The 225,986-nt window shown below is 69.1% G+C and carries 226 protein-coding genes and 1 tRNA gene (2 of these 227 only partly in view); 78 read left to right on the top strand and 149 right to left on the bottom strand.

Features of this window, described 5'->3' with window-relative positions; all coding sequences use genetic code 11:
• From BLT19_RS03730 to BLT19_RS03715, 4 genes are all read right to left on the bottom strand, one after another.
• Window positions 1-2 carry a 2-nt sliver of a fumarylacetoacetate hydrolase family protein gene (locus BLT19_RS03730; RefSeq protein ID WP_091486569.1) on the bottom strand. The gene continues 874 nt to the left of window position 1, outside the view, so only 2 of the gene's 876 nt are visible here; the start codon is cut by the window's left edge — 2 of its three bases fall inside, at window positions 1-2; the stop codon falls past the left edge of the window.
• A gap of 31 nt (window positions 3-33) precedes the next feature.
• Entirely contained in the window at window positions 34-825 is a 792-nt protein-coding gene (locus BLT19_RS03725) for an SDR family NAD(P)-dependent oxidoreductase (RefSeq protein WP_091486565.1), read from the bottom strand.
• Window positions 826-851: 26 nt separating this feature from the next.
• Complete coding sequence (locus BLT19_RS03720; RefSeq protein ID WP_091486561.1) at window positions 852-1,649, bottom strand: SDR family NAD(P)-dependent oxidoreductase; 798 nt, start codon at window positions 1,647-1,649, stop codon at window positions 852-854.
• A gap of 64 nt (window positions 1,650-1,713) precedes the next feature.
• Window positions 1,714-2,652, bottom strand: coding sequence for an alpha/beta hydrolase fold domain-containing protein (locus BLT19_RS03715; protein ID WP_091486558.1), 939 nt, complete (start codon window positions 2,650-2,652; stop codon window positions 1,714-1,716).
• 82 nt (window positions 2,653-2,734) lie between these two features.
• On the opposite strand from BLT19_RS03715, the gene BLT19_RS03710 reads away from it, so the two are divergent.
• Together BLT19_RS03710 and BLT19_RS03705 are read left to right on the top strand one after the other, a co-directional pair.
• Window positions 2,735-3,292 (top strand): carboxymuconolactone decarboxylase family protein, encoded by a 558-nt coding sequence (locus tag BLT19_RS03710; protein ID WP_091486553.1) that lies wholly within the window; start codon window positions 2,735-2,737, stop codon window positions 3,290-3,292.
• Window positions 3,293-3,348: 56 nt separating this feature from the next.
• Window positions 3,349-4,146, top strand: a complete 798-nt coding sequence (locus BLT19_RS03705; protein ID WP_172825584.1) for an IclR family transcriptional regulator — start codon at window positions 3,349-3,351, stop codon at window positions 4,144-4,146.
• A gap of 279 nt (window positions 4,147-4,425) precedes the next feature.
• On the opposite strand, the gene BLT19_RS03700 is transcribed toward BLT19_RS03705, so the two are convergent.
• The 6 genes from BLT19_RS03700 to BLT19_RS03675 are packed head-to-tail and all read right to left on the bottom strand — an operon-like array spanning window position 4,426 to window position 9,693.
• Window positions 4,426-5,208 (bottom strand): alpha/beta hydrolase, encoded by a 783-nt coding sequence (locus tag BLT19_RS03700; protein ID WP_091486544.1) that lies wholly within the window; start codon window positions 5,206-5,208, stop codon window positions 4,426-4,428.
• A gap of 4 nt (window positions 5,209-5,212) precedes the next feature.
• Window positions 5,213-5,758 (bottom strand): quercetin 2,3-dioxygenase, encoded by a 546-nt coding sequence (locus tag BLT19_RS03695; RefSeq protein WP_157681746.1) that lies wholly within the window; start codon window positions 5,756-5,758, stop codon window positions 5,213-5,215.
• Entirely contained in the window at window positions 5,755-6,690 is a 936-nt protein-coding gene (locus BLT19_RS03690) for a flavodoxin family protein (RefSeq protein WP_157681745.1), read from the bottom strand. The genes BLT19_RS03695 and BLT19_RS03690 overlap by 4 nt, the downstream gene beginning before the upstream one ends.
• A gap of 13 nt (window positions 6,691-6,703) precedes the next feature.
• On the bottom strand, window positions 6,704-7,519 hold the full coding sequence (locus BLT19_RS03685; RefSeq protein ID WP_091486535.1) for an ATP-binding cassette domain-containing protein: 816 nt from the start codon (window positions 7,517-7,519) through the stop codon (window positions 6,704-6,706).
• 1 nt (window position 7,520) lies between these two features.
• Complete coding sequence (locus BLT19_RS03680) at window positions 7,521-8,645, bottom strand: ABC transporter permease (protein ID WP_091486532.1); 1,125 nt, start codon at window positions 8,643-8,645, stop codon at window positions 7,521-7,523.
• Between the two features lie 37 nt (window positions 8,646-8,682).
• On the bottom strand, window positions 8,683-9,693 hold the full coding sequence (locus tag BLT19_RS03675) for a sugar ABC transporter substrate-binding protein (protein ID WP_091486528.1): 1,011 nt from the start codon (window positions 9,691-9,693) through the stop codon (window positions 8,683-8,685).
• Between the two features lie 156 nt (window positions 9,694-9,849).
• Here BLT19_RS03675 and BLT19_RS03670 point away from each other — a divergent pair, with 156 nt between their 5' ends.
• A complete protein-coding gene (locus BLT19_RS03670; protein WP_091486524.1) occupies window positions 9,850-11,091 on the top strand; it encodes a glycoside hydrolase family 1 protein in 1,242 nt (413 codons plus the stop codon).
• A gap of 72 nt (window positions 11,092-11,163) precedes the next feature.
• Here BLT19_RS03670 and BLT19_RS03665 read toward each other — a convergent pair whose 3' ends face one another.
• The 3 genes from BLT19_RS03665 to BLT19_RS03655 form a co-directional block, all read right to left on the bottom strand.
• Window positions 11,164-12,588 (bottom strand): HNH endonuclease signature motif containing protein, encoded by a 1,425-nt coding sequence (locus BLT19_RS03665; protein WP_091486519.1) that lies wholly within the window; start codon window positions 12,586-12,588, stop codon window positions 11,164-11,166.
• Between the two features lie 145 nt (window positions 12,589-12,733).
• On the bottom strand, window positions 12,734-13,933 hold the full coding sequence (locus BLT19_RS03660) for a cysteine desulfurase-like protein (RefSeq protein WP_091486515.1): 1,200 nt from the start codon (window positions 13,931-13,933) through the stop codon (window positions 12,734-12,736).
• Between the two features lie 85 nt (window positions 13,934-14,018).
• Window positions 14,019-14,804, bottom strand: coding sequence for an SDR family NAD(P)-dependent oxidoreductase (locus BLT19_RS03655; RefSeq protein WP_091486511.1), 786 nt, complete (start codon window positions 14,802-14,804; stop codon window positions 14,019-14,021).
• Window positions 14,805-14,910: 106 nt separating this feature from the next.
• On the opposite strand from BLT19_RS03655, the gene BLT19_RS03650 reads away from it, so the two are divergent.
• Window positions 14,911-15,699 carry an SDR family NAD(P)-dependent oxidoreductase gene (locus BLT19_RS03650; RefSeq protein WP_231917779.1) on the top strand — a complete coding sequence of 263 codons (789 nt, stop codon included), beginning with the start codon at window positions 14,911-14,913 and terminating at the stop codon, window positions 15,697-15,699.
• Between the two features lie 22 nt (window positions 15,700-15,721).
• Here BLT19_RS03650 and BLT19_RS03645 read toward each other — a convergent pair whose 3' ends face one another.
• The 11 genes from BLT19_RS03645 to BLT19_RS03595 form a co-directional block, all read right to left on the bottom strand.
• Window positions 15,722-16,591 carry a ThuA domain-containing protein gene (locus BLT19_RS03645; protein ID WP_091486502.1) on the bottom strand — a complete coding sequence of 290 codons (870 nt, stop codon included), beginning with the start codon at window positions 16,589-16,591 and terminating at the stop codon, window positions 15,722-15,724.
• Window positions 16,588-18,174: a GMC oxidoreductase gene (locus BLT19_RS03640; RefSeq protein WP_091486500.1), complete on the bottom strand. Its 1,587-nt coding sequence runs from the start codon at window positions 18,172-18,174 to the stop codon at window positions 16,588-16,590. The genes BLT19_RS03645 and BLT19_RS03640 overlap by 4 nt, the downstream gene beginning before the upstream one ends.
• A 19-nt stretch (window positions 18,175-18,193) precedes the next feature.
• On the bottom strand, window positions 18,194-19,660 hold the full coding sequence (locus tag BLT19_RS03635; protein WP_231917778.1) for an MFS transporter: 1,467 nt from the start codon (window positions 19,658-19,660) through the stop codon (window positions 18,194-18,196).
• A gap of 179 nt (window positions 19,661-19,839) precedes the next feature.
• A complete protein-coding gene (locus tag BLT19_RS03630; RefSeq protein ID WP_091486495.1) occupies window positions 19,840-20,820 on the bottom strand; it encodes a fumarylacetoacetate hydrolase family protein in 981 nt (326 codons plus the stop codon).
• Window positions 20,817-21,857 (bottom strand): amidohydrolase family protein, encoded by a 1,041-nt coding sequence (locus BLT19_RS03625; protein WP_091486492.1) that lies wholly within the window; start codon window positions 21,855-21,857, stop codon window positions 20,817-20,819. The genes BLT19_RS03630 and BLT19_RS03625 overlap by 4 nt, the downstream gene beginning before the upstream one ends.
• On the bottom strand, window positions 21,854-22,990 hold the full coding sequence (locus BLT19_RS03620; protein ID WP_091486489.1) for an FAD-dependent monooxygenase: 1,137 nt from the start codon (window positions 22,988-22,990) through the stop codon (window positions 21,854-21,856). Before BLT19_RS03620 ends, BLT19_RS03625 begins: the two co-directional genes overlap by 4 nt.
• 39 nt (window positions 22,991-23,029) lie before the next feature.
• A complete protein-coding gene (locus tag BLT19_RS03615; protein ID WP_091493230.1) occupies window positions 23,030-24,022 on the bottom strand; it encodes a cyclase family protein in 993 nt (330 codons plus the stop codon).
• Entirely contained in the window at window positions 24,019-24,978 is a 960-nt protein-coding gene (locus BLT19_RS03610; RefSeq protein ID WP_091486485.1) for a fumarylacetoacetate hydrolase family protein, read from the bottom strand. The genes BLT19_RS03615 and BLT19_RS03610 overlap by 4 nt, the downstream gene beginning before the upstream one ends.
• A 92-nt stretch (window positions 24,979-25,070) precedes the next feature.
• Window positions 25,071-26,090 carry a VOC family protein gene (locus BLT19_RS03605; RefSeq protein ID WP_091486481.1) on the bottom strand — a complete coding sequence of 340 codons (1,020 nt, stop codon included), beginning with the start codon at window positions 26,088-26,090 and terminating at the stop codon, window positions 25,071-25,073.
• 137 nt (window positions 26,091-26,227) lie between these two features.
• Window positions 26,228-26,992 carry a hypothetical protein gene (locus tag BLT19_RS03600; RefSeq protein ID WP_091486477.1) on the bottom strand — a complete coding sequence of 255 codons (765 nt, stop codon included), beginning with the start codon at window positions 26,990-26,992 and terminating at the stop codon, window positions 26,228-26,230.
• Window positions 26,989-28,029, bottom strand: coding sequence for a Gfo/Idh/MocA family protein (locus tag BLT19_RS03595; protein WP_091486474.1), 1,041 nt, complete (start codon window positions 28,027-28,029; stop codon window positions 26,989-26,991). The genes BLT19_RS03600 and BLT19_RS03595 overlap by 4 nt, the downstream gene beginning before the upstream one ends.
• Before the next feature lie 104 nt (window positions 28,030-28,133).
• Between BLT19_RS03595 and BLT19_RS03590 the strand changes: the two genes are divergently transcribed.
• Both BLT19_RS03590 and BLT19_RS03580 read left to right on the top strand, forming a co-directional pair.
• Window positions 28,134-29,399: an ROK family protein gene (locus BLT19_RS03590; protein WP_091486470.1), complete on the top strand. Its 1,266-nt coding sequence runs from the start codon at window positions 28,134-28,136 to the stop codon at window positions 29,397-29,399.
• A gap of 83 nt (window positions 29,400-29,482) precedes the next feature.
• Window positions 29,483-30,877 carry a restriction endonuclease subunit R gene (locus tag BLT19_RS03580; RefSeq protein WP_231917777.1) on the top strand — a complete coding sequence of 465 codons (1,395 nt, stop codon included), beginning with the start codon at window positions 29,483-29,485 and terminating at the stop codon, window positions 30,875-30,877.
• A 33-nt stretch (window positions 30,878-30,910) separates the two neighbouring features.
• On the opposite strand, the gene BLT19_RS03575 is transcribed toward BLT19_RS03580, so the two are convergent.
• The 13 genes from BLT19_RS03575 to BLT19_RS03515 are packed head-to-tail and all read right to left on the bottom strand — an operon-like array spanning window position 30,911 to window position 43,254.
• A complete protein-coding gene (locus BLT19_RS03575; RefSeq protein WP_091486465.1) occupies window positions 30,911-31,906 on the bottom strand; it encodes a Gfo/Idh/MocA family protein in 996 nt (331 codons plus the stop codon).
• A 2-nt stretch (window positions 31,907-31,908) separates the two neighbouring features.
• Window positions 31,909-32,901, bottom strand: a complete 993-nt coding sequence (locus BLT19_RS03570) for an NAD-dependent epimerase/dehydratase family protein (RefSeq protein WP_157681744.1) — start codon at window positions 32,899-32,901, stop codon at window positions 31,909-31,911.
• Window positions 32,898-33,878 (bottom strand): sugar phosphate isomerase/epimerase family protein, encoded by a 981-nt coding sequence (locus BLT19_RS03565; protein ID WP_091486458.1) that lies wholly within the window; start codon window positions 33,876-33,878, stop codon window positions 32,898-32,900. The genes BLT19_RS03570 and BLT19_RS03565 overlap by 4 nt, the downstream gene beginning before the upstream one ends.
• Entirely contained in the window at window positions 33,875-34,846 is a 972-nt protein-coding gene (locus tag BLT19_RS03560) for a sugar phosphate isomerase/epimerase family protein (protein ID WP_091493226.1), read from the bottom strand. The genes BLT19_RS03565 and BLT19_RS03560 overlap by 4 nt, the downstream gene beginning before the upstream one ends.
• Before the next feature lie 48 nt (window positions 34,847-34,894).
• Window positions 34,895-35,896, bottom strand: coding sequence for a sugar phosphate isomerase/epimerase family protein (locus BLT19_RS03555; RefSeq protein ID WP_091486453.1), 1,002 nt, complete (start codon window positions 35,894-35,896; stop codon window positions 34,895-34,897).
• A gap of 24 nt (window positions 35,897-35,920) precedes the next feature.
• Window positions 35,921-37,108 (bottom strand): Gfo/Idh/MocA family protein, encoded by a 1,188-nt coding sequence (locus tag BLT19_RS03550; protein WP_231917776.1) that lies wholly within the window; start codon window positions 37,106-37,108, stop codon window positions 35,921-35,923.
• The gene (locus BLT19_RS03545; RefSeq protein WP_091486448.1) at window positions 37,105-37,521 is read right to left on the bottom strand and encodes a C-glycoside deglycosidase beta subunit domain-containing protein; all 417 of its coding nucleotides are present in this window, start codon (window positions 37,519-37,521) and stop codon (window positions 37,105-37,107) included. Before BLT19_RS03545 ends, BLT19_RS03550 begins: the two co-directional genes overlap by 4 nt.
• 9 nt (window positions 37,522-37,530) lie before the next feature.
• Window positions 37,531-38,313, bottom strand: coding sequence for a nuclear transport factor 2 family protein (locus BLT19_RS03540; protein WP_091486444.1), 783 nt, complete (start codon window positions 38,311-38,313; stop codon window positions 37,531-37,533).
• A complete protein-coding gene (locus BLT19_RS03535) occupies window positions 38,306-39,367 on the bottom strand; it encodes a sugar phosphate isomerase/epimerase family protein (protein ID WP_091486440.1) in 1,062 nt (353 codons plus the stop codon). The genes BLT19_RS03540 and BLT19_RS03535 overlap by 8 nt, the downstream gene beginning before the upstream one ends.
• A complete protein-coding gene (locus BLT19_RS03530; protein ID WP_091486435.1) occupies window positions 39,364-40,473 on the bottom strand; it encodes a sugar phosphate isomerase/epimerase family protein in 1,110 nt (369 codons plus the stop codon). Before BLT19_RS03530 ends, BLT19_RS03535 begins: the two co-directional genes overlap by 4 nt.
• The gene (locus tag BLT19_RS03525; protein WP_331710702.1) at window positions 40,470-40,892 is read right to left on the bottom strand and encodes a C-glycoside deglycosidase beta subunit domain-containing protein; all 423 of its coding nucleotides are present in this window, start codon (window positions 40,890-40,892) and stop codon (window positions 40,470-40,472) included. Before BLT19_RS03525 ends, BLT19_RS03530 begins: the two co-directional genes overlap by 4 nt.
• Window positions 40,893-40,939: 47 nt before the next feature.
• Window positions 40,940-42,463 carry a GMC oxidoreductase gene (locus BLT19_RS03520; RefSeq protein WP_091486426.1) on the bottom strand — a complete coding sequence of 508 codons (1,524 nt, stop codon included), beginning with the start codon at window positions 42,461-42,463 and terminating at the stop codon, window positions 40,940-40,942.
• Complete coding sequence (locus tag BLT19_RS03515; protein WP_091486422.1) at window positions 42,460-43,254, bottom strand: sugar phosphate isomerase/epimerase family protein; 795 nt, start codon at window positions 43,252-43,254, stop codon at window positions 42,460-42,462. The genes BLT19_RS03520 and BLT19_RS03515 overlap by 4 nt, the downstream gene beginning before the upstream one ends.
• Window positions 43,255-43,378: 124 nt before the next feature.
• Between BLT19_RS03515 and BLT19_RS03510 the strand changes: the two genes are divergently transcribed.
• A complete protein-coding gene (locus tag BLT19_RS03510; protein ID WP_407939811.1) occupies window positions 43,379-44,383 on the top strand; it encodes a LysR family transcriptional regulator in 1,005 nt (334 codons plus the stop codon).
• Here the strand turns inward: BLT19_RS03510 and BLT19_RS03505 are convergent.
• From BLT19_RS03505 to BLT19_RS03475, 7 genes are all read right to left on the bottom strand, one after another.
• Complete coding sequence (locus BLT19_RS03505; RefSeq protein WP_091486418.1) at window positions 44,373-45,209, bottom strand: carbohydrate ABC transporter permease; 837 nt, start codon at window positions 45,207-45,209, stop codon at window positions 44,373-44,375. The two genes, BLT19_RS03510 and BLT19_RS03505, sit on opposite strands and share 11 nt — an antisense overlap.
• 3 nt (window positions 45,210-45,212) lie before the next feature.
• Window positions 45,213-46,175 (bottom strand): carbohydrate ABC transporter permease, encoded by a 963-nt coding sequence (locus tag BLT19_RS03500; protein ID WP_091486415.1) that lies wholly within the window; start codon window positions 46,173-46,175, stop codon window positions 45,213-45,215.
• An 88-nt stretch (window positions 46,176-46,263) separates the two neighbouring features.
• On the bottom strand, window positions 46,264-47,397 hold the full coding sequence (locus BLT19_RS03495; protein ID WP_157681743.1) for an alpha-hydroxy acid oxidase: 1,134 nt from the start codon (window positions 47,395-47,397) through the stop codon (window positions 46,264-46,266).
• 2 nt (window positions 47,398-47,399) lie between these two features.
• Window positions 47,400-50,216 carry an alpha-L-rhamnosidase gene (locus tag BLT19_RS03490; protein ID WP_091486409.1) on the bottom strand — a complete coding sequence of 939 codons (2,817 nt, stop codon included), beginning with the start codon at window positions 50,214-50,216 and terminating at the stop codon, window positions 47,400-47,402.
• Between the two features lie 97 nt (window positions 50,217-50,313).
• Window positions 50,314-51,522, bottom strand: coding sequence for a multidrug effflux MFS transporter (locus BLT19_RS03485; protein WP_091486404.1), 1,209 nt, complete (start codon window positions 51,520-51,522; stop codon window positions 50,314-50,316).
• 19 nt (window positions 51,523-51,541) lie between these two features.
• A complete protein-coding gene (locus tag BLT19_RS03480) occupies window positions 51,542-52,435 on the bottom strand; it encodes an alpha/beta hydrolase (RefSeq protein WP_091486400.1) in 894 nt (297 codons plus the stop codon).
• Window positions 52,436-52,470: 35 nt separating this feature from the next.
• Window positions 52,471-53,691, bottom strand: coding sequence for an FAD-dependent oxidoreductase (locus BLT19_RS03475; protein ID WP_091486395.1), 1,221 nt, complete (start codon window positions 53,689-53,691; stop codon window positions 52,471-52,473).
• A gap of 121 nt (window positions 53,692-53,812) precedes the next feature.
• On the opposite strand from BLT19_RS03475, the gene BLT19_RS03470 reads away from it, so the two are divergent.
• The 4 genes from BLT19_RS03470 (at window position 53,813) to BLT19_RS03455 (ending at window position 59,917) form a co-directional block, all read left to right on the top strand.
• The gene (locus BLT19_RS03470; RefSeq protein ID WP_091486391.1) at window positions 53,813-54,718 is read left to right on the top strand and encodes a LysR family transcriptional regulator; all 906 of its coding nucleotides are present in this window, start codon (window positions 53,813-53,815) and stop codon (window positions 54,716-54,718) included.
• A gap of 139 nt (window positions 54,719-54,857) precedes the next feature.
• Window positions 54,858-56,156 carry an ABC transporter substrate-binding protein gene (locus BLT19_RS03465; RefSeq protein ID WP_091486388.1) on the top strand — a complete coding sequence of 433 codons (1,299 nt, stop codon included), beginning with the start codon at window positions 54,858-54,860 and terminating at the stop codon, window positions 56,154-56,156.
• 214 nt (window positions 56,157-56,370) lie between these two features.
• Window positions 56,371-57,663, top strand: coding sequence for an ABC transporter substrate-binding protein (locus BLT19_RS03460; protein WP_091486384.1), 1,293 nt, complete (start codon window positions 56,371-56,373; stop codon window positions 57,661-57,663).
• 82 nt (window positions 57,664-57,745) lie between these two features.
• On the top strand, window positions 57,746-59,917 hold the full coding sequence (locus tag BLT19_RS03455) for a glycoside hydrolase family 3 N-terminal domain-containing protein (RefSeq protein WP_091493219.1): 2,172 nt from the start codon (window positions 57,746-57,748) through the stop codon (window positions 59,915-59,917).
• 33 nt (window positions 59,918-59,950) lie between these two features.
• Here the strand turns inward: BLT19_RS03455 and BLT19_RS03450 are convergent, their stop codons facing one another.
• The 11 genes from BLT19_RS03450 to BLT19_RS03400 all read right to left on the bottom strand — a co-directional run bounded on the left by BLT19_RS03450 (window position 59,951) and on the right by BLT19_RS03400 (window position 72,680).
• Window positions 59,951-61,579, bottom strand: a complete 1,629-nt coding sequence (locus BLT19_RS03450; RefSeq protein ID WP_157681742.1) for a DUF5597 domain-containing protein — start codon at window positions 61,577-61,579, stop codon at window positions 59,951-59,953.
• Window positions 61,576-63,045 (bottom strand): family 43 glycosylhydrolase, encoded by a 1,470-nt coding sequence (locus BLT19_RS03445; RefSeq protein ID WP_091486380.1) that lies wholly within the window; start codon window positions 63,043-63,045, stop codon window positions 61,576-61,578. The genes BLT19_RS03450 and BLT19_RS03445 overlap by 4 nt, the downstream gene beginning before the upstream one ends.
• On the bottom strand, window positions 63,042-64,205 hold the full coding sequence (locus BLT19_RS03440; RefSeq protein ID WP_091486375.1) for a GDSL-type esterase/lipase family protein: 1,164 nt from the start codon (window positions 64,203-64,205) through the stop codon (window positions 63,042-63,044). Before BLT19_RS03440 ends, BLT19_RS03445 begins: the two co-directional genes overlap by 4 nt.
• Window positions 64,202-65,116: an alpha/beta hydrolase gene (locus BLT19_RS03435; RefSeq protein WP_091486370.1), complete on the bottom strand. Its 915-nt coding sequence runs from the start codon at window positions 65,114-65,116 to the stop codon at window positions 64,202-64,204. The genes BLT19_RS03440 and BLT19_RS03435 overlap by 4 nt, the downstream gene beginning before the upstream one ends.
• On the bottom strand, window positions 65,113-66,588 hold the full coding sequence (locus BLT19_RS03430; RefSeq protein ID WP_091486365.1) for a C-glycoside deglycosidase beta subunit domain-containing protein: 1,476 nt from the start codon (window positions 66,586-66,588) through the stop codon (window positions 65,113-65,115). Before BLT19_RS03430 ends, BLT19_RS03435 begins: the two co-directional genes overlap by 4 nt.
• 38 nt (window positions 66,589-66,626) lie before the next feature.
• Window positions 66,627-67,928, bottom strand: coding sequence for a C-glycoside deglycosidase beta subunit domain-containing protein (locus tag BLT19_RS03425; RefSeq protein WP_091486360.1), 1,302 nt, complete (start codon window positions 67,926-67,928; stop codon window positions 66,627-66,629).
• 123 nt (window positions 67,929-68,051) lie between these two features.
• The gene (locus tag BLT19_RS03420; RefSeq protein ID WP_091486356.1) at window positions 68,052-68,840 is read right to left on the bottom strand and encodes an IclR family transcriptional regulator domain-containing protein; all 789 of its coding nucleotides are present in this window, start codon (window positions 68,838-68,840) and stop codon (window positions 68,052-68,054) included.
• A gap of 129 nt (window positions 68,841-68,969) precedes the next feature.
• On the bottom strand, window positions 68,970-70,139 hold the full coding sequence (locus tag BLT19_RS03415; RefSeq protein ID WP_091486352.1) for a thiolase family protein: 1,170 nt from the start codon (window positions 70,137-70,139) through the stop codon (window positions 68,970-68,972).
• A complete protein-coding gene (locus BLT19_RS03410; RefSeq protein ID WP_091486347.1) occupies window positions 70,136-70,843 on the bottom strand; it encodes a 3-oxoacid CoA-transferase subunit B in 708 nt (235 codons plus the stop codon). The genes BLT19_RS03415 and BLT19_RS03410 overlap by 4 nt, the downstream gene beginning before the upstream one ends.
• Entirely contained in the window at window positions 70,840-71,577 is a 738-nt protein-coding gene (locus tag BLT19_RS03405; protein WP_091486343.1) for a 3-oxoacid CoA-transferase subunit A, read from the bottom strand. Before BLT19_RS03405 ends, BLT19_RS03410 begins: the two co-directional genes overlap by 4 nt.
• A 92-nt stretch (window positions 71,578-71,669) precedes the next feature.
• Complete coding sequence (locus tag BLT19_RS03400; protein WP_231917774.1) at window positions 71,670-72,680, bottom strand: acyl-CoA thioesterase; 1,011 nt, start codon at window positions 72,678-72,680, stop codon at window positions 71,670-71,672.
• 57 nt (window positions 72,681-72,737) lie between these two features.
• Between BLT19_RS03400 and BLT19_RS03395 the strand changes: the two genes are divergently transcribed.
• Together BLT19_RS03395 and BLT19_RS03390 are read left to right on the top strand one after the other, a co-directional pair.
• Window positions 72,738-73,493 (top strand): IclR family transcriptional regulator, encoded by a 756-nt coding sequence (locus BLT19_RS03395; protein WP_091486340.1) that lies wholly within the window; start codon window positions 72,738-72,740, stop codon window positions 73,491-73,493.
• Between the two features lie 94 nt (window positions 73,494-73,587).
• Window positions 73,588-74,772, top strand: coding sequence for a 4-hydroxybenzoate 3-monooxygenase (locus BLT19_RS03390; RefSeq protein ID WP_091486337.1), 1,185 nt, complete (start codon window positions 73,588-73,590; stop codon window positions 74,770-74,772).
• 312 nt (window positions 74,773-75,084) lie between these two features.
• Here BLT19_RS03390 and pcaC read toward each other — a convergent pair whose 3' ends face one another.
• The 11 genes from pcaC to BLT19_RS03335 all read right to left on the bottom strand — a co-directional run bounded on the left by pcaC (window position 75,085) and on the right by BLT19_RS03335 (window position 84,736).
• Window positions 75,085-75,483 carry a 4-carboxymuconolactone decarboxylase gene (pcaC, locus tag BLT19_RS03385; RefSeq protein WP_091486332.1) on the bottom strand — a complete coding sequence of 133 codons (399 nt, stop codon included), beginning with the start codon at window positions 75,481-75,483 and terminating at the stop codon, window positions 75,085-75,087.
• Window positions 75,480-76,262, bottom strand: a complete 783-nt coding sequence (locus BLT19_RS03380; protein ID WP_091486328.1) for an alpha/beta fold hydrolase — start codon at window positions 76,260-76,262, stop codon at window positions 75,480-75,482. Before BLT19_RS03380 ends, pcaC begins: the two co-directional genes overlap by 4 nt.
• Entirely contained in the window at window positions 76,259-77,644 is a 1,386-nt protein-coding gene (locus tag BLT19_RS03375) for a lyase family protein (RefSeq protein ID WP_231917773.1), read from the bottom strand. The genes BLT19_RS03380 and BLT19_RS03375 overlap by 4 nt, the downstream gene beginning before the upstream one ends.
• Entirely contained in the window at window positions 77,634-78,206 is a 573-nt protein-coding gene (gene pcaG / locus BLT19_RS03370; RefSeq protein ID WP_091486325.1) for a protocatechuate 3,4-dioxygenase subunit alpha, read from the bottom strand. The genes BLT19_RS03375 and pcaG overlap by 11 nt, the downstream gene beginning before the upstream one ends.
• Entirely contained in the window at window positions 78,206-79,069 is an 864-nt protein-coding gene (pcaH, locus tag BLT19_RS03365) for a protocatechuate 3,4-dioxygenase subunit beta (RefSeq protein ID WP_091486321.1), read from the bottom strand. The genes pcaG and pcaH overlap by 1 nt, the downstream gene beginning before the upstream one ends.
• Before the next feature lie 115 nt (window positions 79,070-79,184).
• Entirely contained in the window at window positions 79,185-79,970 is a 786-nt protein-coding gene (locus BLT19_RS03360) for an IclR family transcriptional regulator (protein WP_091486318.1), read from the bottom strand.
• A 94-nt stretch (window positions 79,971-80,064) separates the two neighbouring features.
• Window positions 80,065-81,351: an ABC transporter substrate-binding protein gene (locus BLT19_RS03355; RefSeq protein WP_091486315.1), complete on the bottom strand. Its 1,287-nt coding sequence runs from the start codon at window positions 81,349-81,351 to the stop codon at window positions 80,065-80,067.
• The gene (locus BLT19_RS03350) at window positions 81,348-82,361 is read right to left on the bottom strand and encodes a branched-chain amino acid ABC transporter permease (RefSeq protein ID WP_231917772.1); all 1,014 of its coding nucleotides are present in this window, start codon (window positions 82,359-82,361) and stop codon (window positions 81,348-81,350) included. Before BLT19_RS03350 ends, BLT19_RS03355 begins: the two co-directional genes overlap by 4 nt.
• 11 nt (window positions 82,362-82,372) lie before the next feature.
• Window positions 82,373-83,254: a branched-chain amino acid ABC transporter permease gene (locus BLT19_RS03345; RefSeq protein ID WP_091486312.1), complete on the bottom strand. Its 882-nt coding sequence runs from the start codon at window positions 83,252-83,254 to the stop codon at window positions 82,373-82,375.
• A gap of 2 nt (window positions 83,255-83,256) precedes the next feature.
• Window positions 83,257-83,967, bottom strand: coding sequence for an ABC transporter ATP-binding protein (locus tag BLT19_RS03340; RefSeq protein ID WP_091486308.1), 711 nt, complete (start codon window positions 83,965-83,967; stop codon window positions 83,257-83,259).
• On the bottom strand, window positions 83,954-84,736 hold the full coding sequence (locus BLT19_RS03335; protein ID WP_091486304.1) for an ABC transporter ATP-binding protein: 783 nt from the start codon (window positions 84,734-84,736) through the stop codon (window positions 83,954-83,956). Before BLT19_RS03335 ends, BLT19_RS03340 begins: the two co-directional genes overlap by 14 nt.
• 264 nt (window positions 84,737-85,000) lie before the next feature.
• Here BLT19_RS03335 and BLT19_RS03330 point away from each other — a divergent pair, with 264 nt between their 5' ends.
• Both BLT19_RS03330 and BLT19_RS03325 read left to right on the top strand, forming a co-directional pair.
• Window positions 85,001-85,867 (top strand): IclR family transcriptional regulator, encoded by an 867-nt coding sequence (locus BLT19_RS03330; protein ID WP_091493207.1) that lies wholly within the window; start codon window positions 85,001-85,003, stop codon window positions 85,865-85,867.
• Between the two features lie 48 nt (window positions 85,868-85,915).
• Window positions 85,916-87,034: a 5-methyltetrahydropteroyltriglutamate--homocysteine S-methyltransferase gene (locus BLT19_RS03325; protein WP_091493204.1), complete on the top strand. Its 1,119-nt coding sequence runs from the start codon at window positions 85,916-85,918 to the stop codon at window positions 87,032-87,034.
• Between the two features lie 4 nt (window positions 87,035-87,038).
• On the opposite strand, the gene BLT19_RS03320 is transcribed toward BLT19_RS03325, so the two are convergent.
• Complete coding sequence (locus BLT19_RS03320; RefSeq protein ID WP_172825583.1) at window positions 87,039-87,833, bottom strand: NAD(P)-dependent oxidoreductase; 795 nt, start codon at window positions 87,831-87,833, stop codon at window positions 87,039-87,041.
• 82 nt (window positions 87,834-87,915) lie between these two features.
• On the opposite strand from BLT19_RS03320, the gene BLT19_RS03315 reads away from it, so the two are divergent.
• Both BLT19_RS03315 and BLT19_RS03310 read left to right on the top strand, forming a co-directional pair.
• Window positions 87,916-88,575, top strand: a complete 660-nt coding sequence (locus BLT19_RS03315) for a GntR family transcriptional regulator (RefSeq protein WP_091493202.1) — start codon at window positions 87,916-87,918, stop codon at window positions 88,573-88,575.
• Window positions 88,576-88,683: 108 nt separating this feature from the next.
• Window positions 88,684-90,054 (top strand): aminomethyltransferase family protein, encoded by a 1,371-nt coding sequence (locus BLT19_RS03310; protein ID WP_091486298.1) that lies wholly within the window; start codon window positions 88,684-88,686, stop codon window positions 90,052-90,054.
• A 53-nt stretch (window positions 90,055-90,107) separates the two neighbouring features.
• Here the strand turns inward: BLT19_RS03310 and BLT19_RS03305 are convergent, their stop codons facing one another.
• Window positions 90,108-91,472 carry an aminomethyltransferase family protein gene (locus BLT19_RS03305; RefSeq protein ID WP_091486295.1) on the bottom strand — a complete coding sequence of 455 codons (1,365 nt, stop codon included), beginning with the start codon at window positions 91,470-91,472 and terminating at the stop codon, window positions 90,108-90,110.
• Window positions 91,472-92,878 (bottom strand): vanillate/3-O-methylgallate O-demethylase, encoded by a 1,407-nt coding sequence (ligM, locus tag BLT19_RS03300; protein ID WP_091486291.1) that lies wholly within the window; start codon window positions 92,876-92,878, stop codon window positions 91,472-91,474. The genes BLT19_RS03305 and ligM (BLT19_RS03300) overlap by 1 nt, the downstream gene beginning before the upstream one ends.
• A 164-nt stretch (window positions 92,879-93,042) precedes the next feature.
• Between ligM (BLT19_RS03300) and BLT19_RS03295 the strand changes: the two genes are divergently transcribed.
• From BLT19_RS03295 to BLT19_RS03270, 6 genes are all read left to right on the top strand, one after another.
• The gene (locus BLT19_RS03295; protein WP_091486287.1) at window positions 93,043-93,798 is read left to right on the top strand and encodes a PIG-L deacetylase family protein; all 756 of its coding nucleotides are present in this window, start codon (window positions 93,043-93,045) and stop codon (window positions 93,796-93,798) included.
• Window positions 93,795-94,496 carry a 4-carboxy-4-hydroxy-2-oxoadipate aldolase/oxaloacetate decarboxylase gene (locus tag BLT19_RS03290; protein WP_091486282.1) on the top strand — a complete coding sequence of 234 codons (702 nt, stop codon included), beginning with the start codon at window positions 93,795-93,797 and terminating at the stop codon, window positions 94,494-94,496. Before BLT19_RS03295 ends, BLT19_RS03290 begins: the two co-directional genes overlap by 4 nt.
• A gap of 25 nt (window positions 94,497-94,521) precedes the next feature.
• On the top strand, window positions 94,522-95,568 hold the full coding sequence (locus BLT19_RS03285) for a 4-oxalomesaconate tautomerase (RefSeq protein WP_231917771.1): 1,047 nt from the start codon (window positions 94,522-94,524) through the stop codon (window positions 95,566-95,568).
• On the top strand, window positions 95,565-96,542 hold the full coding sequence (locus BLT19_RS03280) for a VOC family protein (RefSeq protein WP_091486274.1): 978 nt from the start codon (window positions 95,565-95,567) through the stop codon (window positions 96,540-96,542). Before BLT19_RS03285 ends, BLT19_RS03280 begins: the two co-directional genes overlap by 4 nt.
• Window positions 96,543-96,599: 57 nt before the next feature.
• A complete protein-coding gene (locus BLT19_RS03275; protein ID WP_091486269.1) occupies window positions 96,600-98,096 on the top strand; it encodes an aldehyde dehydrogenase family protein in 1,497 nt (498 codons plus the stop codon).
• Window positions 98,097-98,160: 64 nt separating this feature from the next.
• A complete protein-coding gene (locus BLT19_RS03270) occupies window positions 98,161-99,315 on the top strand; it encodes a CynX/NimT family MFS transporter (protein WP_231917770.1) in 1,155 nt (384 codons plus the stop codon).
• 13 nt (window positions 99,316-99,328) lie between these two features.
• On the opposite strand, the gene BLT19_RS03265 is transcribed toward BLT19_RS03270, so the two are convergent.
• The 9 genes from BLT19_RS03265 to BLT19_RS03225 form a co-directional block, all read right to left on the bottom strand.
• The gene (locus BLT19_RS03265) at window positions 99,329-100,816 is read right to left on the bottom strand and encodes an aldehyde dehydrogenase family protein (RefSeq protein ID WP_091486260.1); all 1,488 of its coding nucleotides are present in this window, start codon (window positions 100,814-100,816) and stop codon (window positions 99,329-99,331) included.
• 28 nt (window positions 100,817-100,844) lie between these two features.
• Window positions 100,845-101,774, bottom strand: a complete 930-nt coding sequence (locus tag BLT19_RS03260; protein WP_091486256.1) for a sugar phosphate isomerase/epimerase family protein — start codon at window positions 101,772-101,774, stop codon at window positions 100,845-100,847.
• A gap of 20 nt (window positions 101,775-101,794) precedes the next feature.
• The gene (locus BLT19_RS03255; RefSeq protein WP_091486252.1) at window positions 101,795-102,577 is read right to left on the bottom strand and encodes an SDR family NAD(P)-dependent oxidoreductase; all 783 of its coding nucleotides are present in this window, start codon (window positions 102,575-102,577) and stop codon (window positions 101,795-101,797) included.
• 91 nt (window positions 102,578-102,668) lie between these two features.
• Window positions 102,669-103,664, bottom strand: coding sequence for a sugar ABC transporter substrate-binding protein (locus BLT19_RS03250; protein WP_091486247.1), 996 nt, complete (start codon window positions 103,662-103,664; stop codon window positions 102,669-102,671).
• Between the two features lie 89 nt (window positions 103,665-103,753).
• The gene (locus tag BLT19_RS03245) at window positions 103,754-104,743 is read right to left on the bottom strand and encodes an ABC transporter permease (RefSeq protein ID WP_091486242.1); all 990 of its coding nucleotides are present in this window, start codon (window positions 104,741-104,743) and stop codon (window positions 103,754-103,756) included.
• On the bottom strand, window positions 104,740-106,266 hold the full coding sequence (locus tag BLT19_RS03240; protein WP_231917769.1) for a sugar ABC transporter ATP-binding protein: 1,527 nt from the start codon (window positions 106,264-106,266) through the stop codon (window positions 104,740-104,742). Before BLT19_RS03240 ends, BLT19_RS03245 begins: the two co-directional genes overlap by 4 nt.
• The gene (locus tag BLT19_RS03235) at window positions 106,263-107,333 is read right to left on the bottom strand and encodes an alcohol dehydrogenase catalytic domain-containing protein (protein ID WP_091486238.1); all 1,071 of its coding nucleotides are present in this window, start codon (window positions 107,331-107,333) and stop codon (window positions 106,263-106,265) included. Before BLT19_RS03235 ends, BLT19_RS03240 begins: the two co-directional genes overlap by 4 nt.
• A 39-nt stretch (window positions 107,334-107,372) precedes the next feature.
• Window positions 107,373-108,338 carry a transketolase family protein gene (locus BLT19_RS03230; protein WP_091486234.1) on the bottom strand — a complete coding sequence of 322 codons (966 nt, stop codon included), beginning with the start codon at window positions 108,336-108,338 and terminating at the stop codon, window positions 107,373-107,375.
• Complete coding sequence (locus tag BLT19_RS03225; RefSeq protein ID WP_091486230.1) at window positions 108,338-109,216, bottom strand: transketolase; 879 nt, start codon at window positions 109,214-109,216, stop codon at window positions 108,338-108,340. The genes BLT19_RS03230 and BLT19_RS03225 overlap by 1 nt, the downstream gene beginning before the upstream one ends.
• Before the next feature lie 205 nt (window positions 109,217-109,421).
• On the opposite strand from BLT19_RS03225, the gene BLT19_RS03220 reads away from it, so the two are divergent.
• From BLT19_RS03220 to BLT19_RS03200, 5 genes are all read left to right on the top strand, one after another.
• Window positions 109,422-109,994 carry a MarR family winged helix-turn-helix transcriptional regulator gene (locus BLT19_RS03220; RefSeq protein WP_157681741.1) on the top strand — a complete coding sequence of 191 codons (573 nt, stop codon included), beginning with the start codon at window positions 109,422-109,424 and terminating at the stop codon, window positions 109,992-109,994.
• A gap of 168 nt (window positions 109,995-110,162) precedes the next feature.
• Window positions 110,163-111,065, top strand: coding sequence for a methylenetetrahydrofolate reductase (locus tag BLT19_RS03215; protein ID WP_091493197.1), 903 nt, complete (start codon window positions 110,163-110,165; stop codon window positions 111,063-111,065).
• 12 nt (window positions 111,066-111,077) lie between these two features.
• Window positions 111,078-111,962 (top strand): formyltetrahydrofolate deformylase, encoded by an 885-nt coding sequence (gene purU, locus BLT19_RS03210; protein ID WP_091486221.1) that lies wholly within the window; start codon window positions 111,078-111,080, stop codon window positions 111,960-111,962.
• 51 nt (window positions 111,963-112,013) lie between these two features.
• Entirely contained in the window at window positions 112,014-113,426 is a 1,413-nt protein-coding gene (ligM, locus tag BLT19_RS03205) for a vanillate/3-O-methylgallate O-demethylase (RefSeq protein WP_091486216.1), read from the top strand.
• 87 nt (window positions 113,427-113,513) lie between these two features.
• On the top strand, window positions 113,514-114,146 hold the full coding sequence (locus BLT19_RS03200) for a PadR family transcriptional regulator (RefSeq protein WP_091486212.1): 633 nt from the start codon (window positions 113,514-113,516) through the stop codon (window positions 114,144-114,146).
• A gap of 26 nt (window positions 114,147-114,172) precedes the next feature.
• On the opposite strand, the gene BLT19_RS03195 is transcribed toward BLT19_RS03200, so the two are convergent.
• From BLT19_RS03195 to BLT19_RS03185, 3 genes are all read right to left on the bottom strand, one after another.
• A complete protein-coding gene (locus BLT19_RS03195) occupies window positions 114,173-115,471 on the bottom strand; it encodes an aspartate aminotransferase family protein (protein WP_091486208.1) in 1,299 nt (432 codons plus the stop codon).
• A complete protein-coding gene (locus tag BLT19_RS03190; protein WP_231917768.1) occupies window positions 115,468-116,319 on the bottom strand; it encodes a serine hydrolase in 852 nt (283 codons plus the stop codon). Before BLT19_RS03190 ends, BLT19_RS03195 begins: the two co-directional genes overlap by 4 nt.
• 148 nt (window positions 116,320-116,467) lie before the next feature.
• Entirely contained in the window at window positions 116,468-118,432 is a 1,965-nt protein-coding gene (locus tag BLT19_RS03185; protein WP_091486200.1) for a M13 family metallopeptidase, read from the bottom strand.
• A gap of 84 nt (window positions 118,433-118,516) precedes the next feature.
• On the opposite strand from BLT19_RS03185, the gene BLT19_RS03180 reads away from it, so the two are divergent.
• Entirely contained in the window at window positions 118,517-119,842 is a 1,326-nt protein-coding gene (locus tag BLT19_RS03180; RefSeq protein WP_091486195.1) for an MATE family efflux transporter, read from the top strand.
• 137 nt (window positions 119,843-119,979) lie between these two features.
• Here the strand turns inward: BLT19_RS03180 and BLT19_RS03175 are convergent, their stop codons facing one another.
• A complete protein-coding gene (locus tag BLT19_RS03175; RefSeq protein WP_091486191.1) occupies window positions 119,980-120,627 on the bottom strand; it encodes a TrmH family RNA methyltransferase in 648 nt (215 codons plus the stop codon).
• Between the two features lie 182 nt (window positions 120,628-120,809).
• On the opposite strand from BLT19_RS03175, the gene BLT19_RS03170 reads away from it, so the two are divergent.
• Both BLT19_RS03170 and BLT19_RS03165 read left to right on the top strand, forming a co-directional pair.
• Window positions 120,810-122,222 (top strand): Nramp family divalent metal transporter, encoded by a 1,413-nt coding sequence (locus BLT19_RS03170; protein WP_091486187.1) that lies wholly within the window; start codon window positions 120,810-120,812, stop codon window positions 122,220-122,222.
• 159 nt (window positions 122,223-122,381) lie between these two features.
• Window positions 122,382-123,017: a metal-dependent transcriptional regulator gene (locus BLT19_RS03165; protein ID WP_091486183.1), complete on the top strand. Its 636-nt coding sequence runs from the start codon at window positions 122,382-122,384 to the stop codon at window positions 123,015-123,017.
• A gap of 14 nt (window positions 123,018-123,031) precedes the next feature.
• On the opposite strand, the gene BLT19_RS03160 is transcribed toward BLT19_RS03165, so the two are convergent.
• From BLT19_RS03160 to BLT19_RS03150, 3 genes are read right to left on the bottom strand one after another with little or no spacing between them, the layout of a single operon-like run.
• Complete coding sequence (locus tag BLT19_RS03160) at window positions 123,032-123,841, bottom strand: hypothetical protein (RefSeq protein ID WP_091486178.1); 810 nt, start codon at window positions 123,839-123,841, stop codon at window positions 123,032-123,034.
• 2 nt (window positions 123,842-123,843) lie between these two features.
• Complete coding sequence (locus tag BLT19_RS03155) at window positions 123,844-124,794, bottom strand: SDR family NAD(P)-dependent oxidoreductase (protein WP_091486175.1); 951 nt, start codon at window positions 124,792-124,794, stop codon at window positions 123,844-123,846.
• 39 nt (window positions 124,795-124,833) lie between these two features.
• Complete coding sequence (locus BLT19_RS03150) at window positions 124,834-125,094, bottom strand: DMT family transporter (protein WP_091486171.1); 261 nt, start codon at window positions 125,092-125,094, stop codon at window positions 124,834-124,836.
• A 252-nt stretch (window positions 125,095-125,346) separates the two neighbouring features.
• On the opposite strand from BLT19_RS03150, the gene BLT19_RS03145 reads away from it, so the two are divergent.
• Both BLT19_RS03145 and BLT19_RS03140 read left to right on the top strand, forming a co-directional pair.
• Entirely contained in the window at window positions 125,347-126,156 is an 810-nt protein-coding gene (locus tag BLT19_RS03145) for an HAD-IIA family hydrolase (protein ID WP_091486167.1), read from the top strand.
• Window positions 126,157-126,172: 16 nt separating this feature from the next.
• Entirely contained in the window at window positions 126,173-126,745 is a 573-nt protein-coding gene (locus BLT19_RS03140) for a YdeI/OmpD-associated family protein (protein ID WP_091486164.1), read from the top strand.
• Window positions 126,746-126,947: 202 nt separating this feature from the next.
• Here the strand turns inward: BLT19_RS03140 and BLT19_RS03135 are convergent, their stop codons facing one another.
• Window positions 126,948-127,151 carry a hypothetical protein gene (locus tag BLT19_RS03135; protein WP_091486160.1) on the bottom strand — a complete coding sequence of 68 codons (204 nt, stop codon included), beginning with the start codon at window positions 127,149-127,151 and terminating at the stop codon, window positions 126,948-126,950.
• A 292-nt stretch (window positions 127,152-127,443) separates the two neighbouring features.
• Here BLT19_RS03135 and BLT19_RS03130 point away from each other — a divergent pair, with 292 nt between their 5' ends.
• A complete protein-coding gene (locus BLT19_RS03130; protein ID WP_091486156.1) occupies window positions 127,444-127,656 on the top strand; it encodes a hypothetical protein in 213 nt (70 codons plus the stop codon).
• A 200-nt stretch (window positions 127,657-127,856) separates the two neighbouring features.
• A complete protein-coding gene (locus BLT19_RS03125) occupies window positions 127,857-128,420 on the top strand; it encodes a dihydrofolate reductase family protein (RefSeq protein WP_091486153.1) in 564 nt (187 codons plus the stop codon).
• 12 nt (window positions 128,421-128,432) lie between these two features.
• On the opposite strand, the gene BLT19_RS03120 is transcribed toward BLT19_RS03125, so the two are convergent.
• Window positions 128,433-129,134 (bottom strand): GNAT family N-acetyltransferase, encoded by a 702-nt coding sequence (locus tag BLT19_RS03120; RefSeq protein WP_091486148.1) that lies wholly within the window; start codon window positions 129,132-129,134, stop codon window positions 128,433-128,435.
• 266 nt (window positions 129,135-129,400) lie between these two features.
• On the opposite strand from BLT19_RS03120, the gene BLT19_RS03115 reads away from it, so the two are divergent.
• Both BLT19_RS03115 and BLT19_RS03110 read left to right on the top strand, forming a co-directional pair.
• Window positions 129,401-130,165: a glycoside hydrolase family 16 protein gene (locus tag BLT19_RS03115; protein WP_091486144.1), complete on the top strand. Its 765-nt coding sequence runs from the start codon at window positions 129,401-129,403 to the stop codon at window positions 130,163-130,165.
• Between the two features lie 9 nt (window positions 130,166-130,174).
• The gene (locus BLT19_RS03110; protein ID WP_091486140.1) at window positions 130,175-131,632 is read left to right on the top strand and encodes a SulP family inorganic anion transporter; all 1,458 of its coding nucleotides are present in this window, start codon (window positions 130,175-130,177) and stop codon (window positions 131,630-131,632) included.
• Between the two features lie 15 nt (window positions 131,633-131,647).
• Here BLT19_RS03110 and BLT19_RS03105 read toward each other — a convergent pair whose 3' ends face one another.
• The gene (locus BLT19_RS03105; protein ID WP_091486135.1) at window positions 131,648-132,163 is read right to left on the bottom strand and encodes a DUF4188 domain-containing protein; all 516 of its coding nucleotides are present in this window, start codon (window positions 132,161-132,163) and stop codon (window positions 131,648-131,650) included.
• 73 nt (window positions 132,164-132,236) lie between these two features.
• Here BLT19_RS03105 and BLT19_RS03100 point away from each other — a divergent pair, with 73 nt between their 5' ends.
• From BLT19_RS03100 to BLT19_RS03090, 3 genes are read left to right on the top strand one after another with little or no spacing between them, the layout of a single operon-like run.
• Window positions 132,237-132,845, top strand: a complete 609-nt coding sequence (locus BLT19_RS03100; protein WP_091486132.1) for a MerR family transcriptional regulator — start codon at window positions 132,237-132,239, stop codon at window positions 132,843-132,845.
• A 55-nt stretch (window positions 132,846-132,900) separates the two neighbouring features.
• The gene (locus BLT19_RS17750; protein ID WP_091486128.1) at window positions 132,901-133,233 is read left to right on the top strand and encodes a hypothetical protein; all 333 of its coding nucleotides are present in this window, start codon (window positions 132,901-132,903) and stop codon (window positions 133,231-133,233) included.
• Window positions 133,125-133,805: a GNAT family N-acetyltransferase gene (locus tag BLT19_RS03090; RefSeq protein ID WP_231917766.1), complete on the top strand. Its 681-nt coding sequence runs from the start codon at window positions 133,125-133,127 to the stop codon at window positions 133,803-133,805. The genes BLT19_RS17750 and BLT19_RS03090 overlap by 109 nt, the downstream gene beginning before the upstream one ends.
• A gap of 6 nt (window positions 133,806-133,811) precedes the next feature.
• Here the strand turns inward: BLT19_RS03090 and BLT19_RS03085 are convergent, their stop codons facing one another.
• The 3 genes from BLT19_RS03085 to BLT19_RS03075 form a co-directional block, all read right to left on the bottom strand.
• Window positions 133,812-134,300, bottom strand: coding sequence for a GNAT family N-acetyltransferase (locus BLT19_RS03085; protein WP_231917765.1), 489 nt, complete (start codon window positions 134,298-134,300; stop codon window positions 133,812-133,814).
• A 170-nt stretch (window positions 134,301-134,470) separates the two neighbouring features.
• A complete protein-coding gene (locus BLT19_RS03080; protein WP_091486124.1) occupies window positions 134,471-134,845 on the bottom strand; it encodes a VOC family protein in 375 nt (124 codons plus the stop codon).
• Window positions 134,846-134,917: 72 nt separating this feature from the next.
• Window positions 134,918-135,373: a MarR family winged helix-turn-helix transcriptional regulator gene (locus BLT19_RS03075; RefSeq protein WP_091486119.1), complete on the bottom strand. Its 456-nt coding sequence runs from the start codon at window positions 135,371-135,373 to the stop codon at window positions 134,918-134,920.
• Window positions 135,374-135,436: 63 nt separating this feature from the next.
• Between BLT19_RS03075 and BLT19_RS03070 the strand changes: the two genes are divergently transcribed.
• Window positions 135,437-135,805: a VOC family protein gene (locus BLT19_RS03070; RefSeq protein ID WP_091486115.1), complete on the top strand. Its 369-nt coding sequence runs from the start codon at window positions 135,437-135,439 to the stop codon at window positions 135,803-135,805.
• Between the two features lie 42 nt (window positions 135,806-135,847).
• Here the strand turns inward: BLT19_RS03070 and BLT19_RS03065 are convergent, their stop codons facing one another.
• Window positions 135,848-136,678 carry a zinc-ribbon domain-containing protein gene (locus BLT19_RS03065; protein WP_091486110.1) on the bottom strand — a complete coding sequence of 277 codons (831 nt, stop codon included), beginning with the start codon at window positions 136,676-136,678 and terminating at the stop codon, window positions 135,848-135,850.
• Between the two features lie 232 nt (window positions 136,679-136,910).
• Here BLT19_RS03065 and BLT19_RS17500 point away from each other — a divergent pair, with 232 nt between their 5' ends.
• On the top strand, window positions 136,911-137,138 hold the full coding sequence (locus BLT19_RS17500; protein ID WP_269457435.1) for a DUF805 domain-containing protein: 228 nt from the start codon (window positions 136,911-136,913) through the stop codon (window positions 137,136-137,138).
• A gap of 207 nt (window positions 137,139-137,345) precedes the next feature.
• Entirely contained in the window at window positions 137,346-138,743 is a 1,398-nt protein-coding gene (locus BLT19_RS03055; protein ID WP_157681739.1) for an HNH endonuclease signature motif containing protein, read from the top strand.
• 183 nt (window positions 138,744-138,926) lie between these two features.
• Here BLT19_RS03055 and BLT19_RS03050 read toward each other — a convergent pair whose 3' ends face one another.
• The gene (locus tag BLT19_RS03050; protein WP_091486104.1) at window positions 138,927-139,832 is read right to left on the bottom strand and encodes an ROK family protein; all 906 of its coding nucleotides are present in this window, start codon (window positions 139,830-139,832) and stop codon (window positions 138,927-138,929) included.
• A 15-nt stretch (window positions 139,833-139,847) separates the two neighbouring features.
• Window positions 139,848-140,426 carry an orotate phosphoribosyltransferase gene (gene pyrE / locus BLT19_RS03045; protein ID WP_091486101.1) on the bottom strand — a complete coding sequence of 193 codons (579 nt, stop codon included), beginning with the start codon at window positions 140,424-140,426 and terminating at the stop codon, window positions 139,848-139,850.
• Window positions 140,427-140,534: 108 nt separating this feature from the next.
• Between pyrE and BLT19_RS03040 the strand changes: the two genes are divergently transcribed.
• On the top strand, window positions 140,535-141,374 hold the full coding sequence (locus BLT19_RS03040; RefSeq protein ID WP_091486097.1) for an exodeoxyribonuclease III: 840 nt from the start codon (window positions 140,535-140,537) through the stop codon (window positions 141,372-141,374).
• Between the two features lie 16 nt (window positions 141,375-141,390).
• On the top strand, window positions 141,391-141,759 hold the full coding sequence (locus BLT19_RS03035; RefSeq protein WP_091486093.1) for a hypothetical protein: 369 nt from the start codon (window positions 141,391-141,393) through the stop codon (window positions 141,757-141,759).
• A gap of 33 nt (window positions 141,760-141,792) precedes the next feature.
• Here BLT19_RS03035 and BLT19_RS03030 read toward each other — a convergent pair whose 3' ends face one another.
• Genes BLT19_RS03030 through BLT19_RS03020 form a run of 3 tightly spaced genes read right to left on the bottom strand, consistent with a single transcriptional unit; the run spans window position 141,793 to window position 143,590 of the window.
• Complete coding sequence (locus BLT19_RS03030) at window positions 141,793-142,425, bottom strand: dihydrofolate reductase family protein (protein WP_091486089.1); 633 nt, start codon at window positions 142,423-142,425, stop codon at window positions 141,793-141,795.
• 12 nt (window positions 142,426-142,437) lie between these two features.
• On the bottom strand, window positions 142,438-143,145 hold the full coding sequence (locus tag BLT19_RS03025) for a winged helix-turn-helix transcriptional regulator (protein WP_091486086.1): 708 nt from the start codon (window positions 143,143-143,145) through the stop codon (window positions 142,438-142,440).
• 4 nt (window positions 143,146-143,149) lie between these two features.
• Window positions 143,150-143,590, bottom strand: a complete 441-nt coding sequence (locus BLT19_RS03020) for a VOC family protein (protein WP_091486082.1) — start codon at window positions 143,588-143,590, stop codon at window positions 143,150-143,152.
• A 149-nt stretch (window positions 143,591-143,739) separates the two neighbouring features.
• Here BLT19_RS03020 and BLT19_RS03015 point away from each other — a divergent pair, with 149 nt between their 5' ends.
• From BLT19_RS03015 to BLT19_RS03000, 4 genes are all read left to right on the top strand, one after another.
• Window positions 143,740-145,023, top strand: coding sequence for a sensor histidine kinase (locus tag BLT19_RS03015; protein ID WP_091486078.1), 1,284 nt, complete (start codon window positions 143,740-143,742; stop codon window positions 145,021-145,023).
• 50 nt (window positions 145,024-145,073) lie between these two features.
• Window positions 145,074-145,706: a response regulator gene (locus BLT19_RS03010; RefSeq protein ID WP_091493192.1), complete on the top strand. Its 633-nt coding sequence runs from the start codon at window positions 145,074-145,076 to the stop codon at window positions 145,704-145,706.
• Between the two features lie 109 nt (window positions 145,707-145,815).
• Window positions 145,816-146,700: an ABC transporter ATP-binding protein gene (locus tag BLT19_RS03005; RefSeq protein WP_091486075.1), complete on the top strand. Its 885-nt coding sequence runs from the start codon at window positions 145,816-145,818 to the stop codon at window positions 146,698-146,700.
• Between the two features lie 110 nt (window positions 146,701-146,810).
• A complete protein-coding gene (locus BLT19_RS03000; protein WP_231917924.1) occupies window positions 146,811-147,842 on the top strand; it encodes an ABC transporter permease in 1,032 nt (343 codons plus the stop codon).
• 56 nt (window positions 147,843-147,898) lie between these two features.
• On the opposite strand, the gene BLT19_RS02995 is transcribed toward BLT19_RS03000, so the two are convergent.
• A complete protein-coding gene (locus BLT19_RS02995) occupies window positions 147,899-149,695 on the bottom strand; it encodes a glycoside hydrolase family 15 protein (protein ID WP_091486068.1) in 1,797 nt (598 codons plus the stop codon).
• 81 nt (window positions 149,696-149,776) lie between these two features.
• Between BLT19_RS02995 and BLT19_RS02990 the strand changes: the two genes are divergently transcribed.
• Entirely contained in the window at window positions 149,777-151,174 is a 1,398-nt protein-coding gene (locus BLT19_RS02990) for a glucose-6-phosphate dehydrogenase (protein WP_231917764.1), read from the top strand.
• Window positions 151,175-151,285: 111 nt separating this feature from the next.
• Window positions 151,286-151,867 (top strand): nitroreductase family protein, encoded by a 582-nt coding sequence (locus BLT19_RS02985; protein ID WP_091486065.1) that lies wholly within the window; start codon window positions 151,286-151,288, stop codon window positions 151,865-151,867.
• Window positions 151,868-151,895: 28 nt separating this feature from the next.
• On the opposite strand, the gene BLT19_RS02980 is transcribed toward BLT19_RS02985, so the two are convergent.
• The 3 genes from BLT19_RS02980 to BLT19_RS02970 form a co-directional block, all read right to left on the bottom strand.
• Window positions 151,896-152,285, bottom strand: coding sequence for a VOC family protein (locus BLT19_RS02980; RefSeq protein WP_091486062.1), 390 nt, complete (start codon window positions 152,283-152,285; stop codon window positions 151,896-151,898).
• Window positions 152,286-152,334: 49 nt separating this feature from the next.
• Window positions 152,335-152,802: a ribonuclease E activity regulator RraA gene (gene rraA / locus BLT19_RS02975; protein ID WP_091486058.1), complete on the bottom strand. Its 468-nt coding sequence runs from the start codon at window positions 152,800-152,802 to the stop codon at window positions 152,335-152,337.
• Between the two features lie 125 nt (window positions 152,803-152,927).
• On the bottom strand, window positions 152,928-153,401 hold the full coding sequence (locus BLT19_RS02970; protein WP_091493186.1) for a helix-turn-helix domain-containing protein: 474 nt from the start codon (window positions 153,399-153,401) through the stop codon (window positions 152,928-152,930).
• 94 nt (window positions 153,402-153,495) lie between these two features.
• Between BLT19_RS02970 and BLT19_RS02965 the strand changes: the two genes are divergently transcribed.
• Genes BLT19_RS02965 through BLT19_RS02945 form a run of 5 tightly spaced genes read left to right on the top strand, consistent with a single transcriptional unit; the run spans window position 153,496 to window position 158,116 of the window.
• Entirely contained in the window at window positions 153,496-154,842 is a 1,347-nt protein-coding gene (locus tag BLT19_RS02965; protein ID WP_091486053.1) for an MFS transporter, read from the top strand.
• A 43-nt stretch (window positions 154,843-154,885) separates the two neighbouring features.
• Entirely contained in the window at window positions 154,886-155,107 is a 222-nt protein-coding gene (locus tag BLT19_RS02960; RefSeq protein WP_091486049.1) for a hypothetical protein, read from the top strand.
• A 3-nt stretch (window positions 155,108-155,110) separates the two neighbouring features.
• Window positions 155,111-156,271, top strand: a complete 1,161-nt coding sequence (locus tag BLT19_RS02955; protein ID WP_091486046.1) for a type III polyketide synthase — start codon at window positions 155,111-155,113, stop codon at window positions 156,269-156,271.
• Entirely contained in the window at window positions 156,268-156,960 is a 693-nt protein-coding gene (locus BLT19_RS02950) for a methyltransferase domain-containing protein (protein ID WP_091486041.1), read from the top strand. The genes BLT19_RS02955 and BLT19_RS02950 overlap by 4 nt, the downstream gene beginning before the upstream one ends.
• Entirely contained in the window at window positions 156,953-158,116 is a 1,164-nt protein-coding gene (locus BLT19_RS02945; RefSeq protein ID WP_091486036.1) for an FAD-dependent oxidoreductase, read from the top strand. Before BLT19_RS02950 ends, BLT19_RS02945 begins: the two co-directional genes overlap by 8 nt.
• 15 nt (window positions 158,117-158,131) lie before the next feature.
• Here the strand turns inward: BLT19_RS02945 and BLT19_RS02940 are convergent, their stop codons facing one another.
• The 5 genes from BLT19_RS02940 to BLT19_RS02920 all read right to left on the bottom strand — a co-directional run bounded on the left by BLT19_RS02940 (window position 158,132) and on the right by BLT19_RS02920 (window position 165,292).
• The gene (locus BLT19_RS02940) at window positions 158,132-158,965 is read right to left on the bottom strand and encodes a UbiA family prenyltransferase (protein ID WP_231917762.1); all 834 of its coding nucleotides are present in this window, start codon (window positions 158,963-158,965) and stop codon (window positions 158,132-158,134) included.
• A 10-nt stretch (window positions 158,966-158,975) separates the two neighbouring features.
• Window positions 158,976-159,446, bottom strand: coding sequence for a hypothetical protein (locus BLT19_RS02935; protein ID WP_091486032.1), 471 nt, complete (start codon window positions 159,444-159,446; stop codon window positions 158,976-158,978).
• A 26-nt stretch (window positions 159,447-159,472) separates the two neighbouring features.
• Window positions 159,473-161,683, bottom strand: a complete 2,211-nt coding sequence (locus tag BLT19_RS02930; protein WP_091486027.1) for an ATP-dependent Clp protease ATP-binding subunit — start codon at window positions 161,681-161,683, stop codon at window positions 159,473-159,475.
• A gap of 136 nt (window positions 161,684-161,819) precedes the next feature.
• A complete protein-coding gene (locus BLT19_RS17930) occupies window positions 161,820-163,502 on the bottom strand; it encodes a hypothetical protein (RefSeq protein ID WP_231917761.1) in 1,683 nt (560 codons plus the stop codon).
• Window positions 163,503-163,621: 119 nt separating this feature from the next.
• Window positions 163,622-165,292 carry a SulP family inorganic anion transporter gene (locus tag BLT19_RS02920; protein WP_231917760.1) on the bottom strand — a complete coding sequence of 557 codons (1,671 nt, stop codon included), beginning with the start codon at window positions 165,290-165,292 and terminating at the stop codon, window positions 163,622-163,624.
• Window positions 165,293-165,424: 132 nt separating this feature from the next.
• Between BLT19_RS02920 and BLT19_RS02915 the strand changes: the two genes are divergently transcribed.
• A complete protein-coding gene (locus BLT19_RS02915) occupies window positions 165,425-167,026 on the top strand; it encodes a M28 family peptidase (RefSeq protein ID WP_091486018.1) in 1,602 nt (533 codons plus the stop codon).
• A gap of 139 nt (window positions 167,027-167,165) precedes the next feature.
• On the opposite strand, the gene BLT19_RS02910 is transcribed toward BLT19_RS02915, so the two are convergent.
• The 4 genes from BLT19_RS02910 to BLT19_RS02895 all read right to left on the bottom strand — a co-directional run bounded on the left by BLT19_RS02910 (window position 167,166) and on the right by BLT19_RS02895 (window position 171,938).
• Window positions 167,166-168,167 carry an IS481 family transposase gene (locus tag BLT19_RS02910; RefSeq protein ID WP_157681738.1) on the bottom strand — a complete coding sequence of 334 codons (1,002 nt, stop codon included), beginning with the start codon at window positions 168,165-168,167 and terminating at the stop codon, window positions 167,166-167,168.
• A 97-nt stretch (window positions 168,168-168,264) separates the two neighbouring features.
• A complete protein-coding gene (locus BLT19_RS02905) occupies window positions 168,265-169,236 on the bottom strand; it encodes a GlxA family transcriptional regulator (RefSeq protein WP_091486010.1) in 972 nt (323 codons plus the stop codon).
• Window positions 169,237-169,459: 223 nt separating this feature from the next.
• A complete protein-coding gene (locus tag BLT19_RS02900; protein ID WP_091486006.1) occupies window positions 169,460-170,686 on the bottom strand; it encodes a glycosyltransferase in 1,227 nt (408 codons plus the stop codon).
• 4 nt (window positions 170,687-170,690) lie between these two features.
• A complete protein-coding gene (locus tag BLT19_RS02895; RefSeq protein WP_091486001.1) occupies window positions 170,691-171,938 on the bottom strand; it encodes a glycosyltransferase in 1,248 nt (415 codons plus the stop codon).
• Window positions 171,939-172,075: 137 nt separating this feature from the next.
• Here BLT19_RS02895 and BLT19_RS02890 point away from each other — a divergent pair, with 137 nt between their 5' ends.
• Window positions 172,076-172,699 (top strand): hypothetical protein, encoded by a 624-nt coding sequence (locus tag BLT19_RS02890; protein WP_091485999.1) that lies wholly within the window; start codon window positions 172,076-172,078, stop codon window positions 172,697-172,699.
• A gap of 68 nt (window positions 172,700-172,767) precedes the next feature.
• Here BLT19_RS02890 and BLT19_RS02885 read toward each other — a convergent pair whose 3' ends face one another.
• Entirely contained in the window at window positions 172,768-175,335 is a 2,568-nt protein-coding gene (locus tag BLT19_RS02885) for a LuxR C-terminal-related transcriptional regulator (RefSeq protein WP_157681737.1), read from the bottom strand.
• A 135-nt stretch (window positions 175,336-175,470) separates the two neighbouring features.
• Here BLT19_RS02885 and BLT19_RS02880 point away from each other — a divergent pair, with 135 nt between their 5' ends.
• From BLT19_RS02880 to BLT19_RS02865, 4 genes are all read left to right on the top strand, one after another.
• Window positions 175,471-175,680, top strand: a complete 210-nt coding sequence (locus tag BLT19_RS02880; RefSeq protein ID WP_091485990.1) for a hypothetical protein — start codon at window positions 175,471-175,473, stop codon at window positions 175,678-175,680.
• Window positions 175,681-175,690: 10 nt separating this feature from the next.
• Window positions 175,691-176,110 carry a DUF6325 family protein gene (locus BLT19_RS02875; RefSeq protein WP_091485987.1) on the top strand — a complete coding sequence of 140 codons (420 nt, stop codon included), beginning with the start codon at window positions 175,691-175,693 and terminating at the stop codon, window positions 176,108-176,110.
• 23 nt (window positions 176,111-176,133) lie between these two features.
• Window positions 176,134-176,463: an SHOCT domain-containing protein gene (locus BLT19_RS02870; RefSeq protein WP_091485983.1), complete on the top strand. Its 330-nt coding sequence runs from the start codon at window positions 176,134-176,136 to the stop codon at window positions 176,461-176,463.
• 108 nt (window positions 176,464-176,571) lie between these two features.
• Window positions 176,572-177,414 (top strand): LLM class F420-dependent oxidoreductase, encoded by an 843-nt coding sequence (locus tag BLT19_RS02865; protein ID WP_091485980.1) that lies wholly within the window; start codon window positions 176,572-176,574, stop codon window positions 177,412-177,414.
• Window positions 177,415-177,417: 3 nt separating this feature from the next.
• Here BLT19_RS02865 and BLT19_RS02860 read toward each other — a convergent pair whose 3' ends face one another.
• From BLT19_RS02860 to BLT19_RS02830, 7 genes are all read right to left on the bottom strand, one after another.
• Window positions 177,418-178,494, bottom strand: coding sequence for an AI-2E family transporter (locus tag BLT19_RS02860; RefSeq protein WP_091485977.1), 1,077 nt, complete (start codon window positions 178,492-178,494; stop codon window positions 177,418-177,420).
• Window positions 178,491-179,264 carry a potassium channel family protein gene (locus BLT19_RS02855; RefSeq protein ID WP_091485974.1) on the bottom strand — a complete coding sequence of 258 codons (774 nt, stop codon included), beginning with the start codon at window positions 179,262-179,264 and terminating at the stop codon, window positions 178,491-178,493. The genes BLT19_RS02860 and BLT19_RS02855 overlap by 4 nt, the downstream gene beginning before the upstream one ends.
• Before the next feature lie 25 nt (window positions 179,265-179,289).
• Window positions 179,290-179,757: a heat shock protein transcriptional repressor HspR gene (locus BLT19_RS02850; protein WP_091485971.1), complete on the bottom strand. Its 468-nt coding sequence runs from the start codon at window positions 179,755-179,757 to the stop codon at window positions 179,290-179,292.
• A gap of 2 nt (window positions 179,758-179,759) precedes the next feature.
• Entirely contained in the window at window positions 179,760-180,752 is a 993-nt protein-coding gene (locus BLT19_RS02845; protein WP_091485967.1) for a DnaJ C-terminal domain-containing protein, read from the bottom strand.
• Window positions 180,753-180,766: 14 nt separating this feature from the next.
• Complete coding sequence (locus tag BLT19_RS02840; RefSeq protein WP_091485963.1) at window positions 180,767-181,354, bottom strand: nucleotide exchange factor GrpE; 588 nt, start codon at window positions 181,352-181,354, stop codon at window positions 180,767-180,769.
• Between the two features lie 9 nt (window positions 181,355-181,363).
• Window positions 181,364-183,244: a molecular chaperone DnaK gene (gene dnaK, locus BLT19_RS02835; RefSeq protein WP_091485960.1), complete on the bottom strand. Its 1,881-nt coding sequence runs from the start codon at window positions 183,242-183,244 to the stop codon at window positions 181,364-181,366.
• Window positions 183,245-183,356: 112 nt separating this feature from the next.
• A complete protein-coding gene (locus tag BLT19_RS02830; RefSeq protein WP_157681736.1) occupies window positions 183,357-183,590 on the bottom strand; it encodes a hypothetical protein in 234 nt (77 codons plus the stop codon).
• A 119-nt stretch (window positions 183,591-183,709) separates the two neighbouring features.
• Between BLT19_RS02830 and BLT19_RS02825 the strand changes: the two genes are divergently transcribed.
• The 4 genes from BLT19_RS02825 (at window position 183,710) to BLT19_RS02810 (ending at window position 186,910) form a co-directional block, all read left to right on the top strand.
• Complete coding sequence (locus tag BLT19_RS02825; RefSeq protein WP_091485950.1) at window positions 183,710-184,306, top strand: GNAT family N-acetyltransferase; 597 nt, start codon at window positions 183,710-183,712, stop codon at window positions 184,304-184,306.
• Window positions 184,303-185,733: an MFS transporter gene (locus BLT19_RS02820; RefSeq protein WP_091485946.1), complete on the top strand. Its 1,431-nt coding sequence runs from the start codon at window positions 184,303-184,305 to the stop codon at window positions 185,731-185,733. Before BLT19_RS02825 ends, BLT19_RS02820 begins: the two co-directional genes overlap by 4 nt.
• Window positions 185,734-185,906: 173 nt before the next feature.
• The gene (locus BLT19_RS02815) at window positions 185,907-186,290 is read left to right on the top strand and encodes a YciI family protein (RefSeq protein WP_091485941.1); all 384 of its coding nucleotides are present in this window, start codon (window positions 185,907-185,909) and stop codon (window positions 186,288-186,290) included.
• On the top strand, window positions 186,287-186,910 hold the full coding sequence (locus BLT19_RS02810; protein ID WP_331710716.1) for a sigma factor: 624 nt from the start codon (window positions 186,287-186,289) through the stop codon (window positions 186,908-186,910). The genes BLT19_RS02815 and BLT19_RS02810 overlap by 4 nt, the downstream gene beginning before the upstream one ends.
• Here BLT19_RS02810 and BLT19_RS02805 read toward each other — a convergent pair.
• Complete coding sequence (locus BLT19_RS02805) at window positions 186,879-187,466, bottom strand: MarR family winged helix-turn-helix transcriptional regulator (RefSeq protein WP_231917758.1); 588 nt, start codon at window positions 187,464-187,466, stop codon at window positions 186,879-186,881. The genes BLT19_RS02810 and BLT19_RS02805 overlap by 32 nt on opposite strands.
• 129 nt (window positions 187,467-187,595) lie before the next feature.
• On the opposite strand from BLT19_RS02805, the gene BLT19_RS02800 reads away from it, so the two are divergent.
• Window positions 187,596-188,498 carry a MarR family winged helix-turn-helix transcriptional regulator gene (locus tag BLT19_RS02800; protein ID WP_091485932.1) on the top strand — a complete coding sequence of 301 codons (903 nt, stop codon included), beginning with the start codon at window positions 187,596-187,598 and terminating at the stop codon, window positions 188,496-188,498.
• 305 nt (window positions 188,499-188,803) lie between these two features.
• Here the strand turns inward: BLT19_RS02800 and dcd are convergent, their stop codons facing one another.
• On the bottom strand, window positions 188,804-189,409 hold the full coding sequence (gene dcd / locus BLT19_RS02795) for a dCTP deaminase (RefSeq protein ID WP_091485928.1): 606 nt from the start codon (window positions 189,407-189,409) through the stop codon (window positions 188,804-188,806).
• A gap of 107 nt (window positions 189,410-189,516) precedes the next feature.
• Between dcd and BLT19_RS02790 the strand changes: the two genes are divergently transcribed.
• The 3 genes from BLT19_RS02790 (at window position 189,517) to BLT19_RS02780 (ending at window position 192,855) form a co-directional block, all read left to right on the top strand.
• A tRNA-Gly gene (locus BLT19_RS02790) sits at window positions 189,517-189,590 on the top strand.
• A gap of 59 nt (window positions 189,591-189,649) precedes the next feature.
• On the top strand, window positions 189,650-191,041 hold the full coding sequence (locus BLT19_RS02785) for an NAD(P)/FAD-dependent oxidoreductase (RefSeq protein WP_091493176.1): 1,392 nt from the start codon (window positions 189,650-189,652) through the stop codon (window positions 191,039-191,041).
• Between the two features lie 74 nt (window positions 191,042-191,115).
• Window positions 191,116-192,855: an acyl-CoA dehydrogenase gene (locus tag BLT19_RS02780; RefSeq protein ID WP_091485923.1), complete on the top strand. Its 1,740-nt coding sequence runs from the start codon at window positions 191,116-191,118 to the stop codon at window positions 192,853-192,855.
• A 9-nt stretch (window positions 192,856-192,864) separates the two neighbouring features.
• Here the strand turns inward: BLT19_RS02780 and BLT19_RS02775 are convergent, their stop codons facing one another.
• Entirely contained in the window at window positions 192,865-193,716 is an 852-nt protein-coding gene (locus BLT19_RS02775) for a PfkB family carbohydrate kinase (RefSeq protein ID WP_091485919.1), read from the bottom strand.
• A 49-nt stretch (window positions 193,717-193,765) separates the two neighbouring features.
• Here BLT19_RS02775 and BLT19_RS02770 point away from each other — a divergent pair, with 49 nt between their 5' ends.
• Window positions 193,766-194,746, top strand: a complete 981-nt coding sequence (locus BLT19_RS02770) for a nucleoside hydrolase (protein WP_091485915.1) — start codon at window positions 193,766-193,768, stop codon at window positions 194,744-194,746.
• A 5-nt stretch (window positions 194,747-194,751) separates the two neighbouring features.
• On the opposite strand, the gene BLT19_RS02765 is transcribed toward BLT19_RS02770, so the two are convergent.
• The 3 genes from BLT19_RS02765 to BLT19_RS02755 form a co-directional block, all read right to left on the bottom strand.
• Window positions 194,752-195,123, bottom strand: a complete 372-nt coding sequence (locus BLT19_RS02765) for a hypothetical protein (protein ID WP_091485911.1) — start codon at window positions 195,121-195,123, stop codon at window positions 194,752-194,754.
• A 75-nt stretch (window positions 195,124-195,198) separates the two neighbouring features.
• Complete coding sequence (locus tag BLT19_RS02760; protein ID WP_091485907.1) at window positions 195,199-196,083, bottom strand: EamA family transporter; 885 nt, start codon at window positions 196,081-196,083, stop codon at window positions 195,199-195,201.
• Entirely contained in the window at window positions 196,080-197,378 is a 1,299-nt protein-coding gene (locus BLT19_RS02755) for a serine hydrolase domain-containing protein (RefSeq protein ID WP_091485903.1), read from the bottom strand. Before BLT19_RS02755 ends, BLT19_RS02760 begins: the two co-directional genes overlap by 4 nt.
• Before the next feature lie 102 nt (window positions 197,379-197,480).
• Between BLT19_RS02755 and BLT19_RS17925 the strand changes: the two genes are divergently transcribed.
• Together BLT19_RS17925 and BLT19_RS17920 are read left to right on the top strand one after the other, a co-directional pair.
• The gene (locus BLT19_RS17925; protein ID WP_091485898.1) at window positions 197,481-197,792 is read left to right on the top strand and encodes a DUF2470 domain-containing protein; all 312 of its coding nucleotides are present in this window, start codon (window positions 197,481-197,483) and stop codon (window positions 197,790-197,792) included.
• Between the two features lie 42 nt (window positions 197,793-197,834).
• Complete coding sequence (locus tag BLT19_RS17920) at window positions 197,835-198,491, top strand: biliverdin-producing heme oxygenase (RefSeq protein ID WP_091485894.1); 657 nt, start codon at window positions 197,835-197,837, stop codon at window positions 198,489-198,491.
• Window positions 198,492-198,494: 3 nt separating this feature from the next.
• Here BLT19_RS17920 and BLT19_RS02740 read toward each other — a convergent pair whose 3' ends face one another.
• On the bottom strand, window positions 198,495-199,874 hold the full coding sequence (locus BLT19_RS02740) for an ATP-dependent DNA helicase (RefSeq protein ID WP_091485890.1): 1,380 nt from the start codon (window positions 199,872-199,874) through the stop codon (window positions 198,495-198,497).
• Window positions 199,875-199,883: 9 nt separating this feature from the next.
• Complete coding sequence (locus tag BLT19_RS02735; protein WP_091485885.1) at window positions 199,884-200,372, bottom strand: helix-turn-helix domain-containing protein; 489 nt, start codon at window positions 200,370-200,372, stop codon at window positions 199,884-199,886.
• 27 nt (window positions 200,373-200,399) lie between these two features.
• Between BLT19_RS02735 and BLT19_RS02730 the strand changes: the two genes are divergently transcribed.
• Window positions 200,400-201,257 carry an NAD(P)/FAD-dependent oxidoreductase gene (locus BLT19_RS02730; RefSeq protein ID WP_091485882.1) on the top strand — a complete coding sequence of 286 codons (858 nt, stop codon included), beginning with the start codon at window positions 200,400-200,402 and terminating at the stop codon, window positions 201,255-201,257.
• A 33-nt stretch (window positions 201,258-201,290) separates the two neighbouring features.
• Window positions 201,291-202,373, top strand: a complete 1,083-nt coding sequence (locus tag BLT19_RS02725; protein WP_091485877.1) for a hypothetical protein — start codon at window positions 201,291-201,293, stop codon at window positions 202,371-202,373.
• 26 nt (window positions 202,374-202,399) lie between these two features.
• On the opposite strand, the gene BLT19_RS02720 is transcribed toward BLT19_RS02725, so the two are convergent.
• The 8 genes from BLT19_RS02720 to BLT19_RS02685 all read right to left on the bottom strand — a co-directional run bounded on the left by BLT19_RS02720 (window position 202,400) and on the right by BLT19_RS02685 (window position 209,760).
• Window positions 202,400-204,376: a cytochrome c oxidase assembly protein gene (locus BLT19_RS02720; RefSeq protein ID WP_091485873.1), complete on the bottom strand. Its 1,977-nt coding sequence runs from the start codon at window positions 204,374-204,376 to the stop codon at window positions 202,400-202,402.
• A 71-nt stretch (window positions 204,377-204,447) separates the two neighbouring features.
• Window positions 204,448-204,735 carry an HU family DNA-binding protein gene (locus BLT19_RS02715; RefSeq protein WP_091485869.1) on the bottom strand — a complete coding sequence of 96 codons (288 nt, stop codon included), beginning with the start codon at window positions 204,733-204,735 and terminating at the stop codon, window positions 204,448-204,450.
• Between the two features lie 115 nt (window positions 204,736-204,850).
• Window positions 204,851-206,050: an alpha/beta hydrolase gene (locus BLT19_RS02710; protein WP_091485864.1), complete on the bottom strand. Its 1,200-nt coding sequence runs from the start codon at window positions 206,048-206,050 to the stop codon at window positions 204,851-204,853.
• A gap of 85 nt (window positions 206,051-206,135) precedes the next feature.
• On the bottom strand, window positions 206,136-206,441 hold the full coding sequence (rpsN, locus tag BLT19_RS02705; protein WP_091485861.1) for a 30S ribosomal protein S14: 306 nt from the start codon (window positions 206,439-206,441) through the stop codon (window positions 206,136-206,138).
• A gap of 3 nt (window positions 206,442-206,444) precedes the next feature.
• Window positions 206,445-206,615 (bottom strand): 50S ribosomal protein L33, encoded by a 171-nt coding sequence (gene rpmG / locus BLT19_RS02700; RefSeq protein WP_091485856.1) that lies wholly within the window; start codon window positions 206,613-206,615, stop codon window positions 206,445-206,447.
• On the bottom strand, window positions 206,615-206,851 hold the full coding sequence (rpmB, locus tag BLT19_RS02695; protein WP_091485853.1) for a 50S ribosomal protein L28: 237 nt from the start codon (window positions 206,849-206,851) through the stop codon (window positions 206,615-206,617). Before rpmB ends, rpmG begins: the two co-directional genes overlap by 1 nt.
• A 187-nt stretch (window positions 206,852-207,038) precedes the next feature.
• Complete coding sequence (locus BLT19_RS02690) at window positions 207,039-208,427, bottom strand: FAD-binding oxidoreductase (protein WP_091485849.1); 1,389 nt, start codon at window positions 208,425-208,427, stop codon at window positions 207,039-207,041.
• 37 nt (window positions 208,428-208,464) lie between these two features.
• Complete coding sequence (locus tag BLT19_RS02685; RefSeq protein ID WP_091485844.1) at window positions 208,465-209,760, bottom strand: glycosyltransferase; 1,296 nt, start codon at window positions 209,758-209,760, stop codon at window positions 208,465-208,467.
• A 68-nt stretch (window positions 209,761-209,828) separates the two neighbouring features.
• Here BLT19_RS02685 and BLT19_RS02680 point away from each other — a divergent pair, with 68 nt between their 5' ends.
• On the top strand, window positions 209,829-210,452 hold the full coding sequence (locus BLT19_RS02680; protein ID WP_091485839.1) for a TetR/AcrR family transcriptional regulator: 624 nt from the start codon (window positions 209,829-209,831) through the stop codon (window positions 210,450-210,452).
• Between the two features lie 22 nt (window positions 210,453-210,474).
• Here the strand turns inward: BLT19_RS02680 and BLT19_RS02675 are convergent, their stop codons facing one another.
• The 12 genes from BLT19_RS02675 to BLT19_RS02620 all read right to left on the bottom strand — a co-directional run bounded on the left by BLT19_RS02675 (window position 210,475) and on the right by BLT19_RS02620 (window position 222,418).
• Window positions 210,475-211,173 (bottom strand): DNA-3-methyladenine glycosylase, encoded by a 699-nt coding sequence (locus BLT19_RS02675; RefSeq protein WP_172825582.1) that lies wholly within the window; start codon window positions 211,171-211,173, stop codon window positions 210,475-210,477.
• Window positions 211,170-212,618 (bottom strand): TolB-like translocation protein, encoded by a 1,449-nt coding sequence (locus BLT19_RS02670; RefSeq protein WP_091485834.1) that lies wholly within the window; start codon window positions 212,616-212,618, stop codon window positions 211,170-211,172. The genes BLT19_RS02675 and BLT19_RS02670 overlap by 4 nt, the downstream gene beginning before the upstream one ends.
• Window positions 212,608-213,495: a TIGR03943 family putative permease subunit gene (locus BLT19_RS02665; RefSeq protein WP_172825581.1), complete on the bottom strand. Its 888-nt coding sequence runs from the start codon at window positions 213,493-213,495 to the stop codon at window positions 212,608-212,610. Before BLT19_RS02665 ends, BLT19_RS02670 begins: the two co-directional genes overlap by 11 nt.
• Window positions 213,488-214,519: a permease gene (locus BLT19_RS02660; protein ID WP_091485830.1), complete on the bottom strand. Its 1,032-nt coding sequence runs from the start codon at window positions 214,517-214,519 to the stop codon at window positions 213,488-213,490. The genes BLT19_RS02665 and BLT19_RS02660 overlap by 8 nt, the downstream gene beginning before the upstream one ends.
• Window positions 214,506-214,919, bottom strand: a complete 414-nt coding sequence (locus BLT19_RS02655) for a Fur family transcriptional regulator (RefSeq protein WP_091485826.1) — start codon at window positions 214,917-214,919, stop codon at window positions 214,506-214,508. The genes BLT19_RS02660 and BLT19_RS02655 overlap by 14 nt, the downstream gene beginning before the upstream one ends.
• A gap of 10 nt (window positions 214,920-214,929) precedes the next feature.
• Entirely contained in the window at window positions 214,930-215,808 is an 879-nt protein-coding gene (locus tag BLT19_RS02650; RefSeq protein ID WP_091485823.1) for a metal ABC transporter permease, read from the bottom strand.
• Entirely contained in the window at window positions 215,805-216,632 is an 828-nt protein-coding gene (locus BLT19_RS02645; protein WP_091485820.1) for a metal ABC transporter ATP-binding protein, read from the bottom strand. Before BLT19_RS02645 ends, BLT19_RS02650 begins: the two co-directional genes overlap by 4 nt.
• The gene (locus tag BLT19_RS02640) at window positions 216,629-217,669 is read right to left on the bottom strand and encodes a metal ABC transporter solute-binding protein, Zn/Mn family (protein ID WP_172825580.1); all 1,041 of its coding nucleotides are present in this window, start codon (window positions 217,667-217,669) and stop codon (window positions 216,629-216,631) included. The genes BLT19_RS02645 and BLT19_RS02640 overlap by 4 nt, the downstream gene beginning before the upstream one ends.
• A 96-nt stretch (window positions 217,670-217,765) precedes the next feature.
• Window positions 217,766-219,127 (bottom strand): dihydrolipoamide acetyltransferase family protein, encoded by a 1,362-nt coding sequence (locus tag BLT19_RS02635; RefSeq protein ID WP_091485817.1) that lies wholly within the window; start codon window positions 219,125-219,127, stop codon window positions 217,766-217,768.
• Window positions 219,128-219,175: 48 nt separating this feature from the next.
• Window positions 219,176-220,159, bottom strand: coding sequence for an alpha-ketoacid dehydrogenase subunit beta (locus tag BLT19_RS02630; protein ID WP_172825669.1), 984 nt, complete (start codon window positions 220,157-220,159; stop codon window positions 219,176-219,178).
• On the bottom strand, window positions 220,153-221,301 hold the full coding sequence (locus BLT19_RS02625) for a thiamine pyrophosphate-dependent dehydrogenase E1 component subunit alpha (protein ID WP_091485810.1): 1,149 nt from the start codon (window positions 221,299-221,301) through the stop codon (window positions 220,153-220,155). The genes BLT19_RS02630 and BLT19_RS02625 overlap by 7 nt, the downstream gene beginning before the upstream one ends.
• A gap of 4 nt (window positions 221,302-221,305) precedes the next feature.
• Entirely contained in the window at window positions 221,306-222,418 is a 1,113-nt protein-coding gene (locus tag BLT19_RS02620; RefSeq protein ID WP_091485807.1) for a histidinol-phosphate transaminase, read from the bottom strand.
• 63 nt (window positions 222,419-222,481) lie between these two features.
• On the opposite strand from BLT19_RS02620, the gene BLT19_RS02615 reads away from it, so the two are divergent.
• Window positions 222,482-222,883 (top strand): phage holin family protein, encoded by a 402-nt coding sequence (locus tag BLT19_RS02615; protein WP_091485802.1) that lies wholly within the window; start codon window positions 222,482-222,484, stop codon window positions 222,881-222,883.
• Here the strand turns inward: BLT19_RS02615 and BLT19_RS02610 are convergent.
• Window positions 222,846-224,252: a hypothetical protein gene (locus BLT19_RS02610; protein WP_091485799.1), complete on the bottom strand. Its 1,407-nt coding sequence runs from the start codon at window positions 224,250-224,252 to the stop codon at window positions 222,846-222,848. The two genes, BLT19_RS02615 and BLT19_RS02610, sit on opposite strands and share 38 nt — an antisense overlap.
• On the bottom strand, window positions 224,249-224,539 hold the full coding sequence (locus BLT19_RS02605; RefSeq protein ID WP_157681735.1) for a hypothetical protein: 291 nt from the start codon (window positions 224,537-224,539) through the stop codon (window positions 224,249-224,251). Before BLT19_RS02605 ends, BLT19_RS02610 begins: the two co-directional genes overlap by 4 nt.
• A 114-nt stretch (window positions 224,540-224,653) precedes the next feature.
• Between BLT19_RS02605 and BLT19_RS02600 the strand changes: the two genes are divergently transcribed.
• Window positions 224,654-225,169 (top strand): low molecular weight protein-tyrosine-phosphatase, encoded by a 516-nt coding sequence (locus BLT19_RS02600; RefSeq protein ID WP_091485790.1) that lies wholly within the window; start codon window positions 224,654-224,656, stop codon window positions 225,167-225,169.
• Here the strand turns inward: BLT19_RS02600 and BLT19_RS02595 are convergent.
• On the bottom strand, window positions 225,121-225,986 hold the final stretch of the coding sequence (locus BLT19_RS02595; RefSeq protein WP_231917756.1) for an ExeM/NucH family extracellular endonuclease. The gene runs 1,804 nt beyond the window's last position; only the last 866 of its 2,670 coding nucleotides appear in the window; its start codon lies off the right edge, out of view — the gene reads right to left on this strand; the stop codon is at window positions 225,121-225,123. The two genes, BLT19_RS02600 and BLT19_RS02595, sit on opposite strands and share 49 nt — an antisense overlap.

The raw sequence follows: 225,986 nt of genomic DNA, 5'->3' as shown, positions 1-225,986 counted from the left end.
ATTGTTCGTGTCTCCTCGGTCGTGGGTGGACGCTTATGCGCCGACCATGTTGAAGCCGCCGTCGGCGAGCATGTAGCCACCGGTGAGGTGGGCCGCCTCGTCGGTGGCGAGCCAGAGGCACGCACCGGTGACGAACTCGGGCGGCGGGATGACGCCCATCGGCGTCTGGGCGAGCAGCACCTCGCGGCGCCCGTTCTTCCAGTCCTCGCGGTTCAGCAGCCGCTCGGTCTCCATGAAGCCGGGTGCGAAGGTGTTCACACGCACGGTCGGCGCGAACGCCTTCGCGTAGGACTTCGTGATGCCGAGGATGGCGTACTTCGCCGCGGCGTACTGCGGGGCGCGGGCGGAACCTCGCACGATGACCGTGGAGCCGACCTGCACGATGTTGCCGTGGCCCTGGGCCAGCATCCGCTCGCCGAACTCGTGCGTCATCAGCAGCGTGCCCTTGACATCGATGTCGATGACCGCGTCGAGGGCCTCTTGGGTCAGCTCGTTCCAGTTCATCTGCTCGCTGGAGACGTCGCCGACGTTGTTGACCAGCACGTCGAGGGTGCCGAACGCGGCCCAGACCTCATCGGCCATCCGCTTGATCTGGTCCCACGAGCCGATGTCGGCCTGCACGAGGATTCCGTCGCTGCCCGCGTCGCGGATGCGCTCGAGCGTCGCCTCGGCGCCTGCCTTCGAGGAGCGGTAGTGAACGGCGACTCTGGCGCCTTCCTGCGCGGCGCGCACCGCGATCTCGGCGCCGAAGCCGGTGCCCGCGCCGGTGACCAGGACGGTCTTGCCGGCGAACCGGGGGAAGATCTGGGGGGTGGATGCTGACATGTGCGTCTCCTGTCGTCTCTTCAGTCTCAGACCAGCGTGCGTCCGCCGTCGATGTACATCACGTGCCCGGTGATGAATCCCGCGTGACGCGACGACAGGAACAGGGCGGGGCCGGTCAGTTCGTCGGGCGTGCCGAGACGACCGGCCGGCACGAGGCTCTCCAGATCCTGTCGTTTTCCAGGCTTGGCGAGCTCGCCTGCGGTGAGCGGCGTCTCGATGTAGCCGGGAGCGAGCGCATTGACCGTGACTCCGGCCGAGGCCCATTCGCGCGCCATGACGCGCAGCAGTTGGTTGATGCCGCCCTTGGACGCGGCGTACGGGCCGTGCGAGTGATGGGCGAGCAGGCCCGAGACGCTGGAGAGGGCGAGCACCCGGCCCGAGCCCTGGGCGACCATGTGACGGCCGGCGGCCTGGGCGAGCCCGAACAGCGTCGACAGGTTCACCTGCAGGATGTGGTCCCATTCGTCTTCGGTGAATTCGAGAATCGGCCGGCGGTCGTTGATGCCGACCGCGTGCAGCAGGACATCAAGGCCTCCCAGTCCGTCCACGGTCTCCGCGACGACGCGTGTTCCGGCTCCGTGCTCGGTGAGGTCGGCCTCGATCAGCAGGAACGGGACGCCCGCCGGCTCGAGCAGGATACTCAGGGCGTCGAGGGTGGCGCGATCACGGTCGACGACGGCGACCGAGGCTCCAGCTTTGGCGTACGCGACCGCGCACGCCCCCCCGATTCCGCCCGCCCCGGCGATGAGAACGCGCGAGCCTTCGAGGCCCAGCCAGCCGGCGTCGACTCGACGCTCGACCTCGACGGTGTTGTGCGGCGTCATCACCGGCTCCTTGCAGTTCGGGTGGGTAGTTTCATTTAGTAAAAGTAACTTTCGCTTGATGAATCTAACGGACGGTGCGGGCTGCTGTCAATGTGGCCACCGTCCTGATCCACCGCAACGTGCTTTCCGCGGCGGGATCCCCCACCTCGTTCAGGAAGCCGTGCAGCGCGCCGCGCTGACGCACCACGCACACGTCGACGCCCGCGAGTGCCAGTTCGGCAGCGAAAGCCTCGCCCGATGCACGCAGTCGATCGCGGTCCGCTGTCACGATCAGCGTCGGCGCGAGCCCCGTCATGTCGTGGCCGCCGGGGAACGCGTAGATCTCGTCCGGTGCGGCCTCACCCAGATAGTTGGCATTGATCGCACTGGTCGATTCGGGCGGGAAGGTCAGCGCACGCGGAAGACCCGCGAGTTTCGCCTCCAGTTCGGCATTCGCGTCGGGCAATGGCGCGTGCAGAACGGGGTAGACGAGCGCCACGGATGCCGGGACCGCAGCATCCGCCGCGGTGGCAGCCCGATCGCGCAACCGCACCGCTGCTCCGGCTGCCAGGTTGCCCCCCGCACTGGCCCCGCCGAGCAGCACCCGCGTCGGCGCAGCACCCCACCGCTGGGCGTTCGCGACCGCCCAGTCGAAGGCGACGACCGTCTGCAGCGATGCGACCGGATACCGGGCGCGGGGCCCGGCCGCCTCCATCTCGGCGCGCATCTGCTCTGGGGTCGGCATGCCTTCGGGTGCCGGCATCCCTTCGCCGCCATCGATCGGGCCGAGCGCGGCGAGGGCATCCAACGGAGCCAGCGTGTAGTCCACCGACACCACCGTCGTGCCCGACTCGCTCAGGCAGCGCCCGACCTGGTCGGCCTCGGGCATGTCGAGCGTGCCGAACATGAACGCCCCGCCGTGGAGCCAGTTGAGCACGGCGCCGGTGGGCTGCGGTGCGGGGTAGACCCGGACCCGGAAATCGAATCCACCACCGGTCAGGGCGACGTCGTGGAACTCGGTCATGAACTCTCCTTTGAATTCGCTTAGCGAAAGTTACTTTTACTGATTGAATAAGATCGCCACTCTTTGAGCGAGGAGGAACCCGATGGCACCACGCATCCGTCCCATGCCGCCGGCAGACCTCGACGCCGAGCAGCGCGCGCTGTACGACGCGATCACCGGCGGCCCGCGCGCGAGCGGCCCGCAGCACTTCGCGCTGACCTCCGACGACGGCGCGCTCCGCGGTCCGTTCGACGCCTTCCTGCTCTCGCCCGCGGTCGGCGGCGCCCTGCAGGGGCTCGGGGCCGCGATCCGATACCGGACGCACCTGACCGATCGACAGCGCGAACTGGCGATCCTGCTCGTCGCGGCGGACCAGGACAGCGCGTTCGAACGCGAGTCGCACGAGGCCATCGCCCGGGCCATCGGCTTCAGCGAGGCCGAGCTCGAGGCCATCCGCGTGCTCGACGTGTCCGCATTCGCCGAAGACGACCTCGCAGTGGGATCGACCGTCGTCGCCCTGCTGGACGGTGACCTCGACGATGCGCGGTGGGCCGCGGCATCCGACTCCCTCGGCGCAGCCGTCGTGTTCGAACTCACCACGCTCGTCGGCTATTACCGGACGCTCGCCCTGCAGCTGCGGGTCTTCCGAGTCGGGGCCTGAATTGCGCGGGCCGGACACCGCGGGCTACGGTTTCGCTGAGTGAAAGCGGGTACAGCGTGACCGACGAGTTGACACCGGCCAAGAGCGGAAACCGCTATCGCATCGAGGCGCTGGCAAAGGGGCTGGACGTCCTGCGACTCTTCGACGAGTCGGTGACCTCGCTGAAGCTCCGCGAGATCTGCGATCGCACCGGCATCCCGATGCCGACCGCGTTCCGCGTCGTCGCCACGCTCGAAGAGAGCGGATTCGTCGAGAGACTGCCCGACGGCGCGATCCAGCCGGGCGTCGCGGTCCTCACGCTCGGGTCGGCGGCCCTGCGCGGTTCCAGCATCGTGCAGATGAGCGAGCAGCCGCTGCGCCACCTTGCTGAGGAGACCGCCGAGACGGTCAACCTCGGTGTGCTGATCGGCGACCAGGTGCTCTACCTCGCGCGGCTTCGCAACTCCGACCTCGTGACCGCCAACATCCAGGTCGGCTCGACCCTGCCCGCCGCGTACACGTCGATGGGCAAGCTGCTGCTGGCCTACCTCAGCCCAGATGAGCTCGCGGCCGCACTGGCCGGTCACGACTTCGCGAGAGATGCGGGGCCGAATGCCGCCGCAACGCTCAAGGAGCTCGGCGAGCGGCTGGCGACCATCCGCGAGCAGGGGTACGCCCTGCAGGACGAAGAGGTCGCAGCCGGCCTTCGCTCGGTCTCGGTACCTGTGTTCGGGCGGAACCCGTCCCAGCCCGCCGCGGCGATCAACATCGCGGTCGCAGCATCGCGTCACGACCTGGCGTCGCTGCGCGGTCCGCTGCTGGGCCGCTTGCGTCAGACGGCAGACGACATCTCGCGGCGGCTGCGGTCAGCCTGAGCCTCATCGGGAGAGGCCGGCCCGGCCGCCGTTCGCCGACGGCTCGCACGAGATCAGGTGATTCCACCGGAACAGGACGATCCCGGCCGAATCGTCCTGTCCCGGCAAGATCTCCTGATCCGGCGGCGAGGGATCCAGGATCGAGGGCGTCAGCCGGTGAGGGTGCCAGGCGGTCAGGCGCCAGGCGGTCAGGCCGTCACGCGGTCAGGCGCCAGGCGGTCAGGCGCCAGGCGGTCAGGCGCCAGGCGGTCAGGCGCCAGGCGGTCAGGCGTCATGCCGTCACGCGGTCGCGCGATGTGCGAACGCGATCGCCCGGTCCAGCAGTCCGCGCCGATCGACGTCGTCACCGTGCCACATGTGGCCGGCGCCCGGAACGAGCTCGAGCTCGACGGGCGTGCCCACTTCGGCCAGGCGCGCGGCGAGCAGCTCGCTCTGTGCGAAAGGCACCGCCTCGTCGGCGAGGCCGTGCGCGATCAGGAACGGTGGTGCGCCAGCGACCACATGGGCCACCGGACTCGCCGCCCGAGCACGTTCGGGATCCGCCCCGGCCGATGCGCCGAGCCACTGCGCTTCGCGGGACGCCGGATCATCCGCATTGCCGAGCTGTGCTCCCATGGCCGGCAGGTCGGAGGGCCCGTACCAGTCGATGATGCCGCGGACCGCGGCATCCTGCAGTCCCACCAGCGCAGCCAGCGTCGCACCGGCTGACTCCCCCCACAGCACCACGCGCGACGGGTCGTAGTCGTATCGGTCGCCGTGGGCTCGCAACCAGCCCAGCGCAGCGGCGACGTCCTCGGTCTGCGCGGGGAAGACGGCCTCCGCGCTCAGCCGGTACTCGACCGAGGCGACGGCGAATCCCGCGGCGACGATCCGCTCGAACGGGTCATCGTCGACCATCGACGGGCAGAACATCTTCCGACTGCCGATCCGCCAGCCTCCGCCGTGCACGAAGACGATCAGAGGAGCGACTGCCCCTCCCTGGTCATCCGGCGTCCGCAGGTCGAGCGACAGCGGACGGAACCCGACCGGCTGGGCGAAGTCGATCTCGGAGAGCGAACCCATCGGCTCAGTCGCGGAACTGGAACTCGGGCATGAACTGCGTCCAGTACTTCTCGCCCGCGGCGCGCATCGTCGAGTAGTCCGGAACGTAGACGCCCTGCGGCTCCGTCAGGTCGGTCTTCTGACCCATCGCGTGGAAGAATCGCTCGAAACCGGCCGTGCCGACCCCGAACACCTTGGTGGTGTTGTGGATCTGGAACGCGTGCACGACGTTCGCGGGGATGAACGCGAAGTCGCCCGTCGTCAGCGTCGTCCTCGAGTGATAGTCGGCTTCGTCATCCATCCAGATGCTGATCTCGCCGTCCACGACGTAGAAGATCTCGTGCGTCTTGAAGTGCTTGTGTGCGGGGATGCGGTCACCCTTCGGGCCGACCATCGTGAACGCGCCGTACTGGTCGTCGGTCTCGTCTGCCGACAGCAGGATGTTGAACAGCTGGTCGAAGACGAGGGATTTCTCGCCCTCGCCGTTGCCGAGCACGAACGGTTTCGCCGCTGCGGGCAGGATGCCGGCGAATTCGACCTTGTCCGGGTCGTCGGTGGGGAAAGTGCTCATGATTGCCTCCTTGGAATCACAGGTGTGGATGGGAACACTCGCGGGTCCCACGCCGCGTACTCGTCCTTGGCCGAGTCGATCTTCTCGCGCAACGGCGCGTGGCGTGCGGCGGTCTGCTGAACCTCGTGAAAATGGTCGACCTTTTCGTGGAGCGAGAGGATCGACCGCAGCGCTCCCTCCGCGGTGAGTTCGAGGGTCATCGCGCCATCGTTCTGACGCAGAACGCCGACGGCGCCGCATGTCGCGCACTCGGCGTGCGTCCCGATCAGGGCGACGACCGACAGGTGGCAGAGCGGGCAGGCACCAGGCTCGCCGCGGTATTGCGCGTCCTCGTACGACCGGCCCAGCTGTTCACCCACCGTGAAGCCCAGTCGTCGCGATCGCTCGAGCGCCTCAGCGTCGAGGACGATCGAGGCGGGACTGCCCGCGCCGGCGAACTCGACCTGGTCGACGACCGCGATCTGCGCCGATGCGGTGAGCGTGTGCATGATCGGGAGGGTCAGTGTCTTCCAACGGCTCGGCAGCGATCCTCCCACAGCGAGGAACCCCGCCACCCGCGGTCGCAGCACGCGCTCGTCGATCGCGAAGTCGACGGAGATCGGCGTTCCCTCGGCGCGCATCCTGAGCAGTTCCGAGGTGAACGCGACGTCGGACTGGGGTCCTGAGATCTTGTCGCCGAGCAGCCGCAGCAGTCCGGGCACGGTGCGCGAGTAGATCGGCGACGAGACGATCAGACCATCGCTGTCCATCAGCCGGTCCCAGAACCAGTCGGCGTCATCCGATGACGCGTCGGGACCGCTCGTCAGCACGAGGTCGCGCAGACGGACCAGCTCGACGTCGGCTCCGGCATCCTGCGCACCCCGCAACGCCTCTTTCAGGATGATCTCCGCGCTGCCGTCGGGAGCACCGGCGGAGAGGCCGAGGACCCTCACTGAGCGAATCCGATCACAGCAGCGCACGCTCCAAGCCGGGCTGCGGCGCCCGGGCGCCGGTGATCCAGCCGACGACCGCGTCGTTGTCGGTGTCGACTGTCGGGATGTCCGCGACCTTGCGGCCGCGGTTGAGCACCACGATGCGGTCGGCGACGGCGAAGCAGAGCGGAAGATTGTGGGTGACGACCACGACGGCGATCCCCCGCTCGGCCATACGGCGGATCAGGTCCTCCACCTGCCGCGTCTGCGCGTAGCCGAGGGCCGCAGTGGGCTCATCCAGCAGCAGCGCGCCCTGGCCGCGAGAGGTGACGCGGACGGCGGACCTGGCGAGGGCAACGACCTGACGCTGACCGCCCGAGAGCATCTCGACAGGGCGGGTGACGGGAGCGGTGGTGACGCGCAGCGCCTCGAGCTCCTTTCGCGCTTCGCGCCGCATGCCCTTCTTGTCGAGAATGCCGAGCCACCCGAGCAGCCCCTTCCGCACCGGCTCGCGGCCGAGGGTGAGGTTGGTGGCGATATCGGCGGCATCGATCAGCGCGAGGTCCTGATAGACCATCTCGATGCCGGCGGCCGAGGCATCCCGCGGCGAACGGAACTCCGTGACCTCGCCACCCACCTCGATGGTGCCGGAGGAGGGACGGTGCGCGCCCGACATGACCTTCAGGAGCGTCGACTTGCCGGCGCCGTTGTCGCCGAGCAACGCGACGACCTCCCCGGGCCTGACCTCGACGTCGACGCCGTCGAGCGCCTTGACGAAGCCGTAGTTCAGGTCGATTCCGGTCAGCTTCAGACCGGCCGGGATCGGCCGTGCCTTCTCGGACGTGGCCATTTCAGGCCTCCTTCGGCGTGGTCGTGGCCGCAGCGGGCACCGCGGCGGGCGCGCTGGCAAGTGTGGCGGTGGGCGGCGGCGCCAGTCGCTTGGCGACCGCGGCGGACATCACGCGCTCGAACGTGAGCGCGAGGATCAGCAGCACACCGGTGACGATCGTCGCCCAGTACGGCGGGATGCCGCGGATGATGAGCGCGCTCGCCACCGTGGCGATGATCAGCGCGCCCACGAGGACGCGCGGCAGGCTACCCCGCCCGCCCGTGAGCGGCATGCCCGAGAGTGCCACCGCCGTGATGGCGCTGAACAGAAGGTCGACGCTGGGGTTCGGCGAGGCCTGCGTGGTGGTCGCCATCACGAGCAGACCACCGATCGCGGCACAGATGCCGGACAGGATGAACCCGAGGATGCGGTACCGATCGGCGCGGATGCCGACGCGACGGACCGCGTCGATGTTGCCGCCGACCGCCATCACGCGCACTCCGGAACGGGTCTGGGTGAGGTAGAACCAGCCGACCAGATAGACGAGTCCCACGACGATCACCGGTGCGGGGATGCCCCAGTAGCTCGTGCTGCCCATCCAGGTCAGTTCAGTGATTCCCGTGATCGGCAGTCCGCCCGAAACGACTTGGGCCAGTCCGGTCAACACCGTCAGCATGGCGATCGTCACCACGAGCGGATTGAGACCGCGCTGGACGAGGATGCCGTTGACCGCGCCGACCGCGACACCCACCGCGATCGCGAGGATGATGCCGAGCCACGCCGGCGCGCCGCTGCTGATGGCAAGACCACCCGTGACGGCGGCCATCGTCGCGGAGCCGGGAATCGACAGGTCCAGCGCGCCGCTGAGGATGCCGAATCCCACGGCTGCCGCGAAGATCGCGGTCAGTGCCGCCGCATTCGCGATGAGCGCCGCGTTGGCGAGCGTGAAGAAGTACGGGCTCGCCCAGAAGGCGAAGATGATGACCAGAAGCAGCCAGAGCACGAGGATGCCCCAGTTGCGGAGGAAGATGAGCACCTTCACTCCGGCACCCCCGCTGGTGTCGATCGCAGGGAATGCTCGGGTCTGGCTGGTCACCGCCTCCGGGGCCGACCGGCCCGGGGAGGTGGTGTTCTTCTGATCGGTCATCGTCGCACCGTCTTCTTCTCGCTCGCGGACTTGCGGTCTACTCCTGGGTGAAGACCTGGATCGGAATGGTCAGCTGCTGGCCGGGTGCCGACGGGTCGGCGGCAAGGGCGTGCAGCTCGCCGAGGTTCTGGGTCAGGTCGGCGATGAAGTCGAACGCGACTTCGGCGTAGAAGTCGCCGCTGTCGACGGCGGCCACGGCTTCTTCGTTGCCACCGGCCCCGATGAGGCAGAGGTCGGCGGGGTTCTTGCCCGCTGCCTTGAAGGCATCCAGAGCGCCCAGGCTGGACTCGTCGTCGGTCGCGATGACGGTGTTGGCGTCGGGTGCGGCCTGCAGGGCGCTGGAGACGATCTGGGCGGAACCGAGGCGGTCGGCGGCATCCTGCTCGTTCACGAACGTCGCGTCGGGCGCGCCCGCCTCGACTGCGGCCTTGATCGAGTCGTTGATCTCCTCAGTGCTCTGCGCGCCGCTCGGGCTCTGCATGAAGATGATCTGGCCCCTGCCGTCGAGGCGCTCGGTGATGCACTGCGCCGTCAGGTCGCCGATCTGCGTGCCGTAGTCCACGTTGTCGGTGTTCGAGAAGCTGATGCCCGCGGCGCCCTCATCCATGCCGTAGTCGGCCGGAACGCCCGACGCGAGGACGACGATGCCCTTATCGACGGCCTGCTGGATCGCCGAGGCGACGGCCTCGGCGGACTGCGGGATCACCCAGATGGCGTCGACCTGGTCGAGCTGCACCCACTGCTGGATCTGCTGCAGCTGCGTGGACGGGTCGCCCTTCGCGTCGGCCGTGATCACGGTGTCGCCGCTGGCTTCTGCCGCATGCGTGAGCCCCTCGGCCAGGCCGATGAACGCGGGGACCTGCATCGAGAACGGCGAGAAGCCGATGCGCAGCGCACCGTCGGCGCCGGCGGCTGCGGAATCCGAGGGCGCGGTGCTCGGAGTGGCGGTCCCACTGCTGCAGGCAGCGAGCGAAACGCCCACGGCAAGCGTCACGGCCACGGCGAGTGAGCGCAGGACGGGGCGGAGTGGGCTGTGTGATCGGGTCATGGCGGTGCACCTTTGCGTCGCGATCGGCCGGGCGCCGAACTCTTGGATGAGTTTCTATCACGAATTTCGTCACATGAAAAGCACTTTTACTGAGTAAAGTAGGTGAGGGAGGTTTGCTTCCTCCGCCATCGACGACGTTGCAGAACAAGGAGCCCCATGACCATCGACCGATTCCCCGCCGGTTTCCTCTGGGGCGTGGCTACCGCCGGCCACCAGAACGAGGGCGACAACGTCCACAGCGACACCTGGTTCCTCGAGAACGTCACGCCGACCGTGTTTCAGGACCGCTCGGGCAAAGCGACGAACGGCTGGGAGCTGTGGGAGTCGGATCTCGATCTCGTCGCCGGCATGGGGCTGAACGCCTATCGCTTCTCGGTGGAGTGGGCGCGGGTCGAGCCTGCAGAGGGCGAGTTCTCCGAAGAGGCGCTGGCGCACTACGAGGCAGTGGTGGACGGATGCCTCGCGCGCGGCCTTGCCCCGATCGTCACGTTCAATCACTTCACGTCTCCGCACTGGTTCGCCGCTCGCGGCGCGTGGCTCGAGCCCGAGTCGCCGGAGCTGTTCGCTCGCTACTGCGGCGTCGTCATGGACCGCATCGGCGACCGGATTCGCCTCGCCGTGACGTTCAACGAGCCGGATCTGCCCGAGATGCTCACCTGGGCGCACCTGCCCGAGTTCATCGTCGAGCTGGAGCGCAAGACGCTCGAGGCGGCGAGCGCGGCAGCCGGTGTGGACAGATACCGGGCCGGCAACGTCATGCTGCACGAAGACTTCGCGGGGATGCGCGCGGGCATGACTGCCGGTCACAAGGCAGCGAAGGCCGCCATCAAAGCGCGCCGCGCCGATCTGCCGGTCGGACTGTCGCTGGCGATCGTCGATGACGTCGCCGCGCCGGGCGGCGAAGAGCTTCGCGACCGCAAGCGCGCAGAGGTCTATGCGCACTGGCTCGAACTCGCCCTGGACGACGACTTCGTCGGCGTGCAGAACTATGAGCGGATCGTCTACGGCGCGGACGGTGGCTTGCCTGCTGCGGAGGGCGTTGCAGTGAACGGCATGGGCACGGCGGTCGAGCCCGACTCGCTGCGCGGCGCCGTGGAATACGTCTACTCGGTCGCTCAGGTGCCCGTGCTCGTCAGTGAGCACGGCATCGGCACAGAAGACGACACCGTCCGGGCGAGCTTCATCGAGCCATCGCTCAAGGGTCTCGCGCAGGCGATCGCCGACGGCGTGCCCGTGCTCGGCTACTGCCACTGGACGCTGATGGACAATTTCAAGTGGATCTTCGGTTACGGACCGAAACTCGGTCTGCACGAGGTGGATCGCGAGACGTTCGAGCGCACGGCGAAACCGAGCGCCGGGGTGTACGCGGACTTGGTCGCGCAGGCGCGCGGACTCTGAACGAAGATGCCACTCCACACACCGAAACGGCGCAGGGCACGGCCCGGAATGAGCGGGCGACCGAAGGCGACCTCAGGTTCGCCGGATCACGGCTTCGACGAGTCGGGTCGGTGAGTTCGTGACCCTGCGCCATCGATGTGTCGGATCGAGCCAGGTGGGTGCCTGAACCTCGGGAACGCCCTGGACCATCCGGATCTGCCACCCGTGATGGGCGAGGAATCGGTGGTGGAACCAGCACAGCAGCACGCCGTTGTCGGTGTGGGTGGGTCCCCCGCGGGAGTGTTCGATGACGTGATGGATCTCGGACCAGGCAGCCGGCGCGCCGCAACTCGGGATGATGCAGCCTCCGTCGCGGAGTGCGATCGCCCGCCGCTGGTGCCGGTTGAAGATGCGCTCCTCCGTCCCGATCCGCAGAATCCTGCCCTCCCGACCGAGGACGACACGTTGGATCACACCGCCGCACGCGATGTGGTGCGCAGCGCCGATCGGGAGCGGGTCGGCGATGCCGTCGGCGTGCGCGGCACCCCGCGCGGCGACCAGATCGGCCTCGCGCACCGAGACGAGAAGCGTCGGGGCAGCACCCCCGATCGTCGGCAGCGTGGCACTGGCTGCCGCGGCGAACAAGGCAGTTGCGAGCGCATCGTGGCGGCGTTGCGCCGCGGTCCGCTCATCGTCTGGTGCAGCTCCGTCATGTCCGAGTTCGTCATCGGGGCGGAAGCGGACCCCACCGGTGTCGTCGCCGCCGCGCGGCAGCGCGAGCGTGTCGCTGATGCGCTGGAACTGCGCGGCCACCTCTGGGAGGAGACCGCCGTGGATCGGGACGATGCCGTTTCGTACGCGGCCCAGCGTGATCCCGCGAGTGCGGAGCGCTTCATGATCACGGGGTTCGCTGCCGTCCTGGTCCAAAGCGACCGCCCACGCCGACGCGTGCATCCGCAACTCGTCCGCGGTGGCCGGTGGCGCGGAATCCGGCCCCTCCCCACGCGCCGTCGCCGCCAGCGCCTCATCCGCCGCGAACATCAGGTCGCGGCCGACACGCTGCTCCAGCCCCGCCAGCGGGCCGGTGACGGCCAGGACACCATCGATGCCGATGTCGCCGGCGAGCAATGCTTCGCGTGTCGCCGGGAACCGCGGGGGCAGAAGCGCCCCGCTGACCAACGTCCTGTCGCAGTGCACCGCCCGGGCCGCCCGCTGCATCCTCGACACCGTCGTCGCGCTCAGTCGCGTCGAGCGCTGGACCACCTCGCTGACGTCGCGGCACCCGAATCGTGTACTGAGACGCTCTTCGCGTCCGGCCGACTCGGATCGCCGTGTCACCTCGTCGACGGCCAGCACCAGCGCACTCTCGATGCTGCGCAGCATCCGTCCGCCGATCGCCAGCGCATCGACGAGATCTTCGTCACCCAGGGATTCCATGCCGCCTGCCAGGAGCGGTCGGATCATCGCATCGACCTCCGCCACCAGCGACCCGAGGGCCTCGGTGACTGTGTGCTTCATTCCTCTATTGTGACGAGGGCCACCGACATCGAAGCATCAGAAAAGTCCCCGGTCAGATGTGAGAAAAGCTGTGCAGATGCGGCCCCCGGAGACCGCCTGGGGAGGAACCGGTGAAGCTCAGAGCACGTCGCTCGGAGCGCGTCGCTCAGAGCGCGTAGCTCAGCGCCTCGAGAAGGCGATCGATCTCCGCGTCGTCGTTGTAGGGGGCAAGGCCGACGCGCAGGCCGGCGTCGACCGGCAGGTGCAACGCTCGGAACGGCTCGTACGCGTAGAACGTGCCGGCCGGTGCCAGGATGTTCCGCTGCGCCAGCAGGCGTGACACCTCTCCAGCGTCTCGCTCCGGAAAGGTGAGGAAGAGAGTCGGGGTGCGCTCGGCCGCGCGCGAGTGCGCGACGACACGATCGCCGAACGATGCCAATCCGGCCTCGAGACGCCCGCGCAGCTCGAGCTCCGACGCGTTGATGAGGTGATCGGCTGCGATCAGCCGCTCTCGGCGCGTGCTCCCGGCGGGCGCGATGCCGGCGATGAAATCGACGGCAGCCGTGGCCCCGGCCATGATCTCGTACGGCAGCGTTCCCAGCTCGAATCGCTCGGGCACCACATCGGTCGAGGGAAGCAGCTTGTCGGGCGTCAGTGACTCGAGCAGCGCGGGAGACGCAGCAAGCGCGGCGCAGTGCGGTCCGAAGAACTTGTACGGCGAGCAGACGAAGAAGTCCGCTCCCAAGGCGACCACGTCGACGCTCGCATGGGCGGTGTAGTGGACCCCGTCGACGTACACGAGCGCGCCGACCGCGTGCGCACGGGCCGCGATCGTCGCGACCGCCGGCTTGGTGCCGAGCAGGTTGGACGCCGCCGTCACCGCGACCAGTCGCGTCCGGTCGGTGACGACCTCATCGAGATCATCGAGCCGCAGCTCGGCGCTCTGCGGATCGAGTCGGAGCCAGCGCACCACCGCACCGATGGCTTGCGCCGCCTGCACCCACGGCCGGACGTTGCAGTCGTGGTCGAGCTGCGTGACGACGATCTCATCGCCCTCGACCCAGGTCTTGGCCAGTGCTCTGGAGAAGTCGTACGTGAGCTGCGTGGCACTGCGCCCGTAGACGACTCCGCTCGGATCGGCGCCGAGCAGATCGGCGATCGCGTGGCGGAAGTCGACGACCGCACGGTCGGCGTTCTGCTCGCTCACGATCGCGGCGCCGCGGTTCGAGAGCGGCCCGGTGAGCGTGCGGGCGATCGCATCGCCCACGACCGCGGGCGTCTGCGTGCCGCCCGGTCCGTCGAAGTGCGCGATGCCCGACTTCAGCGAAGGGAACTGCGCCCGCAGCGCCACGATGTCCAGACTCACGATGTTCCGCCTTCAAGCCGGTCGCGCGGCGCTGATGCGCCGGTGACACATGGTATCCGCCGCCCCTCACAGCGGGCGTCACCCGTCAGTCCGAGATCAGCGTCCCGCCGTCGATGACGATGTTCTGTCCCGTGACGAACGCACCCGCGGCCGAGGCCAGCCAGACCACGGCGCCCGCGACCTCCGCCGGCGTGCCGAATCGGCCGAGTGGAGTTTTCGCCAGGCGGACCGGTGCGGCGTCCGGGTTCTCAGTGATCGGCCGGGCGAAATCGGTGGCGATCACGCCCGGCGAGATCGCGTTCGCGCGGATGCCGCGACTCCCCCACTGCACTGCGAGATTCCGCGCGATCTGCGCGTTCGCCGCCTTTGAGACCCCGTAGCCGGAGAGCACGCGATTGCCTCGCAGCCCCGCGATGCTCGACATCACCACGAACGCCCCGCCACCGGACTCCGCCATCACGGGCAGCGCGATTTCGGCGAGCTGAGCCACCGAGCGCACATGGAGGGCAAGCATCCGCTCGAGCGACGCATCATGCTCTGACGCGTCCGGGTCATCCAGCGCCGCCCCCGCGTTGGCCACGACGGTGTCGATCCTCCCCCAGCGCTCGAGCGTGGACTCGACGAGCGCTCGCAGCTGCGCGGCATCCGTCACATCGCACTCGGCTCCGACGACATCGAGCCCCCGCGTCGCCAGCCTCGTCGCCGCACCCGCAGGACCGCTCGCGACGAGGCCGGCGACGACGACCCGCGCGCCGGCAGCGGCCAGCGCCTCTGCGCACGCGAGACCGATGCCCGATGCCCCGCCCGTGACGATCGCCACCTGGCCGGCGCACGAGAACAGCGTCGCCGGTGCGAGTTCCGATGGTGCCATGCGTCCATCCTCCCGCGACGCCCGCGACCAGCACCCCGCGAGTGGTGATGTGCGGTATCACCGACCGCGCATTCCGAGAAGCGGATGCCGCCGCTACCGTCGAACCGTGAGCAGCGTCGCGCATCCGTCCCCTGTTCCCGGCCTCGACGGCCGCACGATCGTCGTCACGGGCGCCGCCGGCGGCCAGGGCCTGGCGGCGGTGCGCCTGCTGGTCGCGGCCGGCGCACGCGTGCTCGCCACCGACGTGGTTGCCGAAGCGCCCGAGCTCGACCGGATCGATGCGTCGTACCGTCAGCTCGATGTCGCTGATGGAGCGGCGTGGGAGCTGCTCGCGGCGGAGCTCGACGACGATCTGGACGGCGAACCCCTCCGCGGCCTCGTCAACAACGCCGGCATCACGCACCGCTCGCGCCTCGGCGAGACACGACGCGAGGACTGGGACCGGGTGCTGGCGGTCAACCTCACCGGACCGATGCTCGGCATCCAGGCGCTCGCTCCGCTGATGTCGGACGGGTCGTCGATCGTGAACATCGGCTCGTCCGCCGCGCTGAACGCGCACTATCCGGTCGCCTACACCTCCAGTAAGTGGGGGCTGCGCGGCCTCACCCACGTCGCGGCGACCGAGCTCGGCTCACGCGGCATCCGGGTGAACATCGTGCACCCGGGGTTCATCGAGACGCTGATGACCGAGCATGCGCCGACCGCGATGCGCGACGCGCAGCTGGCGCTCACCCCGCTCGAGCGGGTCGGACAGGCGGAGGAGGTCGCGAGCGTCGTCGCCTTCCTGCTGTCGGATGCCGCGGCCTACGTCACCGGCGCCGAGATCCCCGTCGACGGTGGCTCGACATCCTCTGCGGGCGTCAAATTCATGGCCGACCGCATCGCCGGCCGCTGAGGCATCCCGCTGGGGCTGCCGCTCAGCCCTCGCGGTTGTAGTACGGCCAGGGGTTGATCCGGCGATCGCCGCGACGGTCCGGACCCTGCAGGCCGACCTCACCGGTCGCCGCCCACTCCACGCCGCGCGGGAACATCCGGATGAACTCGATCCGCCGGAACGTGTCGATGTCATGACCGATCGTGATCGTGAACGAACGGCCGGCGCCGTACTCGTTGATCCACGCGATCGGCTGGTCGGTGTTCATCCCGGGCAGGTCGGCGATACCGCCCTCCGGGATCGCGACCGGGTAGTGCGACATGGGCCACACCGGCGCGTTCTCGTACGACTCCAGGTCGTCGAAGACCGTGACCAGCACCTGGGCGCCGTCGAGGATCTCCACCCCGGTGAGGATGTCGTCGCCGGTGACCGTCCACGTCGGGGTGATGCCCTCGGTGATCGCGTGCCGCGGCTCGGTCGTGCGCAGCAGCGCCTCGCCCCACGGTCGCGGACGCAGACCGCCCGCGACGGTGAGCCGCGACCCGCGCATCACGTTGTACTCCTCGGGGTAACCCCAGTCGTCCTCCTGCGCGGCCGACCCGTGGAACCAGACGATGCCCTTGCCGTCGTCGTGGACGAACTTCAGCAGCGCGGCATCGGTCTGCGGACCGAATCCGACGGCCTTCTCGTGATAGCCGTCGCGCCCCTCGAAGATCACGATGACGACGTCGTACTTGTCGATGATGTCGGCGCCGATGCCCCGCGGGTCTTCGAGCACGCGGACCTTGAATCGCCCGGTGTCCTCGAGCAGCGTCGTGATCCACTCGTTGTGCTTGCGGAAGCTGCGGAACTCGTTGTCGTGCTCGTGGGTCATGTGCCCGGAGAGGATCAGGGCGTGGATCGGTTCGGTCATGACAGCTCCTCGGCGGCCTTGCGTGCGCCGCGCACTGCGACCGCCACGCTCATAAGCGTGGGGTTCATCGTGTTGGCGGTCGGGATGACGCCGTTGCCGCCGACGACGAGTCCGTCCACACCCCACACACGCGACCACGGGTCGGCCACGGACGTCCCGTCGTCGGTCTCGCCGATACGGGTGGTGCCCATGTAGTGCAGGCTCGACCCGTTCGGGAGCAGCCGGGGCTCGGCGACGAACTCGCCGATGGCGCTGCCCGCGCGACGGAGGCGCTCGGTGGCCGCCTCGATCTCGGTGTTCTCGGCGTCGGTCAGCTCGTACTCGATCGTCATGTTCGGGAAGCCCCGGTAGTCGAGCTCGCCGTCGTCGAACGTGACGCCGTCCTCGACGCGGGGGCGCTTGCGCACGCCGTAGCCCATGTTCACGTAGCCCCATCGGTTCCCGGCTGCGGGGTGTGCCGGGTCGAGCTGGAACGGGGGGTTCTCGGCGTACATCACCTGCAGCGAGAAGGGGTGATCGGGTTCGGAGAACGGGATGCGGTTCACCGCCGCCACCGGATCGACCGGGTTCACCGACCGGCGGGCGATCTCGGCTTCGAGATCGGCATCGGTCGCGAAGCGGCCGATCTTGCCCGCGTCGACCGCGATGGTGGTGATGACCACGTGGTGCTCGGTGAGATAGTGCCCGAGGGCCGAGGGGCGGATGCCGGAGGCCCACAGCAGCTGCGGGGTGCGGAACGCGTCTGCGGCCACGACGACGAGGTCTGCGGGCACGAAGCGGATCTCGTGGGTGCGGAGGTCTTCGACGGTCACCCCGGTCGCCCTGCCGTCCTCGACCTCGACGCGGCGGACGAGCGACAGGTCGTGCAGCTCGAAGCGCTCGCTGAGCGGCGACGCGGCGTCCACGAGCGGGCCGAGGACGACATCGGCACCGGCCCAGCGCATGGTGCCGTCGGGCTGCGGGTCCCCGGCGACCGGCAGGGTGCCGGGGCCGTAGCCCTCCGGCAGCTCGGCGCCGAACTCCTCCTCCAGCAGGGAGCGGATGCCCTCGCCGACGGCGGAATCGGCGAACGCGGCATCCTGCACGTGGAGCAGGTCCTTGGCGACGGCCAGAAGGTCGTCCCACTCGTCATCTGCGATGAACGGGATCTTCTCGCTGAACGCGGGCGACGGGGTCGCGCACGTCCAGTGCGCGCCCATGCCCCCGACGTTCGTCGACGCCGCGCCCGCGGGGAAGCCCGGCGCGTGGCCCGAGCCTTCGCCGCCGAAGTCGAGGAGGTGGGTGCCCTGTCGCGCGGTGAACATGCCCTCCACGACGACGCCGGCCGGGATCCCGAGCGACTCGCGCAGCGCCCCCGCCTGCGGGCCCTGCGACAGTTCGCGTGCGCGCTCCTTCTCCTCGGGATCGGGGATGTTGCGCACGCTCTCACCGGGGATCGCGGTCAGTTGCGGACCGGCCTCGAACATGACGACGTGTGCCTCCGGCAGCGTCTCGACCAGCACGCGGGCGTACGCGGAGCCGATCGGTCCGCTGCCGACGACGACGACGGTGGGGTGCGATGCGGTGTGCGCTTCGTGGGACATGGTTCTCCTCCTCGAGAGGTCAGACGGTCGCCGACTCGGCGGTCGGAACGGGTTCGGGCTCGAAGTGGTCCGAGAGGCGGCGGTTGGGAAGCAGGAGGGCCGCGACGATGCCGACGGCGTAGGCGATCGCGAGACCGATGAAGATCGGGGAGAGCACCGCCGTATACAGCTCGGCGACCTGCGCCTGCACCGCAGCGGAGGACGCGTGCACCACCGCGGGAGTCAGGGTCGCGGCATCCAGCCCGGCGGGAAGACCCAGCGCGACACCCGCGCCGATCACCCCGCCCACGATCGCCGTGGCCGTCGTGGAGCCGACCTGACGCACCAGGCTGACGGTCGCCGTCACGCTTCCGGTGTCACTGCGTGGCGCGGCGCTCTGCGCGACCGCGACGAGGATGTTCATGAACGCCCCGGTGCCGACGCCGACCAACGCCATCGCCACCATCGGCGCCCACAGTGGCAGCCCCGGGGGCAGGAAGGCCATGATCAGGAGACCCCCGGCGGCCAGCGCCGTGCCGACGATCGGGAACATCCGGTACCGCCCGGACCTGCTCGCCAGCCAGCCGGTGAACAGGGTGCTCACGAGCATGCCGAACACCGTCGCGATGGGGACGAGCCCCGACACGGTGGCACTGGTGCGATACGCCATCTGGACGAAGGTCGGCACGTAGGAGACGACCGAGAACAGCCCGACGCCGATGACGGTGGACAGCACGATGCAGATCAGGATGGTCCGGTTCGCGAAGTGTCGCAGCGGAACCAGTGGCTCACTCACGCGCACCTCGATGAGGATGAACACCGCGAGTGCGACCGCCGCGACGGCGGCCGCGACGATCACGGGCACGCCGATCACCCAGCGGTCGGCACTGGCCCAACTGGCGCCGAGCACCAGTGCGGTCACGGAGATGCCGAGGACCACGGCGCCGGCGATGTCGAACCTGCGGCCGGAGTGTCCCGGCACATGCGGGACCGCGATCACCGCCAGGGCGAGCGCGATCAGACCGACCGGGATGTTGATCCAGAAGACCCAGCGCCATCCCCACGCGTCCGTGATCACGCCGCCGAGCAGGGGCCCGACCAGGATCGCGACCGGGAAGGCTGCCCCGATGATGGACAGCACGCGGGGGCGCTCACGCGGCGGCACGACCGTGCCGACGATCGTCTGCGGCATGAGGTGCAGGCCCGCCGAGCCGATCCCCTGCGCCACGCGGGCGATCGCGAGCTGGGTGATGTCCTGCGCGAGGCCGCAGCACAGTGACGCGACGAGGAACAGCACCAGGCTGGCGAGGAAGATGAGGCGGACGCCGAGCAGATCGCCGAGCTTGCCCAGGACGGGCAGCATGACGGTGCTGGCGAGCGTATAGGAGACGAGGACCCAGCTCATCTGCTGCACAGCGCCGAGGTCGCCGGCGATCGTGGCCAGCGAGGTCGCGACGACGGTGTGGTCGAGCGCCCCCAGGAACGAGACGGTCAGGAGGGAGATCATCAGGAGACGGAGTCTCCAGGCAGTGAGTGGCATTCGCGGTCCGCCCGAACGATCGGGCCGTCGACGCGACCGGGTGTGCCCCGCGCGCTGCGTCACGGGCGGGAACGGATCCAGAACGGATCCCGACGTCGCGTCCACTCTAGACCAACTTATGTGTCTTTTCAACCAAAGGCGAGCGGTCAGCGCCGACGCGATCGCGGACGCGCGCGAGCCGCCGGGATCGCCGGCGGCACCACTCCCGCGCCGACGCGACCGACGAGTTCTCCGATGCCCTCGACCGCCATCCGCACCTCGTCGCCTTCGCGCAGGGGCGATGGCGTGAGCTCGCCGGCGCGACCCCAGAGCTCACCCAGGCATCCGCCGTTGCCGACCGTGCCCGACCCGAGCACGTCACCTGGGACCACCCGGGAGTTGCGCGAGGCGTACGCGACCAGCTCGCCGAACGGCCAGCCCATGTTGGAGACGAGGTCTTCGCCGATGAGCTCCCCGTTGACGAAGACCTCGGCCCGCACCGCGAGGAAGCCGTCCGCGTCCAGGTACGACGCGAGCTCGTCGGCGGTGACGATCCACGGTCCGAGGGCTGTGCCGAAGTCCTTGCCCTTCGCAGGCCCGAGGCGCACCTTCATCTCGCGCGATTGGATGTCGCGCGCGGACCAGTCGTTCATGATCGTGTAGCCGAAGATGTGGGATGCCCCGGCCTGCGCGGTCAGGTTCGCTCCGTCGGATCCGGGCACCGACCCGATCACCGCGGCGATCTCGAGCTCGAAGTCCAGACGCTCGGTCACCGGCGGCGAGACCGACTCGCCGGGGCCGAGCACCGTGTGCGGATTGGTGAAGTAGAAGGTCGGCGCTTGGTACCACTCGGGCACGACCTCGCTCTTGCCGTCGACCGACGCGCTGACCCCTTCGACGTGCTCCTCGAAGGCGACGAAGTCGCGGATCGCAGCAGGCACCAGGGGCGCGAGCAGCGTGACCTCGGCGAGCGCGGCCCGCTTCGTCTCGCCGCGATCGGCGACTGAGCGGTACAGGCCGTGCGCGGCATCCAGTCCGCGCTCGAGCACCTGCGCCACACGCAGGCCGTTCGGGAACGGCACCACGTGATCGTCGATGACAAAGCCCTCGCCCAGGTCGGCGCCGTCGATCCAGCGCGCGATCTTCATGCGCGCACCCGGCTTCCCACCAGCGCCTCGGCGTTCTCACCGAGGATGCGCCGCTCGATCTCGATCGGCAGACCCGCGCTGCGCACCAGCGTGATCGGGTCGTCGCTGCCCATGTCGAACGGGAAGTCGCTGCCCATCAGCACACGCGCGCCGCCCGCGACCTCGACGAGATGACGCAGCGCCACCGGGTCGTGCACGACGGTGTCGAACCACAGTCGGCGCAGATACGTCGACGGGGCGTGTTCGCAGCGATGCGCTTCGGGACGGACGTGCCAGGCGCGGTCGGAGCGCCCGATCGCGAAAGGCAGGTAGCCGCCGCCGTGCGCGGCGACGATCTTCAGATCCGGATGCCGGTCCAGCACCCCGGCGAAGATGAGGTGCGACAGGGCGACGGCGTTCTCGGTGGGCTGCCCGACCGTGTTGGACAGGTAGAACCGGTCGAGGCGCTCGTCGAGACTGCACCCGAAGGGGTGCAGGAAGACCACGCAGCCCAGCTCCGCCGCGCGGGCCCAGAACGGCTCCAGCCGCTCGTCGGAGAGTTCGACATCGCCGGCGAACGACGAGATCTCGACGCCGGCCAGGCCCCGGCCGAGGACGGCGTCATCGAGGTACTCGACGATGCGCTCCGGATGCTGGAGCGGCACGACGCCCAGACCCACGAGCCGATCGGGGGCCCGCGCCACGTGCTCGGCGATCAGCCGGTTGGTCTCGCTCGCGACCCACCCGGCCAGTCCCTCGGACGCCCATGGGTAGAAGTGGTTCGGCGAGACGCTCACCCACTGCCGGTGCACGCCCTGCTCGTCCATCGCGGCCAGTCGTGCGCCCACATCGGTCAGCTTCGGGATCCGGGCGCCGATCATCGCGCCGGATGCCTGCAGGCTCTCCACACCGTTGCGACGACGCTCCAGATCCGCCGCGGCGGCGACCTCAGCCGGCGCTCGCCGCTCGACCTCGGCGTGCATCGCGGGCAACAGGAGGTGCGCGTGGACGTCGGTGACCGGCGCCCGGTCGCCGCTGAGCGCAGGCGAGTCGGTCATGCCGGCTCCGACATCTGTCGCGCGATGCCGAACATCAGCCCGGGGACGTCCGCGTCGCGGACCCCGTCCAGCTGCCACTGTCCGAGCTGCACGGATGCCTCCACCACGCTCTTGGCGCGCGGCACGCGCCGCGCGTGGAACTCATCCCACAGCCCCTGGTCGAGCCGATCGCGGGAGACGAGCAGCTCGGTCAGGACGAACGCGTCCTCCAATCCCTGCGCGGCGCCCTGGGCGATCGTCGGAGGGCAGCTGTGCGCGGCATCGCCGATGATGACGACGCGGCCGCGGTTCCACGGTTCGTCCACGATGTGCTTCGTGAACCACGTGTAGTTCGCGTGCGCGCCTGCCTCGAGATCGGCTCGGATCGATTCCCACGGGCCCTGATAGGCGCGCGACTCCTCGAGCATGATGCGGGTGGCCTCGTCGTCAGGCGTGCCGAAGCGGTCCTCGGCCTTCTCGACGAGGAACGCGTACATCGAGTTCTCCCCCGTGGGCGTGTAGCCGGCGATGAACACCGGGCCGCCGTAGTACAGCTCGCTGCGCTCGACCTCGGCCGGGCGCGAGACGAACGTGCGCCAGATCCCCATGCCGGTGGGCTCCGGCTTGGTCTCGATGCCGATCAGCTCGCGCACCGTGGAATTCAGCCCGTCCGCCCCGATCAGCAGGTCGTACTCGCCCGCCGACTCTCCATCGACGGTGATGGCGACCGCATCCGCCGCGCGGGCGTCGATCGCGGTGATCTTCTTTCCGAAGTGCACGTTCACTCCGGCATGCTCGGCGTGCTCGAGCAGGATGCGCGCCAGCTCGGCGCGCGGCATCCCCATGGCGGCCGGATAGTCGGGCCCGCCCGTCTTCACATCGGGCAGCTCCGCGACGATGGGCGCCCCCGGGCCGGGAGCCCGCAAGTGCAGCCCTTCGAAGGGGTAGCCCGCCGCGCGGATGTCGTCCCAGGCGCCGAGCGCGTCGAAGACGCGTAGCGCGTTGCCCTGCAGCGAGATGCCGGATCCTTGCGCGCTCAGCTCGGGTTTGGCTTCGAACAGGTCGACCGCCACCCCCGCCTTGGCGAGCTGGATGGCGGCGGCGAGACCAGCGACGCCGCTCCCGGCGATCGCGACCTTCGAGACTGCGGTCATGTCAGAACCTCTCTGTTCCCTGTGATCGGTGGGTCGCGGTCAGAAGATCGCGACGGGGTTGATGGGTGAGCCGACGGCTCCGGTGATGGGCAGCGGGGGCGCCGAGAGCAGGAAATCCCAGCGGGCGCGTGCGGCGCAGGATGCCGCAAGTTCGTCGAGATCCCACATCTCACCGATCGTGAGACCCATGTTGGGGATCACCACCTGGTGCAGGGGCTGGAACGACGGCACGTCGAACTCGTTCGGGCGCACCTCGAAGCCCCACGTGTCGGTGGCGATCGCGGCGATCTCGGTACGGTGCAGCCAGCCGGCGGTCGACAGGGAGAGGCCGGCGGACGGGCCACCGGCGTACTCGCCCCAGCCTTCACGCCGAGCCCTCGCCAGGCGACCGGTCCGCACGAGCACGATGTCGCCGCGACCGATCGTGACGCCCTGCGCGTCGGCGCAGGCATCCAATTCCGCGGCGCTGATCGCGTACCCGTCGGGGAGCTCCCCCGTCTCGGGCGAGAGGTGGCGGGCGACATCGAGCAGGACGCCGCGGGAGACGATGACGGATGCCGCGTGCTCGATGCCCGTCACCAGGTCGCCCTCGCTCGTGACGACGTCGCCTGCGCGCCTGCCGTTCCACGCGAAGCCGTGGTCGAAGATGTGCCCGAGCCCGTCCCACTGGGTCGAGCACTGCAACGGCATGGCGATGACGTCATCGGCGCCGCCGATGCCGTGCGGGAAGCCCTGATTGCCGCGCTCGGCGTCGACGCCGGTGTCGGTCATCGTGTGCACCGGGTTCGTGCGCCGGCGCCAGCCCTTCTGGGGTCCGTCGGTGTCGAACGACTGCGAGAGTGAGACCACCGCGCCCTCACGCACCAGGGCGGCTGCTTCGACGCGTTTGGCGGAATCGATGAAGTTCAGCGTGCCGAGCACGTCGTCCTCGCCCCACCGGCCCCAGTTGCGATACGCCTCGGCGCGGGCGGCGATCTCGGCTTCGGGATCGGTCCGATCGATGCCGGCCGGGTCCTCCGACGGCGAGCTCATGGTGCCACGCACCGGACGGTCTGCGTGCCGAGCCCCTCGATCGTGCCGGTCATCACATCTCCGTCGCGCAGGAACCGCTTCCAGTGCTGCCCGTTGCCGGGAGGACTCCCGGTCAGCAGCAGATCGCCGGGCAGCAGCGGCATCGTCTCACTCGCGCCGGAGATGAGCGCGGCAATGCCGAACAGCAGGTCGCTGGTGTGTCCGTCCTGCTTGACCTCGCCGTTCAGCTCGAGCGTCACGGCGAGGCCGCCGCCGTCCACGAACTCCGCCGGAACGAGGAAGGGGCCCGTCGGCAGAAACCCGGGCGCGTTCTTGGACCGGTACCAGTCGGTGCCGATCTCCTTCATGTCCTTCCGGAACACCAGGTCGCGCGTGGTGATGTCGTTGACGATCGTGTAGCCGGCGATGTGGTCCAGCGCGTTCTCGCGAGAGACCTGGAACGCCTCGCGCCCGATCACGACCGCCAGCTCCAGCTCCCAGTCGTGCACCTGGCTGTACGCAGGCAGCGCGAGCGGCACATCGTCGCCCACGACACAGGCGGGCAGCCCGATGAAGAAGTACGGCTCGCCGTTGGCGGCGCGGTCGTCCATCATGGTCGCGGCGAACTCGCGCGCCTCCTCGGGCGTGCGATCGGTGTTCTGGGTGAGTCCCGCCGCCACGAGTTCGATCACGTGCTCGCGGTAGTTGGCTCCCGCCTGGAGCACCTGGCGCGGCTGCACCGGAGCGGTCAGCGTGACGTCGGCCAGCGGCATCCACCCGTCCGCCTGCTCGGCTGCGACAGCAACGCGCTCCCAGTCGCCGCGCGCGAGGAAGGCGTTCAGATCGTCCGCTCCGAGTTCGTCGGCGCTGATCGCGCGGATGCGGTCGCCCGCGACGACGCCCAGCGCGACGGAATCGCCGTCGCGGAATCGCGCGAGTGCGTACGGGGCGGTCGGTCCGGTCGACGTCATCGTCATCAGTCTCTCTGTCGTGCTCTGTGTTGTGGCGACGTCGCGTCGCCGTTGGTGAGAGGTGGAGCGTCGCGCGAGGCGACGCCCCACCCCCGGTCTCAGCCCCGGCCGTGCTGGGCGTACGGGTTCAGCAGGGCGTCCTTGATCTCATCCGGCACGCCCTCCTCGGTCGCGCTCGGGCCGTCTGCGGCGGGGAAGGACTCGGTCATCGACATCGGCATGGCGCCGTTGCGGTAGAAGTTGTTCGATCCCTGCGAGGGCTTCCAGGTGTTGGCGACCCAGTCCGGCACGTAGTTGCGGTATCCACCGGTGTTCAGCTCGATGCGGAGACTGGAGGGTTCACGGTAGTAGAGGAACGTCTGCTCGCCGATGCCGTGGATGTTCGGCCCGTACTCCATCGGGGTGCCGTTCTCCATGAGCGTGTCGGCCGCGATGAGCAGTTCCTCGCGGGTGTCGACCCAGAAGGCGTAGTGGTTGATGCGACCGGCGCGGCTCGAGCCGTCGAGCACGACGCCCAGGTCGTGCGACTTCTCGTTGGTCGTCAGCACGGAGAACACCGAGATCGGCGCTTCGTCCAGAACGGTGCGAGCCATGAAGCGGAAGCCGAGCACCTCGACGTACCACTGCACGAACGCGTCGACATCACTGGCGGCGACGGTGACGTGGTCGAGCTGACGCGGAGCACCGGCGATCTTGCTGCGCTTCTCGGGGCGGTCCGGATAGATGGATGCCACGTGTCCGGGCGCGTCGTGGCGCGTCACGTCCCAGTGCAGGGTCATCGAGTGCCCGAACGGTCCGGTGAAGCGGTACGCGCGACCGATCTTGTGGACGTCCTCGAGCCACTCGCCCTCGACGCCCGCGGCCTCGACGCGCTTCGCAGCCTCTTCGAGCGCCTCGGCGCTGGAGGTGCGCCATGCCATCGTCGCCAGGCTCGGCTCGTCACCGGGGAGGATCACGAGCGAGTACGCGTAGTAGTCGCCCCAGCAGCGCAGATACACGGCGCCGTCGACGCGATCGACGACGGTGAGCCCGACCTGCTCCTCGTAGAAGGTCACGGAAGCCTCGACGTCGGGCGTGGTGATCGCCACGTAGGAGAGGTGGGAGAGGAGCTTGATCATCTTCGATCCTTTCGACAAGACAAGCGATTGGGGTGATCCCGAGATCAACTTTCGCTTGACTTCGGCATATCCGGGAATCCCATATCTGCGATGCCGAGGATCAGCACCATCTATGCGGTGTGGTCGGCGCCGCCACGTCACGCGCCGAGCGAGTCGGCGAGTTCGCAGTCGGCGAGCAGGTCTGCGAGATCGGGGGGCGACGAGGACTCGGACAGCGCGCGGAGTGCGCGGCGCAGCGTGAGCCGCTCGGCCGATTCGAACAGCGTCGGTGCCGTCAGGCGGCCGGCCGAGGACAGCGTGGTCACCTGCGTCCGCCCCTCCTCCACCTCGACCTCCGTGACGACCTCGCCGAGCACCTGCACCCGCAGCCAGCTCCGCGCCGACCTGTCGGCGGTCGCGACCGACAGCGTCGCCGCGAGGCCGCCGCGCGTCTCGAGCAGTGCGAGTCCGTCGCCGCCGGCGCGGGAGGTGAGGCGTTCCCCGCTCAGGCTGCGGAGCCAGCCGAGCGCGTCGCGGACTGCGACCGCCTTGTGCGCACCCGGCGCGGCACCGTCGACGGTGAGCAGGCGCGGTTCCGCGCCGGCGCGCGCCGTCACCGCGGTCTGCACGACGTCGGGACGCAGAAGCGGCCGTTGGACGATCATCGGGATCGTCGCGGCGTCGACGAGGCGACGCAGCTGCAGCGACGGGGCTGCTGCGGGCGCGGCGATCACCACCGCGACCGCACCGTCGATCGCCGCCCGCTGTGCGGCCTCGACCCAGCCCGGATCGCCGGAGAGGACCGCGACGGCGCCCTCGACGTGCCTCGAGCGGCGAGCGCTCAACGGAAGCTCGGCGATCGCCGTCAGATACGACGCGTCCTCGGCGACCACTTCGACGCGTTCGGTGCGGTGCGCGCTCACGCGGCGCTCGCTTCGATCAGCGCGGCCGCGGCATCCGCGATCCCGATCGCGTACTTCGCGTCGTCCAGCAGTTCGTCGTACTCGACGGGGTCTCGCCCGTCGAGCAGCTCTGCCAGCGAGCGCCATTCGGCGAGGTACCCGTCGTCGTCTGCGAGCGGGTACGCGGTCACCTTGCCCGTCGGCGTCCTCACCCGCACACCGGCGCTGCCGACGTGCACGAACGCCGGGGGGAAGACCACTTCGAGCCGATCCGTGTCGGTCACGACATCGATCCGCCAGACCGCGTCGGCACCGTCAGGAAGCATCACCGCCGCCAGCCGGACCGGAATACCCGATGCCCGGTACCCCACGGCATACCCGAGCGGGGTGATCGCGCGCGCGAAGACGACCTCCTCGAGCGCAGGGGCCAGGTCGCGGACGATGGGCAGATCGTGCACGGCCAGCCCCGTGATCAGCTGACGGACGACGGATGCCGCGACCTGCGGCACCTCGAGCGGCGGCCCGCTTCGTGCGGGCGCGGGCGCCGGGGCGATCGACTCGGAGACGACATCGTGATACCGGCCGTTGGGCGGCAGCGCCAGGGTCACCGAGACGGATCGGATGCTCTGGCCACCTGCCAGGAGGTGATGTTTGGCTCTCATCCATGCCGGGTCGTAGAGGTGATTCGTGCCGATGAGCAGCGTCACACCGGCAGACCGGCACGCATCGATGACGGCTTCGGCGTCGTCGACGGTGGTCGCGAGCGGCTTCTCGCAGAGAATCGCGCGCTTGCCCGCGGCGACCGCGGCGAGGATCTGGCTCGCGTGCTCGGCGGGGGGGCTGCAGATGAGCACGACGGACACGCGCTCGTCTGCGAGCAGATCCGAGACTCCCGACGATGCGCGGGCTCCGACTCGCGCGGCGAGGTCAGCTGCCCGCCCGCTTCCGGCGTCGCAGATGTGCACCACGTCGAACGTGGACCCCAGCCGCGACAGCGTCGGCATGTGCAGGGCGGCAACGCCGGGACCTGCTCCGACCACACCTACGCCGTGCGTCATGACTGCACCGTCCTTTCGCTCGAAGCGTACCTAAGTTTTCAAAAAGATGACGATACTTGCCGAAACTGAGCCAGAAGATCACCGGACTTGTGTGAAAATCGACCATGGCAAAAGAGTCCACCCTGCGCTTCGGCGCGCAGACCGACGAGGTGACGAGCCTCCTGCGGATCGTGAACATGGTCCGCGCCGGTGACGCGGCCACTCGCCCCGAGATCGGCAGGGTCACAGGTCTCGGCCGGGGCGTGGTCACCCAGCGGGTCGACCAGGCGATCGAGATGGGGTACCTCGAGGACGGCGAGTTCGGACCGTCTTCGGGCGGGCGCGCACCGCGCACCCTGAGGTTCCGCAGCGGTCGCGGACGCATCGTCGTCTGCGCCCTCGGCGCGCTGCACATCCACGTCGGCGTCGCCATGCTCGAGGGCGACATCCTCGAGCAGTCGCACCGGGCGTGGGACATCGCACGAGGACCGGCCGAGACGCTCGACACGGCGCTCGCCATGATCGACGAGGTCCTCGCCCGCACACCCGATGTGCCGGTGTGGGGCGTGTCGGTCGGCATCCCCGGTCCGGTCGATTTCCATTCGGGCAGACCCGTCGCCCCGCCGATCATGCCCGGCTGGAACGGATTCGACATCCGGCGCCGATTCGAGGAGCGGTACGAGGCGCCGGTCTGGGTGGACAACGACGTGAACCTGCTCGCGTTGAACGAGCGCTCCCGACGCCGCGACGAGTCGCTCGACCTCATCTACTGCAAGGTCGGCTCGGGCATCGGCGCCGGGCTGCTCTCCCAAGGCCGCATCCATCGTGGGGCGAACGGCGCGGCGGGCGACATCGGGCACGTTCGCGTCGCCGGGTCGGACGCGCTCTGCCGCTGCGGCAAGATCGGATGCCTCGAGGCGGTCGCCGGCGGCTGGGCACTCGTGCGCGATGCAGAGGTCGCCGTCGCGGACGGCGCCGCGGGCGTGCTCGCGGCGCGAACGCGCGAGGGCGAGCCGCTCACGCCGGAGGCGATCGCACGCGCGGCCGAGAACGGCGATGCCCTCGCGATCTCGTTGATCCAGCAATGCGCCCGCGTGGTCGGCGAGTCGATCGCCGCGCTGGTCAACATGTTCAATCCCGGCACCATCGTCATCGGCGGCGCGGTGGTGGGCGCCGGCGAGGTGTTCCTCGCCGAGGTGCGCCAGCGGGTGTACGAGCTGTCACTTCCCCTCGCCACGCGCGATCTGGCGATCGTCCAGTCGCAGAACGATCTGCGCGAACCACTGCGAGGCGGAGCGGAGATGGTGCGAGAGCAGCTGTTCGATGCGACGTTCCCCCGCTGGTTCGCCGACGGTCGGCCGACGACGGCCGCCATACATCCGGCCGGGTAGGACTTCTTTCGTTTTCGAGCATAAGCGTGTAAGTTCTCGTCCTAAGCCGGTTGTCTCCGGCGACACCGACACGAGGATGTGCCATGACGCTGACGGCTCTGCGCGACGACGCCCTGCGATCGACACCCGAGGGGTTCGCGGTGCTGCTCGGTCTGCCGTGGATCCGGTCGCTGCCCTCGTCGTCACTCTCCGAGCTGCGCGTGTCGATCGACGGCGAATCGGTGAGAGCGGCGACTGCCGACATGCCGGAATGGTGGTTCCTGCAGGATCGGATCACGATCCTCGGCGACGGTCCGCTCGCGGCTGGACCGCACGATGTGACGGTGTCGTTCCAGCTGATGATCCCCTACTTGCAGGTCGGACCGGATGGCCCGCTGTCACTGCCGTTCCGGATCGCGCGGCCGCTGACCCTCGATGCCCCTGCGGCGGTGGCCGCATCGGTCATCGAACGAGAGTCGGCACATGAGGTGGCGCGCGACGATGCGCTGCCAGAGGGGTGGACACTCGCGGCATCCGCTTTCAACTGGACGCCGGACGTGATCCGAGCCGAGCGCACGGCCGAAGACATCGCCGTCGGCATCGTGACGGACGGCGTCTCGTCGGTCATCGAGATCGAGCCGGGTCAGCTGTGGCGGTCGTTCCCGACCCCGCGCGACGGAGACGTCGACGCACTGCGCACCGGTCTGGAGGCCGCGCACGGTTCGGTGAGCATCGTGGGCGCAAGTCTGGATGACTGGGTCGGTTCGACGCGTCGCACCGACGCCGAGCGCCTCGCGTTCATGCTGCCACAGCTGCACGCCGCCGCACGCGTCGGCGCGGCGGGTGTGCGGCTGCCGATCGGACAGGCCGGTGATGGGCTGCTGCGCGAGCTGCTGCCGGTGCTCCACGAGCTCGACCTCGTGCTCTTCGAGGAGATCCAGGGCCAGCAGACACCGGACTCACCCGCCGCGCGCGGCGCGATCGAGACGATCGCGCGCACCGACGACACGCACCTTCGGCTCCTCGTCGACATCAGCATGCTGATGCCGGCAGTTCCATCGAGCTACCTCGACCTGCTCCGGTCGGGAGGCGTTCCGGAGGCCCTGCTGCAGCGGCTGGCCACCGACTGGCGCGACCCGGCGACGAATGGCGCGGTCATCGAGGTACTCCGATCGGGTGGCGTTCCCCCGGCGGTGCACACGGCCTTCATGAACCTGCTCGTCCGGTTCGGTCGCTCCAGCGCCGCCGACCTTCGGGACGTGCTGCCGCTGACCGGCGCGTTCCACCTCAAATTCTGGGATCTGGACGACACCGACGGTCGCGTGACGCATCCGATCCGCGACCTTGGATCGGAACTGGCGGGCACGCCCTTCACCGGCACGCTCTGCAGCGAGTGGGGCGGTCACGAGTGGCTGGATGACGTGCCCGCCGACATCACCCGCCGGCACCTCGCACTGGCACGATCGGCCCTGCGCGAGGGCGCCCGCGCGCTCGCGTGATGAGCGCGCGCTCGCACGACGAGCGCGCGCAGGTCAGCGAGGCTGCAGACCTGCTGCCCGGTAGACATCGTCGATGACCTGCATTGTTCCGACGCCCAGCTCCGCATCGAGCTCGCTCGGCGACCCGTCGCGCAGGGCGGCGACGACGTGCTCCAGCTGCCGCGCATAGCTGTTCTCGCCGTCGACCGCCTTCTCTTCGATGACCAGTTCGCTCCCCGCCGTCACGCGCAGCGTCGCCCCCCACTGCGGGACGATCACGCTCGTCGCCTCGAGCGACGCGGCCGCGCCGGTCACCCGCAGCGACATGCTCCCCTGATCGTCGCCGATGAACGATGACCGGACCGTCGCGGGGACACCGCCGGGCAGCTCGAAGACCGCATCAGTCTGCAGATCGACGCGGGGATCATCGGTGGACAGCACGGCGTCGGCGGAGATCACCGTGGGCTCTCCCCAGGCCACGCGCATGAGGTCGACGGCGTAGCAGCCCACGTCCATGAACGAGCCGCCGCCGAGGTCGGCGTCGAGGCGGATGTTGCCCGGCTTCACCACGAAGTGGGGGATGCTGTAGTCGAACTCGACACGCGTCACCTCTCCGAGCACACCCGAAGCCAGCACCTCTGACAGCCGCTGCGTGAAGCTGTGCAGTCGGTAGTGGAAGCCCACGAAGGCACGACGGTCCGCAGCATCCGCCGCCTCCGCGATCTCGCCCGCCGTCGTGCCGTTCGCAGACAGCGGCTTCTCGCACAGCACGTGCTTTCCCGCCTGCAAGGCCCGTACCGCCCAGTGCGCCTGCACGGTCGACGGCAGCGGGATGTAGATCAGGTCGACGTCGGGATTCTCGATGACCGCTTCGTAGTCGCCGGACTGCGCGACACCGAGGCGATCGGCCGCCTCGCGCGCACGATCTGGATCACGTGCGCCGATCGCAACCACGCTGACCCCGTCCAGCTCGCGCGCCGGCTCGACGATCGCCCGTTCGACGATGCCGGCCGCGCCCAGGACTCCGATGCCGATCGTCTGCGCTGCCATGCTCAACCCTCCAGAATGCGACGACGAGCGTCGCGCTGTATTTCGATGACCCGGTCCTCCCAGTCGCCGACCGGCACGTCGTCGACCAGACCGTGGCTCTGCAGATACTCGAATGCGTCGGCAAGACCGTCGTGCAGCGAGACGACCGGCCGGAACTCGGGCACGTCACGCTGCAGCTTTTCGGCGCTGTACAGCAGGTTCTTCGCGAAGACGCCGGGCACCATCATGAAGCGCTGCGGGTCGAGCTGGTACAGCGTTTCGGCCGATACGTCGATCTGCTCGACCTCGCGCCCGAGCACGTCCATGGCGACGCCGTGGATGTCGGACCACTCCATCGGCTGCGGATTGACCAGGAAGTACGTCTGACCGATCGTGCTGTCGCGCTCGAGCACTCCGACGAAGCCGAGTGCAGCGTCGTCGACGTGCAGCAGGTGATGAAGCGCCGTCCCCTCCCCGACGCGGAGGATCGGACGACCCTCGCGGATGCGGCGGATCCATCGCGTGTCGATGCCGACCTGGCGCACGACGCGTTTGCGGCCGTACGTGGTCGAGGGCTTGACGATCGTCGCGGGGAACCCGCGATCGAGGTAGGCGGCCTGATACATGCGATCGAGGGCGACCTTGTCGACGGCGTACGGCACGGGCGGGCGGAGCGGATGGTCCTCGGTGATCGGGAGCCAGTCGGCGGTCTGGCCGACGGTCGTCACCGTCGACGTCTGCACGAAGTGGCCGACGTCGCGGAAGGCGTCCAGACTCGCGGCGCCGTGTGCGGGGGTGAACCCGATGAAGTCGATCGCCGCGTCGAAGCGCTCCCGCTGCACAGTCGGCACGAACCAGTCGAGGTCGTTCCGGTCTCCCGACAGATGACGCACGCCGTAGGGCAGCGCTCCGGACGAGCCGCGCGTGATGCACGTCACGTCGTGGCCGCGCTCCTGCAGGAGTTTGACGACACTCGTGGAGATGTTGCCCGTGCCCCCGACGATCCCGACCTTCACGTACGACCCTCGACGATGGGCCGCAGCACCTTCTGCACGTACCACCCGCTGACCATCGCACTCTCGGCGGGGCGCGGACTCTGGTCGGACTCGACGACGATCCATCCGGAGTAGTCCGACTCCGCGACGGCCCGCGCGAACGCTTCGAAATCGATGAGTCCGCCTTCGTCGGTGGGCTCGAAGAACCACCGTTCGATCCGTCGTTCGCCGCCTTCGGTGCGGACGAACTGCTCGGCGTGCGGATTCACCGCCTCAGCGTCGTCGACGGTGTCGCGCGCGTTCTTGAGCTGGATGTGACGCACGCGGTCCGCATGCCGCTGGAACAGCTCCACGGGATCGATGCCGGCGATTGCGAGCTCAGCGGTGTCGAGCGCGAGTCCGACGAACGCGGGGTCCGTCGCCGCCAGCAGTCGATCGATGCCGTCGCCGAGACGCAGCGCCGAGAGGAAGTCGACGTGCAGCGCGAGCTTCACGTCATGCTCCGCGACGCGACGGCCCACCTCGTTCCACAGGCGGGCGAGCGTGCCGATCTGCTGGTCGCTCAGCTCGCCTGTCTGCCACGCCGACCCGACCGGCCGCACGACGAGCGAATCGCCGCCGAGGCGGTGCACCGCGTCCGCGAACCAGAGCGCTGTGGCGGCGATCGGCTCGCGGGAGTCAGGGTCGAGGGGATCGGGCCCGCGACCCATCTCCACGTCGAAGCCGACGAACGGGTCGTACACATAACTGCTCACGGCTTCCAGCGCGCAGTCGGCCAGGAACGCGCGCAGTCCGTCGAGCGACCCGTACAGTCTGGCGATCTCTTCGGGGCTGCCGAACGGCTCCCACGGACCGAAGCTCACGGCTGTCAGCTCGACGCCGCTGAATCCGCTGATAGAGATCGTCTTGAACGCCCGCTCGTGGTCGCGCTTGCGCACGAACGCATCGATGTTCGTGTCCCACTGGTTCAGGGCGTAGCCCCATCGGATGCCGGTCACTTCGCGCCCTCCGCGTAGATGCCGTCGAGCACGTTCTTCGCGTACCAGCGCGAGATCGCCGTGCTCTCGGAGTAGTCGCCGCCGATCTTGTCGGCCTTGTCGTGCTCCACGCTGATCCACCCCGAGTAGCCGTGGTCCCGCACCGAGCGCATCATCGACTCGAAGTCGACGAGGCCCTCTGCGGTTCCCATCTCGTAGAACCACTTCTCGGTCGTCACCGCCGACAGTTCGGCATCCGGCCAGAGTCGGTAGTCCTCGTTCGTGTCCTTCGTGCGGGTGTCTTTGAAGTGGAAGCCCGTCACGCGATCGTGGTGCGCCTCGTACACGTCCACCGGGTCGACGTCGGCGATGCAGTGCTGCGCGGTGTCGACGAAGAACTTGACGAACTCGGGGTCGGCGTAGTCGTAGAACGTGTCTATCTGCGCGCGCGTGCGGATGCCGCCGTAGAACTCGTGGTGGCAGGTGAGGTTGACGCCGTACTCCTGCGTGATCTGGCCGACCTTGCCCCAGACCTCCGCCGCGTGCTTGAGGCCGTCGTCGCTGACGCCCACTTCGTCGAAGTACCGCGAACCGGGCATGACGATGATGTTGTCGAGCTGGATGCCGGACCACCGGTCCATCGTGATCTTGAAGTCCTCGAGGATCGTGTCGTGCGTGGCGGGCACCTCAGGCGCGTACCGCTCAGGGGTGTAGTACACCCCGTGGAACGTGTTCACGATCCGTTCCAGACCCTGCTCCTGAACGAACTCCTGGTAGTTCGCGACCGACCCGTACTGCTCGAGGATCTGCCAGAACCGGAAGTCGAACGTGTCGATCGCGTCGAAGCCCACCGCGGCGACCTGCCGCAGGAACCGGGTCATCGCAAGGCGGGACTGCCACTGGTCGATGGGGCCGGCCGGACCCTGGCTGCGCCAGTGGTCCATGTAGCTCCACTTCACTTTCGGCACGTCGAACGTCGGTGTCGTCATGGTCACTTCTGCTTTCGTGGGAGGATCACGGCCCCGATGGGGGCGGTGTTACTTCGTGGAGAAGGCGGCGTCGAACGCGGCGGCCGGGGGGGTGATCTCGGCGAGCTTGCGGACGAACGCGAGGGCTTCGGGCGCGCCGATCAAGCGGTCCATGCCGGCGTCCTCCCACTCCACCGACGTGGGGCCGGTGTAGCCGATCGCGTTGAGCGCGCGGAACAGCGGCTCCCACCGCACCTGGCCGTGCCCTGTGGAGACGAAGGTCCACCCGCGGCGCGGGTCGGCCCAGGGCCGGTGCGAGCCGAGGACCCCGTTGCGTCCGTCGAGGTTGGTGATGGATTCCTTCACGTGCACGTGGAAGATGTGCTCGGCGAAGTCGAGCACGAAGGCGACGTAGTCCAACTGCTGCCACACGAAGTGCGACGGGTCGAAGTTGAACCCGAAGCTCTTGCGGTGCCCGATCGCCTCGAGCGTGTCCTTCGCGCTCCAGTAGTCGTACGCGATCTCAGACGGATGCACCTCGAGGGCGAACCGCACGCCGACCTCTTCGAATACGTCGAGGATCGGGTTCCAGCGGTCGGCGAAGTCCTGATACCCGCGGGCGATGAACTCGTCCGAGGCGGGCGGGAACATCGCGACGGCCTTCCAGATCGAGGAGCCGGTGAAGCCGACGACCGTCGTCACGCCGAGCTTCGCGGCGAACCGCGCCGTGTTCTTCATGTCCTCCGCGGCACGCTGACGCACCCCCTCCGGGTCACCATCGCCCCACACCCGGTCGGAGAGGATGTCACGATGCCGCTCGTCGATCGGGTCATCGCACACCGCCTGACCCGTCAGATGATTCGAGATCGTGTAGACCTGCAGCCCGTTGCGCTCGAGGATGTCCAGCCGGGACTGCACGTACTCCGCATCATCCCAGCGGGACACATCGAGGTGATCACCCCAGCACGCGATCTCCAGACCGTCGTAGCCCCATTCCCCCGCAAGACGCGCCACCTCCTCGAACGGCAGATCGGCCCACTGACCGGTGAACAAAGTGATCGGACGCGTCATCGCGCTCTCCTTCGGGATGGGTGTTCAGACGGATGCCGGGACGCCCGCGGCGATGCGGACCCAGGCGGAATCGTGCTCGCTCGAGCGCTCGACGGCATCGAGCACGCGCTGCACCGAGAGGCCCTCGGCGAACGAGGGATGAGGGTCGGTGCCCTCGGCGATCGCCGTGACGAGGTCTACGACCTGGTGGCTGAAGCCGTGCTCGTAGCCGAGCATGTGACCGGCGGGCCACCACGCACCGAGGTAGGGATGCTGCGCCTCGGTGACCAGGATCTTCGTGAATCCCTGGCGGCCGTCGGGGGCGGTCCGGTCGTAGAACTGCAGGCTGTTGAGGTCTTCGAGATCGAACGCCAGCGCGCCCTCGTCGCCGGACACCTCGATCGTGAGGGCGTTCTTGCGCCCTGTCGCGAACCGCGTGGCCTCGAACGAGACGAGCGCCCCGTTCGACAGGCGCCCGGTGAAGAGCGCAAGGTCGTCGACGGTGACCTCCCCGAAGCCTTCGGCTGCGGTTCCGGACAGGCCTGAGCCCGAGCCGAGCAGCGGACGCTCCTTCACGATCGTCGCGATCGTGCCCGCCACCGCCTCGACGGTCTGGCCGGTCACGAACTGCGTCATGTCGATGATGTGCGCGCCGATGTCGCCGAGCGCGCCGGAGCCGGCGTGCTCCTTCTGCAGGCGCCAGGCCAACGGCACACCGGTGTCGACCAGCCAGTCCTGCCGATACGCCGCACGCACCTGCTGCACGGTGCCGACGACGCCGTCGGCGATCAGATCGCGCAGGAAGGTCACGGCGGGCACGCGACGATAGGTGAAGCCCACCATCGAGCGGATGCCCCGCGCTGACGCAGCCGCCGCAGCATCCGCCATGGCCTCCGCCTCGGCGACGGTGTTCGCGAGCGGCTTCTCGACCAGCACATGCTTGCCTGCCTCGAGAGCGGCGATCGCGATCTCGGCGTGCGAGTCACCGGGAGTGACGATGTCGACGATGTCGATGTCGTCGCGCGCGATCACCTCGCGCCAATCGGTCGCCGACTCGGCCCAGCCCCACTTCTCGGCGGCCTCGGCCACGGCGTCGCCGTTGCGACCCACGATGACCGCCATCTCGACGGAGGCGGGCAGATCGAACATCCGCGGCGCCTGGCGCCACCCTACCGAGTGGGTGGCGCCCATGAAGCCGTAGCCGATCATGGCGACGCGGAGCGGCCTGCTCATGCGAGCACGACCTCGCGCTCCACCGGTACACGGTTGGTGACGTACCGGCCGGGGCCACCGTCGACGCCGGGCATGATCTGCATGTACAGCAGGCGCATCGTCAGCACGACCTCGACGGTGAGCTTCTCACCGGCCGCGGGTGCGTGGTCGAGGGGAATCACGACCTCGGGCTTGTCGGCGACGAACCAGAGGGTCTCGGACTGCTCGGGCAGCTCCTCGATGCGGTAGCTGGTGTCGTTCAGCACGAAGCGCAGCTCGTCCTTCGGCACCTCGATGCCGTTGACGGATGCCGCGACATCGTCGACCGCCGACAGCCAGAGGCTGCGGTACCAGGGAAGCTGCACCGAGACGGCGATGCCGTCGTCGGTGCGGCGGACGTCCTTCTCGGAGAAGAGGGAATTGTGGGTTGCCATGATCGATCCCTACTTGAAGGTGTCGGCGAAGGTGTCGTGCGCGACCGGCGGCGCCGGCTCGAGCTTCTGCACCGTCGTGGGGCTGTACGGGTGGTTCGTGCTGGGCACGGGTTCATCGGCGGGCGGCATGAAGACAGGTTTGCCGTCGTCGCCGAAGTACATGAGGTCGAGGTCGAACGCGCCCTGGTTCTTCAGCCCGAAGCTGATCCAGTTCTCCTCGAACGGAGCGCGCGCCAGCTCGTAGCAGCGGAACTTCCAGAACCTCCACTCGCCGTCCTGCTTGAGGAAGTCGATCGCGTACTTGCACCAGACCCAGTGCGCCCAGACCTTCTTGCCGAGCACCTCGTCGGGCGAGTACATGTCGGGGAAGGCCTCGGCCACCTTGGGATCGGTCAGCCCGGACTCGGTGCCGGCCATGAGCCAGACTCCCTTGGCCGTCTTGCCGTCGGCGGCCACCTCGATGACCGGGGTCGTCGTGGCGTGCAGGATGAGCTTGCCCTCGGGGCTCGGGCGATCGCGGTGGTAGCGGGTCACGCTCTCCCATGTCGTGTACTGGCCCGCGTTGGTGTACCTGGCCCGGATGCCCGGCGTGCCCTCGGCGACCCAGAGCGGAATGATCTGCTCGTCCTGGAACGCGTTGTGCAGGTACATGTAGCGGTTGAAGAGGTTCTCCACCTGGCCGCGGTCCTCGGCGCGCTGCGCGAGCGCGCGCACGGCGACGACCTCTTCACGCAGCGCGGCCAGCTCTGCGTGGAGCTCGGTGACGGATGCCGCTGCGATCGTGTCAGACACTCGCGCTCTCCTTCGCGGCAGCGGCCTTCTCCTGCACGGTGTCCTCGATGGCCTTGCGCATGAGCACGTGCTGCTTCTTCACCAGATCGATCGGGTCGGACTCGCCGAGGTCGGAGAAGGCGTGGCCCTCCCACTCGCTGGAGAGGTAGCCCTGGTACCCGCCGTCGACGAACTGCTTCACGATGCGCGGGATGTCCATCGCCGGCTCTTCGCCGTCGGCGCCGATGTCGTAGAACTTGGCGTGCACGTGGAAGATCTGCGGCATGATGTCCAGCCACTCCTCCGGCGGCACCAGACCGTGCATGTTGAACGCGAGGCGCGTGAACGGGCCGAAGCGCAGGAAGTCGACGCCTTCACCGGTCAGGTAGTCCTCGAACTTCTGGTTGCGCACGTACATCGGGGTCGGCTCGTGCCAGATCTCGTCCATGACGGGGAAGTGCTTCTCGTCCATGCCCATCTGACCGAGCGTGCGCAGCAGGGTCGGCGACAGGCTGTGCATCGTCGAGGAGAAGTCGGCCGTGAAACCGAGCCGATCGGACTGCAGCTCGTCGTACATCTCGCGCATCTGCAGCACCTGCGGGTCATTGGGACCGGACGGTGCGTGGATCTCGTAGCCGAGCTTCTGGTCGTACTTCTCGGCCAACGGCAGCAGGCTGCGCAGCAGCTCTTTGCCGTGCGAGCGGATGACCACCTTCTTGAAGCCGAGCGTATGCGCCGTCTTGAGCTGCCGCGCGAGGAAGTCGTGCTCCTCGTCGGGCGTCATGTCGCGATTCTTACGACGCCCCATGTCGAGGTTGGTTCCCACCGCGCTCGCCTCGAGGCCGTACTTCTCCAGCGAGTTGAACCACAGCTTGACGAAGTCATCATCGACGTCGGGGTAGGTGCGCAGCAGCTGGGCGATGTTGAACTCGACGCCCGGGCCGATGCCCTCTTCGGCCACCGCGGCGATCAGGGTCTCGGGCGTGTACAGCCCGGCCGCGAACTCGCTGGTCATCGAGTAGAGGGTGGTGCCCAGCTTGATGCCGGTGCCTGCGATTCCGTCGTTGTCGGTCATGCTCCTGCTCCTTCGGTGGTGGGCAGCCACGCGCCGAGCTGCGCCCGGGCCTCTGCCAGATCTGTGATCATGCGTGAGCCGGCGTCTGCGGCGGCGGAGCGCTGCACGGCCTGTTCGGCACGGATGATGTCGAACGGCGACTCCCAGTTGTTCCAGTGCCAGCCCTCGTACTCGCTGGAGATGGCGCCGTTGTAGCCGTTCTCGACCAGCAGACGGACGAGATCGCGGACGGGAACCGAGGGCTCCTCGCCGTGCTCGTCGATGCCGAAGAACTTGCCGTGCACGTGCTTGATCCACGGCACGATCGCGAGCCAGTCGTCCACCCGCGCCGGGCCGAACAGGCCAGTGCCGTTGATGCCCATGTCGATGCCGAGGTCGGGACGCCCGTTCTGCGCAGCGAGGCCGATGAACGAGCCGAAGCGCTGTCCGTGCTCGGTCTGATCTGCCGGTGGCCCCTGCTCGTAGTACGTGTTCCAGAGGTCGACGACCTTGCCCAGCAGCTCATCCGACGCGCCACGGCGACGGTAGGACTCGATGAGCGACGGTGCGAACCCGGACACGGTGGCCCCCCAGTCCATCGTGAACCCGAGGAAGGGCGAGCCGACCTTCTCGAACCGATCGCGCAGCGCCAGGATCCGCGGGTGCGAGGCGTACTGGTCGGCGTGCACCTCGAGCGCGAGGGTCACGCCATGCGCTTCGGCGATGGGTGCAAGGGCCTCCATCGAGTCGGGCTCGATCGAGATCTGCACGCGTGCGATCGGGAAGCCCAGCGTCGCTGCCGCCTTGATCTGCCGCGTCATGTACGCGATCAGCTCGTCCTGGTTCAGCAGGCGGTCGCGGTGGATGCCGATGTCGGCATTCACGGCGAGCGAGGTCGTCGTGAGCCCGACCTCCTCGACGAGATCGCGGAACCAGCCCGCATACGCGTCGTCGATCTCCGGGAAGCCCCGGAAGCTCGAGAAGCCGATGACCTCCAGGCCAGGCCCGAAGCCCTCGGCGGCCGTCTTGCGGATCAGGCCTTCGAGGTCGTACTCACGGCCGTGGAATGCGCGCGTGAAGCTGTAGAGCGTGACGCCCTGGATCGGAGTGCCGAGCGTACCGGTCATGCCGCCACCGCCTTCATGGTCTTGGTGTTCGTCTCGTCGATGTGCAGCGTCTCGGTGTCGGAGATGATGATGTACGGGATGTACAGGGTCAGCCCGACGGTGACCTCGTGCTCTGCACCAGGGTCGACCGCAAGGTCGCCGGAGAGCACTGCCGAGTCGGTGGGGAACCACCACTCGTCGGTGTTGGTGCGCAGCTCGTCGAAGCCGAACTCGCGGCCGTTCATCTGCCAGCGCAGCGACTCCGCCGGCGCCTCGACGCCGTCGATGCTCAACGTCGCGCCCGCGATGCACGATCCGGGGAGTGCGCGGTACCAGGGAAGACGCACTTCGACCGCGGTGCGGGCACCGTGGGTCGTGAGCGTTCCCTGCTCGATGATGCGGTCGGGGATCACGCGAACCTCCAGCTTTCGAGCCGACACGGTCGGCCGGACATCTTTGTCATTGTTTCTACACTCTAATGTCTGAATCAGACAGAAGCAAGTTCGATCGCGATGGATCGAGCTCCGCGCACCGCGAGGGCGACGTTCGTGAGGGTCGGGTTGCACGCCGTCGACGTGGGGATCACTCCGTTGCCGGCGACGTACAGACCGGGGACCGACCACACGCGGCTGTCGGGATCGCACACGCTCTCCCCGTCGTCGGTCAGCCCCATCCGGGTCGATCCCTGATAGTGCAGCGAGGCACCGAGGGGCATGGTGAACGGGCGCGGGTCGAGCGGCTCGCCCACGGCGGCGCCGAGGCGCACGATCTCCGTGCGGGCCCGATCCATCACCGCGCGGTCGTGGTCGGTCAGCCGGTAGTGGATGCGCATCGCCGGTAGGCCGTACGGGTCACGCTCCTCGTCATCGAAGGCCACGCGGTCCTCTCGCTGGAGGTCCTTCGCGCAGAAGAATCCGAGCCCCACGATCTCGCCCGGTTTGGCCGGATCGTCTTCGGCGAGCGCGACGGGTGAGGCGTCCAGCTGCATGACCTGGCCGTGGAAGGGCACATCATCCGTGAACGGCACCCAACTGACGCCGCTGTACTCGGAGAGCGTGCCGTCGGCGGGCACGTCGGTCTCGAGGTCGGGCACGTCGCGGAGACGGGCGGCGAAGACGATCTGCGCCTGGTCGTTGAGATACCGCCCGAGGGCGTCGGGACGGATGCCGGAGGCCCACAGCAGCTGCGGGGTCCGCAGCGCATCGGCCGCCACGACGACGAAGCGCGCACGCACGTCGTGCGTCTCACCGCTACGCAGGTCGCGCACCTCGACGCCGACCGCACGGCCGCTCTCGACCAGCACCCGCGTGACCAACGACTCGTCGTGCAAAGCGAAGTTGGGGTTCGCTCGGGTGACATCCCCGAGCACGACATCCGAGCCGGACCACTCGAGACGCCCGTCGTCACGACGGTGCACGGCCAGCGGCATCCGCTGCACCCGCGTCGCGGCGACGCGACCCTCGTCCACTGCCGCGGCGAGGCGCTCGCGGACCAGATCGCCGAACGGCGATCCGTCGAACGCGTCGGTGGTCACGCCGAGCAGCCGGTCGCCCTCGTCGAGCAGCTCGTCGAGGTCGTCGATGAAGTCGATGCGCTCGCTGCCGCCGGGTCGCGGGCAGGCCGCCGTCCAGTGCGCACCCATGCCTCCGACGTTGCTCGACATCGCGGCCGCGGGCAGGCCGTCCTCCCCCTCCGCCTGGTATCCGTCCTCGAGGAGGAAGGTGCCCGGCCTGGCTCGGCGCTGCGCGGTCTTGACGATGCCGCCCACCCGCTCGCCGCCCTCGCTCGCGTGCGGGCCCTCGGAGCGCATCTGCGCCCGCGCGCGTTCGTCGGCGTCGGCGATGTTCTTCACGTGCGCCCCGGGCGGGTCAGAGACCGTGGGGCCGACCTCGAACATCGCGATCGAGGCATCCGGCGCTCGTTCGCTCAGGATGCGGGCGTACGCCGCACCGGCCGGCCCGCTGCCGACGATGGCGACGTCGACCGATGCCGGGTAGACGCGCTCGCTCATGCGTCGGCCGCGAGCTTCTGGATGAGCTTCACCGACTCGGACGACTCGGTGGTCGGGTAGTACTCGAGGCCGATCGGTCCGTCGTAGCCCGACGAGCGCAGCGTCGCGAGGGTCGCGGGCCAGTCCAGCGACCCGGTGCCCGGCTCTCCGCGGCCATCCGTGTCGGCGAGCTGCACGTACTTCACGATCGATCCGGCGTTCGCGAGCTCTGCGGACATGTCCTCGCCCTCGACGGCCGAGTGGTAGATGTCGTAGAGCACCCCGAAGAACGGCGAATCCACGCCGCGCGCGACGTAGACGCCCTCGGCGGTGCGGTCCAGCAGAGAGCCGGGGTGGTCGACGCGCACGTTGACCGGCTCGAGCACCAGAGTGATGCCCGACCCCTCGATCTGGGCGATCGCCTTCTGGTAGATCTCGACCAGCTTGTCCAGCTGCACCTGGCGCTTCCAGCCCCCGAAGCCGGTACCGCTGCCGACCACCATGCGGGGTGTGCCGAGGAAGTGCGCGATCTCGACGCCCTCATCGAGCTTGCGGAAGAACTCCGAGTGATCCCACGGGGGGATCATGAACTGCGTTCGCGGCTCGGACAACTGTGCCGTCATCTGCGTGCCGGTCTCCTCGAGCGCGGCCTTGAGTGCGGGAAGATCCTTCGGTGTCGAGGGGGCATCGACTCCGGTCGGCCCCCACATCTCGACCGCGGTGAATCCGGCCGCCGCGGCCGCGCGCACGCGGTCGTGGTAGTCGCCGGCCTCGGTGAAGAGGAGTTCGATATTGGGTGAGAGCTGGTACATGGTGACTGCTTCCTGAGGAGGAGGGGAACGGAGTACGTCTCCTTCAGGCGACATCGCTTCGACGAATGAGCAATGCCGCCGGAATAGATCGAGTGGATAGGATGTCTGGCACACCCGACGCCGCATGAAGGATCACATCGCCGTGGCCGATCAACCGCTTCTGTCCCGCCTCGACCTGAATTTGCTGGTCGCGCTGGATGCCCTGCTCACCGAGCGGAGCGTCACGCGTGCCGCCGAGCGTCTGCACCTGAGCCAGCCCGCGCTGAGCGCGTCGCTGGCGAGGCTTCGCAACCACTTCAACGACCCGATCCTTGCCCGGCGCGGCAATGCATACGAGCTGACGCCGCTGGCGCTGCGGCTCTCGGAGCACACCACCATCGCATTGGACGCCGCGCGCAGAGTGTTCGAGAGTCAGGCGATCTGGACGCCGCACGACTCCACGCGCGAGTTCGCGATCTACGGCTCGGACTACGGCTTCGCCACCATCGGCGCCGCGGTATCGCGGGCCGCGGCGCGCACCGCCCCGGGCGTGCGCTTCCGCTTCATGCTGCACAACACGCCCATCGTGGACGACGCGGCCAACAGCCTGCGGTCCGTGGATGCCATGGTCATCCCGCACGGCTATCTCACCGACATCCCGTATGAGGATCTGTGGCGGGATCGCTGGGTCATCGTGGCCGACGAGGACAACGAGCTCGTCGCCGACGGGCTCACCATGGAACTCCTCGCGCAGAGCTCGTGGGTGTTCACCTACCGGTCGCGCTCGGCGTTCACCTCGGCGGGGCGACAATTGCAGATGCTCGGGCTTGAGCCGATCGTCGACGTGGTCGTGGAGAGCTTCCTCGCGCTCGGGCATTTCATCACCGGCACGAGCCGGCTCGGGCTCGTGCAGGCCGCGCTCGCCCCGGAGGTCGCCCGCATCGGGGGCCTTCGTATTCTCGAGCCACCCTTCGACGCCACGCCGACGGCCAACGCGCTGTGGTGGCATCCGGTCCATGACCGTGATCCCGAGCACGCGTGGATGCGTTCGATCTTCATCGAGGCGGCGCGTGAGGTGCAGTCGGCGGTTGCCGCAGGCGATCGCTTCGTCGAGCCAATCGATGCTGCGCAGGCGCCGCTCAGCCCTTGAGTCCACCGGCGAACCCCTGGATGAACTGCTTCTGCGCGAACATGTAGAACGCCAGGATCGGGACCATCGAGATGATCACGACGGCGAAGATCTTGTTCCAGGCCGACACGAGTCCGCCGACGTAGGTGTACATCGCGACCGGCAGCGTCTGGGTCGTCGACCCGCCGAGGAAGATCAGCGAGTTGAAGAAGTCGTTCCAGACGATCAACCCCGCCAGGATCGCGACGGTGCCGGTGGCCGGTGCCATGAGCGGGAGCACCACGCGGAAGAACGCCTGGGTGGGGGTGGCGCCGTCGATCACGGCGGCCTCTTCGTACTCGGTCGACAGCCCCCGGAAGAAGCTCGCGTAGAGGAAGACCGACAGCGGCAGCAGGATCCCGATCCACAACAGGATCATGCCGATGGCGTTCCCGGTCAGGCCGAGGCTGCGCGCTCCGATGTACAGCGGAACGGTGCCCAGCTGCGCCGGGAGGATGATCGCGATCAGCACGAGGTAGAAGGTGATCGTGGTCCAGCGCCGGGTGCGGCGGGCGATGACATACGCGGCAGCAGACCCCAGGACAACGAGGCCGAGGATCGCACCGCCGGTGATGATCACGCTGTTGAGGATGCTCATCGGGATGCTGTTGCGCCCCGTCGTCGTCAGGACCTCGACGAACGCACTGAAGTCGAGCGAGCTCGGGGGCGCGACGGCACTGGTGGTCAGCGTCTCCTGGTCGGTCTTCAACGAGGTGACGATGAGGATGTAGAACGGCAGCAGGCCGAGCAGGGTGATGACCCAGATGAGGATTTCGCGGACCGCGGTGAGCTTCGTGTAGCGGAACATGGGTCAGGCCTTTCCGGCGTCGCGGTCGCGCGTGGCGAACTGCTGAAGGATGGCGAAGGCCAGGATGATGACGGTCAGCACGAGCGCGAGCGCTGAACCGAACCCGAACTGGCCGAGCGAGAACGCCTGCTTGTAGACCTCGGTGGCCAGCGTCTCGGTCGCGCCGGCAGGGCCGCCGCCTGTCAGGGCGAGGATCTGGTCGAAGATGCGCAGACCCTGGATGATGCCGAGCGTGGTCGCGATGGCGATGGACGGGCGGATGGCAGGTACGGTGACGTTCCAGAACCGGCCCCAGATGCCCGCGCCGTCCAGCGCAGCGGCCTCTTCGACCTCGATCGGCACCGACGCGAGGCCGGCCAGATAGATGACCATGGTGAAGCCGGTCTGCTGCCAGACGACCGTGAGCAGGATCGCCCAGATCGACCAGGTCGGGTCGGCCAGCCACACCTTCTGGAATTCCTCGAGCCCCAGCGCACCCAGCAGGCCGTTCAGGGGACCGTTGAACTGGAAGATGAACTTCCAGACGTAGGCGACGGCCAGGGGGCTGAGCACGACAGGCATGAACAGCAGGGTCCGCAGGATGTAGCGCGACTTCAGCGTGCGGTTGATGGCCAACGCGAACAGGAGTCCGATCACGTTGGTGAGGATCACGGACCCGAACGCCAGGAAGAGGGTGTTCCAGACCGCCCCGAGCAGCTGCGGGTCGTTGAAGATGCGCTGGAAGTTCTCCAGGCCGATGAACTCCCAGTCGCCGAGGCCGGTCCAGTTCGTGAAGGCGAAGAACCCACCGGTGAGCGTCGCGGCGTAGTGCACGCCGATCACGAGCACGACGGCCGGCAGCGCCCACCACCAGTGCCCGTAGCTGATCAGCGGCTTGCGCGCCCGATTGCGCGGGGGCGGCGTGCGCCGAGCCTTGGGCGGCACAGTCAGCGTGCGAGTGGTGTTCTCGTCGATCGTCACTGTCATCTGCTCTCTGACCTCGTCGTCACGGCGCCCGGTCTGGTGTGGTGGAGCGCCCGCAACCAGCATCACACGCTTGCGTCGAAATCACACATTAGTAGTAGCGATATGCGGTATAAGCCGGGTTCGAGGGCTCGGTGACCGCCGCGCCCCCGCCGAGAACCGACCGGTCGACGTCGCCGATGCGCGCGGCGCCGGTGATGGCCATCACCTCGGCGAGCTCGGCCTGCAGGATCTGCAGAACGCGCTCCACGCCGGCTGCTCCTGCGGCGGCGAGCCCCCAGAGCGTCGGGCGGCCGATGAGCACACTCCGCGCGCCGAGGGCGAGGGCGCGCAGCACGTCCGCACCGGTCCGGATGCCGCTGTCGGCGTAGACCTCGATGTCCGACCCGACCGCGGCGACGATGCCGGGCAGCGCGTGAGCAACCGGTTGCGAGGCGCGAAGCCCCTGTCCCGCATGGTTGGACACGATGACGGCGGCGGCACCGTGATCGCGCGCGAGGACGGCATCCTCGGGGCGGATGACGCCCTTGAGGATCAGCGGGAGATCGGAGAGCCCACGCACCCATTCGAGATCGGCCCAGGTGATGCCGGGGTTGGGGAAGGTGGCGCCGAACGGCTTGTCACGGTAGTCGCGCACCGCGTACATCATGTGCTCCTCTTCACCCCACCGTTCGAAGAGCGCGCCCATCGCGTCCCTCATGGGCCGCGGAAACGACGGCATGACCGGGAGGTCGACCGTCAGGCACAGCGCCGACGCACCGGAGGCGACGGCCCGTGCGACGACATCGCGCACGACGTCGCGGTCCCGCACGAAGTACAGCTGCTGCCAGTAGAAGCCGGCCGCGACGTCGCCCACCTGCTCCGGCGTGCGAGAACCGTTCATGCTCAGCGTCGTGATCGTGCCGGCGGCCATCGCGCCACGGGCGGTCGCGATCTCACCCTCCGGATCCACGAAGCTCGATCCGACGAACGGCGCGGTGATGATCGGCATCGAGATGCGTGAGCCGAGGATGCTCACAGATGTGTCGATGTCGTGGACGTCGACGAGTGCGCGGGGCCGCAGATGCATCGCGTTCCACGCGCTGATGTCATCCCGCAGGGTCTTGTCCATCCCCCGGTTGTTCACGAAGTCCCGGTACGCCTCTGGCATCACGTGCTCCGCCGCCTCGCGGACCTCTTCGATGTCCAGCAGTTCCGCGGCATCCGTCATCAATGGTGTCGACATGTTCACTGTTCCTCTCGGTCGAGATCGGCGAGGTCGAAGACGATGGTCGTCGTTCCCGAACCGACTGCGAGCGATCGTTCGGTCGGCGAGCCGACAGCACGATCGTTGATGCGGACGTTTCGCACGGCGTCCGGAATGCGAATCGTGCTGGTCGTGTTGGGAGGCACCTGCACAGACAGTTCCACGCGGCCGTGCTCGGATCTGGTCCACCGCGATGCGAGCCATCCGTAGGGCGTCTCGATGCTGGCCGCCGCGGAGGTCAGGAGACCGGTCACATCGGGCTCGACCAGAGACTCGCGGTATGCGGGCCCTTCCAGCTGCAGGCCGGCGACCCGACGGTAGAGCCAGTCGTCGACGCAGCCGAACGCGTAGTGGTTGAACGAAAGGTCGGTGACAGTGCCGTCCGGCGCGATCGCCTCCCAGCCCTCCCAGATCGTCGTCGCGCCCTGCGCCACTTCGTAGAGCCATGACGGTGCCGTGTCCTGGAACAGCAGTGTGCGGGCGAGCTCGCGCTGCCCGTTGTCCCAGAGTGCATCCAAGAGGAACGCGACCGAGAGGAACCCGGTGTCGAGGTGGTCGCCCGCGTCGTGGATGAGCTGGACGAGGTTGTCCACGACGAGCGTCCGCAGCCGGTCGGGCACGAAGCCGCAGGCGAGTGCGATCACGTAGGAGCCCTGCAGGTCGCCGGGGATGCGCCCGCTCTCGTCGATGTACTCGACCGCGAACGCTTCCCGCGCGCCCCGCGCACGCGCGGCGTATCGCTCGGCATCCTCGGAGTGCCCGAGGATGCCGGCGACTTCTGCCATCACGTCCATGAGACGACCGTGATAGATGGATCCGAACACCTCGCCGGTGCGCCGCGGCGCGTTCATCTGCGATCCCTCCGGTCCCCGAAGGGTGCTGGGGGCGAGCCAGTCGCCGAAGTTGGGCTCGTTGTTCCAGAGCAGGCTCTGCCGATGGCGTTCGGCGGGAGTGAGATCGCTGCCGACCAGCCGCGGGGGCAGCCCCGAGGTCGCGCTGTCGATCTGGTATTGCGCCCATGCGACCATGGCCGGGTAGTTCTCCTCGATCACGCGACGATCGGCGAAGTGCTCGAACAGCACTAGCGGCGCGATTGCGACGGCATCTCCCCAGCCGGCGGAAGAGGCCAGCAGCATCATCGGGTCGTCGTACGAGGGCGGCGGCCCCTGCATGAGGTAGTCCAGTTGCGGCGGGTTGGGTGAGATGTTCATGATGCGGCCGTCCGGAAGCTGGTCGTCGCGCACGATCCTCAGCCAGCGCGACAGGAACGGGCCGACCGACATGTTGGTCGCCGCGGTCGGCGCGAACACCTGCAGATCTCCCGTCCAGCCGTAGCGCTCGCGTTGCGGGCAGTCGGTGGGGATGGAGAGGAAGTTGCCTCGTTGACTCCAGCGCACGTTGGCGTGCAGACGGTTCAGCCGCTCGTCGGAGCACGCGAACTCGCCGATGACGGGAAGATCGGATGCGGTGACGACCGCCACGAAGTCTTCAGCGGACGCGTCGGCGCCGAACCCGGTCAAGCGCGCGAAGCGGAACCCATGGAAGGTGAACAGCGGCTCCCACGTCTCGCCGGCGGGATCTCCCGCCAGCGTGTATACGTCGGTCTGGTCTTTGTTGGGGCCGACGATGTTGTTGAAGTAGTTCCCGTGCTGGTCGAGCACCTCGGAGTGCTCGAGCCGCACGGTCTGGCCACGATCGCCTCGCACCCGGAAGCGCACGCGGCCGGCGATGACCTGTCCGAAGTCCACGACGTTCTCGCCCGCAGGGGTCCGGATGATCTCGATCGCGGGCACTTCCAGCACACGCCGCACAGGCTCCCCGACGAACGGCACGAGCGACTGCTCGAGCTCGACCTCGACGACAGGGGTCCAGGTCGAGTCGTCGAAACCCGCCCGACTCCAGCCATCCCAGTCGATGCGTGCGTCGTAGCCCTCGCCGACCGCGAGGTCGGCGTACCGGATCGGTCCATCTGTGGACGACCGCGCCGAGTCGTCCGAGACGATCGTCCGGGTGGATCCGTCGGCGAACGCGAGCTCCAGCTGCCAGATCGCTTTCAGCGTGTCACCGTAGTTGCGGCTGGCCCCGAGGATGCCGACGCGCCCGGCGTACCAGCCGTCCGAGAGCACGACGCCCAGCACGTTCTGCCCGGCGGAGAGCCGGTCGGTCACGTCGTAGGCTTGGAACGACAGGTGCACGTGGTAGCTCTCCACTCCCGGGGCGAAGAGCTCGTCCGAGACCGGCGTACCGTTGATCTCCGCCTGGTAGATCCCGTGGGCGGTGGCGTACAGGCGCGCTCGGATCGGCGCTTCATCGAGGTGGAACGGCTGCCGGAGGTACGGGGCGGGCAGCAGGCGATCCTCGGGCGGCGTGTCGATGTGGAGACTGAAGAGCTCCTGGAAGTTCGCCGCACCGTCCTTGCGCACGGGGGTCTGCTCGGGGACGACCCAGCGCGCGTGCCAGTCCTCGGGATGCAGGAGGGTCGTCTCGAAGGTCGACTCGGCCCAGTCCGTCGGCTCGGCGGACGTGTTCGTCCAGCAGCGTACCCGCCAGCGGTAGGTCGTCGCCGACCGCGCTTCGAAGCCGGCCAGCTCGACCAGGACAGACTCGCGCGATTCGACGCGGCCGGTCCGCAGCGCGGTGCCGGGCTCGTCCGCGCGCTCGACCTCGAGCTCGTAGGCGGTCTGGATCACGTCGGTATCGGTCGTCTGGGTGATCTGCCACGAGAAGCGCGGACGCGCGGTCCACAGGCCTCCTGGTCGATCGAGCTGCTCGACGAGGAGGTGGCCGAGTTTCGTCACGGGAACTCCGATGTCAGGGTTACGGATGAGTGGGAGGGCGTTTCGACTATGCGCCAGGTTGGCTCGGGACGCACATAGCCAGCACCGATGACGTGGATCAGCGCGCAGACGTCGTGCGTGTCAAGATGACGAGGGATGCGAGCCCGAGCGTCCCGGCGATCGTCATGACCAGGGCCACGGATCTCGTACTCACCTCGCCGCCGATACCGACCAGCGGAGCGGCCAGGGCCGCGACCCCGAACTGGGCGGCACCGAGCAGGGCGGAGGCCGCGCCGAGCCCACGGGATAGCTCGCCGAGCGCGAGCGAGGTGGCATTGGCGGCGATGAAACCCAGCGCGGTGACCGACACCCAGAGCAGGACCAGCACCACAGGCAGACCCGCCAGGTCTGCCGCGGCCAGCAACAGCAGCGCTCCGGAGGCGCTCAGCTGCACGACCACGCCGACCGAGAGCAGACGACGCGCGGCGACCCGGCGCACCAGCCGCGCGTTCAGGAGGGAGCCGAGCGTCAGACCGAGTGCATTCGCTGCGAAGACGACGGCATACCACAGCGGGGTCAGCCCGAACCCGATCTGCAGCACGAACGGCGAGCCGGTGACGTACGCGATGAGCACCGAGTAGGAGAACACCAGACAGAGGGTGTATCCGAGGTACGGGCGGTGGGATGCCGCGGCCAGCGCGTCTCGCCAGGTTACTCGCCACGATGCCGCCCTCCTCCCCGCGGGAAGACTCTCCGGCAGCGCGAAGAAGGAGCCTGCCAGCATCAGGACGGCGATGCCCGTCAGGACCCAGAAGATCTCTCGCCACCCGGCCGACTGCAGGATCGCGCCGCCCAGCAGCGGCGCGAGGACGGGCGCCACCGCACCGATGGTCATCAGCAGGGAGAAGACCCGAGCGGAGTCTGTCCCATCCGCTCGGTCGGCGACGATCGCACGACCGAGCACGATGCCGGCCGCGCCGGCGAACCCCTGCACGAATCGCGCCGCCACGAGCACTTCGATGGTCGGGGCGAGCGCGCACACCGCCGAGGCGAGCACACAGGCCACCCCGGCCACGAGCAGGGGTGCACGCCTTCCCGTGCGGTCCGAGACTGCGCCGATGACGAGCTGCCCGACTGCCAGACCGGCGAGGAACCCGGTGATCGTCAGTTGCACACCGGTCGTGCTCGCCGCCAGGTCGACGCGCATCTGCGGTATCGCGGCCAGGTACATACCGGTCGCGAGCGGTGACACTGCCGCCAGGAGGGCGAGCGTCCACAGCTGCAACCAGCTGATGCTCGTCCGCGCGGCGGCCGTCGGAGACGTCATCAGCGGGCGTGTCACCGCGTCAGCCGGCGAGCCTGTCAGCGAGCCAGCGCGTGCTGCGCTGGATGATCTCCGGGAAGTGCTGCGAGAGGATCTCGTAGTGCTGCCCCGGGAATTCGATCAGCTCTTTCGGTTCGGGGATGCGCGCGTACATTTCCCGGGCTTCCTCGACGGGCGCCACCGAATCCTCTGTGGCGAGGATCATGAGCAGCGGCGCGGTGATCCGCTCGGCGTACGCGGTGACCTCCATCTCGAAGATGCGATCCAGCGTCGAGATCGTGATCGCGTTCCGGAAACTGGGCAGCCCGTGGATCATCTTCTCGACGAACTCGAGTCCCTCCTGGTCGCTGAACATGACCGGGTCGCCCGGCGTGGGCTTCCCGTGCAGCCGGATCGTCTGAGCCGGCGCTCCTTCGAGCTGCGCGAGCCGGTCCACGGGGATACGTGCCTCGAGTTCGGCGAGGGTCTCGGGTGACTGCAGCGACCGTGCGCTCCACCCGCTCACCGGCGGGATGATGCTGACCACCGCCGAGACGCGGGTGTCCATCGCGGCGACGAACATCGAGTTCGCGCCGCCGATACTCACGCCCCACAGGCCGAGACGACCGGCGTCGACGTCATCGCGCAGCGCCAGATGCGTGATGATGTCGCGCAGGTCACGGCACTGCTGCCACGGGTCGAACTCCTGCCGCGGCTCGCCGTCGCTGTAGCCGGTGTTGCGATGGTCGTACGACAGGCAGGCGAGGCCCGCGGCAGCGAACGCGGGCGCCATCCCCCAGTTCGACTCGGCGGGACCGCCGAGACCACCCTGCAGGATCACGACAGGTGGCGGCTGCGGGCTGTCCTCCGGCACGAACAGCTTGCCGCGTAGCGCCTTTCCTGAGACGAGGAACTCTAGGTCGGTTTCGATGGGCATGAATCGTCCTTCTGCGTGTGGTTCGGTGGGGCGCGTCATCGCTGCTCGACGAAGTCGACGTCGTCGGGCCTGAAGTCGGTGTCGATCGCGTGAGGGTCGGTCGACGCTCGGAAGATCGGGAACACCTCGGCCCGCATCCCCGCTTCATACTCGGCAAGCGCGTCGTGCACCGACGCCGCGCCGCGATCGACCGCCGAAAGGGCGCGGACGAGGGCTGCAGCATCCCGCAGTGCGGAGTTCGCGCCGGCGCCCATGCTCGGGGGCATCGCGTGGATCGCATCGCCGAGCAGCGTGACGCGGGTCGTGGGCCATGGCTCCGCCACCTGCAGGTGCCGCACCGACACCGGTGCGAGCGTCCGCGTGTCGACGCGGTCGATCAGTTCGACCAGCCCACGGTGCCCGGCCGCGATGTCGCGGCGCATCATCAGATGCAGCTCTTCCGGGGTGCCGACGAACCCCTGTGAGTGCGGGTCGACGGGTACGCCGAACGCGTTGCCGTGGGTGACCATCACGTATGGAGCGACGTCGTCGACCGCCGCCCCCGGAACGAGTTCGTCGACCGCGGTGCGGATCGGCGTCCGCGGATCGAAGACGCCGAGGGCGAAGATCGTTCCGTCACCCGCATCGACGATGACGAAGCCGTCGAAGACCGCCTCGGGGAGCGCCGCCGCGAGCTCATCGGTCAACGGAGCAGTCGACCACATGCCGTGCAGGCCCGAATCGACGATCCCCACCTCCGGAAGCAGCTGCCGGCGGATGCGCGAGTTGATGCCATCGGCTGCCACCAGCACATCGCCGGTGACCGAGGTGCCGTCCGCGAAGTGGAGTCCGACCCCCTCGTCATCCTGGTCGAACCCGACCGCTGAGCGCCCGAAGTGGAGGACGTCGTCGAGGCCGAGAGCGAGGATCTGGCGCAGCGTCCGCCGGTTCACCGCGGTGTGCGGACGGTCGGCGTCGTTCGGCGGCCCGATGTGCGGCCGGGTGCCCAGCTCTTCGCCCTGCAGGTCGAGCATCACGAACATCTCGCGCCGCGGGGTGCGGCGGGAGGTGCGCAGATACAGCTCGTACAGGTTCTCGGGCAGGCATTCCTCGAGGGCGTTCCCGCCGGTCGCGTTCATGTGCAGCCGGTAGCCCGCCTGCACGATCTCGGGGGTGCTCTCGTACACCGCGCAACTGATGCCCGCCTTCCGCAGACCCTGCGCGAGCGCGAGCCCCCCGATCCCCCCACCGGCGATCAGGACGTGTAGTGACGACATCGTCGACTCCTTCGAACTGCGTGGCTCCCTTGTCCTCCGAGCTTGAAGTGCGATCGAGTATTGCGGAAGCAGAGATTGACTATGGTCGGCATTGCAATCAGCAATACCGAAAGGATCGCTCGTGGGTCTGGACCTGAATCTGCTCGTGTCATTGAATGCGCTGCTCGAGGAGCGTGGTGTGAGTCGGGCGGCGGCGCGGCTCGGGCTGAGCCAGCCGACTCTGAGCATCTCGCTCGGGCGACTCCGCCGACATTTCGGCGATGAGCTGCTCGTGCGTCAGGGCAACAGCTACACCCTCACCCCGGTGGCCGAGCGCCTGCTCGAATCAACCGGCCACGCGCTGGCGTGGACCGACCGCGTGTTCGACACGCGGCCGACATTCGCGCCCGAGACGTCGGAGCGGAACTTCACGATCGTGATGTCCGACGCGCAACTGCCCATCTTCGGCCGCGCCCTGGCCGACTTGATCGGGTACCGCGCGCCGCATGTGCGGGTCAGCTTCCAGCACAGCACGGCTCGCCTCATCGCACCCACCCTCGAATGGCTGCCGACCGTCGACGCCGTCGTCCTGCCGCAGGGGATCCTCACCGACGTTCCTCACCTCGATCTCTACAGCGATGACTGGGCATGCGTGGTGTCCGTCGATCCGACCTCGCCACCGGGCTTGAGCCTGCAGGACATGAGCGAACGCCCATGGGTCATGCCGTACCATCCGCGGACACCCGTCATTTCCGTCCTGCATCACCTCAACCAGTCGGGAGTCGAACCCCGGGCATCGATCATCACCGAGGACTTCCTCGCGGTGCCGCATCTCGTGGTCGGTACTGACCGGATCGGTCTCATGCCCAGGCGCGTCGCGAGCCTCACCGCGACGGCATCAGTCAGGGTCGCCGAACCGCCCTTCGCGCTCGGACGGATCACCGAGACGATGTGGTGGCACCCGGTGCACGAACACGACCCGGCACACCGCTGGCTCCGCAGTGTCGCGGTGGAGGCGGCCGGGACGCTGGAGACGACCGACGGTTGAAACGGATCAGTGATCGTACCGCCGCACATAACGGATGGTTATGTCTGAATCATGCAGATGGTGCGACAGTGTCAACTGCGGCCCCGAGGGCCGAGCCGGCTGTAGCTGCCGGCGACAATGACGTCACGAAAGGTTCGACATGTCACAGCTATCCACCAACAGACACGTCCGGTGGGCTCTGATCGCAGCCCCCCTCGCCGGTGTGCTGGTTCTTGCCGGATGTTCCGGCTCCACCGACGATGACGGCGGAAGCACTGATGCGCCCGCCGCCGGTGTCGGCTTCTCCATCATGGTCGCCCAGTCGAACGACGCCGATGACTACTGGGGGAAGTTCGCGGCTCAGTACACCGACGAGACCGGTGTGGAGATCGAGGTGATCCCCTACCCGGGCGACGGCTACAACACTCAGGTCACGACCCAGCTGCAGGGCGGGAACGCGGCCGACATGATGATCCTCTCTCCGGGCACCGGTCAGCCGATCTCCGTCATCACCCTTGCCGAGGCAGGATTTCTCGAGCCATTGGATGACACCTCGGCCGCCATCATCCCGGAAGGTACCGAGTCCCTCTACGACGTCGACGGCGAGATCTACGCGCAGCCGGCGGCGCTGACCCCGACCGGCTTGCTCTACAACGCCGCGGGAGCGGCCGACGTCGGCATCGAAAACTATCCGGCCTCGTATGCGGATCTGCTCGCAGCGTGTGGCACCGCGCGGGCGGGCGGCAAGACGTTCAACGTCCTCGCCGGCTCGGCCCCACCGAACAACGGCCTGCTCGCCATGGTGATCTCCGCCACGCAGGTATACGCGACCACGCCGGACTGGAACGAGCAGCGCGCAGCGGGCGAGGTCACGTTCGCCGACAGCGGCTGGCGCGATGTCCTGGAGACGATCGTCGAGATGAAGGACACCGGCTGCTTCCAGGACGGCGTCGAAGGTGGAACGTTCGACTCGATCACTCAGGGTATCGGCGGCCAGACGTCGCTCAGCGCGAGCGTGCCCGGTTCGGCTGCCGCCTCCATCGGAGGGGCGACCGGGTTGGACCTGACGGTGCAGGCCTTCCCCGCGTCTGGAGGTGGCAAGGCCTCCATCGTCGCTTCCGCCGGGTACGCGTGGGCGATCAACGCAGCGGCGGAGGACGACGCGAAGGAGTCAGCGCAGGCGTTCCTCGATTGGGCCGCCGAGCCTGAGCAGGCTCAGGCCTTCGCAGACCTCGCGGGATTCGTCCCGATCACGGGCGTGACCGCCGACAACCTGCCGCCGCAGTATCAGCCCATCGGCGAACTGCTCGAGCAGGGCTCGTTCGTGGAGGCCCCGCTCGCCACGTTCCCCAACCCTGCCGTGTACGACGCCCTCGCGGTCGGCGTGCAGGGCCTGCTGACCGGTCAGAAGACCGTCGATCAAGTGCTGGACGAGATGGACGCTGCCTGGGACGCGTAGACCCGACACGATCCGCCACAGCCCAGGGACCTCGGTCGCTGGGCTGTGGCGTTCCTCGTGAGTTCGTCACGCCGGTAGCGGATCACTGCCTCTATTGCCGCACATAAGGGATGGTTATGTCGGAAAGATACAAATGATGCGACAGTGGGAGTGCGGCTTCCCGAGCCGAGCCAGCGGCACCTGCTGGCGACAATGACGTCACGAAAGGTTCGACATGTCACAGCACTCCACTTCGCGGCACCTCCGGTGGTCGCTTCTCGCGCTCCCCGTCGCCGGTGTCCTGGTCCTGGCCGGCTGCTCCGGCTCGACCGACAACGGTGGCGACAGCAGCGGTGACCCCGAGGCCACGGGCTTCTCGCTCATGGTCGCTCAGGCCAACGACGCCGATGACTTCTACGCGCAGACCGCGGCGAAGTACAGCGAAGAGACGGGCGTGCCCATCGAGGTCATCCCCTACCCCAGCGACGCGTACAACACGCAGGTCACGACGCAGCTGCAGGCCGGAAACGCCGCAGACATGATGGTGCTTGCGCCCGGAACCGGTCAGCCGATCTCGGTCATCACGCTCGCCGACGCCGGATTCCTCGAGCCGCTCGACGCGACCTCGGCAGGGCTTCTCCCCGCCGGCGCAGAGGCCGAGTTCCAGATCGACGGCGACACGTTCGCCCAGCCGACCGCGCTTACGCCGGTGGGAATGGTCTTCAACGTCACGGCCGGAGACGAGGCCGGGATCGAATACCCGTCCACGTACGAAGACCTCCTGACGGCGTGCGCGGACGCGCGAAGCGCGGGCAAGTCCTTCACCGTGCTCGCGGGCGGCATCTCGTTCAACACCGGCCTGTTCTCCATGCTGATCTCCGCCACGCGCGTCTACGCCGATGACCCCGACTGGAACGAGCAGCGTGCAGCGGGCGATGTCACCTTCGCCGAAAGCGGCTGGGAGGACGTGCTCAACGACATCATCGAGATGAACGACACGGGTTGCTTCCAGGACGGCGCTGCAGGTGGCACGTTCGACAACATCACGGCCGGTCTCGGCGGCGGCACGTCGCTGACCGCAGCCGTACCCGGAAGCGCGGCCGCTTCGATCGGTGGCGCCACGGGCGCAGAGGTCAACGTCCAGGCGTTCCCGCCGGCCGACGGCGGCAAGGCGTTCACCGTCACGGGCGCCAACTACGCCTGGGGCATCAACGCATCCTCCGACGACGCGGTGAAGGCATCTGCCCAGGCCTTCCTCGACTGGGTCGCCCAGCCCGAGAACGCCAAGGCGTACGCCGACCTGTCCGGCTCGGTCCCGATCACGGGCATCGACCAGGCGACGCTGCTGCCCGAGTATGCGCCGATCGGCGACCTGCTCGCAGACGGCGACTACGCCGGCCTGCCGAACGCGACCTGGCCCAACCCGGCCGTCTACGACGCGCTCGGAACCGGCGTCCAGGCGCTGCTGACCGGCCAGAAGACGGTCGACCAGGTGCTGGCCGACATGGACGCGGCCTGGGACCAGTAGCCCCCACCGACCCTCGTCGATGGCCGTCCGGAACACTCCGGACGGCCTTCGACCTGTCCTGCACATCTCTGATCGGACGACGATGACAGCGCCGGATATCGATGAGCTGCTCGCGCGGATGTCGCAGGCCGACAAGCTCGCGCAACTGCAGATCCTGTGGCGCCGCGACCAGGGCGACGCGCTCGACCTCGCCCGCCGTGGCATCGGCGCGCTGTTCTGGCCGCAGAGCGCCGAGCAGACCAACGCACTGCAGCGCGCTGCGGTCGAGGAGAGCCCCCACGGCATCCCGCTCCTCATCGGCCTGGATGTCATCCACGGGCAGTTCACGATCTTCCCCACCCCGCTCGCCCAGGCGGCGAGCTTCGATCCGACCGTCGCCGAAGCGGATGCGCGCGTCTCCGCCGCCGAAGCGCGCTCGGGCGGCGTGAACTGGACCTTCTCGCCCATGGTCGACGTCACCCGTGACCCGAGATGGGGTCGGGTCGTCGAAGGCTTCGGCGAAGACCCGTTCCTCGCATCCGCCTTCGGCGCCGCGAAGGTCCGCGCCTACCAGGGCGACGACCTCGCGGCCTCTGACGCACTGGCGGCATGCCTCAAGCACTTCGTCGCATACGGCGCCGCCGAAGCGGGGCGCGACTACAACACGACCGACGTCTCGTGGCGTCGACTGCGCGAGACTTACCTCGAGCCCTTCCGCCGCGGCGTCCACGCCGGAGCGGCATCGGTCATGGCGGCATTCAACTCCCTCAACGGCACACCGATGCATGCGCACCGACGTCTGCTGACGGACATACTCGCGGGAGAGTACGGCTTCGACGGTGTGGTCGTGGGCGACGCCGACGGTGTGGCGCAACTGGCCGTGCACGGTGTCGCCGCGGACGAGCGAGACGCCGTGCGGCTGTCGCTGGACGCGGGACTGGACATCGTCATGGGTGGCACAGAACTGGTCGCGGGCGGGCAGCCGTTCCTCGATCCGGTCGAGGTCGACACCGCGCGCCTCGACGATGCCGTCATGCGCATCCTTCGACTGAAGATCGCGCTCGGTCTGTTCGAGAACCCGTACACGGACGCTTCCGCCGAGCGCACGGCACCCAGCACCGAGACCCTCGAGCGTGCGCAGCGGGCCGCGGAACGCTGCATCGTTCTCGTGAAGAACGAGCCGGCCCTGCTTCCCGTTCCAGACGAGCACCGCCGGATCCTGCTCACGGGTCCCTACGCGCAGAGCACCGATCACCTCGGTGCGTGGGTCCAGCACTTCGGCGCAGGTGCGGGCACCCTCGAGGGCGCGCTGCGCGAGCAGCTGCCGCACGCGACCTGGACGACCTCGCCGGGCGCCGACTTCCTCGCGCCGTCAGCGCAGCAGATCTCCGACGCGGCTGAGCTCGCCACCCAGCACGATCTCGTGATCGTCGCGGTCGGCGAGCCGAGCGCCATCTCGGGCGAGGCGAGTTCGCGCAGCGACATCCGGCTGCCGGGGCCCCAGGAACGCCTCATCCACGCGATCGCCGACACCGGGGTGCCGTTCATCGTGCTGCTGGCGACCGGGCGCCCGCTCGTCGTGGAGGACTGGATCGAGCGCGCCCCGTCGGTGCTGCTGACCTGGCATCTCGGCACCCGCGGCCCCGAGGCCATCGCCCGTGTCGTGGTCGGCGAGGTCGATCCGGGTGGTCGCCTGCCGATGACGTTCCCGCGATCCGTCGGGCAGATCCCGATCCATCACGACGCGGAGCGCACCGGGCGCCCCGCCAGCACCGGCGGTTCGCTCGCGACGGATCGCTGGGATGTGGGGCTGCAGGGGCCGAACAACCTGGACGACTCCTACACGTCGAAGTTCCTCGATCTCGAGCGCGGTCCGCGCTTCGCCTTCGGACACGGGCTCGGCTATTCGAGCTTCCGCATCGAGCAGGCATCCGTGTCTGCGACCTCCGTCAGCCTCGCCGAGCTGCGGTCAGGCGCGCTGCTGACCGTTCACGCGACCGTCCGGAACGTCGGCGAGCGCGAGGGAGACGATATCGTCTTCGTCTACCTCGCCGACCCCGTCGCCTCGATCGCGCTGCCTGTCCAGCGCCTGCGGGGCTTCCGGCGGGTCACCGTGCCCGCGGGCGAGACGGTGTCGGTGATGTTCGAGCTCGGTGGTGCCGACCTCGGCTTCTGGACCGACGACAGCGAGTACCTGATCGAGCCCGGCGAGCTCGTTCTGACGATCACGGACGGAAGCGATGCAGAGCTCCTGCGGCTGGACATCACTGGGTGATCTGCAGCGGCAGCGCGTCGGCGGCCTCCTGCGTCACACCCGGATCAGCCTGATGCGGGCGGCGCCGACACGATCGTTCGGCAGCACCAGCAGACGCTCATCACCGTTGAGGACACGCCCGGAAGCGACGCGACCGTCGTCGATGAGCAGCTCTTGGACGGAGTCGATCTCGACCCGCGAGTCAGCGGCGGAGTAGTCCAGTGAGAGTTCGCGCCCGATCACGAGGAACTCGTCGGTGCCGGTTCCGGCGATCAGGGCGAACGGTCGTCTCTCGCCGTGGGCGGCCATCTGGGAATTGGGAAGCGTCTCGTCGGGAACCTGCAGTTCCGTGTCGGGAATGTCGACTCCGACATCGAGGAGCATCCGTCGCAGCAGCGCGCGCGCACCGCGCGCCGTGATGTCGATGCCGTCGATGTGCGTGCGTTCCAGCTCGACACCGGGCTCGAGCACGATCGCGCGGAGACTGCCGTGCTGCGCCGCGTCGGCGATCTCGCCCTCGAGCGCGGCGACGAAGGCGATCGTCGCGGCCAGCTGCGCATCGGGGTTGGCCAGGTCCAGGCCGTACCCCGACCATCCCACGGCGCCGTGCGTTCCTATCGCCCGGACGAGTTCGGCGGCGCGGAGGCGGCATTCCGGCACGAAGAACGGCTGGACGCCCGTAGCGTACTGTGCCATCGCGGCATCGGCGTCGTCCACGTACAGATCCGGTCCGAGCAGCGCGAGAGATGGGGCGGCTGCTCGCCACAGGTCGAGCACCGTCGATGCCGGGCCACCACTCGGGTACTGCCCGGGTGTGTCCTGACCTGGCTGCGGACCCAGCCACGCGTTCGCGTACAGGAGGATGTCTGCGATCGCCTTGCCGCGGCCGGCGAGATGCTCGACGTAGCTTGCGATGGCCCACGCCATGAAGACCTCGTCGGCTGCGGGCGTCTCCCCGAAGACCTGCGGCCAGGATCCGCTCCCCGTACTGCCGTTGGCCTCCCAGAGCCGTCGGGCGGACGTGCTTCCGGGCGGCGTCGAGCGCACGTGGTCGATCAGCGCGGACGGCACGGGTGCCTCCCAGGCCGCCTCCGCCAGCGGGCTGCGATCGCGGCTGTCGGAGAGCAGGCCGGACTCGTTCTCGACCTGGACCATCGCGACCGTGCCGTCGGGATCGGCATCCACCAGGTGCCCGATGAGCGCCTCGAATGCCTTCGCGTCGGCCTCACGCAGCTCCGGGCTGAAGACCGAGAGCACGGGCTTGGACGTCGCACCCTCGTAACTGAAGGCCTGCATGCCCTTCGGCTCGACCACGACGCGCGGGAACCGTTGCGGGTCTCGCCGCACCCATGTCGGCGCATACGTCGAGGCCGCATTCTTGAACGCGCCGAACCACAGGAGCACCAGGCGAAGGTCGTGCCGCCGGGCCTCGGCCAGCATGATGTCGACGAGTGCGAAGTCGATGGACCCTTCGACCGGCTCGCTCAGTGCCCAGCTCACCGGGGACAGCACGACGTTCGCGCCCAGGAGAGCGACGTGCGCGAACGAGTCGGCGATCGCCTTCGGCGACGACGACGCCGAATTGAAGACCTGCCCGCCGACGAGGAGCGCGGGCTCGCCGTGACGGCGGAGCACGAAGGGCGCCTCGCGAGAGAGGCTCCACGGTCTGGGTGCAGGCGTCATGACAGTCTCCGATACTGGAAATGAGCGAAGCGCGCCTCGCCCGGCCCGGCCGCGTACAGCGCGGGTCGGAGGCTGAGCAGATCCCCCATCGTGTTGGCGTGATACCCCGAGGTCTCGTAGCGCACGCCGTGCCGCGTCCACTCGCCGCCCGGCAGCCGGTACCAGCCGGTGACGATGTGCTCGTCGTTGCGGATGCGCAGGCTGATGCGTGTGGTGGGCGGCACCGGCTCACGCCAGTGTGAGCGGATGCCGCCGGTATAGCTGAGCATGCGATCGCCGTCGATCCCCATGCCGCAGAAGAGCCGATCGTTGAAGTAGAGGAGCAGACCCGCCTCGGTGCCGCAGCCGTCGAGTTCGACGTCCACCTCGATCTCGTACGAGTGATCGCCAGTCAGGATCGCCAACGGCGACGTGTCGGCCGGCGAGGTCCCCTTGCCGGCCAGTCGGAGGCCGTCCTCCAGCCTCAGCCGGTCGGCCTCCCCGGGCCCCGGCGCGTGGAAGGCCCACCGTTCGCCGAGCAGCAGCGCCGCGAAGTCGTCGTCGAAGGATGGGGACGGATGCTGCGGCTGGGCCCCGCGCGGAGCCTCGAGCCGACCGCCGATGTCGGCGACCGCAGCTTCGGGCCAGCCGTCGTCTGTCCAACGGACCGGCTCGAGCAGGATCTGTCGGCCGAGCGTCCGGTAGCCGTTCTCATACCCGTGCGAGACCATCCACCAGTCGTCGCCGCCCGATGGGCCCGGCACGAGGGACGCGTGACCGCGCGACCACCAGCGCTGCGCGGCATCCGTCGTCCGCGCGATCGGGTTGCGCGGGTGGTTCTCCCACGGGCCGTGCACCGACCGCGAACGAGCGACGATCACCATGTGGCCGGTAGCCGGTCCGGCGGTGCCGCCGACGGCGCTGACGAGGTAGAACCACTCTCCGCGCCGGAACAGCTTTGGCCCCTCCAGGGCATACGCCTCGGTGACCCAGTCGTCGGGATAGCGCCAGCCGTCGTAGACCTTCTCGAGCTCCCCTACCGTCGACAGTCCGTCGGCGGCGAGTTCGATGCGGCGGATGCCGCTGACGAACAGATAGCGGCGACCGTCCTCGCCCACGACATGGCCGGGATCGATCGCTCCGCGGATGCCGAGGTCGATCGGCGCCGACCACGGACCGCTCATCGACGGCGCGTGGATGACGAAGATGGACGCATCAGTCAGCGTCGACCACGCGGTCGGGATGAACGGGATGTAGATGAAGAAGTGGCCGTCGTGTTCGGCGATGTCGACCGCGAACGTGTTGCCGATCGGCTCGGGCAGCGCCGCGCACACGTAGGTCCAGTTCACCAGGTCGGTGGATCGATAGAGCAGCAGGCCCGGGGCGGCTTCGAACGACGAGAAGGTCATCCAGTAGTCGTCCCCGACCTTCAGGATCGCCGGGTCTGGGCGGTCGCCGGGCAGGATCGGGTTCGTGAACGAGGTCATCGCTTCGGCCCCGATTCGCCGATCCAGGCGGACACCACCGGAGATGCCGCGAACCGATCGGCGATCAGCAGGTAGCCGGCGGGACTCGGGTGGAGCCCGTCGGGCAACTCGGCGACGTCGTCTGCTCCGAGCAGTTCGAGCCCGTCGAGGTAGAGGAGATTCGGATCCTCCACCGAGCGAGTATGGACGATGTCTCGGAGGATCTCCCGCACTGCGCGGAGCGTGAGCGGCGGCTCGAGGACGTCCGGCGTCGTGCTCGGCGTCCCGTGCCGCTCGCCGGTCTCGGGGTCGGTGACGGTCGGGCCCGGGGTGTCTTCGTGCATCGGACAGAGGATCGGCGAGATCACGAGGATCGGAGCGGTCGGAGCACCCTCACGGACCGTGTCGAGGAACCCGTGCACAGCCGGGATGAACGTGCGCCGCTTCATGGTGTCTCCGCCGACGATGTTGATCCCGATCTTGAGGCTGAACAGGTCGGCACCGGAGTCGCGCATCGCACGCGCCGTGAACGGGTCGAGGTGCGCGTTCGCGGCGAATCCGAGATTGGTCACATCGAGATCGAGTCGGTCGGCGGCGGCCACCGGCCAGACCCCGCGGGGCGTCTCGGCTTCGATGCAGTGGCTGATCGAGCTGCCGTGATGCCACCAGCGCAGCTGATCGATGGGTTCGGCAGGCGACAGCGGCAGATCGGCGCGCACATCGCGGATCTCCACCGTGTCGGTCTGCGGCAGCCATATGGTCACCCGCCGCTCCTCGAGTCCGGTTCCGCCGAGTTCGAAGCGGACGACGACCGGCTCGCCCTGGACGAACCGCGGGCCGCCGGGCTCAGCGAGATGCAGTTCGGATCCACCCGTCACGCGTGCATCTTCGACAGCCTCCCCGCCGACCGTCGCTGCGAACACCGCCCAGCGCACCTGCTCGGGCACCCACGGAAGGTGCAGCCCGGTGGTGTGCACGGTCAGCTCGATCCACGTGGCAGCGGTCCAGAACTCGCAGCGCACTCCCGATGCCTGCTCCGCGGCGAACCACATCCAGTCGGAATCGGACTGCGCCCTGGCGCTCATCGGCAATCGCAACGGCAACAGGCCGGTCGGCCGTTCCTCCACGTCGACCGTTCCGCGCAGCGCACCGCGGACCAGATGGGCGGTCTGTCGATTCACCGGTCGATCCAGTCCGCGATCGCCTCGATCGTCGGCAGCGCGGTCGGGTCGGACGGCTCGTTGATGTGACCGTGGCCGGCGTCCTCTTCGAGGTGCACGTGCGCCTCGATTCCGGCACCCCCGAGCTGACGGGCGAACGCTTCTCCCGACGGGCGCAGGTCGTCCTTCTCGCAGACGATCACGAGGGTAGGGGGAAAGCCGTCGACGCGGCCGAGCGCGGCGAACGCGTGCGGGTCACGCAGAGCTTGATCCGATCCGGCGAAGTTGAGCGCGAGCTGTCCGTGCGGCGATGCGAGGTCGACCTCGGCCGATGCCGCGGGACTGTTCGGGTGCACAGCGGGGTACACGAGGATGAGCCCGGCGGGCACCGTGTCACCGGCATCCTGCAGCTGCGCGACCGCCCCGGCCGTCAGATTGCCGCCCGCGCTCGCGCCGCCCAGAAGAACCGCGCCGGCGTCGACGCCGAAGAGATCCTGTGCGTGTGCGACGGCGTGGTTCCACGCTGAGCGCACCTCGTCGGTCGGCTCGGGAAAGTGGACGTCGCCGAGGCACTTGACGTAATCGACGGACAGCACCGGGATCCCGCGCGAGGCGAGCTCGAGGGCGACCCAGTTCGCCTCGGGCATGTCGAGATACCCGCCGATGAACGCGCCGCCGTGCACCCACACCAAGGCCCGACCGGACGCGGGTGCAGCGGCATCCCGATACAGCCGTGCCGGGACGAGCCTGCCGTATGGTCCGTCGATGCGGATGTCGGCCGTCACGACGTTCTCGAGGTGCGGGAATCGGCGTCTCAACGATGCGGTGTCGATGTCGGTCCGCGGGTCGGCCGGCTCACCGTGCTCGGCGAGCCAGCGGACGGCATCCGCGATCGGCATGCGGCGAAAGTCCGGCGCCTCGACATCACTCATGCCGGCTGCAGCTCGCGCATCGACCGGCGGATCAGGTCGTGCTGCTTGCGGACGAGCAGCAGCGGGTCGACCTCGCCGAGTTCGGCGAATGCATGTCCTTCCCATTCGCTGGACCAGTAGCCGCGGTATCCGCCCTCGACGAACACTCGCACGAGCTCCGGGTAGTCGATGGCCGGCTCCTGGCCGTTCTCGTCGATGTCGTAGAACTTCGCGTGCACGTGCAGGATCTGCGGCATGATGTCGGCCCACTCCTGCGGAGCGACGTGACCGTGCATGTTGAACGCGAGGTGCGCAAAGGATCCGAGTCGCCCCGGATCGAAGTCGCGCCCCTTCAGGTAGCCGATGAACTCCTGCTGGCGCTCCTGCATCGTCGCCTCGGTCGCCCAGATGGCCTGCAGCGTCTGCAGCGCCTCGTCGTCCAGCCCGGCGCGCTGGACGGCGCGAAGGAGGGTGGGCGACATGGAGTGCATGGTGGACGAGAAATCGGCGACGAAGCCGAGGAGGGGCGAGTCCAGCTCGGCGTACGTCTCGCGGACCTTCAGGACTGCGTCCGCGTTCGGACCCATGGGTGCGTGGATCTCGTAGGCCAGCTTCAGGTTCAGCTTCTCGGCGATCGGCAGCAGCCGTCTCAGCAGCTCGGGCTTGGCGCTCTGGATCCGCACCAGCGGGAAGCCGAGCTTCTTGGCACCCTGGAACATCAGCTCGCTGAACGCGAATTCCTCGTCCGGTGTCATGTCGCGATCGCGGCGGCGACCCATGTCGAGGTTCGCACCGAACGAGCTCTCGGCGAAGCCGTGCCTGTCGAACGCCGCGCGCCAGGTGCGCACGAACTCGTCCGAGACGACCGGGTAGGTCGGCACGACCTGCGATGCGACGATCTCGATGCCCGGGCCGATGCCGAGCTCGGCGACCCGGTCGAGCAGTCCGTCGAAGTCGTACCAGCCGGCACGGAACTCGGCGCTCGCCGAGTACAGGGTGAGGCCGAGCTGGAACGGATCGGCGTCCGTCGCCGGAGGCGGGGGCGGCACGTCCGAGACGAGCGCCGGGGCCGGGGCATCCCGATCCGTCGCCGTCAGCGTCTTGACGTCGCGGACGAAGTTCGGCACGTACATGCCCGGTCCTCCGTCGGCACCCGGCGCGATCTGCATGTACGGCAGTCGGAGCTGGCCGATCAGCGTGACCTCATGGCGCTCGCCGAGCTCGACCGGCCGCTCGCGCGCCACGATCAGCAGGGGGTGCTCCTGCAGGAACCAGAGCACGTCGCTCTGCTGGGGCAGTTCGTCCAGTGCGTACCGCACGCCCTGCAGCTCGAACGACAGGTCGTCGGCCGGAACCTGCACGCCGTCGATCGTGAGCTCCAGCGACGTGACCGACGACAGCCAGAGGCTCCGGTACCAGGGCAGGGTGAGCGAGAGCGCGAGGCCCTCGGGGTGGACGCGCAGGCTGTCGGCGTGGATCAGTCCGTTGGGCATGAGAGGTCTCCTGGTTGGTCTGCGTCGCGTGCCGCGGCTCAGAGCGTGTCTGCGATCTGGCGCATGAGGGAGTGCTGGCGGCGGACCTGCTCGATCGAACGCCACGGCGCGCGCTCGCCCTCGTATTCGCTGGAGAGGTAACCGGTGTAGCCGGAATCCTTCAGCGCACGCAGCACCGGCGCCCAGGGGATCTGCTGATCCTCCTGGTTCTCGTCGATGTCGTGGAACTTCGCCTGGATGAACACGACGTACTTCGCGATGTCGGCGATGTCGGCGGGGTCCACGCCGATGCCGTCCAGGAACGCCGGACGCCGTCCGGGCAGCTCACCCGGACGCAGCGGGATGGGGCGGTCCTGGAAGATGCCGGTGTCCAGGAGAAGTCCGAAGTGCTTCGTCCCGGTGCGCTCGATGAGGTCGATGTAGTCATCGACCACCTCGTGCTTGATCGGGGTCGGCGAGTGGATCTCGGGGCAGATGATCACATCGAGGTCGGCTGCGAGGTCAAGCGAACGCTCGACGGATTCCGTCCAGATCGGGTGCGGAACGAGGTCGCTCGAGACGACGCCGATCTTGGGGCGGACGAACCGGAAGCCCAGCGTCCTGGCGAGCCGCAGGTCGCGCTGCAGGATCTCGGCGCCTTCGATCGCGGTGAGATCGCGGGCGTTGACGCCGCTCGAGTGCAGCCGCGTGTCGATCCATGAACCGTAGTTCGTCGGCTCGAGGGAGTACTTCTCCAGCAGTGCGAACCACTGATCGATCCACTCGGTCGTCGGGTTCGGGTAGCCGGCGATGTGCCCCTCCCCGAGGATCTCGATCCCGGTCGCCCCGACGTCGGCGACGGCGGCCAGGGCGGTCTCGAGGTCCAGCACCGTGCCGTAGTCGGTCATGTAGCTGTAGAGCGAGACGCCGTACTTGAACGGGCCTCCGTCGGTCTCCGGCGACAGCGTGATGTGGCGCGACTCGCGGTACGTCGAGGGCTGATGCTCCTGCGGAATGTACGACATGCGCAGGCGCAGTTCGATCGAGACTTCGTGCGTCCCCTCGGGCAGTCCACCCGCGAGCGGCACCGTGATCACGGCCGCCTCCTCCAGCGGCCACCGCACACCGTCGCTGTCCCACAGCTGCTGCAGCGTGTACGTGCGCCCGGCGAAGGTCCAGAGCGGAACATCGGCCGGTACGTCGACGTGGTCGCCGACGCGCACGCTGATGCCGTCGATCAGCGACGCAGCCATGCCGCGATAGGACGGCATCCGGATGCGCAACTGGAAGCCGACGATACGGTCGCCTTCACGGACGTTGCGGAATCCGACGGCCTGGATCAGGTCTCTTTCGAGAAGCATCGATGCTCGCTCTCTGTGCGGGCGCCCGACACCGGTGCGCGAAGTGCGCGCGGTCGCCTTGACTCAGACTAACAACTCAATGTCAGTTTTGTGCATAAGAACGAATGATGCGAGCATAAGCGTTTAGACGAGCCGCAACTCCCTCTCGATCGCGTCCGCCGACGCCCGCAACGGAGGCAGGTACGACTCGACGATGTGCGCGAGGGAGTCGCGCGTCGCGCTCGTCGAGACGTTCACCGCGCCGATGACGCGCCCGTCTCGGCCGCGCAGCGGTGCGGCGATCGAGCGGAGCCCCGGTTCGAGTTCACCGTCCACGAGCGACCAGCCCTGTTCACGGACGCGATCGATCTCCGCGTGCAGTTCGACGGGCGAGGTGAGCGTGCGGTCGGTGAGCGCCGCCAGATCCGATGCCTCGATCACGGCATCCGCCTCGTCGTTCGGCAGTCCGGCCAGCAGCACTCGCCCCATCGAGGTCGCGTATGCCGGGAACCGCGTGCCGATCGTGATGCGAACGCTCATGATCCGGCGCGTGGGCACGCGGGCGACGTACACGATGTCGGTGTCATCGAGCACAGCCGCCGACACGCTCTCATCGACCTCGCGCGAGAGGCTCTCGAGGTGCGGCTGCGCGATCTCGGGCAGCGACAACGCGGACAGGTAGGAGAAGCCGAGCTCGAGGATCCGCGGGGTGAGCGCGAACGACTTTCCGTCCGACCGCACGTAGCCGAGCGTCTGGAGAGTGCGCAGAAAGCGGCCCGCCGCCGCGCGGGTGATGTCGGAGCGACGGGCGACTTCGCTCAGCGTGAGGTCCGGATGCTGCGCATCGAACGCCCGGATCACCTCGAGTCCTCGGGCGAAGGACTGCACGACATCGCCGGACTCTGGGCTGCTCACCCGTTCATCTTGGCCCATCGGCCCACTCCGGCCCTCGGCCGAGCGGGCATGTCCGGCCCGAGCGGGCACGTCCCGGCGTTGCACGATGCGCCCGCTCGGGACGCAGATGCCCGTTCGGGTGGAGCGCCGCGGCGCATCGGGCAGCGCTCACCGTTCCAGGACGACGGCCAGGCCCTGACCCACGCCGATGCAGATCGCCGCGACGGCAATGCCCCCGCCGCGGCGCTTCAGCTCGTGCGCCGCGTGCCCGAGGATGCGACCCCCGGACGCCCCGAGCGGATGCCCGATGGCCAGCGCACCGCCATGGATGTTGACCTTCTCGGGGTCCAGGTCCGGCCACCCGGCGATGCAGGCCAGCGACTGCGACGCGAAGGCTTCGTTGAGCTCGACGACATCGACATCGGCCCACGTCTTCCCGGCACGCGCCAGCGCCTTGTTCGCCGCCTCGATCGGGGCGATCGGGAACTGATCGGGGTCGACGCCGTGCGACGCGCGGCTGACGATCCGGGCGAGCGGCTCGCCGGGCAGCACGCCCTCGCCGGCGACCAGGACGGCGGATGCCCCGTCGTTGATCGGCGACGAGTTGCCCGCGGTCACGGTGCCGTCCGCAGCGAACAGCGGCGTGAGCGCTGCGAGCTTCTCGACGGTGCTGTCGCTGCGGATGCCCTCGTCGCGGGCCAGATCGACCCCGGGCACAGCGACGGTCTCCCGGTCGTAGATCCCGTCCGCCCAGGCTTTGGCCGCGAGCCGGTGGGAGCGCACGGCGAACTCGTCCTGCGCCTGCCGGCTCAGGTGCCACTGCCCGGCGATCTGCTCCGCGGACTCGCCGTTGCTGATCGTCCAGTGCTTCGGCAGCGCACGGTTGGTCATCCGCCAGCCGATCGCGGTGTTCCACATCGTCTGGTTGCTCACGGCCGGGTAGGGCTTGGGGGACTTCTCGACCACGTAGGGGGCGCGGCTCATGGACTCGACTCCCCCGGCGAGGATGATCTCCGCATCGCCGGACTCGATCGCGCGGGACGCCTGGATCACCGCCTCGACCGATGACGCGCACAGCCGATTGACCGTGACGCCGGTGACAGTCGTCGGGAACCCCGCCAGCAGCGCAGCGAATCGCGCGACGTTCCGGTTGTCCTCGCCCGCCTGATTCGCGTCGCCGAAGATCACATCGTCGATCCGCGCCGGGTCAAGGCCCGTCCGCTCCACGATCGAACGCAGCACGACCGCGGCGAGATCGTCCGGGCGCACCCCGGCCAGGGCGCCGCCTGCCCGGCCGAACGGGGTGCGGACGGCGTCGTAGATGAAGCTCGCGGTCATGTCGATTCCTTCTGTGTCCGGTCCTGCGCCAGCGCGGTCCCCGAGCCTGTCGAAGGGCGGAGCGTCAAGCCCGTCGATTCCGCGAGCGACTCGATCGTGTTGTCGCCGAACGCCTCGCGCACCGCGAATCCTTCCGGCGTGACGTCGAAGACCGCGTGGTCGGTGTAGACGCGGGTGACGCAGCCGACGCCGGTGAGCGGATACGTGCAGGCCTCGACGAGCTTGGACGACCCGTCTTTGGCCAGCAGGTCGGTCATGACGTAGACGTCTTTCGCGCCGATCGCGAGATCCATCGCGCCGCCGACGGCCGGGATCGCGCCGGACGCGCCGGTGGACCAGTTCGCGAGGTCGCCGGTCTGCGAGACCTGGAACGCGCCGAGGACGCAGACATCGAGGTGACCGCCGCGCATCATCGCGAACGAGTCCGCGTGGTGGAAGAACGCTGCCCCGGCCAGCTCGCTCACCGGCTGCTTGCCTGCGTTGATGAGGTCGGGGTCGACCTCGCCGGGCGCCGGTTGCGGGCCCATCCCGAGCATGCCGTTCTCGGTGTGCAGGATGATCTCGAGGTCGGCGGGCAGGAAGTCGGCGACCAGCGTCGGGGCGCCGATGCCGAGATTGACGATGGCGCCTTCGGGGATGTCCGCGGCGATGCGAGCGGCCAGGTCCTGCCGGGAGATACGCGTGGCGGGTGCGGTGTCACTCATGCGGATGCCTCCAACCGGTCGCCCTCGACGGTCACACCGCCGACGAACACATCTCCATTGAGCCAGCGCCGCTGCCCCACCGCGACGACGCGGTTCACGTAGATGCCCGGTGTGACGACCGTCTCGGGGTCGATGGAGCCGAGCGGCACGATCTGGTCGACCTGCGCGATGGTGGTCGCCGCGGCGGAGGCCATGATCGGCCCGAAGTTGCGAGCGGTCTTGCGGTACACGAGGTTGCCCCAGCGGTCGGCGGTCAGCGCGCTGATCAGCGCGAAGTCCGCGTGGATGGGGTATTCGAGCACGTAGTCGCGACCGTCGATCGTGCGCGCCTCCTTCCCCTCGGCGAGCTGCGTGCCGACGCCGGTCGGACTGAAGAACGCGCCGATGCCCGCGCCCGCGGCGCGGATCCGCTCGGCGAGGTTTCCCTGCGGGACGAGCTCGAGCTCGACCTTCCCGTCCCGATACAGGCCATCGAAGACCCACGAGTCGGACTGCCGCGGGAACGAGCAGATGATCTTGCGCACGCCTCCGGTGGCCAAGAGTGCCGCGAGGCCCGTGTCGCCATTGCCCGCATTGTTGTTGATGATCGTCAGGTTCCGCGCGCCCCTGGCGATGAGCGCGTCGATCAACTCGACCGGTTGCCCGGCCCTGCCGAACCCGCCGATCATCACCGTGGCGCCGTCGGGGATGTCGGCGACGGCGGTCGCAGCATCCGTCACGGTCTTGTCGATCATCCGCGCCTCCGTGTTCGCTGTGCGAACGCGTGTTCGCTGGACAAGACTACCAACACGTGGATGCCGCCGTCCAGGGCTGGGAACCGAGGACGTCACGGCTCCAGCGTGAGCGACGCGGGAATCGGCACGATCTCCTCGCGCAGGCGGATGAGCTCACGCGCATGCGCGTCGAGGCGCTGATCCTCTGCGGTGGACGGATGCCACGCCGGCACCGGCAGCGCGACGCCGCCGGATCCCGGCACGACGAAGACGCTCATGCACAGCGTCGTGAGCGAGCGCTCGTCGGGGGTGCGCGGGTCGGCGCACGAGACGCGGATGCTGAGGTGCATGCTGTGCGCACTGGTGTGGATGAGCCGCGCCTCCACCTCGACGAGGTCGCCGATGCGGACCGGCGCGAAGAAGTGGATGCCGCCGGAGTACACCGCGATCGCCTCGCTCGCACCATCGCCGTCCTGCGCCCACGCCGCTGCGCACGCGTAGGCGGCCTCGTCGATCCACCGCATGACGGTGCCGCCGTGCGCCTTCCCGCCCCAGTTGACCACGCCGGGCGGGACCAGGAACCGCAGAGTCACGCTCGGCGCCGTCGACTCCGCGGTGTATTCCTGCGCCAGCATGAGCTCTTTGATCCCGGATCTGGTCGGGATCCGCTCGAGCGCCGCCTCGGCGAGCTTGCGGTCCGACCGCGACGTCGGGACCCACGCGGGCACCGGCGCAGCCCTGCCGTCCGGTCCCTTCGCCACGAAGATCAGCACGCACGTCGTCGCCGGGGTGTAATCGTGGTGCTCGACCTCGCTCGAGGAGACGGTCACCACCACGTGCATGCTCGTTCGACCGGTGTGGATGATCCGGGCATTGACCTCGATGAGACTTCCAGGTGCGATGGGCCTGCGGTGCCTGACGTTGCCGACGTACGCGGTGACGCAATACGCGCCAGCCCACCCGACCGCGCAGGCGTACCCGGCTTTGTCGATCCACTCCATGACGCTGCCGGCGGCGACGGAACGGCCGCCCGCGGCGGTGTCGGCGGGCGTCGTCATGAATCGCAGGGTGATGCGGTCGTCGCGTGCGCCGCCGCGACCCGGCGCCTCTGTCGGTGATTCCACGGCGCCAGCCTAGGGTGCGACAGTCGCGCACCGTGGCGGTGTGGCACGCTGGGCGGCATGGCCAACTCGTCGTCGGGCGACTCGGTGACCGAGCGCATCGTCCGCATCCTCGAGACGTTCTCGGCCGAGCGGACCGTGCAGACCGCGGCCGAGATCGGCCGTCGGGCGAGCCTGCCATCCTCGACGGCGCACCGTCAGGTCGATGCGCTCGTCGAGGCGGGGCTGCTCGAACGCGACGACGAGCACCGCGTGCGCATCGGCATGCGGCTGTGGGAACTGGCCCTGCGCGGCTCCGCCGCACTGCGCCTTCGTCAGGCCGCGATGCCGTTCATGGAGCAGGTGCAGAGCGTCATCCGAGAGCACACCCAGCTCGCCGTCCTCGAGCAGGACGAGGCGCTCTTCCTCGAGCGACTGTCCTCGCCCGACTCCGGCGCCAACATCACGCGCATCGCGGGACGGCTCCCGCTGCACGCCTCGTCGTCCGGCCTCGTGCTGCTCGCGTACGCATCGACAGCACTGCAGGACCGGGTCCTGGCCGAACCGCTCGTGCGCATCGCCGCCGACACGATCACGGATGCCGCGATCCTGCGTCGCACCCTGACCGACGTGCGGCGGCTCGGCCATGTCGTGGCCCCCGGCTCGATCGAGGCGGTCTCGACGGGCGTGGCGGTGCCCGTCCGCGACGGCGCCGGCACGGTGATCGCCGCGCTCTCGGTCGTGCTCCCCCGGGATGCGCCGACCTCGGCAGCGCTGGAGCAGCTGACGGCGGCAGCAGCCGGCATCCGCGCCGCGCTGAGCGCCGATCGCCGCTGAGAGCCGGATTCCCGTTGAACGGGAACAAAATCCCCCAGTCGATCGTCGCCGGTCACACTTGGTGCGTACCCGATCGCCCGTCGAAGGAGACGACATGACCGATACCGTCCGCACGCAGGTCGCCATCATCGGCGCCGGCCCCGCCGGCCTGCTGCTCTCGCATCTGCTCGCCAAGGCCGGAATCGAGTCCGTGGTGATCGATTCCCGCACCCGCGACGAGATCGAGCACACCATCCGCGCGGGGATCCTCGAGCAGGGCACCGTCGAGATCCTCAGCGAGTCCGGCGCCTCGGACCGCGTGCGCACGGTGGGCAACCGTCACGAGGGCGTCGAGCTGCGCTTCGCCGGCGAGGGCCACCGGATCGACTTCGAGGCGCTCGTCGGCCGGGCCGTCTGGCTCTTCCCGCAGCACGAGGCGCTGAAGGACCTGATCGCCGTCCGGCTCGCCGAGGGCCAGGACCTCCGCTTCAACGTGACCGCCCAGCGGGTCGAAGGCGCCGAGACCGACCGCCCGAGGGTCATCGCGACGGATGCCGAGGGCCGGCCGCTCGAGATCGAAGCGGATTTCGTGGTCGGCGCCGACGGATCACGCAGTGTCGCCCGCGCGGCGGTGAGCGGGTCGTCGACGGGCGGCTACTTCCGGGAGTACCCGTTCGCCTGGTTCGGCATCCTCTGCGAGGCGCCGCCGAGCTCGGACGAGCTCATCTACAGCAACTCCCCGAACGGCTTCGCGCTGATCAGTCAGCGCAGCGCGACGATCCAGCGGATGTACCTGCAGTGCGACCCCGACCTCGATCCGAACGCGATGAGCGACCGGCAGATCTGGGACGACCTGCAGTCCCGCGTGGACGGCCACACCCTGATCGAGGGCCCGATCTTCCAGCGCGACGTGCTGCGCTTCCGCAGCTTCGTCGCCCACGAGCTGCTCCGCGGTCGCGTGGCGCTGATCGGCGATGCCGCGCACACGGTGCCGCCCACCGGCGCGAAGGGCATGAATCTCGCCGTGGCCGATGTCGTCCTCCTCAACAACGCGCTGCAGGCGCTGCTGCTGGACGACGACTCGCGACTGCTCGAAGCCTTCCCCGAGACCGCGCTGAAGCGCATCTGGAAGGCCCAGCACTTCAGCTGGTGGATGACGAGCATGCTGCACGTCGGACCCGATGCGACCGACTTCGACCGGCTGCGGCAGGTCGGCGAACTGCGATCGGTCGTGGAGTCCGAGGCCGGTCGTCGCTACCTCGCCGAGGCGTACACGGGCTGGCCTCTCGAGGGCCGCTGAGGCCGCCTGAGTCTCGAGCGCGCCCGACCGGCGGACTCGACGTCGTGCGCCGGTGACAATGTCAGGAGACATCGCGCACCGGTGACAACGTCAGGACACGTCGCGCACCGGTGACAACGTCAGGACACGCTCGCGCACCGGTGACTCCGTCAGGAAAAACGGGCAGATGGGCGTGCCGAGAGCACCGATGGCGCCCTCTTTCCTGAGTTCTGAACACCCGCACCCCGTTGCTGCCGCAGGTCCGGCTCCCAGGCCGAGAAGGTGAGGTGCGCCCCGTCGGGTCGGGCGCAGGTCAGCGCGAGATCGAGCGCCCTACAGCTCGCCGGCGAAGACCTCGCTCGCAATCCGGTACGCGGTGTTGGCCGCGGGCACGCCGGAGTAGACCGCGCTCTGCAGGATGACTTCCTTGATCTCGTCGAGGCTGAGCCCGTTGCGCCGCGCCGCGGCCAGATGCATCGCGAGCTCTTCGTGATGTCCGTGCGCGATGAGCGAGGTCAGCACGGCGATCGACCGCGAGCGCCGGTCCAGACCCGGCCGCGACCAGACATCACCCCAGGCCACCCGCGTGATGAAGTCCTGCCACTCGGCGGTGAGCTCGTTCGCAGCCGCCGTCGACCGATCCACGTGCGCGTCCGAGAGCACTTCGCGCCGCACCACCATCCCCTGGTCGTAGCGCTCCTGATCGGAGAGCCCCTCACCTGACGGTCTCATCGTGCCTCCTGAAAGAACTCGAGCAGGGCGGATGCGACCGCCTCCGGCTGCTCCGCGGGCGGCAGATGCGCGGCATCCGAGATTTCCAGGATCGTGCCGGATGCCACCGCCGATGCGATCTCGGCGGACTTCGCCTCGGACGCGACGACGTCGTGCTCGCCCCAGACGGCGAGCACCGGCACCCTGATCTCGCCCAGCGATCCGCGCACGTCGTAGGCCGCGAGCGCTTCGCAGCACAGGGCGTAACTCTCGTCGTCGGCGTCCTGCAGGGCGTGCAGCAGGCGTCCCGAGATGTCCGGCCGCCGAGCGATGGAGTCCGGAGCGAACCAGCGCTGGGCGGACCCGACGATGACGCTCGAGGTCGATTGGGCGCGCACCTGCGCGGCGCGCTCGTGCCACCCCTCGGCCTCGCCGAGTTTGGCGCCGGCCGCGATGATCGCGGCGCGGGCGAGGAGGGACGGATGCCGGAGGGCAAGGGCGAGCCCGGTGGCGCCGCCGAGTGAGACCCCGGCGTAGAAGACCGGAGCCGCGCCGCGGCCGAGCGACAGGACGGCGTCGGCGACGGCATCCGCGAGCTCCTCGACACTGAACGACGCAGAGGCTGCGGGTGAGGACCCGTGCCCCGGCAGGTCCCAGGCGACCACGCGGTACTCGGCAGCCAGCGACGGGATGACGTCCTCCCAGAGGATCGTCGAGGTGCCCAGCGACGGACCGAGTACGACGAGCGGCGCATCGGGTGGGCCGACCGGCGCGGTGAGGGTGATCTGCGGGACCGTCATCGTGCTCCCGTCGCAGGAGGGTGCTCGACGATGGCGGAGGCGACCAGCACGTCGGCGAGACCGGTGTACTGCACTGGATCCAGCAGCGCATCGACATCCAGGTCGGCGGCCTCCGGCATCGACCGTACGAGCGTGGCGAGGTCGCCGCCGCCCGATGCCTCGGCGATGAGCGCGTCGAAGCGCGGTTTGCCGATCAGCGGCATCAGCACGATCGAGAGGCGCTCGCTCACGATGAGACCACCGGTGAGGCCGAGGTTGCGGTCGACCGCGGCTTCGTCGACGCGCAGGCCCTCGACGAGCGTCGCCGCGTGCGCGGTGGCGCCGAGGGCGAGCCGCAGCAGCTCGCGCAGCGTCGGCCACTCGGCGTGCCAGGCACCGTCGGGCCGCTCGTCGACCGCGAGCGCGGCGGCCAGGTGCAGGGTCGCGCCCAGCTGCGGCGCACGCAGCGCGGCCGAGCGGACGAGAACGGATGCCGCGGGGTTCTGCTTCTGCGGCATCGCCGACGAGCCTCCCCCGGCGCCCTCTGCGAGTTCGCCGATCTCGGTGCGACTCAGCGTGGCGACATCGGTGGCGATGACTCCGACGGCGTCGATCGCCTGCACCAGCGCGTCGCCGAGCTCGGTGACCGGCCAGCGCGTCGTCTGCCAGGGAGCGTCGGGCGCCGCGAGTCCGACCGCGTCGGCGAATGCGGCGGGGAGCCGGGCAGCAGCATCGGCGCCGGCGATCTCGACGAACGAGGCGAGCGTCCCACCAGCGCCGCCGAGCTGGGCAGGGAGCTGCCGCACCGCTGCGTCGAGGCGCTCGGTCGCCCGCCGCACGCCGCGCAGCCACGCCGACGCCCTGAGGCCGACGGTCGTCGGGACCGCGTGCTGGGTGAGCGTCCGGGCCGCGGCGGTCTGCGTGCCGTTGGCGGAGATGAACTTCACGAGTGCGCGTTCGGTCCGCCGCAGCGCGTCGGTCGCCTGCGCGCCGGCGACCCGCGACACGCTCATCAGCGCCGTGTCGAGGATGTCTTGGCTGGTCGCGCCACGGTGCACCCATGCGCGGACATCGGAGGGCACGCGCTGTTTCACCAGCGCGACCAACGGGATGACCGGGTTGCCACCGGCGACGGATGCTGCGGCCAGCGCGATCGGGTCGATGCCGTGACCGCGGCATCCGCTGCTCTCGCTCTCCCAGCCCAGCGCCCGTGAAACCGCATCGACGGCCGACTGCGGGGCAGTGCCGATCGCACCGTGCGCGCGCACGAGCGCGACTTCGGCGGACACGAGGGCGTCGAGGACGGCGCCGTCCGACACGGCGGCGTCGTGACCGACGGTCACCGGCGAGAGCAGACCGAGGTCGATCGCGGCCGGCGCCGGTGAACCGAGGTCAGAAGGCAAGGAAGACGGTCTCCTTCTCGCCCTGCAGCCGGATGTCGTGCTGCAGGTACCCGTCGGGGGTGCGCGTTGCGATGAGCGTAGCGCGCTCCTGCGGCTCCAGCGATGAGAGCAGCGCGTCTGCGGCCAGCAGGTCCTCGTGCTCAGGAAGATAGATGCGGGTGACGAGCTTGTCGGGCAGGCCGCGGGCGAAGACGATCACCGAGAAGAACGGTGCCTTGCCGTCCACCGGACCGGGGTTGCGGGTCCAGAACTCGTACCGTCCGTCATCGGTCGTGGCTGCCCGGCCGAAGCCGGTGAAGGTGTGGTCATCGCGGCGGAACGCCCCGCGTTCGCGGGAGATCGTGCCGTCCTGATCGGCGCCCCAGATCTCGATCACCGCGTCGGGGATCGGCGCTCCGGCGCCGTCGTAGACGGTGCCGCCCAGCACGATCGAGCCCGGGCTGTGCGGGAAGGCCACCTCGTGCTTCTTGGCGTAGTCCAGGCCGAACGCGAAGAACGGACCAACGGTCTGCCCTCCGGTCGGCTGGTGGGTCTTCGCGGCCTGCGGTCGCTGCACGGCCATCAGTGCTCTCCCTCCGGCTCGAACCACGTGGCATCCGGTCCGTCGACTACGATGTCGAACCGGTAGCCCATCGAGAACTCCGGCACGGAGAGATCGTGGTCGTACTGGCCGATGAGGCGGTCGCGGTCCTCCTGACGCCAGATGGTGTTGTAGATCGGATCCAGGGGGAACAGCGGATCGCCCGGGAAGTACATCTGCGTCACCAGCCGCTGGGTGAACCCGGTCCCGAAGACCGAGAAGTGGATGTGCGCGGGTCGCCAGGCATTCACGTGGTTCTTCCACGGGTAGGCGCCCGGCTTGATCGTCGTGAACGCGTACTCGCCGTCCGGGCCCGTGACCGTGCGACCGGCGCCGGTGAAGTTCGGGTCCAGAGGTGCAGGGTGCTGGTCACGCTGATGGATGTACCTGCCCGCGGCATTGGCCTGCCAGATCTCCACGAGCTGGTTGGCGAGGGGTCGTCCCCAGGAATCCAGCAGGCGACCCTGCACGGTGATGCGCTCGCCCTGGGGTTCGCCCATGTGCTGAAGGGTGAGGTCGGACTCGATGGCGGCGACGTCACGCTGACCGAACGCGGGTGACCACAGCTCGATCGTCTCGGGGTCGATCAGCTTCGGGTTCTTCGTCGGGTGCCGCAGCACGCTCGAACGGTAGGGGCGGAAGTCGTGCAGGCTGATGGAGAGCTTCTCGCCCGCCGCTTCGCGGCGCGCGGCCGCAGCGTGGACGTCGATGATCTCCTGGGTGATCTCCGCCTGCTGCAGCTGATCAGGCGATGCGAGCAGCGTCTCGGGCGCCGCAGCGGTCTGCTCGAGGACGACCGACGACGAGAACGCCTCTTCGGTCCGGGCCGGGTCAGCAGGGGTCATCTGTGGTCTCCTTCGACGGACGATCTGCTCAGGCTCACACGCCGCAGCGCATTCGCGAAGGGGCCGATCCCACTCAGTGGGATTTCGAGCCGGCAGGGCCGCGGTGGGTCCGGGCTCATGGTGTCGCGAGGTCGCGCGCGATGTCGTGCGCAGCCGCCACGACCAGCGGGCCGTGTCGGCGCTCGTCCGCCCGTGCGATGTGGGTGACCACGCCGACAGCGGCCGGCGGGAGTCCCGCTGTCGCCGGGATCGGCGCGGCGATCGAGATGTTGCCGAGCGTCATCTCCTGCCGGGTGGTGGCGAAGCCGCGCTCTCGGGCCGAGGCGATCTCATCGCGCAGCTGCCGCTCGTCGATGATCGAGTAGACGGTCTCGCGCTCGAGGGTGCGGTGGAAGAAGGCATCCAGCCATTCGTCGTCCTGCACCGCCAGCAGCGCCTTCCCCACTCCCGTGGTGTGCAGCGGGTGCCGTCCGCCCATCCGGCTGAGCGTCGGGATCGAGTGGGGTCCGCTGACTCGGGCGACGTAGAGCGCCTCGGCGGTGACCGGATCGTCGCCGCTGAGTACGGCCACATGTACGTTCTCACCACTGGCCTCATAGAGGCGCAGGACGTGCGGCAGGGCGCGCTCACGCAGACGCATCGACACCGGGGCCAGTTCACCCAGCTCCCAGAGCCCGGTGCCGATCGAATAGGCGCCGTCCGCGGTGCGATCGAGCAGTCCCAGGGCCGCCATCTCGGTCGCCAGCCGATGCGCAGTGGAGCGCGGGAGGCCCGATCGCTCGGCGAGGTCGGTGGCGGTCAGGGTGTCCGCGTCCGAGGTGAATACGCGCAGCACGCCGACCGCGCGCGCGAGTACGCCCGCCGCGCCGCCTCCGGCGCCGGTCGTCCCCTCGTCGGTCATACGATCCCCTCGCGACCCGAGGCTAGTCGAGCGGGGAAAGCGCCGGGGCGGTCCGCGCGGACGCGGACCGCCCCGGAGTCGGGATCGAACCCGCTCAGCCGCCGAACGATTCTGCGGTGGCGTAGCCCTTGCCGTTGTACAGCTGAACCGACACGTCGGAGACGGCCGGCTTGCCGTCCTGCGTGGTGTCGATGACCGATCCTTCGAGCATGAACGGTGCCGCGTAGTCCTGGATGCTCAGCAGCGCCTCCATGAAGTTCTCGCGGGTCGGCTCGGTCATCTTCTGGAATGCCTGGTCGAGCGTGGCCGCGGCGATCCAGCTCCAGACGCAGTGCGGGAAGGCGGGCACGCCCTCCTGGTTGGTGTACTCGTCGATCGCCGCGAGGAACGCCTTGCCCTCTTCGCTCTCCTGGAAGGCGGGGCTGGCCGCCGACTGCGAGAACGCCACCGTGTAGATCCCCGGGAAGACATCGGCGTGCACGTCGGGCTGCTGCAGGATTCCGCCGGGGCTCGAGGTGTTCGACGGCAGGAACCAGCTGGGCTTCCATCCGAGCTCTTCGGTCTTCTTCAGGGAGGAGATCACGAGGGGTGTGATCGACATCGCGTTGAAGAAGACATCCGCCCCGCTGGCGGCGAGCTCCGTGAGCTGCGCGTCGACCGAGGTGTCGGTCGCCTCGTAGGTGAGCTCCTTCACGATCTCGATGTTGTCGGAGCCCTCGACCGCCGCCTTGAAGCCCTCGACGTACCCGTCGCCGTAATCGTCGTTCTGCGAGAGGATCGCGACCTTGTGCTCGTCGGTCGAGGACGCCAGCAGCTCGCCGAACGCGCCGCCCTCCTGCTGGTAGATCGGCACGAGACCGATCTGCTCGGGGCTCTCGGCCCGGTCGCTGAAGATCGGGTCGCCCGTCATGACCAGCACCTGCGGAACACCTTCATCGATGGCCGCTTCCCGCCACGCGCGGTTGGTGGGTGTGCCGAGACCGACACCCGCGGCGAAGACGCCGTCCGAGACCATCTGCTGGAAGTTCGTCAGTGCCTTCTGCGGATCGTACGCATCGTCGTACGCCTTGATCTCCACGGTCCGGGTCTTGCCGTCGCCGAACTCGATGCCGCCGTCCGCGTTCTTGACGCCGAAGTACGCGAGCGCGCCGTCGACGGTGCAGTTGCCGGGTCCGGCCGTCGCCCCGGTGAGCGGGCTCGTGATGCCCAGCGTGATGCTGGTGTCGGTGATGCCGGGACTGGCCTCGGCGGGACCTTCGCTGGCGTCTCCGCCGCCCCCGTCGGTCGTTCCTCCGCGGGCGCACCCGGCGGCGAGGACGGCGACGATGCCGATCCCCGCGACGACCGTGATGACCCGCGCTCTGGTGCGCAGTGTGCTCATGTGTCCTGCCTCTTTCCTTGTGACTGATTGGGTGTGGGTGATGCCGACGATCTCCTGCGCCGTCGCCACAGGCGCGGCAGGGTCACGAGTCCGCCGGGGAGCACGAACAGGATCGCGAGGAGGATGATCCCCTGCAGCACGGCGGTCAGGCTCGGGTCGATCGCGTTGGTGACCTGTGGGGCGAGTACGTAGTACGCGCCGCCCAGCAGCGAGCCGAACATGCTGCCAGCACCGCCGATGACCATCGATGCCAGGAGGGTGATCGAATGCCCGAAGCTCATCGTCTCCGGTGAGGTGTACTGGACGACGACCATGTAGAGGAAGCCGCTGACGCCGCCGATCAGCGAGGCGATCGTGAACGCCAGCACCTTGTACCGGTACGGCGAGATCCCCATCGACGAAGCGACCGCCTCGTTCCCCTTCACGATCGCGAATGCCCGACCGTACTTGCCGCGCACGAGGTTGCGCGTGAGGAGGAAGACGGTGCCGGCGATCGCGATCACGATGTACAGCTGCCACTGGTCGGTGGCCAGGCCCGACCAATCGGGGGCGGCCGAGAAGCGCGCGGAGATGCCCTGCGAGCCGCCGGTGAGATCGGACAGGCGCTTGGCCAGCGGCACGCCGATGATCGGCAGGGCGATCGTGACCATCGCGATCGCCAGCCCGCCGAGCCGCGCGGCCGCGAGTGAGATGAGCAGGCCGATCACTCCGGGGATGAGGGCGGCGAGGATCAGGACGAGCGCGATGTTCCAGCCGGCGTTGACCCCGTACGCCGTGACGTAGGCCCCGACCCCGACGAAGAAGATCTGGCCGAGCGAGACCTGCCCCGTGTAGCCCATCACCACGTTCAATCCGAGCACGGCGACGGCGAAGACCCCGATGCGCGCGAGGGTCTGGTTGACGAAGACCGGCAGGATCAGCGGCGCCACGAGGAGGATGACCACGACCAGCGCCACTGCGGCCCAGCGCACCCAGGGCCGCGTCATCCATCCGGCTGCCGTGGTCGTCACACGCACGCCGCTCACACGCGCACCACGTCTTTCCGGCCGAACAGTCCCTGGGGCCTGACGATGAGCACGATGAAGATGAGGATGAACGGCACCGCGATCTTCAGGTCGTACCCGATGATCGGCACGTACACGGCGGCGAGGTTCTCCAGCACGCCGATCAGCCACGCGGCGATGACGACGCCGAACGGGCTGGACATCCCGCCGAGGATCACGGCGGCAAGCGCGTAGACGAGTGCGGAATCCATCATCCCGGGCGTCAGCGTCAGCGTGGGAGCGATCAGTGCGCCCGCGATCGCGCCGAGACCGGCCGCCAGCCCCCAGCCGACCATCAGCAGACGGCCGACCGGCAGGCCGGACAGTTCAGCCGACCGCGGGTTGACGGCGACGGCGCGCAGCGCCAGGCCGAGTTTGGTGCCGATGAACAGCAGCTGCAGGAGGATCATGATCCCGACGATGACCAGCGTCGTGCCGATCGAGCGGACGCTGACAACGGCTCCGAGGACGTCGATGTTCTGCAGGGGGAACAGCGACGGGAACTGGAGGTTGTTGAAGCTCCAGATCCATCCGCAGAGGCCGGTGATGAGCGTGAGCAGACCGATCGTGACCACCACCGCGGTGTCGGGATCGCCCCGCTCGAATCGGCGCATCAGGAATCGTTCGATGAGAGCGCCCAGCACGAACGAGGCTCCGACCGAGAGCAGGATCGCCAGGACCAGCGGCACACCCCACTGCAGGAACGTGTATGCGAAGTAGGCCGCCAGCACCGCCATGCCGCCCTGGGCGAAGTTGATGAGTCCGGTCGCCTGGTTCACGAGCACGATGGCCAGGGCGAGGGCTGCATAGATCGATCCGGCCGAGAGACCGTCGATGACGAGCTGGATGAAGGTGCCCACGCTCAGCCCCCCAGGTAGGCGCGTCGGATCTCGTCCATGCCCTTGAGCTCGGCCGATGTACCGGTCAGGACGCTGCGCCCGGTCTCCAGGACCGTGGCCGTGTCGACGAGGGTGAAGGCGAGGTTTGCGTTCTGCTCCACGACGAGCATCGCGATGCCGGATTCCTTCCGCAGGCGACCGATCGCCTGGTAGACGTTCTTCGCCGTGCTCGGGGCGAGGCCGAGCGATGCCTCGTCCAGCAGCATCAGCCGCGGCTTGGCCATCACGGCGCGGGCGACGGCCAGCATCTGCTGCTCACCGCCGGAGAGCGCGGAGCCGTGCGACTTGATCCGCTCCTTGAGGTTGGGGAAGAGGTCGAGGCAGTACTCGATGTCGGCCTCGATCCCCTTCCGGTCCTTGCGCAGGTAGGCGCCGACGCGGAGGTTCTCGCGGACGGTCAGATCCGACAGCGTCCCGCGTCCCTCGGGCACATGCGCGATGCCGAGGGCGGCGACACGATCGGGGCGCATCCCTCGGATGTCCTTGCCGTCGAAGAGGATGCCCCCGCCGGCGCGCACCGTGCCGCTGATCGCACGCAGGGTGGTGGTCTTGCCCGCCCCGTTGGCGCCGAGGATGCCGACGGCACCCTGATCGGGCACGGACAGCGACACGCCCTCGAGCACCTGCACGCTTCCGTACGAGGCGGTCACGTCGGTGAGCTCAAGCAGCGTCATCGGCGGCCTCCTTGCCGATGTACGCCTCGATGACGCGCGGGTCGGACTGGGCGTCCGCAGCCGTCCCTTCCATGAGCTTGCGTCCGTGGTCGAGCACGACGACACGATCGGTGAGGGCGGCGATCAGTCCCATGTGGTGCTCGACGATCACGATCGTGATGTCCTCCTCGTCGCGAAGCCGACGCACGGTCGCGATGAACTGCTCGACCTCGGCGTGCGGAAGGCCGGCCGCGGGCTCATCGAGCAGCAGGAGGCGCGGCTTCGACAACAGCGCACGGCACAGCTCGATGCCCTTGTGCAGACCGTGCGAGAGTTCGTCGGCGTGGACGCCGGCTGCCCAGCCGAGCCCGTTGCGTTCCAGCAGCTCCCGCGCCTCGCCGCGCAGCGCCTTCTCCGAACGGACCGTGCGCGGCAGTCGCAGCGCCCATTCGAGCGGCCCGCCGGGTAGGCGGGTGTGCGCGCCCAGGAGCACGTTCTCCAGAACGGTCGAGTGCAGCTGAAGGGCGGGATGCTGGAATGTCCGGGCGAGCCCCACGCGGGACAGCGACGACGGGCGAGAGCCGATGACCTCGTTCTCATCGACGAGGATCGATCCCGACGAGGGCTTGTAGTGGCCGCTGATGCAGTTGAACAGCGAGGTCTTCCCCGCCCCGTTCGGGCCGACGAGACCGAAGATCGAGCCCGGCTCCACCTCGAAGGAGACCTCTTCGAGCACCTTGATTCCGCCGAAGCGCAGGGACACATCCGTCAGGCTCAAACGGGCGGCCATGTGTCACCCCTCCCTGATCGCGTCATTGCTCGGGTGCATCGGTGCCGGTCAGCGGGGATCGGCAACCGCTTCATCGAAACGCTATGGATCGCCACCGAGATTGTCAACGATTTTGGAACGAATTCGGATTTCGTGATCCGGACGTGATCCGCACACCCGGAACGCTACGGCTGCGGGTCGCAGAGGCGCTTCCGGTTTCCATTGAACGGAATCGGATCTATGATGGCCGTCCACCCGCCGGTCGTGCGCTCGATGAGGAGAACCGTGGCCCGTGCGTCCGATGGGGAGTCGGTTCTCCACAAGCATCTCCGGGTGCTGGGCGCGTTCGAGGCGGCCGTGCCCTTCCTCTCGCTGTCGGAGATCGCCGAGCGCGCGGGCCTCGCGCTCTCCACCGCGCACCGCGTCGTCGCCGAGCTGGAGCGCGAGGGCCTGCTGGAGAGGCTCCCCGACCGCACGTACCGGCTCGGCGTCCGCCTGTGGGAGCTCGCCTGCCGCACACCGGGCGCGCTGGGGCTGCGAGAGCTGGCCCGACCGCATCTGGAGGCGGTGCAGGCGCGTGTGCGCCAGCACGCGCAACTGGCTGTGCTCAGTGACACCGAAGTCCTGTTCCTCGATCGGCTGTCCGCCCGCGACGCCGTCATCAACGCGACGCTCATCGGCGGACGCATGCCGCTGCATGCCACCTCGAGCGGACTCGTGCTGCTCGCGCATTCCGGGCAGTCGGTCGTCGACTCCGTCCTGGCCGGTCCGATGCGTCGCTTCACGCCGCACACCATCCAGACCGAACAACAGCTGCAGGCCGCCTTGCGGCGCGTCCGCGCCGACGGCTGGGCGGTGTGCGACGGCCACATCCACGAGGAGTCGAGAGGCATCGCCGTTCCCGTCTACGGCGCCCACCGCGATGTCATCGCGGCGATCGGCGTCGTCGTGCCCAACGACGACGCACCGACGCTCGGGCATATCGAGCTGCTGATCCGGGCGGCGCGCGACATCAGCGCTGCGATGCGCGCCGCCTCCCTGCCGACCGGTCACCCCGCCGCGACCGCGGGCGGACGCTACCGGCCGCTGGTCACCTCGTCGATCCGGTCCATGGAGTACTTCGAGGCGACCTCGACCACGTCGGCGTCGTGACGCGTCGACGCCAAGACGGGCACCGGCGCCTCGACTAAGGTGGTCGCCATGTCTGTCAACCCGCCGTTCCGCGCCGACATCGTCGGCAGCTTCCTGCGTCCAGAGTCGGTCAAGGCCGCGCGAGCACGCGTCGCCGCCGGCGATCTCGACGCCGCCGGACTGGCGCTGGTCGAAGACGAGGCGATCACCGCACTCGTGCAGCGCGAAGCCGCCGCGGGGCTGAAGGTCGCCACCGACGGCGAGTTCCGCCGCTCGTGGTGGCACTTCGACTTCTTCGGCATGCTCGACGGCGTCAACGTCGTCGAGCTCGACCACGGCATCCAGTTCCAGGGAGTGCAGACGCGACCGCTGGGCCTGCACATCGACCGCCAGATCGGCTTCCCGGCCGATCACCCGATGCTCGAGCACTTCCGCTTCCTCAAGCCCGTCGCCGAGGCGGCCGGAGTGACGCCGAAGTTCAGCATCCCCGCCCCCACCGTGCTCGACTTCCGTCTCGAGTCCGATGCCCTGGAGGGATCGCACTATGGCGGACACGACGACATCTTCGAGGACCTCGCGGCGACCTACCGCGCCGCGGTGCAGGCGTTCTACGACGCCGGATGCCGCTACCTGCAGTTCGACGACACCGCCTGGGCGTACCTCTGCTCGGACGTCGAGCTGGCCAAGGCGGCGGAGCGCGGCATCCGCACCGACCACCTGGCGGAGCGCTACGCGTCGCTCATCACCGCATCACTTCGCGACAAGCCCGCCGACATGGTGATCACGACGCACGTGTGCCGCGGCAACTTCCGCTCGACGTGGATCTCGTCGGGCGGCTACGAGCCGGTCGCCGAGCAGTTGCTCGGCGAGACCCCCTTCGACGGCTACTTCCTGGAGTACGACAGCGAGCGCGCCGGCGGTTTCGAGCCGCTGCGCTTCCTGCCGAAGGGTGACAAGGTCGTCGAACTCGGCCTGATCACGACGAAATCAGGAGCGCTCGAAGACGTCGATGCGATCACCCGCCGCATCGAGGAGGCCGCCGCGATCGCGCCGCTGGAACAGCTGGCGCTCAGCCCGCAATGCGGGTTCGCCTCGACCGAAGAGGGCAACGTCCTGTCCGAGGCCGAGCAGTGGGCGAAGATCGAAGAGGCCGTCGCGATCGCGGCGAAGGTCTGGCCGGACGCGTAGCGGGTCAGCCTCGATCCTCCGGCGCTGACGCCTGGCTCGCGAGCGCGCGCAGCCACTGGATCGTGCCGTCGGTCATCGGATGCGCCGCACCGAGCTCGTCGAGCAGGTCGCGCACCTCGATCATCTCGGCCTCGCGTCGAACGGCGTGCTTCGTGGTGCCGTCGATGAGGTGACGCACTGCCTCGTCCCCTGCGGCGCCCAGTTCCGACGCGATCTGGTCGACCACCCACGCTTCGGCGCCGAACGCCTGGGCGGCCGTCACGCTCTCGATGACCACGGCGGCCAAACCCTTCATGAACACGCTGCGCAGGAGTTTGCGGCTCGCCGCCGCTCCCGCGTCCGATCCGACGTCCATCGCGGGGATCCGCAGCTGGGTCAGCAACGGCTGCAGCGCCGCGACGCCGGGACCGCTCACGAGGAGCGGCGTGTCGATGCGCGCGCGGGTCACCGGCGCGAGGATCGCCACGTCGACGAAGCGGATGCCGCGTGCGGCTGCGACCTCGGCCAGCGCCCGCTTGTTGTCCGGTCCGCTGGTGTTCATGTCGGCGTAGAGGGCGGCGCTGGCCATCGCCGGGAGCGCGCCCGTGAGGACGGATGCCGCGGACCCTGCGCCCACCAGGCTCAGCACGAGGTCCGCATCGCGCACCGCGGATGCGATATCGGGCTGGATCCGGACGCCGGGGGCGGCGACCGCGACGTGCAGGTCGGTTCCGACGACGGACGCTCCACGCGACGCGAGATCGGCGGCGTAGATGCTCCCCGCTTCGCCCAGACCCAGCACTGCGATGTGCAACGTCACTCCTCGCCGATCAACCATCCACCTATATTGTTGACAATAGTGGTTGAAGCCGGCTCGAACCCGGCCGGCCGAAGGGAACTCGATGACCATCCTTGCGCAGAGCGGTCCCGATGCCGCAGCATCCGAGGAGCGCGTCACCGACGTCATCCGCAGCGCGATCGTACGCGGTGACTACGCCCCGAATCAGCGCCTGATCGAGGCCGATCTCAGCGAGACCTTCGCCGCGAGCCGGGCGACGGTGCGCACCGCGCTGCTCGAGCTCGCCAACGAGGGGCTGGTCGAGCGGCTGCCCAACCGCGGATCGCGTGTCCGGGCGATCTCGCTGGCCGAGGCGATCGAGATCCTCGAGGTGCGGATCGGCGTCGAGGGCCTCTGCGCCGCGAAGACCGCGGCATCCGTCTCGGACGAGCAGATCGAGCAGTTCCAGCGCATGCGCCAGGACATGATCGACGCCGTGGCCGACGGCGACCTGGTGGAGTACTCCCGGCTGAATCAGCTGCTGGATCAGCGTGTGCGATCCCTGAGTCGGCACGCGACGGCATCCGACGTGCTCGGGCGTCTGCACGCCCAGAGCGTGCGCCATCAGTTCAAGCTGTCATCCCGCCCGCAGCGCGCCAAGGTCTCGGTGCTGGAGCACGCGGCGATCATCGACGCGATCGTCTCCCGCGACCCGGACGCTGCTGAGCAGGCGGTGCGCGCCCATCTGCGAAGCGTCATCGGCGCGCTCCGCGAGCTCCCCTAGGACGGTCCGCCGACCCCCTCGACCGGCGACTTCCGTTCAACGGAAGGCGTCGCCCCTCGCGCTGCCGACGCTCGTAGCGTGGGAGGACCAACGGCGGAAAGGTCGACGATGACATCCGAATCCCTGGCACAGGCCATCGAACGGGCGGGCAGCCCGGTCGAGCTGCTGCGCAACCAGGACTGGCCGGCATTCACGTTCCCGGTCGCTCCCGAGTTCACCAACTGGCGCGACGAGCAGCGCGCGTGGAACACCACCGTCGCGCTCATGGATCAGTCGCACCACATGACCCAGCTCTTCCTGTGGGGCGAGGACCTCATCCCGCTGCTGGAGTCGATCTCCCCGAACACCTTCGCGACCTTCAGGCCGGGGGTCGCCAAGCAGCTGATCTCGGTGAACAAGGACGGGTACCTGATCGGCGACGGCATCCTCTTCTACCTCACCGACGTCGTCGAAGGCCTCGTGCTCGTCGGGCATCATCTGCTCATCGACTGGGTCCGCTTCAACGCCGAGCGGGCCGAAGCGGCCGGTGAGGATGTCCATCACCGCCTGGAGGGCAACTCGCATATGCGGCAAGGTCCGCCGACGTTCTACCGGTATGAACTGCAGGGACCCCGAGCGAACGAGGTGATGGAGAAGCTCTTGGAAGGTCCGGTCCCGGACGTCAAGTTCTTCCATATCGGCACGTTCCGGATCGCGGGCAAGGAGGTCCGGGCCCTGCGTCACGGAATGGCCGGTCAGCCCGGATTCGAGTTCTTCGGGCCCTGGGCCGACAGCGACGTCGTGCTCGAAGCGCTGTTGGAGGCGGGCGCCCAGTTCGACATCCGGCGGGTCGGCGCGAAGGCGTACTCGGCGACCCCCCTCGAAGCCGGCTGGGTTCCGACACCGTTCCCGGCCATCTTCGACGACGACTTCAGCGAGTACCGCGAGTGGCTGCCGGCTGCACGAGCGGGCTCGATCGGCGGATCGCTCTCCTCCGCCGACATCCACGACTACTACATGACCCCCTATGACCTCGGGCTGGGCAAGTCGGTCCGGTTCGATCATGAATTCCACGGCCGCGAGGCCCTCGAGGCCCACGCCGCGGCGCCGCCGCGGCGCAAGGTGACGCTGCTGTGGAACGCCGACGATGTCGCCTCGGTGGTCCGGTCGCAGCTCGAGCCCGGCGTCCCCGCCAAGTTCCTCGATTTCCCGAAGGCCCGCTACGGGCTCTTCCAGATGGACGAGGTGCGAAAGGACGACCGGGTCGTCGGGATCTCGACCGACGCCGGCTACGTCGCGTTCGACCAGCTGTACATGTCGCTGGCGACGCTCGACAACGAGGTCGGCGACGGCTCGGAGGTCGAGATCGTGTGGGGCGAGAATCCCATCTCTTCCAAGCCACAGGCCGACGCCGCGCATCGCCAAGTGCGCATCCGCGCGACCGTCGCGCCGGCTCCGTTCCACGACTTCGCCCGAACGGTCTACCGCGCCAACGACTGAGCGAGCATAGGGGGACGGATGCCGCGGCATCCGTCCCCCTTCCCCGTGCTTGCTCAGTCCTTGCGGTAGTTCTCCCGCGCGAACGACGAATAGGGTGCGGGGTACACGGTCGCGCGGATCTCGACCTGACGGTGCGGCTCGACGGCAGGCTTGGTGGAGACCGGATCCTCACCCCACACCACCACGACCTCGGTGCCGGGCTCGGAATGGTCTGCATCGATGCTGGCCAGCGAGACGAACACCTGCTCGCCGGTGATGTAGCCCGCGTCGTGGGAGATCCCGACTTCGGCCCCGTCGGCCAGGACTCGGTCAACCTGGTACACGCCGTACCGTGCCTTCGGGAAATCGATGTACTTGGCCGGCACGCCCGGCTCATAGAGCGAGCGCTGCGCGGCGGCGACGTCTTCGGGGTTCCACACCAGGGTGACCTTCGAGCGCAGCGGGCCTTTCGCATGCTGCTCGAGCGCGGAGCGGCCGATGAAGTCGTGGTCGAACGCGACGCTCCGCCCGTAGCCGAGGTCGTACGGCGTGAGGTAGTAGTCCTCGATGTCGTCCGAGACGAGGCTGCCGGCAAGGGATCCCGCGCGATTCGCGGGAAGCCACCGCAGGTAGTCGGCGCTCCCCTCGCCGGTGAAGATCGCGGGCAGCGGAGAGGGCACCCATGCCGATTCGAGGTTGGCCGACGAGTACGCCTTCGAGCCGACGAGCACGAGGCCGAACTCCTCACCCGAGGCGATCAGGGCATCGCGCACTCGCTCGCCCTCGGCCCACGGGCCGAACAGCTCGAAGCCGGGCTGGCCCGCCATCCCGTGACGCAGTGATCGCACCTGGAGTCCGTCGATCGTGAAGGTCGCCATGTGGAAGAACTTCGTCGGCGGAATCGGCGCTCCGGTCACCTTCTCCATCAGCGCGAGCGCGTGCGGTCCCTGGATCTCGTAGCGGTACAGTGCGGGATCCTCGCCCGGCGCCCGCATGAGGGAGTTGGCGTCGCGGGTGAAGGTGACGTCGTAGTCGCCCGTCTCTCCGATGAACTGCACCCAGTCGAGCACCATGAACCAGCCGACGAGGTCGAACGAGTCCTCGTCGAGATGGAACAGGATGGCGTCGCCGATCAGATAGCCCTCGTGGTTGACCGCGATGAACTGCTTGGCCCGGTCGACCGCGAAGTTCGCGAAGCTGTTCACCCCTGTGTCGGCGAGCAGCCTGAGGGCGTCGGGCCCGGAGATGAACAGGTCCGTCATGTGATGCGACTGATCCAGCAGCGCAACCGAGGTGCGCCAGGACAGCTGCTCGGACCGCCAGTTCGTGAACTCCGGAGTGACGGGGAAGATCGTCGGGCGCGACTGCGCGTTGCGCAGCAGCTCGACCGGGCTCCCGACCCTGGCGATCGCCTCTGCGACGGACTCGGTGGCGGGCATCAGGCGTTCACCGCTGCGGTGCGCCAGCCGCCGTGGTATTCGGTGCGGGCCGTGACGGCGTACGGCACCGGGCTGACCACGGCGCGGACGGCGAGCTGCTCGTGCGGTTCGACGGTGGTTTTGCGGGTGCCGCCGTCGGGTTCGCCCCACACCACGCGGACCTCGGCGCCGATCGGGACGTCGGCGTCGACGGTCGCCAGGGAGAGGCCGCGTTTCTCGTTCGCGGTGACGCCGGTGAACAGGGAGAGCCCGACGGTGTCGCCGTTCGCGTCGATCACGGCGTCGTAATTGGACGAGCCGTAGTTCGCGTTGGGCAGGTCGAAGACCTGGTAGCCGGTGCCGTCGCGGTCGATGGGGGTGGTCAGCAGCTTGGCGAGGTCTTCGTCGTTCCAGGCGAGCGTGACCTTCTTGCGCTGCGCAGCCGGGTCGATCTTCTCCAGCGCGTCACGACCGATGAAGTCGTGGTCGAACTTCACGAACGACCCGTAGCCCAGCTCCCACGGGTTCAGGTAGTAGTCCTCGATGTCCGCGGAGACGAACGAGCCGGCCAGGGCGTTGATCGCCTCGTAGCTGTTCGCGGGCAGCCATTCACGGTACGCGCGCTCCGCGTCGCTGGAGTAGATGGCAGGCAGCGGCGAGGGGATCCACCCCGACTCGAGGGTGTTCGAGGAGTATGCACGGGAACCGCACGGCTCGATGCCGAACTCGCGACCGGCCTCGAGGATCGCGTCGCGGATCTTCCCGTGCTGCTCGTAGGGGCCCCACAGCTCCAGACCCGGCGCACCGGCCATCCCGTGGCGCAGCGTGCGAACCTGCTCGCCCGCGATCGTCATCTCACCCATATGGAAGAAGCGCACCTTCTCCAATGCCCCGCCATTGAGCTTCTCGATGATCTGCCACGCATTCGGGCCCTGGATCTGGAACCGGTAGTACTCGCGGTCGACCGCGGCTCCGTACGGGCGCGACGGGGAACGATCGTCGTAGCGGACCTCGACGTCGTAGCCCCCGGTCTCGGCGTGGAACTGCAGCCAGTTCGCGCCCGGCGCGCGACCCACGTACACGTACTCGTCCTCACCCTCGTGGAACAGGATGCCGTCCCCGATCACACCGCCGTTGGACGCCGTCGGCACGAACTGCTTCGCCGTGTTCAGCGGAAAGTTCGCGAAACTGTTGATTCCCGTCTCGGACAGCAGCTTCAGCGCGTCCGGCCCCGACATGAAGAAGTTGACCATGTGGTGCGACTGGTCGAACAGGACCGCACTCTGGCGCCAGGACTTCTGCTCACGGCGCCAGTTGGTGAACTCGGCGGGAACCACCGGATAGATGTACGTCCCGAGCTGCGAGTTGCGCAGCAACTCCACCGCACTTCCGGCCTCATCCAGCACGTCCTGCAGATTCTCGGCCATGGGTGTTCCCTTCAACTTCGTCGTCGTGGTCCGACCACGATGCACCGGGAACGTCATTTCCCTATGTCCAGAGTGATTCGGGGTCTACAGGATTGTAACCAAAATCTTGACCATTGCGCCAGGGGTGTGGTTCGCTGGCATCACCGATCGGACAGGAGCACCGCGTGGCCGACACAACACCCTCACTGCTGGTGGTGAGCGCCCACGCAGGTGACTTCGTCTGGCGCGCGGGCGGGGCGATCGCCGCGGCCACGATGCGCGGCGAGCGGGCGACGGTGGTGTGCGTCTCCTACGGCGAGCGCGGCGAGTCCGCGTCGCAGTGGCTGGCGGGCAAGGATCTGGCGCAGATCAAGGCGATCCGGCGCGGCGAGGCGGAGGCGGCGGCGGCCGCGCTGGGGGCCGAGATCCATTTCCTCGATGCCGGGGACTACCCGCTCGTCGAATCCACGGAAACGGTGCAGCAACTGATCGACGTGTTCCGTCGGACCCAGCCGACCGTCGTGCTGACCCATCCGCTGGCCGACCCCTACAACGGCGACCATCCCGCTGCGGCGCGGATGGCGCTGCAGGCGCGGGTGCTCGCGCAGGCGATCGGGGTGGCGAACGCCGACGGGTCATATCCGTCCACGGACGAGATCATCGGCGCGCCCCCGGTGTTCTTCTTCGAACCGCACCAGCCCGAGCAGTCCGACTTCAAGCCCAACGTCCTCCTCGACATCACCGCGGCTTTCCCGCTGAAGGAGAAGGCGATGCAGTGCCTGCCGGCGCAACAGCACATGTGGGAGTACTACACGTCGCTCGCGATCCGCCGGGGCGTGCAGGTCAAGCGCAATGCCGGACCCAACCTCGGCCTGCCCGTCGACACCCGCGGTGAGGCATACCAGCGGTACTACCCTCAGGTCACCGACGTGCTCGCATGAGCGGCAACGTGATCGTCACCGACATCCAGCGCGCCGACCCCGCCGTGGTCGATGCCCTGGCCGCCTTCGGTTCGGCGACGGTGCACGAGGCGATGGGCCGCGTCGGATACGCCGGTCCGAGAATCCGTCCCGTCCAGCAGGGCGCCGCGATCTCGGGCTCGGCGATCACCGTCTCCGCCGCGGCCGGCGACAACCTGATGGTGCATGCGGCGATCGAGCAGTCCCGGCCCGGCGACGTGATCGTCGTCGTCCCCGTGACCGACTCGCCCCACGGGTTCATCGGCGAGCTGATGGCCACTCAGATGCAGGTGCGCGGTGTCCGCGGGTATGTCACCTCCGGCGGCGTCCGCGACACCGCGGAGCTTCGCGCCATGGGCTTCCCGGTCTGGACCGCGTACGTCAGCGCACAGGGGACGGTCAAGGACACCGCCGGATCGGTGAATGTCCCCGTCGTCCTCGACGGTGTGCTCGTCCGCCCCGGCGACATCGTCGTCGCGGACGACGACGGCGTCACCGTCGTGCCGCGCCACCGCGCCGGGGACACGCTCGAGGCTGCCGACGCCCGCGCCGCCAGGGAGGCGGCCAACCGTGCGCGATACGCAGCCGGCGAGATCTCGATGGACCTCAATGACCTGCGACCGGTCCTCGCCGATCTCGGCATCACCGTTCGGGCCCAGACGGACGACGACCGTGACTGATCCGGTGCGCGACGGGATCCGGTGCATGCTGCTTCGCGGCGGCACCTCGAAGGGCGCATACTTCCTCGCCGAAGATCTGCCGTCGGATCCCGTCGAGCGCGATGACCTGATGCTGCGCATCATGGGCTCCCCCGACCCCGCGCAGATCGACGGGCTCGGCGGCGCACACCCGCTCACGAGCAAGGTCGCCATCGTGTCCCGATCCGAGCGACCCGACGTCGACATCGACTACCTGTTCCTGCAGATCGGCGTGGAATCGCCAACCGTGAGCGACGCGCAGACCTGCGGCAACCTGCTCGCCGGGGTCGGCCCGTTCGCCGTGGAGCGGGGCCTGGTCGCTCCCGCGGGTGAACGCACGACGGTGCGCATCCACCTCGTCAACACCGGCGACATCGCGACCGCGACCTTCCCGACTCCGGCCGGGCGCGTCGACTACACCGGGGACGCGTCGATCGACGGCGTGCCCGGTTCGGCCGCCCCCATCCGGATCGAGGTGAGCGGCGGTGGGCGCCTGCTTCCGACCGGGAACGTCGCCGACGAGGTCGACGGACACCGGGTCACGCTCGTCGAGAACGGCATGCCCGTCGTCCTGCTGCGCGCCGACGAATTCGGACTCACCGGCCAGGAGAGCCCGGCTGAGCTCGAGGGACGAGCCGAGCTGACGGCCGCGATCGAGGACATCCGGCTGGCCGCGGGTCCGCTCATGGGGCTCGGGGACGTCACCGAGGCGAGCGTGCCCAAGATGTTCCTCCTTTCCCCGCCTCGATCCGGCGGAGCCATCTCGACCCGGGCCTTCATCCCGTCCCGCGTCCACACCTCGATCGGCATGCTCATGGCCGCTTCGGTCGCCGCCGGCATCCGCATTCCCGGCTCGGTCGGCTGGGACATCGCCTCTCCCCCCGCGGGCGGCCCGGACGGCATCGAGCACCCGACCGGGACCTTCCCGGCGCGCGTCGCCGTCAGCCGCGACGACGACGGCACATGGACGGCCACCTCCTCCTCGCTCCGCACGGCCCGCAAGATCTTCGACGGCGTGGTGTTCCCGCGTCCGCCAGACAGGACTCCGAGATGACCGACTACACGTCGTTCGATGTCGCCCACATCGGCAACATCGAACTGCTCACCCCGAGGTTCGAGAAGAGCCTGTGGTTCTTCCGCGATCTGCTCGCCATGCGCGTGGTGGCAGAGCGCGGCGACTCCGCCTACCTGCGCACGTGGGACGAGTACCAGCGCTACACGATCAAACTGACCGCCTCGGCCGATGCGGGGGTGGGTCGCACGACCTTCCGCACCACCAGCCAGGAGGCGCTGGAGCGGCGGGTCGCGGCGATCGACGGGTTTGGACTCGGCGAGGGCTGGGCCGACGGCGAGGAGGGCACCGGGCCGACGTATCTCTTCCGCGACCCCGACGGCCACGCGATGGGCGTGTACTACGAGACCGAGCGGTATGTCGCGACGGATGACAAGCCGGCGCTGAAGAATCAGGCATCCGCATTCCCCGGTCGCGGCGTCAACGCGCGCCGCCTCGACCACATCAACTACCTCGCCAAGGACGTCGTCGCCAACGGCGAGTTCATCGCGAAGGCGCTGGGCGGTCGAGAGAGCGAGCGCATCGCCCTGGATGCCGGCGGCTACGCCGCGTGGTGGTTCCACTTCAACAACAAGTCCTACGACGTGGTCTACTCCGATGACTGGACCAAGCACGGCAATCGCCTGCACCACATCGCCTTCGCACCGGACACCCGCGAAGACATCCTGAAAGCCGCCGACATCTTCCTCGAGAACGGCATCCACATCGAGTCCGGACCCCACAAGCACGCGATCAACCAGACCTTCTTCCTCTACGTCTGGGAGCCAGGGGGCAACCGCATCGAGTTCGCCAATGCCGGCGCACGCCTGCTGCTGGACCCCGACTCCCCGGTCGTGGAGTGGAGTCAGGAAGAGCGCAAGAAGGGACAGGCGTGGGGCATGAAGACCACCGAGAGCTTCCACACCTACGGCACACCCGTCGTTGCAGACGACGAGCAGACCGCCCGCCCGCGCTGATGAGCGGCCGAACGACATTCCCACCCGCAGCTCCACCCGAACAGAAAGGTGTGTCGCATGAGTGACACCGTCAGCACGACCAGCGAGGTCCGCACGGGCCTGTACATCGGAGGGGAGGAGCGTCATACCGATGCGACGCTCGACATCCCCGACCCCGCCAAGCCAGGCGTGATCGTCGGCCGCGCCGCAGCCGCCTCGCCCCAGCACGTCGACGACGCGATCGCCGCCGCGAAGGGCGCGTTCGGCTCGTGGTCGGCGCTGAGCGCCACCGATCGTGCCGCGCAGATGGCCCAGGCGATCGCCGGCATCGCGGACGATCGCGACGAGGATGCCGCGATCCTGTCGCAGGAGAACGGCAAGATCCGCTTCGAGTCATGGATCGACGCCCTCGTCTTCGAGATCCGCTGGAACCTCGCCCTGATGATCGCCGACGAGGTCGATACGGGCAAGGTGCTCCCCGTCGTCCCCGGCATCCCGGTCGAGACCACCGTCGCCTACCAGCCGCTCGGCGTCGTCACCATCATCGTGCCGTTCAACTGGCCCATCGCCATCCTGGGCGCCGCGCTGCCCCACGCGCTTCTGGCCGGGAACACCGTCATCGTCAAGCCGCCGCCCTCGGCGCCGCTGGCGACCACCCGCGTGGTGCAGCGTCTCGCCGAGAAGCTGCCTGCGGGGGTGCTGAACGTCGTCACCGGCAAGGACGCCGACATGGCCGCCCTCATCTCGGGCGAGGACATCGCCAAGGTCTGCTTCACCGGCTCGGTGGGCGGCGGCAAGCGCATCATGGAGATGGCGTCGAAATCGCTGACCCGCGTGACCCTCGAGCTCGGCGGCAACGATGCGGCGATCTTCCTCGAGGACGCGATCCTCGACGACGCGCACCTGGACCGCATCTACGCCGCAGTGTTCGACACCACAGGCCAGATCTGCATGAACGCGAAGCGCCTGTACGTGCACCGGTCGCGCCTCGACGAGGTCGTCGACGGCATCTCGGCACGTCTGGACAAGGCCGTGATCGGCTACGGCCTCGACGAGGGCACCACGATGGGGCCGCTGCACTCCCCCGTGCAGAAGGCGTTCGTCGCCGAGATCATCGAGGAGGCGAAGGACTCAGGAGCCGACGTGCGCGAGTTCGGCGAGCTTCCCGGTGGCGACCTCGCAGGCGGCAACTTCCTGCGTCCCGCGATCGTGATCGACCCGGCCCCGACCCTGCGCGTCGTGACGCAGGAGCAGTTCGGTCCGGTCATCCCGATCATCCCGTTCGATTCGGAGGACGAGGCGATCGCCGCGGCCAACGACACGTGGGGTGGCCTGTGCGGCTCGGTGTGGACCTCGGATGTCGAGGCGGCCAACCGCGTCGGCGGGAAGCTGGTCTGCGGCTACGTCTGGGTCAACGATCACGGCGCGACCCGCCTCGACCTGCGCGCGCCGTTCGGCGGCATGAAGCAGTCCGGCTTCGGACGCGAGCAGGGTATCGAAGGCATCCGCGCGTTCCAGGACACCCGCTCGATCGCGCACATCGACGCCGACGCGCTCGCCGAACAGGCGCACTGACATCACCGCTGCCATCGACGACGCAGGCGCGACGACCGAGAGGTCGTCGCGCCTGCTGCTCGCGGTGGCGGTGCTGCTCATCGCGCTCAACCTCCGCCCGACGATCACCGGGGTGGGACCGCTCCTCTCGCAGATCTCGGCGACACTGGGCACCACCGAGGCCGCACTGGGCGCGCTGGCGGCGGTGCCGCTGATCGCGTTCGCGGTCATCTCGCCCCTCGCGCACGGGCTGAGCGCGCGGTTCGGCATTCCGCGCACTGTGCTGTGCTCGCTGCTCCTGCTCGGGGTGGGCACGATCGTGCGCTCCGTGCCGGGTTCGGCCGCCAACCTGTGGGTCGGAACGGCCCTGCTCGGCGCGTCCATCGCCATCGTGAACGTACTGATGCCGGCGGTCATCAAACGCGACTTCCCCGACCGGGTGCCGGTCATGACGGCGGTGTTCACCGCGTGCCTGTCCGGGATGGGCGCAGTCGCCTCGGGCGTCGTCGTGCCCATCTCGCACATCCAGGTGAACGGCGTCCCCCTCGGGTGGCAGGCGGCACTCTTGTGGACCGGCGCGCTGCTGCCCTTCGCCCTCGTGGCCTGGGCGCTGTCGATGCGCAGGCAGCCGCGACACGAGAAGCCCTCCGAACGGGGCCGCGCCAGCGGGATCTGGCGCGACCGGCTGGCGTGGCAGGTGCTCCTGTACATGGGCCTGCAGTCGATGACGTTCTACATGCTGGTCACCTGGTTCGCGCCCATCGCGCAATCGCTCGGGCGCAGCGAGGTCGTCGCCGGCTTCGACGTGATGATCTATCAGATCTTCTGCTTCGGCGGTTCGCTCATCGTGCCGCTCGTGCTGCGCGGCCGGTTCGGCCGCTTCGCCGCCGCCGCCGTCCCCGCGCTCACGCTCGTCGGGATCGCGGGGCTCATCGTCCTTCCCCAGCTGTTCACCGTCTGGGCCGTCGTCTGCGGCATCGGCTGCGGAGCGGCGCTGGGCATGTCGCTGAGCCTCTTCAGCCTCCGCGCCCGCACCCACCAGGCCGCGGGCGCGCTGTCGGGAATGGCCCAGTCAGGGGGCTACCTGATCGCCGCCACCGGTCCGATCCTGTTCGGCGCGCTCGTGACGCTCACCGGCGGCTGGCTGGCTTCCCTGGTCCTGGTCGCCCTCGTGCTCGCCGGTCAGCTCCTGACCGGACTGTTCGTCGGTCGCGACCGCTTCGTGCTCGAGCAGCGCTGAGCCTCTCTTCGGCTCAGAGCGGGTACTGTCCCGGCTCGCGGCGCATCGTGATCCAGCGGGTGTCGGTGAACGCATCGATGTTGGCCTCCGCTCCGCCGTGACGAGAGCCGGTGCCCGACGAGCCGGTGCCGCCGAACGGCGTGTTCGCCTCGTCGTTCACGGTCTGGTCGTTGATGTGCACGATCCCGGTGGGGATGCGCTGCGCCATCCCGAGCCCCGCGAAGACGTCGGCGGTGACGATGCCGAGCGAGAGTCCGTAGTCGGTGTCGGAGGCCAGCGCCACGGCCTCGTCGTCGGTCGAGAACGACACGACGGATGCCACGGGGCCGAACACCTCGTCGCAGTATGCTGCGGCATCCTTCGGCGTGTTGGCCAGCACGGTCGGCCGGTAGAACAGCTGGTCGTACGTGCCGCCGGCGCGCAGCTCGGCGCCCTGGGCGATCGCGTCCTGCACGAGCGTGTGCACGCGGTCGCGCTGGACCTCGTCGATGAGCGGTCCGAGGTGGACCTGTCCTGCCGCGGGGTCGCCGACGTGCATCGAGTCGGCCTTCGCCGCCAGCTTGGCGACGTACTCGTCGAACACCGACTCGTGCACGATGTGCCGGCCGACGGTCATGCAGATCTGACCCTGGTGCAGGAACGACCCCCAGGTGGCCAGGTTGACGGCCTTGTCGATGTCGGCGTCGGCGCGGATGATGTAGGCCGAGTTGCCGCCGAGCTCCAGGTGGGCGCGGGTGAGGTGCCGCCCCGCGATCTCGCCGACCGCGCGGCCGGCGCGGGTCGAGCCGGTGAAGGCGACGACGCGCACGTTCGGGTCGGCGACGATCGCCTCGCCGACGTCGGCGCCGCCGGGGACGAGCTGCAGGAGGCCCGCGGGAAGGCCCGCCTCCTCGAAGACGCGCACCATCGACACACCGCCGGTGATGACCGTGCGGGGGTCGGGCTTGAGCAGCACGGCGTTGCCCAGTGCCAGCGCCGGCGCCACCGCGCGGATGCCGAGGATCAGCGGCACGTTGAACGGCGAGATCACGCCGACGACGCCGACCGGGACCTGCTGGGCGAGCGAGAGACGCGGCTCCTCGCTGGAGAGGATCGACCCGAGTGGCGCGGAGGGCAGAGCGGATGCCTCGTAGCATTCGGCGGCGGTGACATGCAGCGCGAATCCCGCAAGCGGCGGGATCGCGCCGACCTCTCGGATGTTCCAGCCGCCGATCTCGTCGGCGTACTGCTCCCACAGCTGACCGGCTTTGCGCAGCACGGCGGCGCGGGCGGGGTGCGCAAGCGCCGCCCAGGCCTTCTGCGCGCGGGCTGCCCCCTCCGCCGCACGCGCGACATCGGCAGGGTCTGCGAGCCCGACCATCGCGAGCGTTTCGCCGGTGGCCGGCTCGATCGAGGGGATCTCGCCGCCACCCCCTGACACCCATTCGCCGTCGATGTAGATCTTGCCGGCGAAGACTTCCGGGTCGATCAGGGTGTCTGTAGCGGTCAAGACGGTGCTCATGGTGACTCCTTCGTCGGGTGATGCGGGATCAAGAGGGGTGATTGCGGGAGAGCCGCTGCGCCCGGCGGCCGATCGTGCTCGAAGACCAGCCGCGCTGGATGACGCGCATCGCATCGTCGGCGAGCTCACCTCCATCGTCATACGGCGCACGCCAGATCGCCAGCATGTCCGATGCCGGTTCGGACAGGATGCTGCGCGAGAACGCCTCGATGCCCCAGCGGCCCTCGTAGCCGGACTCCAGCGCCGCGCGCACGATGCCCGCGATGTCCAGGGCGCCGGTGCTGAGCATCCCACGGCCGGACTGACCGAGTTCGAGGTAGGCGAGCCTGGGCAGGGCGAGCCGGACAGCCTCGTCGATGTCGGCCTCTTCGATCGCCATGTGGAACGTGTCGAGATGGATGCGCAGATGCTCGGACCCGCTCGACATCGCGAACGCCATGGCCTGCGCTGCGGTGTTCAGCAGCGAGGTCTCGTACCGGTTCAGCACCTCGAAGGTCATCGCGACGCCGTGTTCGTGAGCGTAGTCTGCGATCGCACCGACCTCTCGAGCGGATCGGTCCACGGCCTCGCGAGAGGTCGGACCGCGCGGCGGTCCGAATGGCCCGTACGGCACGCCGTTCATCTGGTCGCCACCCAGTGCAGCGGTGAGATCCACGATGCTGCGCAGCAGCGCCGCTCCGGCGGCACGTTCACCGGCGTCGGCGGACGAGACGTCCGCTCCCGCGGACTGCCCCCCGGCGATCGTGATCGGCGCGAGGCCACGCTCCTCGAGGTGGCGGCGGAGCCGACCGGCGTCGATGGATGCCGGGTCCAGCGGCGGCAGCACCACCCGCGTGAATCCGGCTGCGGCCATCGCGTCCAGCGCGTCGGTGAATGCCGCGCCCGTGGCATCCGCTGCGAAGACGTTGAGGTGACACGCCACATCCAGCGTGTTCCGCGCCTGCGTGTCGACGGTCATGCGCTCATTCCTCCCGGCCCTCAGAAGGTGGGCAGGTCGAGACGCTTCTTGAAGGACGAGTAGCCGTCGTCGACGTGGACGACGGTCCCGTTGATGACATTCGATTCGTCGGAGGCCAGGAAGGCCACGACGTTCGCGATCTCCTCCGGCTCGGTCATCACGTTGCGCATCTGCTCGGACGCGAACGTCGTCTTCAGTTCGTCGCTGAACTGGTTGATGATGGCCGTCCCGACGCGGCCCGGCGTGATCGCCACGGCGCGGACGCCGAACTCCGCCAGCTCGTAGGCCGCCGAGCGGGTGAACGAGATGACGGCGGCTTTGGCCGCGCTGTAGGTGAAGGCGAGTTCCGCAGCCTGCTCGCCGTAGATCGACGAGGTGCTGATGATGACGCCGCCCGTGCCCTGGTCGCGGAACTGGCGTCCCGCAGCGAGGATCCCGTAGTAGACGCCGTCCTGGTCGATCCGGATCATCGGCGCGTAGTCCACGTCCGGGTCGTGATCCAGGAGCGGCCGTCCACCGGCGATCCCGGCGTTGTTGAAGATGACGTCGAGCCTGCCGAAGACCTCGACGGCGCGTGCGACGGCGGCCTCCACCTCTGCGAAGACGGCGACGTTGACGCCGACCGCTGCGACGTTGCCCTGGAATCCCTCGCCGGCGATGTCATCGGCGGCGGCCTGGGCCTGGTCGAAGTTGATGTCGGCGATCAGGACCTTGGCGCCCTCGCGGACGAATTTGCGCACCGTGGCCAGACCGATTCCGCTTGCTCCGCCGGTGATGAGCGCGACTTTGCCGTCGAGACGCATGGGTGTTCCTTTTCCTCGGATGTCAGGGTGAAGTGAAGGGTGCGGGAGCGGATGCCGCAGCAGCCGCCCCCGCGGATCGTGCTGGTGGTTGTCAGAGCTTGTCGGACGGGGTGGTGTCGGCCGCGTTGTCCTTCGTGACGAGCGTCACATCGACGTCGACGAAGTTCTCCGCGGGCATCGTGCCGTCCTCCTGGTAGGCCTGGACATCGGCGATCAGCATGTCCAGAACCTTCGGCCACGGCTGATCGATCGTGGCCAGCATGTTGCCTCCCGCCTGGATCGCCGCCAGCGTCTCCGAGAGCGCGTCGACACCGGTCACGGGTGCCGTCGATCCCCCTTCCGACAGTCCCTGTGCGGCGCCGAGCGCAGCGTCGTCCCAACCGGCCCAGACCGCGTCGAGACCGTCCGGGTTGGCGGAGAGGTAGTCCGCGACGAAGTTCAGCGCCTCGGTGCGGCCGGTGGCCGGGTTGGTCACCTGCTGCGGCGCGCCGCTGACCACGGTGGCGCCGGCTGCTTCGAAGGCCTTCACCGCGAGTGCGGAGCGGAAGCGGATGCCGGCGTGCGGGTCGTGACCGATCACCATGATGGTCTTCCCGTCCAACCCTCCGATCGTCTGATCGATGTCCTCCACAGTGTCGTCCACGATCTGCTGCTGGTTGGTCGTGATGTTGGTCACGAAGGCGTCCGTCGCCTCGGTACCGGCATCCATTGCGAAGATCGGGATCTCGGCGTCCTTGGCCGCTGTGACGATCGACCCGATCGAGGAGACGTCGGTGTATCCGTCGAGGATGACGTCGGCGCCCTGGCCGATCGCACTCTCGACCGCCGGGTTCATCTTCTGGAAGTCGAAGTCGCCCTGGATCATGGTCAGATCCCAGCCGAGTTCGTCAGCCTTCGCGGTGACGGCTTTGACCCACCACGCCCCGACCGGCGTCTGGTTCCCTGAGGTGAAGGCGATGACTTTGAACGGCTCGTCGCCGCCGCCGCTGTCGCCCGAGCTCGATCCCGAGCTCGATCCGGAGCAGCCCGCCAGTGTCAGGGCCGCTGCCACGGCGACGGCCGCCGCGATTGTGAACTTGGTACGCATGTATCCACTCCTTCGTTGTAACTGCGCTTCTTGCTTCTGGGTGCCTTGCGGAACGGGAGTCCGCAGGGTGTCCTCCGGAGCCGATATCGCTATCGCTCCTTGGTCTTCAGGCCGGAAAGGACGACGGCCAGGATGATGATGATGCCGGTCACGACCTGCTGGACGTAGGCATTCACGCCCAGGATGTTCAGGCCGTTGCTCATGACGCCGATGATGGCCACGCCGATCATGGTTCCGCCGAGGTTGGCGGCGCCGGAGCGGATGACGGTCATGCCGAGGAAGACCGCTGCGACGGAGAACAGCGTGTTGTCGCCGCCCTGCTCGGCCGCCGCGCTGCCGAGGCGCGCGGCCAGCAGGATGCCGCCGATCGCGGAGATGAAGCCGGCCATGGTGAAGGCGAGCAGCCGCGCCCAGCGCACATTCACACCCGACAGCCGGGCCACCTCCTCGTTGCCCCCGATCGCGTGCAGGCGTCGCCCGAGGGTCGTGAAGCGCAGGAGCGCCCAGATCAGCACCGAGATCGCGACCGCGAAGTACACCGGCAGGGGGACGTTCAAGAATTTGCCCTGCCCGAGCTCGTTGAACTCGGGCGGCATCCCGAACACCGTCGTGCCGCCCGTGACGATGTACGCGAGGCCGATCACCGAGGTCATCGTCGCGAGCGTCGCGATGAACGCGGACAGATGCAGGTACGCGATGAGCACGCCGTTGACGAGTCCGACCAGCAGCCCGACCGCGAGGCCCGCGAGGATCGCGATCGGCATCGAGTTCTCGCCGAGCAGCATCACCGAGGTGACCGCACCGGCCAAGCTCGAAGTCGCACCCACCGACAGGTCGAAGTCACCCACGACCATCACGATCGTCTGGGCCCCGGCGATGATCGCCAGGATCGAGATCTGATAGAGGATGTTGCGGATGTTCACGAACGACAGGAAGGTGTCGGGGCGCATCGCGAAGAAGAACAGGATGAGCAGGATCAACGCCACGATCGTGCCGCTCTGGATCAGCACGCGACCGGCTGAGCGAGACCGCTGGACCATGATGGTTCCGGTCCGGGTCGGCTCCTTCTGAATCGTCATGATGTGGACCTTCCGTACGCGTAGGAGAGGAGGAGCTCGTCGTCGGCGCCCTCGGCGGGGACGTCGCCCGAGATCGAGCCCTCGTGCATGATGAGGATGCGATCGCACATGCCGATGAGCTCCGGCAGCTCCGAGCTGACGGCGATCACCGTGGTCCCGGTGGCGGCGAGCTCGCGGATGAGCCGGTAGATCTCGGCCTTCGTTCCGACGTCGATCCCCCTGGTCGGCTCGTCCATGAGCAGGACCTTCGGACGGCGGGCGAGCATCTTGGCCAGGACCACCTTCTGCTGGTTGCCGCCGGAGAGCTCTCCGACGTTCTGGCGGGGGCTGCGCGCCTTGATCTGGAGGTCGCCGATGCCGCGCTTGGCGATCTCGGCGATGCGCCGGCCCGACACGAACCCGCCGCGGCTGACCGACGGGATGTTCGCGAGGGCGATGTTGTCCTGGATGGAGGAGCCCAGCAGCACGCCCTGACTGCGTCGCTCTTCGGGAACGAGTGCGACGCCGGCCTCCAGCATCCGACCGACCGCCGAGCGACGCGAGACCTCCACTCCGTCGACCGTGACGGTGCCCGACTTGGACTGCTGCGCACCCGCGAGGATCCGCAGCAGCTCACTGCGGCCGGAGCCGGCGAGGCCTCCGATCCCGAGCACCTCGCCGTTGTAGGCGGTGAACGAGACGTTCGTGACGCGCCGCCCCTCCAGCGAGTCGACCACGAGGGCGACCTCCGACGAGGTCACTCCCCGCTCGGGGTAGAGCGAGTCGGCGTTTCGTCCGACCATCGTCGAGATGACCTCGTTGATCGTGGTGCCGGAGACGTCCCTCGTGATGATCGTCTCGCCGTTGCGCATGATCGTCAGGCGATCGCAGAGCTCGAAGACCTCCTCCAGGCGGTGCGAGACATAGACGATCGCCACCCCCTCGTCACGCAGCGACCGCAGAACCGTGAAGACCTCGCGGATCTCGGTGTCGGTGAGCGAGGCCGTCGGCTCGTCGAGGATCAGGACGCGTGCGTCGGTGGCCAGCGCGCGGGCCACGGCGACCATCGTCTGCTGCACCGGCGAGAGGTCGCCGGCGAGCTTGCGCATGGAGATTTTCTGATTGAGTCTCTCGAGCTGCTCGCGCGCACGGCGGCGCAGCGCCCGGCCATCGACGATGCCGAATCGACTCGGCAGCTGTTCGCCCAGCAGGACGTTCTCCGCGACCGAGGTCGTGGGCACGATGGACAGCTCCTGATAGAGCGCGACGATGCCCTCCTTGTGCGCCGCGCGCACGTTGGCGAACTCGACGTCCTGCCCGCTGCGCCGGATCGTCCCGGAGTCCGGCGAGTACAGACCCGTCATCACCTTGATCAGCGTCGACTTGCCGGCGCCGTTCTCACCGAGGAGCGCATGGATCTCACCGGGTCGGACCGAGAGCTGCACTCCTTTGAGCGCATGGACGCCGTCGAAGCTCTTGACGATGTCGACGGCCTGGAGCGCGGGAACTCCGGTCGTCACCGGGTCGCTGCCGATGACCGTCACGACGTGCTCCCGGAGTCCGTGATGTCGTTGCAGCGGATGACGACCTTCGGGTACCGACCGCTGATGTGCATGTCGAACGCCTCGGTCGCGTCCTCCAGGTCGAACACCGACTGGGTGAGCTCGTCGAGATCGAGGTACGGCAGGATCTGCAGGGCGCGCGGGAATGCGTACGGTGAGACGAACACCCCGGTCAGCGTGAGCTCCTTGAGGTACAGGAAATCGGAGAGGTTCAGCGGCATCTCGAAGTCGTGCGGATACATCGCCCCGTAGATCACCGTCGCACCCTTCGCCGCGATCTCCAGGAGTCCGCGCACGGCCCGGGGCGAGCCGGATGCGTCGATGACGACGTCGAACCCCTGCCCCCGGGTGATCTCGTCCGCGCGTCGGTACTGGTCCTCGGAGATCGGATCGATGACCTCGTCCGCCCCGTGTCTCAGCGCCATCTCACGTCGCTCGGCGATCGGCTCGATCAGCGTGAGCGATGTCGCCCCGTGCATCCTCATGACCTGCAGGGCGAGCTGCCCGATCGGCCCGCCACCGCAGATCGCGACGCGGTCGCCGACCTGGATGTCGGTCTTGTCGGCGATGCGCACGGCGACCGAGGTCGGCTCGAGGAGGCACCCGTGCAGCAGTGAGACGTCGTCGGGCAGACGGTAGACCTGCGATTCGTGCCAGGTGACCGTCTCTGCCATCCCCGGGCGGTTGTAGTCCTGGATGTGTTCGCAGAACTGCTGCGTCCCGGCCCGGCACGGCGTGCACGTGCCGCAGAAGCGGAGGAAGTTGCCGGCGACGCGATCGCCGACCTGCAGACCGTTGCGATGGGCCTTCTCGCCGAGGGCTTCGACGACGCCCGACAGCTCATGCCCGAGCCCGATCGGCACGTCGGTGCCGAAGAACCCCTCCGCGAGGTGCGGATCCGAGCCGCAGATCGCCGAGTACGCAACGCGGATGCGCACGTCCTCTGGCCCGAGCGGCTGATCGGGGAAGTCGACCACACCGATCTGTCCGCGCGCGGTCGCATCGGGATCGCGCAGGCTGCCGATCCTGGTGACGGCGACTGTTCTCATTCGTCTCTCCGTTGAGCGAGTGTGCGAGGGGAGGGCCGGTCAGCCGCCGGCGGCGATGACGCGGCGAGTGGCGGCGATGGTGGCGGACAGTCCGTAGCCGTGCTTGTCGCGCAGCTGCTCGTCCTCGCCGAACCCGGCGTACACCTGCGGGATGCCGAGACGCTCGAAGGCGGTGAGATGGATGCCGCGATCCGCGACGACGTCCGCGATGCGCGACGCGAGCCCGCCGTAGGCGAGGTGATCCTCGAGGACCACGAACCGCCCGCCCGTCTGGTCCGCGCACTGCGCGATCAGGTCCGCATCGATCGGCTTGAGGGTGAACATGTCCACCACGCGCACGTCGAACCCGTCCTTCTCGAGCTCGGCAGCCGCTTCCAGCGCCTGGGCGACGACCGTGCCGTGCGTGAAGATCGTGGCATCCGACCCCTGCCGGGCGATGATGCCCTTGCCGATGCGGACGTCGTGCTGACCGGGCTCGTAGAGGATCATGTCCTTCTTGCCTACGGCGAGGCGGATGTAGATGGGGCCCGCCATCGACATCGACTGCCGGAGGATCTCACCGACCATGAGGGGGTCTCCGATCGAGGTCACCGTCATGTTCGTCAGGGCGCACATCAGCGCGAGGTCCTCGACGGCGTAGTGGGTCGAGCCGCCGTTGCCGACGAGCCCGCCGTGGGTGCCGATGATCTTGACCGGCAGGTTCGGATAGCAGACGTCGCTGCGAACCTGCTCGAGTGCCCGCATGGAAAGGAACGGCAGCATGCCCGAGACGACGGGGATGTTGCCGTCGTAGGCCAAGCCGGCGGCGATGCCGACGCTGACCTGTTCGGCCAGCCCCACATCGAGGAATCGGTCGGGGCACTTGTCGCGGAATTCCACGAGCGTCGCGCCGATGTCGGGGGTGATGACCCAAAGGTTCTCGTGCTCCTCGCCGAGTTCGGCGAGCGTCGATCCGATGACGGAACGGGCGGAGAGCATCTCTCCGAAGGTGAAGGTGACGGGCATCAGACGGACTCTCTCTCGCGGGATGCCTGCAACGCGGTCATCGCGCGCTCCAGGTCTGCGGCGCCGAGTGATCCGGCGTGCCAGGCGAGGTTGTGCTCCATGAAGTCCACGCCCTTGCCCTTGACGGTCTCGCAGATCACGACGGTCGGACGCTCGGCGCTCGTCGGCGGCAGCGCGTCGATCGCCCCGACCAGCTGGGCCATGTCGTGGCCGTCGATGTGCACGACGTTCCAGCCGAATGCCGCCCATTTGTCCGGATAGGGTTCGAACACGACACGCTCTTCGGCGAAGCTCGTCATCATCTGCCGGTTGCGGTCGACGAACGCGACCAGGTTTCCGAGCTCGTTGCTGCGCGCGGCCATGGCGGCTTCCCACACCGACCCCTCGCCGGTCTCGCCGTCGCCGAGCAGGCACACGACGCGGTGCGACTCGCCGCGGCCGCGGGCACTCAGTGCCATCCCCACCGCGATCGGAAGGCCGTGACCGAGCGAGCCCGTCGAGCATTCGACACCGGGCAGCTGCACCTTGCAGGGGTGCATGCCGTAGGCGCTGTCGAGCTGGCCGTAGGTGTCGACGATCCCCTCGTACGAGAAGAAGCCGCGCATCGACATGGCGATGTACATGCACACGGCCGCGTGGCCTTTGCTCAGGACGAAGCGGTCGCGCGTCGGGTTGCGCAGATCGGTCGGGTCGACGTGCAGTCCGTAGTGGTACAGCGCGGTGAAGATGTCGGCAGCAGACAGATCGCCGCCGATGTGCACCGCTCCCTCGTACGTCCCGCACAGGTGAAGCAGCTTCGAACGCAGCTCGAACGCCAGGTCTTCCAGCTCTTGGACGGAGTGCGGATCGTCGCTCGTCTGCAGGCTCGTCTCGCCCATCACATGCCTCCTCGTCATCGATTCGCGTCGACGAGACACCGGCACCGGGCCGTCTTCATCGACGTTCGCTTGTGGTCTCGGCCCTGTCTTCGGACCTCGACGAGGCGACAGTAACACGGTGTGATTTACAAGTAAACAGGCTTGTACGTAAACTTGTTTGAGTGCGCAATCGCTCCCTGACTAGACTCGCCACACGGATCAGCTCGTGATCCGGCACTGGAGGGGAGTGCTGTTGACAGGCGAGCTGGACGAGCCGGTCGGCCCCGTCTTCGTCGACGCGGCGGAGGTCGTGACCACCCCGCTGGGCGATGTCGTGGACAGCGAGAACTTCACGCCTCGCCTGCTGCACCTCATCTCGAACGCGCTGGTCTGGCGTGAATCGCGCCTCCTGCGGGACGCCTTCAACCTGGGCACGAACGACTGGCGGGTCATCTCGGCGATCTCGATCCGACCGGGGGCGACCTCCACCGAGATCTCGGAATTCGTCGCGATGAACAAGGCGATCGTCTCCAAGAGCGTCAACACCCTCATCGCGCGCGAGCTCATCGTGCCGGCCGACGGCAGACGCGGATCGCGCCACCTCTACCTGACCCGCGCCGGCGCGGACATGCACGACCGGATGAAGCCGATCTCGATGCAGGGCCAGGAGATCGTGCTGGGCGACCTCAGCCCCGAGGAGATCGAGCAGCTCAACCGTCTGCTCATGCGGCTGCTCCAGCGGACACCCGAACTGTCGCCCGGATCGGTGCCGACCGCAGCGGGCGTCGTCGAGGGCTGAACCCCGATCCGTCCGCGCAGCGGAACCCTCGCGATGGCCGCGACGTCGCACACTCGCAATGTACCTCTGGACATTCCCTATGTACATAGGTATTGTCGAACTGGCGGCGCAACGATGCCCGTCGTGCAGCGGAAAGGACCTCGATCGGTGTCGAAGACAACGCACGTCATGGCCAACCCTCGGGCAGCAGTCGAACTGGTGCAGGACTACTCGCTGGAGATGACCGGCAAGGACGTGCCGGCGCTGATGGAAGCCAAGGACAGCATTCCGGCGGGCACCAGGATCAATGTCACCTTCCTCGGCAACGAGGATCTCGAGATGCGGGTCTCCGCGGCGAAGGCCGTCCGCGAGATGGGGTTCATCCCGGTTCCGCACATCTCAGCCCGCCGGCTCTCCTCCCGCCAGCAGCTCGAGGAATTCCTCTCCCGCCTGCAGGATGTCGGCGCGACTGACAGCGTCTTCGTCGTCGGCGGAGACCCGGCCACCCCCGAGGGCCCGTACGAGGGCGCGTTCGACGTGATCCACACCGGTCTGCTCCTGGACTACGGCGTGAAGGACGTGAGCATCGCGGGCTACCCGGAGGGTCACCCCGACATCGCCGACGACGTGCTGTGGCGCTCGCTGGACGAGAAGGTCCATTCGCTGGCGCAGCAGAAGCTGCACACCACGGTCCTCACGCAGTTCGCGTTCGACACCGATCCCGTGGTGGCGTGGATCGACGAGGTCCGCGGACGCGGCATCCACGGCACCATCCGCATCGGCACGCCCGGGCCCGCCGGCATCAAGCGGCTGCTCGGGTTCGCCCGTCGCTTCGGCATCGGCGCAAACGCGATGATCGTCAAGAAGTACGGCTTCTCGCTCACCAACCTGATGGGCACCGCAGGACCCGACATCTTCGTGGGCGACCTGGCGTCCCTGCTGGCTTCGGACGCATCCGTCTCAGAGGGCACCGAAGTGGCGGCACCTGCATCCGGCCCGACCACCGGCCCCGTGAAGCTGCACTTCTACACATTCGGCGGGCTGCTGGCGACCGCCGACTGGGCTCGTGAGTTCACCCGCACCCACTCCTGACAGGCTTTACCCATGACTGTGCACAACGAAGCTCTGCGCGACCACGCCTGCCTCATCGTCCACGGGCCCGACCGGCCCGGCATCGTAGCGGCGGTGACCGCGCTGGTCACCCGCAATCACGGGAACATCCTGTCGCTGGATCAGTACTCCGAGAACGCGGATGGCGGCGCGTTCTTCCAGCGCGTGGTGTTCCAGCGGGCCGACCTCACTGCCGCCATCCCCGAGATCGAGGCCGACCTCGCCGCCACCCTCGACGAATTCGGCATGCAGTGGTCGCTGACCGATCAGTCGGTCCCGAAGCGGATGGCGATCCTCGCCTCCACGTCCGACCACTGCCTGCTCGAACTGCTCTGGCGGCACCGCCGCGGAGAACTCCCGGTGACGATCCCGATGGTGATCTCCAACCACACCAACACCGCCGACGACGTCAGGGCCTTCGGCATCCCGTTCTTCCATGTCCCCTCGCAGGGCCCGGACAAATCCGACGCCGAAGCGAAGATCCTCGAGCTGCTCACCGGCAACGTCGACTTCATCGTCCTCGCCCGCTACATGCAGATCATCTCCGAAGACTTCCTCGACGCCGTCGGGGTGCCTGTCATCAACATCCATCACTCCTTCCTGCCCGCCTTCATCGGCGCCGCGCCGTACCGCAAAGCCAAGGAACGCGGCGTGAAACTCATCGGCGCCACCTCGCACTACGTGACGAAAGAACTCGACGAGGGCCCCATCATCGAGCAGGACGTCGCCCGCGTGAACCACGCGATGACCGCAGCCGACCTGCAAGCCCGCGGCGCCTACGTGGAACGCGCAGTCCTGTCCCGCGCCGTGCAGTGGCACGCCGAAGACCGCGTCATCCGGCACGGCAACCAGACCATCGTCTTCACCGACCGACCCTGAAACCACCCACGCCTCACCCTGAGGCGCGCACCGAACAGAGAGGTTCACCCCATGGCACCCAAGAATCTGCAGGAGGTCCTGGACGCGGCCGCGAGTCCCGTCGAGCTTCTGCGCAACTCGCAGATCGGCTCCTACATCTATCCGGTCGTCCCCGCGGACTTCCAGAACTGGATCAAGGAGCAGAAGGCCTGGCGCGACTCGGCGGTGCTGTACGACCAGTCCCACCACATGGACAACCTGTTCCTGCGCGGGTCCGACGCGATCAAGCTGATCTCGGACACGGCGATCAACTCGACATCGGTCTTCCCGGTCGACAAGGCGAAGCAGTACGTGCCGACCACCGCAGCCGGCCATGTGATCGGCGACGGCATCCTGTTCCGCGAGGCTGAGGACGAGTACACGTACGTGGGCCGGGCGCCGGCATCCAACTGGCTGCTCTACCACGGTGAGAAGGGCGGCTATGCGAACCTCGACATCGAGATCGACCGCCGCTCGCCGTCGCGGCCCTACGGCCACGAGGTCACCCGCCGGTACTACCGCTTCCAGATCCAGGGACCGACCGCCTGGCAGGTCATCGAGAAGCTCAACGGCGGCGCGCTCGAGCAGCTGAAGTTCTTCAACATGTCGACGATGACGATCGACGGCACGACGGTGCGCACGCTCCGCCACGGCATGGCCGGCGCTCCCGGTCTGGAGATCTGGGGACCGTACGCGGATCACGACCGGATCTGGACCGCGATCGTGAACGCCGGTGCCGAGTTCGGCCTGGTTCCCGTCGGTTCCCGGGCCTATCCCTCGAACACGCTCGAATCGGGCTGGATCCCCTCCCCCCTGCCCGCCATCTACACGGGCGAGGCCGAGCGCGGCTACCGCGAGTGGCTTCCGGCGGACGGCTACGAGGCCACCGGGACACTGGCCGGGTCCTTCGTCTCGGACGACATCGAGGACTACTACCTCACCCCGTGGGAGCTCGGCTACGGCAATTTCGTGAAGTTCGACCACGACTTCATCGGCCGCGACGCCCTCGAGAAGGTCGACCCGGCCTCGCAGCGCAAGAAGGTCACGCTCGCGTGGGATGCCGACGACCTCGGCAAGGTGTGGACGTCGCTGCTGAACGTCGACGGCCCCAGCTACAAGTTCTTCGACCTGCCTCTGGCCAACTACGGCTCGGCCAACTACGACGCCGTCGTGGACGAGGACGGCACTGTCGTCGGCTATTCGATGTTCACCGGCTACAGCGCCAACGAGCGTCGCGGCCTCTCCCTGGCCACCGTCGACCCGAACGTGCCCGAGGGCACCGAGCTGAAGGTCGTCTGGGGCGAGCCGAACGGCGGCACCACGAAGGCGAGCGTGGAACCGCACGAGCAGACCGAGGTGCGGGTCGTGGTCAGCCCGGTCCCATACTCCACGGTCGCGCGCGCGACGTATCAGGGCGGCTGGCGCACGAACTACCAGTCCGCATAGGGCCGCACATAAGCTCGAGGGGGTCCGGCGGCTGATGCCGCCGGATCCCCTCGCACCAATTCGGACGAGCGCATCGAGGAGGCAGCTGTGAGCCTGCGCTACGCCCTGCTCGCACTGCTGCGCGTCGGCCCACTGTCGGGCTACGACCTGCAGAAGCAGTTCTCACTCTCGGTCGGGCACGTGTGGCACGCCCCCGATTCCCAGATCTATCCCGAGCTGCGCAAGATGGAGACCGAGGGCCTCATCGAGGGCGAGGAGCAGACACGCGGACAGCGCGGGACGCGGCGGGTCTACCACGTGACGGATGCCGGTCAGTCGGCGTACGCGGAATGGATGCGCTCACCGCTGGACTACCAGCGGGTGCGCGATCCGGCACACCTGCGCGCCGCCTACCTGGAGAACACCACGCCCGAGGCGGCGCGGGCGTTCCTGCACGGCCACGTCTCGGAGTGGCAGTCGGAGCGCGAGCAGTGGGAGCAGGAGCTGCGCCGAATCGACGCGCGCGACAATCCGATGCTCGTCCGGCGGCTCGCGGTCACACCGGAGGCCGATCACGAACGCACGGTCGCCTTCAAGCGATTCGCCTACGAGGGTCTCGTCGAGCGCGCGAACGGCGAGATCGCGTGGGCGCGCCGCGGGCTGGAACTGGTGGACCGCCTGGACGGTCCTCCTGACGACGGCCGGAACAGTCCGCCGAGTCGGGGCGACTCGCAGGCGTAGCTCGCACGCCGCTCCACCGCTCGGCCCTACGCGAGCACGGACTCCAGGGATGCCTCGAGGATGTCCACTCCCTCGTGCAGCTCGGACTCGCTGATCGTCAGCGGCGGAGCGACCCGGAAGATGCCGCCCATACCGAGCAGCTGCACGATGTTCATGTGCAGTCCGCGATCGAGGCAGGCGGCGGTGACGGCGGCACCGAGTGCATCTGCCGGTGCTTTGGTCTGCTTGTCGAGCACCAGTTCGATGCCCTGCAGCAGTCCCCGGCCGCGGACGTCGCCGACGACGTCGAACCGATCCGCCATCGCGGCGAGGCGCTCCGAGAGCTGGTCGCCCAGCGACGCCGCCCGGGCGACGAGTCCGTCGCGTTCGAGGACGTCCAGGACGGTGTTCGCGACGACCGCTGCGAGGGGATCCGACACGTGCGTCGTATAGAAGAGGAACCCGCGTTCCGCGGAGATCGCCTCGATCTCGTCGCTCGTCACGACAGCTGCGACGGGCAGGCCGGCACCGAGGGTCTTCGACAGGGTCAGGATGTCGGGCGAGACGCCGTCGCGCTCGAACGCGTACATCGTGCCGGTGCGCCCCAGCCCCGTCTGGGCCTCGTCGAGGATCAGCAGCATGCCGCGTTGGTCGCACAGTTCGCGAAGGCGCGCGAGGTAGCCGAGCGGAAGCTCGATGATGCCGCCGGATGAGAGGATCGGTTCGAGGATGCAGGCAGCCAGCGCTCCGGTGGACTGCGCGTCCACGGACGCGAAGCCGTACGACAGCTCGGCTTCCCAGTCGTAGGAGCCGTCGGCGGCGCGGAACGGCGAGCGATACGCGTTCGGAGTCGGGAGCGTCAGGTTGCCGGGCACCACGGGCCCGTAGCCGCGCCGACCCGCCGAGAACGTCGCGGCGGCCGCGCCGGAGGTCATGCCGTGCCACGAGCGGTCGAACGAGACGATCTCGTACTTCCCGGTCGCCAGCTTCGCGATCTTGATCGCCGCCTCGTTCGCCTCGGCGCCGGTGGTGAGCACCATCGTCTTGGTGAGGTTCGGCGGGAGGGTCTCGGACAGCCGACGTGCGAAGGTCACCACGGGCCGCGACAGCATGCCGCTGAAGAGGTGATCCAGCGAGGCGACCGACTCGCTCACGGCTCGCACGATGTCGGGGTGCGAGTGGCCCAGCACCGCGCTCATCTGCCCCGATGTGAAATCGAGGATGGCGCGGCCCTCGCTGTCGTAGATGTACGAGCCGGCGGCGCGCTCGATGATCCGCGGCGACCACGAGCCGGAGTAGCGGATCAGGTGCCGGTCGGCGTCGGACCAGAAGGACTCGTCGTTCAAAACACGTACTCCATGAGGTCGGTCCCGAGCGTGCGGAAGGCCTCGTGCGCCCGGAGCCGATGCGATATCGACAGGTCGTCGAAGCACACGATCAGCGCGTACGAGACGCCGGCCCGCGGGCCGGCGAGCACTCCCGCTTCGACGCGGACGCCGGCATCCCTCCCCGTCTTGTTCACGAAGAGCAGGCCGTGCTCGTCGTTCTCGTGCGCGAACGGGTCGAGCCCGGTCGCCGAGGCGACCAATGAGAGGTCGTGGTTGAGGCTCAGCCACTCCGCGACCTGCGCGCTGACAGCCGCCGAGACGACGTTCGTGTTCACCAGCTCGGCGAAGACCTCGGCGAGCTCGCGCGCCGAGCCGAGCGCGACGTGCGGCGCGTCGTCGGGTCCGCGTTCGTCGCGGAAGCGGTCCAGCAGGGCGAGGCGGGTCAGTCCCATCTGCTCGATCCGGGCGCGGACCGCGGGCAACCCGACCTTCTCGATCAGCACGTTCGCGGCGAGCGCGTCGCCGGTCGCCGCGGTCAGCACCGCCAGATCCGACAGCGGCAGGGCCGGCGCCTTGAGGTGCTGCCAGATACCCGCCACCGTCACAGGCTCCACCGAAGTGCGCTCGACGATCTCGAGCGGATCGAGCGCGCCGGCCTCGAAGGCGGCCGCGACGTCGATGAGGAGCGGCACGATCCCGAGGCCCGCGATCGGCAGGGTCACGAAGTCGTCGCCGGCCAGCACCGACGTGCCACGGTCGAGGTCGGTGATGCGCACCGACACCTTCGCTCCCGACGAGGCGAGCTCGTCGAGCGCCTTCAACGTCGAGGCGAATGATCTGCGGCCGACTGCCGCCCGCCTCGGCAATCTTGTCTTGCTGCGTCGCGACCCCCGAAGCGACTCGGTGTCCCTGATGGGATCGGGTGGAGTGCCCACCGTCGGGTTCCTTCCGTTGACTGCTCGAGGGGTGCGCCACGCGGGCGCCGGGGAGCTCGACGGGTGCGTCGAGCTCGGATCACCAGATCGTGACGCGCTTGTCGGAGTCGAGCCAGAGCTGATCGGTCTCGGTGACATCGAACGCGTCGTAGAACGCATCGATGTTACGGACGATCTGGTTGCAGCGGAACTCGTTCGGCGAGTGCGGGTCGATCGTGAGGAGACGGATCGTCTCGGCTTCGCGCCCCTTCTGCTGCCAGATCTGCGCCCACGACAGCAGGAGCCTCTGGATGCCGGTGAAGCCGTCGACCTCGGGAGCATCCGCTCCGTCGAGCGAGAGCTCGTACGCCTTGATCGAGATACCGAGGCCTCCCAGGTCGCCGATGTTCTCGCCGATCGTCAGCGCGCCGTTGACGGCGTTGCCCTCCGGCAGGCCCACCGGGGTGAGCTCGTTGAACTGCTCGATGAGGATCGCCGTGCGCTCCTCGAAGGCGGTGCGATCAGCATCCGTCCACCAATCGCGCAGCGACCCATCGCCGTCGAAGCGACTGCCCTGGTCGTCGAAGCCGTGACCGATCTCGTGGCCGATGACCGCGCCGATCCCGCCGTAGTTGGCTGCGGCGTCACGGTCGGCGTCGAAGAACGGGTACTGCAGGATCGCCGCGGGGAACACGATCTCGTTCATCAGCGGGTTGTAGTACGCATTGACCGTCTGCGGGGTCATGTACCACTCGTCGCGGTCGACGGGTCCGCCGATGCGTCCGAGCTGGCGGTCGTGCTCATGGATGTGCGCGCGACGGACGTTGCCGACCAGGTCGAGCGCGTCGATCTCGAGCGCCGAGTAGTCGCGCCACTTCACCGGGTAGCCGATCTTGGGTGTGAAGGCGTCGAGTTTGGCGAGCGCCCGCTCGCGCGTCTCGGGCGTCATCCATTCCAGGGTCCGGATGCTGTCGCGGTAGGCGGCGAGCAGGTTCGCGACCAGCTCGTCCATCGCCTCCTTGGCGCTCGGCGGGAAGTGCCGCTCCACGTAGACGCGGCCGATGGCCTCGCCCAGCGCCGCCTCGGTGAGGCCGACGCCGCGCTTCCAGCGCTCCCGGTTGACCGGCACGCCGGTCATCTGCGTGCCGTAGAAGGCGAAGTTCTCCTCGACGAACGGGTCCGACAGGAATGCGGCCGCGCCGTGCACGATGCGCCAGCGCACCCACGCCTTCCAATCGTCCAGGCGAGCCTCGACGAGCAGGCTCCCCATCCCCTCGAGGAAGCTCGGCTGGTACACGTTCGCCTCGGCGAACGCCTCCTCACGCCCCGGGGCGGTGCCCTCGAGCCACGGCGTGAGGTCGATCCCGGCGAGCGCCTCGACCTCGTCCCACGTCTTGAGGTTGTAGGTCGCGACCGCATCGCGGCTCTTCACGTTGTCCCAATGGTGCGTGGCCAGTTCGGTCTCGAGCGCGAAGATCCGATCAGCGGATGCCGCGGCATCCGCCACTCCCGCCAGCTCGAGCAGCGTCTGGATGTGCGCGCGGTAGGCGAAGCGCGTCTCCTCGAAGTTGTCGAGGCGGTAGTAGCTCTCATCCGGCAGCGACAGCCCGCCCTGGACGAGGAACGGCACGTAGCGCTGGGGGTTGCCGGGGTCGGGCTCGACGTACAGGCCGATCAGGCCGCCGATGCCGTCTCGCTCGAGTTCGCCGAGCGTCCGCAGCAGGGCCGGGATGCTCTCGATGGCGTCGACGCGCGCCAGCTGGTCGGCCACCGGTGCGGCGCCGAGCTCGGCGATGCGCTCGGTGTCCATGAAGCTGGAGTACAGGTCGCCGATCTTGCGGGTCTCAGTGCCGGGCTCGGCGTCCTGCGATTCCTCGATGATCGCGTGGACGTCCTTCTCGGCCTGCTCGGCGATGAGGTGGAACGAGCCCCAGCGGGCCTTGTCGTCGGGGATCTCGGTGCGATCGAGCCACGCTCCATTGACGTGGCGGAACAGGTCATCCTGCGGGCGGATCTCAGCGCTCAGCTCATCGAGGGCGAGACCGGATCGGGAGGCTTCGGTCATTGGAACAGGATAAGCGCGGGCACATGTGCGAACGCATCACCTGAGGAAGTCCTCACGTTGTGTTCAGACTCGTAGGGTCGGAGGATGGCGAGCTCCTCCAAACAGCTGAACCGCGACATCCTGCGGCTCGCCGTGCCGGCGCTGGGCGCTCTCATCGCGGAGCCGATGTTCCTCATCGTCGACTCGGCCCTCGTGGGGCACCTCGGCGTCGAGCCCCTCGCCGGACTCGGCATCGCATCGGCCGTGCTGCAGACGATCGTCGGGCTGATGGTGTTCCTGGCGTACGCCACGACGCCCGCGGTCGCGCGGCGGTTCGGCGCGGGCGATCCGACCAAGGCGGTATCGGTCGGCATCGACGGGATCTGGCTCGCGCTCGGGATGGGCGCGGTCCTCGCAGTCGCCGGCTCGCTGCTGACGCCGTTCCTGGTCGGCCTGTTCGGCGCCTCGCCCGACGTCGCGCGCGATGCCGAGACCTACCTCGGCATCTCGATGTGGGGGTTGCCGGCGATGCTGATCGTCTTCGCGGCGACCGGACTGCTTCGAGGGATGCAGGACACGGTGACGCCGCTGTGGATCGCCGGCCTCGGCTTCGGCGCGAACGCGCTGCTGAACTGGATGTTCATCTACGGCCTGGGCTGGGGCATCGCCGGCTCGGCGTTCGGGACGGTCGTGGCGCAGTGGGGCATGGTCGGCGCGTACGTCGTGGTGGTCGGGCGGCTCGCGCGGCGGCACGAGGCATCCATCCGCCCGCAGCGTGAAGGTGTCAGCGGCTCGGCGCGCGCCGGAGGCTGGCTGTTCCTGCGCACCCTGTCGCTGCGGATCGCGCTGCTGGCCACCGTCGGGGTCGCCACGACGCTGGGGACCGCCGAGCTCGCCGGCTGGCAGGTCGCGTTCACCATCTTCTCGACGGCGGCGTTCGCCCTGGACGCGCTCGCGATCGCCGCGCAGGCGCTGATCGGGAAGGGGCTCGGCGCCGGCGACGTGCCGATGGTGCGGCACGTCCTCGGACGCACCGTCGCCTGGGGCACGTGGTTCGGCGTGATCGTCGGCGCTGTCATCGGCGCGCTGTCCGGCGTCATCGGGCTGGTGTTCACCGGATCGGCGGAGCTGGCCGCCCTGATCCAGCCCGCGCTGATCGTGCTGGCGGTCGCGCAGCCCCTCTGCGGGATCGTCTTCGTGCTCGACGGCGTGCTGATCGGTGCCGGGGACGCGAGATACCTCGCCCTCGCGGGCTTGGCGAACCTCGTGCCGTTCGTGCCGGCGCTCCTGCTGGTCGCATGGCTCAGCGGCGGTGGCGCGGCCGGGCTCGCGTGGCTGGCGGTCGCATTCTTCGGGGTCTACATGCTGGCGCGCCTGGCGACCCTCGGCTGGCGTGTGCGCGGCGCCGCGTGGATGACGGCCGGCGTCTGATCTCCGGGGTCCCCGCCGGCCCCCGGCCCCCCGGCCCCCGGCCGTCGATCCGTTTACGGACGAGACACGCCGTGATGCGCCGAGGCGAGACGACGCGAATCGTCCGTAAACGGCCGGGCGCTGCGTGGGCGGCGGGGTCAGGCCCAGCGGCGGCACCACTCGTACATCACGACGGCGGCTGCGGCCGAGGCGTTGATCGAGCGGGTGGAGCCGAACTGCCTGATCTCGATCGAGGCGGATGCCGCGGCCAGCGCCTCCTCGGAGAGCCCCGGACCCTCCTGACCGAACAGCAGCACGCAGCGTTCGGGCAGGTCGGCGCTGTCGACCGGCATCGCCCCGGGGAGGTTGTCGATCGCGAGGATCGGCAGGCCCGCGGCATCCGCCCATCCGGCGAACGCCGCGACGTCCTCATGGTGACGAACGTGCTGGTACCGGTCGGTGACCATGGCGCCGCGGCGATTCCAGCGACGGCGTCCGACGATGTGCACCTCGGCGGCGAGGAACGCGTTGGCGCTGCGCACGATCGAGCCGATGTTCATGTCGTGCTGCCAGTTCTCGATCGCCACGTGGAACGGATGCCTCCGCTCATCGAGATCGGCGACGACCGCATCCATGCTCCAGTAGCGGTATCGGTCGACGACGTTGCGCGTGTCGCCGTGCTCCAGCAGCTCGCGGTCGTAGCGGGGGTCGTCGGGCCAGGCATCCGGTCCTCCCGGCCACGGGCCGACGCCGACCGGGAGGTGGGGTTCCGCCGGGAGCGGCGGCTCAGGAGTGTCGGCGGTCACCGGCTCAGGCTACCCGCGCGCCCGCGCTCGAAGCGTGCCGCGCCATCTGGCCACCCTGCGCGCCCGCGATCTGACGTCCGCGCCACTTTGCGGTATCCGCGCTACAGATTGATGGCGCGGATGCCGAAAAGTGGCGCGCGGCAGATATTTCGGCACACCGAAAAATGTCGTAAGGTTTCGGTATGCCGAAAACGGACGCCGACATCGCAACCCCGAGTCGCGCCGTCGCGCCCGCCACCCGCGCCGCGTGGCTGATCGGTCCGGCGCTCGTGGCCGGCGTCGCCTATCTCGACCCGGGCAACGTCGCGAGCAACATGACCGCAGGAGCCCAGTTCGGCTACCTCCTGGTCTGGGTCGTCGTGCTCGGCAACGCGATGGCCTGGCTCATCCAGTACCTGTCGGCGAAGCTCGGCATCGTCACCGGACGCAGCCTGCCCGAGACACTGGGCCGCCGCATCCGCAATCGGTGGGCACGACGCGCCTACTGGCTGCAGGCCGAACTGGTCGCGATGGCGACCGACATCGCGGAGGTCATCGGCGGCGCCGTCGCCCTCAACCTGCTGTTCGGCATTCCGCTGCTGTGGGGCGGCGTGATCACCGGCACCGTGTCGCTCGTGCTGCTGATGGTGCAATCCCGCCGCGGACCCCGCACCTTCGAGTTCGTCGTCATCGGCATGCTGGCGATCATCGCGATCGGCTTCACCTTCGGGGTGATCATCGGCCCTCCCGATCCGGCGGGCGCGCTCGGCGGCCTCGTGCCGCGCTTCGAGGGGACCGGATCCGTGCTGCTCGCGGCATCCATCCTCGGCGCGACGATCATGCCGCACGCGATCTACGCGCACAGCTCGCTCGCCCGCGACCGCTTCGCGCCGGTCGAGATCGTCCCGGCCCCTGATACCCCCCACTTGACCCGATCGGCCCCTTCCGGCGACCGAGAAGGGGCCGATTGGGTCAAGTGGGACGGTGTACACGAGGTCGGCCACGCCGCCAGCCCGATCGGGCATGCGGCCAACGACGACCTCGAGCGTCGCCGCGGCATCTCCACCCCCCGACTGCTTCGCGCGACGAAGTGGGACGTCAGCATCGCGATGCTCATCGCCGGCACCGTCAACCTCTGCATCCTGCTGCTGGCCGCGGCGAATCTCTCCGGCGTCCCAGGAACCGACACGCTCGAGGGCGCGTACGCCGCGCTCCGCGACGGGATCGGCCCGCTTGTGGCGACCCTTTTCGCCGTCGGCCTGCTCGCGAGCGGCCTGGCCTCGACGAGCGTCGGCGCGTACGCCGGCGCCGAGATCATGAAGGGCCTGCTGCATGTGCAGATCCCGCTGATCGCACGGCGGCTCGTCACGCTCATCCCGGCGCTGGTGATCCTCGGACTCGGCGTCGACCCGACCCTCGCCCTCGTCCTCAGTCAGGTCGTGCTGTCCTTCGGCATCCCGTTCGCGCTGATCCCGCTGGTTGTCCTGACGGCGCGCGGCGAGATGCTCGGCCGCTTCCGGAATCATCTCGCTACGACGGTCGCCGGCATCGCGGCATCCGTCTTCCTCATCGCGCTCAACGCGGTGCTCCTCTATCTGGTGCTGTCTGGGGCCTGAATCCCACCCACCCCACACGAACTGCCACCCGCGGCCTGCACCCCCATCAACAGGTGGCAGCTCCCGCAGCCTCAAACCCACCCACCCCACACGAACTGCCACCCTGGCGACGAGTGCCGGCACCCGAAAGCCCGAAGCCTGCCCGGGTACCCTGGATCCGTGGCCTCCCCCGCCGTCGACGACTACCTCAAGACGATCTACCACCACACCGAGTGGCAGGACGATCGCATCACGCCGTCGCAGCTGGCCGCAGAGCTCGGCCTGGCCCCCTCGAGCGTCACCGAGATGGTGCAGAAGCTCGCTGCCCAGGGTCTGGTGACCCATCGGCCGTACGGCCCCATCGCCCTCACCGCCGACGGCGAGCAGCGCGCAGCGGCGATCATCCGACGGCACCGGCTCATCGAGACGTGGCTGGTGAGCGAGTTCGACTACTCGTGGGACGAGGTGCACGACGAGGCCGAGGTCCTCGAGCACGCCCTGAGCGACCGACTGCTGGAGGGCATCGACGTCCGGCTCGGCCGGCCGCTTTTCGACCCGCACGGCGATGCGATTCCGGATGCCGCCGGCCACGTCCACCGTGAGCCGTTCGTGCTGCTCGCCGAGGCCGAACCCGGCCACGCCGGGAGAGTGCTCCGGGTCAGCGACCGCGATGCCGAGGTGCTGCGCGCAGTCGAGGCGGCGGGAGTGCGGGTGGGTGCGCATGTGCTGGTGGCGGATGCCTCGACCCTGAGCATCGACGGCATCGACGTCCCGCTGCCTGGCGCTGCGATCGACGCGGTCTGGCTGACCGCCTGACCCGAGGCGGCGCGTCAGTCCGACGTCGTCGCGTCCGGCTTGTCCAGCCCCTCGAACGGCGCCAAGGTGCGCTCGAAGTCGTCGCGCCGACCCGACGCGATCGTCGTCGCCCCGAACGACACCGAGACCGAGGCCACCGGCCAGTCGAACTCCTCGGCGTCCTCCATGGCGGCGCCCGTCGTGTCGAGCCGCGCGTCCTGGATCGAGAACGACAGCCACTGGCCGTTCGCGTAGGCGGTTCCCGACCACAGCCAGCAACGACCGCCCGCCCCGTTGCAGTAGTCGCGCGCGTACTCGTCCCGCCACCGGTCGTCGGCCAGCAGCTCGGGCGCCTCGTGCTGGAGCACGACCGGGCCGAGACCGTACTCCTCGGTGACGGCGCTGACCGCATCGACCAGACCGCGCCACCGATCGGTCGAAGGCGCGGACCCCGATTGCAGCTCACAGCAGTTCACGGTCACGAGCATGGTCTCGCCGCCGTAGCCGTTCCCGGAGGCGGAGAACCACGACTCCTCGCCGAACCACTCCGACTCGTCTCGCGTCGGGATCAGCCGCGTGTCGGCTTCGAGTTCGACCGCAACGCGGACGCGGTTCACCAGGTCGGTCGCGAGTGGAACGATCTCGTCTTGATCGGGTCCGGCGCGCAGCGCCTCGGAGTCCTGGCCGGCCTCGCCCGGGTAGTCCGCCCAGTCCACGGTCACCTGCTCGCCGTCCGCGCCGACGTAGGTCGAGACCGGCGACGGCTGGTTACCCAGCACGCCGCAGCCGGCGAGCGCAAGCGCAGATGCGGTGAGCGCCGCGGCGACCAGGAGCGGATGCCGCATCCTCACACCGCGGCGGCCTTCTCGAGCGGCCAGCTGACCCCGGTCGCCTCTTCGCAGACGCGCCACAGGCGGGCCGCGATCTCGGGGTCGCGCGTGATCTTGGAGGCCTTCCCCCGTCGGGGTTCGCCGCGCACCACCGTCTTCGGACCCCAGAACTGCCCGCCTTCGGCGTCCGGATCCACGAGCGCTCGCACGAGCGGCCACGCGCCGTGCTCCTTGGATTGCGTGATCGGCGCCTGCAGGTTGTCGGCGAAGCGCGAGAGGCGGCTCGGCGAGTTCACGCCCACGATGCCCGCCGTGCGACCGCTCGTCGCATAGCCGGGGTGCGCCACCTCGCTGCGCACGTCGACGCCCGCCGCGCGCAGGCGCCGGTCTGCCTCCAGGCCCAGCGCCGTGGTGGCGACCTTCGACTGCACGTACGCGCGCCACCCGGTGTAGCCCTCGACGAGCTGCGGGTCGACCGGGTCGTACTTCCACATCGAGGTCGACATGCTGCCGAGCCACACCATCCGCCCCGATGCGGCGGCCAGCGAGGTCAGCAGCTCGCCGGCGAGCGCGAAGTGACCGAGGACGTTGGTCGCGAACACCAGCTCGTGCCCGTCCCGCGTGGTCTCGCGCTCCTTCGGCGGATGCACGATGCCGGCGTTCAGCAGAAGTCCGTCGAGGCGGCCGCGGCCGGCGACGGTGGCCGCGGCTGCGCGCACCGAGCCCAGATTGCTGGTGTCGAGCAGGAGCGTGTGTGCACGCTCACCGGCATCCGGATTCCGCCGGCGAAGTGCCGCCCGCGCATCCATCAGGCGGTTCGGGCTGCGCCCGGTCATGTACACCGACGCGCCCGCGCGGACGAGCTGCTCGCTCGAGAAGAAGCCGAGACCGGCATTGGAGCCGGTCACGAGGTAGCTTCGCCCGGTCAGGTCGGGAAGCTGCTCGGGATTCCATGCCTGTCGGGCCACGTCTCCGACCCTAAGCGCTCCATCGAGGTGCCGCGTACATCACCGGGCACCGATCTCGACGAGCAGGACGCCGCCCATCACCAGGACGATCCCGATGCTCATGATGAGTGTGAGCGGCTCCTCGAACAGGATGCGGCTCGGCACGGCGGTGATCGCCACGCCCGCCGCCGCCCAGATCCCATAGGCGATGCCGAGGGGCATGCCGGAAGCGAGGGCCGCCGACAGGAAGGTGAAGGCGAGGAGGTATCCGGCGGTGACCGGGATGTACCACTTCCACGATCCGGTCACACTCGCCCGCAGCGAGAGCGTCGCGCAGCCCGGCCCGCAGGGTGAAGGCGAACAGGACGAACGACGCCACGTATCCGAGCACCACCACCACGTACCACAGAGGTTGGTCGAGGGCTCCCTTGAGGGAGAGGGATGCCGTCACCTCGGCGCCGATGGCACCGAGCAGCAGAAGCGATTTCTTCACGCGGAATCCCCCAGGGGTGTGGCTCGACGGTATCTCGGCGGTGATGACAGTCATCCCGACCCGGCCGTTAGGCTGAGCGCATGCGGACCCGAGCCGATATCGAATGCTGGCTGACCGACATGGACGGCGTCCTGGTCCACGAGAACACGCCGGTACCCGGCGCGGCGGAACTGCTGCAGCAGTGGCGCGATCTGGGCACGCCGTTCCTGGTGCTCACGAACAACTCCATCTTCACGCCTCGCGACCTGAGCGCGCGGCTGCGCGCATCGGGACTCGACGTCCCCGAGGCATCCATCTGGACCTCCGCGCTGGCGACCGCGGACTTCCTGCGCAGCCAGGCACCCGGCGGATCTGCCTTCGTGATCGGCGAAGCGGGTCTCACCACGGCCCTGCACGAGGCCGGCTTCATCATGACCGAGACGAACCCCGACTACGTCGTGGTCGGCGAGACCCGCAATTACTCGTTCGAGGCGATCACGAAGGCGATCCGGTTCATCGCCGCGGGGGCGCGCTTCATCGCGACCAATCCCGACGCGACCGGTCCGTCCGTGGACGGAGTGCTGCCGGCGACCGGCGCGATCAGCGCCCTGATCACGAAGGCGATCGGCAAGGAGCCGTACGTCGTCGGCAAGCCGAACCCGATGATGTTCCGCTCGGCGCTGAACCGCATCGGCGCGCACTCCGAGACGACCGGCATGATCGGCGACCGGATGGACACCGACATCGTCGCCGGCATCGAGGCCGGCCTGCACACCGTCCTGGTGCTCACCGGCATCAGCGACGACGCGGAGATCGAGCGCTACCCGTTCCGACCTGATGAGGTACTCGAGTCGGTTGCCGACCTCGTGTCGGAAGAGCCGCTGGAGGCCGAAGAAGCGGACATCCTCTGATGGGTGCGCGAGTCTGATGGGCGTGCTCGACGAGGGCGAGCGCGTGTTCGCTCCGGATGCCGCGACCTGGCGCGCCTGGCTCGAGGCCAACCACGAGCGGGTGAGGGGTGCGTGGCTGCTGCGGGGTCGTGCGGGCTTCACCGACCGTCACGTCGCCTACGAGGAGGCGATCCGTCAGGCCCTGTGCTTCGGATGGATCGACGGCCCGGTGCGCACCTTCGACGATGAGACCGCCGGCCTGTGGTTCTCGCCCCGGCGCCCGTCGAGCGGGTGGGCGGCGACCAACAAGGCGCGGCTCATCGAACTCGAGGAGGCGGGCCTGCTGGCCGAGGCAGGTCGCCGCGCAATCGAGGTCGCGAAAGCGAACGGCTCGTGGACCGTGCTCGACAACGCCGAGGCGATGATCGAGCCCGACGACTTCGCCGCGGCTCTGGATGCTGCGCCCACGGCGCGGGCGGCGTGGAACGCGTTCCCGCCGTCCGCGCGAAAGATGGGGATCGCTGCGGTCGATTCGGCGCGACGCCCCGAGACGCGGGCGTCGCGCATCGCCAAGATCGTGGCGGACGCCGCGGAGGGGAAGCGACCATGAGCAGTCTCGAGCAGACCCTGCTCTTCGGCACGACCGCGATCATCCTCGTCGGGACGCTGATCGCCTTCGTCTGGCAGTACTTCCGCAATCGCGGGGGAGACGACTGACTGCGGGACGCAGCCGCCGACCGTCTGCCCGACGCCGACGGCAGCATCGGGGGGATTCTGGCCTGGTACACCCTGATGCACCACGGAAGGGGGTCTCAGGCGCCGCTGGTCGGCGGCTTGTCGAGACCGTGGCGACCGGGCTTGACGGGTTCGGCGGCCGTCGCCGGGCTGACGGCGGAGGGATCGCCAGGCCCGCCCGTGTTCGGGTAGCGCGGCTCCTCGATTTCCACCGCCTTGTCACGCTCGTCCAGCGGTGGCAGGTGGTCCAAGGGTTGTTTGATGTCGTCTGGATGACTCATGCTTCCAGCCTCGGGCGCGTGAACGGTCTCGGGAAGGGGATTGCGAGCTGCGCCGCCATGCGCAACAGCGCGGTCACGCGCTCATGTCGGAGCCGATCACCGCCAGCCCGACCGCACTTCTCACATCCCTGTTCTTGAGCGGACTGTGACCGCCCTCGTGCTGGAAAGTCCCAGCCGCCGATAAATCGCCCGGCATCTGGCCGTTTCATGTCGGTAACACGCGCGTCGTAGCATCGCCTCGAGCAGGCGACGATCGCCGAGAGATTCAGACGCGAAACGAGGTGACGGTGGCATGGCGACGCCAGGATATGAAGCCAGCGTCTGGGAGCGCTACGCGACCGAGTTCGCCCTCACGTTCGGCGACACCCCCACGCGCATCCGCGCCGTGCAGGCGGCATACTTCGAGCACGAGTTCGATGTCGACCTGATCACCCAGCTCAGCGGCTTTCCCGTCTGGAGGATTCGCCAGGCCGTGTTCGCAGGGCCTCCTCGAGCGGTTGGCTGAAGCCCCAAGAGCGGTCCACCTTGTGGAGACCGCGGCGGCGCCCAGCGCAACTGGAATCCGATTCGGCACGATCGCCTTGACTGGCGGGACGCCATCGACGACCCTGGCGGAATCGAGTCCACGCTGACGTTCTCGGAATCGATCGAAGGATCCCCCAGCGAAACGAGTCTGGACGCTTCGGAAACGCAGGGAGTAGACCGATGAGACCACTTCGATACTCGATCAACGTGACCCTCGACGGCTGCTGCCACCACGAGGCGGGACTTCCTCCCGACGAAGCGTCGATGCGCTACTGGACCGCGCAGCTGGAGCAGGCCGACGCTCTGCTGTTCGGCCGCGTGACCTACGAGATGATGGCGTCCGCGTGGCGGAAACCGGCCTCCGGCACGTGGCCCGACTGGGTGAGCGACTGGCAGATGCCGTTCGCCGATGCCATCGACCGCGCGCAGAAGTACGTCGTGTCGTCCACCCTGGACAAGGCGGACTGGAACGCCGAGCTGCTCGACGGCGACCTCGGCTCTGCCGTGCAACGGCTGAAGGACGAGCCGGGCGAGGGGCTGTGGGTCGGTGGCGTGACGCTGCCGCTCGCGCTGGCGGATCTCGGACTGATCGACGAATACGAGTTCCTCGTGCAGCCGGTCCTCGCCGGACATGGGCCGACGCTCCTGGCCGGCCTTCGCAAGCGCATCGAGCTCGACCTCGTGGGCCGTCAGGAGTTCCCGTCGGGCGCGGTCGCCGTGCGGTACCGACCGAGGAAGGGCTGAGGGCGTGGCCCGTCAGGGAACGCGAACCCCGACGAACGTCGTACGCGTCCGCAGGAGGAATCCGAGCCGCTCGTATATCGCGATCGCTCCGACATTGGTCGCCGCGGCGTGCATGAGGGCGCGGTCACCGCGCTGCTGGATGTGGAACGCCGCGTCCAGCACGAGTCGCGAGGCAAGTCCCTGCCGACGGTACGCGTCGTCGGTGGAGACCGCGCTGATCTCCGTCCATCCGGCTGGATGCAGGCGCTCCCCCGCCATCGCCACCAGTCTCCCCTCGCGGCGGATGCCGATATAGCGCCCGAGCTCGTGCGTGCGAGGAAGGAAGGGTCCCGGCTGGTTGCGTTCCACGAGCGCCAGCATCTCCGGCACATCTGCTACACCGAGCACGATCGCCTCCGGGTCAGGCACGGGGCGTAGGGCATCCGTCTCGACGAGCTGCACTCCTTCGCCGCGCCACAGTTCCTCCCACCCGGCAGGGAACTCGGGGACGTCACCGGTTAGGCCGATCTCGGCTCCGTGCCCCACCAGGTCGATCAGTGAATCCCAGACACGCGGGTCGTCCCAGCTGCGGACCGCCACGAACGGCGCAACATCGGACGGGTAGCGACGCACGAGATCATCGCCCTCCGCGAAGCGTTCGTGCGGACCCGACAGCGCGTGCCACGCGGCATTGTCGAGCGTTGCGGTCTCAGCAGCGGAAAAGACTGTGGGCATGACGTGCGGGCTCCGATCGCTTGTCGCCTGCGGGGCGCCTGCGCATCGGATGGCGCGGCAGCTCGGACGGACTTCAACGCCAACGACGGCGGGCGAAGCGCCATTCCACCTCCGATGGAATCGGGAAGGGATCACCATATCCCTGCGGCTGGACACACCACGGCGGGCAGCGGCACGACCCTGCAACGCTCGGCTCGCCGGGCAGCGAACGTCACCAGCGGAAAGGCCTGGGCCGGGTCGACGATGACGCGAGTACGCTCAGCCCGATGGGGACCTGGTCGGATGACTTCGCGGGCCCGGCAGGAATTGCGCCGGACTCGTCGAGTTGGGGCGCCGACCTGGGCGGTGGCGGGTGGGGAGACGCGCAGGAGCAGTTCTACACGCGCCCGCCGGCCAATGCGGCCCTGACAGGACGCGGTCAGCTGGCGATCATCGCACGTTCGGAGCCGGGGGCACCCAGTCGTATCACTTCGGCGCGACTCACGACCCAGGGGCGGGTTGCGTTCCGATACGGACGGATCGCTGCCCGCATCAAGGTACCCATGGGCGCCGGGGTGTGGCCGGCGTTATGGATGCTCGGCACCGACATCGACGCGGTGGGGTGGCCCAGGTGCGGAGAGATAGATGTCATGGAGTCTGTGGGAGGTGATCCTGCCGCCGTGTACGGGACGGTTCACGGCCCCGGATACGCCGGCGTCGGTCGGGGCGTGGGGCGCCGGCATACGACCGGGTCCCCTCTGTCGAACGACTTCCACACATATGCGGTGGACTGGGCACCCGGCAGCCTGACCTGGCACATCGACGGCGAGGAGTTCTTCCACCTCACTCCCGCACTGGTGCCCGGACCGTGGCCGTTCGACCACCACTTCTTCCTCATCCTCAACCTCGCCTTCGGCGGCGGGTGGCCCGGGAACGACGCCGATCCCTCAGCACTGCCGGCCGAGATGCTCGTTGATTGGGTACGGATCACCGACTCCGACGTGCGCTCCTCGTCTCCGCCGGCGGTCGAACGGGTCAGCCACGCTGGGTAGCCTGGTTGCATCGACACCCTGACCGCCCTCCGCAGCCCCGCGCTGCTCAGTCGCGAGGTGCTGGCGGGTATCGTCACCACCCTCGCGCTCATCCCCGAGGTCATCTCGTTCTCGATCATCGCGGGCGTCGACCCCAAGGTGAGCCTGCTCGCGTCGGTCGTGCTGGCGCTCAGCATGTCAGTTCTCGGCGGACGCACTGCGATGGTCACGGCGGCGGCGGGCTCGGTCGCACTCGTCGTCGCGCCCCTTGTGAAGGACCACGGCGTCGAATATCTTCTGCCCGCAGTCCTTCTTGCGGGAATCGTGCAGATCGTCTTCGGTGCGCTCGGGCTGGCCCGTCTGGCCCGGTTCATCCCACGCAGCGTGATGCTCGGGTTCGCCAACGCCCTCGGCATCCTGATCTTCGTCGCGCAGGTGCCGCACCTCATCGACGTGCCATGGATCGTCTACCCGCTCTTCGCGCTCACCGTCGTCATCGTGGTTGTGCTGCCGCGCTTCACAAGAGCCGTCCCCTCGCCGCTGGTCGCGATCGTCGTGGTCACCGCGATCGTGCTGATCGCGGGCCTCAGCGTGCCGAACGTCGGCGACGAGGGCGAGATCGGCGGCGCACTCCCGGGCATCACCCCGCTGCTCGTGCCGCTGAACGTCGAGACTCTGCAGCTGATCTGGCCGACGGCGCTCAGCATCGCGTTCGTCTGCCTTCTGGAAACGCTCCTGACCGCAAAGCTCGTCGACGACATCACCGACACCCGCTCGCACAAGAACCGCGAATCGTGGGCACTCGGAGTCGCGAACATCCTCGCCGGGTTCTATGGCGGGATCGCGGGCTGCGCCATGATCGGGCAGACCATCGTCAATGTGAAGATGGCCCGCGCGCGGACGAGGATCTCGACGTTCGTCGCGGGACTGGTGCTGCTTGCAATGGTCACGCTCTTGAGCGATCTGATGGCGCAGATCCCGATGGCGGCGCTCGCAGCGGTCATGATGATCGTCGCCCTCACCACCATCGACTGGCACAGCGTGAGTCCGAGAACACTGGGGCGGATGCCGCTACCCGAGACGATCGTGATGGTCGTCACGATCGTCGTGGTCGTCGCGACCGGCAACCTCGCCATCGGCGTCGTCGTGGGGGTGGTGCTCGCGATGGTGCTGTTCGCGCGTCGCGTCGCCCATGTCATCACGGTCGATCGCACGGTCGATGAGGCCGTCGTCCGGTACGCGGTGCACGGCCCTCTCTTCTTCGGCAGCAGCAACGACCTGGTTGAGCGGTTCTCGTACGGAATCGACCCGCCCACGGTGGTCATCGATTTCAGCGACTCGCAGATCTGGGATGCCTCGAGCGTGGCGGCCCTCGATGCAGTCGTGACCAAGTACCGCCGACATAACATCGATGCCGTGATCGAGGGCCTCGATCAGCGCAGCGCCCGCTTCCACCGCCGCCTCTCGGGTCATCTCGGCGGCGAGTGAAGCCGATGACGGCGATCATGCAGGCGAGGGCGTCCCCGCCGGAAGAGCTGCCGATGTGCGCCCGTCGGCGAAGCGCGCCTGCGCCCGGTCGTGATTGCGGCCGACCGGCACGAGCTGCGTCGCCTTCGGCAGACCCATCGGTTTCGTGGACACGTAGATGCTTTCGGCACGCTCGACCAGGAACGTCTCGTGCCAGATGCCGACCGCCTTGGGCGCCCGACGCGCGAGCGTGTTGAATCGCGTCCACGCCGGCCGATGCTCCTGCGCGGGGCTGGACGCGTACCTGTAGAGCTTGTCGATCGACGACCAGTACTGCACGACGTAGGGACCGCCCGATCCGAGGAGAAGCTCGAACCCCAGGAACCCGGAGTCCGCGTCCATGCTCAGCTCCCGCAGCATCCGCGGCATCGCCCCGAACACGGGCAGCCAGAGGTCTGGCCTCCACCAATGGTTGATCTGCATTCCGATGTGGAACACGACGAGCTCACCCTCATACTCATGGGTCATCCGTCCCGGTACGACTCTCGACATGGCATCTCCTCGCTTGGTGGATAGCTGCACTATCCATAGTGGATAGCGTTACTATCCAAGTCAAGGGGGGTTCATGAGGATTTCTGAACTGGCGGCTGAGGCCGACGTCTCGATCGCGACGATCAAGTTCTACCTTCGAGAGGGTCTTCTGCCTGAAGGTGAACGCAGTTCGGCAACACAGGCGACGTATCGTGCGGACCATCTGGAGCGGCTCCGACTCATCCGAGCGCTGATCGGATCGGGAGTGAGCATCTCGCAGGCCCGCAGCGTGCTCGACGCGATCGACCGACCCCCGACGAATGCCTACGATCTCCTGGGCACGGCGCATGCCGCGACGATGACGCGCACGGCGGACGCGGTCGACACGACCGAGGCCGAGAAGCTGGTCAGGCGACTCGGATCGGCTGATGGCCGGTGCGACGACGTCGTACTCGGCGCGATCGCACGTGCGCTCGGACAGATCGAGGAGGCCGGATTCCAGGTCGCCGACGACGTGATGACGGCCTACCTGGACGCGATGAGACGGATCGCGCGAGCCGAGATCGCGGGGGTGCCGACCGACTCGACCGAGGCCGCGGTGAAATACGTGGTGCTGGGCACGATCCTCGTCGAGCCGCTGCTGCTCGCGCTCAGGCGCGCGGCCGAGCAGATTGCGGCCGCGGAGCGCTTCGGGACGCACTGACGCGGCAGCCGAAGGCGGCGGCCGAATTCCGCCCGGGCGGTGTTACCGTCATGCGGTGACTCTCGGAGGCAGGGATACAGCGAGCGCACCGTTCGTCGTGACGCTCGTCGTGGACCTGCCCATCACGAAGCTCGACGCGCTCGATGTCATCGCGTTCGTCTCGGACGGCGCAGTGGAGAACGCCCGCACGGCGTACCCCAGGGTGTCCCTCGGCCCGAGTGCGTGGGCGGAGGTGCAGATCCCACGATTCGCCGACCCGCCACCTCTTGCCGTCGACGTGTGCTCGGATGCGTCGGCCGAGGTCGCTCGCGAAGCGGCCCTCCGCCTGGCGGGGGCGCTCGAGCGGGTCGGCTGGACAGTGCGCGCGCCGCGCGCCGACGAGGCCTGATCCAGGTCCGACGTCTCAGCGCTTCGGTCCGCGGCGCCCAAGTTGAGCTCGAGCTCGATCGGCGGCGCGGCGTCTGGGGAGGCTGCTACTGCCACTACTTCCACGACGACACCGAGACGACGAAGAAGGCGGATGTCGGTGGTGCGCTGTTCAAGAAGCGCAGGATCGAAGAGGGGATCGCCCACGCGGCACTCGTCTTCGACGGCGAGCAGGCGATCGCGTGGTGCGAGTATGGAAGCCCTGCCGAGCTGCCCCGCATCTACCATCGCAAGGAGTACGACGCCGGTGAATCCCAGCCGGCGCCCTGGCGCATCACATGCTTCTTCGTCGACCGCGACCATCGACGTCAGGGCGTCGCGCTCGAAGCGCTCCACGGTGCGCTCGACCTCATCGCGCGGGCTGGTGGCGGCGAGGTGGTGTCGTTCCCGAACATCGTCGATCCCGCGAAGAAGGTGTCGTCCTCGTTCCTGCACAACGTGACCCGGGGGATGTTCGAGGAGGCGGGCTTCACCTTCGAGCGACGCATCGGCAAGAACAAGACGGTCATGCGGAAGATCGTGCCACCCGCCTGAGACCGTTCAGAGCTGGCGGTTGAACGTGACGCGGTGCTCGCCTCGCCCGTCGTAGTCGCGATAGGCGAGGACCCCGTCGAGGTCGGTGTCGCCCCCTTGGGTGAATCCGAGCGCGCGATGAAACGACTGCGATCCCCGGTTGATCGGCCCCGTGATGGCCTCGACGGTGGTGCATCCTTCTTCTCGCATCATCGTGAAGAAGCGTTCGTACAGATCTCGGGCGACTCCTCGTCCGCGCAGGTCGGGTGCGACGCCGACGAAGTGGACGTAGGCGGTGTCAGGTCGGGATGCCGAACGGAAACCGATCAGAAAGGCGGCGAGCGCTCCGTCGTCGTCCTCGACGAGGATCGACGTGTTCGTGAAGTGCTGGAAGAACAGACGCGGCAGGAGGCCGGTCGGCGCGACGCCGGTCGGCATCCCCCACCAGACCGGAATCGCGTCGACGACCCGGAGGTGGTCCGCCTCTTCCGGGCGGCGGTAGTGCAGCGACGTCACAGCCGTGAGGGTACTCGCCGAACCGCTCCGCATCCATCGGCCCAGCTCTCTTTCGGTGCTGATGATCGCCGCATCCCATTGGTCGCGCCATTCGACGCGGAGATGCGCGAGGTCCACCGGCACGCGCTCACATTCCGGAATGAGTGAGGCGAGGCGGCGGAGTGGCCCGCCTACTGAGCCGCGGGAAGATGGCTCGCCACGTTGAGGACACGACCGGACGGGTCGCGCACGAAGAAGCGGCGGATGCCCCAGGCTTCGTCCCGCACACCTCGCACGATCTCGTAGCCGGCCGTCTGAGCTGCGGTGAAGGCGGCGTCGACGTCGTCGACCTCGATCGAGATGTCGACCCCGCGGAGCTCCGGATCCACGGCTGTCGGACTCTCCCACGCCACGATCAGCTGGGTCGTGGGCGTCGTCGGCGAGGCGAACATCATCATTCCGTCTTCGTCCATGGCTACCCGGAAGCCCAGGAAGTCTTCGTAGAACGCTCGGGCGGCAGCCCGGTCGACCGTCATCACCACGGGCATTGCTCGTCGGATGTTCATGCCCCAGTCGTAGCACCGATGGCCCGATGAGGACACAGGGACGGCCCTGCAAACTGACGACCGCCGTCGGCGCTAGCCGCGTGTGCCTTCATCCCGCAGCGAGCGGACCATGCTCTGCAGGACGCGGAACGCGCCCTTCTGCTCGTCGGCCGTCATCCCGCTGAGCATCCGAAGCTCGACGGAGCGTACCGCGGCGGTCGCCGTTCCGAGGCTCCGTCGCCCCAGCGGCGTCAGGCGCGTGGGAAGCGCCCTGCCGACGGCAGCCTCCGTCGCCCTGACGACGTAACCGTCGCGTTCCAGTGCCTGCAGCAGGACGTTCATCGACTGACGCGTCACGAACGCTCCGCGTGCGAGCTCCGAGTTGGAGAGCCCAGGCCGCTGCGCCAGCAACTCGAGACACGAGTAGTGCGTCACGGTCATGCCGAGCGGACGCAGCACGGCCTCCATCGCGGCGCGCAACGCGCTCGAGGCCTCTTTCAGCAGGTAGCCGAGGGAAGTCTCCAGATCGATGCCGTCGTTTTGACTCATGTCAGTATTCTGACATACACGTGGTAGTGTCAGATAACTGACACCTGATCCAAGGAGCATCTCATGCCGGTCACCGGACCCGACTTCATCTCACTGCAGACCCGCGATCTCGGCGCATCACAGGCGTTCTACGAGAAGTACCTCGGACTCGTCCGAGCCCAGGCCGGTCCCCCGCATGCGGTCGTGTTCGAGACTGCGCCGATCGCGTTCGCCCTGCGTGACATCGCGCCAGGGACCGACCTGACCTCGGTCGCACAGCCCGGGATCGGCGCGGCCATCTGGCTGCACGCGACGGACGTCCAGGCCATCCACGACTCGCTCGCCGCCGACGGGCACACCATCGTCTCGGCCCCGATCGACGGCCCGTTCGGACGCACCTTCACCTTCGCCGATCCGGACGGGTATCACGTCACCCTCCACGACCAGGGGTGAACGTCTGAGCGCCGCCGCGCGTCGGCGCGGCGGCATCCGCTCTCACACCCGACCACCGGCGAGGTAGGCATCGATCAGCATCGAGCCACGGATATCCCGCAGCACGTCGAACAGCCGGGCCAGACCGCGCCGACTCATCGAGGACAGCTGCAGATCGTACGGCCCGATCTTCTCCAGCTTCCCGGTCCGGATGCGAACGACCTCCCAGTGCGCGGAACGCAGCGTCCGATCCTTGCGCCGGTCGGCGTCTTCGCGTTTGCCGACGTGTTCGAGTCCGTGGCGTCCGGTGCTGTCGTACTCGATCGCGATGCGCAGCTCGGGCAGGACGATGTCGGGCCACACCTCGAGATGGGTGAAGAACGGCCGCCCCACCCGCACTGCATTCAGACCGGGAGTGACGCCCAGGCGTGAGAAGACGTCGGCACGGAGCCGGGCTTCGACAGCGGATGCCGGCCGTGGCGCGCACTCGCTGACGAAAGCCGTACCTACAGGCAGCGCCGGCGTCTTCGTGCACAGCTCGGGTGCGCGCCGAGGGACCCGCTTCTGCGACCCCGACCGGATGGCAGGCGGTTTCGCCGACACCGCACATTCCGGACACCACGCCGAGCGTCGGCGCTCCCGCCCCGGTCGGGCGCGCTGCTCCGCCGGGGTCGCGGCGAATGTGTGACCGACCTCGCACTGCCACAGCAGCAGGACGTCCGCGGCCGGCGGGATCTGCGTGAGCGTGATGCCGCTGTTGAGCTCCGGGTGATACTGCCGGATCAGCATCGGAAAGGGCGCCCACGCCTCTCGGTAGGTGCCGACCTCGTACGGCGTCTCGGCGCCGCGGGAGAACTGGCGACGCGCCCACCACGCGTTCACTGGCTCCGGCATGCGGGCACGCTACCGGTGGCCACCCCCACGCGGGAGGCAGCGATCCAGGGATTCCTCCACCGCGTCGGCCACCATCGGCGCTCGGAGCTCACCAGAACGCCATCGCGGCGACCTCCAGCGTGCAGATCCCGATTCCCGCCTGAGCACGCCGCGCGGGTCGCCACGCCTGCGTTGACATCCGCCGCGGCATCCGGGCTCTCGCCGACGCTGCGCGGGTGCTGGGTGGTGGGCGCTGACAAACGCTCTGATCCTCGGGGCGATGAGCATCCTGGCCGGCGCCATCGGGGCTGACGAATGGCCGAACGGTCAGATCGCGCTGCCGCTCGGTGGCGGACCGAGCGGTCCCGTCACGACGACGGCGGGTGTCATCGCTCTGGTGCACTGGCTCGGCACGCTGCTGCCGAACTTCGCACTCACCTGGCGTCGGCTGCATGACACCGACCGCAGCGGGGCCTGGTGACTCCTCGTCGTGATCCCGCTCATCGGGTGGATCGTGGTCTTCTTCTTCCTGATCGGGCGACCTGTAGAAGTTGGCCGCCGCTTCGACTGACCGGCCATCCCGACGATGTCGGAGGCCCCTGCGAAGATGAATCCATCGACCACCGAGTGCCCCGGCGATCGACCCACCTCCCGGACGGGACGGTGGAGTGCGAGTTCGGAGGGCACTGTGGACGATCGGGAGCGGTACCGGCGCGATCACTCGATCGCCGATGCGATCGCCGATGACTGTGCGGGGATCCGGTCGCGGATCGCGGCTGAAGAGGCGCGCATGCTGCGCCGGCTCGCCGACGCGTGGGACCTGGCGCAGGAGCAGACCGAGCGCATCGCATCGAATGCCTCCCGCCGACGCGACATGCCCCTGCGAAGCATCGCAGCGCAGATCGGCGCGCAGACACATGTCAACGACCGCAGCGTGCAGACGAAGATGTACGACGCGTGGCGGCTCGTCGCCCTGTTCGCCGCGACCGTTGCCGCGCTCGAGGACGGGCGCATCACGAAGGCGCACGCCGACGTCGTCCTCGATACCGGTGCGATGCTCGACGATGCCGAGGTGCGTGCTGCATTCGAGACGGTGGTGCTGGAGTGGGCCGAATCCGAGACCGTCGGACGCACGCGGGCGTACGCCCGGCAGCTGGCCGAGAAGCTCGATCCTCGGGCGATGAGCGACCGGCACGCTGAAGCAGCAGACGAGCGGTCGATCACCATCGTCGACCTCGACAACGGCATGTCCCAGATCATCGCGCTGGTCCCGACGGTCTATGCCCACGCCGTCGCCGACCGGCTCACGCGCCAGGCGAAGGCCATCAAAGAGGTCGACGTCGCCCCCCGTCGCCGAGGTGCGGACGTCAGCTCGGCCCATGTCGCTCCGGCACCCGTCGATATCTGCGAGTCGTCCGACTCACCGCCCGCAGCCGACGAGCGACTCCCCGTGCTCGACGATCGCACGATCGATCAGGTCCGAGCCGATCTCTTCGTGGACATGCTGCTCACCGGCGCGCCCGCCATCGATCCGACGCTCGGCGCGCAGCCCGGCGGGCTCGGCGCCCAGCCCGGCGGGCTCGGCGCCATTCTCGCCAAGGTGCAGATCACGATGCCGATCACCACGCTGACCGGCGTGAGCCAGGGCGGCGCTGAGATCGACGGGAAGGCGCCGATCGATCCGGAGACCGCTCGAATCCTGGCTGGAGCATCGCCGGCATGGGATCGCGTGATGTACGACCCGGTCACCGCGGTCGTCGTCACGGTCGATCGATATCATCCGACGCCCGCCCAGCGAAGACTCCTCGAGGCTCGCGATCGGCACTGCCGGTTCCCAGGGTGCCGCATGCCCGCCCGACGATGTCAGGTCGATCACAATCACGAGCATCAAGACGGCGGGCCCACGTGCATCGGCAATCTGGCATGCCTGTGCGTCCGACATCACACGATGAAGGCGGAAACGGACTGGACTGTCCGGCAGCTCGCGGGCGGGAGGCTTGAGTGGTCGAGTCCGAGCGGGCGACTGCATACCGACGAGCCTGCGCGCGTCGTCTTCACGCCGAGCGTCGATCCCCCTCCGTTCTGAGCATCGGAGAGCCTGAACGGGACCACTGCGCGCGAGGACGGTGCGGAGCGCCGTCGCGCACCAGCGTCGCGGTGCGGAGCGCCGTCGCGCAGCAGCGCCACACACCTTGCGGAGTGCCGTCGCGCAGCAGCGCCACGCGGTGCGGAGCGCCGTCGCGCAGCAGCGCCATCCAGCGGGGTGGCCCTAGCGCAGAACGAGCGCCGCCGCCCCGATCAGAGGACCCTCATCGCCCAGTCCGGATCGCACGATGCGCGTCGCCTGCGAATAGGGAAGCGCAGCGGATGCCGCGGCCGCCGCCGCGACCAGCTCGACGTAGTCCGGGGAGACGCGGGAGAAGCCGCCGCCGATCGCGATGACTTCCAGATCCATCAGCGTGGCGGCATCGGCCAGCGTGCGTCCGACCGCGGTGGCGGAGCGCTCGATCGCGGCGCGCGCGACCGGCACACCCGCTGCGGCATCCGCCGCGAGATCCTCGCCAGTGGAACCCGCCCACCCCTGCGACCGAGCCCACGTGACGCTCGACGGTCCCGACGCGACCTCTTCGAGGGTCAGGCCGTCCCAGGCCTCGGCGCGCATCTGCCCCAGATGACCGGCGTTGCCGGACGCACCGCTCATCGGGCGACCGTCGACGACGAAACCGCCGCCGACGCCCGTCGAGACCACGATGGACATCGAGGCGCGCGCGCCGGCCGTCGCACCGATCCACGCCTCGGCGAGCGCGAGCGCTCCGCCGTCATGGCGAAGGTGCACCGGCGCGACGACAGCCCGACTCCGCAGCGCGTCGCGAACCGCCGCCACCAGAGCGAAGCCGTGCGCACCACGCATGTTCACCGGCGCGATGGTGCCGCGCACCAGATCGACCGGCCCGGCCGACCCGATGCCGGCACCCAGCAACACTGCGTGATCCGGCAAGGCACGAAGTGCGCCGTCGATCGCCGACCCGAGACCCGCTCGCAGCGTCTCGGGTGTGGCCTCCGGCCCGGTCGGATGGCGCGTGCGACTGCCCTCGACGATCCCGCCGTCGACGGTGACGAGTGCGGCTTCGAGCTTCGTGCCGCCGATGTCGATCGCGAGCGCGATGTCGGTCATGATGCGCAGGCGCCGCTACTGGGGCGCGAGGCCCAGATCATCGAGGTCGATGGCCGCGAGCCATTGCAGTCCCTCGGCCTCGACGGCGGCCTGCGCTCCGGTTCTGCGGTCCACGATGACGGCGACGGCGATCGGCTCGGCCCCCTCGCGGCGCAGCGCCTCAACGGCTTTCAGGGCCGACTGACCGGTGGTGGAGGTGTCTTCGACCACGACGACGCGCTTGCCCGCGACATCCGCTCCCTCGACCTGGCGTCCGCGCCCGTGGTCCTTCGGCTCCTTGCGCACGACGAACGCATCCAGGGGGGCGTCCGTGCGGGCCGACTCGTGCATGACCGAGTTGGCGATCGGGTCGGCGCCGAGCGTGAGTCCACCGACGGCGACGATCCCGTCGACGTCGCGGATGAGGTCGAGCATGATGCGCCCGATCGCCGGCGCGGCGCGGTGGTCCAGCGTCAGCTTGCGCATGTCGACGTAGTACGTCGCCTGCTTACCGCTGGAGAGGATGAAGTCACCGTGGAAGACCGCTTCGTCCTTGATCAGGGCGATCAGGGCCTGACGGTCGGATTCGATCTCGGGCGTGCTCGCTGCAGTCATGATCCGAGTCTACGGAGCGCCCCGCGGCGCGATGGCGCGCGCCTCGCTGCGCCGGCGCGGACCTCGCTGCGCCGGAGCGCAGTCGGGAGCCCGTCGTAGTCTGGACTCATGCGTCTGGCCACCTGGAACGTCAACTCCGTCCGTGCCCGGGTCGACCGGGTCGTCGATTTCGCGGTCCGCGAGAGCGTCGATGTCCTGGCGATGCAGGAGATCAAGTGCAAGGTCGACCAGTTCCCGTTCGAGGCCTTCGAGGACGCGGGATTCCACGTCGAGGCGCACGGCTTCTCGCCCTGGAACGGGGTCGCGATCGCCAGCCGCGAGCCGCTCGAGAACGTGCGGACGTCGTTTCCCGGCATGCCGGGTTTCGCGAAGGACCATGAAGGGCCGGATGCTCCGCTCGAGGCTCGCGCGATCGGCGCGACCGTCGGCGGGGTGGAGGTGTGGAGCCTCTACGTCCCCAACGGCCGCGCCCTGGAGGACCCGCATTACTTCTACAAGCTGAACTGGCTCGAGGCCCTGACCGGGTACACCCGTGACGCCCTCGAGCAGAACCCTGATCTCGCGCTCGCTCTCGTCGGCGACTTCAACATCGCCCCGACCGACGCCGACAACGGCGATCCCGCCGTCGTCGCCGGATTCTCGACACACGTGTCCGGGCCGGAACGTGAGGCGTTCGCCGCCCTGGAGGCCGCAGGACTGGAGGACGTCGTCCGCCCGCTCGTCCCCACCGGCTACACCTACTGGGACTACAAGCGACTCCGCTTCCCCAAGAACGAGGGCATGCGCATCGACTTCATCCTCGGTTCGCACGCGCTGTCTGCTGCCGTCACCGGCGCCGCGATCCACCGCAACGAGCGCAAGGGCGAAGCACCCAGCGACCACGTTCCGGTGGTGGTCGATCTCGACCTCAGCGGGCCCGACGACGACGATCGGCCGATGATCTTCTGACCGCTAGGCTTCGGCCATGCCTGGTACCCGCCCCGGAGGGGTCACACTCGTCGCCGTCTTCGCGTTCATCAGCGGCGCCCTCGGGGTGATCGCCGGTGCCCTGCTGATGTTCGCGGCGATCATGGCTCCCGACGCGCTGTGGCTCGGGGTGATCCAGCTCGCCCTCGGCATCCTGACGATCGCGGTGGGCGTGGGCCTCCTGCGCGGCGCCCCCATCGCACGAACGCTCGCCGCGATCGTGTTCGTGCTGAACCTGATCTCGGCGATCTTCATCATCTTCTTCCAGCAGGCCCAGCTCTGGTCGGGCATCGTGGGCGGGATCCTCGCCCTCCTCGGGCTCGTCCTGCTGTTCACCCGCGACGCGAACGCATTCTTCCGCCGCTGAGCCGAGGAACGTCCGCGATGCAGACCGCGGCGATCAGGCGCCGCGGTTCGGCGCGTCCATGTCGCCGGTGCGCACCGCGCCGCCCGGTCCGTAGCGCAGCAGCACCGCACCCTTCGGCGTGACGACCGGCGGAGCCAGCAGCTCGAGGCTCGTCGGTGTCGCTCCGTCCGGGAACACCTTCTTCCCCTGGCCGAGCACGACCGGATACACGTACAGCACGAGCTCGTCGAAGGCCCCGGCCGCCAGCAGCGACTGGACGAAATCGACGCTGCCGATCACGTGGATGTTCTCGTGCTTCTCGCGCAGGGCGGCGACGTCGGCCGCGGCATCCGTCCCCAGCTGCGTGGTACCCGCCCACTCGGGCTGCAGCGTGCCCCGTGAGGCGACGTACTTCGGGATCGCGTTGAACTTGTCGGCGATCTCGGAGTCCTGCCCGGTGTGATCGGGCCAGAACCCCGCGAAGATGTCGTAGGTCCTGCGGCCGAGGACCAGCGCGTCCATCGCGGCGATGCCCTCGCCGATCAGGGCTCCGTCGACCTCGGTGGTCAGGGGCGCCTGCCATCCGCCGTACGGGAAGCCCGAGCTGCGATCCTCATCGGGACCGCCGGGCGCCTGTGCGACGAGATCGAGGGTGGTGAACAGGTCGATGAAGATGCGACCGGTCATGGGAACGTCCTTTCACGCTGCGGCCTGTGCGGCCGCGATCATCGGATCGATGTGGAATGTGGCGGCGAACCGATCGATCAGGCTCGCGTCGCCCCGGACCACGGCCAGGACGTCCTGATCGATCGCTTCGGCGGGCGTCAGCTCGCCTGAGACGACATGACGGATGCCGGGACCCGCCACGATCACGATCTCGGCCTCGCCGGTGGGCAGCGCGCCGCCGATGGGCGGCGCGGGCGGCGCGAGCTGGGCGATGCGCAGCTCCTCGCCGTCGACCTGGACCCGCAGTGTCACGTCGCCGACGTGCAGCTCGTAGTCCGCGGGTGGGACGGATGCCGCCACGACCGGCTGGAACGCCGTGCGCAGCGCCATCGTGAGCGAGTCGGCCGTGACGATGTCGTCGGGACCGGGGTCGCCCATCTTGGCGAAGCCCCACCGACCGAGCGCGAGCACGATCGGCTCGAGCTCCTGCCCGTACGGGGTCAGTTCATAGACCAGTCCCGTCCGGTAGAGCGGCGCGCGCCGGACCACACCCCCCTCCTGCAGTTCCTTGAGGCGGGTGGAGAGGATGTTGGTCGGGATCTTGGGCAGCCCCTGCTTGAGGTCGGTGTACCGACGAGGGCCGACGAGCAGGTCGCGCACGATGAGCATCGCCCATCGCTCCCCGATCAGCTCGACGGCCGTCGTGAGCCCGCAGTACTGGCCGTAACTGCGCGTTGCCACGCGGTCATCCCTGGGCGTGCTCGGCCATGTAGGCCTCAGGCCCCTGGTCGGCGGCTTGCGGCTCCATGTAGAGGAATCCGAGGATGTTGCCGTCGGGGTCTTCGAGGTCGCGGCTGTACATGAAGCCGTAGTCCTGCGCGGGCTTGGGCTCGCTGCCGCCACCGGCGAGCCCGGCGGCCATGACCGAGTCGACGTCCTCGCGCGAATCGCGGCTGAGTCCGATGCTCGTCTGCGCGTGGGTCTTCGGGTCGATGATCTGCTTGTCGGTGAACGTCGCGAAGTACTCCTTCGTGAGCACCATGAAGAAGATGTTCTCGTCGAGCACGACGCACGCCGCGTTCTCGTCGGTGAAGAGCGGGTTGATGCCGAAGCCCAGGCCCGTGTAGAACGCCTTCGAGCGCTCGAGGTCGCTCGTCGGGATGTTGACGAAGATGCTGGTGGTCATGTCCTTCTCCTTCTCGGTGAGTGCGGTATCTGTGCCGTGACCTCATACTTGCTAAAAACAAGCATGCTTGTCAATAGCAAGTTTCGCTCGGTCCTGCGATCCGCCGCACGGGGGATGCCGGCCGCCCGCGCCGCCCGTAGCGTGGTCGTATGTCCGTCGCATCAGAGCTGCCTTCCGCGCGGCCGCGCCCGTCCCGCGCCGAGCTGCGTTCCGATGTCTGGCTTGCCGCCGCCCTGATGCTCGGCGGCGTCCTCAGCGCCGCACTCGGCTCGGTCTCGGGGGTCTACGGCGCTGACGATCACGCCCTCGGCTGGCTGCTGCTGTACGCCGCAGCACTCACCGCGCCGCTGGCCGTACGCCGGAGATTCCCCGAGATCGTCGCCGGCGCTGTGGCTGTCGTCTTCTTCATCGGGGGAACGTTCCGCATTCCCGAGGTCTACGTCGGCAACATCGCCCTCTTCATCGCGATGTACACCGTCGGCGCCTGGGTCGACAACCGCCGCCGGGCGACCCTGGTCCGCGTGCTCATCATCGTCGGCATGTTCGGCTGGCTGCTGGTCACGACGTTCCAGGCGGCCACCGCGCCGACCGAAGAGGGACTCTCCCGCGTCGGCGTCTTCTCGCCGTTCGTCGCGTTCATGCTCATGCAGTTCCTCGTCAACGTCGCATTCTTCGGCGGCGCGTACTACATGGGCGACCGCGCGTACGCGTCCGCCCTCCAGCGCGCCGCCCTCGAGGAGCGCACTGCCGAGCTCGAGCGCGAACGGGAGCGCACCGCAGCGCAGGCGGTTGCGCTCGATCGGGTGCGCATCGCGCGAGAACTGCACGACGTGGTCGCCCACCACGTGTCCGCGATGGGCGTGCAGGCAGGAGCCGCGCGCGCGGTCCTGGACCGCGACCCGGCGGCTGCACGAGCGGCGCTCCTCGGCGTGGAGGGCTCGGCGCGTTCGGCGCTCAGCGACCTGCGCCAGCTGCTCGAGACGCTGCGCACCCCGCACGGTGCGGATGCCGGCGACGGCGAACCCAGCGGCACCACGCTGCGCCTCTCCGCGCTCCCGGAACTGGTCACCCACGCGATCGAGAACGGGCTGCCCACGACCCTCACCGTGGTGGGCGAGCCGGTCGAACTGTCCGACCTCGCGCAGGTCAACATCTACCGGATCACGCAGGAGGCGTTGACGAACGCGCGCAGGCACGGCGGGGCGGATGCCGCGGCCGACGTGCGCCTGCGCTACGGCGCACAGGACATCGAGCTCGAGATCACCAACACCGGCCGAGTCGCGTTGTCCGACCGCCCCGGCCTCGGCCTGGTCGGCATGCGCGAGCGCGCCGCGGCATCGGGCGGCACGATCGAGGCCGGCCCCCGGCCGCGCGGAGGCTTCCTGGTGCGGGTGCGCATCCCGGCCACCGCGGCATCGCGGGTGCCGGCGTGATCGGCGCGGGCGCTCCGATCCGCGTCCTCCTGGTCGACGATCACGCCGTGATGCGCGCCGGCTTCAGGATGATCCTCGAAGCGCAGCCGGATCTGGTCGTCGTGGGCGAAGCCGCGGACGGACGCGAGGCGGTGGCCGCGGCATCCGCGCTCTCGCCCGACGTCATCTGCATGGACGTGCAGATGCCCGGCATGGACGGGCTGGAGGCCACCCGCCGCATCGTCGCGGACGCGTCGCTGGGCAGCGCCGTCGTGATCGTCACGACCTTCGACCGCGACGACTATCTGTTCCAGGCGCTGGCCGCCGGCGCGAGCGGATTCCTCCTGAAGAACGCCGGACCGGAGGAGCTGGTCTCGGCCGTGCGCGTCGCCGCGGCGGGCGACGCGCTGCTCGCGCCCGAAGTGACGCGACGCGTGATCGAGCGGTTCGCGACACTTCCATCGGCGCCGGACACGGTCGCCGAGCCGGCCGCGGCATCAGCGGCGCTCCCCGTCGACCTGACCGACCGCGAGGCCGAGGTCCTGCGGCTGCTGGCGCGGGCCATGAGCAACGCCGAGATCGCAGATGAACTGTTCATCGGTGAGGCGACTGTGAAGACCCACGTCTCCAACGTGCTGCAGAAACTCGGCGCCAGAGACCGGGTCGCCGCGGTGGTCTACGCGCACCGGCACGGCATGACCTGACGCCGTCTCCCCCCGGAGGCGGACGCGTTCGCGCACGAACCCGCCCCACGGGGGATGCCCCGCGCGCGGCGCATCCGTAACGTCGTTCACACGAGACGAAGGAGACGGGATGCTCACCCTCACAGGACTCACGAAGAGCTACGGCGGGAGGCGCGTGCTCGACGATGTGTCGTTCGACGTGAAGCCCGGCCGGCTGACCGGTTTCGTCGGCGGCAACGGCGCCGGCAAGACGACGACCATGCGCATCGTGCTCGGTGTGCTCGGCGACGAGGGCGGCACCGTCACCCTCGACGGCTCCCCCATCACCCGCGCCGACCGGCGCCGCTTCGGCTACATGCCTGAAGAGCGCGGCCTGTATCCGAAGATGAAGGTCCTCGAGCAGATCGTCTACCTCGCGCGTCTGCACGGCTATTCGAAGACGGATGCCACGACCCGCGCCCGGGCGCTGCTCGAGCAGCTCGGACTCGGCGAGCGCCTCGAGGACAACGTCGAGACCCTCTCCCTCGGCAACCAGCAGCGCGCGCAGATCGCCGCGGCGCTCGTGCACGAGCCGCAGGTGCTGATCCTGGACGAGCCGTTCTCCGGCCTGGACCCGCTCGCGGTGGACGTCGTGGCGGGCGTGCTCCAGGAACGCGCCGCGCAGGGCGCGGCCGTGCTGTTCTCCTCGCACCAGCTCGACGTCGTCGAGCGGCTGTGCGACGACCTCGTCATCATCGCCGGCGGAACGATCCGCGCCGCCGGCACCCGTGACGCTCTCCGCGCGCAGCACTCCACACGCCGCTACGAGCTGATCTCGACCGGCGACGTCGGATGGCTGCGTGAAGAGCCCGGCGTGCGCGTGGAGAACTTCGACGGCGGCTACGCCCTCTTCGAAACCGACGACGAGCCGACCGCGCAGCGGGTGCTGCGCCGAGCCGTCGAACACGGCGATGTCGCGAGCTTCGCCCCCCAGCATCCGTCCCTCGCCCAGATCTTCAAGGAGGTCATCCAGTGACGCTCTCCGACACCACCGCCCGCCCGGCCGCACCCGCGCCGCGGTCCGGACGATCCGGACCCGCCGCACCGACCACAGCGCAGAGCGTCTGGCTCGTCGCCGAGCGCGAGATCGGCTCGAAGCTGCGCAGCAAAGCGTTCGTCATCTCGACCGCGATCCTCTTCCTCGGCGCGCTCGCCCTGGTCATCTGGGGCGGCTTCTCGGCGGGCAACTCCACCGCCACCCCGGTCGCCGTCACCAGCGACGCCACGCAGTACGTTCCCGCCGGCGCGGATCTCGAGGTCACCGACGCGGCCGACCGCGCAGCGGCCGAGAAGCTCGTCGCGGACGGGGATGTGGATGCTGCGATCGTCGGCGACTCCGCTTCGCCCACGGGCTTCGCGGTCATCGCGGAATCGTCGGCACCGACCGAGCTGCTGCTGACGCTCGCGCAGATCCCGCCGGTCGAGCTCCTCGACCCGGACGAGGGCAACGCGGGCTTGCGCTACCTGGTAGCCATCGGCTTCGGCGTGGTGTTCCTCATGGCCGCATCCCTGTTCGGCGGCACGATCGCCCAGAGCGTCGTCGAGGAGAAGCAGACGCGCGTGGTGGAGCTGCTCATTTCGGCGATCCCCACGCGGGCGCTGCTGGCCGGCAAGGTGATCGGCAACACGATCCTCGCGATGGGGCAGATCCTGATCCTCGCGGCGATCGCGATCGTCGGGCTCACCGTCACAGGGCAAGGAGAGATCCTGCAGGGCCTGGGCATGCCGATCGCGTGGTTCGCGGTGTTCTTCTTCTTCGGGTTCATCCTGCTCGCGTCCCTGTTCGCGGCCGCGGCGGCGATGGTCTCCCGCCAGGAGGACATCGGATCCACCACGACCCCGCTGACGATGCTCATCATGGCGCCGTACTTCCTGGTGATCTTCTTCAACGACAACCCCCTGGTGCTGGGCATCATGTCCTACGTGCCGTTCTCCGCACCGGTGGGAATGCCGATGCGCCTCTACCTCGGCGAGGCGCAGTGGTGGGAGCCGATCCTCTCGCTCGTGATCCTCATCGCGACCTGCGTCGCCGCGATCGCGATCGGCGCGAAGATCTACGAGAACTCGCTGCTGCGCATGGGCGCACGCGTGAAGCTCCGCGAGGCACTCGGGGGCTGAGCCCGCGGAAACCACGGATGCCCCGGTCGGCTCTGACCGGGGCATCCGTCGTGCGGCTAACGACTGCGGTGAGCTGCCCGGCCCCGGCGTCCGGCCAGCGCGTCCGCCGCTCGCACGAGCGAGAGGTGCGACAGCGCTTGGGGCGTGTTGCCGGCGTGGCGTCGCAGCGTGACGTCGTACTCCTCGCTGAGCAGACCGACGTCGTTGACCAGTCCGCACACCCGGTCCATGAGCTCGTCGGCATCGTCGTCGCGACCGGTGGCGGCATACTGCTCCACCAGCCAGAACGAGCAGGCCAGGAAGGGATGCTCATGTCCCGGCAGCCCGTCGACCTGCGACTGCGTGCGGTACCGGTGCAGCAGACCATCGTGCATCAGGCGCCGCTCGATCTCCGCCACGGTCCCGATCATCCGCGGATCGTCGGGTGCGCAGAAGCCGACGAGCGGCAGCAGCAGGAGCGACGCGTCGACCTCCGTCGATCCGTACGACTGGACGAAGTGTCCGCGTTCGGCGTCGTAGCCGGCTGCATCGATCTCCTGCCGCATGCGGTCTCGGAGCCGCTCCCAATGCTCGGCGTCGCCGTCGAGACCGTGGATGCGGACAGCGCGCACACCGCAGTCGAAGGCAGCCCACACCATCACGCGCGAGTGCGTGAACAGCTGCGGCTCTCCACGGATCTCCCAGATGCCGTTGTCGGGCCGGTCGATGTTCTCCTCGACGAACGACAGCAACGCGCGCTGCAGCGGCCATGAGTACGGCGTCTCGTCGACGCCGGCCAGGCGAGCCGCCTCGAGCGCGATCATGACCTCGCCGATGACATCCGCCTGGAACTGATCGACGGCGCCGTTGCCGATCCGCACCGGCGCCGCGCCGTCGTATCCGGGGAAGTTCGGCAGTTCGCGCTCGGTCAGCCGGCGCTCACCCGCGAGGCCGTACATGATCTGCACGTCGGCGGGCGATCCGGCGATCGCGCGGAGCAGCCACTGGCGCCATTCCTCGGCCTCGGGGGTGAAGCCGTGCTCGAGGAGCGCCTCCAGCGTCAGCGAGGCATCCCGGAGCCACACGTACCTGTAGTCCCAGTTGCGCACGCCACCGAAGTCCTCCGGCAGGGACGTGGTGGCCGCGGCGACGATACCCCCGGTGTCTTCGTGCGTGAGGGCGCGCAGCACGAGCAGGGAGCGGACGACCTCGTCGTGGTAGGGGCCCTCGTGCTCGATGCTGTCGGCCCACGTCGCCCACCAGGCCGCAGTGGTCTCGAGCGCCCTGTCGACATCCACCGGACCGGGCACCTCGCGGTGCGCGGGGAACCAGGTGAGCGTGAGATCGACCTTTTCCCCGGCCGAGATCGAGATCGTGCCCGTGTGGAAGTGATCGTTCGCGGTCAACGGTGCGCCGCGCACGACGAGCGCGTCGGGTCCGGCGATCGCCACGAGTGCGGGTTCGTCCTCCGTTCCGGCCTGATGCATCCACGGGAGCGCCCGCGCGTAATCGAACCGCACGCGCAGCTCCTGCTCGAACTGCACGGACCCGGAGACGCCGCGGATGCGGCGGATGACATCCGCGCGCCGGTCGCCGTGCGGCATCAGGTCCACGACCTCGGCGACACCGTCCGCGGTCTCCCACCGGGTGATCAGCACGAACCCCTCGGCGTCGTAGCGCCGGGTGGTGACGGCATCCGGATCGCTCGGCCGCAGCGACCATCTGCCGTGATCGGGATTGCCCAGCAGCGCGCCGAACGTGGACGGCGAGTCGTAGCGCGGCAGGCACAGCCAGTCGATGCTCCCCTCCCGTGAGACGAGCGCGGCCGTGTGACAGTCGCTGAGGATCGCATAGTCCTCGATGGGGGATGCCATGTCCTGATCATGTCAGCCGGCTGGACGAGCTCGGCCCGGCTGATGCCGGGACGGCGAGCGCAATCGGCATAGTGTGGCGACATGACCACCACGCCTCTGCCGGCCGCGACCACCGAGATGACGACCCTGATCGTCCTCGGCGCGTCCGGCGACCTCACCTCGAGACTGCTGATGCCGGCGCTGGGCCAGCTGCTGACGAGGGAGCCGGAGCGCAGCATCCGTCTCATCGGCGCGGGCATGGACGACTGGGATGACGCGCATTGGCGGTCGGTGGTGACGGCGTCCTTCGCGACGATGGATGCCTCGGGTCCGGCCGTCGACGCGGTGCTCGCCGGCGCCGTCTACCGGCGCTCCGACATCACGAAGCCCGAGGACCTCGAGGCGCTCCTGGCGTTGGCAGAGGGACGCCCCGCGTTCTACTTCGCGGTGCCGCCCGCGATCGCCGCGAAGGCGTGCGTCGCGCTGGAATCGGTGACCCTGCCGGACGGCCTGATCCTGGCGCTGGAGAAGCCCTTCGGCATCGACGAGGCGAGCGCGCATGCGCTGAACGCGCAGCTGGCGACGCTGATCCCCGAGGATCAGGTGCATCGGATCGATCACTTCCTCGGCCGCTCGACCGTGCTGAACGTGCTGGGCGTGCGCTTCACCAACCGCATCGCGGAACCCGTCTGGTCGGCTGAGCACATCGATTCCGTCGTGATCCGCTATGACGAGGCACTCGGCCTCGAAGGACGTGCGGGGTACTACGACAAGGCCGGCGCCCTGGTCGACATGATCCAGAGCCACCTGCTGCAGGTGCTGGCGGTCGTCGCGATGGACCCGCCGTCGACCCTGAGCGCGGTGGACCTGCGCGATGCGAAGGCGATGGTGCTGCGCGCCACCAGCATCTGGGGCGGTGACCCCGTGGCATCCTCCCATCGCGCCCGCTACACCGGCGGCACGATCGGCGACCGGACCTTCCTCTCCTACGCCGACGAGGAGGGGGTCGACCCGGCGCTCGGCACCGAGACGCTGGCCGAGATGACCGTCGCCATTGCGACGGCGCGATGGCAGGGCGTGCCCTTCATCCTCCGCTCGGGCAAGGCCCTGGGCGATCGGCGCAGCGAGATCGTGATCACCTTCAAGCCGGTCTCGCACCTGCCGACCGGCTTCAGCGGTGCGGCGGACCCGACCGTCTTGCGTCTCACGCTCGGCCCCGACCGGATGGCGCTGGAGATCAACCTCAACGGCCCCGGCGACCCGTTCCACCTCGACCGCGCGTCACTGGAGGCCGAGTTCGGCGAGGGTGAACTGCTGGCGTACGCCGAAGTGCTGCAGGGCATCCTCGACGGCGACCCGACGCTGTCGGTGCGCGGCGACACCGCCGAGCAGTGCTGGCGCATCGTGCAGCCGGTCCTGGACGCATGGCGTGAGAACGCTGTTCCGCTCGACGAGTACCCGGCGGGCACCCCGGGGCCGGCGGGGTGGCCTCAGCTCTGACGGAACGCAGCGAGGCGCCGAACCGCGCGGGAACAAAACGCGATCCATGCTGTTGCATACATCGGGCCGACGGAGTCTCAGCCATGAAAACCACCCGTCAGGAGCATCCCGATGAACACGCTCACCAGCCGCCGCGCCGCAACCGAGACGACCATCCTCGACGTCCTCACCGAACGGTGGAGCACGCGCATCTTCGACGCGGACGCCCCGAACGACGAGGACGCGCTCGCCAGCGCCCTCGAGGCCGCCCGCTGGGCGCCGACCGCCGCGAACACGCAGCCCTGGCGCGTGATCGTCGCCCGACGCGGCAGCGCCGCCCATGCCGCGGTCGTCGGAGCGCTCGCCGGCTTCAACGCGGTCTGGGCCGGCGATGCCGGCGCCCTTATCGTGTTCGTCGCCGAGACGGAGCGCGACGGCAAGCCCCTCGCGTGGGCGCAGTACGACACCGGGCAGGTGGCCGCGCACTTCACCGTGCAGGCGCACGCCGACGGCCTTTCCACCCACCAGATGGGCGGCTTCGACCGCGCCGCGATCTCGACGGCCTTCGGACTCGACGAGGCCCTGGTGCCGATGACGGTGATGGCGGTCGGCAGCCTCGGCGACATCCGCACCGCATCCGACGAGCTGCAGGCGCGCGAGAACGCGCCGCGCACCCGGCGCCCGCTCGCGGAGTCGGTGCTGGTCAGCCAGTAGCCCGCGGCTGCCGGGTGCTCGCCGCGGCTCAGCCGGCGAGCACCGCCAGCACGTTGCCCGCCGGATCGCGGAACCACGCGATGTCCGGGCCCCGTCCGTCGCCGCGCACGATGCCCTTCGAATCCGACGGGAAGTCGTCGTCGGCATAGATCTTGGTGTTCACGCCGCGCGAGTTCAGCTCCTCGACCGCCGCATCGACGTCGTCGACCGGGAAGTTGAGGATCGTATAGCTCGCCGGCTCGTGATTCGGCTTCGAGTAGATGAGGATGCTGCCCCCCGACGCGAGGGAGAGGTTCAGGAACCCCATCTCGTTGTCACGCACGTCGAGTCCGAGTGTCTCGCCGTAGAAGGTGCGGGCCGCGTCGATGTCGTTCACGGCGAAGCCGCTGAAGGCGCCGTCAGTCTGGAATCCGGTCATGGAACCAGCATCCGCCTCTCGTGCCCCGCATGTCGAGGGGTTGCCGGCTTCAGCGCTCGACGAGCACCCCGTCGGCGTCGGCCCAGAGGTGGGCTCCCGGGCGGAAGACCACGCCCGCGATCGTCACCGGGACATCGGTCTCGCCCGCGCCGTCCTTCGCGCTCCTGCGCGGATTCGAGCCGAGGGCTTTGATGCCGATCGGAAGGTCGGCCAGTTCTTCTCTGTCGCGGATCGCGCCGTGCACGACGATCCCCGCCCACCCGTTGCGGACCGCCGATGCGGCGATCAGGTCGCCGACGAGCGCCGACTCGAGCGACCCGCCGCCGTCGACGACGAGCACGGCGCCGTCGCCGGGCGCGGCGAGCGCGGTCTTGACCAGCGCGTTGTCACGGAAGCACCGGATCGTGCGGACCGGCCCGTCGAAGGCGACGCGGCCCCCCAGGTCCTGCAGCTGCAGGGACAGCGAGTCCAGCGCGTCGCCGCGCTCGTCGTACAGGTCGGCGGTCGCGATCGTCATTCCTCCACGCTAGGCGCGGCCCGACCCCGATCGGAGTGCACAACTCAGGAAGAACCGCGGTTCTTCGCGCCCGCAGAAGCCCGAACGGCAGATTCTCCTGACGTCGTCACGACGACGGCGACGCATCAGGCCCCCGCGGGCGGGTTGAGGTCGGGATGCAGCGCGGTGAAGAGCGAGTAGGTGTCGCCGCCGGCATCCGGTCCGCGCTCTTTGAACTCATTGACGAGGGCGTAGAGGCGCTCCTCGAGTTCGGCCTTGTGCGCCGCGTTGAGCTTGAGCCCCAGCCAGGTGACGTCCAGTTCCTCATCGGTCACGCCCTCGATCTGCTGGAGGAAGGTCTCGACGAGCACGTGCGAGCCGCCCGGCACCGACGTGCGCCACGACAGCCCGGTGGCGCGGTACGGGACCTCTCGGGCGCCTTGGTTTCCCGCGCGTTCGGGCTCGGCGGCGAGGAAGCCGGTCTGCACCAGTGTGCGCACATGATGCAGCATCGTGCCCGGGTTGACGCCGAGGAGCTGGGCGAGCTCCTTGTTCGTCCGCGACTCGAATGCACACAGACGCAGGACACGCAGCCGCAGCGGAGAACTCAGCGCGCGCATCCGCGCCTCGATGTCCGCCGGGCTGTCCGCACTCACGACTCCAGACTAGCCCCACTGATTGACAAAGCTCAATCAGTCGCGCACACTGATCGACATGTCCCAATCGGTCCCCGACGAGGCCGCGAGCGATACGCCCGTGACGCGTTCACTCTGGCGCGACGGCAACTTCCTGACGATGTGGTCGGGTCAGGCGTTCAGCCAGTTCGGCGCACAGATCACCGAGCTGGCGATCCCGGTGCTGGCGGTGCTGCTGCTGGGCGCCACCGAGTTCGAGGTCGGCGTGCTGACGGCCGCGAACGTGGCCGCCTTCCTGATCGTGGGGCTGCCGGCAGGCGCCTGGATCGACCGCATGCGCAAGCGGCACGTCATGATCTGGGCCGACGCCGCGCGCGCGGTCGCGCTGGGTGCCGTCCCTCTGCTGTGGATGCTCGGGATGCTGCAGATCTGGCACCTGGTGCTCGTGGCGCTCATCATGGGGATCGCCACGGTGTTCTTCGACGTGTCGTACCAGAGCATCATCCCGTCCCTGGTCCGGACGGATCAGATCGGCGAGGCCAACGGCAAGCTCGAGTCGACCCAGCAGCTCGCAGGCCTCGCCGGCCCTGCCGTCGGCGGTGGCCTGATCAGCGCCCTCAGCGCGCCGATCGCGGTCGTCGCAACGGTCGGCACCTATCTCGTCTCGATGGTCGCCCTGCTCTTCACCCGCGACCATGAGGTGCGGCGCGCTCCCGAGGACCACGGCCCGATCCTCCGCGAGATCGGTGACGGTCTGCGCTGGGTGTTCGGCAATCGGTTCCTCCGGCGGATCGTGGCCACCACCGGCCTCGCGAACTTCTTCGGCACGATCGCCACGACGCTGCTGCCGATCTTCATCCTCCGGACCCTCGAGCTGAGCCCGGCCGAGATGGGCGTGATCTTCTCGCTCGGCGCGGTGGGCGGGCTCGTCGGCGCTGTCGTGACGCCACGGATCATCCGCCGCATCGGCGAGGCCCGCGCGATCCCGGTGAGTGTGATCGGATTCAGCCTCGCTCCGCTGCTGCTGCCGGTGGCCTCGCTCGTGCCGCAGATCGCGTTCCCGTTCCTCGTGCTGCAGTCCTTCGTCTTCAGCTTCACGGTGCTGCTGTACAACATCACCCAGGTGACCTTCCGACAGCGGATCACCCCACCGCGCCTGCTCGGCCGCATGAACGCGTCGATCCGGTTCTGCGTCTGGGGCGTCATGCCGATCGCCGCCCTGATCGCCGGCGCGCTGGGGACGTGGATCGGCGTCGTCCCGACGATCTGGATCGCGTCGATCCTCGAGATGTTCGCCGGCCTGTTCGTGCTGATCGGTCCGTTCTGGAGCCTGCGCGATCTGCCCGACCCCGAGCCGGCGGCGGCACCGGCGCCCGCTCCCGCACCAGGCCCCGGCCCCGGCCCCGGCCCCGGACCTACGACGTGAGGTCGGCGTAGCTCGCGATCGTCACGATCCTTCGGCGCCGGCGATGAGCACCGGGTCCTCGGTCAACAGCGCGTCGGCCTGCAGCGACGCCCGCCTCCCGCACGAGCCGCAGGGCGGTGGGGCATCGATCGCATACCGGGTCATGGCGGCCATGATCGCACTCGGTGTCGACACCGCGAAGCGATCCCCCGTCGCCGCCCATCAGGACTCGCAGACAATGCTCATGCAACCCCTTCGCATCGACGGGATCTGCGGCCTATCGTGAAGCATGAGCGCACGCATCCTGTCGATCGGCACCGCCGTTCCGCCGACGACGATCGAACAGCATGACATCCGCGACTTCTTCATCTCCCAGGCCGGAGGCGATCGCCTCGCTCAGCGGCTGGTTCGCGCAACCTTCGACGCCGCCGACATCGACACCCGTCACACCGTGCTCCCCGAACTCGGGAAGGCGGGCAGCGCCGCCCTGGACGGACTGTTCGTCGACGACCGAGGACTGCTCCGCTCTCCGGGAACCGGCCTGCGCAACGCCGAGTACATGCGGCACGCACCGGCGCTGTCGAACGATGCCGCGCGCACCGCGATGCAGGACGCCGGGGTCGAGGCATCCGCCATCACTCACGTCGTGACCGCCTCGTGCACCGGCTGCTACGCGCCCGGACCGGACTTCCGCATCGTGCGCGATCTCGGCCTCGCCCCGACGACCGAGCGCTACCACCTGGGCTTCCTCGGGTGCGCCGCGGCGTTTCCCGCACTGCGGCTCGCCGACCGGATCTGCGCGGCGCAGCCGGGGTCAGTGGTGCTGGTCGTATGCACGGAGCTGTGCAGCCTGCACATCCGCCCGAGCTCATCACCCGACCAGATCGTGGCCTCGTCCGTGTTCGCGGACGGCGCCGCGGCGGCGATCGTCACCGGCGTCGCGGACGGCGATGTCCGCGGCGGCCTCGAGATCCAGCGCTTCGCGACGACGATCACCGAGGACGGCGAAGCCGACATGGCCTGGACGATCGGCGACGACGGATTCGAGATGGTCCTGACCGGCGAGGTGCCGCGGATCATCGGCCGTGAGATCCGCGGAGCCGTCGACGGGTTCCTTCTCGGCGAGCCGGTCGACACCTGGGCGGTGCATCCCGGCGGCCGCAGCATCCTGGACCGCGTGCAGACCGGCCTCGACCTCGATCCCAGCGCGCTGCGGACCTCACGGGCGGTGCTGCGGGAACATGGGAACATGTCGAGCGCGACGATCCTGTTCATCCTCGAGCGGATGCTGCGCGATGACGCGATCGCGGCGGGCGCCACGATCGCCGGGCTGGCGTTCGGGCCGGGCCTCACCGTCGAGTCGGCGCTGCTCACCAAACTTCCGGCGCCGAGCGCGACGCCCACCGCCGCACCCGCTGTCCGCGATCACGAGCTGGCGGGAGCCGCGTGAGCCTGACCGTCCGCGACGTCGATCTGCGCGAGCTGATGGACGATCCGGACTGCGACGAGCAACGGCTCGCGGCGACCCTGCGGCGGTTCGGCACGATCAACCGGCTGATCTCGGGGTGGGGCGGGGTCTACGAGCGGCGACTCCGGCCGCACCTGGCACGGCTCGGACGGCCCGCCCGCGTGCTCGACCTCGGATGCGGGGGCGGTGATGTGCTCGCGCGCCTCGCCGGCCTGGCGCGGTCCGACGGACTCGATGTCGAGTGGGTCGGCGTGGATCCAGACCCGCGGGCGCTGGCAGTGGCGGGCAAGCGAGCCACCTCGGGCGTGCGCTTCCGGTGCGCAGACTCGTCGATTCTGGTGGACGAAGGCGAGCGCTTCGACGCCGTGATCTCCAACCACGTCCTGCACCACCTGGATGCGGACGAGCTGCGCTCGTTCACCGCCGACTCCCTCGCCCTGGCGACCGGGCCGGTCATGCACGGCGACATCGAGCGCGGGCGGCTGGCGCAGACGCTGTACGCCGTGGGCATCACCCCCTTCGCCCCAGGCACGTTCCTGAGGACGGACGGGTTGCGCTCGATCCGCCGCAGCTACCGCCGCGACGAGCTGCGTGCAGCGCTCGGGCCGGAGTGGGCCGTCGAGCATCCGGCATCCTTCCGCCTTCTCGCGGTCGGGAACGGGCGTGGCTGAGCGCTCGACGCATTCGCCCGACGTCGTCGTGATCGGCGCCGGGCCGGTGGGGCTGCTGCTCGCTTCGCAGCTGTCCCGCTCCGGCGTGGACGTGGAGGTGCTCGAGCGCCGCCCGTCGAACGGATCGGGCTCGCGGGCGATCGGCGTGCACGCGCCGGTCCTCGCCGCGCTCGAGCCGTCGGGGCTGACCGAGCGGCTGCTCGCGTCGGCGACCCGAGTGCCGCGCGGCGAGGCGCGCTCCGGCGGGCGGCTGCTCGGCGTGGTGCATTTCGACCGGCTCTCGATGCGCTTCCCGTTCGTCGCGACGCTGCCGCAGGCCGAGACCGAGCGGATGCTGGCCGCCGGCGCCCCCCAGCCGCTCCGCGGAGCGACGGTGTCGGCGATCATCCCGCGCGCCGACGGCGTGCACGTGCGGGCGGGAATCGGCGGCCGACCGACCGAAAGGACGATTCCGATCGTCGTGGTGGCCTCCGGCGCCGGTGGGCGCGACCTCGTCTTCCGGAAGGACGCGATCGGCGGACACGAGTACCGCGACCGCTATCTGATGACCGATCTCGCCCTCGAACCGCGACCCGACGCCGACACGGCGATCGTGAACCTCGACCGCAACGGCGTCCTCGAGTCCTTTCCCATGCCCGGAGGCGTACGCCGCTTCGTCGCGTGGGACCGGCCAGGCGCCGACCCCGACCCGGCGGCGCGCGTCATACGGCTGCGCGCCGCGCTCGCGACGCGCGGCGAGGAGGTGGCATCCGAGCGGGTCTCCGAGGCGACCGCCTTCGGCGTGCGCCGCTTCATCGCCCCGCGGATGCGCAACGGTCGCGTCCTCGTGATCGGCGATGCCGCACATGAGGTCAGTCCCATCGGCGGACAGGGGATGAATCTCGGGCTCCTGGATGCCGCCGGCCTGGCGCCGCTCCTCGTGGAATGGGTCCGCACCGGGCAGGCACCCGATCGCGCACTGCACGCGTGGGAGCAGCGGCGTGTCCGCTCGGCGACGATCGCCGCGCGGCTGGCCGCACTGAACACCGGGCTCGGACGGCCGCTGGGCGCCGCCGCGAACGCGACACGGGGCGTCGCGCTGCGCGCGATGCTCGCGGGGCCGATCGGCCGCCTGTTCGCCTCCGCGTACGCGATGGGCCTGGACCGCGGGGCCTGAGCGTCGCGAGTGGGATCAGGCGGCGAGTGCCGTCCCGGCGAGGGCGAGCTGCACGCACAGCAGCAGCGCCGCGAGCATCACGAGGCGGAACACCCATCGGCCGGGCGGCCGGACGAGGGAGAGGATCAGGCCGGCCAGGGCGATCGCAACGACCCCGGCGAACATGACGAAACTGAATATGCCGGTTGCGGCATCCGATCCGATCAGCACCGCCACTGCTCCACCCACCAGCGCGAGCGCCGCGATCACCGCCGATGCGCGACGGCCCAGGCGATGCGGCAGACCCCGTACGCCGGTGCGGGCGTCCTCCTCGAGATCCGGGAGCACGTTGGTGAGGTGGATCGCGACGCCGAGGCTCGCCCCTGCAGTCCACGCCCACCCGGCCGCCACCCGCGGGTCCGCCGCCGACAGGGTCACGAGCGAGGGAAGCAGCCCGAAGCTCACCACGAACGGGACCACCGAGACCGGCGTCGACTTCAGCCCGAGGTTGTACGACCACGCCGAGGCGAGCGCGATCGCGTGGGCGAGCGCCATCTGCCAGCTCAGCGCGAACGAGAGCGCCAGGCCAAGGACGAGGGTGACGGATGCCGCCACCCACGCCGCCCGCGCCGACACGTCGCCCCGCGCCAGCGGTTTGTCCGTGCGCCCGACGGACCGGTCGCGGCGCGCGTCGATCGCGTCGTTGGAGAGGCCGACCGACAGCTGTCCCAACAGGATCGCCGCAGCGAGCACCGCGATCCGCCAGGGCTCGAGTGCCATCGCGATCCCGAGCGTCAGCGCGACCAGTGTGACGACCACGCTCGGCCCGGGGTGCGAGGCTCGCCAGAGCCCGGAGATCACCGCGGTCACGGTCGTGCGGTCACGCGCCGACCGGCCGCCGCCAGCGGACGATGCCCATGATCGCCGTCACGAGGGTCGCGAGGTACGCGAGACCGATGACGATGCCGGCCATGCCGAAGATGAACGTCGACGCGTCATTGTCGATGGCGCCGCCGGTCCACACCGTCAGCGCCGTGTCGACGGGTCCGCCGTCGCCGGCGTCCGGGATGGTGAGACCAGCGATCAGGAGCGCACCCCACAGCACGAAGCTCGAGATGTCGTACGCGAAGCGCGTGGTCTTCTGACGGCGCACTGTCCGGTCGAACAGCGTCATGACCGGCGGAACGAGGAGCACGACGATCACGAAAAGCCCGTAGACGATCCCGAGCACCGCCATCCAGCCCATCTGCGCTCCGACCAGTCCCCGCCCGAGGAAGACGAACAGCGGCAGCAGGACCGCGGCGACCCACTGCGCGATGAAGACGAAACGGCCGGTGCGTGCGATGTGCATGCCCCGACCGTATCGTCTGCGAGTGCTCAGTCCTCGAGGATCGCCTCGATCACGTCATCGTCGTCCTCGAGCGGCGCATCGGATGCCTCCGCCGGCCCGCTGCTGGTGAGCACGAGCGTCGATCCGTCGGCGGCGACATCGACACGGACTCCATCGCCGTCGCGCACCCCGCCGGAGAGGATCGCCATCGCGAGGCGGTCCTGGATCTCGGACTGGATGAGCCGTCGCAGCGGCCGCGCGCCGAACATCGGGTCGTACCCGCGCTCGGCGAGCCAGGCGCGGGCGTCCGGGGTGACCGCCAGGGCGAGGCGGCGGTCCTTCAGCCGGCGCTGCAGCGCGAAGACGGCGAGTTCGACGATCTGGGCGAGGTCGTCCTCGGTGAGCGCCTGGAACATCACGATGTCATCGAGCCGGTTGATGAACTCCGGTTTGAACGCTTGGCGGACGAGGCCGTTCACGGCGTCGCGCTTCTGCTCCATCGACAGCGTCGGATCGATCAGGATCGGCGAGCCCAGGTTCGAGGTGAGGATCAGGATCACGTTCTTGAAGTCCACCGTGCGGCCCTGACCGTCGGTGAGGCGCCCGTCGTCCATGACCTGCAGCAGCACGTCGAAGACCTCGGGGTGCGCCTTCTCGACCTCGTCGAGCAGCACGACGCTGTAGGGTCGCCGGCGCACCGCCTCGGTGAGCTGGCCGCCCTGCTCGTAGCCGATATAACCGGGAGGGGCGCCCACCAGCCGCGAGACTGAGTGCTTCTCGCCGTACTCCGACATGTCGATGCGCACCATGGCGTGCTCGTCGTCGAAGAGGAACTCCGCCAGCGCTTTGGCCAGCTCGGTCTTTCCGACACCGGTCGGGCCGAGGAACAGGAACGAGCCGGTCGGCCGATCGGGGTCGCTGATCCCAGCGCGTGAGCGGCGCACGGCGTCGGCGACGGCCTTCACGGCGTCCTTCTGACCGATCAGACGGCGGCCGAGCTCGGATTCGAGGTGCACGAGCTTCTCGGTCTCGCCCTGCAACAGGCGTCCGACCGGGATGCCGGTCCACATCGCGATGACGGCGGCGATGTCCTCGTCGGTGACCTGCTCGTTGACCATGCGGTCTCCGGCGGGCTCTTCGCGCTCGGCGTCGACGAGCTGACGCTCCAGTGCGGGGATCTCGGCGTACAGCAGGCGCGACGCCTTCTCGAGGTTGCCCTCGCGCTGCGCGCGCTCGGCCTGCACCCGAGCGGCGTCGAGTTTCGTCTTCAGATCGCCGACGCGATTCAGCGAAGCGCGTTCGTTCTCCCAGCGCTGCTGGAGCGCGTCGAGCTGCGTCTGCTCCTTGGCGAGCGTGTCGCGCAGGACGGCGAGGCGCTCCTTGGACGCGGCATCCTTCTCCCGCTTCAAAGCGAGTTCTTCCAGCCTGAGCCGATCGACGTGACGGCGCAGCTCGTCGATCTCCAGCGGGGCTGAGTCGATCTCCATCCGCAGTCGTGACGCGGCCTCGTCGATCAGGTCGATCGCCTTGTCGGGCAGCTGACGGCTCGGGATGTAGCGATTGCTGAGGGATGCCGCGGCCACCAGCGCCGCGTCGGCGATGGCGACCTTGTGGTGCGCCTCGTAGCGCTCCTTGAGTCCGCGCAGGATCGCGATCGTGTCCTCGACCGTCGGCTCGCCGACGTAGACCTGCTGGAAGCGGCGCTCGAGCGCGGCATCCTTCTCGATGAATTCGCGGTACTCGTTGAGCGTGGTCGCGCCGATCATGCGCAGTTCACCGCGCGCGAGCATGGGCTTGAGCATGTTGGATGCCGCGACCGACCCCTCGCCGCCACCCGCGCCCATCAGCACGTGGAGTTCGTCGATGAAGGTGATGACGCGTCCGTCGGACTCGGTGATCTCCTTGAGGACCGCCTTCAGGCGCTCTTCGAACTGGCCGCGGTACATCGCACCGGCGACCAGGGCGGACAGATCGAGGCTGATGAGCTCCTTGTCCTTGAGCGATTCGGCGACGTCGCCTGCGACGATGCGCTGTGCGAGCCCTTCGACGACGGCGGTCTTTCCGACGCCGGGCTCGCCGATGAGGACCGGGTTGTTCTTGGTGCGGCGGGTCAGCACCTGGCTGACGCGGCGGATCTCGCCGTCGCGTCCGATGACGGGATCGAGCTTGCCCTGGCGGGCGCGGTCGGTGAGGTTGATCCCGAACTGCTCGAGGGCGCTCTGCGCTTCCTCCTGACCGGGCTGTTGTGTGGCGTTCATGCGTGCTCCTGAAGTCTGGGTCGCGGCATCGCAAAGTTGAGCCGCGTTGACTCAAGTTTAGCAGAACGGTGGGGGCGCGGCAATGAGGGGGTCCGCCACCCGATTGACGACTCCCCGAACAAAAAGGGGCGACAGACTAATCTCCGTCGCCAGGATTTACGGGCTCACCATCACCCGGATCCGGCGACTCACCATTACCCGGATCCGGCGACTCACCATCACCCGGATCCGGCGACTCACCATCACCCGGATTCGGCGACTCACCATCACCCGGATCCGGCGACTCACCATCACCCGGATCCGGCGACTCACCATCACCCGGATCCGGCGACTGACCGCCATCGGGCACGGTCGCTGGTGGAGCAGGTGCCGGCACGACCGGAGGCTCCGCGATCTGCGGCGGGGTATAGGGCGGCGTGGTGTTGAAGGGGTCCGGAACCGCTCCGGGGGCGCTCGGCGTCGGAGTCGGGGTCGGCGTGGGCTTCGCCGAGGCGGAAGGGGTGCGCGTGGGCGTCGGCGTGCTCGTCGCCGTGGTCCGCTGTTGCGGGCTGGGGGTCGTGTCCGCTTCTTCGACCGAGGTGTCCGAGCCGATGCCGCCGCCGATCGCGAAGACCGTTCCGAATCCGAGGGCCACGATCACCGCCGCGGCGGCCGTCCCGATGCCGACGATCCCGGCGGGGCGACGGAACCACGGACGGGTCAGCTTGGGCTCCGCCGCGGGTGCATCCACCGCCGTGATCGAGTCGAACGTGACCGGCACCGGATCGATCACCGCGGTCGGCGCAGCGGCGAAGATCGCAGCGAGCTCGGTCGGCGTGTCCCGCACGAGCTCCGCGGGCGCAGTCGGCACGAGCTGCGCCGGAACGAGTTCAGCCGACGCGACCGGGAGCTCGGGCGCGGGCGGCACGAGTGAGGGGACCGGCACGAGGGCAGCGGCCGAGGTCGGCCCGACCGCGGGGCTCTCGAGACCCTCCCGCGCCAGCGCGAATGCGGCGCCATGGGCGGCCGCCATCGCCGGCTGGGGGTCGATGTCGATCGGGTCGCCGAACTCTTCCGAGAGGAGCTGCTGCACGCGCTCCAGTCCCGCGAAGGATCCGCTCAGGACGACCGCGTCGAGGTCGTCGTCGTCCAGTCCGGCGGCCTCGAGCGCATCGCCGAGCGACTCGACGGCGGCACGCAGGCGATCATCGAGGGCCTCGTCGGTTCCGAGAGCGGCGGTGACCGGCGCGCTGAGCAGGCTCACCTCACCGCCGGGCACGATCCGCACGATCGCGGCGGACAGCCGGTGCTCGTCCGCGTCGCAGACGATGATGTTCAGCTCAGCGTCGGCGGGGTCGAGCGAGTCGTATCGCTCGGCGAGCGCCTCCGGCAGCGTGACGAAGTCGACCTCGGTTCTGCCGTCCCGATCCAGGGCGGCCATGATCTCGTCGAGACGATCGTCGTTCCACTCGGCCGGAACCACCACCCACACGCCGGCGGGCGACGCGTCCTGTGCGAACTCCACCTGGTTGATCGCCGCGTCGATCAGCCACGCGAGCAGGTCAGCGCGTGCGAACTCCTGACCGTCGATCGCGAGGACGCCGGTCGCGTCCCCGACGAAGTCGGCGACGAGTCGATCGGGCTCCGCCTCCCCCGCGGCGATCGCGTCCACGCCGAAGAGCAGGTCGTCGGGCGAGACGAACACCGCCGTCGGCATCGTCGCGGTGCGACCGACCGCCACGGCGGTCGTGTGCACCTCGCCGTCGGGACCGCGCTCGGCGATTGCGGCGCTCAGTGCGCCGGCACGCACATCGACAGAAAGAACATACGGTGAACTCATGTCCTGGCTTTCCCCATTGGTCGGGACGGAGCTGCGTGAACGCATTCCCCCGCCACATGCGTGGATCACCAGGTGCAGGGTTCGAGAAGTCTAACGGCCGCGCCGGCACGCGCGGGCCGCTAGTTCCGCGCCGCCAGGTCCGCGAGTGCCTCGGCATGGGCTCGGCGCACGGTCTCCCCGACCCACTCGGTGCTGCGATAGATGTTCTTCGGGCCCAGCTCGTCAGCCAGGCCGCTCGACTCCACGAGGTCCAGCACGCGCTGTTCGCTGATGACGAGCTTCAATGACGAGTCCGCGTCGCGCAGGTCGTGCGCGTACCGGCGCAGGACGTCGACGAGGGAGAGCCCGATCTGGTCGGTGCCGCGCAGGCGGATGATCACCACCGAATCGCGGGATGCGCTGCTGACCGTCGGCAGCTGGTGCTCGAACACCGGTGCACTGGCGAAGAAGAGGCTGCCGTAGGGCTGGAGGATCACCACCTCGCGCGCGGGGATGATCGGAGGCGGGTCGCCCTCCCGCATCCGTCCGCTCTCGTGGATGTGCAGCTGGCGGACCCGGACGCGGTTCGACTGCTGCGCGACGAACAGGATGATGCCCAGCCCGACGCCGACGAGGACGGCGAACTGCAGCGGGATCACCAGCGTGAGCGCGAAGGTCACCGCCATGATCGAGGCCGGCAGCGGACCGCTCTTGATCACCGAGAAGATCCGGCTCGGTTTGATCGCCGCCGCGCCGATGACGATCAGCAGCGCGGCCAGGGCGGGCATCGCGACGAACGCCACGAGATCCGAGGCGAACAGGATGACGATCGACATCACGATGCCGGCGACGAAGAACGCGAGCTTCGTCTTCGCGCCCGCGGCCACGATCAGCGACGACCCCGACATCGAGCCACCCACCGGCATCCCCTGGAAGATCCCCGCCGCGATGTTCCCCGCGCCCTGCCCGATGAAGTCCCGCGACATGTCCGCAGGTTTTCCGTCGGGCGTCGGCAGGCCGGGAGAGACCGCGGCGCCCTGGATCAGACCGACGAATGCGAGCGAGATGGCCGGCAGGAGCAGGAAAGGGACATCGATGATGCTCGGCAGCACCGGCGCCGGCAGTCCGCTCGGAACATCCACGATGTCCTGCAGCTGCTGCACCGGCGGGCCCGCCCAGATGTTCAGGAGGGCTGCGAGCAGCGAGCCGATGATGACCGCGAGCACGAGGCCGAGCGAGCCGACCGGCGTGATGCGGAAGAGCAGGATCACGCCGATCACCACGGCGCCGACCAGGATGGACGCGAGGCTCCATTGCGGGATGTGTGCGAGCAGGTCGATCAGCTTGACCAGACGATTCGAGCCCTCCGACGCGAAGCCGGTGAGGTTCGAGAGCTGGCCGAGGATGATGTTGACCCCGACCGCGGTGAGGAATCCGGTCATCACGGCCGTGGGAACGAAGCGGACCAGGCGGCCGCCGCGCAGCAGTCCGGCGATCACCATGACGATGCCGGTCAGGATCGCGAGGGTGAACAGCGCCCGATCAGGATCGGCGCGACTCTCGAGATCGGAGTCCGACACGATCAGCGCCATCGCGCCCGTCGCCTGCACCGCCATGAACGCGCTGCTCGTGAACAGCGTCGCCCCGACCATCCCGAACAGATACGCGTACAGGCCGGCGAGGGGGTTGATGCCGGCGAGCAGGCCGGCCGCGAGACCGTCCGGAACCGCCTCGACACCCAGCACGAGCCCCGCCACGGCATCCCTGCCGATCGTTTTGCGGGAGAACAGTCTCTTCAGCGCCGCGCGCACCCTCACACGCTATCGAAGCGGCTGTCTGCGCGAGACCGCACTGTCGCGCAATCCCCTACCGATCAGGCGAAACTCCGATTACCCTTCGCAAGGTCGGCGTCAACGAGGTCGTCGACGTTCGAGAGGATAAACATGTCGCTCAAGACCCGCAAGACAGTGGCGGTCACCGCCGCTGCTGTGCTGCTGGCGTCGGTCGGACTCGCATCGCCGGCCTTCGCCGTCCCCGACGCCAACACCGTCGACAAACTCACCAAGGCGGTGAAAATCAGCCAGGTGATGAACCATCTGAAGAAACTGCAGGACATCGCCGACACGAACGGTGACCGCGCCGCGGGACGCCCCGGCTATGCAGCATCCGTCGACTATGTCGTCAAGGAGCTCCAGCGCGCCGGCTACACACCTCAGGTGCAGGAGTTCCCCTTCACGTATGCGGAGGAGAACTCGGCGCTCAGCCGCCAGGATCCCGCGACGACGTGGGTTGACGGGCAGGACTTCCTGCGCAACAACTTCGACAGCGGCAGTCCGGAAGGGACGGCGACCGGACCTCTGGTGCCCGTCGACCTCGTCCAGCCGTTCCCCGCGAACGGCACGAGCACGAGCGGCTGCGAGCCCGAGGACTTCGAGGGCTTCACCGCGGGCTCGGTCGCACTCGTGCAGCGCGGCTCGTGCGACTTCTCGCTCAAAGCCATCAATGCGCAGAACGCCGGCGCGTCCGCGGTGATCGTCACGAACGACGGTCGGCCGGGTCTGGTCGGAATGATCGGGGATGCCACGGGGCTGACCATTCCCGCGATCTTCGTCGCGTCACCGGTCGGCGAGGATCTCGCGTCAACGCCGGGCGCGCAAGTCACCGTGACGGTCGACTACTTCGCCGAGGAGCGCACGGCCTTCAACGTGCTCGCCGAGACCGGAACGGGTGATGACAGCAACGTCGTCATGGCCGGGGCGCACCTGGACAGCGTCCAGAACGGCGCGGGAATCAACGACAACGGCACCGGCAGCGCCGCGCTGCTGGAGACCGCGATCCAGATGCAGCGGGTGCAGCCGACCAACACCGTGCGGTTCGCGTGGTGGGGCGCCGAGGAAGAGGGTCTGCTCGGTTCGGAGTACTACGTGGGCCAGTTGAGCGAGGAGCAGGCTGGCGACATCGCGCTGTACCTGAACTTCGACATGATCGGCTCGCCGAACTACTTCTACGGCGTCTATGACGGCGACAACTCGAGCGGCACCGCACCTGAGGGATTCATCCCCGAGGGGTCGGCGGCGATCGAGGACGTGTTCGAGCAGTTCTACCAGTCGCAGGGTCTGCCGTATCAGGACACCGACTTCTCCGGACGCTCGGACTACGGCCCGTTCATCGCGGTCGGCATCCCCGCCGGTGGCTTGTTCACGGGTGCCGAGGAGATCAAGACGGCCGATGAGGTCGCGCTCTACGGCGGCCTCGCCGACGTGGCGTACGACCCGTGCTACCACCAGCCGTGCGACAGCCTGACGGCCGACGGTGCGGATGCGGCCTTCTACAAGTCGCTCAACAAGGCGTACAAGCAGCGCCTGACCGGCAACGTGAACCGCACCGCGCTGGATGTGAACTCCGACGCGCTTGCCGCGGCGATCATCACGTTCGCGTTCGACACGTCGACGGTGACCGCGCCGGTCGACACGTTCAGCGCCCGCTCCTCCGGCGCAGCCACCGCGATCGACCTGAACGCCCTCCGCGACCGCGCGACGCAGTAGGCGCGGGTTCGCTCGCGGGCTGACCCGCCCGGTCGCGAACTGACCCGCACGGCCGCGAAATGACCCGATCTCGTCCGAGATGATCCCGTGAAGCGGGTCATCTCGGCGAGGTTCGGGTCATTTCGGTGAAGCGGGTGGGCTAGGTGTATTTCCCCGTGACGTTGTGAACGCGTTCTGAGGGGGTCTTTCCGCCGATGCCGGTGTGGGGTCTGTGGTGATTGTAGTGATGCAGCCAGGTCTCGTAAGCGGCTTCTCGTTCGGTCTCGCCGGTATAGGGCTTCGCGTAGGCCCATTCGGTGGCGAGGGTGCGGTTGAAGCGCTCGACTTTCCCGTTGGTCTGCGGCCGATAGGGCTTGGTCCACTTATGTTTCACGTTCGCGCCCAGCGCGGCCGCGAACGCGTGCGATCGGTAGCAGGCGCCGTTGTCTGTCATCACGGCGGTGACGGTCACGCCGAGGTCGGCGAAGAACGCGTTCGCACGGATCCAGAACGCGGCGGCGGTCTCCTTGCGTTCGTCGTCGAGGATCTCCGAGTACGCGACCCTCGAGTGGTCGTCGACGGCGTGGTGCAAGTATCGGTAACCGCGGGAGCCCGCAGCGCCTTGGCGAGCGGCACGATCTCTCGCGACCCCGGCGTGGCGGTCTTGCGTTGATCCACGCCCGTGGGCCCGCCACCCGCCGCCGTCAGGGATCCGGCCCTGCTTCTTCACGTCCACGTGCACCAGCTGGCCCGGTGCTGCCACCTCGTAGCGTTTCGGCGGTGGCTTGCGGACGGAGAGGCCGGTGGCTTGGTCGACGGTCACGAGCTTCGGCATCCGATACCGGTCGAGCACCCGGCCGACCGTCGAGCGGTGCAGTCGCAGGTGATACGCGATCCGGTGCGGACCCCAGCGGCGGGTGAACCGTAACGACACGATCCGCCGCTCCGTCTTCCGCGGCAACCGGTTCGGCGACGACGTGGGGCGCGAGCTGCGATCCGTCAACGGCAGACCGGCCCGATACCGGTCCACCCATCGCTTCGCCGTCGCCGGCGAGCACTGGAACCGCTCCGCCGCCCGCCGCAACGACCAGCCCCGATCCACGACGAGAACAACCAAACGACGACGCCCCATCGGCGTCAAGGGCGCGTTAGCGTGAGTCACGAAGACCTCCGTGGTCAGGATGCGAGTGTGGTAACCCACATCCTTCCCGGAGGTCTTCGCCTACCTCACCCGTTCACAACGTCACGGGGAAATACAGCTAGGCGGCGGACTCCGCGAGATCGCAGGAGAAGGTCGCCCGGTACGCCGTCGGCGTCGTGCCCAGCACGCGGGCGAAGTTCTGCCGCAGGACGGCGGCCGACCCGAAGCCGCACTCGTACGCGATGCGATCCAGGCCCAGGTCGGTCTGCTCGAGCAGCCGCTGGGCGTGGATGATCCGCTGCCGTCCGAGCCAGGCCGCCGGTGTCGTGCCGTAGTCGGCCTTGAATCGCCGGGCGAACGTCCGCGGCGACATGTGTGCGCGCGCTGCGAGATCTTCCACGGTGAGGTCCTGCGAGAGGTTCTCGAGCACCCAGTCGGTGACCGGAGAGAGCGAGAGCCCGACGACGTCGGGCAGGGGACGCGAGATGAACTGCGCCTGCCCGCCGTCGCGCTGCGGCGGCACCACCATGCGCCGGGCGATCGTGTTCGTCATCTCGGCGCCGAGTTCCTGCCGCAGCAGGTGGAGACAGGCATCCAATCCAGCGGCCGTGCCGGCGCTGGTGATGATGCGGCCGTCCTGCACGTAGAGCACGTCCGGGTCGACGTCGATCAGCGGGTACATCGCGGCCATGCGGTCGGCGTACATCCAGTGCGTCGTGGCCTTCCGGCCGTCGAGCACACCTGCGGCCGCGAGCACGAACGACCCGCTGCAGACGCTCAGCAGCCACGCGCCGCGCGCGGCCGCGTCACGGATCACGTCGAGGACGCGCTGGTCGGTGCCACCCGCCCAGTACTGACTGGGAATCGGTGAGACCACGACGAGGTCGGCCTCGTACGCGAACGTCAAGTCGGCGTCGACGTTGATCGAGAAGCCGAGCTTGGACGCGATGGCGCCGGGCTCGGGCGTCACGATGCGGAAATCGAAGTTCGGGATGCCGTCATCCGACCGATCGAGGCCGAACGCCTCACAGGCGACCCCGAACTCGAACGGCGCGAAGCCGTCCTGGACGATCACGGCGACGGTTCTCATCGGTCTCCTCGGAGGTGGCAGTATTCGTACGATCAGTGACCATCCTGCCACTCGTGGCCGGATTCCGTCAAGCGTAGCGTTCCTGCCATGATGATGATTCTCGCACTCGCAGCCCTGGCGGTCTTCGCGATCGTCTCGTCCGTCGCCGCCCTTCGCAACGACGGCTACCGTCGGATCCCGACGGACCGCACCCGCCTCCCCTGACCCCGCGCGTGGCGCGGGATCAGCCGGCGACGCGTCGATAGACCTCGACCATCGCGGCGGTGCGCGACGACTGGCGGAAACGCTCGGCGATCGACGGATCCGGCACGACCGGCTCGCCCGCGGCGATCGCCTCGGCGGCGATTCGCAGAGTGCGGGCGAGCGCGTCGACCGAGGCGTCCGCCCGACTCCCGTCCCCCACCACCCAGAAGCCCGAACCCAGCTCGGCGGCGATGTCGGGGTCGCTCACGACCGCCGGGGTGCCCAGCGACGCCGCCTCGAAGACGGTCATCCCCTGCGTCTCGAAGCCGATCGAGGTCTGCACGACCGCATCGGCGGCGGCGATGCGCCGCAGCGTCTCGATGTACGGCAATCGACCGGAGAAGCGGACGGATGCCACGGGGCCGAGCCGCTCGACCAGCCGCCGCGCCGCGGCGACCTGCCCCCCGCCGCCGATGATCTCGACGTCGGCGTCGATCCCCGACAGTGCCACCGCCTCGAGGAACGGCAGCAGACGCTTCTCGGGGCTCATGCGCCCCAGCCAGACGAATCGCGGGCGCCCAGGCATGCGCTCGGCATCTCGGCCGTCCGAGACGGCGAGGGCCGAGTCGAGCACGTCGTCGTCGATCCCGTTCCAGATCACATCGACCTTCGGGACGACTCCGTGCTCCTCGAGCCGGCGGGCGAAGTGGCTCGACGGCGCGGTCACGGCGCGCGAGAGCCGCCCGAAGCGACGCAGGTACGCCCACCCGTCGGATCCGAGACCTGGCCCGCCGAGTGCGCGGCGCGCCCACGCGTTGAGCGCGCGCATCACGAGGGCCGGGAACGGCGCCGTCGCCTCGATCCCCACGTCGACGCGGTTGTGCATCGTGTGGACGACGGGCAGTCCGTGCCGCCGGGCGAACCGGTGTCCGATGTAGGCACCCCAGAAGTCGGCCTGCACGTGCACGACGTCCACGGGAAGACGCGCCGTCATCGCCGCATCGACGACGCGGTCGATCCCCCGCCCCGGCCAGCTGAGCGAATACTCGCGGTCGGCGGTGATCGGGATCGAGGGGAGGTCGACGTACGCCGAGGCCTCGACATCGGCGTCCGACGCGACGGCCCGCGCGCGCAGCCCGTGCATCCGCGGCGCCACGATCGTCACCGTGTGGCCGGCGCGCTCCAGGAAACGACGTTGCAGGCGCATCGAGACCTGCGCCCCGCCCAGCGATTCGACGTGCTGGTCGCCGAACATCACGACGTGCACGGCGCTACGTGCCGATCGGTTCGCCGCGGTAGAGCGCCTCGAAGGTGTCCAGCGTGCGGTTGATGTCGTGGACCTCGACACCCTTCAGCGACGCCTGCTGCATCCGCAGGCGGTCGTCGGGTGCGGCGGTGAGCACGTCGGTCAGCCGCGCGGCGAGTTCGTCGACGTTGCCCGGCTCGAACAGGTAGCCGTTCTCGCCGTCCTGCACGAGGTGGGGCAGCGCGACGGCGTTCGCGGCGACGATGGGCAGGCCCGAGGCCATCGCCTCCATGGTCGCGATCGACTGCAGCTCGGCGATCGAGGCGATCGCGAACACGCTCGCCCTGGTCAGCAGCGAGCGCAGCTCCGACTCGTCGGTGCGTCCGTGGAAGGTCACGCGCGAATCCAGACCCAGATCGTGAGCGAGCTTCTCGAGGGCCCGGCGCTGGTCGCCGTCGCCGACGATGTCGAGGGTGGCCTCGAGCGAGGCATCCAGCTTCTGCATCGCCTTCAACAGCACGTCGATGTGCTTCTCGGTGGTCAGCCGGCCGACGAACAGCACGCGATTCCCGGCGCGCGGCGTGAGGTCGGGGGTGTAGTTGGTGGCATCGATGCCACAGCTGATCGGGATGACGCCGTGGATGTCGATCGTCGATTCGAGGAAGTCCGCCGCCTTGCGCGTCGGTGTGGTGACCGCCTGCGTCATATCGAAGGTCCGCTTCGCATCGGCCCACGCGAGGTTCACGAAAACCTGGTTCAGCGCGGGCGGCAGCGTGGTGAAGTCGAGGATGTTCTCGGCCATCACGTGGTTGGTGGCGATGATCGGGATGCCGCGCTTGCGCGCCTCCCGCGCGAGTCCTCGCCCCAGCACGATATGGGACTGGATGTGCACGACATCGGGCTTGACCGAATCCAGCGCCTTGCGCGCGTAGTGCTTCGACATCCAGGGGAACACGAAGGTCAGCCAGTCGTGCGGCAGGTAGCGGTGCGACGGGATGCGATGGACCGTCATCGGCTCGTCCTCGATGACCTCGGTGATCACCCCGTGCTTGCCGCGGGTCGCGCTGGGCGCCATGACGTGCACGTGGTGGCCGCGGGCGACGAGTCCGGCGGCGAGCCGCTCGGCGAAGCGCGCGGCTCCGTTGACGTGCGGTGCGAAGGTGTCTGCGCCGATGAGCACCGTGAGCGGTCGCTTCTGCGACGGCTGGGCGGCCGCGTCGGGAGCGACGGCCGAACCGGAACCGAGGTCATCGGGCGTGGCGGGGGAGGTCACGGGATGCTGATTGCCTGTCTCTGCGGCGGGTGGGGTCGCACGAGGTCGGTGCTGCGTCCTCAACTGTACCCGAGCACCCTCCGAGGCCCTGGGGACCCTCCCAGCGGGCGCGTCGTCTCGCCTCGTACGCTGGAGGAATGCCCCGACTGCAGGCCGATGCCGATCCCACGCGCTGGGTTGCGATCACCGACTCGCTCGGATTCGGCGGGCGGCGCCATCGCAAGGCCGCGATCCGGATGCTGCTGAACCAGGCCAATCGGGCGATGGGCCTCGAAGCGGGCTCAGACGACGGGCCGGCCGCAAAGCCGTCTCGGAACGGCTTCGCGGCCTGGGCCATGAGTCAGGCCACGCCGTTCCTGATGAAGCGGGCAGCGGGACGTGTGCTCGTGTGGGTGTGGAAGGCCGATCCCGAGCTGGTCGTCGTCATGGCGCAGGTCCAGGAGGCGACGGCGCAGCTGCGTGCGGCGAGGGCGTCGATGCCGATGGAGTACGACGACACCGAGACCTTCCGCGGCACGTATCTGGGGGTCGGCGAGAAGCTCGAGATGCCACTGCCCGCAGACACGCGGACTCCCCCGTTCGCCACCTACACGTGGGACACCGGCTCGCACTTCGTCACGGTCACCGCCGTGTGCAGCGACCGAGAGCGCTTCGGCATCGCGATCGAGGCCGTCGACCAGCTCGCGCGGAGCCTCCGCGTCGTCGACGACCTCCAGCTGGGCGAATCGCCGACCGTGCTGCGCATCGACCCCGCCGGCTGATGCGGGCCGGCCGCGCCGGCTGCGCCGGCTGATGCGGGCCGGCCGCGCCGGCTGACCGCCGCCCGGACTCAGACCGTCACGAGGCCGAGTTCGCGCGCACGCGCCACCGCGGCATCTCGCCCCGTCACGTCGAGCTTGCGGTAGATGTGCCCGACGTGGGTCTTGATCGTGTTCACCGACACGAAGTACCGTGCCGCCAGTTCGGTGTTGGTCAGACGTGTCGGCAGCAGGGCGAGGATCTCCAGCTCGCGTGCGGTCAGCGGCTCGGCCAGCTGCACCGCCTCCGCATCGCGCGTCACTCCGAGGCGCTCCTGGACGAGCCGCCGGAAGGCGGACTGCGGGGCAGGCAGCATCGCCATGAGCTCGGCGAGGACCGGACCGGCGGAGGTGACCACGAGAAGCAGCCGCTCCTTCTCTGCGACCTGAAGCGCCGACTCGAGCTGCGCACGCACCTCGCTCGTGCGGCCCTCGGCCAGGCCCAGCCAGGCCAGCGCGATCCCTCGCTCGATCTTCGCGACCGGACTCAGCGGGTCGAGGGTGAAGCGCACCGCGGTCAGGTACTCGCGAGCCCGCCGCGCCTCGCCGCGTGCGAGCAGTGCCGCCACCTGCTCGAAGGCGAGTGTCGACCATTCCGTCAGGGGTTCGCTCAGCTGCATGCGGGGCTCGCCCCGCAGGCGATCCGCTCGCCACTCGAGCGCCAGTTGCGCGCGGCGGACGAGCGGCGGAGGGGCGGATGACGGCTCGAAGTTCGCCGGATCGGATCGATCCGGATCGATCATCGTGCCGGCCAGGTGCGCCACCCACATCAGCTGCGTGCGCTGGTTCGCGGCTGCGCGCACGCCACCCTCGTGCAGGGCGATCGCGCCGGCCTCCGGCTCGCCGCGCTGGATCGAGGCGACCGCACGGGCGAGGTACGCGTCGGCGGGGGCGGGATGCGTGAGCAGCGCGTGCTCGCGCGCGAGTTCGAGCGCCTCGGCGGAGAGTTCGAGGGCGATCTGCAGACGCCCGCTCCACGCCTCGACGAGTGCCAGACTGCCCAGCAGATGCACGCGGTAGGTGGCATACGTCGCCCCCTCGGTGTGAAGGGTGCGAGTCAGGATGTTCCGCGCTGCTTCCAGCTCCCCGACCAGGAAGTGGCCTCGCGCGATCGAGACCAGGGCGAGCGCCTCGAGGAACGGCCGGTGCGTGAGCTGGAGCAGGACCGGCACGGGTGCCTCGGGGTGCTCGGTGAGCGCCGCAACGGCACGTCGACCGGCTTCCAGAGAGACCTCGGGATGCGGCTGGAACTGCACCCCCGCCGCCAGGTAGGTCAGCGCGACCTGTCGGTGGCCGGCATCCATCCGGTCCTCGCTCAGCAGTCCTCGGAGGATCTCCAGGGCGAGTGCCGCGCGCCCGCTCATGCCCGCCACGATCGCGTAGAGCAGCTGTGCGTCGAGGTTCTTCGCCCGGACGTCGCCCGGCACCAGCGAGAGCCAGCGGGCCACCGTCGTCGTGCGCACCTGATCATAGACATCGCGGCCGCTCGCCAGCAGCAGGGCGAAGACCCGCTCCCACTCCCGGGCTCGCAGCAGGTACTCGATCGCGGTCGGATACTCCCCCCACTGCAGGTGCCAGTCCGCGGCCGCCAGCAGCACGCGCGCTTCTTCTCCCGAGTCTGATGCGCGCAGGCGATAGCGCAGCAGATCGCGGAAGAGATGATGGAACCGGTAGCGCCCGGGTCGATCGGTGACCGGGATCAGGAACATCGAATCGCTCAGCAGCTCGGCGAGGAACAGCTCGCCGTCGGGCACGCCGGTGACCGCCTCAGCGAGTCCGCCGGAGACCTCGTCGAGGGCGGCCAGCTGCAGGAGCGCCCGGCGTCGCTGCGCCGACTGCGCGTCGAGGACCTCTTCGCTGAGGTAGTCCACGATGAGGCGGTCGGTCTCATCCAGTCGGTCTGCGAAACGGTCGACGTCGGTCTCGAACCGGAGGGTCAGCGCGCTCAGCTGAACGCCGGCAGCCCATCCCTCCGTGTGACGGGCGACGGTCGCGGCCGCCGACTGCGGCACCGAGCGGCCGGTGATGTTCTCGAGCAGCAGCGCCGTCTCCTCGTCGCTGAACGCGAGCTGCGCCTGGCGCAGCTCGACGAGGCCGTGCTGCAGCCGATGACGGTTCCGGCCGATGCGGCTGTCGGTGCGCGTCGAGAAGATCAGGTGGGCGTTCGCCGGCAGCAGGTCGGCCAGACGCCAGAGGTCGGCGGCGATGCCGCTGGCGGAGATGTGGTGGAGGTCGTCGAAGACGATCACGACCTCGCCGAGCGAGGCGAGTGAGGCCGCGAGCGCCTCCAGGAACGGTTCGCCGAGCTCGTCGCCGGTGGTGACGGGCGCATCAGGGTGGGGCATGTCGGGCTCCACCGCTGTCAGGGCCTCGACCAGTCGGGTTGCGAAGAGCGAGGCGTCGACGTCGACGCCCGTGATGTCCAGCCAGGCGATCGACAGGTCCGGTCGCGAGTGCATCCACTGCGTGAGCAGGACGCTCTTGCCGTAGCCGGCGGGAGCGACCACGACCGTGAGCGGCGCGCGGATGCCGGCGTCGATCGCCGACCGCAGCACCGGCCGATCCACCGCGTGCGGAAGGATGACGCGCGTGTCGCTCACAGGCATCGGCTCCCAGCCCCGGGCTTGACCCCGCCCGGCCAGGGGAATCATCCCACAAGGGTGACGGGGTTTCGAGGCCACCGTTGCACCATGTCATCAGGCACGACGCAGTGCGCCGAGCGGAGAGGACCTCGCATGACAGCGCATGTGATGGAGGTCGTGGTCCGGGGTCGGCTCGGCCCTGACCTGATCGCCGCGCTGGAGGGCTTCACGGTCTCGACCGACGGCGCGGGGGCCACGCACGTCGTCGGGTCGGTACCCGACCAGCCCGCACTGCTCGGACTGCTGGATGTGTTCCGCGACCTCAACATCGAGGTCGTCTCAGTGAACCCGCTGGACAGATGAAGGAGACGACATGACCACATTCGACTACGGGCCCATCGAGCTCTACGCGATCGGCTTCGACGGCGACCGCCCCGGTCCCGCCATTCTGCAGGCGGTGGATGATCTGGTCGCATCGGGCACGGTGAACGTGCTCGACCTCGTCTTCGTCACCCGGTCGCTCGACGGGGAGCTCAGCATCCTCGAGCTCTCCGACACGAGCGACGACGCGGGCGTGCCCGCGCTCGACCTCGCGGGCCTCGCCGGTGAGGACGACATCGCCGCCCTCGCTGAGGGGGTGGCGCCCGGGAGCTCGGCCGCCGTCCTGGTCGTCGAGCTGCTGTGGGCCAAGGCGTTCGCCGGCGCGCTCTACGACGCGGGCGGGGCCGTCCTCGCCCGCGAGGGCATCCCCGCCCCGATCGTCAATGCGTTCTTGTCCGAGCACGTCGGCTGAAAGGAATCGAGATGTTGCGAAGAATGGGACGCCCGGGACTGCTCGGGTTGGCCGCACGCACCGCCGTGGTCGCGGGTACCGCAACCGCGGTCGCCGGCGGCGTCGCGTCGCACCAGGCGAACAAGGCCAACCAGGCTGCGGAGGCGCAGGCGTACGAGGCGCAGCAGCAGCAGGCGGCGATGGATGCTGCGGCCGCACAGGCCGTCGCGAACGCGCAGCCCACCGCGCCGGCGGCACCTGCCGCTGCCCCGCCGGATCTGATGGCGCAGCTGACCCAGCTCGGTCAGCTGCACGCGTCCGGGATCCTGTCGGACGAGGAGTTCGCGGCCGCAAAGGCCAAGCTGCTCGGCTGAGCCCGGTACTTGACCCGATCGGCCCCCTCCCGGCTCGGGGAGGGGGCCGATCGGGTCAAACGGCGGGCTCGGGGTGGTCGTCTCTCGCCGAACGCTAGCGTTGTCCGGGTGACCGAGCAGATCGCCCACCCCGCAGCATCCCGTCCCGTCCGCATCGGCGTGCAGCTGGCACCACAGCATGCGACGTTTCCGCAGCTGCGGGACGCCGTCCTGCGCGCAGAGGATCTCGGCGTCGACGCGATCTTCAACTGGGACCACTTCTACCCGCTCAGTGAGCCGCTGGACGCGCCGCATTTCGAGGCGTGGACGGTGCTGGCGGCGATGGCCGAGATCACCGAACGGGTCGAGTTCGGCCCGCTCGTGAACTGCAACTCGTACCGCAACCCGGACCTGCAGGCCGACATGGCCCGTACCGTCGACCACATCAGCGCCGGAGCGGCCGGGACGGGACGCCTCATCTTCGGCACCGGATCGGGCTGGGCCGAGCGCGACTACGACGGGTACGGGTATCCGTTCGGAACCGTGGGGAGCCGACTGGACGCGCTGGCGGCCGACCTGCCCCGGATCCGGGCACGCTGGGACGAGCTCAACCCCGCCCCCACCCGGAAGATCCCGATCCTCATCGGCGGGCAGGGCGAGCGCAAGACCCTGCGCCTGGTCGCGCAGCACGCAGACATCTGGCACACGTTCGCGACGCTCGAGGATCTGCCCCGCAAGATCGGCGTCCTGCACGACTGGTGCGCGCAGGAGGACCGCGATCCCGCAGAGATCGAACTGTCCAGCGGGTTCAGCATCCGGCGCTTCGGGCCGCTGCTGGAGCCCGACGGACCGGACCGGCTGTACGCGCAGGGCGTGCGCCTGCTGATCCCGGCCCTGGACGGCCCGGACTACGACCTGTCCGAGATCGTTCCGCTCCTGCAGTGGCGCGACCGCGCGAACGGCACCGCCTGAGGCTCAGCCGTCGCGCGCCGACACCGTGTCACCGGACAGCCAGCGCAGCCACCGCGCGTCGGGATCGCCCTCGAGCACGAGCGCGCGCACCAGGAGCGTCAGTGGAATGGACAGGATCGCGCCCAGGGGTCCGATGATGAACGTCCAGAAGATCACCGAGAAGAAGCTCAGCGTGAGGCTCAGGCTCACGGCGTCGCTGACGAACTTGGGCTGTACGAGCACCTGCAGCGTGACGTTGACCACGCAGTAGATCGCGATGACGGCCAGCATGAGCGGCCACCCGCCGACCACCAGGGCCAGCAGGGCCGGCGGGATGAGGCCGATCACGAAGCCGATGTTGGGGATGAAGTTGGTCACGAAGGCCAGGATCGCCCACACCGCGGGCGCGGGAACGCCGAGCGCCCAGAGCGCGAGTCCGTCGATGATCGCCACGACTGCGCCGAAGCTCGCGTTGACGATGTAGTAGCGGCGGACGCCGGTGTTGAAGCTCTGGACCCGTCGGATCGACGTGCGCGCCGCCGCGCCGAAGGACGACTCGGCGCGCGCGTAGCGCGACCCGTCCGCCGCCATGAAGATCACGTAGGCGAGCACGAAGAAGAAGGCGGTGAGCACAGTCAGCACGGTGCCGCCGAGGGAAGCGGCGAAGCCGGCGATCGTGGAGGGCTGGAGGACGGATGCCGCGGCATCCGCCGCCTGGTCGTCCAGACCGACCGACCCGAGCCATGCCACCACGGCCTGCGCGGTCCCCTGCAGCTCGTCCGCATAGTCGGCGACGAGACGGACGAACTGCGTGCCGGCGAAGAACAGCAGGAGTGCAAGGAAGCCGAGGATCAGGTACGCGACGACGATCACGGTCGTCGTGGCGAGCCACCGCGGCCAGCCGCGCCGCTCGAGCGGATGCCGCACCGGATGACAGATGATCACGATCACCGCGGCGAGCGCCAGCGGGCCCACCAGCTCCCGGCCGAGTGAGAGCCCAGCCAGCGCGATCACTGCGGCGGCGAGCCCGATCAGGACGCGCAGCGTCGGCGAGAGGGCAGGTGCGGCGGACGGAACGGGAGGTGCGGGCGGCTTCTTCACGCCCCCGCCGCCTTGCGTTCGGCTTCCACGCGCTCTTCGGCCGTACGCAGGGCGGCGGTCAGTCGCTGGATGTCGGCCCGGCTCGCCGGCTGCGCGTCGTCGTGGCCGCGCGAGGCGCGTTCCACGACCCACGACGAGATCGTCGCGACGACCAGACCGACCAGGACGACGCCGCCGACCATGAGGGCGACCGCGGCGACGCGACCGGGGATCGTCACCGGGACGAAGTCGCCGTAGCCGACCGTGGTGACGGTGCAGAACGCCCACCAGACGGCGTCCCCGAACGAGTCGATGTCGGCGCCCGGCGCGTGGCGCTCGAACTGCAGTTCCAGCAGCGCGACGTACCAGATGAGCAGCAGCGCCGACCCGACGCCGTAGATGAGCAGGCGTGCCCGGATGCTGTTGCCCGCCGTCTTCGTGAAGGAGGCCAGTCGCGTGAACGCGTCGAGCAGGCGCACCGGGCGCAGGGCGGGGATGACCGCGGTGACCAGGTCGGCCTTGTGCGTGCGGAACCACAGGCCGCGCGGATGCGACAGGGCGAAGCGCACCAGATAGTCGACGATGAACATCACCCAGATGATCGCGATCGTCAGCGAGGTGACGGTGGCCCAGACGCCCCGCACGTCGCCGATCACATGGGCGGTGTAGGTGATCAGGAACACACCGGCGGCGACGGCCAGCGGCCAGTACGTCGCCTGCCGCCAGCGCTCGCTGCGCGCCGTCTCGCCTCGAGCCGGGTCGGGCTCGGGTGCGGGGTTCGGAGTGCTCACGTCTGCACTCTAGAACGCGATCCGGTCAGTCTCTTTCCGACCCGCTGTCCTTCTCGCCCGATTCCAGCTGCTGACGCGGCCGCCACACGACGATGTCGGTGGAGCGGCGCACCCGCCTGCCCGAGCGCAGCGTCACGACCGATCCGGTCGCACCCGCGGCGAAGACCCGGGCGCCCGGCCGGCTCTCGAGCTCGGTGCGCATCCGCGTCTCCAGGTCGCGGACGCGGACGTGCAGCTCTCGCAGGCGGTCCTCGAGTTCGATGATCCGCGCGATCGCGGGAAGGCTCATCCCGTCGGCAGACAGGCGCGCGACCTCCCTCAGCTGCTCGACGTGACGCGTCGAGTACCTGCGGGATCCGCCCTGCGTGCGCGCCGGCACGACGAGGCCGAGCCGGTCGTACTGCCGCAGCGTCTGCGGGTGCATCCCGGTCAGCTCGGCCGCCACCGCGATCGCGAAGATCGGGGCATCCTCATCGATCTCGTCGTCCGGCATGATCAGCCGCGCGCCTTCGACATCAGGTCGGCGCGCGGATTCTCCTTCGGCTCCAGCTCGTGGAACCGCTCGAGGGCCTCGCGGGCCTCCTCGTCCAGATGGGACGGAACAGCGACCTGGACCTCCGCGAGGAGATCACCGGTACCCTTGGACGTCTCGACGCCGCGGCCTTTCACCCGGAGCACGCGGCCCGACGGGGTGCCGGGGGCGACGCGGAGCTTGACCGGGTCGCCGCCGAGCGTCGGCACCTCGATGGTGGCGCCCAGCGCGGCCTCTGTGAAGGTGACAGGCACCGTGACGCGCAGGTTGAGTCCGTCTCGGACGAAGACCGGGTGCTTGCGCACGGCGACCTGCACGACGATGTCGCCCGACTCGCCGCCGTCCGGAGACGGTCGGCCGCGGCCTCGCAGCCGGATCTTCTGCCCGTCCGAGACGCCCGCCGGGATCTTCACCTTGAACGGATTGCCGTCCTCGCCCTGCAGGGTGATCGTCTCGCCCTTTGTCGCAGTGATGAAGTCGATCGTCGTCCGCGCGGTCACGTCGGCGCCGCGCTGCGGACCCCCGTAGCCGCGGAAGCCGCCGGTGGACTGCCCGAACCGGCCGGAGCCGAAGCCGCCCTGCTGCTGGTTGAACATGCTGAAGATGTCTTCGAAGTCCTGCGGGGTCTGCTGGCGACCACCGCGGCCCTGCCCGAAGGCGCTGAAGACGTCCTCGAAGCCGCCCGAGCTCTGACCGGGCGCCGTGAAGCGCGCGCCACCGGCGCCCATGGCGCGGATCTGGTCGTACTCCTTGCGCTGCTCGGTGTCCGAGAGCACCGAGTAGGCCTCGCTGATCTCCTTGAACTTCGCCTCGGCGGCGGTGTCACCCTGGTTGGAGTCGGGGTGGTACTTCCGAGCGAGCTTGCGGTAGGTCTTCTTCAGATCCGCGTCCGGGATGTCCTTGCTGACACCGAGGACTTTGTAGAAATCCTTGTCGAACCAGTCCTGGCTGGCCATACGTGCTCCTCTGGCTAGTCGGCCGGCACGGCGACGACGACCTTCGCGGGCCGCAGTTCGACGGATCCCAGGCGGTAGCCGACTTCGACGACCTCGAGGATCGTCGGCTCGGTGACGCCGGGTGTGGGCGCCTGGAAGATCGCCTCGTGCTGCTGCGGATCGAACACCTCGCCGGCGGATCCGTAGGAGGTGACCCCGAGCTTCTCGGCGACGGCGCGCACCTTGACGGCGATCGCCGAAAACGGCGTGCCGTCTTCGAGGTCGCCGTGCTTCTCGGCGCGGTCGAGGTCGTCGAGCACGGGAACCAGGCCCTTGGCGGCCTCGCCCTTGGCGCGCTCGATCTCGCGCTCGCGCTGGTCCTCGGTGCGGCGGCGGTAGTTGGCGTACTCCGCCTGCAGGCGCTTGAGGTCCAGCAGCAGCGTCGACTCGAGGTCGGCAAGCACGGCGTCTTCGGCCGCGGCGTCGGCGTTCTGGGGCGAACCCAGGATGTCATCGACCGTCAGCGCGTCGGCGGCCGCGCCGGAGCCGGCGGATTCCTCCGCCGGCTCCGGTGCGTCGGGCCCGTCGTAGCCGTACGGCTCGTCGTGGTCCTTCTTCGACATGTGTCTGTCCTACTTCTTGTCGTCTTCGTCGTCGACGACCTCGGCGTCGATGACGTCCTCTTCGGGGTTCGGCGCCTGTCCGTTGCCCGGGTCGGTCGCGTCGGGATCGGTCCCCGCGCCCGTCGGAGCGTCGCCGGCAGCCTGCGACGAGGCGTAGATGGCCTCGCCGAGCTTGCCCTGGCTGGCGTTGAGCGCGTCGAACGCGGTCTTGACCGCGTCGTCGTCCTCGCCGGCCAGCGCCGTCTTGAGCGCGTCGACGTCGGCCTGGACCGAGGTCTTGACGTCCTCGGGGAGCTTGTCGTCGTTCTCCTTGATGAGCTTGTCGATCGAGTACGCGAGCGTCTCGGCCTGGTTGCGCACCTCGGCGGACTCACGGCGCTTCTTGTCCTCGGCCGCGTTCTCCTCGGCCTCACGGACCATGCGCTCGATGTCCTCCTTGGGCAGCGACGAGCCGCCGGTGATGGTCATCGACTGCTCCTTGCCGGTGCCCTTGTCCTTCGCGGAGACGTTCACGATGCCGTTCGCGTCGATGTCGAAGGTGACCTCCACCTGCGGGATGCCGCGGGGAGCCGGGGCGATGCCGGTGAGCTCGAAGGTGCCGAGCGGCTTGTTGTCGCGCGTGAAGTCGCGCTCGCCCTGGAAGACCTGGATCGCGACCGACGGCTGGTTGTCGTCGGCGGTCGTGAAGGTCTCGCTGCGCTTGGTGGGGATGGCGGTGTTGCGCTCGATGAGCTTCGTCATGATGCCGCCCTTGGTCTCGATGCCGAGGCTCAGGGGGGTGACGTCGATCAGGAGCACGTCCTTGCGCTCGCCCTTGAGGACGCCGGCCTGGAGGGCGGCGCCGACGGCGACGACCTCATCCGGGTTGACGCCCTTATTGGCCTCCTTGCCGGCCTCCTGCTTGACCAGCTCGGCGACGGCGGGCATGCGGGTGGAACCACCCACGAGCACGACGTGGTCGATGTCGCTGACCTTGATGCCGGCTTCGCGGATGACGTCCTCGAACGGCTTCTTGGTGCGATCCAGCAGATCCTTGGTGAGGTCCTCGAACTTGGCGCGCGTGATCGTCTCGGAGAGCGAGACCGGGCCGCTGTCGGTGAGCGACAGGTAGGGCAGGTTCACGCTGGTGGACATCGAGGAGCTGAGTTCCTTCTTCGCCTGCTCCGCAGCCTCCTTGAGGCGCTGCAGGGCGATCTTGTCACCCGACACGTCGACGCCGGTGGTGTCCTTGAACTGCTTGATGAAGTAGTCGACGAGTCGCTGGTCCCAGTCGTCACCGCCGAGGCGGTTGTCGCCGGCAGTGGAGCGCACCTGGATCGTCGAGAAGTCGTCGTCCTTGCCCACCTCCAGCAGCGAGACGTCGAACGTTCCACCACCGAGGTCGAAGACGAGGATGAGCTCGTCCTCCTTGCCGCGGTCCAGGCCGTAGGCCAGCGCAGCAGCGGTGGGCTCGTTGATGATGCGCAGGACGTTCAGGCCCGCGATCTCGCCGGCTTCCTTCGTCGCGTGGCGCTCGGCGTCATTGAAGTACGCGGGGACGGTGATGACGGCATCCGTCACCGAGTCGCCCAGGTACTCCTCGGCGTCGCGCTTGAGCTTGGCGAGGATGCGCGCCGAGATCTCCTGCGGCGTGTACTTCTTGCCGTCGACGTCGAACTTCCAGTCCGTGCCCATGTGGCGCTTGACCGAAGAGACGGTGCGGTCGACGTTGGTGACGGCCTGGCGCTTCGCGGTCTCGCCGACGAGCACCTCGCCGTCCTTCGTGTAGGCGACGACCGACGGAGTCGTGCGGAAACCCTCGGCGTTCGCGATGACCTTGGGCTCGCCGCCCTCCAGGACGCTGACGACGGAGTTGGTGGTACCGAGGTCGATTCCAACAGCACGTGGCATTGCTTCTCCTTTGTTGAAAGTGTGTGGGTCGGATCAACCGAGGTTGAGCCGAGATGACTCAACCCTATCGAAGGCGCGGTGAGCATGTCAAATGAACTTGATATGAACTGGCTCAGGTTTCTCTTCGCTGTGGGCGAGCGTCTGCAGCAGCACCACGAGCAGGCCCAGCACGACGAGCTGCCGTGATGCCCAGTACGCCCAGCACGAGCAGAAGCGCCGAATGGGCCGGGGTGGGATGATCGCTCACCGTGGCCACCAGGACGATCGCGAGGCCGGTGAAGGTCGCGTAGATGCGCTCCTTGAAATACAACACGACCGAATCGGCGTTCGCGCCGAGGTCCTTCATGCGCGCAGCGCGTCGCGCGGTTCGGCCGCGCGGGACCCCGGTCGCAGCATCCGCTTCGCTCATCGGCCCTCTTCCGCAGGTTCTGCCCGTGAGCCTATCCGGCGGGCCATCATGGCTTCATGGCACTGCCCTGGGACTTCCGGCCGCTGCACGGCGAGCGCGTGACGCTCGACCTGCTGTGCGAGGACGACTTCGAGCCGCTCTACGAGATGCAGTCCGACCCCGAGGTGTGCCGGTTCCTGCTCTACGAGCCGCGCTCGCGCGAGAAGGTGGCGGAGGTGCTCGCCCGGGATGCCGGAGCCGGGCGTCTGGACAAGCCCGACGACTTCGTCCAGCCCGCCATCCGTGACGAGGACGGCCGGTTCGTCGGCACCATGTACTTCCACCTGCAGAGTGTCGAGGATCGCACCGCCGAGATCGGCTGGATCCTGCATCCGTCCGCCGTCGGAAAGGGGTACGCGACCGAGGCTGCGCGGCTGCTGCTCGATGTCGCGTTCGACGAGATCGGCCTGCACCGGGTGTACGCGGAGCTCGATCCGCGCAACGACGCGTCCGTGGCGATGTGCCTTCGGCTCGGGATGCGTCACGAGGCGCACTTCGTCGAGCACATGTGGCTGAAGGACGAGTGGAGCGACACCGGGATCTACGCGATCCTCGAACGCGAGTGGCGCGGCGCCACTTCTCGTTCACCCAACGGACCTAGCGTTACGGCATGAGCGAACCCGACGCCTCGCAGCCACCTGCGGAGCCGCTGCTGAACACCGCGGCCCTGCGCACCGATGAGGTCGATGCGACACCGGTCCCCCGCAAACAGGTCGTGTCGTGGGCGTTCTGGGACTGGGCGACGCAGCCCTTCAACTCCGTCATCCTGACCTTCGTCTTCGTCTCGCTCTACCTCGTCTCGGACAGCTTCCTGCCGGCCGGCGTCGCCGCGCAGAACGCGGACGGCACGATCGAGTGCTCCAACGCCGTCGACGCCGCCACCGGGTACTGCCGCGGTCTTGCCGATCTGGCGAGCTGGTACGGGTGGGTGGCGTTCGCCGCCGGCATCCTGATCCTGCTGCTGGCTCCCGTGCTCGGCCAGCGCGCCGACGCGCAGGGCAACAAGAAGAAGTGGGTCATCGGCGGGACCGTCGTGCTGGCGCTGCTGCAGTTCGGGCTGTTCTTCGTCTACGCCGAACCGGCGTTCTTCTGGGTCGGCGCGGCGATCGTCGCCCTCGGGTCGGTGGCCTCCGAGATCGCCGGCGTCAACTACAACGCCATGCTCGTGCAGGTCTCGACGCCGAAGACGATCGGGCGCGTGAGTGGACTCGGCTGGGGCCTCGGCTACATCGGGGGCATTCTCGCGCTGGTCATCGTCGTCCTCCTGAATCAGTTCGAGTGGTTCGGCCTGGACGTCTCGGGCGGACTCGCGTACCGCCTGATCGCGGTCGGCGCCGCGGTCTGGACGATCGTGTTCGCCCTGCCCTTCGTCCTCAATGTGCCCGAGGCCGCCGCGCGGCTCGACCGCCCAAAGGTCGGCTTCTTCGAGAGCTACGTGGTGCTGGTGGGGGACATCGTCTCGCTGTACCGCAATCACCGGTCGACGTTCTGGTTCCTGATCTCCAGCGCCGTCTACCGCGACGGGCTCGCCGGCGTCTTCGCGTTCGGCGGCGTGCTGGCCGCGGCCGCCTTCGGGTTCACCCCGAACGAGGTGATCATCTTCGGGATCGCGCTGAACCTGGTCGCCGGGATCTCGACGATCGCCGCGGGCCGGCTCGATGACCGCTTCGGCGCGCGGGCCGTGATCATCGCGGCTCTGTCGATCCTGATCGTCTCGGCGCTGTTCGTCTTCTTCTTCCACGAGGGCGGCAAGACCGTCTTCTGGATCGGCGGGATCGTCCTGTCGGCCGCAGTCGGCCCGGCTCAGGCATCCAGTCGCTCGCTCCTGGCCCGCGTGACGCCCCACACCATGCAGGGCGAGGTGTTCGGGCTCTATGCCACCACCGGACGGGCGATGAGCTTCCTCTCCCCATTGCTGTGGGCGCTGTTCATCGGATGGTTCGGGGCGACCTACTTCGGCATCCTCGGGATTACGATCATCCTGGCGATCGGCCTCGGTCTGCTGCTGGTCGTGAAGCTGCCCAAGCACCAGCGGATCTGATTCCAAGAATTTCCTGCGGATGCTGTCGATCCGACGATCCCGCTGCGTCATGACTGCGAGAGACGGGGAGCGTCCCCGTCCGAACGCAGTCCGATGCGCATCGGCCACGACCTGACGGTTCCGGTCGTCGTGGCTGTCATCATCGGACTGTTCGGCAATCAGAGGGGGAAATCATGGAGTACATGCTGATCATCGGGGCTGACGAGTCGAACCCCGCACCCGGTCCGGGCGAACCCGGTCTCGAGGAGGCGATGGGCGCCTGGACGGCCTACACACGCGGACTGTTCGAGCGGGGCGTGTTCATCAGCGGTGGCAGTCTGCAGCCCAGCGCCACCGCCACCACCGTGCGTCGTGCGTACGGCGCCGAACCGGCGATCATCGACGGACCGTTCGCCGAGACCAAGGAGCAGCTCGCCGGGTTCTACGTCGTCCGTGCCGCGGATCTCGACGAGGCGCTCGCCCTGGCCACCGAACTGCCGATCCCGGCGGGGTCCGTCGAGGTGCGACCCATCGCGATGCGCCCGGATGAGACCGGCGCACCGCGCCTCGTCTCCTGACGGACCCGACGGCTCTGCGCACCGACCCGGCCGTCTCGGCCGCCATCACCAGCCTCGCTCGCGAGGACGGCGGGCACCTGCTCGCCATCCTCGCGGCGCGGTTCGGCGACCTCGACTTGGCCGATGAGAGCGTGCAGGACGCGCTCGTCCAGGCGGTGGAGACGTGGGGCGCCGAAGGGATCCCCGCCAACCCGGCCGGATGGCTCTACACGGTGGCCCGCAACCGTGCCATCGACCGGCTGCGGCGGGCTGCGGCATCCGCTCGTCGCCTCACCGCCGCGGCACCCGAACTCGTCCGTGAACCCGGAGCGCCTGAGGAGGTGCCGATCGTGGAACATCCGGAGGTCGGCGACGAGCAGCTGCGCCTCATGCTGCTGTGCTGCCACCCGGCCCTGCACCGCGGGCGGTCTGGCGCGCGCGCTTCGCGCTGTCGCGCGCGCCCCGGGCGCTTCGCGCTGTCGCGCGGCACATTCCTGTTCGCGCGGCACAGAACGACGCCGCGCGGACAGGAAACAGGCGCGCGCGTGCGGGTCGCCGGCCCAGCGGGGTCGGCCCAGCGGGCCCGCCGGCCCAGCGGGGCCGTCCGGCTCAGCGGGGCCAGGCGTCGGCGAGCTTGGTGAGCAGCCGCGCCAGGTCGGCGCGCTCCTGGTCGGTGAAGGTGCTCAGCGCGGTGTCGATCGCGTCGCGACGCTCGCCACGGAATCCGCGGACGATGCTCCGCCCGGCGTCGGTGAGTGCGACGCGCGTGCGCCGCGCGTCGTCCGGATCGGCTTCGCGACGGACGAGTCCCGTCTCGACGCCCTGCTGGACGAGGCGTGACGCCCGCGGCTGGTCGACGCCGACGGCCTCGGCGATCTCTCCCACGCTGAGCGGGTGGGATGCCGCGGCCAGAGCCTCCAGCAGCCGGAGCCGCGCGGGGCCGCCGAGGCGCGCGCCGGCGAGCCACGGCGGCGGGCCACCGCGACCGCGCGACGCGTCTCCCGGGTCGCGCGAGTGGCCGCCGTGATCGGGCCGGCCGCCGTGCCCGTGCATGCCGTGCGGGCCGCGTCCCCAGGGTCCCGCTGCACCCTCGGGCATCACGCCATCGGCCCACGGCGGCCGCGGCATCCGGCGTCCGCGCAGCCTCGCCAGTGCGGCGGCAATCGCGTCGGTCGGGTCGTTCGGAGTGTCGGCCATATCTCGAATTTACATGCGACTTGACATGATTCACATTCATATGTCACACTACATGTACATGCAAAACGACATGGAAGAATCGGCGGCCCCGCGATCTGATACCGCGGCACCGCCCCGAAAGGATTCACAATGACCACCGAAGACAACACACACGCAGAAAACCCGCCCACCTCCGACCCGAAGCCGCTCGGCTTCTGGCTGCGCACGGTCGACGCGCTCCTTTCGCAGGAGTTCGCGACCGCCTTCGACGGCACCGGCACGAGCCGCCGCGACTGGATGATCCTCAACATCCTGTCCGGAGACGTCGACGCCGCGGGCTTCGCCGAGCGTCTGGCCCGCAAGGGCAAGCGCCTTGGAGGCCTGGCCGAGCGCGGCTGGGTCGAGCAGCAGGGCGACGGCACCTGGACGATCACCGAAGAGGGTCGCGCCGCACAGGCACGGCTCGGCGAGCTCGTCGAGGGTATCCGCTCGCGGGTCGCCGGCGCGGTCTCGCCCGAGGACTTCGCGACCACCCTCGCCTCGCTCGAGGCGATCGCCCGCGAACTCGGCTGGGACGAGAATGCACCGAAGGTGCGCCGAGGGTTCCGTTCGGGCTTCGGCCCGGGATTCGGACCCTGGCGCGGCCGCGGCGGTCTCCCCGGACGTGAGGGCTTCCCCGGGCGTGGGGGCTTCCCCGGTCGCGGGGGCTTCCCCGGCGACACCGGGTTCGGCCCGGAGGCCGGCGGCGAGGCACCCGAGCCCGCCGACGGAGAGATCCGCGATGGCTACGGCCACAACCGTCACCACGGCTTCCGTCCGGGCTTCGGCCCCGTCGGACCCGAATTCCTGGGACGCCCCGAGGACGGCTTCGATCCGCGCACCGCGTCTGCGGCGTGCGGTTCCGGACACGGGTTCGGCCCGCGCGGCGGGCACCGTGGCTTCGAGCACGGGCACCGTAGCGAGCGCCGCGGCGCGGAACGCGCCTACGAGCGCGGCTTCGACGCGGGTTTCGCCCGCGGGAGCGCCGCGAGCCCGGCATCCGACGCCGTCTGATCGCTCAGACGAACAGAGAGGGCGCGATCCGATGGGATCGCGCCCTCTCCGCGCCTGTTCCGGCGGTCCGCCGGGGCGACGTGTGTCATAACTCCTCCTGGCATGACCGCCTCAGCGAGCCGACCCGCGGATTCCCGCAGGTCGCACTCCGAGCCGCCAGGCGCGAGGAGGAGTTGGTGCACATCCGGCCGTCGGGAACCGGTTCCGATACCCGCGGCCTACCCGAATCGGCCGCCGCGCACGGGCCGCCGCGAACCGGCACCGCGGCACACCACAAACCCCGTCGGAGCCGCCGAGCGTCGCCGCTACTGCCCGCGCGACCCCGCGTCGGAGGTGCCGACGTCGGTGCGGTGGAAGTTCACGAACGAGCGGGAGGCCGTCGGGCCGCGCTGGCCCTGGTAGCGGTTGCCGTACGGCCCGGAGCCGTAAGGGTTCTCGGTCGGCGACGACAGCCGGAAGTAGCAGACCTGCCCGATCTTCATGCCCGGCCAGAGCTTGATCGGCAGCGTCGCGACGTTCGAGAGCTCCAGCGTAACGTGCCCGGAGAACCCTGGGTCGATGAAGCCGGCCGTCGAATGCGTCAGCAGCCCGAGGCGGCCGAGCGAGGACTTGCCCTCGAGCCGCGCGGCGATGTCGTCGGGGAGCGAGATGAGCTCGAACGTGCTGCCCAGCACGAACTCGCCGGGGTGCAGGATGAACGGCTCATCCGGCGCGACCTCGATGAGGTGCGTGAGTTCAGGCTGGTCCTCGGCCGGATCGATGAACGGGTACTTATGGTTGTCGAAGAGCCGGAAGTACCGGTCGAGCCGCACGTCGACGCTCGACGGCTGCACCATCTCGGGGTCCCACGGGTCCAGGCCGATCCTGCCGGCGTCGAGCTCGAGGCGGATGTCACGATCGGAGAGCAGCACGCGGCCAGCCTACCGAGGGCGGGCGAGCGGATGCCGCGGCGAGGTCGTCTCGTCGAGGCATCCGCTCGCCCTTTGTTATGCTGGCCTCATGCCCTCCGGGGCGCTGTGGGGATGTAGTTCAATGGCAGAACTTCAGCTTCCCAAGCTGATAGCGCGGGTTCGATTCCCGTCATCCCCTCCATCCGACCCGTCACGCGGTCGACAGGTCGCACAGTGCTCGATCCGACGAAGGACGATGACATGCACACGACGGTCTTCGAACGCAACGCTCCGAGCGACGGCGTCATCCGTGAAAGTCTGGCCGGCTCGCGCAACGGCGTCTACTGGCTCGATGGTCTCGACACGCCTGCGCATCCGACCCTGACCGGTGATCACGCCGCAGACCTCGTGATCGTCGGCGGCGGCTACACCGGCCTGTGGACCGCGCTGCGAGCCAAGGAGCGCGACCCGGACCGCAGCGTCGTCGTGATCGAGGCGCGCACCGTCGGCTGGGCGGCGTCCGGGCGAAACGGCGGGTTCTGCGAATCCAGCCTGACCCACGGCTACGAGAACGGTCTGCGCCGTTGGCCCGACGAGCTCGCGCAGCTGGAGCGCCTGGGTCACCAGAACCTCGACGAGATCGGGCGGACCGTGCAGCGCTACGGCCTGGACGCGGAGTTCGAGCGCACCGGCACCCTGTCCGTCGCGGTCGAACCGCACCAGCTGGCGTGGCTGGCCGAGGAGGAAGGCATGTTGGATGCCGCGGCCACCCGCGCTCTCGTCGACTCGCCCACCTACCTCGGCGGAGCATGGGAGCGCGAGAGCACCGCGCTGGTGCACCCAGCGAAGCTGGCACTGGAGCTGGCTCGGGCAGCGGCCGAACTGGGCGTCGAGATCTTCGAGCACTCCCGGGTGACGGGCATCGATCCGGGCCCGGTCGTGCGGACGCCCGCGGGATCGGTGCGGACGCGGCACGTCGCGCTGGCCACGAACGTGTTCCCGTCGCTGCTGGCGCGCAACACCCTCATGACCGTCCCGGTCTACGACTACGTGCTGATGACCGAGCCGCTCACCTCCGAGCAGCGCGCCTCGATCGGGTGGGAGGGCCGTCAGGGCGTTGCCGACTTGGCCAACCAGTTCCACTACTACCGCCAGAGCGCCGACGGACGGATCCTCTTCGGCGGCTACGACGCGGTGTACCACCCCGGCCGCAAGGTGCGCGCCGCCTACGAAGAGCGACCCCAGTCGTTCCGCACGCTGGCGAGCCACTTCTTCACGACCTTCCCGCAGCTGGCGGGTCTGCGCTTCTCGCACCGCTGGGCCGGAGCGATCGACTCGTGCTCGCGGTTCTGCGCGTTCTACGGCACCGCGCGCAAGGGCACGGTCGCCTACGCGGCCGGCTTCACCGGGCTCGGCGTGGGTGCGTCGCGGTTCGGCGCCGACGTGATGCTGGACCTGCTGTCGGGCGAGAAGACCGAGCGCACCGAGCTGCAGATGGTCCGCGAGCGACCGCTGCCGTTCCCGCCCGAACCGGCGACCTCGATCGGCGTCAACCTCGTGCGGTGGTCGATGGATCGCGCCGACCACAACGAAGGCCGCCGCAACCTGCTGCTGAAGACGCTCGACGCGGTCGGCATGGGATTCGACTCATAGCTCCTCGCGATGGAACTCAGTTCCACGTACACTGAACCTCGGTCTCATTTCCGCCGCGAGCCGAGGAGCACGCCATGGCCGATTCATCCCGCTACGTCCCGCCCGTCGCGGACTACACGTTCCTGCTCGGCGAGGCCTTCGGTCTCGACCTGGTCGAGCGGGCCACCGGCGGCGAGCTCACCGCTGACGACGCGACCGACATCCTGACGGCGGCCGGCGAGTTCGCGGCATCCGTCCTGGCTCCGCTGGAGGCGGTCGGTGATCGGATCGGCGCCCGCTTCGACGATGGCGAGGTCCGGATGCCGGAGGGATACGCCGACGCGTACCGGGCGTTCGTCGAGGCCGGGTGGGTCACCGCCGAGGCGCCGGTGTCGGCGGGCGGCGACGGCCTCCCCGGTGCCGTGCGCGCCGGGCTCGGCGAGATGTGGAACGGATCCAATGCGGCGTTCGCCCTGTGCTGGCTGCTGACAGCCGGCCAGATCCACGCGCTGGATGCCGCCGCATCCGACGAGCTGCGCGAGACGTACCTCGCGAAACTGGTCTCGGGCGAGTGGACGGGCACGATGAACCTCACCGAGCCCGAGGCCGGCACCGACCTCGGCGCGATCCGCACGGTCGCGACCCCGCGCGACCCCGCCGATCCGAACGGCGCCTGGGCGATCCGCGGCCAGAAGATCTTCATCACCTGGGGCGATCACGACGTCGCCGAGAACATCGTGCACCTGGTGCTCGCGCGCACCCCCGACGCCCCGGCCGGCGCCAAGGGACTCTCGCTGTTCGTCGCGCCGAAATTCCTCCCCGGTCCAAGCGGCGCCCCCGGCGAGCGCAACGCGATCACGACCGTCTCGATCGAGCACAAGCTCGGCATCCACGGCAGCCCGACCTGCGTGCTCTCGTACGAGGATGCCACCGGCTACCTCGTCGGCGAGGTCGGCGGCGGCCTTGCCGGCATGTTCGTCATGATGAACTCCGCGCGCGCCGGGATGGGCTTCCAGGCCACCGGCATCGCCGATCGTGCGTACCAGGCCGCTGCCGCCTACGCCGGCGACCGCACGCAGGGCACGGTACTCGACCGCCCGGTGGGCGCGGCCATCTCGGAGCACCCCGACGTCCGCCGTCTGCTGCTGTCCGCCTCGAGCCAGATCTTCGCGATGCGCGCCCTGGGCGTGTACGTCGGGGACCTGCTCGACCGTGCCGACCGCGACCCCGCGCTCACCAAGGCGGCGGAGTTCTTCGTGCCGATCCTCAAGGGCTGGACCACCGAGGACGCGGTGCAGGTCACCAGCGAGGCCCTCCAGGTCTACGGCGGCATAGGCTACATCGAGGAGACGGGCGCCGCGCAGCACTACCGTGACGTGCGCATCACCACGATCTACGAGGGAACGACGGCGATCCAGTCCAACGACCTGGTCGGGCGCAAGGTCATCCGAGACGGCGGTTCCACCGTCGAGCAGCTGTTCGGGCAGATCGATGAGACGATCGCCGACCTGCGGGCCGCCGGCGACCCCGTCGCGACCCGCGCCGCCGACCGGCTGGAGCGTTCGGTCGCGGCATCCCGTCGCGCGACCGCCGACCTGATCGCCTTCGCGGGCGCACTCCGCGACGTGCACGCGGTCAGCGTGCCGTACCTGATGCTGCTCGGAACACTGGCCGGAGGATGGATGCACGGGCTCGCCGTGACGGCGGTGCTGCGGCATCCGTCCCTCACCGACGCGGATCGCGAGCGTCTCACGTCGGCCGACTTCTACGGCGCGCATCACCTGCCGAGGGTGCACGCACTGGCCGAGACCATCGCGAGCGGTGAGATCGCCTGACGCGTCGCGTCAGCCCCCCACCGGGCGGTAGGTCTCCAGCCGACGCAGCGGCGGCTGCGCCGCGGCAGAGGTGACCGCGTCGGCGCCCACTGCGCACGCCGCCGCCAGCGCGTCCTCCGCCGCCCAGCCCGCGTGCAGCGCGAGGGTGATCGCGGCGCAGAACGCGTCGCCGGCGCCCACCGAACTGACCACTCGTACCCGCGGGGAGGCCACGCGGGCCACTTCGCGGTCGTTCGACCGCAGCGCGGCCCCGTCGGCCCCATAGGTGATCGCGACCAGACGGGCGTCGGAGAGCTCGGGCTGCAGTTCGAACTCGGTCTCGTTGACGATGACCAGATCGGCGCGACGAACGAGCGCCTCGGTCAGGGTGCGCGCCGGCGCCGCGTTGATCGCGAGGAATCCGGGCACCGCGTCCCCCAGGGCGCTCACCACATCGAACGGGATCTCCAGCTGCGCAAGCACTGCCTCCTCGGGCGGGAAGGAGACGCCGTCGATGGACGCGGCCTCGTTGGCTCCGGCGCACACCACGATCTGGTTCTCACCGGCTTCGTCGACGGTGATCAGCGCGGTGCCGGTCGCCTTCTCGCCCAGCCACACCCCGGAGGTGTCGACTCCCGCGTCACGGAGGCACTGGAGCATCCATTGGCCGTCGCCGTCGTCGCCGACGGCGCCGATCATCCGCACGCGCCCGCCCAGGCGCGCCGCCGCTGCGGCCTGATTCGCGCCCTTTCCGCCCGGCAGGCGGTGCAGCGTGCCGCCCAGGACGGTCTCACCCGCGCCGGGCAGTCGCGCGACAGTGGCGGTCAGGTCGACGTTGATGCTGCCGACGACCGTCAGTGCACCCAGGATCGGCGAGGTCATGGGCCCATTCCATCACGGGCCGGCAGCGCAGTCGGGGTATAACCGAATGATGAGCGAGCCGATCCCCCTGTATCTGGACTGCGACACCGGCGTGGATGATGCGGTCGCGATCGCCTACCTGCTGGGGTCGCCGAGCATAAATCTGGTGGGGATCGGCACGGTCAGCGGCAACACCTCCGCCGCGCAGGCCGCCCGCAACACGCTGGACCTGCTCGCCCTGGCGGGTCGGGACGACATCCCGGTCGCGGTCGGCGCGCACGATCACCTCACCAGTGCGTTCGGCGGCGGCGCCGCGCACGTCCACGGCGATAACGGCATCGGCGGCGCGGTGCTCCCGCACGCCGACCGCGAGCCCGACGCCCGATCGGCCGTCGAGCTGCTGATCGAGCTGTCGCACCGATACGCCGGACGACTGCACGTGCTCACGATCGGTCCGATGACCAACATCGCACTCGCGCTCGCGGCGGACCCGACGCTGCCCTCACGCGTCGCGGGCGTGACGAGCATGGGCGGGGCCGCGCTGGTACCCGGGAACATCCGGCCGGCCGCGGAGGCCAACATCTTCAACGACCCGGAAGCGGCCGAGGCGCTGCTGTCGGCGGACTGGGACGTCACGCTCGTGCCGCTGGATGTCACCATGGAGCACACGCTCGCCGAGGCCGACCGCGACCGTCTCGCCGCCGCGCCCGCACCGCTGGCGGCCGCGGTCGGCGCGATGCTGGATCACTATCTGGACTTCTACGTGCCGATCTACGGCACCCGCACCAGCGCGCTGCACGATCCGCTCGCGGCGGTCCTGGCCACCGGCGCGATCACGCCCGATCGCGCACCGCGAGTGCCCGTGCGAGTCGACACGACGGACGGGCCCGGGCGTGGTCAGACGATCGCAGACCTTCGGGGCCAGCGCATCGCGACGCGCGATCACGAGGGCGTTCGCACCCGCGTGGTCCTCGAAGTCGCCGCACCCGTCGCCGAGCACCTGATGGGTGTCCTGCTGGGTGAGGTGCCGGGACCGGACGCGGTCGGCTGAGCGCCTCAGCGCCGGAAGAAGTCGCTTGCGGCGCGCGTCCAGAGCAGGATGATGCCGATCAGGGCGAGCAGTCCGTTCACCAGCGCTGCCCAGAGGCTGCCCGAGGCGGTGAACATCGCCACCACGGCGCTGATCAGGTTCAGGACGAACACGATGGTCGCGATGATGCGTGCCACCGGGCTCCCCCGCCACAGGCCGACGCCGACCGCGATCGTGATGATGCCCAGGACGATCGAGATCCAGGCTGCGATCGTCACGGCCCCGTTCGCACCGTCCGGCGCGAACAGCAGCACGATGCCGGTGATCAGCTGCAGGACGCCGGATATCCAGGCGAGGATCGAAACGAGTGTGACTCCACCGGGTCGTGCTCCAGCCATGGCCGCTCCTTCGTAGCTCGGGTTCGCGGTCAGGCTATACCCGCGGATCGATGCGGCGCAGCATCCGATCCGTGATCAGGCGATCGGGGCGACCGGCGCCGGGCGCGATCCCATCGACGATCGGACTGCGCCGATGCTGGCCACGATCACGAGCGTCATACCGGTCAGCTCGAGCCACGTCAGCGCCTGCCCGAGCAGCAGCCAGCCGGCGAGGGATGCCGTGGCGGGCGACAGGCTCATCAGGATCGCGAACACCGCGGCGGGCAGCCGCCGCAGCGCGATGAGCTCCAGCGCGTACGGGACGGTCGATGACAGCACCGCGACGGCTGCGCCGAGGGCCAGCAGCTGCGGGTTCAAGGGTGCCGCGCCCGCCGAGAGGATGCCGAAGGGCAGTGCGATGACCGCGCCCGCCGTCATCGCCAGCGCGAGGCCGTCCAGCTTCGGGAACCCCCGGCCCACGTGCGCGGCGGCCAGGATGTACAGCGCCCAGCTGGCGGCCGCGCCGAGGGCGAACAGGACGCCGAGGAGATCGAGCCGGTCCCACCCGCCGCCGGCCAGTGCGACGACGCCGGCCAGGGCGAGCAGCGCCCACAGCCACGCCGAGGCGCGCTTGCTGGCGACGATGGAGAGCACGAGCGGCCCGAGCACCTCGATCGTGACCGTGACCCCGAGTGGCAGGCGCTCCAGCGCCAGGTAGAACAGGCCGTTCATCGTCGCCAGAACCAGCCCGAAGCCGAGCACCGCCAGCCACCCGGGCCGGGTGTGGCCGCGCAGTCTCGGCCGCGCGATCAGCAGGAGGAGGATCGCCGAGAAGACCAGACGGAGCATCACCATGCCCAGCGCCCCGACCTGCGGGAACAGCAGCACGGCCAGCGACGCCCCGACCTCCTGGCAGGCGAGGCCGACCACCACCAGCAGGATGGCCGGGGTCGCTCCTGGGTGCGAACCCTTCGCGGTCACTGGGCCGGTGCAGCGCAGATCGCGCGTGCGGCGATCTCGTCGTGGTACTGCTGAGCCGTCCACGGCAGACCGGCTTCCGGCGCTGCCGCACCGTCGGCGGCGGGAGCCTTCGAGGCCAGTGCCGCGAGCTCCCACGCGAGGTTCGTGGCCGGTCCGCCACCGGATCCCGAGTTGTTCAGGACGACGGCGACCGTGAGTCCCGTCGTCGGGTCGGAGAACGCGGCCGTGGCGTACCCGGGGACGGAGCCGAACTGGCCGACGAGCGTCCCGGCGATCACGGCGCCGCCCTTCGTCGCGTACCAGGAGGGTGCTGCAGGATCGATCGCGATCGGAGCGTCGAACCGCTTGCTGCCCGAAGGGGCCAGTGCGCCGGTGGCCAGCGCCTGGGCATAGCGACCGAGGTCGTCGATCGTGGAGACCACACCCGAATCCGTGAACCCGCTGCTCGCCGAGAGCGTCGTGATGTCCAGCGGCTCGGTGCAGTTCATCACCCCGGCGGCGTCGGCCGTCGAGTGGTGACCGTTCAGCACGGGGCCGGTAGCGGAGGCCTTGGCCGGGGCACCCGTCGGCAAGGATGTCGCGTTCAGGTCGAGCGGATCGAACACGTACTGCCTGAGGAGGTCTGCGGCGCTCGTGTTCGTGGCTCGCTCCAACGCAAGACCGAGGAGGACGTAGCCGGCGTCCGAGTCCCGGTACGACGCACCGGGCGCTGTGGTGCGCGGCTCGCCGAGTCCGTAGCTGGCCAGCTCCATCGGATTCCAGACGCGTGCGGGGTTGGCGAAGAACAGGGCGGACAGCTGATCCGAGTACGCGCCGATGCCCGACGTCCCGTCGCACAGCTGCTGGAGGGTGACATCGGCGAGGTCGGGAGCACCCGAGACGTAGTCGGTCACCGGGTCGTCGAGCGCGACGACCTTCTCCGCGGCGAGCTGGAACAGCACGTCGCAGATCATCGGCCGGGTGATGCGGCCCGCCCGGAACTCCATGTCGGTGGTGACGGCGTCCTCGGAGCCGAAGGACTCGGTGCCGAAGCCGCTCACGAGAGACCCGCTCCACGGCGCCCAGACGCCGACGATCGCCCCCGAAGAGCCGGTGGCCGTCATCGCCTGTGCGACGGCGTCCTGGAGCTGCTGCGTGATGTCATCCGGGAACGCACCGTCGACCTGTGCCGGCGCATCGATGTCGACGTGCGCGTCGGCGGAGCAGCCGGAAAGTGCGAGCGTGAGGGCGAGCGCACCGGCCAGCGCGCTCGAGAGCGCGGCGACGCCACGTCGTCGTGTGGTTCCCACCCGCATACTCACCCCCCAGTGTCCCAATGAATTCAAACACACCCAGATCACAGACCGATCACAGAACCGCGGCGGCAGCGGCCAGGGTGCCATCCCTAGGCTGATGCGATGACCCACCGATTCGATGACGCCGTCCAGACGGCGGTGCTGGCCCACATGAACGGCCACCACACCGACGACAATCTGCTGATCACGCGGGCGTTCGCTCCCGACGCGGCGATCACTTCGGCGACGATGGTCGGCTTCGACGGCGACGGCGGTCGGTGGTCGGCCCGCCTCGCCTCCGGCGTGGAGCAGATCGTCGATGTGCCGTGGCCCGGCGGGTCCATCACCGAGCGCGCCGCGGTGCGCCGTGAGATCGTCGCACTGTACGACGAGTCGTGCCGGCGCCTGGGCGTGGAGCCGCGTCCGCACGCCTGATCCGAGTCGGTTAGGTAACCCTTAGTTCTGTACACTGAGCGCATGAGCGACCTCATCCCCTTCTCCACTGCGCTGCGCGAGCGGTCGAGCTCGGCGCACTCGCACAGCGAGCACGCGGGCTTCATGGACGACCTGATGAAGGGCGAGGGGACCCGCGAGGACTACATCGCCCTCGTCGCCCAGCACTGGTTCATCTACGAGGCGCTCGAGGGTGCCGCCGGGCGCATGCGGCGCGATCCGGTGGCCTCGGTGTTCATCAGCGACAAACTGACCCGCCTGCCGGCGCTGGAGGCCGACCTCGAGTTCCTCCTCGGCCCGGATTGGCGTGAGCAGATCACGGCGCTGCCGACCACTGCCCGCTACGTCGCGCGCATCCAGCAGGTCGGTGCCACCTGGGCGGGAGGGTTCGTCGCGCACCACTACACGCGCTACCTGGGCGACCTCTCCGGCGGACAGTTCATCGGACGCCTGATGGCCCGCCGCTTCGGGTTCGAGACCAACGGGATCGGCTTCTACCTGTTCGCGGACATCGCCGACCCGAAGGCGTTCAAGGAGTACTACCGCGAGCAGCTGGATGCGGTGCCGTGGGATGCCGCGGAGCGCGAGCGCGTGATCGATGAGGTGCTGCTGGCGTACCGTTTCAACACCGAGGTGTTCCGCGACCTCGAGATCGCGAAGCAGGAGTCGCAGGTCGCCTGAGGATCAGGATGCCGGCAGCGCCGAGGTCATCGATGACCGCCGCACGTCGGCCATGAACCGCATGACGTCCGGGTCGACGCGGATGTCGCTCGGCCGCAGCGGTCGCGACAGGTACAGTCCGTCGAGGCTCGTCAGCCTGCTCAGCGCGACATAGGTCTGTCCCGGTGCGAATGCGCCGGAGCCGAGGTCGACGATCGCCCGTTCGTACGTCTTGCCCTGGCTCTTGTGGATCGTCACCGCCCAGGCCAGCCGCAGTGGGAACTGGGTGAACTCCGCGACGATGTCGCGGGTGAGCGACTTCGAGCCGGCGTCGTAGGCGTATCGGTACCGCTCCCAGACGGCCGGCTCGACGTCGAATTCCACGCCTTCGACCTCGACGCGCACGGTGCCCCCGGCGATCCTGGTGACCGTGCCGATCGTGCCGTTGACCCACCGCGGCGGTTCGCCGTACGAACCCGTGTCGTTGCGCAGGAACATCACCTGCGCGCCGACCTTCAGCTTCAGATCGACGTCGGCGGGGTAGGCGGCATCGCCCCGTCCGAAATCGCCGCTGATCTCCGCCGTCGCCGTCTGCTCGCGCCCGATGAGCTCGGCGAGGTGCCGACGGTTGATGCTGTTGACGATGTCGTTGCGTGTGGCCAGCGTGATGATCGGGTGCTCGCCGTCGGCGGCATCGGGCGGGATCCTCGCTCCGGTGTCGTTGAGGATCTGCGCGATGTCGGCCGTCACCCGTCCGTAGCGGACGGCGTTGAGCATCGACTTGAACGCCGGATCGGCCTGCCGATGGATGTCGACCAGTTCTCGGATGTGCAGATCGGCACCGTACGCGCCGATGTCCATGAGCCCGTCACCGGCGACCTGCCCCACCCAGACCTTCGCATCGAAGAACCAGAACGACCGGTAGTGGTCGCGGATGTAGCGCGCCTCGTCGCCGCGCGGCGGGACGGGCGCGAGCTGGTACGGGTCGCCGAACATCACGATCTGCACGCCGCCGAAGGGCTCCGCCCGCCGGCCGCGCGCCTGTCGCAGGGATCGGTCGATGCCGTCCATGAGGTCGGCGTTGACCATCGAGATCTCGTCGATCACCAGGGTGTCGATGGCGTTGAGGATCTTCCGCGTCGCGTCGGACTGGTCGATCTCGCCCCCCGCGATCAGCCCGATCGGCAGCCGGAACAGCGAATGGATCGTCTGCCCCTCGACGTTGAGTGCGGCGACGCCGGTCGGCGCGCACACCGCGATCTGCTTGGACGTGTTCCACGCCAGATGCTGCAGCAGCGTGGACTTGCCGGTGCCGGCACGGCCGGTCACGAACACGTGCTCACGGGTGTCTTCGATGAGCCGGAACAGCGCCTCCTGCTCGGGCGACAGCGGTGGCGTGTTCACCGGTTCATGCTAACGAGTGGATGCCGCGACCCGGCGATCGCCGCGGGGAGCGGTGGACAGTGCCCCGTGCCGGTGATCGGTGGGGGAATCGCCGGGCCAGATCGTGGTGCCCTCGACCACGCCGCCCACGATCACCCGGAATCGCGGACATGTGGTGATGTCGTGCGCGCGGCAGTTCAGCGCGTGCTCGGTCATCGCCCGCGCGCGCTCGATCTCCGCCGCCCTCAGATCCAGGTCGGCCAGATGCGCCTCCAGCACGGCGTGCCGTGACGGCGCCTGCTCGTCCAGCAGCACGCCGATCTGGTGCAGGCTCATCCCGGCCGCCTTGCTGCGCATGATCACGGCGATGCGCACGAGATCGGAGTCCGAGAATCGACGGCGGTCCGCGGCATCCCGTTCCGGCTGCAGCAGGCCCGCATCCTCCCAGTGCCGAAGGACGTGCGTCCCGAGGCCGAATCTCGCGGCGGCCTCGCCGATGGGAAGGGAGCTTGACTTCATGTCGACATGAAGTCACATCATCGGGGAATGAGCAAATCGTCATCCCCGAGTCCGTACCATGCCGTCGTCGTCGGAGGCGGGCCGGCCGGCCTGCAGGCCGCGCTCACCCTCGGCCGCATGCATCGCCGGACCGCGCTGTTCGACTCGGGCGAGTACCGGAACGCCACGGCGGGGCATGCCCACAACCTCATCACCAACGACGGCCGCCCACCCGCGGAACTGCGGGCGATCGCGCGGGACGAGCTGGGCGCGTACGACGCCGTCGAACTGCATGACGTCGGGGTCTCGTCGATCAGGCCCGTCGAGGAGGGCTTCGCGGTGGTCACCGCCCACTCGGAGACGCTGCACACACGGACGATCGTGCTGGCGACCGGGATGCGCGACGTGCTGCCCGCGATCCCCGGCCTCGCGCAGGAGTGGGGACGCGGAGTCGCGCAGTGCCCGTTCTGCCACGGTCACGAATTCCGCGGGCTGCCGGTCGCCGTCCTCGGCGAGGGGCAGCACGCGGACATGATCCGCGGGATGCTGGCGCCCATCGTCTCAGCGGTGACGGTGCTCGACCCGGCGCGGGTGACCCGCGTGGACCGGCGCGGGGACCTCATGGCACTGAGCCTCGCCGACGGAATCGAGGTGCAGGCATCCGGGATCTTCGTCGCCGCCACCGGCACGCAGCGCTCGCCCCTGGCCGCCCAGCTCGGCTGCCGGATGCTGGAATCCGGATGCGTCGAGATCGACGCCTTCGGCCTGACCAGCGTGCCCGGAGTCTTCGCCGCGGGCGATATGGCCCACGTCGCCGCGCTCCCGAACGCGATGGTCTCGCTCGCGGCGGCGATCGCGTCCGGCCAGATGGCCGGCGCGACCAGCGTGCGGCACTCGCTTTCCTAGACTGAGGGGGTGAGCCACGAGCCGGGGGGTGCGATGGAGACAGCGGATGCCGGCGCGCGCAGCGCCGCGGCACTCCCCCGCCGTCGTGGGCTGGCGCTGGATCTGACTCTGCTCGCGGTCGTCGGCGTCCTGCTCATCGCCGCGATCGCGGCAGGAGCCGCGGCGATCTACCGCGAGTTCTACAGCCCGACGGCCTTCGTGGAGCGCTACCTCTCCCTGCTCGCCGAAGGACGCGCTGCCGATGCCCTCGCCGTGCCTGGTGTCGCCGTCGACTCCGAAGAGCTCGAGGCGGCCGGCCTTCCCACGACCGCCTCCGACGCCCTGCTGCGCCCGGCGGCGCTGGCCACCCTCACGGAGATCGACATCGCCGAGGAGAGCGTCCGCGAGGACGGTGTCGTGCTGATCTCGGTGACCTACCGCGCCGGCGCCTACGACGGCTCGACGACCTTCGAGGTCCAGCCCGGACCGCAGATCGGCGTCGCGCCGACCTGGCGGTTCGCGAGGAGCCCACTGGCGCTGATGGACCTGTCCGTCAGCGGGTCGATGACCTTCGAGGTCAACGGCTTCGAGTTGGACAAACGGCAGGTCTCCCCCGACGGCGTCGACGCGGATCCGGCCGCGCCCGTCTCGCTGCTGGTGTTCTCGCCCGGAATCTATTCCGTGTCGGTCGACACGGCGATCGCCGCGACGCCCGGCGTCGCAGTGCTCTCGGACAGTCCGTTCGCCGTCGTGCCCGTGCAGGTGCAGGCCGAGGCGACCACCGCATTCGTGGAGGTCGTGCGGCAGCGCGTGCAGGAGTTCCTGGACGGGTGCGTGACGCAGGATGTCCTGCAGCCCACCGCATGCCCGTTCGGCTTCGTCGTGCAGGACCGGGTCGTCTCGCCCCCGGCCTGGTCGATGATCCAGCAGCCGACCGTCGACGTCGTCCCCGACGGCGCCGCGTGGAAGATCCCGGAGACTCCCGCCATGGCACACATCGACGTCGACATCCGGTCGCTGTTCGACGGCTCGGTCGACCACGTCAGCCAGGATGTGCCGTTCGTGGTCTCGGGCACGATCACCGTGCTGCCGGACGGGTCGGCCTCGATCGTGGTGGGCGGCTACCCGACCGAGTGACGGATGCCGCGGCATCCGTTCGGCCTCTACGCCCCGGTGCGCGCGTCGCGCTCGGCGAGTTCGGCGAGCTGCGCGTTGTACGCCTGCAGTTCGGCGTCGCCGGTGCGATCGGCATGGCGGTCGTCTCTGCGCTGCACGCGCTCGTCGTCGCGGCTCCACTGGATCGCCACGGTGATCGCGAGGATCAGCGTGGGCAGTTCGCCGACCGACCAGGCCACGCCGCCGCCCACGTACTGATCCTCCAGGGGGGTCGCGCCCCAGGTCCGACCCATCGCGCCGAACCACTCCGAGACCATCAGGCCGGTCTGCATCATGATCGCAATGCCGAAGAACGCGTGCATCGCCATCACGCCGATGAGGATGAGCAGCCGGCCCGCGTACGGCAGCCGGTAGGCGACCGGGTCGATGCCGATCAGCGTCAGCACGAACAGGTAGCCCGTGATCAGGAAGTGCGCCGTCATCCACTCGTGCCCGAGGTGGTCGTACAACGACCAGCGGAAGAGATCGGTGTAGTAGAACGCCCAGAGCGAGCCGATGAACAGGCCGGCCGCCACGAAGGGGTTCGTGAGGATGCGGGCCACGGGCGAGTGCACGGCCCACAGGATCCATTCGCGGCCGCCGCGCGTGCCGTCGTCGCGTTTGCGGACCGCCCGAGCCGCCAGCGTCACCGGCGCACCGGCGACCAGCAGCAACGGGATCGCCATCGACAGCAGCATGTGCCCGACCATGTGCACGCTGAACAGGTACTGCTGGTAGGCGTTGACCGGCCCGCAGGTGACCCAGAACAGGAGCACGAGTCCGGCGACCCACAGCACGGTGCGGTAGATCGGCCAGCGGTCGCCGCGGCGGTGCAGGCGCCAGACGCCCACCAGGTAGAAGAACGCCCCGAAGCCCGCTGCGAACGCCCAGACGAGGTCCAGGCTCCACGCGCTGAACCAGCGGTCCAGACTCAACTCCGGCGGGAGTGCGGCGCCGGTGAGGATCTCGGCGGGTGTGCGGACCTCTGGCAGGTTCGTCGTCGTCGGCGGCGCGGTCCGCGCCAGTGCCGCGGCGGCGCCGCTGGCAAGACCCATGAACGCCAGTTCGAGCGCGATCAGACTCCAGAACCTCCGGTTGGCGGCATCCTGGGACAGCCTGCCGATCAGACGCACGCGGTACCAGGCGCCGAGCACGCCGAGCGCGAGCAGCGCGGCGACCTTCACCAGCAGGATCGCGCCGTAGGGGGTGGCCAGGTTGTCCCAGGCTCCGACGCCGATGACGGCGCGCACCGTGCCCGAGATGGCCACCACGATGAAGGCCGCCAGCGCGATGCTGGAGTACCGCGCCATCACGGCCGCGAGCTTCGGGCGGTCGATGAGCGGACGGATCACGACCAGCAGGACGAGGCCGCCGAGCCAGACGGCGGCGGCGAGGATGTGCAGCACCAGCGCGACGACGGCGGCGTTGTGGTTGGCCTCCTCGCCGGAGTGCCCCTGCGTCCCCATCGGAACCAGGGCGGCGATCGCGAGGATCGCGACGAACAGCGTCGCGGTCCAGGAGCGCACCGCGAACGTCAGGACCGTCAGCGCCGCCCCGGCGACCGTGGTCAGCAGCCAGACACGACCCGACTCGGTCTCGACGAGGAACCTGCCCAGCTGCGCGCCGAACTCCGGGCCGAAGCCGAGCGCGGGGTTGAAGGCGTTGACGAAGGTGAAGAAGCCCGTGGTGGCGGCGGCCACAGTGAAGATCGCCGCCGAGATGGATGACATGTCCAGCGCCGCGTCGAACTCCCGCTCGCCACTTCGAAGGGCGAACAGCGCCGTCACGAGGGCGCCGACCATGCACGCGGCCGAGATGTTCACCGCGAGGGTGGCGACCGGAAGGCCCCACCGCACGAGGGGTCCGGGGTCGCCGATCGCGAACGGTGCCGCGCCCCCGCCGACCAGGAGCCCCCACACCAGCGCCGCGAGCGCGACCACGAGGAGGATCGCCGGGCCGAGGGCCCGCAGGACGCGGGAGTTCACTCCATAAGCCTAGGCGGGCATGCAGAGGGGGGATGCCGCGGTGCGGCATCCCCCTTCTGTGCGACGACGTCTTACTTGACGGCGGCCTTGAGCTTCGAGCCCGCGGTGACCTTGACCCGCTGGCCGGCCGGGATCTTGATCTCGGCGCCGGTCTGGGGGTTGCGGCCCGTGCGTGCGGACGTCTCGACGCGCTCGAACGAGATCCAGCCCGGGATGGAGACCTTGCTGCCCTTAGCGACCGCGTCGGAGACGGTGGAGAAGAGGGAGTCGAGCACACCAGAGACGGCGGCCTGGCTCTGGCCGGTCGCGCTCGCGATGCTCGCGACGAGTTCGGTCTTGGTGATGGACTTGTCAGCCATGTGGTTGTCCTCCAAAGGCGGCGAAAGCGCCACCTTTTCATTGCTCGGACCGGACGGCACTCGCCTCCCGGCTGGTCGGATCGACCGCCCCCGAATATACCGACTTTCCGCGGAATCACGCGGATTTGGACCCCCCTTGACGGAATCCCACCGGCGTGTCGAGGTTTCCATGGGGCGGATGTGACCGATGTGACTCGGATCCGTCGCTGACCGCTGCGCTGCTCCTCGTACCGGTCTCGCCGCGCAGGCGCCGCAACGCCGTCACGATCTCGTCGTGCCATCGTCGCGCGGCAGGGAGCGCGCCGGTGAAGATCGGGGTGTCGTGGGTGACGCCGAGGTAGCGCACCACGCTCGCATCCACGCCGGCGGCGCGCAGTGCGGCCCCGTAGGCCTCCCCGTCACCGCGCAGCGGGTCGTACTCGGCGGTGAGGATCACCGCGGGCGGCAGGCCGGCGTGGGATGCCGCGCGCAGGGGTGAGGCATCCGCCTCTTTCGCATCCGCGGCTCGGGGCAGATACGTGCGCGCGACCGAGCGCAGCTCGCGACGGGCGATCACGCTGGGGATGCCCATCGCCCGCGTGGCGCGCAGGTCGAGGTGGGCGCCGGTGAGGTCGACGACGGGGACCTCGAGCACCTGGACGCGCAGAGGGTGAGCCGCGCCGTCGCGGTTGCGCAGCGTCAGGGCGGCCGCGATGCTGCCGCCGGCCGAGGTCCCGATCACGCCCACCCGGTTGAGGTCGAGCCCGAGCGAGGGCCCCGCATCGAACAGCCAGTCCAGCGCCGCCTCCGCCTGCCGCAACGGCACCGGATACCGATGCTCGGGCGCGAGGGCATAGTCGACGGCGACCAGTGCGACGCCGGCGTCCGCGGCGCGTCGCCGGAAGCCGGCATCCGTCGTCGGATAGTCGATGCCGCCGATCCGGAAGCCGCCGCCGAAGAAGGCCAGCGCTGCCGGCACGACTCCCGTCGTCGCCTCGTCGGGGTAGTAGATCCGCACCCGGAACGGTGGGATGCCCGGCCGTGCGATGCGATGCTCGTCGGTGCGCAGGTCCGGACCGGGGGTGCCGACGGTGCGCAGTTCGGTGCGGTCCCAGGCGAGCGCCGCACGCCGGTGCTTGGCTCGAGCGCGGGCGCGAGGGCTCAGAGCCGCCTCGTCCGCTCGCGGAGCGGCAGTCCCGGCTGCGGAGCCGGTGTCGGAGGCTCGTCCGAACGGCCACAGCGCAGCCATGCGCGATCGCACGCTCGCGATGCCGCGGTCGATCAGATAGCGGCGATGCACGCGCAGTCGCTCGGCGAAGAACGGATCCAGGGGCACGGCTCCATTCGACCATGCCCGCACACGAGAAGACCCGGAGATCGTGAGATCTCCGGGTCTTCGGGAGCGCCTGTGCCTGCTGGGGTTACCAGCTGGACTTGGTCACGCCGGGCAGCTCGCCACGGTGCGCCATGTCACGGAAGCGGACACGCGAGATGCCGAACTTCGTGAGGACGCCGCGGGGGCGGCCGTCGATGACGTCGCGGCTGCGCACGCGCACCGGCGAAGCGTTCTTGGGAAGCTTCTGCAGGCCGAGGCGAGCGGCTTCGCGCTGCTCGTCGGTGGACTCCGGCGACACGAGCGCCTTCTTCAGTTCGGTGCGCTTGGCGGCGTAGCGATCGACGATCACCTGACGCTGCTGGTTGCGCGCGATCTTGCTCTTCTTTGCCATGGATCAGCGCTCCTCTCGGAATTCGACGTGCTTGCGGATGACCGGGTCGTACTTCTTGAGCACGATGCGGTCGGGGTTGTTGCGGCGGTTCTTGCGCGTGACGTAGGTGTACCCCGTGCCGGCGGTCGAACGAAGCTTGATGATCGGACGGATGTCCTGAGCCTTCTTGGCCATTAGAGCTTCACACCCCTTGCCTGCATGTCACGGACGACGGCCTCGATGCCTCGGGCGTCGATGACCTTGATGCCCTTGGCCGACACGTTGAGCTTGATGTTGCGGCCCAGCGACGGCACGTAATAGGTCTTCTTCTGCACGTTCGGGTCGAAGCGTCGCTTCGTCCGTCGGTGCGAGTGTGAGATTGCGTGACCGAAGCCGGGAACAGCTCCAGTCACCTGGCACACAGCAGCCATGGTGATTACTCCTTCGATACCGTGGAACCGGACGGTTCCACCCAAGATCCCTTGTCTGCACCCCGCGCCTTGCGACGGCAGGATGCGAACTGCGTGCAGGAGTGCGCGCAGACAAAGAGTCAGTTTAGCATGCGGCGGAGGCGGATCCCCGCCGCCGTCGGGGCGGCGCCGATTCCTCCCCGAGGACTCACCGCAGCGGATGCGCGGAGCGTACGATCCCCTGCGGATCCCACGCCGCAGCGACCCGGCGGACTTGCTCGGCCGCGTCCCCGTAGAGGGCGTCGGCACCGATCGGTCGCTCTGAGAAGGTCTTGACCGCCCGGGTCGAGGCGAATGCCGCGAGCCTGCCGATCACCTCGGCGGTGGCGGCTCGCACGGGCTCGAGCGCCTCGGGGACGGGAACGATCCCGACGACGTAGACGAGCCCCGCCCCGTCGATCGTCGAGACGGCACCTCCCGTCGCACGTCCCGGAGTGAGCATTCCCCCGAGCTGGCGGAGCTCGATCGAGACGAGCGGGGTCGAGGCGGGCGCGAGCGCTGCCGCGACGAACGCATCGGCCGATGCGGGCGAGATCTCCGTCAGCACGACGGCATCTCCGTACGCAGGTGCGGGCTGCGGCGGATCGCCGTGCACGCCGGCGAGCTCCGCCGGTGACATGGTCCGGACCGAGTCGATATCGGGCTCGAGCGCACGGAGCGGCGCAAGCAGATCCTCGACGTCATCGCCGGATTCCTGGACGGCCACCTCGATCGCGACGAACGCCCTGCCGCGCAGCGACTCGGGCAACTCGGGAAGTGGGGGATAACGCAGCACACGCGCGAGCGAGGTGACCGAGTCGGGAACGTCGGCAATCCACTCCCGCCACGCGTGCACGACGTCGGCGGTGCGGTCGATCGCCCACAGCATCCCGCCCGCCCACAGTTCCGCGATCGGGTGCAGCTGCAGCTCGATCGCGGTCACGATGACGGGCGCGACGCCACCGCGCGCCGCCCAGAGGAGGTCGGCATGCTGATCCGCGTCCGCACGGATGACGCGTGACTGCGCATCGACCCCCTCGATCGCGACGATCGAGTCCGCGGCCAGTCCGTGCGATCGGGCGAGCCAGCCCAGGCCCCCGCCGAGGGCGAGCCCGACGACGCCGACCGTGGACGACATCCCTGCGACGGCCGCCAGGCCGTGTTCCGCAGCCGCCGCCGCGACGTCGCCCCAGACGGCTCCGGCTCCCGCACGCGCACGTCCTGTGAACCTGTCCACGTCGACCCCGCCGAGCGCTGACGTGCGCAGCAGGATGGTCTCGGCGAGCGAAGGAAGAGCACCCGCGCCGTGCCCGGTCGACTGCGGGGCGACGCGCAATCCGAACCGGCGCGCGAAGGTCACCGTCTCGACGACGTCCTGCACTCCCGCCGCGACGACGACCGCAGAGGGATGCTGGTCGGCCAGCAGCTGCCAGGCGCGACGCTGTTCGTCCCAGTCGTCGTCAGATGGCAGCGCGATCCTCCCCTCCAGGCGATCGCGAAGTCTTTCGAACTGCTCGCCGGGCAGGATGCCAGGCTCGAGGGAGGAATCGGTGTTCATGTGTTTCCGTTCTTTCTGTCGAGTCGATGAAGCCGTGTCACGATGCCCGCGCGCCGACGAGCTGGTCGAGGACGGGAAGTATTCCCGCCGGTCCGGGGGCTGCGGTGATCGCTGCGCCGATCCGCCGCGCGTGCTCCCGGTAGCGGGGCTCTTGCAGGACGCTGTCGATGGCTTCGGCGAGCTGGACGACGTTGAGCCCGCCGCGCCGCGGCCGCAGTCGGACTCCGGCGCCGCTCCACTCGACGCGCGCCGCGACCTCCGTTTTGTCCTCCGTGTTGCCGGTCGCGATGATCGGGACCCCGTGGGCGAGGGCGAAGTGGACGCCGCCATAGCCCCCGTTCGTGACGAGGAGGTCCAACCGCGGGAAGAGGCGGTCGTACGGCAGGTACGCCGCGACGCGCGCGTTCGAGGGGAGGAGTCGTCGCGGAATCTCACGGCCGCCCGTCGAGGCCACGACGAGCACGTCGTGATCCGCGAGCGCCCGCAGCGTCGGCATCACCAGATCGTCGAGATCGGCGTTGGCGACGGTGCCCTGGGTGACGTGCACGACGGGTCGATCGCCGTCGAGGTCGCTCCACCAGTCAGGTACATCGTCGGGCGACGTCGCTGCGAGCGAGACGGGACCGACGAAGTGAACGGGGGTCGTCACGTCGCTGCGCGGATACTCGAACTCGCGCACACTGAACTGCACGATGGCCTCTGCCAGGGAGGGGTAGTTCATGACGGGAGCGCGCAGCTCGCTGCCGACCTCGTCGCGCGCCATGCGCTCGGCGTCGCGCTGCAGCTCCCTGAAGATGACGGCGTCGCTCGTCCAGGCCAGCAGTGCGTTCCGCACGCGACCGAACGCGCCGGGCATCGGGGGGATCCCGAGACCGAACGGCGCCGCATCGCGGCTGCGCAGGCCGAGCGGGACGATTCCGAGATTCACGACCGGCGGCCGCGAAGCCGCCGGACGGCACAGCAACAGCATCGCGCCGAAGAACATGCTCTCCGCGAGCACGACGTCTGCGGGCTGAGTCCGCAACTGCTCGTCGACGGCGCGAAGCTGGGCCGCCGCGGGTTCGAGGAAGATGTTGCGCAGGTCCCACCGGGCTCCGGCGACGCCGGTCAGGCCGCGCCGCCCGGGGAACGCGGCGTCCATATCCCGGTCGTCGTAGTCCGCAGCGGCCGGGAGCGGGACCCAGCGGGCGCCGCTCTCCTCCACGACATGCCGGTACCGCCTGCCGGTGAGGAACCGGACGTCGTGGCCCGCTTCGACGAGGCTGCGCGCGACAGCGATCGACGGCGCGATGTGTCCGTGGACAGGGGTGCAGCAGATGAGGATCGAGAGCATCGGCGTCTCCAAACTGGTAAGCTATTGAAACTACTCAGGAAGTATTCACTACCCAACTAGGAAAGTCAATGTCTCCTTACGTTTCTCCGTTGCGCGAAGCGCAGGCCGCGCAGACTCGACAGCGCATCCTCGATGCAGCCGTGAAGGTCTTCGGCGACTCCGGCTATTCGGGGACCTCGCTCTCCCTGATCGCCGCAGCGGCAGGAGTGTCCCTCGAGACGGTCAAGAGTCACGGCCCCAAAGCGGCCCTCCTGCTCGCCAGCTTCGACCACGCCTTCTCCGGCGCCGAGGGCGACGGGCCCCTCCACGCGCGGGAGCTGGGAGCGCAGGCCGCGATGCTGGCGCCGTCTGAGCTCGTCCCATTCCTCGTCGACTTCGTCAGTGCCGCCAATGCGCGCGTCGCAAGACTCTGGCCGCGACTCGTGGACGCCGCTTCAGGTGACCCCGAGGTGAGATCGCGTCTCGCCGTCCTCCAGGCGAGCCGCCGCGACGACATGCGCGCCGCGATCGCGATGCTCCGCGAGCGAGGCGTGTGCCGCAGCGAGCGTGCGGACGACGAGCTCGCCGCCGCGCTCTCGTTCCTCATCTCGCCCGAAAGCCATACTCAGCTCGTGGAGGAGGCCGCATGGACACCGCGTGCGTACCGCGCCTGGATCCTCCATGCCGTCGAACGTCTGATCCTCGAGCGCTGAATCGCCTCGCGCCCGCCACCGCTCAGCCGCCGGCCACCTCAGCCGCCCCTCGCCCCCAGCGGAACGGCGACACGGTCGGGTCGCCGGGGATCCAGAACCGCCACGGGAAGACGGCCGTCCCCGCGATGCCCGCGACGCCGACCCGCGGTCCGGCTGCGATCTCGACGATCGGGTCGACGCGCAGCGATAGACGGGCAACCGCCCCCGCCCAGACTGAGCCGTCGATCGCGTCGATGCCGTCGTGGATCGGATGCCGCAGGCCGACGGCATCGCCGAGCCGGCCCGGACCCCTGGCGAGATCGAGCGGCGAGCGTACGACACCGCGCAGCGTGCGACGCCGGGTCGCAGCATCCGCGCCCTCGATGATCTCGCCCGCGCGCAGCAGGATTCCGCCGGCGGCGCCGACCGGGCCGCTCACGACGTTGACGCACGAGTGGATGCCGTGGCTCAGGTACACGTAGAGGTGGCCGGGCTCGCCCCACATGGTCGCGTTGCGCGCGGTTCGTCCCATCCGGGCGTGCGAACCGGGGTCGGGAACGGGTCCGGTCCCCGCACCGTGATACGCCTCGACCTCGGTGAGGCGCACCGTGACGATCTCACCGTCCACGACTGTGCGCAGGTGGGCGCCCAGCAGGCGCGGGGCGACCTCGACGGGCAGACCCGCCAGGTCGGCGCGGGTCGCCGAGCGCATCGCGCGCGCGTGGCTCACGTCGCCGCTCATCGGGGCGGCACCCGGCACCACGAGATGTCGAAGCCGTTGAGCTTCACGACCTCGGCGCCGTCCGCGATCTCGACGATGTGCGTCTCGACCTTGCCCGGGATCGGCATCCGGTACGTGTCGTAGGGGTTCTGGACCGCGTCCGGAGCGATCAGCACCGCCGCGTAGCGGCCGCTCGGCGAGACGCAGGTCTGCAGGACGGCATCGGCCGCCGGGACCTCCATCAGCACGCGGGTCGCCCCGTCGTGCGCGACCGAGGAGATCGTGGCGCCGGCGGGGAGACCGTTCGCGCCCAGCGGCGCAGACGTGCGGACCGTGCCTCCACCCGGTACCGGCAGCACGGGGCCGGCGAGTCCGAGATTCCGATCGGGCTGGACGAGCGGCGTCTCGGACGCGTCGGCCAGGTCGATCACATCGAGGCCGTCGGGTCTGGTGACGATCGCCTGTGGCGCGGCATCCGCCCCGTCCACGGCTGCGGAGCCTCGCGCCGTCCCGTCGATGGAGATCGCCGACCCGAGTGCGGTGGCGCTCTCACCGGACGAGCCGGTCAGCAGGAGCGACCCGTCGAACGTGAGCAGCAGGATGCTTTCGGTGTCGGGCACGAACCGCCACTCGGCCACCCGCGGCTCGGCGCCGGGGACGACGACCTGCGTGGGCGCGGCGTCGGCCTCGGTCTCTTTGAGCGATGCGGTGAACAGCGCGCTCTCGGTGCCGCCGGCCGCAGAAAGATCGGCGTCGGAGAACGTGTAGCCGATGAGTTCGCCGCGATCAGCACTCTGCAATGCGCTGACGTAGCCGTCTCCGGGCAGGGCCAGCTGCCGCTCCGAGCCGCCGTCGAGATCGGTGACGACGAGCTGCGTCGCATCGCCGTCGCGCACCGACATCACCAGGTGGCTCGAGGTCGCGCGGTAGTCCTCGATGTGATCGGCGCTGAAGACGGGCACGGCCTCCTCACCGGTCAGGTCGGTGCGGAAGACGGTGTCGCCGCTCGAGGTGCGCTGCAGGAGGAAGACCTCGATGGGCGGCGTGCGGAAGGTGTAGGCCAGGTTCGCGGTCGGCCCGCCGCCCAGGCTCTGCACGTCGGAGAACTCGACGGTGTATTCCGTATCGTCGTGCAGCGGCAGCCCGAAGCGGAGACCGACGCTGCGCCCCGACGTGTCGACGTTGAAGGGCGTCGCCGGGGAGACGCTGATCTGAGCGGCATCCACCTCCTCGAGCGAGGCGGACGTCGTCAGGATGAGCCGGGATCCGGATGCTGCGACCGCGGCGGCCGGGTCGACGTCGACGGACGAGATCCGCGGTCCTGAGGCGACGCCGGCCGCCGCTCCGGCGAGTCCGAGTGCCGCGAGGGCGGCGACCACGACGGTGAAGGTGACGAGGAAGGCGCGGCTGCGGCGCCGGCGCGTACGACCCGCCCGGGTGGCCGACCCGCCAGGCTCAGTGCTCATACGGGTCGCTCGGCTCGTCGATCGCCTCGACCGACTCGGCGGTGACGCGCAGGCGTCCGTCGGCGGTCGAGGTCACGGTGACCGTGACCGTGACCCACTGACCGGTGTCGGGCGCACCGGTTGATGCCGCGATCGGAATACTCGCCGGCTGCGCGTCGATCACGCAGTGCGTGATCACGAGGCGCGTCAGGTCGAACCCGTCGGCCGCGCCACCGGGCGTCACGAATCCGGTGAGGGTGATGGCGTCACCGTCGAACGCGTCCGGGTTCGTGGCCGTCGCGAACACCGTCGACCAGTCGCCGACCCCGAAGGACGCGGTGTCTCCGGTGGCGGCCAGGGTCACGGCATCCGATCCCGCGAACAGGGGCGGCGCCCCGATGTCGCGCGACATCGCGAGCTCGGCGGACAGCGACGCGGGCGGGAGGACGAGCGTGAGCAGCACCACGCCGGATGCCGCGATGCCGCCGACCACCGTCGCGGTGAGCGCGACCGGGTGTCCGATCGTCGGAGGATGCGACGGATGTCGGAGGATCTCAGCCGGATGCTCGGACGTTCGTGCCATCCTCCGACGCAGGGACGCGTCGAGTGCCAGGGATGCCTCGGGTGCCGCGGATGCGATGGAGGCCGCGGGTGCGGCGGGGGGATGCGCCTCGCCGTGATCGTGTCCGTGATCGGCCTCGGCGCCGAGGGGCAGCGCGAAGCTCAGCGCGGTGCCGGCGAGCACCACGAAGGACATGCAAACGGCGAACCAGGTCGAATCGGGGTTGATGTACAGGCCGAGCCGGCCGGTGAAGGACAGGCTCAGCGTGACGACGGCGAGGATCGCGGCCAGGCCGACACCCAGCCATCGGGTTCCGATGAACGATGCCCTACGCAAGGAGGTTCACCCCCGCCCCGATCGCGAACGCCGACAGCACGACGATCACGACGAGCCCGACCAGGGTCCGCGTCGTGAAGGTGGTCCGCAGCAGGGCGAGCATCTTGACGTCGACGAGGGGACCCACCAGCAGGAACGCGACGATGGATCCCGGTGTGAAGGTCGAGGCGAACGACAGCGCGAAGAACGAGTCGACGTTCGAGCAGATCGAGACCACCATCGCCAGCGCGATCATCGCCACGATCGACAGCGCCGGGTTGGACCCGATCGCCAGCAGCGCCTCGCGCGGCACCAGCACCTGCACCGCCCCGGCCAGGGCCGACCCGATGATCAGGGCGGGCATCACCGCCCGCAGCTCGATCACGAACTGCGCGATGCTGCGCCGGCCCTTTCCGCCTGGCTCGTCGGTGACGAGCGCGCACGTCTGGCGGAAGCGATCGGTGAGCAGGCCGTCGGGGTCCGGATGCCGGCTGTACAGCCATCCGATCAGGTTGGCGATCGCGTAGCCGCCGAGCAGCCGGGCGACCAGGATCCCGTCGCTGAAGCCGAACGCCTGATGCGTCGTGATGATGACGATCGGGTTGACGATCGGCGCGGCGATCAGGAACGTGAGTGTCTCGGGAACCGTGAAGCCGCGCATCAACAGCCCCCGCGCGAACGGCACGTTGCCGCACTCGCACACCGGCACGATCATCCCGAGGAGGGAGAGCACGGCACGCCTGGCCCATGCCTGTCGCGGCATCCAGCGCTCGATCACGCCCGGCGGAATCCACACCTGCACGACGATCGACAGGATCACGCCGAGCGCGACGAACGGCAGCGATTCGATCAGAACGCTGACCGCGAGCGTCAGCCCGTCCTGCGCGCGGGTGGGCAGCGCCGCGGGGAAGAGGGTCGGGGCCAGCGCATCGATCAGGAAGAGCGCGGCGATGACGGCCAGGCCGATGCCCACCGCGACGAGGGCCCGCGCGACAGTACCGGGACGCGTACCCGACCGTGCCGCGGCGGCCTCAACCGTCGGCACGCTCGCTCGCTCGGGCCTGCGTGCACGCGGCGCACAGCCCGAAGATGTCGACGACGTGCTCGGCGTGGGTGAAGCCGTGCTGAGACGCGGTGCGCTGCGCCCACTGCTCGACGTCGGTGGCGGCGATCTCGACGGTGAGCCCGCAGTTTCGGCAGATCAGGTGGTGGTGGTGTCCACTCGTGGAGCAGGCGCGGTACAGCGCCTCGCCTTCGGGGCTCTGCAGCGAGTCGGCATCGCCCTGGGCGGCCAGACCCGCAAGCGCGCGGTACACGGTCGCGAGCCCGATGCCGGTGTTCTCCTCGCGGAGCGTGGCGTGCAGGTTCTGCGCGCTGACGAACCCGCGGGATTCGGCGAGCGCCTCGCGCACCCGATCGCGCTGCCACGTGTTGCGCTGGACCATGAGCCGTACTCTACCGAGCGCCTCTGAGCGCCGCCCGGGTGCTCACGCGGTCCCGACGCGATCCGAGAACCCGGCACACGAGGTAGATCACGAACGAGATCGTGGTGATGTACGGGCTGACCGGCAGGGTTCCCATCACCGCCAGCAGGATCCCGCCCACCGCCGAGACGAAGCCGAAGACCGCCGCGAGCACGGGAACCGAGAGCGGTCCGTTCGCGATCCGCATCGCCGCCGCCGCCGGGGTGACCAGCAGGGCCATCACCAGCAGCGCGCCGATGATGTGCACGCTGACGGCGACGATGAGTCCGAGCAGGAGCATGAATCCGAGCGAGACCGCGGTCGTGGGTACACCGCGCGCGGCCGCCGACTGCGGGTCGAGGGAGTCGAAGCGCAGGGGTCGCCAGATCAGCAGTATGCCGAGCAGGACGAACGCGCTGATCGCGATCAGCCAGCCGAGCTGCCCGGTCTGCACGGAGACGATCTGCCCGGTCAGGAGGCTGAACCGGTTCGCGCTGCGTCCGTCGTACAGCGAGAGGAACAGGATGCCAAGGCCCAGGCCGAACGGCATGAGCACACCGATGATCGAGTTTCGGTCGCGGGCTCTGGCGCCCAGCACGCCGATGATGGCTGCCGCCAGCACCGACCCGACGATGGATCCGGTCACGACGTCGAAGCCGACCAGCAGCGCGAAGGCCGCGCCGGCGAAGGACAGCTCGCTGATGCCGTGCACGGCGAAGGCCATGTCGCGCTGCATCACGAACACGCCGACCAAGCCCCCGACCAGGCCCAGCACGGCACCGGCGATGACGGAGTTCGACACCAGCACGAGGATCTCGCCGTAGTCGGCGACCCCGCCGAACATCGCATCCCACACGTCTGGCCAGTTCACGAGGCGTCCTCGTGGTGGTGATGATGGGAGGATGCCTCGGCATCCGGCGCTCCGACGACGACCAGTCGGCCTCCGGCCCGCAGCACGAAGACGGGCGCGCCGTAGAGCTCGGTGAGGACCTCGGAGTCGAGCACCTCGTCGGGGGCGCCGAGCGTGAACCGGCCGTTCGCCAGGTAGAGGATGCGGTCGACTCGATCCAGGACGGGGTTGATGTCGTGGGTGACCAGGAGGACCGCGGCACCCTTCTCGCGGCGCTGCCGATCGATCAGTCCGACGACGGCCCGCTGGTTCGCCAGGTCCAGACTGGTCAGCGGCTCATCGCACAGGAGGAGCCTCGGATCATCGGCGAGCGCCTGCCCGACCCGCAGTCGCTGCTGCTCGCCGCCGGAGAGGAGACCCACCGGACGATCGGCGTAGGCGGTCGCCCCCACCTCCGCGAGCAGGCCGTCCACGCGCGCGCGGTCGCCGCGCCGCGGGAACGGCGGGCCGAAACGGTGCCCGTCGATGCCCAGCGCGACGAGGTCGCGTGCGCGGAGGTTCGTGTCGGCCGGGAGTGGCCGCTGCTGCGGGATGTAGCCGATGCGGCGGTTCCCCTTGGCCTGGGTCGGCGAACCCAGGGCCTCGATGCTTCCCTCGCTCAGCCGCTCCAGACCGAGGATGGCGCGCAGGAGCGTCGTCTTGCCCGAGCCGCTCGGACCCAGCACTGCCACGAGCTCTCCGGGCTGGACGCGCAGGTCCAGTCCGCTCCACAGTTCGCGATCGCCGCGCCGCAGCGCCGCCCCTCGGATGTCGAGGGGCGGACGGAGAACGGGCGCGGGTGTCATGGGGCGGGCGTGCCGGCGAGCGCTCCCGTCAGTGCCTCGATGTTCGCCTGCATCCATGACAGATAAGTCTGGCCCTCCGGCAGCGTCTCGGAGAATTCCAGGACCGGGATCGCGAGGCTCCCGGCTTCGTCGAGGACCTGGGTGGTTTCGGCCCCACCGGTCTGGGAGTTGGCGATGACGACGGCGACCTCGCCCGAACGCAGCAGCTTGAGCGCATCCAGCAGGGTGGACGGCGCGACATCCTGCCCCTCTTCCACCGCCTCGGTGAATGCTTCGGGCGTCACGTTCTCCAGCCCGGCGGCCGCGACGAGATACAGCGGGACCGGTTCGGTGAAGAACACCTGCTCGCCGGTGTGGTCCGCGACGATCGCCGCCAGGGAGTCCTCCAACCCCGTGATGCCCTCGCCGAACGCGTCCGCGTTGGCCGTGAACGTGCCCGCCTCGGCGGGCAGGAGCTCGCCGAGCTCGTGCGCGATGTCCTCGGCCAGATGCACGATCGTGTGCGGGTCGTACCAGACGTGCTCGTTGAACCCCTCGACGTGGTCGTGCCCGTCGGCGTCGTGCGCGTGGTCGTGCGCGTCCTCGGCCCCTGCGCTCTCTCCCTCGGTCCCTGACCCTGTCGAAGGGTCGGCATGCCCCTCGTTCTCCGGCCAGTCGTGCGAGAACTCGACGGCGGTCAGCACCGGCGCGCCCGATCCGCTGGACTCGATGAGCGCATCGACGAAGGCGTCGTAGCCGCCGCCGTTCTCGATGATGAGGTCTGCACGCGCAACAGCGAGCTGGTCACGGGCGCTGGGCTCGAACGAGTGCGGATCCTGCGCGGGCGAGGACACGATCGCGGTCACGTCGACGAAGTCCCCGCCGATCTCCTCGGCGATCTGCGCGTACACGTCGGTCGAGGCCACCACGGTGATCCGATCGGATGCCGCGGCAACCGTCCCCGTCGCCTCCGGCGTGCCGGAAGCGCAGCCGGCGAGCGCGAGGGTCGCGCTCATGCCGAGGACGAATGCGGCGAGGGGTGCGTGTCTGTAATGCATGACCACAGCCTATCCGTATTGATAATCGTTCTCAAAACGAAGCGGCGCATCAACCGGGTGCGCGGAGAGACTGCGGGGTGTGCGAGCGCTGACCCGTCAGTCGAGCAGGAGCGCGGGCTCCTCGAGAATCGCGGCGATGTCGGCGATGAACCGCGAGACACCGTCGCCGTCGACCACCCGGTGATCGAAGGACCCGGAAACGGTGGTCACCCAGCGCGGGCGCACCTCGCCGTCGACGACCCAGGGCTTCTGACGGATCGTGCCGAGCGCCACGATGCCGACCTCGCCGGGGTTGATGATCGGCGTGCCGGCGTCCATCCCGAAGACGCCGATGTTGGTGATCGTGATCGTCCCGCCGCTCTGATCCTGGGGTGTCGTCTTGCCCTCGCGGGCGGTCAGCGTCAGCTTCTCGAGCGCGCGGGCGAGGTCGCGCATGCTGAGATCCTGCGCGTCCTTGATATTGGGTACCAGCAGGCCGCGGGGCGTCGCCGCCGCGATGCCGAGGTTGACGTAATGGCGCACCCGGATCTGCGCGCCGCCCCCCTCGGCGTCGTCCACCCACGCGGCGTTGACCATCGGCGTGCGGCGCACCGCCCAGATCACCGCACGGGCCATGATCAGCAGGGGGGAGATCTTGACATCGGCGAAGTCCGGCGATGCCTTGAGCCGCTTGACCAGTTCCATGGTCCGGCTCGCATCGACGTCGGTCCACACCGAGACGTGCGGCGCGGTGTACGCGCTGCTGGTCATCGCGCTCGCGGTCGCCTTGCGGACGCCGCGAACCGGGATCGACTCCTCACGGCCGGCGGCATCCGGCGCAGGCGCGGCGACGGCAGCTGCGACCGGAATCGTCTCCTCGCGGATCGGACTCCACTCCGGCGTCTCGATGTTGCGGAACACGCTCGCCTGCGAGGCCTGCTTCATGACGTCATCGCGCGTGATCTCGCCGGCGGCGCCGGTCGGCGAGATGTCGGTCAGGTCGACGCCGAGATCGCGGGCGAGCTTGCGGATCGGCGGCTTCGCGAGCACGCCGACGGATGCCGCGGGCCGGCGCTCCGCGCTCGGCGAGGGGACCGAGCGGCCGCCGCGTCGACGGGACTGCACGTGGCCCGCGCTGCCGTAGCCCACCAGCACAGCTCCTCCGGGGTCGGCCTCCGGCGCCTCGTGCGGTTCACCGTGCTCGCTCTGACCGGCCGTGGCGGGTGGTGCCGAGGCATCCGCACCGGCGATCGTGATGATCGGGGCACCGACGGCGACGGTGGTGCCTTCGGCGGCCAGGACGTCCCCGACCACGCCGGCGAACGGGGAGGGCAGCTCGACCAGCGACTTGGCCGTCTCGATCTCGACCAGCACGTCGTTGACGGCCACCGGGTCGCCCTGGGCGACGCGCCACGAGACGATCTCGGCCTCGGTGAGGCCTTCGCCGACGTCGGGGAGCAGGAAGGTCTGAGTGCTCATGCGTTTCCTTTCCAGCAGTTCCGGTGTGCGGCGGGTCGAGCCTCCGCCTCAGTAGGCGAGGGTGCGGTCGACTGCCTCGAGGATGCGGTCGGCGTCGGGGAGGAAGGTTCCCTCGAGCTTGGCCGGGGGGAACGGCGCATCGAAGCCCGACACGCGCAGCACCGGTGCCTCGAGGTCGTAGAAGGCCTGCTCCATCACCGTCGCCGCGACCTCGCTGCCGACGCTCGTGAAGCCCGGCGCCTCCTGCGCGTAGACCATGCGACCGGTGCGGCGCACCGAGTCCAGGATCGGACCGTAGTCGATCGGCGAGAGCGAGCGCACGTCGATGACCTCGCAGCTGGTGCCCTCCGACTCCGCGAGCGCCGCCGCCTGCAGCAGCGTCGCCACCATGGCGCCGTGCCCGACCAGGGTGACGTCGGTGCCCCGGCGGACGAGGCGGCTGGCGTGGAGCGGGAGCGCGCGGGCCGAGGCATCCACCTCGCCCTTCTGCCAGTACCTGCTCTTGGGCTCGAGGAAGATCACTGGATCGTTGGAGGAGATCGCATCCTGGATCATCCAGTAGGCATCGTTGGGCGTGGAGGGGCTGACCACCCGCAGGCCGGGGGTGTGGGTGAAGTACACCTCGGGGCTCTCCTGGTGATGCTCCACGGCCCCGATGTGCCCGCCGTACGGGATGCGGATCACGATCGGCATGCTGATGGCGCCCTCGTGCCGGTTCGTGATCTTCGCCAGCTGCGAGGTGATCTGATCGAACGCGGGGAAGACGAAGCCGTCGAACTGGATCTCGATGACCGGCCGGAACCCGCCCATCGCGAGTCCGATCGCCGTGCCGACGATGCCGGACTCCGCCAGCGGGGTGTCGAGCACCCGCTGCTCGCCGAACTCCGCCTGCAGACCCTCGGTCACGCGGAAGACGCCCCCGAGGCGCCCGATGTCCTCGCCCATGAGCATCACGCGGTCGTTCTCGACCATCGCGCGGCGCAGGCCGGCGTTGAGCGCACGACTGAAGGGGAGCGTCTCGATGCTCACGATGCACCCTCCTCGAACGATGCCTCGTATCCGGCCAGCCACGCGCGCTGCTGATCGATGAGCGGATGCGGGTCGCTGTACACATGGTCGAACATCAGGTCGCTGGAGACCGAGCCCAGCGCCACGGTGCGCACGCGCGCGTCATCGGCGACGGCGGCGGCCTCGGCATCCACGTCGCTGAAGAACGCGTCAGATGCGCCGCGGGAGCGCAGGTAGGTGCGCAGCCGCGAGATCGGGTCGCGCCGAGCCCACGACTCCTCCTCGTCGGAGGTGCGGTACTTGGTGGGGTCGTCGCTGGTCGTGTGCGCGCCCATGCGGTACGTCATCGCCTCGATGGCGCGAGGCCCGTCGCCGGCGCGCGCCTCATCCAGTGCCCGGCGGGTGACCGCGTAACTGGCCAGCACGTCGTTCCCGTCGATGCGCACGCTCGGCATCCCGTAGCCCGCGCCGCGACGGTACAGCGGCGAACGCGACTGGGTGGCCACGGGGACCGAGATCGCCCACTGGTTGTTCTGGAGGAAGAACACCTCCGGCGTCCGATAGCTCGCGGCGAACACCATCGCCTCGTGCACGTCGCCCTGGCTGGAGGCCCCGTCGCCGTAGTAGACGATGACGGCCTCGTCGCGCTCCACATCGCCCGTGCCGGACTTGCCGTCGAAGACGAGTCCCATGGCCAGGCCGGTCGCGTGCAGCGTCTGCGAGCCGAGCACCAGCGTGTAGATGTGCGTGTTGCCGTTCTTCGGGTCTGTGGGGTCCCAGCCGCCGTGGGTCAGGCCGCGCATGACCCGGATGATGTCGACCGGGTCCACGCCGCGGATCGTGGCCACGACGTGCTCTCGATACGACGGGAAGAGGTGGTCCTGCGCGCGCGCCGCCCTGGCCGAGCCGACCTGCGCCGCCTCCTGGCCGAAGCTCGGCGGCCAGAGCGCCAGCTGTCCCTGCCGCTGCAGGTTGGTCGCCTGCTGGTCGAACGCGCGGATGACGAACATGTCGCGATAGAAGCCCTGAAGGTCCTCGTCGCGCAGCGAGTCGACGATGTCGAGGTAGGGCTCCGCGGCCGCAGTGGGCGCGAGGGTCCCGTCGGCCGCGAGGACGCGGACGAGCTCTGTGTCATCGGCCGGAGCCTGATCGGAGAGCGAGGTCACCGTTCTACGCTAGCCCGCGCCCCGCATGGCCTTCTGGGAGGTCTTCCACAACGGATGCCGCGATGGCTAGGACCTTCTCGACAGCGTCCTCCTCGCCGATCGAGATCCGGATGCCGTCGCCGGCGAACGGCCGGACGATCAGCCCGGCCTCCTCGAACCTCGCGGCGAGCGCGAGCGTCTCGGCGCCGGTCGGCAGCCACAGGAAGTTGCCCTGCGCGTCGGGCACCTGCCATCCGGCGGCGCGCAGCCCGCTCAGGGCGCGGTCGCGGCGCTCGGCGATCAGGCGCACCCGGTCGAGCAGCTCGTCCTCGACCTCGAGGCTGGCCAGGGCGGCGACCTCGGCCTGCGCGGTGACGGAGAGGGGGATGCTGGTGCTCCGGGCGGCATCGAGGATCCGGGAATGCCCGATCGCATAGCCCACGCGGAGACCCGCGAGACCGTATGCCTTGGAGAAGGTGCGCAGCGCCACGACGTTCGGATGGCCCTCGGTGCCGAGCGTACGCAGACCGTCCACCGCATCCGGATCGGTCACGAATTCGGCGTAGGCCTCATCGAGGATGATCAGGATGTCGGCGGGCACCGCGGCGACGAACTCGTCGAACTCCGCCTGGGTGACGATCGGCCCGGTCGGGTTGTTGGGGCTGCACACGATGATCGCGCGCGTGCGGTCGGTGACGGCCGCCGCCATCGCGGGCAGGTCGTGGCGAAAATCGTCGGTCAGCGGAATCTGCACGGGCGTGGCCCCCGCGATGATGGCGAGCCCCGGGTAGGCCTCGAAGGAACGCCAGGCGAAGATGACCTCGTCGCCCGGGCCCGACGTTGCCAGCACCAGCTGGGTGAGGATGGAGACGCTCCCCGCTCCGATGTGCACGGCGTCGTCCGAGACGCCGAACCGCTCGGCGATGCGCCGACGGAGCCGGCCGGCCGAGGCATCCGGATAGCGATTGAGCGCGGTCGCCGCCTGCACGGCCTCGAGGACGCCGGCGAGGGGCTCGAAGGGGTTCTCGTTGCTGGACAGCTTGAACGCCGTCGCATCGGCCTGCTTGCCCTGCTTGTACGGCGGCAGCGCCGCGATCTCAGGGCGCACTCGAACCGGGATCGTGGAGTCATCGGTCACTCGGCGAGTCTATGACTCGCCCACCTCGGGACACATCGAGACGTCCGTGGCAGACTGACGCGCATGGGCTTCCTCATCCGTGTCGTCGTCAACGCGTTCGCGATCTGGGTCGTCACCCTCATCCCGGCGCTCATGGTGTCGGTGATCCCGTTCCCTCCGGGCGAGACGCTGCAGTTCGTCCTCACACTGCTGATCGTGGCCGCCATCTTCGCGCTGGTGAACACGATCATCGGCACCGTGATCAAGATCCTCGCGTTCCCGCTCTACATCCTCACGCTGGGCCTCATCGGCCTGATCATCAACGCGTTCCTGCTGTGGCTGACCGCGTGGATCACCGGCTTCTGGAACTGGGGCCTGCGCGTCGAGGACTTCTGGTGGGGCGTTGTCGCGGCGATCATCATCTCGCTGATCAACTGGATTTTCGGGATCATCCTGCGTCCGCGGAAGCGCGACTCGCAGCGCTGACCGGTCCGGGAGCGAGCGGTGCGCTGACCGGCATCTCGCGCTGCGCCGCGTACTCGACGACCTCGACGCGCTGCGCGCCCGCCAGCGTGTCGAAGACCGTGCGGACCTCGCGCATGCGCGGATCGGTCGACTCGTCCAGCATCCGCGCCGTCTCCGTGTAGGCGGCGATGCCGTGCGCGGGCATCCGCCAGTCGTGCATGCCGGTCGCGGGGTCGGCGGTGCGCTCGGCGACGAAGCTGCCCGCCGATCCGACCGATCCGGCGGAACCGCCGGCGGCGAGGGCGGCGATCGGGTCGTCCCGATGGCGCAGCGCGACGCTGAGCGTCCGATCGCCGAGGTCCGCTTCGACCGGCGATCCGTAGGTCACGATCGTCTGGGTGTCGTACCCGCCCTCGAGCGCCAGATGGGCGAGGATCATCGCGCCCTGCGAGTGACCGAAGGCGTGCACGACATCGCCCGGCTCGGCGCCCGACTGCGCAAGCGCCTCCAGCGTCGCCTCGTACGAGGCCGACCGCTCGCCCGCGTACAGCTGGACGTTGGAGGTCATGTCGAACGGGTCCTCGCCTCCCGCGCTCGCGGTCTGGGTTCCCGCGACGTACACGGCGAACTGCGTCGTGCCGTCGCGCATCGAGTACTTCTCGACCCGGATTCGTGCATCGCCGCCGCCCGGAATCCGGGAGGCGGCACCGGCGAGCGAGGCCGGCGCGACCGACGCGGGTGAAGCAGCCGCACCGGACAGCGGTTGCGCGGCGCCTTCCACGACGGGAGTCACGGTGACGGTGGGAACAGGCCCGCGAAGCGTCTCGGCGCGCTCGATGGATCCCCGGCCGGCGGCGCCGATGACCCGCTGCATTCCCCAGGCGGTGGGCCCTGCCAGCGCGAAGAACGCCGGGTTCACCCACCAGAGCGCGCCGGGCGCCTGCGCCGACAGTTCGGCGGGCCAGCGCGCCCAGTGCTCGGCGATCGCGGTGTCCGCGGCATCCGCTGCCTCCGGATGCAGCCTCGCCAGCTCGGCCAGTTCACGCTGCAACCGCACCAGCGCCACCACATCCCCGCCACGGGAGGCGACGTCGCGCTCCGCGCGCAGTTCGACGGTCTCGTAGACGGCGGCCGCCTCTTCCAGTTCGGCGGCGATCCGCACTGCTGCCCGCTGGGCATCCATCAGCCGCCGGCGCACCGCCTCGACGGTCTGGCTGACCCACCACGCGATGTGCGAACCGGCGAACAGGAGACTGCCCGCCGAGCCCAGCAGCACGCCGATCTCCGCCAGCTCCGACACGACCTCGCGGAAGCGTCCTGCCGCCGAGCGCAGGGTCTCCGTGTCGACGGCGACGGCTCCGCCGCCTCGGATGTCGATGCCGTCGCTCATACGAACAAGTGCCCCCACGCAAGAAGCTGCATGCGTTCGGACAGCCGCCTCACGTCCTCTCGGGCGGCGGCGGCCAGCGCGGCCAGCGTGCGCATATCGACCTGCCACGTCTCGGCGGCTGTGTGGAAGCGCACCGCAGCCTGCGTGCTCCAGTCGGTGTCATCCGCGAGGCGCACCGCCGTGGGCGCGGCAGCCGAAAGCCGGTCGGCGGCGTCGCCGAGCTGCCGCTCGGCCAGCAGAAGGGTCTCGAGCGCCTGCAGCAGCAGCGGGTCGGCGGGTGCGGTCATGATCCCAGGGTCGACGGCGACCCGGGCCGGCAGCGGCACCTCGGCCCGGTCGGGGGAGCAACGCCCGGGATCCTCGACTGTGCAGGAGAGGACGGAAGGTCGCACAATGGAGCAATGACCGTGCGCGCCGTGGAGCCTTTCCACGTCGTGTTCGTCTGTACCGGGAACATCTGCCGCTCGCCGATGGCCGATGTCGTGTTGCGTTCGTCAGCGGATTCCGCGGGCCTTGGCGCCCGCGTCGCCTCCACGAGCGCCGGGACGGGCGACTGGCACGTCGGCGAGCGAGCCGACCAGCGCACACTGGATGCGCTCGAGCGACGCGGATACGACGGGACGAAGCACCGCGCCCGTCAGTTCACGCAGGCCGACTTCGCGCGCAACGACCTGGTGGTCGCGCTGGATCGCAGTCACGAGCGGATCCTGCGCGGGTGGGCGCACTCCGAGGCCGACGAGGACAAGATCGCGCTGCTGATGTCGTTCGACTCATCCGCCCGCACGCTCGACGTGCCCGACCCGTACTACGCCGGGCCGGGCATGTTCGATGAGGTGCTCGGGATGATCGAGAGCGCCAGCCGCGCGCTCTACCGGCAGATCGAGCCGGCGATCCGCCCGTCGGACTCGCACAGGTAGTCCAGGAAGCGCTTCGGGCCGACCCCGACGGTGTCCGAGACCGTCGTGGAGTTGCCTGCCGCGTCCGTGGCCGTGTACGTGAAGGTGTACAGCGCATTGTTCACGGCGCGCACCGTGAACCGTGTGTCGCTGATCGTCTGCACTGAGGCCCGGGGTGCGCCGGTCGCCGTCGCCGATACGAGTGTCACCGTCACCTCGCCCGAGTCGTCCGCCGCCTGCACGTCGACCTTCACGGTACGCGTCTGCCCGAGTGGCAGCAGGATGTAGGCGGGGTCCGCCTCGACGCGGAGCGTCGGCGCGGTCGTGTCCGGCGGAATGAGGTCCAGGCCCACGACCACCGGATCGTGATCACTGGAGCGGTACGCGTCGGGCGCGTAGAGCGCGTCCTGCGCCGGCAACTTGAACGTCGTGTCGTAGTCGAGGATGCTCGGCTCATCGGCGTTCACGTTCCACACCGCGGCATCCGTCACCTCGCCGACGATCCCCGGACCCGCCAGTGCGTGATCGAGCGAGCCGAGCTGACCGTCGAACACGTAGGTGTACGACGCGGGGTCGGTGACATCGGTGTACCCGGCGGCGTACAGGGCCTGCATCGGGTCCTCCTGGCTGTAGGAGTTGAGGTCGCCGAGCACCAGCTCACGGCCCGCCCCCTGCCCGGTCGGGTCGGTCGCGAGCCAGTCCGCGAGCGCGGACGCCGCCTGCGTCCGCACGCCGTTGCAGTTGCCCTGGCCGTTCGGGTCGACCGGGTCGCCGACCGCGTTGCAGTCGGAGCCCTTGGACTTCAGGTGGTTGACCACGACCGTGAAGGTCGCGCCCG

It is taken from the genome of Microbacterium pygmaeum (genome assembly GCF_900100885.1).
GTDB classification, from domain to species: Bacteria; Actinomycetota; Actinomycetes; order Actinomycetales; family Microbacteriaceae; genus Microbacterium; species Microbacterium pygmaeum.
Note: the sequence above shows the minus strand (reverse complement) of the source record. Positions and strands in the feature narration are given on the sequence as shown.

Coding starts and splice junctions, on each gene's coding strand:
- BLT19_RS03725 (WP_091486565.1), bottom strand. CDS start 825: ATGTCAGCATCCACCCCCCAGATCTTCCCCCGGTTCGCCGGCAAGACC.
- BLT19_RS03720 (WP_091486561.1), bottom strand. CDS start 1,649: ATGACGCCGCACAACACCGTCGAGGTCGAGCGTCGAGTCGACGCCGGC.
- BLT19_RS03715 (WP_091486558.1), bottom strand. CDS start 2,652: ATGACCGAGTTCCACGACGTCGCCCTGACCGGTGGTGGATTCGATTTC.
- BLT19_RS03710 (WP_091486553.1), top strand. CDS start 2,735: ATGGCACCACGCATCCGTCCCATGCCGCCGGCAGACCTCGACGCCGAG.
- BLT19_RS03700 (WP_091486544.1), bottom strand. CDS start 5,208: ATGGGTTCGCTCTCCGAGATCGACTTCGCCCAGCCGGTCGGGTTCCGT.
- BLT19_RS03695 (WP_157681746.1), bottom strand. CDS start 5,758: ATGAGCACTTTCCCCACCGACGACCCGGACAAGGTCGAATTCGCCGGC.
- BLT19_RS03685 (WP_091486535.1), bottom strand. CDS start 7,519: ATGGCCACGTCCGAGAAGGCACGGCCGATCCCGGCCGGTCTGAAGCTG.
- BLT19_RS03680 (WP_091486532.1), bottom strand. CDS start 8,645: ATGACCGATCAGAAGAACACCACCTCCCCGGGCCGGTCGGCCCCGGAG.
- BLT19_RS03675 (WP_091486528.1), bottom strand. CDS start 9,693: ATGACCCGATCACACAGCCCACTCCGCCCCGTCCTGCGCTCACTCGCC.
- BLT19_RS03670 (WP_091486524.1), top strand. CDS start 9,850: ATGACCATCGACCGATTCCCCGCCGGTTTCCTCTGGGGCGTGGCTACC.
- BLT19_RS03665 (WP_091486519.1), bottom strand. CDS start 12,588: ATGAAGCACACAGTCACCGAGGCCCTCGGGTCGCTGGTGGCGGAGGTC.
- BLT19_RS03655 (WP_091486511.1), bottom strand. CDS start 14,804: ATGGCACCATCGGAACTCGCACCGGCGACGCTGTTCTCGTGCGCCGGC.
- BLT19_RS03645 (WP_091486502.1), bottom strand. CDS start 16,591: ATGACCGAACCGATCCACGCCCTGATCCTCTCCGGGCACATGACCCAC.
- BLT19_RS03640 (WP_091486500.1), bottom strand. CDS start 18,174: ATGTCCCACGAAGCGCACACCGCATCGCACCCCACCGTCGTCGTCGTC.
- BLT19_RS03635 (WP_231917778.1), bottom strand. CDS start 19,660: ATGATCTCCCTCCTGACCGTCTCGTTCCTGGGGGCGCTCGACCACACC.
- BLT19_RS03630 (WP_091486495.1), bottom strand. CDS start 20,820: ATGAAGATCGCGCGCTGGATCGACGGCGCCGACCTGGGCGAGGGCTTT.
- BLT19_RS03625 (WP_091486492.1), bottom strand. CDS start 21,857: ATGACCGACTCGCCTGCGCTCAGCGGCGACCGGGCGCCGGTCACCGAC.
- BLT19_RS03620 (WP_091486489.1), bottom strand. CDS start 22,990: ATGACCGCAGTCTCGAAGGTCGCGATCGCCGGGAGCGGCGTCGCTGGT.
- BLT19_RS03615 (WP_091493230.1), bottom strand. CDS start 24,022: ATGAGCTCGCCGTCGGAGGACCCGGCCGGCATCGATCGGACCGATCCC.
- BLT19_RS03610 (WP_091486485.1), bottom strand. CDS start 24,978: ATGACGATGACGTCGACCGGACCGACCGCCCCGTACGCACTCGCGCGA.
- BLT19_RS03605 (WP_091486481.1), bottom strand. CDS start 26,090: ATGATCAAGCTCCTCTCCCACCTCTCCTACGTGGCGATCACCACGCCC.
- BLT19_RS03595 (WP_091486474.1), bottom strand. CDS start 28,029: ATGACGCACGGCGTAGGTGTGGTCGGAGCAGGTCCCGGCGTTGCCGCC.
- BLT19_RS03590 (WP_091486470.1), top strand. CDS start 28,134: ATGGCAAAAGAGTCCACCCTGCGCTTCGGCGCGCAGACCGACGAGGTG.
- BLT19_RS03580 (WP_231917777.1), top strand. CDS start 29,483: ATGACGCTGACGGCTCTGCGCGACGACGCCCTGCGATCGACACCCGAG.
- BLT19_RS03575 (WP_091486465.1), bottom strand. CDS start 31,906: ATGGCAGCGCAGACGATCGGCATCGGAGTCCTGGGCGCGGCCGGCATC.
- BLT19_RS03560 (WP_091493226.1), bottom strand. CDS start 34,846: ATGACGACACCGACGTTCGACGTGCCGAAAGTGAAGTGGAGCTACATG.
- BLT19_RS03555 (WP_091486453.1), bottom strand. CDS start 35,896: ATGACGCGTCCGATCACTTTGTTCACCGGTCAGTGGGCCGATCTGCCG.
- BLT19_RS03550 (WP_231917776.1), bottom strand. CDS start 37,108: ATGAGCAGGCCGCTCCGCGTCGCCATGATCGGCTACGGCTTCATGGGC.
- BLT19_RS03545 (WP_091486448.1), bottom strand. CDS start 37,521: ATGGCAACCCACAATTCCCTCTTCTCCGAGAAGGACGTCCGCCGCACC.
- BLT19_RS03535 (WP_091486440.1), bottom strand. CDS start 39,367: ATGACCGACAACGACGGAATCGCAGGCACCGGCATCAAGCTGGGCACC.
- BLT19_RS03530 (WP_091486435.1), bottom strand. CDS start 40,473: ATGACCGGTACGCTCGGCACTCCGATCCAGGGCGTCACGCTCTACAGC.
- BLT19_RS03520 (WP_091486426.1), bottom strand. CDS start 42,463: ATGAGCGAGCGCGTCTACCCGGCATCGGTCGACGTCGCCATCGTCGGC.
- BLT19_RS03515 (WP_091486422.1), bottom strand. CDS start 43,254: ATGTACCAGCTCTCACCCAATATCGAACTCCTCTTCACCGAGGCCGGC.
- BLT19_RS03510 (WP_407939811.1), top strand. CDS start 43,379: ATGAAGGATCACATCGCCGTGGCCGATCAACCGCTTCTGTCCCGCCTC.
- BLT19_RS03505 (WP_091486418.1), bottom strand. CDS start 45,209: ATGTTCCGCTACACGAAGCTCACCGCGGTCCGCGAAATCCTCATCTGG.
- BLT19_RS03500 (WP_091486415.1), bottom strand. CDS start 46,175: ATGACAGTGACGATCGACGAGAACACCACTCGCACGCTGACTGTGCCG.
- BLT19_RS03495 (WP_157681743.1), bottom strand. CDS start 47,397: ATGTCGACACCATTGATGACGGATGCCGCGGAACTGCTGGACATCGAA.
- BLT19_RS03485 (WP_091486404.1), bottom strand. CDS start 51,522: ATGACGTCTCCGACGGCCGCCGCGCGGACGAGCATCAGCTGGTTGCAG.
- BLT19_RS03480 (WP_091486400.1), bottom strand. CDS start 52,435: ATGCCCATCGAAACCGACCTAGAGTTCCTCGTCTCAGGAAAGGCGCTA.
- BLT19_RS03475 (WP_091486395.1), bottom strand. CDS start 53,691: ATGTCGTCACTACACGTCCTGATCGCCGGTGGGGGGATCGGGGGGCTC.
- BLT19_RS03465 (WP_091486388.1), top strand. CDS start 54,858: ATGTCACAGCTATCCACCAACAGACACGTCCGGTGGGCTCTGATCGCA.
- BLT19_RS03460 (WP_091486384.1), top strand. CDS start 56,371: ATGTCACAGCACTCCACTTCGCGGCACCTCCGGTGGTCGCTTCTCGCG.
- BLT19_RS03455 (WP_091493219.1), top strand. CDS start 57,746: ATGACAGCGCCGGATATCGATGAGCTGCTCGCGCGGATGTCGCAGGCC.
- BLT19_RS03450 (WP_157681742.1), bottom strand. CDS start 61,579: ATGACGCCTGCACCCAGACCGTGGAGCCTCTCTCGCGAGGCGCCCTTC.
- BLT19_RS03445 (WP_091486380.1), bottom strand. CDS start 63,045: ATGACCTCGTTCACGAACCCGATCCTGCCCGGCGACCGCCCAGACCCG.
- BLT19_RS03435 (WP_091486370.1), bottom strand. CDS start 65,116: ATGAGTGATGTCGAGGCGCCGGACTTTCGCCGCATGCCGATCGCGGAT.
- BLT19_RS03430 (WP_091486365.1), bottom strand. CDS start 66,588: ATGCCCAACGGACTGATCCACGCCGACAGCCTGCGCGTCCACCCCGAG.
- BLT19_RS03425 (WP_091486360.1), bottom strand. CDS start 67,928: ATGCTTCTCGAAAGAGACCTGATCCAGGCCGTCGGATTCCGCAACGTC.
- BLT19_RS03420 (WP_091486356.1), bottom strand. CDS start 68,840: ATGGGCCAAGATGAACGGGTGAGCAGCCCAGAGTCCGGCGATGTCGTG.
- BLT19_RS03415 (WP_091486352.1), bottom strand. CDS start 70,139: ATGACCGCGAGCTTCATCTACGACGCCGTCCGCACCCCGTTCGGCCGG.
- BLT19_RS03410 (WP_091486347.1), bottom strand. CDS start 70,843: ATGAGTGACACCGCACCCGCCACGCGTATCTCCCGGCAGGACCTGGCC.
- BLT19_RS03405 (WP_091486343.1), bottom strand. CDS start 71,577: ATGATCGACAAGACCGTGACGGATGCTGCGACCGCCGTCGCCGACATC.
- BLT19_RS03395 (WP_091486340.1), top strand. CDS start 72,738: ATGGCCAACTCGTCGTCGGGCGACTCGGTGACCGAGCGCATCGTCCGC.
- BLT19_RS03390 (WP_091486337.1), top strand. CDS start 73,588: ATGACCGATACCGTCCGCACGCAGGTCGCCATCATCGGCGCCGGCCCC.
- pcaC (WP_091486332.1), bottom strand. CDS start 75,483: ATGAGACCGTCAGGTGAGGGGCTCTCCGATCAGGAGCGCTACGACCAG.
- BLT19_RS03380 (WP_091486328.1), bottom strand. CDS start 76,262: ATGACGGTCCCGCAGATCACCCTCACCGCGCCGGTCGGCCCACCCGAT.
- pcaG (WP_091486325.1), bottom strand. CDS start 78,206: ATGGCCGTGCAGCGACCGCAGGCCGCGAAGACCCACCAGCCGACCGGA.
- pcaH (WP_091486321.1), bottom strand. CDS start 79,069: ATGACCCCTGCTGACCCGGCCCGGACCGAAGAGGCGTTCTCGTCGTCG.
- BLT19_RS03360 (WP_091486318.1), bottom strand. CDS start 79,970: ATGACCGACGAGGGGACGACCGGCGCCGGAGGCGGCGCGGCGGGCGTA.
- BLT19_RS03355 (WP_091486315.1), bottom strand. CDS start 81,351: ATGAGCACACTGCGCACCAGAGCGCGGGTCATCACGGTCGTCGCGGGG.
- BLT19_RS03340 (WP_091486308.1), bottom strand. CDS start 83,967: ATGACGCTGCTTGAGCTCACCGACGTGACCGCCTCGTACGGAAGCGTG.
- BLT19_RS03335 (WP_091486304.1), bottom strand. CDS start 84,736: ATGGCCGCCCGTTTGAGCCTGACGGATGTGTCCCTGCGCTTCGGCGGA.
- BLT19_RS03325 (WP_091493204.1), top strand. CDS start 85,916: ATGTCTGTCAACCCGCCGTTCCGCGCCGACATCGTCGGCAGCTTCCTG.
- BLT19_RS03315 (WP_091493202.1), top strand. CDS start 87,916: ATGACCATCCTTGCGCAGAGCGGTCCCGATGCCGCAGCATCCGAGGAG.
- BLT19_RS03310 (WP_091486298.1), top strand. CDS start 88,684: ATGACATCCGAATCCCTGGCACAGGCCATCGAACGGGCGGGCAGCCCG.
- BLT19_RS03305 (WP_091486295.1), bottom strand. CDS start 91,472: ATGCCCGCCACCGAGTCCGTCGCAGAGGCGATCGCCAGGGTCGGGAGC.
- ligM (WP_091486291.1), bottom strand. CDS start 92,878: ATGGCCGAGAATCTGCAGGACGTGCTGGATGAGGCCGGAAGTGCGGTG.
- BLT19_RS03290 (WP_091486282.1), top strand. CDS start 93,795: ATGAGCGGCAACGTGATCGTCACCGACATCCAGCGCGCCGACCCCGCC.
- BLT19_RS03285 (WP_231917771.1), top strand. CDS start 94,522: ATGCTGCTTCGCGGCGGCACCTCGAAGGGCGCATACTTCCTCGCCGAA.
- BLT19_RS03280 (WP_091486274.1), top strand. CDS start 95,565: ATGACCGACTACACGTCGTTCGATGTCGCCCACATCGGCAACATCGAA.
- BLT19_RS03275 (WP_091486269.1), top strand. CDS start 96,600: ATGAGTGACACCGTCAGCACGACCAGCGAGGTCCGCACGGGCCTGTAC.
- BLT19_RS03265 (WP_091486260.1), bottom strand. CDS start 100,816: ATGAGCACCGTCTTGACCGCTACAGACACCCTGATCGACCCGGAAGTC.
- BLT19_RS03260 (WP_091486256.1), bottom strand. CDS start 101,774: ATGACCGTCGACACGCAGGCGCGGAACACGCTGGATGTGGCGTGTCAC.
- BLT19_RS03255 (WP_091486252.1), bottom strand. CDS start 102,577: ATGCGTCTCGACGGCAAAGTCGCGCTCATCACCGGCGGAGCAAGCGGA.
- BLT19_RS03250 (WP_091486247.1), bottom strand. CDS start 103,664: ATGCGTACCAAGTTCACAATCGCGGCGGCCGTCGCCGTGGCAGCGGCC.
- BLT19_RS03245 (WP_091486242.1), bottom strand. CDS start 104,743: ATGACGATTCAGAAGGAGCCGACCCGGACCGGAACCATCATGGTCCAG.
- BLT19_RS03235 (WP_091486238.1), bottom strand. CDS start 107,333: ATGAGAACAGTCGCCGTCACCAGGATCGGCAGCCTGCGCGATCCCGAT.
- BLT19_RS03230 (WP_091486234.1), bottom strand. CDS start 108,338: ATGCCCGTCACCTTCACCTTCGGAGAGATGCTCTCCGCCCGTTCCGTC.
- BLT19_RS03225 (WP_091486230.1), bottom strand. CDS start 109,216: ATGGGCGAGACGAGCCTGCAGACGAGCGACGATCCGCACTCCGTCCAA.
- BLT19_RS03215 (WP_091493197.1), top strand. CDS start 110,163: ATGGCCAACCCTCGGGCAGCAGTCGAACTGGTGCAGGACTACTCGCTG.
- purU (WP_091486221.1), top strand. CDS start 111,078: ATGACTGTGCACAACGAAGCTCTGCGCGACCACGCCTGCCTCATCGTC.
- ligM (WP_091486216.1), top strand. CDS start 112,014: ATGGCACCCAAGAATCTGCAGGAGGTCCTGGACGCGGCCGCGAGTCCC.
- BLT19_RS03185 (WP_091486200.1), bottom strand. CDS start 118,432: ATGACCGAAGCCTCCCGATCCGGTCTCGCCCTCGATGAGCTGAGCGCT.
- BLT19_RS03180 (WP_091486195.1), top strand. CDS start 118,517: ATGGCGAGCTCCTCCAAACAGCTGAACCGCGACATCCTGCGGCTCGCC.
- BLT19_RS03170 (WP_091486187.1), top strand. CDS start 120,810: ATGCCGAAAACGGACGCCGACATCGCAACCCCGAGTCGCGCCGTCGCG.
- BLT19_RS03160 (WP_091486178.1), bottom strand. CDS start 123,841: ATGCGGCATCCGCTCCTGGTCGCCGCGGCGCTCACCGCATCTGCGCTT.
- BLT19_RS03145 (WP_091486167.1), top strand. CDS start 125,347: ATGCGGACCCGAGCCGATATCGAATGCTGGCTGACCGACATGGACGGC.
- BLT19_RS03140 (WP_091486164.1), top strand. CDS start 126,173: ATGGGCGTGCTCGACGAGGGCGAGCGCGTGTTCGCTCCGGATGCCGCG.
- BLT19_RS03135 (WP_091486160.1), bottom strand. CDS start 127,151: ATGAGTCATCCAGACGACATCAAACAACCCTTGGACCACCTGCCACCG.
- BLT19_RS03130 (WP_091486156.1), top strand. CDS start 127,444: ATGGCGACGCCAGGATATGAAGCCAGCGTCTGGGAGCGCTACGCGACC.
- BLT19_RS03125 (WP_091486153.1), top strand. CDS start 127,857: ATGAGACCACTTCGATACTCGATCAACGTGACCCTCGACGGCTGCTGC.
- BLT19_RS03120 (WP_091486148.1), bottom strand. CDS start 129,134: ATGCCCACAGTCTTTTCCGCTGCTGAGACCGCAACGCTCGACAATGCC.
- BLT19_RS03115 (WP_091486144.1), top strand. CDS start 129,401: ATGGGGACCTGGTCGGATGACTTCGCGGGCCCGGCAGGAATTGCGCCG.
- BLT19_RS03105 (WP_091486135.1), bottom strand. CDS start 132,163: ATGTCGAGAGTCGTACCGGGACGGATGACCCATGAGTATGAGGGTGAG.
- BLT19_RS03100 (WP_091486132.1), top strand. CDS start 132,237: ATGAGGATTTCTGAACTGGCGGCTGAGGCCGACGTCTCGATCGCGACG.
- BLT19_RS03080 (WP_091486124.1), bottom strand. CDS start 134,845: ATGAACATCCGACGAGCAATGCCCGTGGTGATGACGGTCGACCGGGCT.
- BLT19_RS03075 (WP_091486119.1), bottom strand. CDS start 135,373: ATGAGTCAAAACGACGGCATCGATCTGGAGACTTCCCTCGGCTACCTG.
- BLT19_RS03070 (WP_091486115.1), top strand. CDS start 135,437: ATGCCGGTCACCGGACCCGACTTCATCTCACTGCAGACCCGCGATCTC.
- BLT19_RS03065 (WP_091486110.1), bottom strand. CDS start 136,678: ATGCCGGAGCCAGTGAACGCGTGGTGGGCGCGTCGCCAGTTCTCCCGC.
- BLT19_RS03050 (WP_091486104.1), bottom strand. CDS start 139,832: ATGACCGACATCGCGCTCGCGATCGACATCGGCGGCACGAAGCTCGAA.
- pyrE (WP_091486101.1), bottom strand. CDS start 140,426: ATGACTGCAGCGAGCACGCCCGAGATCGAATCCGACCGTCAGGCCCTG.
- BLT19_RS03040 (WP_091486097.1), top strand. CDS start 140,535: ATGCGTCTGGCCACCTGGAACGTCAACTCCGTCCGTGCCCGGGTCGAC.
- BLT19_RS03035 (WP_091486093.1), top strand. CDS start 141,391: ATGCCTGGTACCCGCCCCGGAGGGGTCACACTCGTCGCCGTCTTCGCG.
- BLT19_RS03030 (WP_091486089.1), bottom strand. CDS start 142,425: ATGACCGGTCGCATCTTCATCGACCTGTTCACCACCCTCGATCTCGTC.
- BLT19_RS03020 (WP_091486082.1), bottom strand. CDS start 143,590: ATGACCACCAGCATCTTCGTCAACATCCCGACGAGCGACCTCGAGCGC.
- BLT19_RS03015 (WP_091486078.1), top strand. CDS start 143,740: ATGTCCGTCGCATCAGAGCTGCCTTCCGCGCGGCCGCGCCCGTCCCGC.
- BLT19_RS03010 (WP_091493192.1), top strand. CDS start 145,074: ATGCGCGCCGGCTTCAGGATGATCCTCGAAGCGCAGCCGGATCTGGTC.
- BLT19_RS03005 (WP_091486075.1), top strand. CDS start 145,816: ATGCTCACCCTCACAGGACTCACGAAGAGCTACGGCGGGAGGCGCGTG.
- BLT19_RS02995 (WP_091486068.1), bottom strand. CDS start 149,695: ATGGCATCCCCCATCGAGGACTATGCGATCCTCAGCGACTGTCACACG.
- BLT19_RS02990 (WP_231917764.1), top strand. CDS start 149,777: ATGACCACCACGCCTCTGCCGGCCGCGACCACCGAGATGACGACCCTG.
- BLT19_RS02985 (WP_091486065.1), top strand. CDS start 151,286: ATGAACACGCTCACCAGCCGCCGCGCCGCAACCGAGACGACCATCCTC.
- BLT19_RS02980 (WP_091486062.1), bottom strand. CDS start 152,285: ATGACCGGATTCCAGACTGACGGCGCCTTCAGCGGCTTCGCCGTGAAC.
- rraA (WP_091486058.1), bottom strand. CDS start 152,802: ATGACGATCGCGACCGCCGACCTGTACGACGAGCGCGGCGACGCGCTG.
- BLT19_RS02970 (WP_091493186.1), bottom strand. CDS start 153,401: ATGCGCGCGCTGAGTTCTCCGCTGCGGCTGCGTGTCCTGCGTCTGTGT.
- BLT19_RS02965 (WP_091486053.1), top strand. CDS start 153,496: ATGTCCCAATCGGTCCCCGACGAGGCCGCGAGCGATACGCCCGTGACG.
- BLT19_RS02960 (WP_091486049.1), top strand. CDS start 154,886: ATGAGCACCGGGTCCTCGGTCAACAGCGCGTCGGCCTGCAGCGACGCC.
- BLT19_RS02955 (WP_091486046.1), top strand. CDS start 155,111: ATGAGCGCACGCATCCTGTCGATCGGCACCGCCGTTCCGCCGACGACG.
- BLT19_RS02935 (WP_091486032.1), bottom strand. CDS start 159,446: ATGCACATCGCACGCACCGGCCGTTTCGTCTTCATCGCGCAGTGGGTC.
- BLT19_RS02930 (WP_091486027.1), bottom strand. CDS start 161,683: ATGAACGCCACACAACAGCCCGGTCAGGAGGAAGCGCAGAGCGCCCTC.
- BLT19_RS17930 (WP_231917761.1), bottom strand. CDS start 163,502: ATGAGTTCACCGTATGTTCTTTCTGTCGATGTGCGTGCCGGCGCACTG.
- BLT19_RS02915 (WP_091486018.1), top strand. CDS start 165,425: ATGTCGCTCAAGACCCGCAAGACAGTGGCGGTCACCGCCGCTGCTGTG.
- BLT19_RS02905 (WP_091486010.1), bottom strand. CDS start 169,236: ATGAGAACCGTCGCCGTGATCGTCCAGGACGGCTTCGCGCCGTTCGAG.
- BLT19_RS02890 (WP_091485999.1), top strand. CDS start 172,076: ATGCCCCGACTGCAGGCCGATGCCGATCCCACGCGCTGGGTTGCGATC.
- BLT19_RS02880 (WP_091485990.1), top strand. CDS start 175,471: ATGACAGCGCATGTGATGGAGGTCGTGGTCCGGGGTCGGCTCGGCCCT.
- BLT19_RS02875 (WP_091485987.1), top strand. CDS start 175,691: ATGACCACATTCGACTACGGGCCCATCGAGCTCTACGCGATCGGCTTC.
- BLT19_RS02870 (WP_091485983.1), top strand. CDS start 176,134: ATGGGACGCCCGGGACTGCTCGGGTTGGCCGCACGCACCGCCGTGGTC.
- BLT19_RS02850 (WP_091485971.1), bottom strand. CDS start 179,757: ATGCCGGACGACGAGATCGATGAGGATGCCCCGATCTTCGCGATCGCG.
- BLT19_RS02845 (WP_091485967.1), bottom strand. CDS start 180,752: ATGGCCAGCCAGGACTGGTTCGACAAGGATTTCTACAAAGTCCTCGGT.
- BLT19_RS02840 (WP_091485963.1), bottom strand. CDS start 181,354: ATGTCGAAGAAGGACCACGACGAGCCGTACGGCTACGACGGGCCCGAC.
- dnaK (WP_091485960.1), bottom strand. CDS start 183,244: ATGCCACGTGCTGTTGGAATCGACCTCGGTACCACCAACTCCGTCGTC.
- BLT19_RS02830 (WP_157681736.1), bottom strand. CDS start 183,590: ATGAAGGACCTCGGCGCGAACGCCGATTCGGTCGTGTTGTATTTCAAG.
- BLT19_RS02825 (WP_091485950.1), top strand. CDS start 183,710: ATGGCACTGCCCTGGGACTTCCGGCCGCTGCACGGCGAGCGCGTGACG.
- BLT19_RS02820 (WP_091485946.1), top strand. CDS start 184,303: ATGAGCGAACCCGACGCCTCGCAGCCACCTGCGGAGCCGCTGCTGAAC.
- BLT19_RS02815 (WP_091485941.1), top strand. CDS start 185,907: ATGGAGTACATGCTGATCATCGGGGCTGACGAGTCGAACCCCGCACCC.
- BLT19_RS02805 (WP_231917758.1), bottom strand. CDS start 187,466: ATGGCCGACACTCCGAACGACCCGACCGACGCGATTGCCGCCGCACTG.
- BLT19_RS02800 (WP_091485932.1), top strand. CDS start 187,596: ATGACCACCGAAGACAACACACACGCAGAAAACCCGCCCACCTCCGAC.
- BLT19_RS02785 (WP_091493176.1), top strand. CDS start 189,650: ATGCACACGACGGTCTTCGAACGCAACGCTCCGAGCGACGGCGTCATC.
- BLT19_RS02780 (WP_091485923.1), top strand. CDS start 191,116: ATGGCCGATTCATCCCGCTACGTCCCGCCCGTCGCGGACTACACGTTC.
- BLT19_RS02775 (WP_091485919.1), bottom strand. CDS start 193,716: ATGACCTCGCCGATCCTGGGTGCACTGACGGTCGTCGGCAGCATCAAC.
- BLT19_RS02770 (WP_091485915.1), top strand. CDS start 193,766: ATGAGCGAGCCGATCCCCCTGTATCTGGACTGCGACACCGGCGTGGAT.
- BLT19_RS02765 (WP_091485911.1), bottom strand. CDS start 195,123: ATGGCTGGAGCACGACCCGGTGGAGTCACACTCGTTTCGATCCTCGCC.
- BLT19_RS02755 (WP_091485903.1), bottom strand. CDS start 197,378: ATGCGGGTGGGAACCACACGACGACGTGGCGTCGCCGCGCTCTCGAGC.
- BLT19_RS17925 (WP_091485898.1), top strand. CDS start 197,481: ATGACCCACCGATTCGATGACGCCGTCCAGACGGCGGTGCTGGCCCAC.
- BLT19_RS17920 (WP_091485894.1), top strand. CDS start 197,835: ATGAGCGACCTCATCCCCTTCTCCACTGCGCTGCGCGAGCGGTCGAGC.
- BLT19_RS02735 (WP_091485885.1), bottom strand. CDS start 200,372: ATGAAGTCAAGCTCCCTTCCCATCGGCGAGGCCGCCGCGAGATTCGGC.
- BLT19_RS02730 (WP_091485882.1), top strand. CDS start 200,400: ATGAGCAAATCGTCATCCCCGAGTCCGTACCATGCCGTCGTCGTCGGA.
- BLT19_RS02725 (WP_091485877.1), top strand. CDS start 201,291: ATGGAGACAGCGGATGCCGGCGCGCGCAGCGCCGCGGCACTCCCCCGC.
- BLT19_RS02715 (WP_091485869.1), bottom strand. CDS start 204,735: ATGGCTGACAAGTCCATCACCAAGACCGAACTCGTCGCGAGCATCGCG.
- rpsN (WP_091485861.1), bottom strand. CDS start 206,441: ATGGCAAAGAAGAGCAAGATCGCGCGCAACCAGCAGCGTCAGGTGATC.
- rpmG (WP_091485856.1), bottom strand. CDS start 206,615: ATGGCCAAGAAGGCTCAGGACATCCGTCCGATCATCAAGCTTCGTTCG.
- rpmB (WP_091485853.1), bottom strand. CDS start 206,851: ATGGCTGCTGTGTGCCAGGTGACTGGAGCTGTTCCCGGCTTCGGTCAC.
- BLT19_RS02690 (WP_091485849.1), bottom strand. CDS start 208,427: ATGAACACCGATTCCTCCCTCGAGCCTGGCATCCTGCCCGGCGAGCAG.
- BLT19_RS02685 (WP_091485844.1), bottom strand. CDS start 209,760: ATGCTCTCGATCCTCATCTGCTGCACCCCTGTCCACGGACACATCGCG.
- BLT19_RS02680 (WP_091485839.1), top strand. CDS start 209,829: ATGTCTCCTTACGTTTCTCCGTTGCGCGAAGCGCAGGCCGCGCAGACT.
- BLT19_RS02675 (WP_172825582.1), bottom strand. CDS start 211,173: ATGAGCGGCGACGTGAGCCACGCGCGCGCGATGCGCTCGGCGACCCGC.
- BLT19_RS02670 (WP_091485834.1), bottom strand. CDS start 212,618: ATGAGCACTGAGCCTGGCGGGTCGGCCACCCGGGCGGGTCGTACGCGC.
- BLT19_RS02655 (WP_091485826.1), bottom strand. CDS start 214,919: ATGGTCCAGCGCAACACGTGGCAGCGCGATCGGGTGCGCGAGGCGCTC.
- BLT19_RS02645 (WP_091485820.1), bottom strand. CDS start 216,632: ATGACACCCGCGCCCGTTCTCCGTCCGCCCCTCGACATCCGAGGGGCG.
- BLT19_RS02640 (WP_172825580.1), bottom strand. CDS start 217,669: ATGCATTACAGACACGCACCCCTCGCCGCATTCGTCCTCGGCATGAGC.
- BLT19_RS02635 (WP_091485817.1), bottom strand. CDS start 219,127: ATGAGCACTCAGACCTTCCTGCTCCCCGACGTCGGCGAAGGCCTCACC.
- BLT19_RS02615 (WP_091485802.1), top strand. CDS start 222,482: ATGGGCTTCCTCATCCGTGTCGTCGTCAACGCGTTCGCGATCTGGGTC.
- BLT19_RS02610 (WP_091485799.1), bottom strand. CDS start 224,252: ATGAGCGACGGCATCGACATCCGAGGCGGCGGAGCCGTCGCCGTCGAC.
- BLT19_RS02605 (WP_157681735.1), bottom strand. CDS start 224,539: ATGACCGCACCCGCCGACCCGCTGCTGCTGCAGGCGCTCGAGACCCTT.
- BLT19_RS02600 (WP_091485790.1), top strand. CDS start 224,654: ATGACCGTGCGCGCCGTGGAGCCTTTCCACGTCGTGTTCGTCTGTACC.